The sequence below is a fragment of the Pseudoduganella sp. R-34 genome (genome assembly GCF_049904655.1).
Classification (GTDB): Bacteria; Pseudomonadota; Gammaproteobacteria; order Burkholderiales; family Burkholderiaceae_D; genus Rugamonas.
Map to the genome: position 1 here is coordinate 280,557 of NZ_CP184572.1, position 223,473 is coordinate 504,029.

Sequence of the window (223,473 nt, forward strand, 5' to 3'; positions counted from 1 at the left end):
ACAGCACGCACGACCCGATCAAGTCCGTCATGGGCAAGTCGAAGTTCAGCGCCTGCATGGCCTGCCACGGTGCAGGCGGCAAAGGCAACCCGATGCTGGGTGCGCCTAACCTGAGCGACAAGACCTGGCTGTACGGCGGCAGCGCCGAGACCATCATGGAAACCATCCGCAAGGGCCGCAACAACACCATGCCTGCCTTCGAGGACTTCCTCGGCGAAGGCAAAGTGCACGTGCTGGCAGCCTATGTATGGGGCCTGTCGAACCCTCCAGTCACCGCTTCTCGGTAAGAAATGAACGCCCCCGCACCACAAGTCATCAAGATGTACGCCAAGCGCGAGGATATTTTCCCGCGCGAGGTGAAAGGCCATTACCAGAACCTGCGCTGGATCTGCCTGATCCTGACGCAACTGGTCTTCTACGGAGCGCCCTGGCTGCAATGGAATGGCCGGCAGGCCATCCTGTTCGACCTGATGTCGCGCAAGTTCTACATCTTTGGCCTGGTCTTGTGGCCGCAGGACTTCATCTACCTGGCGGCCATGCTGATCGCCTGTGCCTGGGGCCTGTTCCTGGTTACGGCGGTTGCCGGCCGCGTGTGGTGCGGCTTCTCCTGTCCGCAAACGGTCTACACGGAGATGTTCCTGTGGATCGAGCGTAAGTTCGAAGGATCGCGCAGCGCCCAGATGCGCCTGGCGAAAGAGCCGATGTCGTTCAACAAAGCCTGGCGAAAGGGCGGCAAGCATCTCGCGTGGCTGCTGCTGGCCTTGTGGACCGGCTTTACCTTCGTCAGCTATTTCTCGCCGCTGCACAACCTCGCCAAGGAAGCGCAGACGTTCAACTTCGGCCCATGGGAAACCTTCTGGGTGCTGTTCTACAGCCTTGCCACTTACGGCAATGCCGGCTGGCTGCGCGAGCAGGTGTGCAAGTACATGTGCCCTTACGCCCGCTTCCAGAGCGCGATGTTCGACCGCGACACGCTGATCATCACCTACGACGAAAAGCGCGGCGAACCGCGCGGCCCGAAATCGGAAGGCTCCTGCATCGACTGCTCGCTGTGCGTCCAGGTCTGCCCGACCGGCATTGATATCCGTAAAGGCCTGCAGTACGAGTGCATCGGCTGCGCCGCCTGCATCGATGCCTGCGATATCGTGATGGACAAGATCCAGCAGCCGCGCGGCCTGATTCGCTACAGCACCGATCGCGCAATGCAGCTCGGCCTGAGTGCGAAAGAGATCCGCAAGCGCATCATGCGCCCGCGCGTCTTGCTCTATACCGGCGGCCTGCTGCTGTTCATCATCGCCGTATTCACCACCCTGGCCTTGCGCACGCCGCTGAAGATGGACGTGATCCGCGACCGCGGTTCGATGGGCCGCGAAGTGGAAAACGGCATGATCGAAAACGTGTATCGCCTCCAGATCATGAACACCGGCGAACAAGGCCATACCTACCGTATCCGTGCCAGCGGCATCGATACGCTGCAGGTTGCGGTACCGGATACCGTGGAACTGGGCCCGACCGAAACCCGCGCGGTGCCGATCCGCCTGCGCGTTGATCACGGCAAGGGCGAGACTGGATCCAACAAGATTGCGATTGAGCTGACGGCGCTGGATGATCCATCGCTGGCCGTCAAGGAAAAAGCGGTATTCATCGTGCCGCGCTAAGGAGATTGAAATGAATGCTACCGTCGCCCCCGCCGACGCCGCCCCTTGGTATACCCATCGCTGGCCATGGCTGCTGATGCTCGGCCCGGCCGTTGTGGCAGTGGCAGGCATCGCCACCAGCTACGTCGCTTTCACCAGCCAGGATGCGCTGGTGGTGGGCGACTACTACAAACAGGGTAAGGCGATCAACCAGGACTTGCGGCGCGACCGCGCGGCCGCCGCCCTCGGCCTGTCGATCGGCCTGCGCTACGACGCAGCGGAAGGCCTGCTGCACGGCCATGTCGGCAGCAGCAAGCCGCTCGCGGACGAAATACTGTCCGTGCGCCTGCAACACGCCACCCAGCCGAATCGCGACATGGTGCTGATGGCCCGCCCCGATGCCGCCGGCAACTTCAGCGTAGCGCTGCCGATGCTGGAGCGCTCGCGCTGGCAAGTGCTCGTCGAGGGCAAGCAGCGCGACTGGCGCCTGGAAGGCGTCTGGCAATGGCCTGTAGAACGCGAAGTGGCGATCCGCGCCGACGCTGGCACTACGCCCGGCACGGCACGCTAGCCGACCAGGTATTCGCGCGCCAGCGCACGCGCCCGATGCAGGCGGCTCTTGGTAGCCGCCGTCGTCAGGCCGAGTTCCTGCGCAATCTCCGCAATGCTCAATTCTTCAAAGTCGCGCAGCAGCACAATCTGCAGGTAGTCGCGCGGCAGCGATTCCAGCGCCTGCACCAGTTCCGTCCGCAAGCCTGCATCATCCTGCGATGCCAGCCATTGCTCGGCGCGCTCCTCGTCATACTGGTCGTAGTTGAAGGCGCGCCGCCCAAGCCGCCGGCACTCGCGCTGCACGACCTTGAACAGCCAGCCGGAAAACGCCGCCAGCACCTTCAGCGAAGACAGGCGGCGCGACATCACCAGCAGCACCTCCTGCACCGCATCATCCACGTCGCTGATCAGGCAATTGCGCTGCGCATAACGACGGATGTCGGGCTGGCACACCGCCAGCAGCTTGGCCAGGGCCTGCGGATCGCCGCTGTGGGCCGCCTGCAGCACCGGCTGGTGCTGTTCAAGAAGTGCCATTACCGATTCGCCTTATCCAGTTTGCGGCCCACCATGGCGCAGGCAGGGCAGAAGCCAAACAGCCCTGACAGCACGATCCCCGCCGCCGACAGCGCCACGACCGCGCCCCACAGCCCGCCGAGGGCCAGGACTGCCCACGCCACCACTGCCAGGCCAACGATCACGCGCAGGGCGCGTTCCCAGGTTGGGACATTTTTAACATAGAACATTTTGCACTCCTTTTCGCAGTTGGAGGGAAATTCCTCACCTGCTAAGAGGGGTCGATTCCGGATTTGGATTCGCGGTTACAAAAATAAATTACACTAGCCAGCAGCCCCCTCGCCCAAAGGACGTCGATGAAGCCTCTCGGGATCAATGTGAAGGTCGCACTTGCCACCAGCATCACGTCCATCGTGATGATTGCCGTGGTGACCGTATTGCAGGCGCAACGCCTGCGCGAGGACTTCACCAAGGTACTGTTTGCGCAGCAGGATGCCCTGATCACCCGCACCGCCGAAGACCTGGACGACAAGCTGACTACCCTGCTGGACGTCATCGCCCAGTCGGCACGCAAGCAGCCGCGCAGCCTGATGAACGACCCCGCCGGCTTGCGCAACTGGTACGAGGAGCGCGCCATGCTGTCGATGTTCGACGACGTCATCGTGATCGATGCCGCCGGCAGCGTAGTGGCAGATGTTCCCCATATCACCGGACGGGAGAAGGTCTCGGTCGCAGACCGCGAATACTTCAAGAAAGTGCTGGAGACCCGCAAGCCGCTGATTGCGGGACCGATCAAGAGCCGCGTCAGCGGCCAGCCCATTGTACAGATGGTGGCGCCCATCCTGGACGAGCGCGGCAAGGTGGCCGGCGTACTGGCCGGCGTGCTGCGGCTGTACAAGGACAATATGCTGGGCCACCTGCGCACCGCCAAGGTAGGCAAGACCGGCTACTACTTCGCCGTGACGCTCGGCGAGCCGTCAATCTACGTGGTGCATCCCGAAGCCAGCCGCATCCTTCAGCCGCGGGCCCCGAATGCCAATCCGGCTACGACGCGGGCGATGAACGGGGAGTTCGAGGGCACCGTCTTCAGCACCAGTGCCGCCGGGGTGCCCGGCGTAAGCAGCTACCGGCGGCTGAAATCCACCGACTGGCTGCTTGCCTCCATCCTGCCGGTGAATGAAGCCTTTGAGCCTTTCGAAGGCGTTCTGTTACATATGCTGGCATGGGGCGTAGCGGCGTCAGTGGTCGCCGCGCTGCTGATCGGCTGGATCACGCTCTACCTGCTGGCGCCAGTGGCGAGGCTGCGGAATGCGATCCAGGACCTGCGTGCCGCGCCCGGCGCGTTCACCCCAATTCCCGTCACCCGCAAAGATGAAGTTGGCGAACTGACGGAAGCATTCAACAGCCTGATGCAGGAGCGCCAGGCAGCCGAAGCCCACTCGCAGGCCCTGATGGCGGAAGCCGGCCTGCGCGCGGAGGAGCTGGAGCAGGAGCGCGACCGTGCCGAGGCAGCGAATCGCGCCAAGAGCGACTTCGTGGCGAATATGAGCCATGAGATCCGCACACCGATGAACGCCGTGCTGGGGATGGTGTATTTGCTCGGGAATACCTCGCTCAGCGCGCAACAGCGCAAATACCTGAACATGATCCGCACTTCCGGCCAGTCCTTGCTGGGCATCCTGAACGACGTGCTGGACTTTTCCAAGATCGAAGCGCGCCGCATGGAACTGGCGCCGATCGACTTCGACCTGGACGAGGCGATGGCGACCCTGGCCACCACCATGACCATGAACGCCGGCGACAAGGAGCTGGAACTGGCCATCGTGGTGGCGCCGGACGTGCCAACCCTGCTGCATGGCGATGCGCTGCGGCTGCAGCAGATCCTGACCAACCTGGCCAGCAACGCCATCAAGTTCACCGAGCAGGGGGAAGTGGTGGTTTCGGTGAAAACGGCGGTGCGGGTGGCCGACCGCGCACTGCTTTGCTTCGAAGTCCGCGACACCGGCATCGGCATGACGGAACGCCAGACTGCCCAGTTGTTTCATGCCTTTTCGCAGGGCGACGAGAGCATCACGCGCCGCTTTGGCGGCACCGGCCTGGGCCTGGCCATCACGCGCCGCCTGGTGGAGCTGATGGGCGGCCAGGTGCAGCTTCAAACCGCGCCCGGCGATGGCAGCACCTTCTCCTTCGAACTCTGGTTCAGCGTGCTGCCGGAACGCGCCGCAGCGCGACGCCTGCCGACGATCGGGCCGCTGAACGTGCTGGTAGCGGACGATAACAGCACCAGCCGCACCATGATCGCCCAACTGTTGCGCGCCTGGGGTTGGGATGCGGACGAAGTCGATAGTGGCGAGGCAGCCCTGCAGCGCTTCCAGGAACGGCTGTCCGGGCCCCACCCTTATGACGTGGTGCTGACCGACTGGCACATGCCGGGTTCGGACGGCTATGCCTCGGCACGCGAAATCAGGCGGGCAGCCGAGGGCCACCGCCAGCCTATCGTGGTCACCATCAATGCTTTCGCGCGCGCGCAGGTCGACGATATCGCCAGCACCCCGGAAGCGGATGCGGTACTGGTCAAGCCGATCACGGCATCGAGCCTGTTCGACGCCCTGCACCAGGCGCTGGCGGCAACCAGCGGAGCCGAAGATGCTTCTGCGTCGGCTTCCGCACTGGGCAACCGGCTGCGCGGCGCGCATTTCCTCCTGGTGGAGGACAACCTGCTGAACCAGGCCGTGGCACGCGGCATCCTGGAACTTGCCGGCGCAACGCTCGACGTGGCGGGCGACGGCCAGCAGGCGGTCGATATCCTGCGGGCCAGCGCCAGCCGCTATGACATCGTGCTGATGGATATGCAGATGCCGGTGCTGGATGGCTTCAGCGCCACGCGCATGATCCGCGACGAGCTGAAACTGGACCTGCCGGTGATAGCGATGACCGCAGGCGTGCTGGCTTCCGAACGCCATCGCTGCACCGAGGCCGGCATCACCGACTTCATCGCCAAGCCGGTGGTGATCGAGGAGATGATGGCGGTGATAGAGCGCTACCTGCGCAAGCCTGCGGGAAGCGTGCCCGCTGCGAACGATGCCGGCACGGCGCCCTCGGAGCAGGCGCCGTCCGAGCAGGTATTCAGCATGGACAGCCTGATGCGCGTGATGGGCAAGGACCAGAAGGGCCGGGCGGTCATGTTCAAGATGGTGCGCGGCGCGCTGGAAGGCGGCCTGCAGCCCATGGACGATGCGGATGCGGCAGTGCGCGCGGGCCGGCCCGGCGAAGCGGCGCGCATCCTGCACAGCCTGCGCGGCGCGGTCGGCGTGCTGGGGGCAAAGCGGCTAGTGAAGGCCACGCTGGACGCCGAATCGGCAATCCGGGTCGGCAATCCGGACAACCTGCCGGGCATGCTGGCTGCCGTGCGCTACGAGCTGGAGCAGGTGCTGGCGCACGGGCGCCGCTGGCTGGAGCAGGAAGACCGCTAGCTGTCGCGCCGGTTCAGGAAGGCGCCGGCAGCCAGGCCTGCCCCGAAGGCCAGGTACACCATCAGCAGCGACGTATGCGACAGGCGCTCCTCGAATCCTGGCCGCAGCCGGTGCGGCGTCAGCTGGTAATCGGTGAAGCAGGCAACGGCGCTTGCCGCCGCTGCGACAGTGGCGGTGGTTGCCGCCTCCTTCTTGTCGAGTGTCTTGCAGCAGGACTTTTCGAATAGCGCGGCCCAGAACATCGACGCCCCGTGGTGGATCAGGTATCCGACCAGCGTGTGCTTGAGCGTAGGCTTGTCGACGCGCGTCGCCTTGTCACCCCAGAGCCAGTGGCTGACCGCGTTTACTCCTGCAAACATGCTGCCGGCTTCGCGTTTGCCGCAGGTTGCCAGCACCAGCGTCGAGGCAAGGCTGGCCAGTGCGCCGGGCAATACGCTGTGCTTGAGCGCCGTGCTCCAAGTGTCCATGGCGATTCTCCCTTTTCGTGTAATGTCCGAGGACGGGAGGAGGAGCCGATGCGGGTGCTGCTGACCGGCGCTACAGGGTTTATCGGGTCGCGTGTTGCGGCGGCCTTGCTGGCGCGCGGTCATGAGGTCATTGCTGCCGGGCGGCATCCCAGCCGCGACGATCGCATGGGCTTTGTTCCTGCCGACTTCGTCCACGATACCGAAAAAGCTGTGTGGGCGGCGCGCCTCAAGGGCGTGGATGCGGTGGTCAACGCGGTCGGTATTTTTCGTCCGCAAGGCGCAGCTTCTTTGACGGTGGTGCATGATGCGGCGCCGCGCGCGCTGTTCGCCGCCTGCGCGGAGGTGGGCGTACGTTATGTGGTGCAGGTGTCGGCGCTTGGTGCGGATGCCGGCGCGCGTTCGGCCTTCCATGCGAGCAAGAGGGCGGCCGACGATGCACTGGCTGCGTCGCAGCTGGGCGGCTGCATCGTCCAGCCCTCACTGGTCTATGGTGCGGAAGGAGCAAGCGCGCGCATGTTCCGCATGCTGGCCGCCATGCCGCTCGCGGTCCGGCTGGGCAGCGCGCCGCAGCTGGTGCAGCCGGTCCATATCGACGATGTCGTAGCCGCTATCGTTATCCTGGTCGAGCGGGGAGCCGCCGAGCGTCCTGCGACTGGCGCCGGCGTGGGGCGCCTGGCGCTGGTTGGCCCGGAGGCGATGCCATTCGTGGACTATCTGCGGGCGCTGAGGAAAGCGATGGGCCTGGGCCGGTGGCGTTTGCCGGTGCTGCGGTTGCCGGATTGGCTCGCGCGCTGCCTGTCGCGCGTTGCGGGCATGCTTCCAGGGAGTCCACTCGACCAGGAGACGCTGGAGATGCTGGCGCGCGGGAATACCGCTGACGCGGCCCCCCTGGCTGCACTGCTGGGCCGCCAGCCGCGTGCGGTGCGCGACTTTATTTCCCAGCCGGAGGCTACACGCAGCCAGGCGCAACTCGACTGGCTGCTGCCCGTTCTGCGTGTGAGCATCGCCGCTGTGTGGATCTGGACTGCCATCGTATCGGCCGGCCTGTATCCGGTCGCCGACAGTTACACGCTGCTGGTCCGCACCGGCGTGCCGCAAATGCTGGCGCCGCTGATGCTGTACGGCGCGTCCGCGCTCGACCTGGCCTTCGGCGTGGCCACGCTGGCATGGCCACGCCGCAGCCGGCGTTTGCTATGGCTTGCGCAGATCGCCCTGATCGCCTTCTACAGCATCGTCATCGCGTGGCGCCTGCCCGAATTCCTGCTCCACCCCTATGGCCCAATCAGCAAGAACCTGCCCATGCTGGCCGCGCTGTGGATGCTCTACGAAATGGAGAAACCGTCATGGAATACCTGATCGTCAAATGGTTGCACGTCCTCTCTTCAACGCTGCTGTTCGGCACAGGCATCGGCTCCGCGTGGTACCTGCTGTTCGCGGTGATCAGCAAAAATGTGCAGGCAATTGCCGTCGTCACCCGCATCCTGGTGATTGCCGACTGGCTGTTCACCGGCGTTACGATGATCGCCCAGCCGGCGACCGGCTTTTACCTGATCCATCTCGCCGGCTTTCCCATGCACACGCCCTGGATCAAATGGTCCGTCGTGCTGTTCGTGATCGCCTTGCTGTGCTGGCTGCCTGTCGTCTGGCTGCAAATGAAGATGCGCGATGTCGCGGCGGAAGCGATGCAGCAGGCGGCGCCGCTGCCTGCCCAGTTCTGGCGCTACTTCCGCGCCTGGGTCGTGCTTGGCATTCCGGCTTTCTTCGCCTTCATCGCCGTGTTCTACTTGATGGTCGTGAAGCCGGCCTGGGGATAGATGGCCTGGCCGCGCTCCAGCATGGCGACGAATTCGCCAATCCGTTTGGCCCGCGTTTCCGCGCGCTTGGCCTGGTGGGTGCGGAACAGGATCGAATAGCGGTTCTGCGAGCTAAGCTTCGAGAAGTTCGCACGCGCCTTAACGCTGGCATCCAGCGCTGCCTGCAAATCGGCCGGCACTTCCGCCGCGCTCCATGAGTCATATGCTGCTTCCCAGCGGCCGTCCTGCTTGGCGCGCTCGACTTCCGCCAGCCCGGCAGGCTGCATCAGCCCCTTTTCGGCCAGTGCGGCGACCTTGTCGCGGTTCACCTTGGACCAGATGCTGCGCTTGGCGCGCGGCGTGAACTTTTGCAGCCAGTATTGCTCGTCGATGCTCTTCTTCTGACCGTCGATCCAGCCGAAACACAGGGCCGCGTCCAGCGCTTCCGGGTACTGGACCGACGTTTCCGGCGCCTCTTTCTTGGCGATCTTCATCCACACGCCGGGCGAGGAGGAATGCTGCTTTTGCAGCCACGTCCACCATGCTTTTCCTGTGGCAAACAGGCGCTGCTCCAGTTCGACTTTAGTGCTCATAGTTTGACCTTTCGTGCGACTTCGACAAAAGCCTTGGCGGCCGGCGAGGCCTGCGCCAGGTTGCGCAGCGCCAGCCCGACCCGCCGCCGCACTGGCGGCGAGAAGGGGCGCACCGCGATGTTCGGATGGGTGGCCGCCAGGTCGACCGGCAGCGCCAATTCTGCCATGCCTGACACGCCATCGCCGCGCCCCACCATGCCGAGCACGGTCAGCACCTGCGACATGCGGTAACGGACTTGCGGGCACAGGCCCTGTGCGGCAAACAACGGTTCGATCAGGGTCGAACAGCCGGCGTCGGGCATGATGAAAGGTTCGTTCGCCAGGTCGTGCGCGCTGACGGACTTCTTGGCCGCCAGGCGGTGGCCTGCCGGCAGCAGCGCCACCATCTGGTCCTCCACCAGGTCGACGGTGTCGAAACGGTCGTCGGGCTGCTGGATAAAGCCGATGTCGACGCGGCGGTCGAGAATCCATTGCAGGGTGTCGTCGTCCGTGCCTTCGTCGATGCGCACTTCAATGCCGGGATAGCGCTTCTGGAAGACGTCGAGAATGGCCGGGATCAGCTTGAGCGAAGAGGTCGGGCCGAAGGAGCCGATGCGCAGCAAGCCCTTATTCAGGCCGCTGGCGGCCGATACTTCCTGCCGCATCGATTCCGCCAGGCCGAGGATTTCACGGGCGCGCACCAGCAGGCGCTGGCCCAGTTCCGTCACGTCGGCCGTGGCACCCTGGCGCTCGATGAGCTGGGCGCCCAGTTCCTGTTCCAGCGACTTGATGGCATGTGAGATAGCGGACTGGCTCACGCCAAGCCGCATGGCGGCGGCGGTGAAGCCGCGCAATTCCGCCACGAGGGCGAAGATTTCCAGTTGGGTGAAAGTCATGAGGATTTACTCATTTTTCTATGAGTCAGGATTAGTATTAATGTATAACCTCCTTCACTGACACGCAAGGCCCACTGCCATGATCTACCTGAAACTGATCGCCTGCACCCTGATATGGGGCGGCACCTTCATCGCCGGCCATATTGTCTCGAATGCACTGCCGCCGCTGACGGCAGCCTCCATCCGCTTCTCGATTGCCGCCGCGCTGCTGCTGGTGCTGGCCTGGAAGCGGGAAGGCGGCCTGCCGAAACTCTCGATGCAGCAACTGGGGGCGACCGCCGCCTTGGGCCTGACCGGTATCTTCCTGTACAACTTCTGCTTCTTCTCTGCGCTGGGCAAGATGGAAGCCAGCCGCTCGGCGCTCTTTATCGCGATGAATCCGATCGTGACCGCGCTGGCCGCTGCCGCCGTGCTGCGCGAACGCCTGAACTGGCAGAAATGGGCGGGAATCGGCATTGCCTTTGTCGGCGCCACAGTACTGATCACGCGCGGCGAGCCGATGGCGGCCTTGCATGACATCAGCCAGTCGATCGGCGTTGGTGAATTGATGATGCTGGGCGCAGCCTCCTGCTGGGCAGCCTACACGCTGGTCGGCCGCGCCGCACTGAAAGGCCTGTCGCCGATCGCCGCCACCACGTATGCCTCGCTGTGGGGCCTGGGCTTCCTGCTGATCACCGCCTCGCGTGAGTTGCCGAACGTGGCTTGGGCATCGCTGGGCTGGCAGGTGTGGGCGTCGGTTACCTACCTTGGCGCTTTCGGCACCGTGGTGGCTTTCGTGTGGTGGTATGAGGGCGTGAAGGCCCTTGGCCCGGCACGCACGGCGGTGTTCAACAACCTGGTGCCGGTATTCGGTGTATCGCTCGCGGCGTTGATGCTGGGCGAGCAGGTGATGGCTTCGATGATTGCCGGCGGCCTGCTGGTGGCCACCGGCGTGACAATCACAAATCGATAATCAAGCGCTGATCAGGCTTGAAATGCCCATGCCTTCGGCGGCCAGGATCATGGTCATCGCAGCCAGTGAGGCTGAACGAAGGGCCTCATCACGCTGGGCGCGTTCGTCGCCGTCCATCGAACCCTGCGCCATGCGGGTCCAGCTGTCGACAACGGGTTGGATAAGTATGCCTTTATCCACAGCCGGTTTCAGCGCCGCCGCCACCTGGTCCTGCACCTTCAGGGTACCGCTGATGATGAAGGTGACCGGCGCATCCACGACTTTCTGCTGGCCGAAGGACAGTTCGCGCAGCTTTTCCCGCGCTTCCTGCGAGCGCACGGCGATGAACTGCCAGTTCTGCACGTTGTAGGCGGAAGGCGCCAGCGTTGCCAAGCGCGCCAGCTCCGCTACCTGCTCGTCGCTGACCGGCGCCGCCGGGTCGAAGTAGTTGGCCGAGACGCGGGATTCGATCAAGTCCTTGATTGGGTTAGACATTATTTAGCCTCCTGCAGCTTAAGTTGAAGAGTGAGTACGCTGCCCAGCACCACGGCCAGGCCAATCATTGCGGTGCCGCCGAGCTTCTGCCCGAGCAGGAGCCAGCCCAGGACGACGGCGGTTGCAGGGCTCAGCAGGCCGAGCGAGGACACGGCAACCGGCGACAGCTTGCTCAGGCCACGGAACCACAGCAGGTAAGCCACCAGGGCGCCGACGAAAGTCAGGTAGGCATAACCGAGGATCTCGCTGGCAGCCAGCGAGGCAGGCAGCGGCGGATCGGCCAGCAGCGCCAGCGGCGTGAGCATCAGGCCACCGAGCAAGAGCTGCCAACCGGCCAGTTCAACCACCGGCAAGCCGGTTTTCCAACGGCGCGCCAGCCAGGTACCGACAGCCATGCTCAGGGCGCCGGCCAGGGCTGCTGCAACGCCGAGGGCATCCCAGCGGGCGGACGGCGACAGCAGGAGGGCGGCCATGCCGGCCACGCCCACCGCAGCCGCGCCGAGTGCGGCCCATTGCGGGCGGCGTCCATCCCATCCCCAGGCCAAGCCCATAATGACGATTGGCTGGATCGCGCCCAGCACGGCTGCCAGGCCGCCCGGCAGGCGATAGGCGGCGACGAACAACAGGGCCTGGAAGGCGCCGATGTTCAGCGCCGCCAGCACGGCGACGCGCCACCAGAGATGGCGGGCCAGCATGCGGCCGGCGAACAGCACCAACAGCAGGCCGGCCGGCAGGGCGCGCACGGCGGCGGCGGTGAAGGGACGCCCGGCGGGCAAGATTTCGGTGGCAACGATATAGGTCGAACCCCAGATGACGGGGGCCAGCGCGGTGATCGCGGTATCGGCTAGGGGGAATTTTTTCATGGCTGCAAAAGTATCTTGAAATCGAGATAAATCGAAGTATAGCCGAATTTATCTTGAAATCGAGATAAATTGTTATAATCGTCCCGATAGATAACTGGGGACGGCTGTGGATAAAGTGGATTTAATCCTGGAGCAATGGGCACGGGAGATGCCCGCCCTGGACGTGGGACCAATGGGCGTGATCGGGCGCCTGAACCGCTGCGCGGCGCTGATGCGGCGCCGGCTCGACGCGACATTCGAGCAATTTGGGCTCAGTAACTGGGAATTCGACGTGCTGGCGACCCTGCGCCGGTCTGGCGCACCTCACCAACTGGCGCCGACCGCGCTATTTTCGCAACTCATGGTGACGTCCGGGACGATGACGCACCGCCTGCAAAGGCTGGAGGCGCAGGGCTGGGTGACGCGCGCGCCGAATCCAGCCGACGCACGCAGCCTGCTGGTCCAGCTCAGCCCCGCAGGGCTGGAGCTGATCGAGCGCGCCGTGGCGGCGCACGTGGAAAATGAGAAGAACATCATGGCCCCGTTCGGGGCCGATGGCTCAGCCGCGCTTGACGCGCAGCTGCGCAAGCTGCTCGCTATGCTGGAGTCTTGAAGGCGCCGACCTGGGCGCCGATACGCGCGCCCATGGCCTCGCCCAAGGCCTGCAAGCCACTCAGCGGGCGCACCATCACCTCGAATTCGACGATCTTGCCGGCGTCGTTGAAGCGAATGAAGTCGATGCCCTTGAGCTGTTTGTCACCGACGTTGGCGCTGAATTCCAGCACCACGCTCAGGCCATCGCCGGTCGCCAGCTGGCGGTGATAGGCGAAGTTCTCGAACACCTGGTAAGCCGTGTTCAGCACCAGCACCACCGCCTCCCGGCTGGCGTAAGGCTTGTTTGCAATCGGCGAGCGAAACACCGCATCCGCATCGACGATGGAGGGCAGGGTGGACAAATCACCGCCGGCGATCATCTTGTGCCAGCGTTCGAGCGATTCCGCAACGGCCGGTTGCAGCAGCATGGGCTTACTCCTTAAATGGCGGCAGCCAGTCGGGTGCCTTGGTTGATGGCGCGTTTCGCATCCAGTTCGGCGGCCACGTCGGCGCCGCCGATCAGGTGTACCTTGCAGCCCGCGTCGAGCAGGCCTTGCTGCAGTTCGCGCAGCGGCTCCTGGCCGGCGCAAACAATCACATTATCCACCGGCAGCACGTGCTGCTGGCCTTCGACGGTAACGTGCAGGCCTGCATCGTCGATGCGGTCATAGCTGACGCCCGACTGCATGTTCACGCGCTTGGCTTTCAAGCCGGTGCGGTGGATCCAGCCTGTGGTCTTGCCCAGGCCGTCGCCAACCTTGCTGGTCTTGCGCTGCAGCAGGTGAACCTTGCGCGGCGAAGCTTCCACTTCCGGCGCGCGCAGGCCGCCACGATCCTTGTAGCCATTGTCGATGCCCCACTCGGCGTAGAACTTCTCCGGCACCAGACTGGCGCTCTTGCCTTCGTGGGTCAGGTATTCGGACACGTCGAAGCCGATGCCGCCCGCGCCGATCACCGCCACGTTCTTGCCGACCGAGGCGCCATCGCGCAGCACTTGCAGGTAGCCCAGGGCCTTCGGATGGTCGATGCCGTCGATGGCCGGGGTGCGCGGGGTGACGCCGGTTGCCAGCACCACATCATCGAAGCCGCCCGCAGCCAGTCCGGCCACGTCGACACGGGTATTCAGGTGCAGCTTGACGCCGGTCAGCTCGATCTGGCGGCCGAAGAAGCGCAGGGTTTCGTTGAATTCTTCCTTGCCCGGCACCTTTTTCGCCACGTTGAACTGGCCGCCGATTTCGCTGCCGGCGTCGAACAGGGTCACGTCATGGCCGCGAGAGGCTGCGGTGGTGGCGAAGCTCAGGCCCGCTGGGCCGGCGCCGACCACGGCGATGCGCCTGGTTTGCTGCGCAGGAGCGATTACCAGCTCGGTTTCGTGGCAGGCGCGCGGATTCACCAGGCAGGAAGTGATCTTGCCGGAGAAGGTGTGGTCCAGGCAGGCCTGGTTGCAGCCGATGCAGGTGTTGATTTCGTCGCCACGATCTTCGCGCGCTTTCTGCATGAAGAAGGCGTCGGCCAGGAATGGGCGCGCCATCGACACCATGTTCGCCGCGCCATCGGCCAGGATGCCCTCGGCCACTTCCGGCGTGTTAATACGGTTGGTGGCGACCAGCGGGATGCCGACCTTGCCCATCAGGTTCTTCGTGACCCAGGCGAAACCGGCGCGCGGCACCTTGGTGGCGATGGTCGGAATGCGCGCTTCATGCCAGCCGATGCCGGTGTTGAGGATGGTGGCGCCGGCCTGTTCGACCGCCTGGGCCAGCTGCACCACTTCGTCCAGGGTGGAACCGCCTTCCACGAGGTCCAGCATGGACAGGCGGTAGATGATGATGAAGTCCTTGCCCACGCGCTCGCGCACGCGGCGAACGATTTCGACCGGGAAGCGCATGCGGTTTTCGTAGCTGCCGCCCCATTCGTCGGTACGCTGGTTGGTGCGGGCGGCGATGAATTCGTTGATCAGGTAGCCCTCGGAACCCATGATTTCGACGCCGTCGTAGCCGGCTTCGCGCGCCAGCACGGCGCATTGGGCGTAGTCCTCGATGGTCGCCGCCACTTCTTCGGTGGAGAGTTCGTGCGGGGTGAACTGGTTGATCGGCGCCTTGATCGCGCTCGGGCCCACCAGTTTCGGATGGTAGGCGTAACGGCCGAAGTGCAGGATCTGCATGGCGATCTTGCCACCTTCCGCGTGCACGGCGGCGGTCACCTTGCGGTGCTGCGCCACTTCCTCGGTGGTGGTCAGCTTGGCGCCGGCCTTCCACGGACGTCCCGCCTCGTTCGGGGCAATGCCGCCGGTCACGATCAGGCCCACTTCGCCGCGTGCGCGCTCGGCGTAGAAGGCGGCCATGCGTTCAAAGCCATCGACTTCCTCTTCCAGGCCGACGTGCATGGAACCCATGATCACGCGGTTTTTCAGGGTGGTGAAGCCCAGGTCGAGCGGGGCGAGCAGGTGTGGGTAGCGGTTCATTGGCGTCCTCATTTATGCAACTGGTTGCATAAATATAGCCCGGTTACCGCGTCTATGCAACTAGTTGCAAAGACAATGTGGCTTGTCCGCCTCGCGCTGCTGAGGCAAGATGGTGGCATCTTTTTCATTGTTTCCTGCCATGTCTTTGCCTCACGCGCTGTTGACCTCCCTGTCCGAGCGAGCCGGTTCCGGCTCGGAACTGGCCCGGCGCTTTGATAAATCGATCGGATTCTTCTGGGCTGCCACCCACCAGCAGATTTACCGCGAACTGGCACGCCTGGAGCAAGCCGGCTGGATCGAGTCCCTGCCCGCCGAAACGGGCCGGGGACGCAAGCGCGCCTATCGCGTACTGCCGGCCGGGACTGCCGAGCTGCGGCGCTGGGTTGCCGAGGCCGAAGATCCCCGCCCCCAGCGCGACGCCCTGATGGTGCGCATCCGCGCCGAGGCGGCGATCGGTCCGGCAGGGCTGGCGGACGAAATGCGGCGCCACCTGGCGTTGCACGAAGCGAAACTGGCCCTCTACAAGAGTTTCGAGCAGCGGGACTTCGCCAGTGAATCCGACTCGCGCGAACGAAAGCTGCAATACGTGCTGCTGAAGGGCGGTATCGCGCAGGAGGAGCTGGCCATCAATATGGCGCGCGAGGCCTTGCGTATCCTGGAAAGCTGACCTGGATCATTTCGCCGGGGAGGCAGGACGTCTACCATCCGGGCATGGATACCGACTACAAAGACCTCACTCAGGACATATCGGCCAACCTGGCGCAGCTACGCAAGACCCCGCCGGAAGTAATGAAAGGCTTCAGCGACATGGGCAAGGCTGCCATGGCGGGCGGTGCGCTTGATCCCAAGACCAAGGAGCTGATCGCGTTGGCGGTTGGCGTTGCCGCGCGCTGCGACGGCTGCATCGGATTCCACACCAAGGCTTTGGCCCGCTTGGGCGCTACCGTCCAGGAGGTTCACGAAGCACTGGGCGTGGCGATCTATATGGGCGGCGGCCCGGTGGCCATGTATGCGGCAAATGCCGTAGCGGCCTACCAGGAGTTTTCGGAACTACAAAAAGTGTAGGCAGTGTTATGCTCCAGTCAAGGGATTGCCTGGAGATGAAATGCGTCGTCGCGCCGTGCTGGGTTTTGCGCTGTCTGGCCTGCTGCCGGCCTGGGTAGCTGCGCAAGCTTTTCCGGTGATGAACGTCTCCACCCTGGTGGGTGACGACCCTGCCGCCACCATTTCCGAACTGGTGCTGCGCGAAGCCTACCGGCGCATTGGCCGCACGCTGGTCGTGCACCAGTTGCCCGGCGAGCGCTCGCTGGTATACGCCAATGACGGCAAGATGGATGGCGAGCTTTATCGCAAGCTCGGCCTGGACCGCGACTATCCCAACCTCGTCATCGTTCCCGTCCCCCTGCTCACCTTCGAGCTGGTGATCTTTTCGCGCGGTACTTCATTCGTGGTCAACGGGTGGGAGAGCCTGCGCCCCTATACGCTGGGCTTTGTGCGCGGGAACAAGATCGCGCAGGAGAACACCAGGGGCATGAAGGTTGAGCAGGTGCCGACCATGCACCAGGCTTTCGAAAAGCTGATGATGGGGCGCACGGACCTGGTGCTGGGTCATCGCGCGTCGGGCATGGCCGTGGTGCGAAGCCAGAAGCTGGAAGGCATTACCGTGCTGGAGCCGCCGCTGTCTTCCTTTCCGGTCTATCACTACGTGAACAGGAAGCACGAGGCGCTGGTGCCGGAGCTGACGCGCGTGCTGAGGCAAATGCAGGCCGATCGGACCATCGAGCGCATCCAGAAGTCCATACCGGGCAGCTGAGCAGTAATACCACTCGGCGAGTAGCCGAATGCTGGTATTCATCGTTTAACAGAATGTCTCATTTGAGACATCTCCCTTTTCATTCTCAAACAGCCATTTTTTGAGCCCTCGCAGGGCACATGCATTTTTGCAACTGGTCTTATATTGGCAGCACTAATTAAAACCACTTGACTACCAATTGTCCCAATCCCATCCTAGCCCGACAACCACAACCGAAGGAGGGGGAGCATGGAACAAAGGGTTTCAAGAAGTTTTCTGGTCGCCGGTTTGACGAGCAGCCTGCTGGCAGCTTGCGGTGGCGGTAGCGACACCGGCCAGGCCTCACAACAGCCGCGCACACTCGCAACGTCCACCGTGGCGGAAACGTGTCCGGCGTGGAGCAGCAGCGCGGTCTACACTGCGGGCATGTGCGTGACCTACAACGGCACGGTGTACAAAGCCAAGTGGTGGACGCAAAACAATGTGCCGGGTGCAGAACAGTACGGGCCTTGGGAAGCGCAGGCGACTACGCCAACGCCTACTCCAACCCCGACACCAACGCCGGATTGTCCTGCGTGGAGCGCCAGCGCGGTCTATACCGGTGGCATGTGCGTCACCTATAACGGCTCGGTCTACAAGGCGAAATGGTGGACGCAGAATAATGTGCCGGGCACCGATCCGAACGGGCCTTGGGAGTTCCAGTCGACCACGCCGACTCCGACTCCGACTCCGACGCCAACCCCAACGCCTACGCCTACCCCGACACCTACTCCAACGCCGACGCCGACACCAACGCCAACTCCGACACCGACACCGACACCTACGCCGACTCCAACCGGCCGCGAGATCGGTTCCTACTTCGCCCAGTGGGGCGTGTACGGCCGCGATTACGAAGTAGCGGACATCCACACCACGAAGACGCCGGTCAATGGCGTGCAGACCAGCGTGGCCGACCAGCTCACCTTCATCAACTACGCCTTCGGCAATGTGTATCAGAAGAACGGCGGCTACGAGTGCGATATGGTGACGAAGGCCGAAGTGGGCAACGACAACCCAACTTCGCCGGATGCCGGCACCGGCGGCGATTCCTATGCCGACTACCAGCGCCAGCCGAAACGCACCGTCAACGGCCAGTCCGTGCCGTGGGACGCACCGCTTTCCGGCAACTTCCTGCAGCTGAAACTGCTCAAGCAGCAGCACCCGAACCTGAAAGTCTTCATCTCGCTGGGCGGATGGTCATGGTCGAAGTTCTTCTCGGCCGCAGCCAAGACCGACGCACTGCGCAAGCAGCTCGCCAAGTCCTGCGTGAAGATGTTCATCGCCGGCGACCTGCCGATCCAGGATGGGCGCGGTGGACCGGGCGCGGCCAAGGGCGTGTTCGACGGCATCGACATCGACTGGGAATACCCGGGCGGCGGCGGCCAGCCGTACAACACCTACGACGCGGTCAACGACAAGCATAACTTCACGCTGCTGATGGCGGAATTCCGAGCGCAGCTTGACGCGCAGGGCGCCACCGACGGCAAACGCTATGCGCTGACCGCAGCGATTGGCGCCGGCGTCGACAAGATCGCCAACACCGAACCTGGCCAATACGCACAGTACATGGACTGGGTGAACGTGATGACCTACGACTTCCACGGCGCGTGGGAATCGAGCACCAACTTCCATTCTCCGCTGTACCACGACCCGGCCGATCCGGCGACCGGCAACCTGGCCAAGTACAACGCCAACGATGCCCTCGCCACGCTGACCGCAGCCGGTATGCCGAAGAACAAGATCCTGCTCGGGATTCCGTTCTATGGGCGCGGCTGGAAGGGCGTCACGGCAGGGCCGAATGCCAATGGCCTGTACCAGGCTGCCAGCGGTGGTGCTGGCGGCACCTACGAGGGCGGCATCGATGACTACAAGGTCTTGCGCAACAAGACCGGCCAGCGCTGGTACCACCCGGTGACCAAGCAGTTGTACCTGTACACCAGCACCGGCGAATGGTGGAGCTATGACGATCCAACCGTGATCGGCACCAAGATGCAATACGTCCGCGACCAGGGTCTGCGCGGGGCCTTCTCGTGGGAGCTGGACGGCGATGCGAGCGGTGCGCTGACCAGCGAAGTCTGGAAGGGACGTTAATCGTCCATCCCTTGCCGGCGGTGCGCCCAGCGCCGCCGGCTTTTCCCTTTTTGGAGACGCTTATGAAACGTCGTGCGACGGTGCATTCCCTTGGCATCAGCGACGAATGGCGGCGCTGGATTGCCGAAAACCTGATGCTGGGCCATTCTCCTGCGACGCTGGCGGGCATTCTCGGCCAGTCCGGCATTCCTCCCCAACTCGCGCAAGCCGAAATCACGGCTGCGATGAACAGTCCGTACCTGCACGGTGTACAGCGCCTGCATAACCGGCTGGCCAAGCGCGACTGGCTGCTCGGCATCCAGGCGCGCCTGAACCGCATGGCGCCGCAGGAAGTGCCGCGCCGCGAACGCCTGTCGACCGAGGTTTTCCTGCACGAGCACTACCTGTGCAACCGGCCTGTGATCATCACCGGCATGCTGGACGACTGGCCAGCGCGCGGCAAGTGGACACTGGACTGGTTGGCCGCGCAGTTCGGCGAACGGGAAGTCGAAGTGCAGTTCGGCCGCAATGCCGATGCCGACTACGAAATGAACAGCATCGCGCACAAGCGCCATATGCCGTTCGGCGAGTACGTGGAACGGGTGCGCAGCAGCGGCAGCACCAACGACTTCTACATGACGGCCAATAACGACGGCCGCAACCGGCAGGCCCTGGACGAGCTGTGGCAGGACATGCCGCTGCTGCCGGAATACCTGGATGGCGAACGCAAAGGATTCTTCTGGCTTGGGCCGGCGGGGACCATCACGCCGTTCCATCACGACCTCACCAACAATTTCATGATCCAGGTGATGGGTCGCAAGCGCGTGCGGCTGATCGCGCCTTGCGAAACACCGAGGCTGCAGAACCAGCGCCATTGCTTTACTCCGGTCGATGGCCGCGACATCGACCAGCAGCGCTTCCCGTCGATGGCCGGCGTTCCGGTCCTCGACGTTGAGCTGGCGCCTGGCGAAATCCTGTTCCTGCCGGTCGGCTGGTGGCACTTCGTCCAGGGGCTCGATATCTCACTCACGATCTCGGCGACGCACTTCCGCTGGGATAACGATTTCTACAGCAGTTATCCGCATAACCACGATTTCTAATAACGGAGACAGCATGAATATTCGACCGAATTACCTGATGCTGGCGCTGGTCGGCAGCGCCATTGCCGGTTGCGGCGGCGGAACCGATAGCCGCCAAGCCCCGCAGCCGGCCCGCACACTTGCGACGGCTGCGGTTTCTGAGTCCTGCCCAGCCTGGAGTGCCAGCGCGGTATACACCGCAGGCATGTGCGTGACCTACAACGGCACCGTGTACAAGGCGAAGTGGTGGACACAAAATAATGTCCCTGGCGCCGAGCAGTACGGGCCGTGGGAAGTGCAGGCGACTACGCCAACCCCGACTCCAACCCCTACGCCAACACCAACGCCGACTCCAACGCCGGATTGCCCTGCATGGAGCGCGAGCGCGGTCTATACCGCCGGTATGTGTGCGACTTATAACGGCGCCGTCTACAAGGCAAAGTGGTGGACGCAGAATAATGTACCGGGCACGGAAGTGAACGGCCCGTGGGAGCTGCAGACGTCCACGCCAACGCCGACGCCGACGCCGACTCCTACCCCTACGCCAACTCCTACACCTACGCCAACTCCCACCCCGACACCGACTCCGACCCCTACGCCCACTCCAACGCCAGTGGCATGCCGCCCTGACGGCTTGACCTCGCCAGTGCCGAACGTCCCATACTGCAGCGTTTACGACGCCAACGGCCGCGAAAAACTGGCAAACGGCCTGAATCGCCGCATCGTCGGCTACTTCACCAGTTGGCGCACCGGCGCTAACGGCCAGCCGTCCTACCTGGTCAACGACATCCCGTGGCAAAACATCACCCACGTGAACTACGCCTTCGCCAGCGTCGGAACGGACAACAAGGTGCAGATCGGCAGCGGTGCGAGCAGCCCCGAGACCGGCATCACCTGGCCGAACATCCCCGCTGCGGCGATGGACCCGTCCCTCCCATACAAAGGCCACTTCAACCTGCTCGCGCAGTACAAGAAGAAGTACCCCGGCGTGAAGATCATGCTGTCGGTCGGCGGCTGGGCAGGCAGCGGCGGCTTCTACACCGCCACCACCAACTCGGACGGCAGCATCAACACGGCAGGTATCAACACCCTGGCCGATTCGATGGTCGCCTTCTTGCGCCAGTACACCTTCTTTGACGGGATGGACATCGATTACGAGCACCCGACCACCAATAACGAAGCAGGCAACCCGCTCGACTTCCCAATCTCCAAGCCAAGGCTGGCAGGCCTGATGAAGAGCTACAACGTGCTGCTGAAAACCGTGCGTGAGAAGCTCGATGCAGCAGCGGCGGCGGACAACAAGTACTACATGCTGACGATCGCCGGTTCCGCATCCGGGTGGGTGCTGCGCGGCGAGGAGAACCTGTCCGGCCTGAAGTACCTCGATTACGCCAGCCTGATGAGCTATGACCTGCACGGCGGATGGAACCAGTATGTCGGTCCCAACGCTCCGCTGTTCGACGACGGCAACGACGGCGAGCTGAAAGCCGGCAATGCCTACCAGTACGGCGGCATCGGCTACCTGAACGTCGACTGGGCCTACCGCTACTACCGTGGCGCACTGCAGGCGGGCCGCATCAATATCGGCGTGCCGTACTACACGCGCGGCTGGAAGGAAGTCAGCGGCGGCAACAACGGCTTGTGGGGCACCAGCCCGGTGGTCACCGACACCGTCGCCTGCGCCGGCGTGAAAACTTGCGGCAAAGGCGCAACCGGCATCGACAACGTCTGGCATGACCTGGACACCAATGGCAAGCCCGTACCTGGCGGCGGCAACCCGCTATGGCATGCGCTCAACCTGCAAAACGCCATTGTGCCGTCCTACCTCGATGCCTACGGCGTGACCGAGAAGACCATCACCGGCACCTACAGCCCGCAATACAGCGCGACGCTGGCTGCGCCGTGGCTGTGGAACGCAACACGCCAGGTCTTCATTTCCACCGAAACGGCGCAATCCATCGCTGCCAAGACCAGCTACGTCGTGAACAACGGCATCGGCGGCATCATGATCTGGGAGCTGGCCGGCGACTACGCATGGAACGCAGCGCGCAACGGTGGCGCGGGCGAATACTTCATGGGTTACACGCTCACGAACAACATCGCTGCTGCCTTCCGAAGCGCCGCTCCTTATGGCGCAACGCGCGCCGAAACGGCCATGCCGACCAGCAGCGCGAAGGTCAGCATCTCTCTTGGCGGCTGGAAGCTGGGCGACAGCAACTACCCGATCAATCCCGTGATGACGGTGACGAACAACACCGCCACCACGATTCCGGGCGGTTCGGTAGTGGAGTTCGATTATCCGGTATCGGCGCCGGCCAATATGAGCGACCAGTCAGGTTACGGGCTGACCGTCATCAAGGCAGGCTACACCGGGCCGAATAATATCGGCGGCTTCAAGGCCAACTTCAACCGCGCCAAGTTCACGATACCTTCCTGGCAGTCGCTGGCGCCGGGTGCATCGGTCTCGCTGACGCTGAACTACACCTTGCCGATCAGCGGGCCTTCCGCGTACACGATCACGGTGAACGGCGTTCGCTATGCGCTGAGCGAAGAGTATCCGGACCTGCCGGTGGCACTCCAATGAGCGAGGGAACCTGACATGAGAACTCTCACTTACGCGGCACTTGCCGCGGCGCTGTCGCTCTCCGCCTGCGGGGGGGGTGGCAGCGCCGACACCCCGGCCGCTGCGCGCACGCTGGCGCAGGGCGTAGTGGCCAGCGCCACCGCTTCCTGCCCGGCGTGGAGCGCCAGCCAGGTGTACACGGCGGGCATGTGCGCCATTTACCAAAGCAAGCAATTCGAAGCGAAGTGGTGGACACAGGGGAATGCACCAAGCCAGGCTGACACCTGGGGCCCATGGAAATACATCGGGGAGGCGACCGATCCACCCACCGACCCTGGCGACCCGCCGACGCAGCCAGGCGGCGTACCGACCAAGGCGCAGGCCGAAGCGCGCGAGCAGGCGCTGACTGACAATGACTTCTTCCGCAGCGTCAAGGCGTCGATCCGGACACTCGACAACGCAGCGGTGGAAGCGGTGACGCCTGGATTGGCCAGCAACCCGGCCAATGTGAAGCGCGTTGAACGTTTGCTGTCGTCGGCGAAGTGGGACTACTACTTCTCCTTGCGTGAAGCGAGCTATGAGTACCGGCGCTTCCTGCAGGCGGTGGCAAAGTTCCCGGCGGTGTGCGGCGACTATACCGACGGCCGCAATGCCGACAGCATCTGCCGCCATTCGCTGGCGACCATGTTCGCCCACTTTGCGCAGGAGACCGGCGAGCACAATGCCAGCCTGCCCCTGCCGCAGTGGCGGCAGGGCCTGAAATACTTGCGCGAGTTGGGCTGCACTGAAGATGGTCCAGGCTGCGGCTACAACACTGAATGTGCGGATCCGGTCTTCAACACGGTCTGGACTTGCGGGAAGAACGCCGATGGCAGCTACAAGAAGTACTTCGGACGCGGCGCCAAGCAGCTCTCATACAACTACAACTACGGGCCGTTCTCGCAGGTGATGTTCAACGGCGACCAATCGGTGCTGCTGAAAAATCCGGACCAGGTAGCGTCGACCTGGCTGAATCTTGCCTCTGCCACGTTCTTCTTCGTCTACCCGCAACCGCCGAAGCCATCGATGCTGCATGTGATCGACGGAAGCTGGGTTCCCAACGCCAGCGACATTGCCGCCGGCGCGGGGAACAACTTCGCCACCACGATCATGATCATCAATGCGGAATGCGGTACCGGCAGCGAAAAGCCGGCGGCGCAGAACCGCATCGATTATTACCGGCAGTTCGCGGCCGACCTTGGCTGGAATGTGGCGGGCGAGCAGCTATCGTGCGCGACGATGCAGCGTTTTGGCCCGTCCAGTTCCGCCGCCTACAACATCTATTGGGAGAAGAACTGGAACAGCGGCGGCGATTACCAATGCCAGTTGGTGAACTACCAGACGCCTTACAACGCCCTTATCGCCGGCAATTACGTGAAGTGCGTTGAGCGCAACTGGAACGTCACGCTCAACTAAGGTTCATCAGCGTTGCGCAGCAGGGCCGACCGTGCTGAGGGCTTCCGCCATTCGTACCATTTTCACGAATTCGGCGCGATAGCCTTCGCGGTCGGCGCCGCGTGCGCCTTCCGCCAGCCTGGCGATATCGCCGTAGCTGAAGTCGGCGACTTGCTGCTCCCCACGCAGGCGCTGGGCGAAAGCTGCAACGGCGACGGCAAAGCGCTGGTCGTCCGGCGCTGCGTCGAGAGAATCGCGTGCGCTGCCGGCACGCACCGCATGCTCGACCTGCTTGCTGGCGGACTGGCCGGGCAGCTTGTAGCGCACCTTCACAAAGCACAGCTCATCGGATTTGCCTGATTCCGTGGCTTTCTTTTTGCCCGGCTGCGCATAACGCAGCGGATCAACCAGCTTGCCTGCGTTGGCGGCTGGCGTGATTTCGTAGATGGCGGTGACGGTGTGGCCGGCGCCCATGTCGCCGGCGTCGACCTTGTCATCCTTGAAGTCCTGTCGGTTCAGCATGCGGGTCTCGTAGCCAACCAAGCGGTAAGCCGCGACTTGCGACGGGTTGAATTCGACTTGCACCTTCACGTCGTTCGCGATCGGGAACATGGTCGAACCCAGCTCCTGCGCCAGCGCCTTGCGCGCCTCCAGCAGGGTGTCGATATAGGCGGCATTGCCGTTGCCGGACTGTGTCAGGCGCTGGATCAGGGCGTCGTTCAGGTTGCCAAGGCCAACACCGAATACCGACAGGTAGACGCCGGACTTGCGCTTGTCGACGATGAATTTCTCAAGCTGCCTGGGATCGGTGATGCCGATATTGAAGTCGCCATCGGTGGCCAGGATCACGCGGTTCACGGCCTTAGGGTCGAAGTTGCGCTCGGCCTGGGCGTAGGCGCGCTGCAGGCCATCGCCACCGGCCGTGCCGCCCGATGCGTGCAGGTTGTTGATCACGTCGATGATCTTCTGCTTGTCCTTGCCGCTGGTTGGCTCGAGGGCGACGGCGGTGCCGTTCGCATAAGTCACAATGGAGACCATATCGTCATCGCGCAACTGCTCTGCGAACAGGCGGAAGCCTTGCTGCAAAAGCGGCAGTCGGTCACGTGGCCCCATCGAGCCGGAAATGTCCACCAGCAGCACAACGTTGGCGCGCGGGCGGGCGGCGGCCTTGATGTCATAACCTTTGAGCGCGATGTGGACAAGCTGGTTTCCCTGCTGCCATGGGCTCGGCATCACCTCCGTCGTAACTGCAAACGGCTGGCTGGCATTGGTGGGAGTAGCGTAGTTGTAGGGGAAGTAGTTGACCATTTCCTCGACGCGCACGGCTTGCTGCGGCGGCACGCGGCCGTCGGACAGCATACGGCGGACGAAGGCGTAGGAGGCAGTGTCGACATCCACGCTGAAGGTGGACACAGGCTGTTCGCTCACCAGCACGGACTTGTTGCCGTCCTTGTCGGGGAATTTGTCTGCCGATTGCGGCATGGGCGCGATGTGCGGCATTGGCGCTGGCACACCAGGAGAGTAAGCCAACACCGGGGCGGGCTTCACCGAGCCTCTCAGATCGGCCTTTGCCGCTGGCGCGACGGGTGCTGGCGGTACGGCGGCCGGCACTGGTGCCGGCATTGCAGCTTCGGCGACATGCTGCGGCGCCTGGGTCGGCTGCGGCGTACTGCAGGCAGCAAGCGTGAGCATGCCTGCTGCCAAGACCGGCGCAAAGGGTATGGTCTTCTTCATGGTGGACGTCCTTTTGGAATTGTTGTCCTGCTAACATCCCAAAAAGGAGCGTCTTGCGCAACCAAGGTTACATTTTGTAGCCAACGCGGGCGTCACGCCAAGCCCAGCGATTTGCGCAGGCTGGCATCAACCGGGCCAGCCGGCATGAAGCGGCGCAATTTGCTCAACAGCGAGGCTTGTCCTGCTGGCGTGCGGCGCATACGCCACGTCCCGAGCGCCGCTTCCACTATCGTGTTCGCGACACTATCGGGGCCGGGAGCGCTGTTGATGCTGTTGACGACGGAGCGGGCCGCAGTATCGCGCTCATGGTCATAATCGCCGATCCGCAGGGCGGCCTGGGGCGAGTTGGCGTCCAGGTTGGTCTTCGTGTACGAGGGCTGGACGAGGGTGACGCGGATACCGAACTGGCGCACCTCATGGTCCAAGGTTTCGGACAGGCCTTCGACCGCGTGCTTCGAGGCCGAATACAGTCCCATGTACGGTGCCGGCAGGAAGCCAAGCACGGAGCTGACATTCACGATCCGGCCACGGCGCTGCTTGCGCATATGCGGAAGCACCGCACGTACCATGCGCAGCACGCCGAACACATTGGTGTCGAACAGGGCGGCGGCCTCGGTGACCGATGTTTCTTCCACCGCGCCGACCATATTCATGCCTGCGTTGTTGACCAGGATATCAATGCGGCCCGCGCGCTCGATGACCGCCTGGACGCCAAGTTCCACGGACGCGTCATCGCGGATATCGATTTCAAGCAGTTCAACGCCCGACAGGGGCGACGTTTTGGCGATGCTGCGCACGGTGCCAAAGACGCGGCATCCCTGATCGGCAAACTTCTCCGCTGCGGTGCGCCCGATGCCGGACGAGACTCCGGTAATCAATACAATCGGCGAATCCTTCATGCTTTTTCTCCAGGGGGTTCAGAAGCGATAAGCCAGCGAGACAGCGAAGATATCGCTCGCCAGCTTGTAGTTGCCATGCAAGGTGCTGCCGGTCGGCGAACGCATGGCGACAGCCGCATCGTCGAGGAACAGGTGGGTGTAGCTGGCGCTCCATTCGACGCTCTGGCTGGCACGCCAGGTGGCGCCGAGGGATAGCCACTTGCGATCGACGTCCGGCACTCGGACGTCGCGGGAAGCGGCACGGACCGGCGTCTGGTCGTAAGCCACGCCTGCGCGCAGGGTCAGGTCCGGATTGAGCGTGTATTCGGCGCCCAGCGCGCCGAACAGGGTGTTGCGATAGTCGAAGGAGATCGCCTGCGTTGCCTGCGGCGAGTCGAAGTCCAGCACGACGTCCTTGAACCTGCTCCATTTGGTTCGGTGCACGTCGGCCATGACGGACCAGCGTTCGTTGAGCTGGTGCGTCACACTGACTGTCCAGGACGAAGGCATGCGCAGTTCGGTCGAGGCGTTGGTGTCAGTGAACCAGCCGGGGCGCGTGGCCGCGAGTATCGCCTTAGGCCCTTGCGGCACGTCAAACGTGATCGATGCATCGCTCAGCTTATGGTTGACGCCGGAGCGGTAGGCTGCACCGATGTGGGTTTGCCTGGTCGGGCTATACAGCAGGCCGAGCGTGAAGCCGAAGGCATTGTCGCTTCCATCGAGTGCGATGCGCCCGTCGGCACTGGTGGGAGCGTAGCCGGGCACGCGTGCGGCAGCCATGATCGCGCCGAAGTCGAGGGCGGTCGTCAGGTTCGCTGTCGCATGTTCGAAGAATAGCGAGCCACCGAACGACAGCTGCTCGTTCAGGTCATACGACAGGGCGAGGCCGAGGTTGACCGCTTTCAGTTCGGTCTTCTGCCCCTGGTAACGGCCCTTCCATTGCGCGTCGTAGTCGGTGGTGAAGCCGAACGGCGCCGTCAGCGACAGGCCGAGGTGGGCGCGCTCGCCCAATGGCGTGTGGAAGTACATGGCTGGAATCGGCTTGGTCGCTCCCGCGTTGCCGCCATTACCGCCCGATAAAGGCCGGCCAAGCGCATCCTCGCCGTCGCCGTTGAACTTGACCGAGTAGTCGACCGTGGTCAGGTCGGCCTGGAATACCCTCCCATCCAGGCCGCGCATCGCGGCAGGATTCTCTGCGATGGCCGATGCATCACCCGGGGCACTGATCGAGCCTGCGGTTGCCCGGCCCTGTGCCTTGGCGCTTTTCTCCTTGAGTTCAAATGCGGCGCCGTGGCTCTGGCCCGCCAGCAGCATGCCTGCTGCCGCAGCCAGCAGGGACTTCGAATACTTATGCTTCGACATCAACTTCTCCTCTTTTATGAATTCAACTACCGGTCATCAGTTGCGGTCCCGCCGCCTCACCCGCGTGCACCGCTGGCTGTGTATCGCCGGGCCGGATCTTGAACCAGATCGAGTACATCGCAGGCAGGAACACCAGGGTCAGGACGGTGCCGGCAAGGGTGCCGCCGATCAGCGTGTAAGCAAGCGTGCCCCAGAACACCGAGTGCGTCAGCGGCATGAAGGCGAAGATCGCCGCCAGCGCTGTCAGGATCACCGGGCGCGCGCGTTGCACGGTCGCTTCGACCACTGCTTTGAACGGATCCATGCCAGCTTCCTTGTTATGGTGGATCTGGCCGATCAGGATCAGGGTGTTACGCATCAGGATGCCGGAGAGGGCGATCAGGCCGACCAGGGCATTGATGCCGAAAGGCTGCCGGAACAGGATCAGGGTCGGCACCACGCCGATCAGGCCCAGGGGACTGGTCAGGAACACCATCACCATTGCCGAAATCGAACGCACCTGGAAGATGATGATCAGCAGGGTGATCGCCAGCATGATCGGGAACAGCGGCAGCATGGCCTTGGTCGCCTTGCCCGATTCCTCGATGGAGCCTGCTTCCTCGATGGCATAACCAGTCGGCAGCTTGGCGATCAGCGGCTGCAGTTGCTTGGTGATGGCTGCCGAAACGTCCGGCGGCTGCAGGTTGTCGGCGATGTCGCCGCGCACGGTGATGGTCGGCATGCGGTCGCGGCGGCGTTCGATGGGTTCTTCCATCCGCACTTCGATCTTGCCCACTTGCGACAGCGGGATGCGCTGTCCGTTGGCGCCGGCCAGCGTAAAGTCGCCGATCCGGGCTGGATCGAGGCGGATGTCGCCAGCAGCGCGCGCCACCACCTGTACGGTGCGGATGTCTTCACGCACGGCAGTCACCGGTACGCCGTTCAGCAGGAACTGCAGTTGCTGCGCCACCGCGTTGGAGGACAGGCCTACTGCCTGCAGCCGGTCTTGCTGCAACGTGAAATGCAGCGTTGGCGCACGGGTGCCCCAGTCGGCATTCACGGTCCGCATCATCGGGCTGTTCTCCATGAGCTGGCGCACGTCCGCCGCAATGCTGCGCAGCTTTTCCGGGGGACCGCTGACGCGGTAGGCAACCGGGAATGGCGAATACGGGCCAAAGACAAGCTGGGTGACGCGTACGCGCGCTTCGGATGCCAGGCCGCCGCCGACAGCTTCGCGCAAGCGCTGTTTCAACGCATCCCGCTCTTCCTGGCTGTCGGTGCGGACCACGATCTTGGCAAACGACGGATCGGGCAATTCCGGTCCCATGGCCAGGTAGAAACGCGGCGCGCCCTGGCCGATGTAGGCCGTGACGATCTTTGCTTCCTTTTGTCCGGCCAGCCATGCTTCAACCTTCGCGGTAGCAGCGCTGGTCTGGTTGATCGACGTGCCATAAGGCATTTGCACCTCGACCAGTACTTCCGGGCGGTCCGAGATCGGGAAGAACTGCTTTTTGACTACCGCCATGCCCAATACCGACAGCACGAACAGGCCCACGACCGAGCCGGCCACCAGCCACTTGCGGGCGATGACGCGCCCCAGCAGCTCGCGGAAGCGGTTATAGCGCGGGGTGTCGTAGATGGCTTCGTGGCCACCCTCGACCTTTTTGAAATCGGGCAGCAGCTTGACGCCCATATACGGGGTGAATACCACCGCCACCACCCAGGACGCGATCAGGGCGATGCCGACAATCCAGAACATATTGCTGGTGTATTCACCGGCGCTCGAACGGGCAAAACCGTTCGGCATGAAGCCGACGGCCGTCACCAGGGTACCGGACAGCATCGGTGCGGCCGTATGGCTCCAGGCGTAGGCCGACGCGGCGATGCGGTCGTAGCCTTCTTCCATCTTCACCACCATCATTTCGATGGCGATAATGGCGTCGTCCACCAGCAGGCCCAATGCCAGGATCAGCGAACCCAGGGTAATGCGGTCGAAGTTCTTGCCGGTTGCCGCCATGACGATAAAGACCATGGCCAGCGTCAACGGAACGGCAGCGGCAACCACCACGCCGACGCGCCAGCCCATGCTGATGAAGCTCACCAGCATCACCACCACTAGGGCGGCGAAGAACTTGAGCATGAATTCGTCGACCGAGGAGCTGATGTTGACTGCCTGGTCGGTCACCTTGGCCAGGCTCATGCCCAGCGGCAGGCTGGCGTTGATGGCGCCCACTTCGCTGTCCAGCGACTTGCCCAGGTCCAGGCCGTTCCAGCCATCGCGCATGACAATGCCCAGCAGGAGCGCAGGCTCGCCGCCATTGCGGATCATGAAGGTGGATGGGTCCTCATAGCCGCGTTCAACCTTGGCGATGTCGGACAGCTTCAGCGTGCGGCCCTGGGCCACCACCGGTGTCTCGCGGATTTTCTGCAGCGTGTCGAAAGCGCCGTCCAGGCGGATGAACACTTGCGGGCCCTTGGTTTCCACGGAGCCGGCAGCGGCCAATGCGTTCTGGCTGTTCAGCGCGGCGAATACTTCCTGCGGGCCGATGCCGAGCGTCGCCAGGCGTTCATGGGAGAACTCGATATAGATGCGTTCCTGCTGCTCGCCGACGATGTTGACCTTCTTCACCCCCGGCACGTGCAACAGGCGCTGGCGCAGAGATTCGGCGTCGCGCACCAGCAAGCGCTGTTGCTCGCCCTTGGCCTTCAGCGCATACAGGGCAAAGGTGACGTCGGCGTATTCGTCATTGACCATGGGTCCGATCACGCCAGGCGGCAGGTTGCCGATCTCGTCGCCGACCTTCTTGCGCGCCTGGTAGAACTCTTCCTTCACTTCCGAGGGCGGGGTGCTGTCGAGCAGGGTCAGGGTGGTGAAAGCCAGGCCGGGCCGGGTATAGGTCTCGCTGCGGTCGTACCAGCGCAGTTCCTGCAAGCGCTTTTCAATCTTTTCCGCTACCTGGTCCTGCATTTCCTGCGCGGTGGCGCCGGGCCAGGCGGTGACGATGGTCATCACCTTGACCGTGAACGCCGGGTCTTCGGCGCGGCCCAGTTTGAAGAACGAGATCACCCCTGCCAGCGAGATCAGGCAAATCAGGAACAGGGTGATGGAGCGCTCGCGTACCGCGAGGGCCGACAGGTTGAAGCGGCTCGGTTTCACGGACGGGCTCCTTCAGTTGGGGCGCCGGCGCCCTGGGCATCCACCCGCACGTTGGCGCCTTCGCGCAGCAGGTGCGCGCCGAGCGCGACGATCCGATCGCCTTGCTTGACCTGGCCGTCGATGCTGGCGCGGTCGTCTTCGAGTCGCTGCACCGAGACGGGACGCCAGGAGACCTTGGCCGGGTTGCCGTCGATGATCCAGACCCCTGGCCCCTTGCCTGCGTCGAACAGGGCGCCGATCGGCACCTGCAACCCGCCCTGGGCGGCCGGCTGGCCGTCGGCCACCTGGATGGTTACCGTGCTGCCCAAGGGAGCGTTGGCCAGTTCGCCTTCCAGCACATAGCGTGCTTCGAAGGTACGGGTGAGCCGGTCCGCTGCATCCGACAACTGCCGCAGCTTGGCGGGAACGCGCACGCCATCCTTGCCAAACAGGGTTGCCTGGGCGGTGGAACCAACGGCAGGGCGAACCGTCTCCGGCAGCTGGATCACCGCTTCGCGGCGGCCGGCATGGGCCAGGCGGACTACGACCTGGCCGGCATTGACTACCTGGCCGGGTTCGGCCAGCGTTTCCGTGACGACGCCGTCGCCATCCGCCACCAGCTCGGTATAGCGGCTGGCGTTCAGGGCGACGTCGGCCTGGGCCTCGGCTGCGCTGAGCTGGGCGCGGGCGGCATCAGCGGCGGCCTTGGCCTGGTCGTAGGCGGAAGCGGAAACTGCACCGCTTGGGCGCAGGTCGCGGTAGCGGGCTTCATCGTCGGACGCCTGTTTTGCCCTGGCGCGGGCGGCGGCGACGGCTTCCTGTTGAGCATGGGCTGCGAGTTTCAGGTCGACCGGGTCAATGCGCATCAACGGCTGGCCGCGCTTGACGGTCTGGCCGACGTCGACCAGGCGCTCCAGCACCTTGCCGGGAACGCGGAAGCCGAGGTCGCTCTGCACCCGTGCGGCGACAACGCCGGTGTAGGAGCGGGAAAGGGGGGCTACCCCCTGTACGACCGCGGCGCGCACCAGCGGCGCCTCGGTACGGGGATCGGTTGGATGTTTTTCGCCGCAAGCCACCACCGCAAACGGCAGCACGGCAGCGAAGACTGCGGATGGAGTTGAGCGAAGCAGGCGCATGAAAGTCCCATGGATAAAGTGATCGGGACTTTCATTATGGTTCTGGTGACTAATTTAGTCAATGGTCACAAACTATTTTTTTATGGCGACAGGCTCCTGAGCACCAGGCTGGACAGATGCGCCGGGGCATCTTCCGTGTAATCAAAGCTATGTTGCAGCAGCAGTGGGTTGAGGTAAGGGCGCATCACCAGGTAGATCGCCATCACCGTCTCATCCAAGGGAGTCTTGCGCTCGAAGTCGCCCGACTGGCGGCCCTCCTGCAACACCTCGCGCAGCAGCTTCTGGATGCGCACCTCATAGTCAAGCACGACCTGCCAGCGATCCGTTGCTGCTGTCGCTGCAATTTCGTAAAGCTTGCGTTCATTGAACAGCAGGCGAAGGCTGGCTTCAGTAAAGGCCTTGAACATACGGCGCAACTTTTCAGGCGAAGAACTGGCTTCGGCAATTGCCGCGCTGACCTCGGTTTCGATCTGCTGCATGCAATTGGCGCAGATCACTTCACCGATGGCCTGCTTCGACTCGAAGAACTTGTAGATATACGCTTTTGAGAAGCCGATCGACTTGGCCAGGTCGGACACGGTGGTCTTCGCATAGCCGTAGTGGCTGAAATGTTCAACGGCTGCGGCAACGATCTGGTTGCGCACTTCATGATCGGCCGGGCCCCGGGCCGGGGCTGGAGAGATGAGTGGATTTTTCATGCGCTCAAGTTTAAGCCAAACAGAAAGATTGGACAACTTGTGACCATTTGGTATTATGGTCACCATGAACTCATGACGAAGGATGTCCGATGTTAAATAAACAAACCCTGGCGGCGCTGGTCGTTGCCACCCTGTCAACGGGCTGCGCCGTCGGCCCCGATTACGCCCGGCCGGAACCCGTCCTGGCGCAGCAATTCCACGGCCAGGCAGCTGTTGAGCAGCGCCAGGCCGCCACCACTGCCGACCTGGCGCAGTGGTGGAGCGGCTTTGGCGATCCACTATTGAGCCGCTTCGTGGCACAGGCGCTCGAGCAAAACCTCGACCTCGCGCAGGCTTCCGCACGCGTCGCGCAAGCGCGCGCCGGCCTGGGCGCGGCCAATGCTGCCCTGCTGCCTTCCGGGAACATCAGCGGGCAAGCCGCCCGGGCCTACCAGTCGGTAGAAACCCCTCAGGGGCAGATACTCAACTCGGCGCCCGGCTTTGACCGCCATGGCAGTTCCTATGAAGTCAATCTCGGCGCGAACTGGGAACTCGACCTGTTTGGCGGCTTGCGCCGGGGCCGCGAGGCGGCGCTGGCCGAATACCAGGCATCGGAAGCCGGCGCGGCGGCGGCACGGCTGGCGGTGGCGGCGCAAACGGCCGACATCTACATCACCGTGCGCGGCTTGCAGGCGCGCCTTGATGTCGCCCGCAAGCAAGTAAAGACGCAGCAGGATCTTGTGGCGACCATCAAGCTCTTATATGACAAGGGCCTGGCGGCGGAACTGCAACTAAGGCAGGCCGAAGGCGCGCTGGCCCAGGTGCAGGCATCCATCCCGGTGCTGGAGTCGGGCCTGGAAACTGCCCTGAATGCGCTGGACGTGATGCTTGCTTCGCCACCCGGCACCCATCACGCCGAGCTGGCCGAAACGAGCGCCATCCCGCTGGCTCCGCAGATTGCCGCCAGCGGCTCGCCGCGCGAACTGCTGCGCCGCCGTCCCGACCTGATCGTGGCAGAGCGCCGGCTAGCCGCTTCCAATGCCCGCATCGGTGTCGCCATTGCCGAGTATTACCCCAAGTTTTCCCTGAGCGGCCTGCTGGGCAGCGCCACCTCGGTCTCCGGCGGCAACCTGTTTACCAGCGGCGCCAACCAGGCTGCCGGCATCCTTGGCTTGCGCTGGCGCCTGTTCGATTTCGCCCGGGTCGATGCGCAGATCGCGCAAGCCAGGGGGCAGGAGGCGGAAATGCTGGCCGCCTACCGGTTGGCGGCGCTGCATGCGAGCGAGGATGTCGAGAACGCGTTCTCGGCGCTGGTCAAGCGCGAAGAGCAGGCGGCCGTGCTGGAGCAAGGCGTCAGCTCGCTCGGCCGGGCGCGCGAAGCGTCGTTCGCAGCCTACCAGAGGGGCGTCGTCAGCCTGGTCGAAGTGCTGCAAGCGGACGAAAGCCTGCTGCGCGCTTCCGATGCGCGGGTGCAGGCGCAAACGGAATCGGCACGCGCTGCAGTCGCTGCCTTCCGGGCACTCGGCGGCGGCTGGCAGGCTGCCGATGCCGGAGCAATGGCAATGGCAATGCGCTAGCCAGCGCCAGCCGCCTCGGCTGGCTTAGAGGAAGCCGAGGTCGCGCGTGCTGTAGTTGGACAGGTTGGGCAGCAGGGAGAGCAGTTCGCTGTCGCTGGCGCCCAGCCATTTACCCATGGTGGCCGCATACTGGTCGACCGAGGTGCTTGGCAGCAGGCGGCCCTGGCCGACGTCGTCAGGGCCATTGTTGGCGACGACCGGCGCAGTGCCGTAGAAGCGCTTGCCCTTGACGGCGCCGCCCATCATGAAGTGCATGCTGCCCCAGCCGTGGTCGGAGCCGTCGTTGTTGGCGACCAGCGTGCGGCCGAAGTCGGAGGCGGTGAACGTCGTCACCTTGTCGGACACGCCCAGTTCCACCGTCGCCTGGTAGAAGGCGGCCATGGCGTCGCCCAGCTTGGCCATCAGGCCCGGGTGGACGGTGGCCAGGTTGTCGTGGGTGTCGAATCCGCCCATCGAGACGAAGAACACCTGGCGCTTGGCACCCAGGCTGCCGCTGGCGGAAATCATGCGCGCGACCATCTTCAACTGGTCGCCCAGGGAATTCGATGCCGGGAATACCGTTTGCAGTGCAGGCGCGGTGGCCAGGGCCGAGGTGAGCGCCGCGTTGGCATCCACCGAACGGCGGGTCACGCGGTTGTATTCGTTCTCCAGCGCGTGCGTGCGCGGCTGGGTGATCAGGGTGCGCAGGGCCTCGGTGGCGGTGGCCGAACCAAACAGCGGCGACTTCAGGCCGTTGAACTGCATCGAGCCGTTGGCCGACACCTGGTACTGCACGGCCGTCTTGCCGGCCATGTAGACCGCGTTCCCCGATACGTTGACGCAGGTGAAGGTGGCATTGCCATTGCCCGACTCGAACAGGTCGCCCAGGCGGCCGCCCCAGCCGGTACGCGAGCCTTCGGGCGCGGACGACTGCCAGATCGATTGCTGGTCGTTATGCGAGAACAGTTTCGGCGGCAGCGGCACGGACTTGGTCTGGTATTGCAATTTCGTGGTCGGCTGGACCAGCGGGCCGACGTTCAGCATGACGCCAAGCTGGCCGTTGTTGAAAATCGGGACCAGGGGCGCGAGCGCCGGCGCCAATGCGAACTCGCGGGCTGCACCAGTCGAATCCATCACGGGGACGGATGGCGCCAGGGCGGTCGCGGTCAGGGCGTCGCGGGCATAGGCGATGGTCGGGCGCAGTCCCTGGTACAGCGTGTAGTTGGTGCTGTCGTAGGGGATGACAGTGTTCGCATAGTCGTTGCCGCCGTACAGGAAGACGCAGACCAGTGCCTTGTAGTCGCTGGCAGTAGCTGCCGCCGCCTCGGCGATCGACATCAGGTTGATGGCCCAGGGCGCCGCCACGCCTGCTACGCCGAGTGCCGATGCGCGCTTGAGGAAGGCGCGGCGCGAAGCTTGATTAGTCATGGTGGTGGCCTTTACTTCTGTACGATGAATTCGGGGGATGCCATGACCAGCGTGAGCGCCGCATAGACGCGGTTGGCGCGCGCGGCGTCGGTGCCGGTCGCCATGCTGGTGACAGCGTTGCGGATCAGGGTCACGGTGTCTGCGCCCAACTGGCCGGCCGCCAGCACCAGATTGATCTCGTCAACCAGGGCAGGCACGTTGTCGGCCAGCGGCAGCAGGCTCGAATAATCCGCCTTGACGTCGCCAATGCCCCTGCTGATGGCAGTCTGCATGTAGTTGGCATAGCCGACCACGCTGGTTTCGTTCACGATCTGGAATTCTGGTGCGACCACGCCCAGTGCCGGCGGCACGTAGCCGGGGCGGAAGAAATTGAAGACGCTCGGCGAGCGCAGCGGGCTTTGTCCCAGGCGGGACGAGGGCTCACTGGTATTGCCAATGGCCCAGGCTTCGCTCGGCGAGGTGGCGTTGTAGGCACGCGCCCATGCGGTAAAGCGCAGGATGGGTTCGCGCACCTTGCCGAAGCCGGCGTTCGTCAGGTTGGCCGCGGAACGTGCTTCCTGGTCCAGCAGGATGGCCTTGATGACCGCTTTCAGGTCGCCCTTGACGCCGCTGCCGTTGTTGTTGAAGACAGCAGCGACACGCGCCACGTACTCTTTCGCTGGATTGCTGGTGACCAGGCGCTGGATCAGCTGCTTCGATACGAAAGGCGCCACGTTCGGATGCGCGAAAATCGTGTCGAGCGCCTTGTTCAGGGCCGTTGCCGCATCGACGCCGCTGGCGATCGTGGTGCCGAGGAAGATTTTTTCGCCAGGCTCGTATTTGGTTCCAACCTGGGTCATCGGGCGCTTGCGGTAATCCGGCGTGTCGCTGGTACCGCCGGCGAGGTCGGAGTCCCAGCCGGTGAATACACGGGCCAGGCCGGAAATGTCGGCTTGGGTATAGGTTTCCTGCTCGGTCGCCGTGCCGTCCGGGTTCAGCTTCAGCAGGCCGATGGTGAAGAGCTGCAGGATCTCGCGGGCGTAGTTCTCGTCCGGCATGGAGCCGGTTTTCGGATTGGCCTTGGCGTTGCCGCGATAGGTCAGGTATTCGCCCATCGAGGTCGACAGCGTGACCTGCTGCAGCAAGGTGCGGTAGTTGCCGAAGGCATTGGCCTCCAAATTGTCCATGTAGGCGGCGCCGGTGAAGGCACGCCAGGCACCGGTGAAGCCATCCAGGGAGGCGACGACGATTTCGGACAAGGCCAGCGTCACGCGCTGGCGCAGGGTATCGGGGGACGTGATCAGCTTGACCCACAGTGCCGCGTCGATGCCGGCCTGGGTGTTCTTGTTTTCGATGGCGTTGAAGCCCTTCGCCATCAGCCAATCCCAACGCGATTGCGAAGTGGGCATCGCCATCTGCTCGTCCAGCCACTTGCTATAGCCGAGCGCTTGGACCCGAGTCATCTGATCATGCGTTGCGCCCATGGAGGCCTGGGCGAGGAAACGTGCGGCCTGGGCGCCTGCAATCGATTCGACCTGGGGTGGCACCGGCGAGGTCGTACCTCCGTCGCTGCCCTTGCTTTCGCTCCCCCCGCCTCCGCACGCTGTCAGCAAGGTTGCCGCGGCCAGGGTCGCAGAGAGCTTTAGCGAGCTCTCATTATTCTCGATTGTATCGTCCATTGTTGCCCCTCGGAAATTTCCTTAAGGGGGCAGTATAGCTAGAAATGGATGAGCAAAACCTATCGTGCGCAGGTTTTGTGGGTTTTATTCAACCCTTTGTCGAATGTAGTCGGGAGCGACTTTTTTAACGAAAGCATCTGTGCCGATGCGGAAGTTTTCCGTTGCCGCGACGAGCCCGAAATAGTCGGCGCCCAAGCCTGCGGATTCTTCCAGCGTCATGTTCAAGCCACGGTGCAGGGCCTCCCATGTCAGGCGCACTGCGTCCGGGGACTGGTCGAGGATCTCGTACAGGATGGCGCGCGCTGCATCCATCACCGCGTCGGGACTGGCCACCTGCTGCACAAGGCCGATTCGCAGGGCTTCTTCAGCATCGATGATGCGGCCGCGCAGCAGCATTTCCGCTGCGCGGCCTTTCCCCACCAGGCGCGCAAGGCGGGTAGTGCCGCCAAAGCCAGCAACAGCGCCGATGCGCACTTCAGGATGACCGAGTTTTGCATGGCTGGCTGCGATGCGGATCATGCATGCTTCGGCAAGTTCCAGCCCGCCGCCCAAGGCGTGTCCGTTCAGGGCCGCCACCACGACCTTGCCAAGATTCTCGATGCGGTGCGTGATGTGGACCGCAAGCCTTGCGAATTCGCGTACTTCCAGCGGGGTAGCCTGGCTCAGGTACTTGATGTCGGCGCCGGCGGAGAAGGCTTTGGAGCCGGTGCCGGTAAGTATCACGGCGCCGGCTGCGGAACTGGCGGCCGCCATGTCCAGCATTTCTTCCAGTCGCTGCAAGGTCGGCAGGTCGAGCGCATTCAGCGCATCGGGGCGATTCAATGCAATGACGGCGATGCCGGCGGATTCTCCATACAGGACAGTCATGGCTTGGCTCCGGGAGTTGAAATTAAGGTTAGTATAGGTTTCCAGAATTGGACATAGTTTTGTGAGTTCAGAAAACAGTTTTCCGAAAATGAAAAACCTTGCCTTCGACTGGAATGAGCTGAAGTTCTTTCTCGCGGTTGCACGAAGCGGCGGCCTTAGCGGCGCTGCTGCGGTACTGGGCACCAGCGCATCCACGGTCTCGCGCCACGTTGACGCGCTGGAGCGCCGCACTGGCCGAAAGCTGTTCTTGCGCCAGCAAAGCGGCTATGCGCTGACCGATGACGGCAGTGAACTGCTGGCGCACGCCGGGCAGGTGGAGCAGGCCATGGCTGCCGCTGCTGCGCCGGGCGATGCGCAGCGCGCAGTGTCCGGCGTGGTGCGGCTGGCGACTACTGAAATGCTGGCGCAATTCCTGGTCGCGCCCAGGCTGGCGGCATTGCGAACGCTGCATCCGGCGCTAAGGGTGGAGCTCGATATCGCCATGGCTGCGGTCAACCTGTCGCGGCGCGAAGCCGACCTGGCGCTGCGCATGGCCGCTCCGGACGATGGAGCAGGCGACTACATCGCAAGGCGTATCGGCAAGGTCGATTTCGCCCTTTACCGCGCAGCCGCTGTTTCGCATGACAGCGGTGACTACATAAGCTGGGACGGCGCCTGGGATGGCCTGCCGATGGCAGCCGCACTGCGCACTGCATTCGACGGCAAACCGCCAGTCCTGGCGTGCAACAGCCTGCCCACGCAGATCGCCGCCGCCCGCTCCGGCGTGGGCGCCGCCATGCTGCCATGTTTCATCGGTGATGCAGAGCCGGCGCTCCAGCGAATGGGGCGACTGGCCACGCCAGTATCGCGCGACCTGTGGCTGGTCTATCACCGCGACCTGAAAGCGAGCCTGCGCGTACAGGCAATGGCAGCCTTCCTGACCGAGATCACAGGCGTTTGCCACGCAAGAGACCTTTAATGTACTATTCGGCAATTGGGTGCGCGCGTCCTGTCCTGGATGCGCGTTAAACGGGAAACCGGTGACGCTGCCATGTGCGGCCACTCCGGTGCAGCCCCCGCTGCTGTAAGCCTGACGAATCCGGAAATACGCCACTGCGCAACGCGCGGGAAGGCCCGGACGAGGATGAAGGCGAGCCAGAATACCGGCCCGATACTGCCAGCACTGTTCTCCGGGGTGAAGGGAAGCCGCTGTCGACCGGCTTCCTGCGTCTTGCCCGCCTGCCCCCTGTCGACCGTCTCCCGATTCTCCCATGAAGGTGCTCCCATAGACCATTCGACGGGAGGTTTCGAATGCACATCATGGAAGGTTTCCTGCCGCCCGCGCATGCGCTTGGCTGGGCAGCCGTATCCGCTCCTTTCCTGGCCTGGGGCCTGCGCAGCATGGCGCGCGGCTTGCAGGCGCACCCCGAGCGGCGCATGCTGCTTGGCGTTGCTTCGGCCTTCGCTTTCCTCCTGTCTGCGCTGAAGCTGCCGTCCGTGACGGGAAGCTGTTCGCATCCGACCGGCGTCGGGCTTGGCGCGCTGCTGTTCGGTCCTGCGGCGATGGTGCCGGTCGGCTTTGTCGTGCTGCTGTTCCAGGCCTTGCTGCTGGCCCACGGCGGCTTGACCACGCTGGGCGCGAACGTGTTCTCCATGGCGATCGTCGGGCCCTTCGTTTCCTATGGCGTATTCCGCTCCACGGCGGCCCTCGGGCTATCGCGCGCGGTCGCGGTGTTCGCGGCCGCCTGTATCGGCGACCTGGCAACTTACCTGACCACTTCTGCACAGCTGGCCTGGGCCTTTCCTGATCAGATCGGTGGTATCAGCGCTTCGTTCGCCAAGTTCGCCGGTATCTTCGCGTTGACACAACTGCCGATCGCCATCAGCGAAGGCTTGCTGACCGTACTGGTGGTGAATGCGATGGCGCGCTTCAATGCGCACGAGCTGCGCCTGCTGCCGGTGATGGCGCATGTGAAGGAGAAGTCGGCATGAAGGCGCGTACTGGCTTGATCTGGGCGGCCATCATCCTGTTGACCGTTTTGCCGCTGTGGTTTGCAGACATGCCGCCGGCGGAGCCGGGCGGCGCGGCGCCAGCAGCATTCAGCGGAGCGGATTCGCGTGCGCAACAGGCGATTGGCATCATCGCACCACACTACAAACCCTGGTTTGCACCGCTGTTCGAACCGCCGAGCGGAGAGATCGCGTCGCTGCTGTTCGCGCTGCAAGCTGCGATCGGCGCGGGCGTGATCGGTTTCTGGCTCGGCACATCGATGGCGCGCGAGCGCGAACAACGTTGCGCACAGGGGGATTCGGTGCCGGAGCAGGATTCCCATGCGGATTGACGCCGCAGCCTACGCCTCGCGCTGGCAGGCCGTCGCTCCAGGCGCGAAGGGCCTGTTCGCGCTGGCCGGCATCGCTGCCGCCTGGCTCGCCCGCAGCCTTGACACGCTGGCCGTGCTCGCGCTGCTCTCCATGCTCGCCACGCTGGCCGGGGCGCGCGTGCCGATCCGGACCTACTTTGCCGTAGCGGTAGCGCCGGTCGGCTTCCTTTTGCTGTCCTGCCTGACAATGCTGGTCACGCCTGACGGCGGGGGCGGCTGGCGGTGGGCGCCTGGGCTCTCGCCGGCAGTCGGGTACATTGCCCTGCGCTCGATCGCCGCGCTGGCCGCCGTACTCGGGCTGGTGCTGACCACGCCGATGCCGGACCTGTTGATGTTGCTGCGCCGCCTGCGCGTACCCGAACTGCTGCTGGACCTGATGGCGCTGTGCTACCGCATGCTGTTCGTGCTGCGCCAGGCATGGGACGAAGGCAGTACCGCGCAAGCTGCGCGCCTGGGACATGGCGGCTGGCGCCAACACTGGCGGTCGATAGGGTTGCTGACGGGCCAGATGGCACTACAGGTATGGCAGCGCGCGTCGGCACTGCAAATGGCGGCCGATGCGCGCGCCTTCGAGGGCAGCCTGCGCCACTTGCCGGCTTCCTTCCCGCATGCGCGACGCCAGCTTGCCCTATCCTTGCTGGCGAGCGTGCTGCTGCTGGCATTTTCCCTGCGTGACAGGCTATGACGCCTTTGATCGAACTCGAAGCAGTGGAGCACGCGTTTGCCGACGGCAGCCCAGGCCTGCGCGGCTGCACGTTGTCGCTTGGCCGCGGACGCCGTCACGCGCTGCTCGGCGCGAACGGCGCCGGCAAGACCACGCTCCTGCTGCACCTGAACGCTTTGCTGCGCCCCACCGTGGGCCGCTTGCGCTGGCACGGCAACGAGTACGACTACAGCCGCAGTGGGCTGGCCTCGTTGCGCAGCCGGGTCGGCCTTGTGTTCCAGAATCCTGACCGCCAGCTAATCTCGGCACTGGTCGAGGAGGATGTGGCGTTTGGGCCGCTGAACCTCGGCCTCGACGACGCCACGGTACGCACTCGCGCCGCGGATGCGCTCGATGCCGTAGGCCTGGCCGGCTTTGCGCGCCGTCCCGTGCACCACCTGAGCTTCGGCCAGAAGAAGCGCGTCTGCATTGCCGGCGTGCTGGCCATGCAGCCCGAAGTCCTGCTGCTGGACGAACCGATGGCGGGCCTGGACTCGCCGATGCAGATGGAACTCGAGACATTGCTGGACCGCCTCGCCGCGCGCGGCGTGACGATCGTCCTATCCACCCACGACGTCGACTTTGCCTATCGCTGGGCCGACGACATCCACATGATGGCTGCTGGCCGCTGCATTGCATCGGTTCCCGCCCAGGAGCTGGCCTCGCGCCAGGAGGCGCTACGCGCAGCCGGCCAACGCTTGCCCCAGGCATTGGCATTACATGCCGAGCTGGCCAAACGCGGCTTGCTTCCCGCCGGCGCCGCACCGCGAAGCGTGGAGGCCGTGCTGACCGCACTGCGCGCGCAGCCTGTCGACGAACACCAAGGAGAAATACTGATATGACAGCTGGCAAAGTCTGGTTTGTCGGCGCCGGTCCCGGCGGCCCCGAACTGATCACCGTCAAGGGACAAAAGCTGCTGGCACAAGCTGGCGCCGTGCTGTTTGCCGGCTCGCTGGTGGACCGCGCCGCAACGCTCTACGCGCCGCCTGGCTGCGTCATCCGCGATTCGAAAGACATGACGCTGGAAGAGATGACGGCTTGGCTGATCGAGCAAACTCGGGCCCACAGCACCGTAGTAAGGCTGCAGACCGGCGATCCCGGCCTGTACGGCGCCCTGATTGAAATGGCGCGTCCGCTGGTTGCGGAAGGCATTGAATGGGCCGTGGTGCCCGGCGTTTCGTCGGCCATGGCTTCGATGGCAGCCGCCGGAGAATCCATGACCTTGCCCGAGGTGACGCAAAGCGTGATTTTCACCCGCGTCGAAGGCCGCACCCCAATGCCGGAGGGCGAAGACCTGGCCAGCCTGGCTGCGCACCGCACCACGCTGTGCATCTTCCTGTCGATCACCCTGATGTACAAGGTCGAGGGTGCCCTGCGTGCGGCGGGCTGGCCGGAGGACTCGCCCATGCTGGTCGTGCACAAAGCCAGTTGGCCCGGCGAAGAGAAGATCCTGCGCGGGACGCTGGCCGACATCAAGCAGCGCTGCCGGGAAGCCGGCGTAGCCAGCCAGGCCATGATCGTGGCCAGCCCCACGCTGGGCGCCCTGCACTGGGAAACCCTGGTGCGCTCCAAATTGTACGACCCAACTTTTACCCACCGTTTCAGAAAGGCCAGCGCATGAACCAATCCATCATGATGCCAGCGATTGCAGCAGCGAGCGATACCATCCTCGTCGTCGGCCATGGCTCCCGCGAGGAGTCGGGCAACCAGGAAATCCGTGAATTCGTGGACATGTGGCGCGCACGCCGGCCGGGCTGGCGCATCGAATTGTGCTTTATCGAGTTCGCTCCCCCCGAGCTGAATGCCAGCCTGCTGGAGGTTGCCGCAAGTTCGCGCCGCGTGCTGGTAGTGCCGCTGATCTTGAATGCAGCCGGCCATGTCAAGATGGAGATCCCAGAGGCCATCGAGGGTGCGCGCATCGCCCGTCCGCAAACGGAATTCCTGCTGGCGCCGCACCTGACCGCCTGCGACCCGGTACTGGCCATCCTCAAGCGCCGCCTGCGCAAGGCCATGGCGACGCTCGACATGCCCGATCCGACCACCACCGGCGTCGTGCTGCTGGGCCGCGGCTCTTCCGACCGCGGCGCCAACGGCGAAATGGCCAAGATGGCGCGCTGGCTACTGGAAGAGGGCGACCACGAGCTGGTGGACCTGGCCTTCACAGGCATCACCTGGCCGCGCCTGGAAAAAGTCGTGCAGCGCCAAGTGATGCTGGGCATGCGCCAGGTCGTGGTGCTGCCATACTACCTTTACACCGGCACGCTGATGCAGCGCATTCACCGCCAGGTTGAACACCTGCGCGGCCAGTATCCGCAAGTGCGCTTCGCCTGCACCGAGCATTTCGGCTTCGAGGCCGAGATTTTCGAGCTGATGGACCAGCGCGTGGAAGACTTGCGCGCTGGCGTGCCGGATAGCCGCCTGCCTTGCGACGGCTGTACCTACCGCGAGATCGCACATGACCATGGCCACGGCCACTCCCATGCGCATACACACGATCACGCAGAGGCGCAGCCAGCATGAGCACCATCAACACCGTCACCGAACAACTGACCCGCGCCGGCCAGGTGATCGAGCATGACAGCTTCGCCATCATCGACGCTGAAGTCGGCTCACATACCTATACCGAATCGCAATGGCCAATCGTACGGCGCATGATCCACGCCAACGCGGACTTCGACTTCAACGGCCTGACCGACTTCCATCCGGCAGCAGTGCGGGCCGGCATCGCCGCCATGCTGGCCGGCTCGACGCCTGTCGTTGCCGACGTTGAAATGATCTGCTCCGGCCTGTCGCAACCGCGCCTCGCCCACTTCGGCATGAAGACGCACCAGTTCATCAGCGATGCCGACGTTATCGAAACCGCCAAAGTCGAAGACACAACGCGCGCCGTACAAGCCATGCGCAAGGCGCACCGGCTTGGCCTGCTGGAGGGCGCCATCGTTGGCATCGGCAATGCGCCGACCGCGCTGATCGAGCTGGTGCGCCTGATTCGCGAAGAAGGCGTGCGCCCTGCGCTGGTGGTTGGCATGCCGGTTGGCTTTGTCTCCGCCGCCGAATCCAAGGACTTGATGGCGGAAGTGGCCGAGGTGCCGTGGATCGTCATCCGCGGCCGCAAGGGAGGCTCGACGCTGGTGGTCGCAGCCCTCCATGCCCTGCTGGCCCTGGCCGAGGCAAAGCAGAAGGCAGGGCAGGCATGAAGGAAAGGGCAGCGGCCGAACGCGGTACGCGCACCGGTTTCACGACCGGTGCCTGTGCTGCCGCAGCGGCGCGCGCAGCGGTGCTTGGGCTGGCGACGGGCCACGTGCCGGAGGAAATCGAAAGCCTGCTGCCGAACGGTAGCCGGGTGCGCTTTGCCGTGCACGACGGCGGCTGCAGCGCGCAGTCCGCACACGCCATGGTGGTCAAATTTGCAGGCGACGACCCCGATTGCACCGACGGCGCCCACCTGACGGTCGACCTGCGCCTGCTGCCCGGCCGCGCCGGCGACGTGCTGTACGTGGCCGGCGACGGGGTTGGCACGGTAACCATGCCCGGCCTCGGGCTGGAGGTAGGCGGTCCGGCGATCAACCCGGTACCGCGCCGTAACATTGCAGACAACCTGCGCGAAGCCGCGCCCGCCCTGCTGCAGGAACATGGCATCGAGGTCACCATCAGCGTGCCGGATGGACAGGTGATGGCCAAGAAGACCACCAACGCACGCCTGGGTATCCTGGGCGGCATCAGCATCCTCGGCACCACGGGCATCGTCAGGCCCTATTCGACGGCGGCGTGGCGTGCCAGCGTAGTGCAGGGCGTGCAAGTGGCTGCGACCACCGGCCACGAAGTGGTTGCGCTGACCACCGGCGGCCGCACGGAGACCTTTGCCATCGCCACGCTGCGCGCAGAGCGTCCCGAGCTGCCGTCCGCATGTTTCGTCCAGATGGGCGACTTCCTGCGCTATGCGCTGGACGAAGCCGCTTCGCAGCGTATCGGACTCGTGGTGCTCGCGGTCATGGTGGGCAAGCTGACCAAGATCGCGCAAGGCGAAACCATCACCCACGCCAACCGCAGCGAGGTCGATACCGACCTGGTGGCGGAGATCGCGCGCCGCATCGGCGCCACGCCCGAGGACTGCGCCGCCATTGCAGCAGCCGAAACAGCGCGCTTTGGCGCCGAACTGATGGTCGAACGCGGCCTGGGCGACGCCTTCCACCATGCGCTGGCCCAAGCCGCCATCGATACCCTGACCGCGCCCGAGCGCTATGGCCGTGCATTCCAGCTGCGCGTGCTGGTGTGCGATTTCAGCGGCAACCAGGTCGCCGACGTCTGGTCGCCGCCTGCGCTGCCACAAGAGAGTCCTGCCGACGCAAGGCGCATCGGCATTGACCACATCCTCGATATCGACCCCGAGCCAATCCCCGAATAGACCCATGGATACCTGTTTAACTGATCCCAATCCCTGCCGCGTGATCGGCGTGCTGGATGACGGTGCCGCAAGCCTGAATGCAACGGCGCTGGCATGGCTGCGCAATGCCGACGTGGTGATCGGCGGCGCCCGCACTCTCGCGCTGCTGAAGAATGAGTTCAAGCCTGGCGCCATCTGCCGCGACCTGACTGCACGCCTGAAAGAGGTGCCGGAATGGGTGCGCGCCGCGCGTGCCGACAACCTGTGCTGCGTGGTGCTGGCCACCGGCGATCCACTGTGCCATGGCATTGCGCCTTACCTGGCGCAACACCTGTGCGTGCAGGCGCTGGAAATCTTGCCCAACCTGTCGACGCTGCAACTGGCTTGCGCACGCATCGGGTTGGCCTGGCAAGATGCGCGCATCGTGTCGGTTCATGCCCGCGACGCCGGCGAATGGTCGCGCGGCAGTACGCCTGGTCACGGACTGTACGGACTGGCCCAGGCGCTGCGCCAGCATGCGCGCCTGCTGGTGCTGACCAGTCCTGACAACGGTCCGGACCGCATCGCCCGGCTGCTGCTGGCTGAAGGCCTGGGCGACGATTTCCACATGGCAGTCGCAGAGAACCTTCTGCAGCCAGAGGAACGCGTACTGGCAGAACTTAGCCCGCGTGAAGCGGCTGGCATGCAGTTCGCCGCCCTGAGCGTCGTGTTGCTATGGCGCGTAACGCCGGTGCCAAGCCCTGTGCGATTCGGCCTGGCGGACGCGGAATTCGAACAGCGCCAGCCGGAGAAGGGCCTGATCACCAAGCAGGAAGTGCGCGCCGTCAGCCTGGCGCGGCTCCAGCTTCGAGCCGACAGCCTGGTATGGGATATCGGCGCCGGTTCCGGCTCGGTAGGCCTGGAAGCGGCCCGCTTGTGCCCACAGGGGCACGTGTTTGCCATCGAAAAGAACGAGGAAGACTGTGCCATCGCAGGTCGCAACCACGCTGCGTTCGGCGTGGCCAATTACAGCCTGTACCACGCCAAGGCACCCGATGGCCTGGATGCCTGGCCCGATCCGGACGCCGTATTCATCGGCGGCTCGGGCGGCGAACTCGCGGGATTGATTACCGGCGTCCTGCGACGCTTGCGTCCCGGCGGCACGCTGGTGATGAACTTCGTAACGCTTGAAAACCTTGCCACGGCCACTGCCGCATTGCAGGCGCTGGAGGGCGACGGCGTCAGCTGGGACGTGCTGCAATTGCAGGCCGCGCGCAGCAAGCCGATCCTGCACATGCACCGCATGGCGGCCGAAAATCCGGTGTGGATCGTTTGTGCACGCCGTGCGGGAGGACCGGCATGAGCGGTACCTTGTGGGGGATTTCCCTCGGCCCCGGCGACCCGGGACTGATCACACGTGCAGCCTGGGAAGCGCTGCAGCGGCGCGATGCAATCTGGGTCTACCCGGCGCGCAGCGGCAGGACGCCAAGCTACGCATTCGATATTGTGCAACGCGCCGGCCTTGCGCCGCCCGACAAGCATGAATTGCTGCTGTTCCCCATGACGCACGACGGCGAAAAGCTCGCACGGGCCTGGATGAAGGCTGCCGAAACCGTGCTGCCCTGGCTTCGCGCGGGCCGCGACGTGCTTTTCCTCGTCGAAGGGGACGCCAGCACCTATGCGACCTTCGGCCACCTGGCGCGCACGGTGCGGGCTTTGGACGAGCGGGTACCCGTGCAAGTCATCGCCGGCGTCAACGCCTTCACCGCCGCCTGCGCCGAAGTGCCTGTGCCGTTCGCAGAACAGGATGACACGGTCGCAATCGTGCCGGCGGCATATGGCATTAGCGCCATCGACCGCCTATTGCCGGACTTCGACACCCTGGTGTTGATGAAGGTGAAGCCCCTGCTCGATGAACTGATCGACTGGCTGGAGCGCAAGGACTTGCTGGCAGGTGCGCACTTCATTGAACGTGTCGGCGCTCCGGACGAGCGTCGCTTCAGCGGCGCCGAGATCCTGGCGCTGCGGGGCACCAAAGTCAGCTACCTGTCGCTGCTGATCGTCAAGCATGGACAGCGCATTCGCGGTGAGCGCATCAAGGGCTGCCTCAAGAAAGCCGGCCCTCAACCATTAACCCTGGAGTCTGCATGAGCAGCTTATCAATTATCGACACAGCGGCGCCGCGCTTATGCCTGGTAGCCATCACGAAGCATGGCGCAGCACAGGCTGCACGCCTGGCCGCCGACCTGCCCGGCGCCGACATTTGCACTTCCGCCAAGTTCGCGGCGCAATTTTCCGGCCTGCCGAATGCGGTACGCGCCTACGACGGCGCGCTGCGCGATGAAATCGGCCCCTTGATTGAAGGCTACGACCAGATCGTGTTCTTCGTGTCGCTTGGCGCCGTGGTGCGCCTGATCGCCCCCCACCTGCGCAGCAAGGACGAAGACCCCGGCGTGATTGTGGTGGACGACGCCGGCCAGTTCGTGATTCCGGTCCTGTCCGGCCACGTCGGTGGTGCCAACGAATGGAGCGAACGCGTAGCCGACTTGCTGGGCGCAGTGCCTGTGCTGACCACCGCGTCGGACGTGGGCCGCACCATTCCGGTCGATATCCTTGGCCGCCACCTTGGCTGGCGAGTGGAAGCGCCCAAGATCAACATCACGCGCGTTTCTGCGCACGTCGTGAACGGCGAACCGATCGCCTTCGTACAGGAAGCCGGCAGCCCGAATTGGTGGACCAGGCCGACGCCGCTGCCGGACAACATTCACTTCTTCAAGCACTTCGACGACGTACTGCTGGAGCGCTACACCGCGCTGCTGTGGGTAACCCATGCCGAGGTGTCGGAAGAACGCTGGAATGCCCTCCACGAACGACTGGTGGTGTATCGCCCGCCTCTGGACGGCGCAGCGTGAGCACTTTCACGATCGGCCTTGGTTGCGACCGTGGCGCCATGCTGCAAACGGTGCGTGAGGCCGTGCATGCAGCGCTGCGCGAGGCCGGAGCCCAACCCGGGCAGGTAAGCGCCGCCGCAAGCATCACGCTGAAACGCGATGAAGAAGCTTTGCTCGCTTTCGCCGAAGAAAATGGCTGGCCGCTGCACTTCTACGCACCGGAAGAATTGGCGGCCGTTCCGGTACCGAATCCTTCAGAAACCGTGCGCCGCTACACCGGCACGCCATCGGTAAGCGAGGCTGCCGCCCTGCTGGCCGCCGGCCCAGGCACGCCAATGACCGCCCTGGTGGTCGAAAAATTCAAACTCCGAGGCGTGGACAACCGCAATGTCACCGTCTCAATCGCAAGGAAGAATCCATGAACGCACAACTCGAACAGCCCGCCGTCGCGGGAAAGATCATGCTGGTGGGGATAGGCCCCGGCAGCGTGGACCACATGACACAGCGCGCCCGCGACGCCATCGCCGAAGCCGATGTGGTAATTGGCTACGTCACCTACATCAAGCTGGTGGCCGACCTCATTGAAGGCAAGGAAATCATCCGCAAATCGATGACGGAAGAGCTGGACCGCGCCGTCAGCGCACTCGAAGCCGCGCGCGCCGGCAAGAAAGTGGCCCTGATTTCGTCCGGCGACGCCGGCGTGTACGGCATGGCCGGTCCGACCTACGAAGTGCTGTTCCAGTCCGGCTGGACCCCGGAAGACCCGGTGCAAGTGGAGATCATCCCCGGCGCATCGGCCCTGAACAGCTGCGCGGCCCTGGTCGGCGCACCGCTGACCCACGACTTCTGCGCGATTTCGCTGTCCGACCTGCTGACGCCCTGGCCGACCATTGCCCGCCGCCTGGATGCGGTGGCGATGGCGGACTTCGTTGTGGCGCTGTACAACCCGAAAAGCGGCCGCCGCACACGCCAGATCGTCGAAGCGCAGCGACTGTTCCTGCGCCACCGCCGTGCCGACACACCAGTTGCCATCGTCAAGAGCGCCTACCGCCGCCGCGAAAATATTGTCTTCACCACCCTCGACAGCATGGCCGACGCCGACATTGGCATGCTCAGCACTGTCCTGATTGGCAACAGCAACACCTTCGTGCGCAACGGCCTGATGGTAACGCCGCGCGGCTACGCCAACAAGTACGACATGCAAGAGGGTGGCGCGACGCGCGAAGGTGAGCGTGCAGGCCGTTCCCTGTCGACAGGCCTGCTGGGATGGCTCGATACGCTGCGCGCCGAACACGAAGCCGGTGCCAGCATTGAAGAACTGGCAGCGCAGTACCGACTGCCCGCCGACTATATCCGCTCCACGCTCGACGAGCCGTGGGAAGCCGAGACCAGCACCGAAGCGGAAGGGAGCGAAGCATGAGCGACACCCCGGTAAAACCAAAGATCAGCAGCTACCACCGCCACCTGCTGATTTGCACCGGCCCGCGCTGCACTGCCGACGGCCAGTCGCAGGCCCTGTTCGACAGCCTGGGCGACAAATTCAAGGCAGCCGGCTTGAACGAAGGCGAACTGCGCGTGAAGCGCAGCAGGGTAAGCTGCTTCGCGGCCTGCAAGGGCGGCCCGATCGCCTGCGTCCAGCCGGACGGCACCTGGTACTACAATGTCACTCCCGAGAACATGGACCGCATCATCGACCAACACCTATGCAATGGACAGGCCGTTGAGGAAATCGTGTTCCATCAACAGTGAGAGTAGAAGTGCAAAGCAGTTTTGACCAGGCAGCGATTGATGCCGTTTATCGTGTAATTGCCGAACGGCGTGACGTACGCCACTTCGTACCTGGCGCAATCGATGAAGACCTCCTCATGCGCTTGTTGGCAGCTGCGCACCAGGCGCCCAGCGTCGGCCTGATGCAGCCCTGGCGCTTCATCCGCATCCAGAGCCCCGAGCTGCGCGAGCAGATGTATCGGCTGGTCGACGAGGAACGCCAGGCCACCGGGGCCGCTCTCGGCGACCGCAACGAAGAGTTCATGCGGCTGAAGGTCGAAGGCATCCGTGACTGCGGCGAAGTGCTGGTGGCAGCCCTGATGGACCATCGCGAAAAGCACATCTTCGGCCGCCGCACCTTGCCCGAAATGGACCTGGCCTCGGTCGCCTGCGCTATCCAGAACATGTGGCTGGCCGCCCGCGCGGAAGGCCTTGGCATGGGTTGGGTGTCGCTGTTCGATCCGCTCAAGCTGGCAGCCTTGCTGGGCATCCCCGATGGCGGCAAGCCGGTCGCCATTATCTGCCTGGGTCACGTCGCAGGCTTTTACCCCAAACCGATGCTGGAACTCGAGGGATGGGCCATGCGCGGCAAGCTGGCCGACCTGGTTTATACCGACAGGTGGCAGGATAACAACAGTGCATAGCGTATAATCGCCGCCGTTTGGTGCCTCGCGCGCGTTCAAGCGTGCAGTTAAACGGGAAACACATGGCCGTGCTGGTTCAGCCGGCAGGCCAGGGTGTGCTGCCCCCGCAACGGTAAGCAAGCATCGTTCTCCAACGAAGGCCGTCTACACAAGCCACTGTGCGCAAGCATGGGAAGGCAAGACGGTTTGCCTTGCCAGCCCGGATACCGGCCAGACAGGTGGTGCACGCATCGGCGACGATGCGCGCGCTGTTCGGTCGCGCTCACGGGGAGGTGGGCGGGATTGCCGATTCAAACATCCATAATGAAAAAGAAACTGATCCCCATGGTCGCGGGGGCCTTGTGCGCTGTCGCGCAGGCACAAGAGCAAGAGACACCAGCCAGGGTGTACGTCGTTGGCCATCACTATGACAATGGCATTCGCACTTCCGACGCTGCCAGCGAGGGAACCATCACTTCGGCACTGATCGCCAACCGGCCTGCATTGCGGCCCGGCGAGATCCTTGAATTCGTGCCGGGCATGATCGTCACCCAGCACAGCGGCGACGGCAAGGCGAACCAGTACTACCTGCGCGGCTTCAACCTGGACCACGGTACCGACTTCGCCACCTTCGTCGACGGCATGCCGGTCAATATGCGCACGCACGGCCACGGCCAGGGCTATACGGACCTGAATTTCCTGATTCCAGAACTGGTTGGCCGCATCCGCTACCGCAAAGGCCCCTATTACGCAGACGAAGGCGATTTTGCATCGGCCGGCGCCGCGCATATGGGCCTGTCTGATAAGCTGAACGAAAATTTTGCATCGCTGACCGTCGGCGCGGATAACTATCGCCGCGGCGTAGTGGCGAATTCCACCGAGGTTGGCAACGGCAACCTGCTGTATGCACTCGATTTCGGCCACAACGACGGCCCTTGGCAGATGCCGGAAGCGTTCCACAAATCGACGGGTGTGCTGCGATACAGTTCGGGCAACAGCGCGGAGCGTTTCAGCATTACCGGCATGGCGTACAAGGCCGGCTGGCACGCGACCAGCCAGATCCCGCTGCGCGCGGTACAGGACGGACGGCTGGATGAATTCGGTGCGGCCGATCCGAGCGACGGCGGCCGCACCGCGCGCTACAGCCTTTCCGCCGAGTGGCGCAAGCGCGCGGGCGACACGCTGACGGAGGCGCACGCCTATCTGGTACGCAACGATCTCTCGCTGTACAACGACGTCACCTATTTCCTCGACGATCCGGTCAACGGCGACCAGGTGCTGCAGACGGAACGCCGCAAGATGACGGGTTTCGACCTGACCCAAACCTGGTTCGGTCAACTCGGCCAACGCTCGATGGAGAACAACATCGGCGTGCAGGGGCGCTTCGACCGCATTGCGCCAGTCGGGCTGTACGCAACGACGCAGCAGCAGGTGCGGCACCCGATCGCCGAATCGCGTGTTACCGAAGCGAGCATGGCCGCATGGTTCCAGAACACAGTGCAGTGGACGGACTGGCTGCGCTCCATTGCCGGCGTCCGCTACGACAGCTACCGCTTCAATGTCGGCAGCTCTATCGCGGAGAACAGCGGGAAGGTGAACGATCACATTGCATCACCCAAGATCTCCCTTGTGCTCGGGCCCTGGAGCAAGACGGAGTTCTTTGTGAACTACGGAGAAGGCTTCCACAGCAACGATGCGCGCGGTACCACGGCACGCCTGTCGCCACGCGAACGCGAGCCTGTCGATCCTGTCACGCCGCTGGTGAAAACGCGCGGTGCGGAAGTCGGCGCCCGCAGCGAGTTCGTGACCGGCCTGCAAAGCTCGGTCGCACTGTGGCGCCTGCGTTCCGGGTCCGAACTGGTATTTTCCGGCGATGCCGGCGACACGGCGCCGAGCCGAGCCAGCAAGCGTTCCGGCGTCGAGTGGAACAATCACTACGCCGCGACCAAGCACCTGCTGCTGGACTTCGACCTGGCCTATTCGCGTGCGCGCTACACCGAGTTCGACGCCGCCGGCGACCGTGTGCCGGGCGCTGTCGAGAAGGTGGCTTCGTTTGGCGCAACGCTGAACGACATCGGCCCATGGTCCGGCGCGTTCCAGCTGCGCTATTTCGGTCCGCGGCCGCTGATGGAGGACAACAGCGTTCGCTCGTCCAGCACGGCTATCGCCTACTTGCGCACCAGCTATCGCTTCGACCGCCGCTGGCAGCTGACGGCCGACGTGTTCAACCTGTTTGACCGCAAGGCGAGTGATGTCGACTACTACTACGCCTCACGCCTCGCGGGCGAACCGGCAGAAGGCGTGTCCGACATCCACTGTCACCCCGGCGAACCGCGCACGGTGCGTTTGACTTTGCGCGCCGTGTTCTGATCCGCCAGCCCGGCCAGATATGCGCACAGCATATCGGCCAGGCCGCCAGCGTAAGCCTTGATCTCCTTATCGGTACGGGGTTCCTGGGAAAACTGCTGGCCGACGGCGCTGAGAGTATCCATCACCAGGTCGCTTGCCAAGGTACGCTCCGCATTGGTGGCATTGGGCAGCACCTGGTCGATAAAGGTCCGGAACATCCGGTCGCCGGAGGCTTTGGTTTCGATGGCCTCCGGCGCGTCGCGGTAAAGCGGCGCTGCATCGTTAAGCGCGGTGCGCACCGCCGCTTCTTCACATTCCGAGCGCACAAAGGCATGCACCAGCTTACGCAAGCGCTCCAGCGGCGGCTTTGCTGCATCCTGCAGGATTTCCGACAGCATGGCCGACGTTTGCTGCCACTCGTCGCTTTGCAGGCGGAACAGGATCGAAGCCTTGTTGGGGAAGTACTGGTAGATCGAGCCCACGCTCACCCCCGCTCGCTCCGCCACGCGCGTTGTGGTGAAGCGGCGGGCGCCTTCTTTCGCCAAAACCTGAATAGCTGCCTGCAGAATTGCGCTGACGAGGTCATTGGAGCGGGCCTGTTTTGGCCTTCTTCGCGAGGAAACTCGGGCGTTTTTGCTATCGGTCATGGCGGGTCCTGGGAACGCGAATATGAAATGTGAAGGATTCTTCATATTATTCCTGCTCTTACACAAGAAAGGAATACCCCCATGATTACCCTGACATCCGCACCTGTCGCGCCCCTGCTGAACCGCCTGTTTGACGAAGCCAAAAGCACGCGTGTGCCCGCCATCGCCGCCTTCGCCGCTCTGCCGGAAGAGGAGCGCGTGCGCATCATGAGCAGCAAGACCGGTTATCGCGAAATCTACGCGGACCTGAAAGATGCCGCGATCCCGGTGTCGCGCGAGACGGGCCTGCTGCTGTACATGTTGGCGCGCAACGCCAAGGCAAACGTGATCGTCGAATTCGGCACCTCGTTCGGCATCTCGACCCTGCACCTGGCTGCAGCCCTGCGCGACAACGGCGGCGGCCTGCTGATCACCACGGAGTTCGAGCCATCCAAGGCACAGCGCGCCCGCGAGAATCTTGAGGCAGGCGGCCTGCTTGACCTGGTTGAAATCCGCGAGGGCGACGCACTGGAAACCCTGCGCGCCGGCTTGCCGGAACAGATCGATCTACTGCTGCTTGATGGCGCCAAAGGCCTGTACTTCGACATCCTGCGCCTGGTGGAACACCGCCTGCGTCCCGGCGCGCTGATCATCGCCGACAATGCAGATTACTGCCCTGAGTACATGTCGGTGGTGCGCGAGCCGGACGGCGACTACCTGTCCTTGCCGTTGCCCGGCGACGTTGAACTTTCGATGAAGCGCAACTAAGTCACGAAGCGTCCGCCCACTCCATCGAGCGCTGCACCGGGGAAGTAGCGGCTCAGGCGACCGGTATTGCAGAGGGACTTGTGCTTTCATTTGATCGCTGTCGCCGCAGCCCTGATTCTGATCAGCTATTCCCCGAACAGGATAGCGACATGCCGTAGCAAACGCATGCCAAGACATGGGCACCGACGTGGTCGTCTAAATACCCGCTTCGGGTTCGTGGAAAAAAAATTGATCATAATCGATCTTTTGCGTCATAAATGATCGTGTTTAACCTATAATTTATTTTATTATTGATCGCTTTAAATCGATCAAGTTTGAGCTAAAATATCGATCATGATCGATATTTTTACACTCGCATGGACATCAAAAAGTTACAACTTGGACAGTTAAGCGAGGCCTTGCGAGGTGTTCACATTCCTCCGCGCCCACCTGTTGGCTGGATTCAATCAATTCGCAAAACGGTAGGAATGACCACCCGTCAACTAGCGGAACGCATGGGAGTTGCGCAAAGCACGGTCGTGGCCATGGAACAGTCGGAAAAAGGTGGCACGATCACATTGGACAGTTTGCATCGTGCTGCCGAGGCATTGGATTGTGAGTTGCGCTATGTTTTGGTTCCTCGTCAAGAGTTGCAAACCAAGGTCGAACAACAAGCGACCATCGTTGCGAAGAGAAACATCGCGAAAGTTGCTCACACGATGAGCCTGGAGAATCAAGAACCGTCGGATAAATTCAAGAATTCCTTGCTGAACGAAGAAAAGGAAAGAATCATGAGAGGGCGCTGGGGCAAGCTATGGGACCGCTAGGCGGATCGCACGCCCCCGGCGCCACACCAAACGATCCGGATGAGGTAGCAGGCCTGATCCCTAAACACATCACCACCCGTGGAGAGCTCGACGAATGGGAAACATCGAATATCTTAGCGGGGAGAAATTGGGCGTTTAACAACCGCTATCGCGGCGACATTCTCTCTGAGGACTATGTACGAAAACTGCATAAGCAGATGTTTGGCAAAACATGGAAATGGGCTGGCACATTTCGCAACACTGAGAAATCGATTGGTGTCGATCCGGCACGAATTGCAGTGGACCTACACAATCTACTCGGCGACGTGAAAACTCAGCTCGAGTTCAGTTCGTATCCTCTGGACGAGATCGCCACTCGGCTACATCATCGTCTCGTCTTGATCCATCCATTTCCGAACGGGAACGGTCGCCACGCTCGGCTTCTCACAGAGGTCTTCCTGCAAGTGAATGGCGCTGCGCCATTCACTTGGGGACAAGTCAACTTGAACGCCGCATCGGCAACACGTTCTGCTTACATCGCTGCACTACAAGCGGCTGACGCGCGCGATTACGCTCCCTTGTTGAATTTCGTAAGGTCATAATCCTCATGCTGACCAAATTTGGTCGGCATGAGGTTAGGCGGCACGGCGAGCTGAATATGTCGTGGCGATTATTCGACAGTCACAGATTTCGCCAGATTACGTGGCTTGTCAACGTCGGTACCGCGTGCGAGGGCTGTGTGATAGGCCAGCAGCTGCAGCGCAACCACGTGCAGGATCGGCGACAACTGGCCGTAGTGTTCCGGCAGGCGGATCACGTGCAGGCCGTCGCCTGAGGTGATGCGCGAATCGACGTCGGCGAAGACGTAGAGCTGGCCGCCGCGGGCGCGCACTTCCTGCATGTTCGATTTCAGTTTTTCCAGCAGCGCGTCGTTCGGGGCGATGGTCACCACCGGCATTTCGTCGGTCACCAGCGCCAGCGGGCCGTGTTTCAGTTCACCGGCTGGATAAGCTTCCGCGTGGATGTACGAAATCTCTTTCAGCTTCAGCGCGCCTTCCAGGGCGATCGGGTAGTGCATGCCGCGGCCCAGGAACAGGGCGTTTTCCTTGCGCGCGAATTCTTCGGCCCAGGCGATGATCTGCGGTTCCAGCGCCAGCACGGCGGCAATGGCGGAAGGCAGGTGGCGCATGGCTTTCAGGTGTGCAGATTCCTGTTCTTCGGTCAGCAGGCCATTCACTTGTGCCAGGCTGAGGGTCAGCAGGAACAGGGCGGCGAGCTGGGTGGTGAAGGCTTTGGTCGATGCCACGCCTACTTCAACACCGGCACGGGTGATGTAGGCCAGTTTGCACTCGCGCACCATGGCGCTGGTGGCCACGTTGCAGATGGTCAGGGTGTGCTCCATGCCCAGGCTGCGCGCGTGCTTCAGCGCGGCGATGGTGTCGGCGGTTTCGCCGGACTGGGAGATGGTCACCACCAGGGTCTTAGGATTCGGCACGCTGTCGCGGTAACGGTATTCGGAGGCGATCTCCACGCTGACCGGTACTTTGGCGATCGATTCGATCCAGTACTTGGCGGTCGATCCGGCATAGTAGCTGGTGCCGCAGGCGAGGATCAGCACGCGGTCGATTTCCTTGAAGACCTTGTAGGCGCCGTCGCCGAACAGTTCCGGCATGATGCCGGTCACGCCTTCCAGCGTGTCGCCGACCACGCGTGGCTGCTCGAAGATTTCCTTCTGCATGAAGTGGCGGTATGGACCCAGTTCCGCCGCGCCGGTGTGGGCGTGCACAGTCTTTACTTCGCGCTGCACCAGTTTGCCGTCGACGTCGACGATCCAGACGCGGCCCAGTTGCAGGTCGACCACGTCGCCTTCTTCCAGGTAAATGATCTGGTCGGTGGTGCCGGCCAGCGCCATGGCGTCGGAGGCGACGAAGTTTTCACCCTGGCCGATGCCGACGATCAGCGGCGAGCCCTGGCGCGCGGCGACCACGCGGTGCGGCTCTTCGCGGCAGAACACGGCGATGGCGTAGGCGCCGTGCAGGCGCTTGACGGCGTGCTGCACGGTGTCGAACAGGTCGCCGTTGTACATGTGGTCGACCAGGTGGGCGATCACTTCGGTGTCGGTCTGGCTGGTGAAGACGTAACCCAGGGCGGTCAGTTCGGCGCGCAGTTCGTCGTGGTTTTCAATGATGCCGTTGTGGACCAGGGCGATGCGGGCGGCCGACTCGCTTGGCGAGAAGTGCGGGTGGGCGTTGTGCGAGGCTGGGGCGCCGTGGGTGGCCCAACGCGTGTGGGCAATGCCGGTGAAGCCGTTCAGGCCACCTTCGTCGATCTGCTTTTCGAGGTCGGCCACGCGGGAGGTGCTGCGGGAGCGCTGCAGTTTGCCGTCCAGGTGCAGGGCGACGCCGCAGGAGTCGTAGCCGCGGTATTCCAGGCGCTTCAGGCCTTCAACCAGGATCGGGGTGATATTGCGCTGGGCTACAGCGCCGACGATACCGCACATACGCGACCTCATTCTTTAAAAGTTAATGAATGCATGCTAGAGCAGGCGCAGAGAAATTTGCTTTCTCATTTTTCCATACTGTGAAAGAATATTTCTCACGACACTTTGCTAGAAATTTTATTTCAAATTATGGTCTTTGATGAAATCGACCGTCGCATCCTCAATGCTTTGCAGAAGGATGCCTCTCAAACCAACGCTGAACTGGCTGCTGCCGTGCACGTGTCCGCGCCTACCTGTTTGCGCCGGGTCAAGCATTTGCGCGATTCCGGGGTAATAGAACGGGAGGTTGCCCTGGTTGCGGCGGATAAGGTCGGGGCGCACCTGACGGCGGTTGTGGAAATCTCCCTGGATATCCAGGCCGCTGAGCGGATGACGGAATTCGAGGCGCTGGTGGCGCCGGAACCGGCCATACTCCAGTGCTATCGCGTCTCTCCCGGGCCGGATTTCGTGCTCATCGTGCAGGTGTCGGACATGCCGGCCTACCATGCATTGGCCCACCGTTTGTTCGCCGGGCAGGCCAATGTGCGCAATGTCAAAGCCTACTTTTCCACTTTCCGGAGCAAGTTCGAGACCAGCATTCCGGTCTGAGCCAGTTATCCCGGTTTATACCGGGCTAAGCACAGGCTTATACACATCTTTTTCCACACCACCGCGCCGCTCCGGCGCGGTTATCCAGCGATACGCACCGCATATCCTCGCGTTTTCCGCAGGGTTTCCCACATCCTTATCCACAGTTTTAAGTTATCCGTGGTTGTTAGCCGGTATTCCCCAGGCTTTTCCACAGACGCAGTGCAACGGCGCGCTGTGTGGATAATCTACGCGTGTCGGCCGCCTCTTATCCAAGGCCTGTCCCATGGTTTTCATGCGGAATTGCACCGGCTTTTACACATCTTTATCCACAGCGCTAGAATGGGGCATGAACTACCTCGCACATATCTACCTGGCACGCCATAGCGAGGCGGCCATGGTCGGCGCCATGCTGGGCGATTTCGTCAAAGCGAACGGCGGGGATCACTACGCGCCGGAGATCGCGAATGAGATCGCGCTGCACCGATTTATCGACTCTTTCACGGATAGTCACCCGGTAGTGACCGAGGCCAAAAGCTTGTTCACGGAAGGCCGACGGCGTTATGCGGGCATCGTTCTGGACGTGTTCTACGACCATATCCTGAGCCAGCGCTGGGACGAATACTGCGAGGAGCCGCGCCAGGAACTGATCGAGCGCTTCTACGCCGCCCTGGCGGCGCATGAAGGGCAGTTGCCGGAACGGCTGCGCGAAATCCTGCCCAAGCTGATCAAGCAGGACTGGCTGGGTGCTTATGGGGAGTTCAGCGGGGTCGAGCTGGCGCTGACCCGCATGTCGGACAGGTTAAGCCGGAACGGCCACCTGCTGCGCGAGGGCATCGGGGAAGTGCAGCAGCACTACGAAGCGATCGCCGATGGTTTCGATCGCTTCTTCCCCGAGCTGGTGAAATTTACTTACCAGCGCCGCCGCCAGTTCTCGGTTGCTTAGGTCTTCTTTACCTTCACTGGGCGCTTCCAGCCTTCAACCGTCAACTGTTTAGGGCGCGAGATGGTCAGCTTGCCGGCTGGTGCGTCCTTGGTCAGCGTCGTGCCGGCGCCGATGGTCGCGCCTGCGCCCACGGTTACAGGCGCCACGAGCTGGCTGTCGCTGCCGATGAAGGCGTCGTCTTCGATCACGGTGCGGAACTTGTTCGCGCCATCGTAGTTGCAGGTGATGGTGCCGGCGCCGATGTTCACGCGCGAACCGACGGTAGCATCGCCCACGTAAGCCAGGTGGTTTGCCTTGCTGTGCGCGGCGACCTGGCTGTTCTTGATTTCGACGAAGTTACCCACATGGACGTCTTCACCCAGTTCGGTGCCAGGGCGCAGGCGGGCATAAGGTCCGATCTGGCCCTTGTCGCCGACCACCGCTTCTTCGATATGGGTAAAAGCCTTGATATTGGCGCCGGCGCCGATCTTCGCGTTAATCAGCACGCAGTTCGGACCGATGGTTGCGCCCTCGCCGATTTCGACCTTGCCTTCGAAGACGCAGCCAACGTCGATGGTCACATCGCGGCCACAAGTCAGCTCGCCACGCACGTCGATACGCGCAGGGTCGGCCAGGGTCACGCCTTTGTCCAGCAGGCAGTTGGCGACATTGCGCTGGTAGATGCGTTCCAGTTCGGCCAGTTGGGCCTTGCTGTTCACGCCCAGCACTTCCCACGCTGCGGCAGGGTGGGCCGAGACGACTTGCACGCCTTCTTCCACCGCCATGGCGACGATATCGGTCAGGTAGTACTCGCCTTGCGCGTTTTCGTTTTTCAGCTTGCCCAGCCACTGCTTCAGCTTGGCGGTCGGGATCACCATGATGCCGGAATTGATTTCCTTGATCAGGCGCTCGGCTTCTGTGGCATCCTTCTCTTCAACGATGCGCTGGATCGCTCCGCCCACGCGAACGATGCGACCCAGGCCGAACGGGTTGTCCTGCACCACGGTCAGGATGCCCAGCTTGTCCTTGCCGGCGGCTTCGGCCAGGCGTTTCAGGGAAGCGGCGGAAGTCAGCGGCACGTCGCCATACAGCACCAGGGTTGGCTGGTCGTCGTCGAGGTGCTCCAGGCCTTGCTGGACAGCGTGGCCGGTGCCGAGTTGCGGTTCCTGCAGGGCGGCCGAGATTTCGGTGCCGGGAACGGCCTTGTGCTTGTCCAGCGAAGCCAGCACCGCTGCGCCGCCGTGCCCGTAAATGACGCACAATTTAGCCGGAGACAGGCTGCGCGCGGTGTCGATGACGTGGGACAACAGAGGCTTGCCGGCTACGGGATGCAAAACTTTTGGCAGCGCCGACTGCATGCGCTTACCCATGCCGGCGGCGAGAATGACGACGTTCATAGACCGTAGTTTTCTTGTGTGAGTTAAAAGATGAAAAAGTTTAACACGTGCATCGTGCTGGCTTTTGCCCTTCTGCTCGCAGCATGCAGCTCCCTGCGGCTGGCTTATAACAACGGCGATACCTTGCTGTACTGGTGGCTCGACGCCTACGTCGATTTCGACAGCGAACAGAAGGCGGAGGTCAAGCAGGATATCGACGAATTTTTCCGCTGGCACCGCAAGACCCAGCTTCAGGACTATGTTCAGTTCCTGCAAAAGGCCCAACGCCAGTTGCGCGGCAACCCGACGCAGGCCGACCTGATGGCCGACTATGTGGATATCCGCGACCGTACCGAGGCGCTGCTGCTGCGCTCTGCCCCCGATATCGCGGAGCTGGCGCTGTCGCTCAAGCCCGAGCAACTCGCCGGCATGGAGAAGAAGTTCACCAAGAACAATGTCAAATTCCACAAGGAGAACATGAAGGGCGATGCCCAGGACCAGAACAAGTTCCGCTTCAAGAAGTCGATGGAACAGTTCGAACTATGGTTCGGTGGTTTCAGCGATGAGCAGGAAGCCATCATCCGCAAGACCTCCGACGCGCGGCCGCTGGATAATGCGCTGTGGCTCGACGAGCGTATCCGGCGCCAGCAGAAGATCATGAACCTGGCGCGCAAGATCATGACCGAGCGGCCGAGCAAGCAAGTGGCCACGCAGTGGGTCGAAGAATTGATCCGCTCGGGCTTTGACCGCTTGGACGCATCTGAACGCAAAGCCTTCTTCGAGAACTATACCCAGTCGACCGTGGAACTTGTCCACACCGTCGTGCGCATCACTACGCCAGAGCAGAAAGCCCACGCGCAAAAGCGCATGGAAGGCTGGATCAAGGACCTGAATACCCTTGCGGCGCAAGTGCATTAAGCCTTGGCGCCCAGACGGCATGAGATAATGCCGGCCATGCAAAAAAAGAAAGTCCCCAACCAGGTCCGCATCATTGGCGGCGACTGGAAGCGCACGCCATTGCCGGTGCTGGAAGCACTAGGCCTCCGCCCAACGCCAGACCGCGTGCGCGAAACCGTCTTCAACTGGATCAACCACCTGCACGATGCCGCCTGGAGCGACACCCAGGTGCTGGACCTGTTTGCCGGCAGCGGCGCCCTCGGTTTCGAGGCCGCCAGCCGCGGCGCGGCCAAGGTCACCATGGTTGACGCCAACAGCGCCGTCGTGCGCCAGCTGGAAGCCAACCGCGAAAAGCTGAAAGCCACCAATATCGCCATTCAGCGCGGCGACGCCTTGGCGACGGCGCAATCGCTGGCCGGCCGCGGCGCCAGATTCGACCTGATTTTCCTCGACCCGCCTTACCAGCAAGGCCTGCTGGAGCGCGCGCTGCCGCTGTGCCGCGCGCTGCTCAAGGACGGCGGCCTGGTTTATGCCGAGGCGGAAGCACCGCTGGCCTTCGACGGCTGGGAAGTGGTGCGTGCCGACAAGGCGGGCATGGTGTACTACCACCTGCTTCAGGCATTGCCTGAAAATGAGGCATAATTCTTCTTTGTCCTAAGCCAAACGCATGGAGTTGCAATGGTTGTAGCAGTTTATCCGGGTACTTTCGACCCGCTGACCCGGGGTCACGAAGACCTGGTGCGCCGCGCATCGGGCCTGTTCGACACACTGATCGTCGGCGTGGCCGATAGCCAGAACAAGCATCCGTTCTTCACGCTTGAAGAACGGCTGGAAATTGCCAACGAAGTGCTGGGCCATTATCCAAACGTCAAAGTCGAGAGCTTTTCCGGCCTGTTGAAAGACTTCGTGCGCGAGCACGATGCACGCGTGATTGTGCGCGGCCTGCGCGCCGTGTCCGACTTCGAGTTTGAATTCCAGATGGCGGGCATGAACCGCTACATGCTGCCGGATGTGGAAACGCTGTTCCTGACCCCATCCGACCAGTACCAGTTCATCTCGGGCACCATCGTGCGCGAGATCGCAGAGCTTGGCGGCGACGTATCCAAGTTTGTTTTCCCGTCCGTCGACCGCTGGCTGCGTAAAAAGATCGCAGCGCGCAAGGGCGAATAAGAGAGTAATGCCATGGCTTTAATGATTACCGACGACTGCATCAATTGCGACGTGTGCGAGCCCGAGTGCCCGAACGACGCGATCTACATGGGTCCGGAGATCTACGAAATTGATCCCAACAAGTGCACCGAATGCGTCGGTCACTTCGATGAACCGCAGTGCCAGCAGGTCTGCCCGGTCTCTTGCATTCCATTTAATCCAGATTGGCGGGAAAGCAAGGAGCAACTGTTGGCAAAATTCGAGAAATTGCAGGCAGATAAGACCTGATGCCTCCCAAAAAGGGTAGCTCTGCGGTATATTGCTACTTGATACAAACGGAGACAAAATGAGTATTACTCGCCGTAAACTTTTACAAACTGCTGCCGCCGCCGCTTTCCTGGCCGCCAGCAGCCTGCCCGCATTTGCCGCCGAAGTAGCGGGTGTCAAATTCCCCGAAACGGTCAGCGTAGCCGGCCATGACCTCAAGCTGAACGGCGCCGGCGTGCGCACCAAGCTGGTGTTCAAGGTCTACGCGGTAGGCTTTTACCTGCAAGAAAAGAAAACCACCGTGCAGGACGTGCTGAGCGTTGGCGGGCCGCGCCGCATTCGCATCGTCGCCATGCGTGACCTGAGCTCGGACGACTTCGGCATGGCCTTCATGAAGGGCCTGAACGACAACGTCAGCCCGGAAGAACGCACCAAGCTGCTGCCTCAGACCAAGGCTTTCGGGGAGATTTTTGCCCAGTTCCCTGGACTGAAGAAGGGCGACGAGCTGATCGTGGACTGGAACCCTTCGACCGGCTCCCAGCCGTTCCTGAACGGGAAGAAGGTCGGGGAAACGCTGCCGGACCAGGCGTTCTTCAACGCCATCATGCGCATCTGGATCGGCAACAAGCCGGTTGATTCTTCGCTGAAACCGAAACTGCTGTCGGGCGCGGAAAAAACAGCCCCAACACCGGAAACGAACTGATTGCTGCGCTGCGGAAGGCTTACGCGCGGCAGGCCATTGCTCGCAGTTCTGCGACGTGGCTAGGCGAGCCTTCCATCGAATTCAGCATACGCTTGAACATCATGGTGTCGCGCATCAGGCGACGTTGCAAGCGTTCCTCTTTGCTCAACTTTGGCTTAACGACAAGCACGGCAGCGCGGGCGATACCACGCAGCAGCGGCTTGAACACGAATGCCAGCGCCAGCGCCAGGATCACCAGCGGTAGGTACTGTGCAAATTCGATGATGTTAATGTAAGTAGACATGGCCGTTTCTATACCTTTAGAATCTATTGGTACTATAGTGCGCCGCAACATATAACGCCAATTCCGTTTCTCCATAACAATCATTATTGGTGTGAATGACCGATGAGCTTTCTGACCCTGGACCTGAATCTGCTGCGCGTTTTCGACGCGGTAATGACTGAGCAGAACCTGACGCGCGCTGCCGGCCACCTGGCCATGACGCAGCCGGCGGTGTCGAATGCCATCAAGCGCCTGCGCGAAAGCCTGGGCGACGACTTACTGATCCGCACGGCCTATGGCGTAAAGCCGACGCCCAGGGCGGAAGCGCTGTGGCCCCAAGTCCGCAGCGCACTGGCCTCGCTGGAAGCTGCGGTGACGCCGGGCACGTTTGACGTGTCCAAGACCCATGCCACGTTCCGCATGGCGATGGCCGATGCAACGGCCGCGTTCTGGCTGCCTTCCCTGATGCGCTCGATTGAACGCGAAGCGCCAGGCGTGAACATCCGCATGGTCCCTTTGACAACGCGGGAGCCGCGGCCGATGCTGCTGCGCGGGGATATCGACCTGGCGGTCGGCTTCTTCCCTGGCGTCGCAGCGCAGTTGATGAGCGAACCGAGCTCACCGATTCGCCATGAACGCCTGTATTCCGGGATTTACGTGGCCGTGATGCGGCGCGGGCACCCGCTGGCCAAGCAAGACCTGACGCTGGATAACTACTGCGGGGCCAACCACCTGCTGGTCAGCTTTTCCGGCCGTGCGCATGGCCTGGTCGACGAAGCGCTGGCGCAGATTCAGCGCGAACGCCGCATCCTGCTGACGGTGAACCAGTTCTTCACCGCTGGCCGCGTGGTGGCCAATAGCGACCTGATCACCGTGTTGCCGAAGCACCTGATCGCCTCCACTGGCATGACAGATGCGCTGATCTACAAAGAGCTGCCATTCCAGCTCCCAGCCGTACACCTGGACATGCTCTGGCACGAACGCGACGCCCGCAGCCCAGCCCACAAATGGCTGCGCAGCCACCTCGAGAGCATGAACTCGGTCGCCCAGAAGACCGCCCCCGGCACCAATCCCAAAAACGACACCTACTAAGCCTACAGCCGGGCTCGTGTCACACCATGGGGTCACACCCCAAGTGTGACACGGCCTCATCGGCTGTTTGGCAGAAAACGGTCGATTGCCCTCGCGACTGTCCGTATTGATACTTCGAAGTGGTTTGCGATTTGCCCGCGCGTGTAGGCGCCGGTTTGAAACGCACGCGCCATGGCTTCGTCGCGGTCTGGGTAAATCGAAGCGAAGGTGATTAAGGATTGAGCATCTTCCGATTGCGGATTGGGACGTTCTTTATGAAAGCGCAGTGGATCGGGTAGATCGATCCCATTCGCGACGAACTCCTGGTAGGCGGCGATTCTTTGGCTCCGGTCCCCTGATCCAAATTGCGAGAGCAGCCAGCTGGTTTCGAGCCAACCGGGCGCATCGTCAAGGGCGAGATAGTACCGATGACTGCTCCAAGGCCAATCGGCGGCATCATGTACGAGTTTTGCCCGTACGGGATTGAGACTGATATAGCGGGCCACTGCGAGCATTTGCTCACTTCTTGCCACGTTGACCGCGTGGAAGCGGCCTTGGATAACGTGACCGGTTAATCCGTGCCGATGGTTGAAGTGCTGGCAGTAAGAGGAATTCAGCTGAAGCATAGCGGCCGACAAATTGGCTTGAACCGTTTCTATCAACAAATGATAGTGGTTCGGCATCAGGCAAAAGGCATATACCTTAAGCTCGTGCTTGTCCACGGTTTCAGACAATGTGTCGAGCCAAATCAGGTGATCGCGCCGGTCATGATAAATGGCAGCACGACGATTCCCACGCGAAGTTACGTGGTAGATCGCTCCAGGAAATACGATGCGGGGGGCGCGGCTCATAACTGCAACGCTAGCATCTGAACATGCCGTGCATGCTGAGGAAAATCAAACAGTTGAGCCCGTGTCACACTTGGGGTGTGACCCCAAGGTGTGACACGAAGTGAGCCGTAGTTAGGCGTCGAGGGTCATCAGGCTGGCGTTGCCGCCGGCGGCGGTGGTGTTGACGCATAGGGCGCGTTCGGCAATCAGGCGCCACAGCGGGATGTCGCCTTCTTCCGTCGTGTCGATGACCGATACGATCGCTGCGTCGCGTGCGGCCAGTTCTGGGCGCAACTTGGCGCCGAGGCTGGATTCCACCAGGGCGATCTGGAAGTCGGCTTTTGACATGTCGGCGGCGGCTACTGTCTGGATCACGGCTTTTACGTCTCCTGGCAGGTCTGCCGGCAACGAACCATCTACTATCAGGGCGCGATTGCCGGTCGACAGGGCGGCTGCAATCTGGTTCAGCAGCACGTCGGTGTGCGAGGCGAAGCAGGCGATATTGCCGCGTGGGACGTAGGCCAGCGTATTGCGCTCACCCGTCGGTCCTGGCAGGACCGTCAGGCTGCCCACTGGCGTGGTGCGTGCGTAGCTTTCGATATGCGCTGCGAGGCGGCTCTTGCCTTGTGCCTTGGCCCATGCGGCGAGCGAGTCGATTGCAGGCACCCCCTGGCGCTCGTGGCGCTCTAGCGTGACAGCGCCGCGCTGCAGGCGCTTCAGGTACAGCGGGCCGCCGGCTTTCGGGCCGGTGCCGGATTTGCCTTCGCCGCCGAATGGCTGCACACCCACCACGGCGCCGACGATGTTGCGGTTGACGTAGATGTTGCCTACGTGTGCGCTGGTGGTGATGTAGTCGATCGTTTCGTCGATGCGCGAGTGCACGCCGAGGGTCAGGCCAAAGCCGCTGCCGTTGATTTGCTCGATCACTTTCGGGAGTTCGGAACGCTTGTAGCGGATCACGTGCATCACCGGGCCAAACACTTCCTTGGTCAGCTCGGACAGGGAGCTGATCTCCAGCACCGTCGGCGGCACGAACGTTCCGGCGTCGGCGCCTGGTACTTCCAGGGAGAAGCTGGCCTTGGCGTGGGCGCGTACTTTTTCGATGTGCGATAGCAGGTTTTGTTGCGCTTCCTTGTCGATCACAGGGCCGATGTCGGTCACCAGGCGGTCTGGCGAGCCGATTCGCAGCTCTTTCATCGCGCCTTTCAGCATCTTGATTGTCTTGTCGGCGATGTCTTCTTGCAGGAACAGCACGCGCAACGCGGAGCAGCGCTGGCCAGCGCTGTCGAAGGCTGACGAAATCGCGTCGCCGACCACTTGTTCCGGCAGCGAGGAGGAGTCGACGATCATCGCATTCTGGCCGCCGGTTTCTGCGATCAGCGGGATGTCCACATTTTCAGCAACCGAGCGCTTGGCCAGGGTACGGTTGATCAGCTGCGCCACTTCGGTGGAGCCGGTGAAGATCACGCCTTTTACGCGGGTGTCGTTGCACAGGCCTGCGCCAACCACTTCGCCGCGGCCTGGCAGGAATTGCAGCGCTGCGCGCGGTACGCCGGCTTCGTGCAGCAGTTCTACTGCGCGTTGCGCGATCAGCGGCGTTTGTTCGGCTGGTTTTGCCAGCACCACATTGCCCGCTGCCAGTGCTGCGGCGGCCTGGCCCGTGAAGATCGCCAGCGGGAAGTTCCATGGGCTGATGCAGGTCACAGGGCCCAGCGCCAGCGTGTTGGTGCTGCCGCGCACTTGCACTGCGTAGTAGCGCAGGAAGTCGACTGCTTCACGCACTTCGGCAATTGCGTTCGGCAGCGATTTGCCGGCTTCGCGCACGGCCAGCGCCATCAGCTCCAGTTTGTGGGTTTCGAACAGGTCGGCGGCACGATCCAGGCAGGCGGCGCGTTGCGATGGTTCGGTGGTTTGCCAATCCATGGCGAATTGGCTGGCTGCGTTCAGGGCGTTGTTGACGTCATCTGCAGTGGCTTCGGTCACCGAACCTACGACGTCGTCCTTGCGGGCTGGGTTGATGACAGGTTGCGCAACCTGGCCAGCAATGGCGTCAACTGCGAGCAGCGGGCCGGCGGTCCAGCTGCGCGGTTGTGCCAGCGCCAGCGAAACTTCGCGCAGCACGTCCTCGTTCGACAGGTCGATACCGGCGGAGTTCTTGCGTTCTGCGCCGAACATGTCCAGCGGGAGTGCGATGCCGTTGTGCGGTACGCCATTCAGTTTGCGTGCGGCTTCGATCGGATTGGTGATCAGGGAGTCAACCGGAATGCTTTCGTCGACGATCTGGTTCACGAACGAGGAGTTGGCGCCGTTTTCCAGTAGGCGGCGTACCAGGTAGGCGAGCAAGGTTTCGTGCGAGCCGACCGGTGCGTAAATGCGGCAAGCCTTGTCGAGGTTTTCTGCGCCGACCACCTGGTCGTACAGGGTCTCGCCCATGCCGTGCAGGCATTGGAATTCGTAGCCGTTGATGCCGTCGCGCTTGGCCCAGGTGTAGATCGTGGACAGCGTTTGGGCATTGTGGGTGGCGAATTGCGGGTAGATCACGTCGCTTGCTGCCAGCAGTCGCTGTGCGCAAGCCAGGTACGATACGTCGGTGTAAACCTTGCGCGTATAGACCGGGTAGCCAGGCATGCCATCGACCTGGGCGCGCTTGATCTCAGCATCCCAGTAGGCGCCTTTCACCAGGCGCACCATGAATTTGCGGCCGCTGCGCTTTGCCAGGTCGACCAGGTAGTCGATCACGAATGGGCAGCGCTTCTGGTAGGCCTGCACCACGAAGCCGATGCCGTCGAAGCCTTCCAGTTCAGGATTGAAGGCCATTGCTTCCATCAGGTCCAGGGACAGCTCCAGGCGATCGGCCTCTTCGGCGTCGATATTCAGGCCGATGTTGTAGCCCTTGGCCAGTTTGACCAGGGCGGTGAGGCGCGGCAGCAGTTCGGTCATCACGCGTTCGCGCTGGGCGCGGCTGTAGCGCGGGTGCAGTGCGGACAGCTTGACGGAAATGCCTGGACCATTGCGGATGCCGCGGCCATTCGATGCCTTGCCGATGGAGTGGATCGCCTTTTCGTAAGCGGCGTAGTAATTGGCTGCATCGGCTTCGGTCAGCGCTGCTTCGCCCAGCATGTCGTAAGAATAACGATAGCCGCGCGCTTCGTTGTCCTTGCCGTTCTTGATTGCTTCATCGATCGTCTGGCCGGTGACGAACTGGTTGCCCAGCATGCGCATCGCCAGGTCGACGCCTTTGCGGATCAACGGTTCGCCACCTTTGGCGATCAGGCTGGTGATCGCCGAGCCGAGCCCTTCTTCGCTGGAGGAGCTGACCAGTTTGCCAGTAATCAGCAAGCCCCAGGTCGCTGCATTCACGAACAGGGAAGGCGATTCGCCCAGGTGCTTGCGCCAGTCGCCTTTGGAAATCTTGTCCGCGATCAGGCGGTCGGCGGTGGCGGAGTCAGGAATACGTAACAGTGCTTCGGCCAGGCACATCAAGGCGATGCCTTCTTCGGACGAGAGCGAGAATTGATGCATCAGCGCATCCACACCGGAGGAACGGGTGCGTTTTTCACGAACAGCGGTTACCAGGCGCTTGGCCAGGGACTGTGCATCTTGCGTAGTTTCCGGGGAACCGACGTTAATTTGCGACAGAAGCCATTGCACGGCAGTTTGTTCGTCGCGGCGGTACGCAGCGGTGATGGCGCTGCGCAGCGGAGTGGGATCGCGCAGGATTTCTGCTTGAAGTGCGGCGAACGGAGTGGTGTTCAGATGCATGAATGTCTCTATTGGCTAGTATGTAAAAAAGCTGGGCGTTGACACAAAAACACGCCCGGCAAACCCTGTTTGCGCGGGCGTGTTGTGCAGTGCAACTAATGATTCGATTGTACGGCGGAATCGCTCGGATTAATTCTGGTAATACTTATTACTAGCAATAGATAGTTTTTGGTGAGAGAATTTGACCGAATAAAATTAATAGTGGGGATGTAATGCTGGACAAGATCAGTAAGAAGATTCTGGCCGAGTTGCAGAACGATGGCCGGATCAGCAATGTGGAACTGGCTGCGCGAGTGAACCTGTCACCTGCCGCTTGCCTTGAGCGGGTGCGAAAGCTGCACGAGGCCGGCTACATCATGGGGTATACGGCGCAGCTGAACCCGCAGCTACTGGATGTTTCGCTGCTGGTGTTCATTGAAGTCGTGCTGGATCGTACTACGCCGGAGGTGTTTGATGCCTTCAAACACAGTGTCCAGCTCATTCCCGAAGTCCTGGAATGCCATATGGTTGCCGGCGGTTTTGACTACCTGGTCAAGGCGCGTGTGAAAGACATGGCGGCTTACCGCGAGTTCCTTGGGAAAACTTTGCTGCAGAAGGGGGTGCGCGAGACCCACACTTATGCGGTGATGGAAGAAGTGAAAAACACTACCAAACTGCCGATCAAGTAAGCGATTTGCAGAAATTCTGGATGACGCCATAGGCGTAGCGAGCGGCGACGGTTTGCACGAAGTGCATGAAATCCGTCGCCGCTTCTTCGTTGGCGTTGTCGGAAATCGTCCTCATGATGGCAAACGGTATTCCCAGTTCGTGGCAAACCTGGGCAACTGCTGCGCCTTCCATTTCGACTGCCAATAGATCAGGCAGTGCGTCTTTCAAGGCTCCCAGATGGGCCCTGTCCTTGATGAATTGATCTCCACTACCGATCAGGCCGCGGTGCACCAGTGCGTTGTTTTGCAGGAATTCGCGTGTAGCCAGGCTGAGTTTCAGGCTCAATTCGCGATCTGTAGGCATGCGTGAAAGCCCGGTCAGCGGTATTTCGAAGCGTGGAAACAGCGGGCTGGCATCAAAGTCATGTTGTGCCAGGGAATCCGCGACGACAACATCTCCAACTTGAACCCCCAGGTCTGCAGAACCGGCAACGCCGGTAAAGATGATGTGGGTAACGTTGAACTTCTCCACAAGTGTTGCAGCAGTCACAGCAGCAGCGACCTTGCCAATTCGCGATAAAACAGCCACAGAATCGATTTTCCAGAGTTTTCCGGCCGTGTACTCACGCTTACCGTGAATGAGCTTGTAGGGGCTCTCCATGGCTTCCAGTAGACCTTGTTGTTCTTCTGCCAAGGCGGAGATGATCCCGAGACGCATGCGCGAGTTTTCCTCTATTTATTTAAAGTTGTATACGAAAGGATAGTAGTAGATAGTAAACGCGACCCTGTCTGTGGATAAAGCTGTTAACATCCACAGAATCAGAAGTTTACGAATTGTAGAACTGGCTGGACAAGAACTGCATGTAAACCGGACGAGTTCTGAACAAATTTTGTGCGTGAACTCAAAAACGGTGTTTACACACATTCGATCCTGTGGATATTCATTGACTTATCAACAGGTGGTGTAGTTTTTCAGCAGAAATTGGCACTCCGAACAGGTATCCCTGGCCGTAATCGCATCCTGCAGCGATCAAAATTTCCAGTTGGGCCTCGTTTTCGACCTTTTCCGCGATGACTTTGATGTCGAGTCTATGGGCCATGGCGACAATTGCCTCGCACAGGAGTTGGTTGTCGCTGAAGCTGGTGTCCAGCTTGAGGAAATCGATCTTGAAACGCTTCAGGAAGTTGAGGGACGAGTAGCCATAGCCAAAATCGTCCAGGGATATCTGGAGATGGGCGTCCCTGAGCGACTCCATGCGATGCACGACTTCGCGGTTCGCTTCCAGTAGCAAGCCTTCGGTTATTTCAATCACCATCGAGCGGGGTGAAAGTGCCTGCTCGCGCAGCAATTCCAACCAATGTTCGACGCCTACTGCTTCGTGGCGGAACTGCCAGGCTGATTTGTTCACGCAAACCTTGAAGTCATTGCCGAAGCTCGCTGCCAGGGCTGCTGCTTCCTGGAAGACCCATTCTCCGATGGCCGCGATGATGCCGGTATTTTCGGCAACGCCGATGAACTCGGCTGGTTTAAGCAAACCGCGCTGGGGATGTTCCCAACGAATGAGCGCTTCCGCCATTTCGATTTTGTTTGTGGCGAGGTGGCGGATTGGCTGGAACAGAAGCCGTAATTCCTTGTTTTTTAAAGCGCTATGCAACTCCTTGGCCAGTTCGATACGCATCTGGCTGGCTTCCTGCATGAAGGGCGCGAAGTAGTTGAAGCGGTTCCGGCCCTGCTGTTTCGCGAGATACATCGCCTGGTCTGCATTTTTGATGAGCACTTCAGCATCGTCGCCGTCGTCCGGAAACAGGGATATGCCTACGCTGCCTGAAATATGGGCGATTTCGTGCTTGAGCTGGAAGGGCCTGGACAGGCTATGCAGGATTTCCTGCACGATCCTGACTACATCGCCGGGCTCTTTGAGCTCGCTGAGTATGACTGTGAATTCATCTCCTCCAAGGCGGGCTACGGTATCGGTATTGCGTACGCACTCGTGCAGGCGTTCCGCCACTTGTTTGAGCAGGATGTCGCCAAAGTCGTGGCCAAGCGTATCGTTGACGGCTTTGAATCCATCCAGGTCGATGAAGATCAGCGCCATCGGCAGTTGGTCGCGCGCTGCTTTTTTGATCTCCTGGCGCAGGCGGTCATTGAACATACGCCGGTTGGGTAGTCCTGTCAGGTTATCGAAGTTAGCCTGTTTCCAGATCGCTTCCTCGGTGGCCTTTTTCTTCGTAATATCAGTGAACAGGGCGACGTGTCGCAGCGGGTTACCGTTGTCATCGAACACAGTGTTGAAACGCAGCGAAACCAGATAATGGTCGCCATTCTTGTGCTGGTGCCAGATTTCCCCTTCCCAGTAGCCAGTGTGGGTGATGGTTTGCCGCATGCGGCTGTAGAACTTGATGTTCTGGTGGCTGGAAGTCAGTTCGTAAGCAAGATGGCCAATGACTTCTTCGGAGGCGTAGCCGCTGATCTGGGAGAACGCCGGATTTACGGAAAGAATTCGGCCTTCGGCATCGGTCACCATCATGCCTTCGGAGGCATTTTCGTACATTAGGGTGGCCAGTTTGCTGGATTCTTCGTGACGCTTTCGCTCGCTGATGTCCTCCGCCATGACGAAGAGGCCAATGACATTTCCGTATTCGTCACGATCGGGCACGTAGGTGATGGCGTCGCAGCGCTCCTGGTCTTTACGCTGCATACCGCGTTCGAAATGGACAGTTTCGCCGGCAAAGGCGCGTTCGAGATGTGGTTTGGTTTCGGCGTACAACTCTGGCGGCAAGACTTGCTGCAGTTCCTCACCATTGCCGTAAATTTCAGCAAAGCGCCGGTTCTTGAAGGAGTAATGTTCGTCGCGGTCCATGTACGCGATCACGATTGGCAGATTGTCGGCTATCAGGCGTAAGCGCTGTTCGCTGCTAGCCAGTTTTTTTTCGGTTTCGGTCGATGTTGCGTAGAGGATCCGGTAGCGGCGTTCGCGTTCTTCGGCTGCAGCAAAGGATCGCAAGGCATAGACGATGGCGGCCAGGATCAGCGTGAAAATCAGGAATAGTGCGACGCCGGCAATCAGGAATTGGCGTTGTGAAATCAGAGCAAGGCCGACATTGGAATTTCCGACAGTGACCACCAGGGGAAGGTTCGGCAATTTGCGGTAGCTGGCGATGCGGGATTTTTTGTCGATAGGGCTGACGGTGTTAATTGTGCCAGTTGGATTGCTGCCGAAGGCGCGATAGACATTTGAGTCTCGGATATCTCGGTTAAAGGTTTGGTCAAAAAGTGGTGCGCGAGCCACGATATGTCCATTGGTGTGGAACAGAGTGATTGTCACGTCTTCGCTCAGGCGTGAGTTTTCGAAAGTCTCGGCAAGATTGCTGGCATCCACCGGGGCGACAATCACTCCCAGGAACTTGCCATCAGCGTCTTCAACCCTGCGGCTCAGGAAGAACAGGCGCGACTTTGAGACTTTGCCTATGGTTGGTTCTCCAATAAACAGCCCGTTTCCTGGCTTGAGCTGGGCTTGGAAGTAGTCCCGATCAGCATAGTTCACGCCTTTGACGGCGATATCGCGCGAGCTGGCTGCTGCATAGCCATTCGGATCCAGGAAAGTGATCCAAAAATTGCTTCCGAAGAATGCACCGCGCGAGGAGAGCAAGCTATCGATTGTCTGTGGCGTATACGGGGCGACCTTGATTGCATTCGAAAAGCCTAGCAGGGCAATGTCGGATAGCTGGATTGTGCTGAGTACGTGCGCTTCGATAGCTCGTGCGTAGTGCTGGGTTTGCTTACGAATAGCTTGTTCGCGATCGCTTGCAGAAGATGCGAGTTGCCAGGCGACGACTGCCGTGGCGAGCAGGGCGAGCATCGTCATGGTGACGAGCAATCGCCTGCGAAAGCGTCGATAGGCTTCGGTGGTCGACAAGAGCCCCTCCAGGCGAATTGCATGGAACAACTTGCTTGTTCAGTATAGGTGGAGAGTTTTGTTTACGTTAGATTAGTGTGTATACAAAGTAGTAATGGTTGTTAACAACCCCGACTTTCTGTGGATAAGTGCACCTTGCGGAGAAAAATCAGGGGTTTACGGGCTGTATAAGCAGGCGCGTAAACCTTGCGTGAGTTGCGGACTGTTTTTGGACAATTTTGGGCGGTTTTCGGGAAGTCTTGTTTACTCACAAACGATGCCTGTGGATATTCATAGCGTTATCCACAGCTTCGGACCAGGAGAAAGCTTGGAATCTGCGGGCCAGTTTGACTACATCATCGTGGGCGGAGGGACGGCGGGCTGTGTTCTCGCGAATCGCCTCACGCAAAATCCAAAAAACCAGGTGCTATTAATCGAAGCGGGAGGAAAGGACGATTACGTCTGGATTCACATCCCGGTCGGTTACCTTCACTGCATCAATAATCCGCGTACGGACTGGCTGTTTCGCACCGAACCGGATGTGGGCCTGGGCGGCCGCAGCTTGATTTACCCGCGCGGAAAGGTTCTTGGCGGGAGTTCTTCGATCAACGGCATGATCTATATGCGCGGCCAGGCTAACGATTACGACCAGTGGGCCGAGCTATGCGGCGATCCACGCTGGCGCTGGTCGGAAGTCTTGCCTCTATTCCGCAAGAGCGAAGACCATCACGGCGGCGTTTCGGATTTCCACGGCGCCGGCGGCGAATGGCGTGTTGAAAAGCAGCGCTTGCGTTGGGACATTCTTGACGCGTTCCGCGATGCTGCGGAACAGACAGGCATCCCGAAGGTAGACGATTTCAACCGCGGTGACAATTTCGGCTGTTCATATTTCGAGGTGAACCAGAAGCGCGGGATCCGCTGGAATACTGCGAAAGCTTTTTTGCGAGCCGCGACCGGGCGCCCCAACCTGACGTTGATGACGGGCTGCCACGTTGAAAAACTGGTGCTGGAGGAGGGTGTCTGCAAAGGCGTCATATTCACCGGCGGTGGTACTCGCTGGAACGCGGAGGCGCGTGAAACCCTGCTGGCGGCTGGAGCGATCGGTACGCCGCAGATTCTTCAGCTGTCCGGCATCGGCCCTGCAGACATGCTGGCGCAGGCAGGCGTGCAGCCGGTGCATGATTTGCCCGGCGTCGGAGCCAACCTGCAGGATCACCTGCAGCTGCGCATGGTATTCAAAGTCCAGGGCGCGCGGACATTGAACACCCTGGCTTCAAGCTGGTTGGGCAAGGCACGCATTGGGCTTGAATATGCGCTGTTCCAGAGCGGGCCGATGTCGATGGCGCCTTCACAGATGGGCGCTTTTGCACGGTCGGGTCCTGAGCAAGCCACGCCTAACCTGGAGTATCACGTGCAGCCGCTCTCGCTGGAGCGCTTTGGCGAACCGCTGCACGACTTCCCTGCTTTCACCGCGAGCGTTTGCAACCTGCGCCCAACCTCGCGCGGCCATGTGCGCATCGCTTCGGCCGACTCATACGCGCCGCCGAAAATTACGCCGATGTACTTGAGTACTGACGAAGACCGGCGCGTGGCCGCGGCTGCGCTGAACCTGACGCGCAAGATCGTTTCCGCGCCTGCGCTGGCGAAATACAGGCCGGAAGAATGCAAACCCGGTGTGCATTTTCGCACCGACGAGGAGTTGGCCGAGGCTGCGGGGTCCATCGGGACCACGATTTTCCACCCGGTCGGCACCTGCAAAATGGGTCGCGCTGACGACGTTTCGGCCGTGGTTGACAGCGAATTGCGGGTTCTCGGCGTGCGCGGCTTGCGCATCGCCGACGCCTCGGTGATGCCCACCATTACTTCCGGTAACACGAATTCCCCGGTAATCATGATTGCGGAAAAGGCAGCGCTTTTGTGTATGATCTAGCAAAACCGGGGAGACGCAATGTCCGACTTCATCTTGGAAACAAAGAGTTTGACCAAGGAGTTCAAGGGATTCACCGCTGTCGCCAACGTGGACCTGCAAGTCCAGCGAGGGCATATCCACGCCTTGATCGGTCCGAACGGCGCCGGCAAGACGACATGCTTCAACCTGCTGACCAAGTTCCTGGTGCCCACCTCGGGCCAGATTCTCTTTAACGGCAAGGACATCACCTCGCACAAGCCGGCGCAGATTGCGCGCATGGGCGTGATTCGTTCCTTCCAGATTTCCGCAGTTTTCCCTCACCTGACCGTGCTCGAGAATGTGCGCATCGGCTTGCAGCGCAAGCTGGGTACGACCTTCCATTTCTGGCGCAGCGAACGCACGCTGGAGCGCTTGAATGGCCGCGCGATGGAATTGCTGGCCGAGGTCGACCTGGCTTCGTTCGCCGATACGCTGACGGTCGACATGCCTTATGGCCGCAAGCGCGCCTTGGAGATCGCCACGACGCTGGCCATGGAGCCCGAACTGATGCTGCTCGACGAACCAACCCAGGGCATGGGCCACGAGGACGTGCACCGCGTTACCGAGTTGATCAAGAAGGTTTCCACCGGGCGCACGATCCTGATGGTTGAACACAATATGAGCGTGGTCTCAGGCATCTGCGACCGCATCTCCGTACTGCAGCGCGGGGCGGTGCTGGCGGAAGGACCGTATGAAGAAGTGTCGAAGAACCCGCAAGTGATGGAAGCCTATATGGGAACCGAAGCATGACGGCCGCGCTGGAGATCAGCCAGCTCCAGGCCTGGTATGGCGAGTCGCACATCCTGCATGACGTGAACCTGAACGTGAACCACGGCGAAGTGGTGACGCTGCTTGGCCGTAACGGCGCCGGCCGCACCACGACGCTGCGGGCCATCATGGGCTTGACCGGAACGCGCAAGGGTTCGATCCGCATCAATGGCCAGGAAGCGATCGGTTTGTCGACGCACAAGATTGCCCACTTGGGAGTCGGCTATTGTCCTGAAGAGCGTGGCATTTTTTCTTCGCTTACCACCGAGGAAAACTTGCTGCTTCCGCCGGCGTTGAAGACCGGGCAGGGCATGCCGGTCGAAGAAATCTACGAGATGTTCCCGAACCTGAAGGAGCGCCGAACGAGCCAGGGCACGCGCTTGTCCGGCGGCGAGCAGCAGATGTTGGCGGTGGCGCGCATCCTGCGCACCGGTGCGCGCCTGCTGCTGCTGGATGAAATCTCGGAAGGGCTGGCGCCCGTTATCGTGCAAGGGCTGGCGCGCATGATCCGCACGCTGAAGGCCAAGGGTTACACGATTGTGATGGTCGAACAGAATTTCCGGTTCGCGGCACCGCTGGCGGATCGGTTTTATGTCATGGAACACGGTCGGATTGTTGAGAGTTTTGCGTCATCGGAATTGGACGCCCGCATGCCGGTATTGACCGAGCTGCTGGGCGTTTGAATATCAAAACTGAAAACGGAGACACTATGAAACGCAACGCCATTGCCTTTGCAGCAGCCCTTTGCGCCTTTGGTAGCGCGCACGCCCAGATTTCCGGCGACACCATCAAGATCGGTTTCATTACCGATATGTCAGGCGTCTACTCAGACATCGACGGGCAGGGCGGCGCCGAAGCGATCAAGATGGCGATTGCCGATGCCGGAGGTGCGATCAACGGCAAGAAGATCGAATTTGTTTTTGCCGACCACCAGAACAAGGCCGATATCGCCGCCTCCAAGGCGCGCGAGTGGTTCGACCAGCAGGGCGTGGACATGCTGGTTGGCGGCACAAATTCCGGCGCCAACCTGGCAATGGCAAAAGTGGCCGCAGACAAGAAGAAGGTCTTCATGGTGGTTGGTGCCGGCTCCTCGCGCCTGACCAATGAAGAATGCACGCCCTACACCGTGCACTACGCCTACGACACGGTGGCGCTGGCGCGTGGTACCGGCAGCACCATGGTCAAGCAGGGCGGCAAGAACTGGTACTTCCTGACCGCCGATTACGCCTTCGGCCACTCGCTGGAGAAGGACACGAGCGAGGTGGTCAACAAGTCGGGCGGCAAGGTGATGGGCAATGTGCGCCATCCCTTCCCTGGGACCGATTTTTCGTCCTTCCTGATGCAGGCTTCATCCTCGGGAGCGCAGGTGCTTGGCCTGGCGAATGCCGGCGGCGACTTTATCAATTCGGTGAAGGCAGCCAATGAATTCGGCGTGTCGAAGAAGATGAAGATGGCAGGCCTGCTGGTGTTCATCAACGACATCCACTCGCTTGGCCTGAATGCCACCGCCGGCATGTACCTGACTGACGGCTGGTATTGGGACATGAACGACACCACGCGCGCCTGGTCAAAACGCTACTTCGCGAAGATGAAGAAGGAACCGTCGATGCTGCAGGCGGGCGATTATTCTGCCGCATCGCAATACCTGGCTGCGGTGAAGGCCGTGGGCACGGACGATTCGGACAAGGTGATGGCGAAACTGAAATCGACCACCATCAAGGATGTCTTCACCACCCATGGCGTGATCCGGCCGGACGGCCGCATGGTGCACGATATGTACCTGATGGAAGTGAAGAAGCAGTCGGAGTCCAAGTATCCTTGGGATTATTACAAGGTCGCTGCGACGATTCCTGGCGACCAGGCCTATATGTCGAAGGCTGAATCCAAGTGTGCCCTGTGGAAGTAAGCTAGATGGAAATCTTCGGCCGCCCGCTTCCGATGATGATGTCCCAGCTTTTGCTGGGGCTCGTCAACGGCTCTTTTTACGCCATGCTGTCCCTCGGCCTTGCCGTGATTTTCGGTCTGCTGAATGTGATCAATTTCGCGCACGGCGCCATGTACATGATGGGCGCCTTCCTCGCGTGGATCGGCATGACCTACTTCGGCATGAGCTATTGGAGCGTGCTGTTGCTGGCGCCGTTGATCGTGGGTGTCTTGGGTGTGGTGATCGAAAGGACGATGCTGCGTCGCCTGTACAAGCTTGATCATCTCTATGGGCTGTTGTTGACGTTCGGGCTGACCCTGCTGATCGAAGGCGGATTCCGCTCGTTTTACGGGGTTTCAGGGCAGCCGTTTGAAACGCCCGAGGCCTTGCAGGGGGCGACCGACCTTGGATTCATGGTGATGCCGAATTACCGCGCCTGGGTCGTGTTGGCCTCCCTGGTGGTTTGCCTGGTGACCTGGTTCGTGATCGAGAAGACGAAACTGGGCGCTTACCTGCGCGCCGGCACCGAGAACCCAAAGTTGGTGGAAGCGTTCGGGATCAACGTTCCCTTGATGGTGACCCTGACCTACGGCTTCGGCGTCGCTTTGGCGGGCTTTGCAGGCGTCCTGGCGGCTCCAATCCAACAGGTGACACCCTTGATGGGGTCGAACCTGATTATCGTCGTATTCGCCGTTGTGGTGATCGGGGGCATGGGGTCGATCCTGGGTTCGATCGTGACCGGCCTGGCGCTCGGCGTGATCGAGGGGCTGACGAAAGTGTTTTATCCCGAATTCGCCAACACGGTCGTATTTTTGGTGATGGTCATCATTTTATTGCTGCGCCCCGCTGGCCTGGTTGGCAAGGAACGTTAAATGAACAAGAAGCTGGGCTATTCCATCGCATTCGTGCTGGCGCTGGGGGCGCCGTTTGTCGGCTATCCCGTGCTGCTGATGAAGCTCTTGTGCTTCGCATTGTTTGCCTGCGCGTTCAACCTGCTGATCGGCTTTACGGGGTTGCTGTCGTTTGGCCATGCAGCCTTCTTCGGGGCGGCGGGCTACTTTGCGGGCAACGCTCTGAAGAATTGGGGGCTGTCGTTTGAACTGAGCTTGCTGGTTGGCGTGGTGGCCGGTGCGGTGATCGGGTTGGTTATGGGCGGCCTGGCGATTCGGCGCCAGGGGATTTACTTCTCGATGATTACGCTGGCGTTGGCGCAGATGGTGTATTTCGCGGCGCTGCGCTTTACCGATTTCACTGGCGGCGAAGACGGCTTGCAGGGTATTCCGCGCGGCAAGCTGCTCGGGGTGCTGGACCTGGGCAGCGACCTGACGATGTATTACGTGGTCCTGGGGATTTTCATCGCGGGCTTTGCCCTGATCATGCGCACCGTGCATTCGCCCTTCGGACAGGTGCTGAAGGCGATCAAGGAGAACGAGCCGCGAGCGATCTCACTGGGCTATGACGTGGACAAGTACAAGCTCGCGGCGTTCGTGCTTTCCGGCTCGCTGGCCGCGCTGGCTGGTGCGACCAAGTCGATTGTGTTGGGCTTTGAAACGCTGACCGATGTGCACTGGGCGATGTCCGGCCTGGTGATTTTGATGACCCTTGTCGGCGGCATGGGCACGCTGGTTGGGCCGATCATCGGCGCGATTCTGATCATCGCTTTGGAGAACAAGCTCGGCGACTTCGGCACCATGATTGCCGGAGCCACCGGTATCGAGTGGTTCTCCACACTTGGCGAAGCGGTCAGCCTGGTGGTCGGCTTTATCTTCGTTGCCTGCGTCCTGTTATTCCGCAAAGGGATCGTTGGGGAGATCCTTTACCTGCAAGCGAAGAAGCGCAAGGCCTAGTTGGCGGGTTTGAGGCGGGAGCTATCGACCCAGCCGGCGGCGACTCTCGCAGCTTTCGGATGCTGGTAGAAGACCAGCGTATAACGGCCGTGAATGCGGGATGCCTCGAGCCGGTCGCCCGGCACCACGAAGGTGCCGGCGATTTCGCAGCGCTCGTCCGGTGCAGAATGGAATTGCAGTCTCCCGTCGCCTGCCGCGATAAGGGCTGCAAGCAGCCGGCTGCTCTTTTCGTTCGCTTGTTCGTGCTTCGCGAAACACGCTTGGCTTACCGCTGCCAGCTCGTAGATCTTCCCATCCCTCCACGTGATCTGCTCAATTTTCCCCCCGCCGGGTTGGCGCAAATGGACGACAGGATACTGGCCAGCGAAGCTGATTCCTGCGATTTCGGTGCAGGCGCCGAAAGGGGGAGAGACCTGGAGCGGCGCCTTGGATTGAATGCTGAGTAAGCGAAAAGCGGCTGGACATTCGTGGGCCGGCTGCCAGGAGCGGACGAGGACGAAGTCCTTCGTGGCTTCTGGAATAAGCCGGAGGATTGCTGCGTCATCGGCGTCGTCGATGGCGAATGCTCTTTGTCCGTTGTGAAAACCGCCGGCTTGGTGGCGACATAACGAACTTCAGTGCGGCCGAAGCGCCCGTCAATTCCATCGCCTGCGGCGGCGGTTCCGGCCATTAGCGAAATCAGAAGTAGAAGGAACGACCGACTGGCCATGTGAAGTATCCGCGCGTTAAGGAACGCGGATTATATCGTTGAGGGCCGTGTTATTTCAGAGCGCCAATTTGTATAGTGCGTGGGCGTCGTCGCGTGTGACCGGTCGTGGATTGTTGCCGAGCAGGCGGGTTTGCTTCATGGCCTCATCGGCCAGCAGGTCGAGGTCGCTGGCGGTGATGCCGACTTGCTGCAGCGTGCGAGGCAGCCCCGTGATGATGGCGAATTGTTGCATTGCAACAGCGAGTGCTTCGGCGCGCGCTGCGGGGCTGCCTTCGGTGTGGGGAACGATAATTGTCGCCAGCTCGGCATATTGCTCGGCGCATGCCTCTGCGTTGAAGCGCAGCACGTGGGGCAACACCAGCGAGTTCGATAGCCCATGCGGGACATGGAAGACGCCGCCGATCGGATAGGCTAGGGCGTGGACTGCCGCGACGGGCGCGTTGGCGAAGGCTTGACCAGCCAGCATCGCGCCGAGCAGCATGGCCTGACGTGCAGCCAGGTCGTGTCCGTTCTCACAGGCGCGGATCAGGTGGCGTGATAGCAGGCTCAAGGCTTGGCGGGCCAGGCCGTCGGAGAGGGGATTCTTCTTGTGTTTGCTGGTGTAGGCTTCAATGGCGTGAACCATTGCGTCGATACCAGTTGCTGCGGTTACTGCAGAGGGCAAGCCAATGGTGAGCTCGGCATCGAGTATCGCCATATCGGCGAAGAGTTGAGGAGCGACGATGCCCATCTTGCTGGTGGCGCCGGTGGTCACGATGGAGATGTTGGTGACTTCGGAACCGGTGCCGGCGGTCGTCGGGATTTGGACCAGGGGTAGGCGCGTTCCGCGGACATTGCCAATGCCGTAGATTTCTGCGAGTGATTGCGGGCTGTCGGCGAGCACGGCGACCAGCTTGGCAACATCCATTGAGCTCCCTCCGCCGAGACCAATGACGAGTTCGGTCTCGTTCTGGCGGGCGAGTGCGAGTGCCTGTTCGATCACGTGTTCGGGCGGATCAGCTACCACGTCCGCAAATTGTTCCACGTGAAACATTGCCGAGCGCAAGTTGGCGATCGGTGCTTCGGCCAGTCCGGTGCGCAGGAACCCTTGGTCGGTAACGAGCAGCACGCGGCGGAGGTTTGGGAACCGTGCGCGAAGTTCCTTGCCCAAGTCCCTTGTCGCGCCGGGGGCAGACAGGATTACGGGAACGGTCGCGAAGCTGAAAGAGGTGATCTGGTTCATCAGGGGAGCTTACACCAGCCTCGGGCGCCCTGTTGAGTTCCGGCTTACAATATTACGTTTCTGAATCAGTTGGGGCGGGGTGATGGTCGAGTATGGTTTGTTGGCTGGGGCTGCGTTCGCGGCAGGTTTTGTGGATGCGGTAGTTGGAGGCGGCGGACTGATCCAGATTCCCGCTCTCTTCTCGGCGATGAGCGGTACTCCGCCAGCGACGCTATTGGGAACCAATAAGGTTGCCAGCGTATTCGGGACCAGCGCTGCGGCAGTGAACTATGCGCGACGCACGCAAATCGCCTGGACGACCGTGGCACCGGCGGCGATCGCGGCTTTCCTGTTTGCCTTCCTCGGAGCCTATACCGTCACCAGGATTCCGCCTGACTTCTTGCGAGGACTGCTGCCATTTGTGCTGTTGGCGGTGGCCGTTTATACCTTCTATCGCAAGGACCTGGGCAGTGTTCACGCTCCGCTGCACACCGGTACCAAGGAGAGGGTGCTGGCGGTGTTGGTCGGTGCGGGGATTGGTTTCTATGACGGCTTCTTTGGCCCTGGCACCGGGAGCTTCCTGGTCTTCCTGTTCGTTCGCAGCTTTGGCTTCGACTTTCTCGGCGCCTCGGCGGCTGCCAAGGTGGTGAACGTGGCGTGTAATGTGGCGGCAATCCTGTTGTTCGGATTCACTGGCCACATCATCTGGCAGCTCGGCTTGATGATGGCGGTGTGCCAGGTGGTTGGCTCTGTGCTGGGTACCAAACTGGCGCTGAAGCATGGGAGTGAGTTTGTGCGCCGCCTGTTCCTGGTCGTAGTGGTGCTTTTGATCGTCAAAACCGGCTATGACGCATGGATTAAGTGATAGTGTTTCACGTGAAACAATGTTGAAGAGGGTGCCAAACGGCGCCCTCTTTTGTTTCACGTGAAACATTTCGATCAAAAAAATCCTGCCCAAAAAATTCGCACGGTCGAAAAAACTTTATAATTCAGTTCGATCCCCAGCTTTCCCCCATTTTTACCATGTTATTTCCAACTGAATTCGACGTTATCGTTGTCGGCGGTGGTCACGCCGGTACCGAGGCGGCCCTCGCTTCCGCCCGCATGGGCCAGAAGACTCTCCTGTTGACCCACAACATTGAGACGCTGGGTCAGATGTCGTGCAATCCATCCATTGGCGGCATTGGCAAAGGCCACCTCGTCAAAGAGGTCGACGCAATGGGTGGCGCCATGGCCATCGCAACCGATGAGTCGGGCATCCAGTTCCGTATCCTGAATTCCTCCAAAGGCCCTGCCGTGCGCGCGACTCGCGCCCAGGCCGACCGTATCCTGTACAAGGCCGCTATTCGCCACCGTCTGGAAAACCAGCCCAACTTGTGGCTGTTCCAGCAGGCTGTAGACGACCTGATGGTGGAGGGCGACCGCGTCGTTGGCGCCGTCACCCAGATCGGCTTGAAGTTCCTGGGCCGTGCTGTCGTGCTGACCGCTGGCACATTCCTGGACGGTAAGATCCACGTCGGCCTGCAGAATTTCTCGGCTGGCCGTGCCGGTGATCCGCCAGCGATTTCGCTGTCGGCACGCCTGAAAGAATTGAAGCTGCCACAAGGCCGCCTGAAGACCGGTACGCCGCCACGCATCGATGGCCGCAGCATCGACTTTTCGCAAATGACCGAACAGCCAGGCGACCTGGACCCAGTGCCAGTGTTTTCAGTGATGGGCAATGCCTCCATGCACCCGCAACAGTTGCCGTGCTGGGTTACCCATACCAACCAGAAAACCCACGATATTATTCGTGGCGGCCTGGACCGTAGCCCGATGTACACCGGCGTGATCGAGGGCGTTGGCCCGCGTTACTGCCCGTCGATTGAAGACAAGATTCACCGCTTCTCGGCCAAGGAATCGCATCAGATCTTCCTGGAACCGGAAGGCCTGACGACCCACGAGTTCTACCCGAACGGAATCTCGACCAGCCTGCCATTCGATGTGCAGATCGAGCTGGTGCGTTCGATGAAGGGCCTGGAAAACGCGCACATCCTGCGTCCGGGCTACGCCATCGAGTATGACTATTTCGACCCGCGTGGCTTGAAGGCTTCGCTGGAAACCAAAGCCATCAATGGCCTGTTCTTCGCCGGCCAGATCAACGGCACCACCGGTTACGAGGAGGCGGCAGCGCAGGGCATGCTGGCAGGTATCAATGCGGCATTGCAAACCAAGGGCGAAGAAGCCTGGACGCCAGCCCGTTCGGAAGCCTACCTCGGCGTGCTGGTCGATGACCTGGTGACTCAGGGCGTGCAAGAGCCATACCGCATGTTCACCAGCCGTGCTGAATACCGCCTGAGCCTGCGTGAAGACAACGCTGACATGCGCCTGACAGAAATCGGGCGTAAGCTCGGCGTGGTTGGCGACGCGCAATGGGAAGCATTCGATCGCAAACGCGAGGCCGTGGCGCAGGAACTGGAGCGCCTGAAATTGACCTGGGTCAACCCACGCATTCTGGCGGCAGCCGAGTCGGAACGCGTGATTGGCCAGGCCATCGAACGCGAATACTCGCTGGCAGACCTGCTGCGCCGTCCGGGTGTCGGCTATGAAAAGCTGATGACCATGACCGGCAATGAAGGCCAGCCGCTGGCAGGTCCCGGCGTCACCGATGAGGCAGTGATGGAGCAGATCGAGATTACCCTGAAGTACTCGGGCTATATCGATCGCCAGTTGCGTGAAGTCGAGCGTCACGAGCACTACGAAAACCTGAAGTTGCCGGAAGGCTTCAACTACGCCGAGATCACGGCGTTGTCGATGGAAGTGCGGCAAAAACTGCAGAAGCATCGTCCGGAAACCCTGGGCCAGGCTTCGCGTATTTCGGGCGTGACTCCGGCGGCGATTTCGCTGCTGCTGGTGCACCTGAAGAAAGCCGGTTACGGCGGCTTTGTCACACTGAAAGACGAGGCGGCTTGATGGCGGTATTTGATCGCGCCGCGTTGGCGCACGTGTTGAAGAATGGCGTCGAAAAGCTGGACCTGGGCCTGAGCGAAGCACAACAGGAAAAACTGCTGGACTACCTGGCCCTGCTGAACAAGTGGAACAAGGTGTACAACCTGACGGCCGTCCGCGACCCGATGGAAATGATGACCCTGCACGTCCTGGATTCGCTGGCAGCAGTGCCGGCATTCACGGATGCGCAGAATGTGCTGGATGTCGGGGCAGGGGGCGGATTGCCGGGCGTAGTGCTGGCGATTGCCAGGCCGGAGATGAAAGTGTCGATGATCGACATCGTCCACAAAAAGACGGCCTTCCTGAATCAGGTCAAAGCAGAGCTGGAACTTGGCAACGTAACGGTGTACACAAAGAAGGTGCAGGAACTGCAGGTCAAGACGCCCTACGACGTCATCACCTCGCGGGCCTTTGCGGACCTCAGCGATTTTGTGAACTGGTCCGGGCACCTGCTGGCAGAGGGCGGTCGATTCATAGCCCTGAAAGGCACGGCGCCGGCAGAGGAGCGAGAGCGACTGCCGGACCCATGGAAAGTGAACGAGCTACAGCCTTTGCAAGTACCAGGACTGGATGCACAGCGTCACCTGGTTTTCATCGGCAGGGCGTAACTGGCTAAACAGTATAAATAATTTTAATCGTTTATACGAAATAAATAGTATAAACGGTTTATACCGAATAAACGATTTAGACCATATAAGAAAACTCGATGGCCAAAATTTTCTGTGTAGCAAATCAAAAGGGCGGCGTAGGTAAGACTACCACGACTGTGAACCTGGCCGCCGGCCTGGCCAAACTAAATCAACGAGTGTTGCTTGTTGACCTCGACCCTCAGGGTAACGCGACAATGGGCGCGGGGATCAACAAGGCGACGCTCCAAGCTTCCACTTATGAAGTCTTGCTCGGCACGGCCGACGTGGCGACTGCACGCGTGCGTTCGGAAGCGGGCGGCTTTGATGTGTTGCCTGCAAATCGTGAACTGGCCGGCGCCGAAGTCGAGATGGTGCAGCTCGAGAATCGCGAGCGCCGCCTGCGCGACGCACTGGGCCTGGCTGCCAAAGACTATGACTTCATGCTGATCGATTGCCCTCCTGCGCTGTCGATGCTGACTCTGAATGGTTTGTGCGCGGCGCATGGCGTGATCATTCCTATGCAGTGCGAGTACTACGCGCTGGAAGGTTTGTCCGACCTGGTTAACACCATCAAGAAGGTGCATGCCAACCTGAACCCGGACCTGAAGATCATCGGCCTGCTGCGCGTGATGTTTGATCCGCGCATGACGCTGTCGCAGCAAGTCTCGGCCCAGCTCGAGCAGCACTTCGGCGACAAAGTATTCAAGACCATCATTCCGCGCAATGTGCGATTGGCCGAGGCGCCGTCCTACGGCATGCCGGGCGTGACCTTCGACCCGACCTCGAAAGGAGCGCAGGCCTACATCGCCTTCGGCGCAGAGATGGTTAAACGTATCAAGAAAATGTAATCAACGATGGCAACTAAAAAAATGAAAGGCCTCGGCCGCGGCCTCGACGCGCTGCTCGGTGGCGACGAAGATCCGTCCAATCCAACTTCCCATCCGACGCCGTCGGAAATGGCGGTGCAATTCCTGCAAGCCGGTAAATACCAGCCGCGTACACAGATGGACGAGGGCGGCCTGGCGGAACTCGCTTCGTCGATCAAGACCCAGGGCATCATCCAGCCACTATTGGTTCGACCGGTCGGTATTGACAAGGGGACTGGCCATGTCAAATATGAAATCATCGCGGGCGAGCGACGTTTCCGTGCGGCACAACTTGCCGGATTAGAAACTGTGCCGGTCCTGGTGAAGGACGTGGACGACACGACCGCGGCCGCGATGGCCCTGATCGAGAACATCCAGCGCGAAGACCTGAACCCGCTGGAAGAGGCGCAGGGTATCCATCGCCTGATCACCGATTTCAGCTTCACCCATGAACAGGCGGCCCAGGCAGTCGGCCGCTCGCGTTCGGCTGTGTCGAACTTGCTGCGCCTGCTGAACCTGGCGGAGCCAGTGCAGACCATGCTGATGGCAGGTGATATCGACATGGGCCACGCGCGTGCCTTGCTGGCTGTCGATGCGGCATCACAAATTGCTTTGGCGAATGTTGTTGTAGCGAAACGACTATCGGTGCGGGAAACCGAGAAACTTGTCCACAACCACATGGAAGAGGCTAAGTCCAAACCGGCGCCGCGTGCGAAGGAAAAGTCGGGCGACATCAAGCGGCTGGAAGAGGAGCTGTCCGATACCCTGGCTACCTCGGTCGTATTCAAAATGGGCGCCAAGGGGCGTGGCCAGATGATTATCGATTTCGCGGATCTCGATATTCTGGATGGGGTGATTGCCCGTCTGCGCGGCTAAAACCGGTAAACCAGTGTCTGACCCTGTGGGTCAGACACTGTCGTACCGGTTTTGAAAGAGCGCCATGCACCAGAGCTGACAGTTCCCTGTCAGCCTGCTGCGCTATTCTGGCGCGCTATTACCCTGTGAGTAATCTGCATTTGCACGCTTTTTGGGCAGAATTTCTTGTTGTTTGAGTGCCTTTTTGCGATGCACCACGTTTGACCTTGGCAACGTAAACAAACTATAATCCCGTGTCTTTGGGTCTAAAGGAATGGTGGCAAGTGAGTGATTCTTCAAGAAGTATCGCCTGGCCAGTTTTCCGAGTAGTTGCCCTGCAGTTCACCATCGCCGTCCTCTTTTCCGCTACCGTGGCGCTTTTCGCCGGGGTGGAAAAAGGCTGGTCCGCAGCCGTGGGCGGCGGTATGGCAGTGATCGGGAGCCTGATTTACGCGCTGATGGTAGCGCGCGGCACCGATGATGCAAAGAAAGCATTTCGGACGCACTTCCGCGCCGAGATGCTGAAGGTATTTGTAACGGCAGTGCTGTTTATTTGCGCACTGGTGCTGTTTAAGTCAGCCGCCTGGTTATGGCTGATCCTGGGATTCGTAGTGGCAACCCTGGCTTACTGGCTGTCGCTGCTCAAGATTTAATCATTAAAAATTCGGACCTATGACTACTGAACACGCTACGGGCGGTCACGCCGGCCCGGCTAACGCCACCGAGTACATCCAGCACCACCTTTCGCACCTGAATTCCGCTGGTGATGTTGTCTCCCCTAATTCCATCAACCTGGACACCTTCTGGATCTCCCTGATCCTTGGCTTCGTGTTCCTGGGCATGTTCTACATGGCTTCCCGCCGCGCCACCGCTGGCGTGCCAGGCAAGCTGCAAAACTTCGTTGAGTGGGTCATGGAGATGGTCAACGAGACCGTCAACTCCGCATTCCACGCCAAATCCAAAGTTATCGCTCCACTGGCCATTACCATCTTCGTATGGGTCTGGCTGATGAACGCCATGGACTTCCTGCCTGTCGACCTGCTGCCTAAAGTGCTGAGCTGGTTCGGTGTGCACAAGCTGCGCGTTGTGCCTACCGCCGACGTGAACCACACCTTCGGCATGTCGATCGGCGTCCTGCTGTGCATCATCGGCTTCTCGATCAAGGCAAAAGGCGCTGGCGGCTGGACCAAAGAACTGTTCACCGCACCGTTCCACGCTCACGGCACCGTCGGCACCATCATCCTGGCACCGATCAACTTCATCTTCCAGATGCTGGAGCTGTTCGCCAAACCAATTTCCCTGTCGCTGCGACTGTTCGGCAATATGTACGCCGGCGAGCTGATCTTCATCCTGATCGCACTGCTGCCATGGTGGGCACAGTGGCTGCTGGGCGGCCCATGGGCAATCTTCCACATTCTGATTGTTACCCTGCAAGCGTTTGTGTTTATGGCGTTGACGGTTGTGTACCTGGCCCTCGCGGTTGAAAAGCACTAATCAGCAACTTATTCGTAGTATTTGGTTTTAGTTTTTTGGTATTTTCGTTTTTTTTAAATTAGGAGAAATCTAATGCAAGCTCTGATCGCACAAGTACAAAGCATGACCGTTCTGGCCGTAGCAATCATCGTTGGCCTGGGCGCCATCGGCACCGCACTCGGCTTCGCTATCCTGGGCGGCAAGTTCCTGGAAGCTTCGGCACGTCAGCCTGAACTGATGCCACAACTGCAAACCAAACTGTTCGTTATCGCTGGTCTGCTGGACGCGATCTCCATGATCGGCGTTGGTGTTGCTCTGCTGTTCACCTTCAACAACCCATTCCTGACCGCCCTGACCGCCGCTGCTGCTCAGTAATCTTTCTCCTGAATCTGGAGAAAACTTTTAGGAGCAAGGTATGAACATCAATATGTCTCTCATCGGTCAGATGATCACCTTCGCGGTGCTCGTCTGGTTCTCGATGAAGTTCGTATTCCCAGCGCTGAACAATGCGCTGGATGAGCGTGCCAAGCGAATTGCAGATGGTCTGGCTGCCGCCGACCAAGGTCAGGCTTCGATGCAGAAAGCTGAAAAAGCTGCTGCAGAAGCCATGACCGCTGCCCGTAACGATGCGTCTTCGCTCGTTGCGGACGCTGAAAAGCGTGCTCAACTGGTCGCTGAAGAAATTAAAGCAAACGCACAAGCCGAAGCTGCCCGCATCGTGGCACAAGCTAAAGCTGAAGCTGAGCAGCAAGTAACCCAGGCCCGCGAAGCGCTGCGTGGCCAAGTGGCTGACCTGGCTGTGAAGGGCGCCGAGCAAATCCTGAAGCGCGAAGTCAACGCGTCGGCTCACGCTGACCTGCTGTCTCGCCTGGCTACCGAGCTCTGATTATGGCAGAGCTCGCAACCGTCGCCCGTCCTTACGCGGAAGCCCTCTTCCGCGTAGCCCAGGCTGGCAACCTCGCGCAGTGGTCCGATCTGGTGTCCGAACTGGCCCAGATCGGTTCGCATGAAGAGGTGCTGGCATATGCCCGCAATCCAAAAGTTCTGGATAGCGATGTCATCGCAGCCATCAAGGCCTTGCTGAAATCGCCGCTCAACGCGGAAGCGAACAACTTCCTCTCGATGCTGATCGAAAACGGTCGTATCGCATTGCTGCCGGAAATCGGTGCCCAGTTCGCGCTGCTGAAGAATGCAGCCGAAGGTGCGGCAGACGCCGAAATCACGAGCGCATTCGACATGAGCGAAGCCCAAGTGGCCGAGCTGATCAAGACGCTGGAAAAGAAATTCAGCCGCAAGCTCAAACCAGTCGTGAAGACCGATCCTTCGTTGATCGGTGGCGTTCGCGTCGTGGTTGGCGACGAAGTGCTGGACACTTCGGTCAACGCCAAGCTGCAGCAGCTGCGTTCCGCGCTGGTCGCCTAACCGGGCCGCCTTTCGCGACAGCTAGAGAGAAAACATTTAGGAGTTAGTATGCAACTCAACCCATCCGAAATCAGCGAGCTGATCAAGAGCCGGATCCAAGGCATTGATGGCGGCGCTGAAGTGCGCAATCAAGGCACCGTAATTTCCGTAGCAGACGGTATCTGTCGCATCCACGGCCTGTCGGACGTGATGCAAGGTGAGATGCTGGAATTCCCAGGCAACACCTTCGGCCTGGCAATGAACCTGGAGCGTGACTCCGTTGGTGCCGTTATTCTGGGCGCCTACGAGCACATCTCCGAAGGCGACACCGTCAAGTGCACCGGCCGTATCCTGGAAGTTCCAATCGGTCCTGAACTGCGTGGCCGCGTTGTTAACGCCCTGGGCCAGCCGATCGACGGCAAAGGTCCTGTTAACACCACCCTGACCTCCCCAATCGAAAAGATCGCTCCAGGCGTTATCGCCCGTGAGTCCGTCGGCCAGCCTATGCAGACCGGCCTGAAGTCGATCGACGCGATGGTGCCAATCGGCCGTGGCCAGCGTGAGCTGATCATTGGCGACCGTCAGACCGGTAAGTCCGCCGTTGCAGTTGATGCCATCATCAACCAAAAAGGCCAGGGCGTTACCTGTATCTACGTTGCTATCGGCCAGAAAGCATCGACCATCAAGAACATCGTGCGTTCCCTGGAACAGCACGGCGCGATGGAGTACACCATTGTTGTGGCCGCTTCCGCTTCGGAATCCGCAGCAATGCAGTACATCTCGGCTTACTCCGGTTGCACCATGGGCGAATACTTCCGCGACCGCGGTGAAGACGCCCTGATCGTGTACGACGACCTGTCCAAGCAAGCAGTTGCTTACCGTCAGATCTCCCTGCTGCTGCGCCGCCCACCTGGCCGCGAAGCATACCCAGGCGACGTGTTCTACCTGCACTCCCGTCTGCTGGAACGCGCTGCTCGCGTGAACGCCGACTACGTCGAAGCCTTCACCAAAGGCGCTGTCAAAGGCAAGACCGGTTCCCTGACCGCACTGCCGATCATCGAAACCCAGGCTGGCGACGTTTCCGCGTTCGTTCCAACCAACGTGATTTCGATTACCGACGGCCAGATCTTCCTGGAAACCTCGCTGTTCAATTCCGGTATCCGTCCTGCGATTAACGCAGGTATCTCGGTGTCCCGCGTTGGTGGCGCTGCCCAGACCAAGGTCATCAAGAACCTGTCCGGCGGTATCCGTACCGACCTGGCACAGTACCGTGAACTGGCTGCGTTCGCGCAGTTCGCTTCCGACCTGGACGAATCGACCCGTAAGCAGCTGGACCGCGGTGCCCGCGTGACCGAACTGCTGAAGCAGGCTCAGTACTCGCCACTGTCGATTTCCCTGATGGGCGCTTCGCTGTTCGCAGTGAACAAGGGCTTCCTGGATGACGTCGCTGTCAAGCGCGTGCTGGCTTTCGAAGCCGAACTGCACTCGTTCCTGAAGACCAAGCACTCCGCTCTGCTGGCCAAGATCGAAGAAACCAAGCAACTGGACAAAGACGGCGAAGCTGCGCTGTCGGCCGCCATTGCCGAGTTCAAGAAATCCTTCGCAAACTAATATTCGGGGGCCCGGCGACGGGCCTCCACGCAAAGGAGAAGGATCATGGCAGTAGGTAAAGAGATACGTGGCAAGATCAAGAGCGTAGAGAATACGAAGAAGATCACCAAGGCGATGGAAATGGTCGCTGCATCGAAAATGCGCAAGGCGCAGGACCGTATGCGCGCCGCCCGTCCCTACAGTGACAAGATTCGTAATATCGCTGCGAACTTGGCTAACGCCAATCCAGAGTACACGCACCCGTTCCTGGCTGAAGCCGGTACGGAAGCCAAGGCTGTGGGCTTTATCATCGTGACGACCGACAAGGGTCTGTGCGGTGGTATGAACACCAACGTTCTGCGTATGGTGACCAACAAGACCCGCGAGCTGGAAGCTGCAGGCAACAAGATTGAAGCAGTCGCAATTGGTAACAAAGGTTTGGGCTTCCTGAACCGCATCGGTGTACCAGTGGTCGCACAAGCTACCCAGATCGGCGATACGCCGCACCTGGAAAAGCTGATCGGCCCAGTGCAAGTGATGCTGGAGAAATTCCAGGAAGGCAAACTGGACGCCGTTTACCTGTGCTACACCAAGTTCATCAACACGATGAAGCAAGAGCCGATGGTCGAGCAGCTGCTGCCGCTGACCGCGGACAAGATGAAGGCCGATGAGCACTCCCACAACTGGGACTACATCTACGAGCCGGACGCTGCTTCCGTGATCGACGAACTGCTCGAGCGCTACATTGAAGCGCTGGTGTACCAGGCCGTTGCAGAAAACCTGGCGTCCGAGCAATCGGCGCGTATGGTGGCGATGAAGTCCGCATCGGACAACGCCGGCAACGTGATCGGTGAGCTGAAGCTGGTCTACAACAAGACCCGCCAGGCTGCAATTACCAAAGAACTGTCTGAAATCGTCGCCGGTGCGGCAGCGGTTTAAACGAATTTAACTATATTTGAAGGAACGAACATGGCTGATGGCAAAATCGTTCAGTGTATCGGCGCTGTGGTGGACGTTGAGTTCCCACGCAACGCGATGCCTAAGGTTTTTGACGCGCTGAAGATGGAAGGCTCCGAGCTGACCCTGGAAGTGCAACAGCAGTTGGGTGACGGCATTGTCCGTACCATTGCTCTGGGCTCTTCCGACGGTCTGCGTCGCGGCATGACCATCCAGAACACCGGCAAACCAATCATGGTTCCAGTGGGTAAAGCTACCCTGGGCCGTATTATGGACGTGCTGGGCAACCCGATCGACGAATGCGGCCCTGTCTCCCACGAGCAGACTGCTTCGATCCACCGCGTGGCTCCTGCTTACGACGAACTGTCCCCATCCCAAGACCTGCTGGAAACCGGCATCAAGGTGATTGACCTGGTCTGCCCATTCGCTAAGGGTGGTAAGGTTGGTCTGTTCGGCGGTGCAGGTGTGGGCAAGACCGTGAACATGATGGAACTGATCAACAACATCGCTAAAGCGCACTCGGGTCTGTCCGTGTTCGCCGGTGTTGGTGAGCGTACCCGTGAAGGTAACGACTTCTACCACGAAATGGCTGACGCCAAAGTGGTTGACCTGGAAAACCCAGCCAACTCCAAAGTGGCCATGGTTTACGGTCAGATGAACGAACCACCTGGCAACCGTCTGCGCGTGGCGCTGACCGGCCTGACCATCGCTGAATCCTTCCGTGACGAAGGCCGTGACGTTCTGTTCTTCGTGGACAACATCTACCGCTTCACCCTGGCCGGTACCGAAGTTTCCGCACTGCTGGGCCGTATGCCTTCCGCAGTGGGTTACCAGCCTACCCTGGCCGAAGAGATGGGCCGTCTGCAGGAGCGTATTACCTCCACCAAGACCGGTTCGATCACCTCGATCCAGGCCGTCTACGTTCCAGCGGACGACTTGACCGACCCGTCCCCAGCAACCACCTTCGGCCACCTGGACTCGACCGTCGTTCTGTCCCGTGACATCGCTGCACTCGGTATCTACCCTGCAGTTGACCCACTGGATTCGACCTCCCGTCAGCTGGACCCGCTGGTTGTGGGCGAAGAGCACTACAACACCGCACGTGCCGTACAGGGCACCCTGCAGCGCTACAAAGAACTGCGCGACATTATCGCGATTCTGGGTATGGACGAACTGGCTCCAGAAGACAAGCTGGTCGTTGCTCGCGCACGTAAGATGCAGCGTTTCCTGTCCCAGCCGTTCCACGTTGCTGAAGTGTTTACCGGTTCCCCAGGTAAGTACGTTTCGCTGAAAGACACGATCAAGGGCTTCAAGATGATCGCTTCCGGCGAACTGGACCACCTGCCAGAACAGGCCTTCTACATGGTTGGTACCATCGAAGAAGCCATCGAAAAAGCCAAGAAACTGGGCTAATTCGATTGTCGTAGCGGCCTCCTCACCGGGGCCGCTATAGCTACAGAGGATAAACATGGCAAACACTATTCACGTTGATGTGGTTTCGGCCGAAGAGCAGATCTTCTCGGGCGAAGCGACTTTCGTGGCGTTGCCGGGCGAGCAGGGCGAGCTGGGTATCTACCCGAAGCACACCCCGCTGATCACCCGTATCCGTCCAGGCGCGGTGCGCATCCAGGTTCCAGGCCAGGCTGAAGAAGAGTTCGTCTTCGTCGCCGGCGGCCTGCTGGAAGTGCAGCCAAACGCCGTGACGGTCCTGGCTGACACCGCGATCCGTGGTCACGACCTGGATGAAGCCAAAGCTGAAGCTGCCAAGAAACTGGCGGAAGAAAGCCTGGCGAACAAGCAGACCGGCATCGACTACGCGAAAGCACAAGCGGAACTGGCAGCGGCTATCGGCCAGCTGGCAGCAATCGCAAAACTGCGCAAGATCAAGGGCTGATCCCTTCTTCTCGTCGCAATGGAAAGGCAGCCTCGGCTGCCTTTTTGTCTTTCTACAGGCTGCCGGGAATCGGCCAGCCAGAACGGCTCCGCGCGCCATGGCCCTGATTATCAGGTTCGCTGCATCGGACTCTGTATAATCCCTGTCTTAAGCAAAGCCTAACACTGGCGCCTTTTGTAGACGCCCCAATACCGTAAATGATTAGTACAAAGATTAGTACAAAGACATCCCAGCTGCACCGTCTTCTCAGCGTACTCCTAGTGTCTTTCCCCAGCGTGTTGTTGATCTTGCCCGTCGGCCGGCGTTTCAACTTTTACGTGTTGCTATTGTGTGCTGTTGGTGGCCTTGCGCTTGGAGTAAAGCCGGGCGGGAAGTCATTTCGTGACATCTTAAAGAAATATTGGGGTATTCATCTTGCAATGGCGGGCATGCTCATCGCAGTCCTCCTTAATCAAGCTGCACATGGCGCATTCGTGTTCAAGCCTTTTGAAAAAGGGCTGCAACTTGCCGTATTTCCGCTTTTGCTTTGGGTGTTCCTACTACTATCGAGCGATAAGCTCCGTATTCTTCAGTGGTCTTGGGTAATTGGGGCTCTGCTCTGCTCCATCGCGTTGATCTGGACGACATATGGAGTGAATGGACGCCCTGGCGGCATCATCTCGAACCCGTTCATTCTGTTCTCGAATCTGACGCTGCTGATGGGATGCATGGCTTTGCTTTCCATCGGATGGAATACGCGGGATGAAATCGCACCGATGGCGATCAAAGTAGTGGCGTGCGTCTTGAGTCTGGTTGCCTCGTATATGTCGGGCACCCGTGGTAGCTGGATCGCAGTTCCCGTCTTCATTCTGATTGCCGTGTCGCTTAAGCAGAGCATGCACGATCGCCGCAAGATCGCTATATCGGTTGTTTCAATGCTGTTGCTTGCCGCGGCGATGGCTTCTTTGCCATACACGAAAACGCGGATCGAACTCGCCTATTCCGAAACCGTGCATTATGCCGAACAGCCGAAAGCCGAAACGTCGATCGGCATCCGCTTGCAACTCTGGCAAGCTTCCTGGAACATGTTCCGGGAGAATCCAGTTTTCGGCGTTGGCACTGCTCCATATGAGGAAACGCTGAGAAAATTGGCAAGGGACAGGGTAATTACGCCGCTAGCGGGAATGCAACTCCACTCTCACAATGACCTTCTGCACTTCATGGCGACGCTGGGAACACCTGGTGCCATTGCCATGCTTGCACTCTATCTTGTACCTGGCCTGTGGTTCAAGAAGTTCTTGCGGAGCGCAGACTCGCAGCAACGCGTAGCGGCCGGCATGGGGCTGGCCACAAGCCTGGCGTTCCTGGCCTTTGGCCTGAGCGAGACCATGTTCTATTCAAACCTGTGCAGCGACTTCTACATCATCAGCGTGGCGGCCCTGTCGGCATTAGTCATCAACAGGCAAGAGGAACTGGAGAAAGCTGTCGCGTCTCCGCTGCCTTCGGAGTTAATTTATGAAAAATGAAGTTGGATGTTTCGTTGTCAATCTTGAGAAAGATGTTGAGAGGCGGGAGAACATCTCACGACAACTCGAAAAAGCCGGCATCCCTTATACGATTTTCAGTGCGGTCTACGGCAAATTTCTAACGCCTGAAGAACTGGCGCAGCACTACGATAAGCGCCGTGCCATTGAGCTGTCGCATGACCTGACGCCTTCCGAGATTGGCTGCGCGCTTAGCCATGTGTTCACTTATCGGAAAATGCTTGAAGAAGGCATGCAGTATGCGCTGGTGCTGGAAGATGACGCGCAACTAAGCGAGGATTTGCCCGCTGTTTTAACAGGGCTGCAACGCGAGTATGCCAGCAGCGAACCGGTCGTTTTCTTGTTGAATCATGTGCGGAAATACAAGAATAGAAAGACCCGGCGCCTCGATGAAAAATACATGGTAGCCGACATTTACGGCACACCGATTCGCGCAAATGGCTATTTCGTTACACGCGCCGCCGCGAAGCAGCTGCTCGACAATCTCTACCCAGTATGGGCAGTGGCCGATGACTGGGCCGTATTCAACCGGGACTTTGTGACAGTCAAAGCGGTTGTGCCTTATTGCGTCGGCCTCTCCGAGCACGCGCAGTTCTCCAATCTCGAGTCCGAAAGACAAGGTGTACAGTTGAAACGGAGCATCGGTTACCACTTACATCAACTCTTCTACCACAAATTTATCAATCAGCTCCTTATCAGACCTTTCCAGCGTGTATCCAAACAGGATGAAACCTGGTGATTATTAAGGCAGCCTCGGCTGCCTTTTGTCTCTTTCAGGCCAGGTTGAACGCCCACTTTAGACACGTGCGCGCGCCTGCGTACGCAACATAGAGGAAATGCCATGACCACGATCTTCATCACCGGCGCAGCTGGCGCCCTCGGCAGCGCAGTTGCGCGGGCATTCGATGCTGCAGGAGCCAACACTGTCCTGATCGGTCGCGAAACAGCGCGCCTGGAAAGCGCTTGTGGTCCTGCCAGCGGACGGCGCATGCTGGCGATCGCCGACCTGCGCGATGCTGCGTCGGCCGTTGCCGCCGCAAACGCCGCTGTCCAACGCTTCGGCCGTATCGATGTGCTGTGCAATATTGCGGGCGGGTTTGCGATGGGTACGCCCGTGCATGCGACGACGGATGCGCAATGGGACGAGCTGTTCGATCTCAATGTGCGCAGCCTGCGCAATGCGGTCGCGGCGGTGGTGCCCGGCATGCTGGACGGGCTGGGCGGCAAGGTCGTGAACATCGCTTCCGGCTCTGCGCGGCAGGGCATGGCGAATATGGGTGCTTACTGTGCCAGCAAGGACGTTGTAATTCGCCTGACCGAGTCAATGTCGGCCGAGCTGCGTGGTCACGGCATCAATGTCAATTGCGTCCTGCCCGGCACCATCGATACGCCGGACAACCGTGCCGCCATGCCCAATGCCGACCGCAGCAAATGGGTTCCGCCGGAAGCACTGGCCGACGTGATCCTGTACCTGTGCAGCCCGGCTGCGCGCGCTATCCACGGCGCTGCGATTCCATGTACCTGAAGCCGCTTCAGCCACAGAACGCATTGGTGTCACGAGATTGAAATCGGGTGCGCGCAGACGGGGTCAATGGCACATGCCGTAGGCTTGCTTGTCCTCGAACCAGCGGTAGGTGAAGGTGCGGGACACGTAGCGCTTGCCGCCAATGAGAACGTCCGGCGGGGTCAGGTCGAAGCGCTTTGGCATCTTGCCCTTGATGATCAGCCGGTAGCGGAACTGGGTATCGTCGCTGGTGCCGACGGCGAACAGCACCAGCGGCACGCCGTTGACGATTTCCACCATCTCGGGTTTGCCGTTGGTCGGGCGCTGGTAGACGCTCAGCACGGTCGCGTTTTCAATCAGCGGACCCTTCGGCTGGCTGACCTGGAAGTGGGCCGTGGCAAAGTGCACCTGGGTCGTGCGCGGCAGCATGTAGTTGACCCCGATTTCCATACCGCCTTCGGCAGCTTGCGGCAGGACGGTGGTGGCCGCCACCGTGATACCACGCGGCAGTTCAAAGGTATCGGCGTCAACCGGCGTGCTGCAATCAGGAGACGTGGCCTGGTACAGCGACGCGGGCGTATAGGTATCGCCGCAGCCGGCGAGGACGAGTAGCAGGGCGAGTGGCGCGGCTTTGCGCATGGTGTGAAACCTCTTGTTTTTAGTCATGACAGTTTACCCGACCGGCTGGCTGAGTGGTGCGCCACCCGCCCAGTCGCGGTGTTAGTCTTGAACTAAAAGTAGCGATGGAAGGCAGCCATGATCCACCATCTCGGTATCGTCGTTTCGGATTTCGTACGCAGCGCGGCGCTCTATGACGCTTGCCTGGCGCCCCTCGGGATTCGGCGTGCGGTGACCGACCTGGACTGGGCCATTTATGCTTCTGCTACCGGCCATCCATTCTTGTGGGTAGGCGCGGAGATTCCCAGCTATTGGAAGAATGGGCATGAACCTTCGCGTAGTCCCATCCATTTGGCGTTTTCCGCGCCGAACCAGGATGCCGTGAACGCCTTCTACCATGCGGCGATCGACCTGGGAGCCGAAGATAACGGCCCACCAGGTCCACGGGTCAGCGATGCAAATTTCTACAGCGCCTTCATTATTGACCTCGACGGCAACAATATCGAGGCCACCGTACAGCTAAGCTAGCTGCGCTTTTGCCGGCTGCGTGCAGCGGCCGACTTCATCAGTGATTTCCATTTCTGCCGTTCAGCAATCCGTTCCAGCGCTGTTTGCTGGTTGCGGCGCACCTCGCGTTGCAGCTTGTGGAAGTTGTGCAGGCGGTCGGGGTCCACATGGCCCAGCACTGCACAGCCGGGTTCGCCCTCGTGCCGGCAATCGCGGAACTGGCAGCCTGCGGCCAGCGATTCGATATCGTCGAAAGCTGACGACAAGGATTCCGGGCTCAGGCTGCGCAAGCCTGGCGTATCGATGATGCAGGCGCCGGAAGGGCAGAAATGCATGGACCGGGCGGTTGTCGTATGCCGGCCGCGATGGTCCGTGCGCCGAACGCCGCCGGTTTCCTGGGTTGCTCCAGCCAGGGCATTGGTCAAGGTTGACTTGCCGGCGCCGGAAGAACCAAGCAGGCAGATGGTTTGTCCGGGGCCTAGCCAGGGATCCAGCTGCGTTATGGATTCCGCGCTGGTGCCGTTCACCAGCAGGAACTGCGTGCGCGGCGGCAGCCGTTCCGTCAGCGCGGCCACCCGGCTATCAATGTCCGCGCAGAGATCCGGTTTGCTGAGGACGATCAGGGGCGTGACTTCGGCGGCCGCGGCGAGCGCCAGATAGCGTTCAATACGGCGCAAATTGAAGTCGCCGTCCAGGCCCATGACCAGCAAGGCGGTATCGATATTGCTCGCGATGGGAGGTGAATCGGCGCGGGCGAATTGATTCATTGGGGATAAACGGTGGTTTATCCACACCTCGTTCAAGGAATTGGCCTGCGCGATCACCCAGTCGCCGGCGCAGAGCGCCGTCCCGGCGAGCAGGCGGGGGAGGGCGCGAGCGTGAATTTCGGCCACGCCGTCGTGCAGGCTGATGCGGTCGCGTTGATATTCTGTGATGCGGTACAGGCGGCCGGCAGGTGCCTCGGCCAGGCGCGAAATGATGGTGTTGTTAAGTCCGATGCTGCGTAAAGCTTCGTAGTCGAAGTCGATCATGATGAGCGTTTTCCATGGGTGAACACGGCCAGCCACGCGCGGCGTGGCAAGCAGGATTAGTCTGGAAATGTCGGCGCCCGGCCGGGCGCTCTAGCTCAAACGCTGAAGGTCAGGCAGCCGACAGGAGGGCAAGATCAAACGAACGCATGGCAAAACTCCTGTCAGGTTGGTGGGAAAGCCGCCAGTGTCGCACCGGCGGCGGGGCAAGTCAATGCGGTGGCTCGCGGTCGACGGTGCGGACTTCGGAACACTCGGGCTGCAGTGCTTCCTCGATTACTTCCAGCGCCAGGTGGGGCTGGGCGGCGCCGCACATGAAGATGTCGGCGGCTGCGAAGCCGTTTTCGGGCCAGGTGTGGATCGAAATATGTGACTCCGCCAGCAACACGACGCCGGTTATTCCCAATCCGGTGCCAAAGCTGTGGAAGTGGCTGTGCAGCACCTGTGCGCCGGCTGCGGCTGCGGCGCCGCGCAGCAATTGCTCAATCCTTGTGCAGTCCGCAAGCAGGCCCGGCTCAATGCCGGACATGTCGGCCAGCAGGTGCGTGCCGCTTGGTTGGTGAATGCTCACTTATGGCCTCCGCCGCCGCCACCGCTGCCCCAGCTGCCGGAGCTGGAGGACCAGCTGCTGCCGTGGTAGCCGCCGCCGCTACTCGACGATGGGCCGCTGACAAACTTGATCCAACTGGTGCCGACACTGAACATGCTCACCACCAGGGCGTAGCCGAAGAATTTATTCATTTTTTCGTTTGATCGTCGATTGCGTCCAGCACCAGGGCCGGCAGGTAGAGCGCAAGGCAGGCCAGGATCGTGACGCCGATGGTGCCGCCGAAATTGAACAGCAGCGGAATGGCGTTCAACGCCAGAATGCCGATGATCCAGTTCTTAGCCGAGCGCGCATATCGGCCTTTGCTGAAATCCTGTGCAACCTCGCCGCTGGCCTTGTCCTCGCCTTTGACGGCATCGCCGAACCAGGCTTTGAGCTGGTCCCAGGCGACCGGGGTTGATCGCGACCAGCCAAGTTCTGTGGGCGTTAGTTCGGCCGCGAGCGTCACCTGCTGGCGCTTGTATTCGTAGACGTGAGTATGGTCGCCTACCGCCACACGCCAGTTGAAGGCGCCGGCTGCGTAAGTCACAACAGAGTTGTAGTCATACAGTTTGCTGTAGCCGGCCTTGTCGAAGTTGACCGTCTGGGCGTCGAGCACGTTTGCTTCCGGCCACTGGTCCATCACATTGGCGCGCGACCAGCCATCGGCAGTTTCGACCAGCCAGGTAAAGCCATTCCGGCTGCCGTACAGCAGGTATTCGGTCCAGCCGCTGCCCTCGTCGTCGGCACGGCGCATCACGCCGATGACAGTGAAATCCTGGTTGCCCAATTTGCCGGAGGCGCCCAGCGGCAGCGTGAAGTATTCCTTCTCTTGCCGCCGGCCGACGGCGATGACCTCGGCTTTCGGGCTGGCGGCGTCGATTTCGGTCTGGCAGGACTGGCAAACCAGGTTTGCGGTCAGGCCGGGCAGGTATTTGATCTGGCTGCCGCAGTTGGGGCAGTCCAGCGCATCGAGCTTGCCCCGGTAGCGGCCGGCGGTGCGCTTGATTTCGTCTGCATCGCGCAGTAATTGGGCTTGCATGGCTTCCAGCGTGACCGAGACGCCGGTGTACATCAGCGGCGGGCCTTCGTCGGAATAGTCGAGGGTAATGAAATGGCTGCCGCGCCGGAAGTCGGCGACTTTCGCCTGCCAGCCATCGCCCACCTTGAACGGCAGTTCGCCCTGGCCGCCGATGCACTGCGCGGTCCTGACGTCAGCCGACATATAGCGCGCGCCCACCAACTGGTAGGGTTTGCCAGGCTGGATGTCCTCAAAGGCCGGCAGCTGCGCATCGGGTTTGCGCAGCGTGGTCACCGTGTACTGGCCGGAAGCATCGCCCAGCCAGCCGCTGGTGGCGTCATCGAAAACGATGAACCACTCGTTCCACACGCCCGCGTCGTAACGCAGCTGGATGCGGCCCACGACATTGAAGTTGCGGCCGCCCAGTACACCGCTGGTGCCGACCTGGATCGGGGAATAGTCCTCCAGCACGGAGGAAATCTTGCCCAGGTCTTTGACCGCGCCGGCTTCTTTCAGTACACGCGTGTTGCAGTACTCGCACACCGCCATGACGGAGGCGTGCGAGCGGAAGTTGACCTCTGCGCCGCAGCTAGGGCAGGAAACTGTTTGCATGCGGCCTGGCTTATCCGATCAGTTTCTTGAGCAGTTCAGCCTTGGTGGCGTCGTAGTCGGCTGGCGAGATCAGGCCCTTGTCCAACAGGGCTTTCAGCTTGCCGAGGCGGTCTTCGATCGATTCCTGCGCTGGCGCGGCGGGGGCGGCTGGAGCTGCAGCAGCAGGCGCTGGGGCCTGTGCTGCGCCCGGATTCAGTGCCTGGCCCATGGCTTGGCCCATCACCTGGCCGACGGTCAGCCCGGCGCCCAGGCCTGCGCCAATGCCAGCCAGGCCGCCTTCGTTGCCGGCAGCCAGCGGGATCGATTGTGCCACCTGGTACTTGGTGAAGCCAGCCATCTTGGCGTCGCTCATGCCGCCCTTCATGCCGGCGGAGATACGCTCGTCCAGCGCGGCTTGCAGTTCTTCCGGCAGGCTGACGCTGGCGACGTTGAATTCATCCAGGCCGATGCCGTAGCGTGCAAACGCGTCGGCCAGGCCGCCTTTGACTTCCTGCGCCATCAGGGCCTGGTTGGCTGCCATGTCGAGGAAGGCGATCTGGGAGGCGCCCAGCGAGTTGGCCATGGAGGCCAGCAGGATGCCGCGCAGCTGGTCTTCAACGTCGTCGCGGGTGTAGATGTTGCGGGTGCCGCTCAATTCAGTGAAGAATTTGCGCGGATCGGCCACGCGGTAGGAATACATGCCGAAGGCGCGCACGCGGATCATGTCGAAATCCTTGTCGCGGATCGTGATCGGCTGCGGGGTGCCCCACTTGCGGCCGGTCTGCACGCGGGTGCTGAAGAAATACACATCCGACTTGAACGGGGAGTCGAACAGCTTGTCCCAGTTCTTCAGGTTGGTCAGCAGCGGCAGGTTTTGCGTGGTGAGCTTGTGGGTGCCGGGGCCGAACACGTCGGCAATCTGGCCTTCGTTGACGAATACCGCGACCTGCGATTCACGCACGATCAGCACGCCGCCGTTCTGGATCTCGAAGTCCTGCATCGGGTAGCGCCAGGACAATACGCCTTCCGCGTCCTCGTTCCACTGCAGTACGTCGATAAACTGCTTCTTGATAAAGCTGCCGATACCCATGATGTAACCTCTCAGGAAATGCAGGCGGCATTGATGCCGCCAATGGAAAGCGAAATAGTGCCGAGCAGGCCGCCGAAGGCGCTGTTGTCGGCCTCAATTTGGTCCTGCGCCATTTTCAGGCAGCGTGTCGTGATGGCGTAGCCGAGCGCTTGCACGATCATCGCGCCAAAGGCCCAGGCCAGGAACTGCTGCCAGTTGTAGGTATGCAGGATGCTCGATGCGATGGTCATCGAAAAACCCAGCATGGCGCCGCCCAGCGACAGCGCCGCGGCATGGTTGCCCTGCCGGATCAATTTGACTTCGTCATACGGCGTCATCCATGTATAGGCTTTGAAGAAGACTACCAACAACAAGGCGGCCAGCGCCAGGTGGACCAGATAATTTAGGATGGCGTTCACGTCGATCCCCGGTTAAAGTGACATGCTTGTAGCAAAAGAAACATATTAGAACAAAAGCATCCAAATGACCAAAAAGATTCTCATTGTTTCAGTCTTCGTCGTCGCGTCCTGCGGACTTGCCTATGAGTTGATCGCTGGCGCACTTTCCAGCTACCTGCTGGGTGATTCGGTGCTGCAGTTCTCCACCATTATCGGCTGTTACCTGTTTGCGATGGGTGTCGGGGCGCATTTTTCCAAGTATGTGAAAGACGAAGACGTGCTGGCCCGCTTCGTCGACATTGAACTGGCGGTGGGCCTGATCGGCGGCCTGTCCGCTGCCGTGCTGTTCATGACGTTTGCCTGGGCGTCGGCGCCGTTCCGCACCTTGTTGTACACCATGGTATTCCTGGTGGGAGCCATGGTGGGCATGGAGATTCCTCTGGTGATGCGCGCCTTGAACTCGCGCCAGACCGAATTCAGTGAACTGGTCAGCCGCGTGCTGACGTTCGATTACCTCGGCGCGCTGGCAGTGTCGCTGCTGTTTCCGCTGGTGCTGGCGCCGCAGCTTGGCCTGGTGCGCACCGGTTTCCTGTTCGGGATGCTGAACATCGCGGTGGCCCTGTGGACAATTTATGTTTTCCGCACAGAGCTGGCGAACGTGGCCGGCCGTTTGCTGCGCGCCAGTGCCGTGATGCTGGCGCTGGTGATCGGTTTCAGCGGCGCGGACCGGCTGACCGGTTGGGGCGAACATGGGCTGTTTGGCGATGAAATCGTGTATTCGACCAGCACGCCGTACCAGCGCCTGGTAATCACCAAGTGGAAGGATGACCTGCGCCTGTATATCAACGGCAACCTGCAGTTTTCCTCGCGCGACGAGTATCGGTACCACGAAGCGCTTGTGCATCCGGTGATGGGGGCGCTGCCTTGGGCCAAGCGCGTGCTGATCCTGGGCGGCGGCGACGGGCTGGCGCTGCGCGAAGTCCTGCGTTATCCACAGGTCGAACACGTCACCTTGGTGGACCTGGACCCGGCGATGACGGCGGCCTTCACCCAGCGCGATGAACTGGTGGCGTTGAACAAGGGTTCTTTCCGCGACAAGCGCGTGACGGTGGTGAATGCCGACGCGGCGATCTGGCTGCAGCAGAACCAGGACATGTTCGATGCAGCGATTGTCGATTTTCCCGATCCTTCCAGTTTCGCGCTGGGCAAGTTGTATTCAGTGCCGTTCTACGGCGTGCTGAAGAAGCATATTGCCGCCAATGGCCTGGTGGTGGTGCAGGCGACCTCGCCGTTCTTCGCGCCGCATGCCTATTGGACGGTGGATGCGACGTTGCGCGACGTGGGCATGCGTACCTGGCCGTATCACCTGTATGTGCCGTCTTTTGGCGAATGGGGCTTCATCATGGCTTCGCCGCAGCTTGATTACCGGCCGCCCGAGGCGTACAGCCTGCCGATGCGTTTCCTGAATGCAGAGACCACGAAGGCAATGTTTGCCTTCCCTCCGGACATGAAACCGCTGCCGATGGCGCCGAACCGTCTCAACACACAATCGCTGGTGCATGAATTCGAGCAGGACTGGCGCAGGGTGATTCGCTGATGCTGCGTCGTTCTTTCCTGGCCTGGGCTGCTGCCGGCGGCGTTACCGCTGCGGCCAGCGTGGCTGGATACCTGCGATGGCAGGAGATTACGCCGGTCGTGAATGCGCCTGGGCGCGATGAAGGGCATTTCCTGCGCGACCGCAAGCCTTTGCCTGCACCGTCGCAGTCATTGTCGGCTGATGTGCTGATCCTCGGTTCCGGTGTTGCAGCGCTGACTGCTGCCTGGCAGTTGCGAAAGCAGGGGCATGATGACTTCCTGATGCTGGACGGACCCGAGCCATATGGTAATGCTGCTGGTGGGCGATTCGGCGCGTTGGGGTACCCGACAGGCGCGCATTACCTGCCGCTGCCGGCCGAGGAATGCGCCCATGTGCGCGAACTGCTGGCGGACCTGGGCGTGATCCAGCGCGGGGCAACGTCGCGCAAACCTTATTACGACGAGCGCTTTGTGCTGCATGGACCGGAGGACCGGTTGCTGTTTAATGGCGCCTGGCAGGAGGGCGTTTTGCCGCATGAAGGGGTGCCGGATGCCGAACTGGCCGAGCACAAGCGCTTCTTTGCGCAAGTGGAAGCGTTGCGCAGTGCGGTCGGCGCGGATGGAAGGCGCAGGTTCACTTTCCCCAGCGAGCATTCGTCGGCGGATGCGGAGGCGGCGCAGCTCGATGCCATGAGTTTTGGCGCCTGGCTTGCCCAGCATGGCTATCGGACGCCATCGTTGCTGTGGTACATGGATTACTGCTGCCGCGACGATTACGGCGCGGGGCTCGATGCGATCTCCGCCTGGGCGGGGTTGCATTACTTCTGCGGCCGTGGAGGCGAAGCGGAAAACGCGGAGCAGGGCGCCTGGCTGACCTGGCCGGAGGGGCTGCAGGCGCTGGCCAGCGGGATGGAACGGCTGGCACGGCCCAAGCGCCTTGCGGGCAGCGCGGTGCGTGTACGGGTGGACAACGCCAGCGGCGGCACGGGCCAGGGGCGGGGCGTGGAAGTGCTTTGCTTTGCACTCGAACGCGGTGTGCCGCGCACGTTCACGATCCGCGCGCGCCGCGTTATTTCCGCGATGCCGCTGCATGTCGCGGCGAGGGTTGTGGAAAACATGCCGGATGTCCACAAGCAAATTCACGCGCCATGGATGGTGGCGAATTTCCTGATGAAGCGTTTTCCACAGGAGCTGCCAGCGGTACCGCTGTCCTGGGATAACGTGGTGCACGGCACCAACGGCCTGGGCTACGTGGTCTCGACGCACCAGGACATCCGCGTGGCGCCGCCGGAGAAGACGGTCTTCACCAGCTACGTGGCTCTGGCTGACCGCGACCCGCGCGAGGCGCGCAAATGGATGATGGCAGCGAGCGGCGAAGAGTTGCTGGCGCTGGCGAGCGTCGACCTGAAGGCGGCTTACGGCGCGCAATTCGAACGTTGCGTGGAGCGCGTGGATATCACCTTGCGCGGCCATGCAATGGCGGTACCGGTGCCGGGATTCCGCAGCGATGCGGGCCTGAAGTCCTTGCGCGAAATGGATGGCCCGGTCCTGTTTGCGCATTCCGACTTGAGCGGCTTCTCCGTGTTCGAAGAAGCGTCCTGGTGGGGCTACCGCGCAGCGCAAAAGGCACTGCGCGGCTAACTGCTGGCTCAGGCGGCCGGGGGCAAGGTGTTGGAGTAGACCGAAACGCCGTCAAGGTCCCGGAGATCGATGGTGAATGCTTTCGTCTGTGGGTCAATGTTCACCTCACCAAAGAACTGGAAGCCGGCGAAAGGTGAGAGATTGGCTTGCCCGGTGGGCGGCGCTTTCTGGAATTTCACCTGCGGCCCGAAAGTCGCATCCAGGAGATTGGGGCCGAAAGTACCGGCGTTCAGTGGGCCAGCAACGAACTCCCAGAATGGCGAGAAGTCGGTGAACTGGGCGAGCGCCGGATCGTAGTAATGGGCGGCGCAGTAGTGAACGTCGGCAGTTATCCACACCACATTCTTGATCGACTTGATGTCGCGCAGCAGGCCAGCGATTTCGATCTCGCGCCCTAGCGGCACGCCATCGTTTCCGTTGGCGATTGCTTCCCAGCGCGCGGTGCCGCTGGCGTCCTTGCCGTCGGGGACCTGCAGGCCGATTGGCATGTCGGCGGCAATCACCTTCCACGTTGCGGTGGACTGAGCCAGCGAGTCCTTGAGCCATTTGACTTGAGCAGCGCCAAGGAAGGCGCTTGCGTCGCTCTCGACCGCCTGCAGGTTGGTGCTGTTCGGGCCGCGATATGAACGCATGTCGAGGACGAACACGTCGAGCAGCGGGCCATAGGGAATCCGGCGATAGACGCGCTGCGATTCGGGCTGGTCGCCCCAGCGCATTGGGGCGTATTCCAGGAATGCCTGCTTGCCGCGGGCGATCAGCGTCTGGATATTCTTTTCCGTGTAGCGAGTATCGGCGCTCAAGTCTTTCGATGCCGACCAGTTGTTGGTGACTTCGTGGTCATCCCACTGCCAGATCTGAGGGACTTCGGCGTTGAAGCGGCGGATATTATCGTCCATCATGTTGTAGCGATAGCGGCCGCGAAACTCGTTGAGCGTTTCGGCGACTTTCGAGACTTCCGGGATCACGAGGTTCTTCCAGGTACGCCCGTTCTCGGCCTTTACTTCAGCGCTGATTGGCCCGTCGGCGTAGATGTTGTCGCCGCTGTGCACGAAGAAGTCCGGCTGGCGCTTGCGCATGGCTTCGTAGATTTTCATGCCGCCGAATTCGGGATTGATGCCCCAGCCCTGGCCTGCGGTATCACCGCTCCATACGAAACGCACGGGGCGTTTGTCGTCCGGCGCTGGCAGCGTGCGGAAGCTGCCGGTCGCAAGGTCGCTGCCGATTTTCAGGTCGGTGGCGTTGTCGTAGGAGACGCGCAAGAAGATCTTTTCACCGGAGGGCAGGCCTGTCAACTCAATACGGCTGGTGAAATCGCTCGCTTCCGTGGCCGTCGGGCCAAGGACCTGGCGGGGGTTGAGGAAGCCTTCAGTGGTGTCGAACTCTACCCGCATGCGGGCAGGGCGGTCGGAACGCGACCACACGACTGCCCGGCCATCGGCGATGTCGCCAATCTGAAAACCGTACGGCAGCTTGGGTCGCTCGGATTCGGCAGCAATAATGTTCGGTGCTGCAGGAGAGCTGCCGGAGCCGCAACCAGAAAGCCCAAATGCTGCGGTGCCTACCGTGAAAGCTCCCGTGTGGGTCAGGAAGCGCCGGCGGGTATAACCAGGATTCGTCATATTGAAGCCTCATTGATGTTAAACGGTACATCAATGTATTTTCGAAATATGACGGGCAATTGACGAAAGGCCTCTTCGTGATCGAAGAGGCCTTTCGGGAGGAAGCGGGATTACTTGGCGGCGGCTGGAGCTGCAGCCGGTGCAGGCGCCGCGGCCGTGGCCGGGGCCGGGCTCGCCTTCACTTCGGACTTGGTTTCAGCAGGCTTCTCGGCCTTCTTGTGGGTGCCCTTGTGCGCAGTCTTTTTCTCGACTTTCGCGTCGGTCTTGGTTTCCACTTTCGCTTCTACCTTGGCTTCTGCTGCTGGAGCAGCTGCCGGTGCCGGAGCGGTCGGAGCAACCGGGGTGGTAGCGAAAGCAGCGGTAGCGAACAGGCCGGCGATCAGGGTAGCGATGGTCTTTTTCATGGTGTAAGTCCTTTAAGTCGAATTTGGGGGCTGCGTGTTTGATGAAGATTACTTGGCTGCAGGAGCTGCGGCAGGGGCCGGGACTGCAGCCGGTGCAGGCGCCGCGGCCGTGGTCGCAGCCGGGCTCGCCTTCACTTCAGACTTGGTTTCAACAGGCTTTTCTGCCTTCTTGTGTGCGGTTTTGTGCACGGATTTCTTTTCGACCTTTGCTTCGGTCTTGGCTTCCGCTTTCGCTTCTACTTTGGCTTCAACTGCAGGTGCCGCTGCCGGTGCTGGAGTGGTTGGAGCAACCGGGGTGGTAGCAAAAGCAGCGGTAGCGAACAGGCCGGCGATCAGGGTAGCGATAATCTTTTTCATGGTGTGTGTCCTTTTAATGATCAGTGTTTAAGTTCGGTAGCTAGGATTACTTGGCTGCTGGAGCTGCGGCAGGCGCAGGGGCTGCTGCAGTGGTGGCCTTGTGCGTGCCTTTGTGTTCGGTTTTCTTCTCGACTTTCGCTTCGGTCTTCGCTTCGACCTTTGTTTCTACCTTGGCTTCAGCCTTGGCGCTGGTGGCTGCGACGGCTGCCGCAGGAGCCGCTGCTGGCGCTGGAGTGGTTGGAGCGGCTGGGGTGGTAGCGAAAGCAGCGGTAGCGAACAAGCCGGCGATCAGGGTAGCGATGGTCTTTTTCATGGTGCGTGTCCTTTGGAAGAAATTATATAAATCGTTTAGCTAATTAGTTGATTACTTCTTTTCAGCGGCAGGTTTCTGAACTTCCTGCCTCACTTCCTGTTTGACTTCGGCTTTGACTTCAGCCTTCACTTCAGCCTTTACTTCCGGGACCGCTGGGGTAGCTGGGGCAGGAGTTTGTTGTGCGAATGCGGCGCTTGCGAACAGACCGGCGATCATGGTGGCGATGACTTTTTTCATTTTTAAATCCTCACTATTAGTTGATCTTGTGTAGCGCACTGTTTCCTGTGTCACTGAGCTGAAAACGGGCTCACTCAGCAGTATGTTGACGGTCATTACAAACCCTTACATTTGTCGCAGATTTACAAAACTTTACGCAGGACTCATCGAAGCGACATGAGGTCTCCCTAAAGTGGCCATACCCACTAACCCTTATTAGGAGATGTCATGAACAAGAAGTCCTGGATCGCAATCGCCGCAGTTGTCGCCGCCCTGGGCGGTACCGCCGCCTATGCCGGCGCAGACCATGGAAGCGGCCATGGCCACGGTCGCGGACACAGTCCATGGACGATGGATGCCGCCCAGGCGGATAAGCACATCGAAACCATGGTGGCGCACATCCTGCCCGACGCTACCGAGGCCCAGAAATCGCACCTGACCGAAATTGCCAAGGCCTGCTTCAATGACGTCAAGCCGATCCACCAGCAGTTGCAGGAGGGGCATGAGGCGATGCACAAGCAGTTGGCGCAGCCAGCCATCGACCGCGCTGCGCTGGAAACCCTGCGCGCTGACCACATGAAAAAAATGGACCTGATGTCGCGCCGCGTGCTGGCTGCTGCGATGGATGCTGCCGAAGACCTCACGCCCGAACAGCGCGCGAAGTTCAACGGCGCCCTGCATATGATGGCGATGAGCCATATGGGGAGCCATTAAGCTATAGTCTCAACCATGTCCCAACCCCTTGTCCTCATCATCGACGACGACCAGCGCCTGGCGGCGATGGTTGAAACTTACCTGGCCCAGAATGGCCTACGCGTGGAGCATGCCGAAACCGCGCAGGCCGGCCTGGACCGGCTGGCGCAGGCCGACGCAGGCAGCTTTTCCGCCCTGATCCTGGACCTGATGCTGCCCGACGTCGATGGGCTGGAAGTCTGCCGCCGCCTGCGCAACATGCCGCAGCCGATGCGCAGCCTTCCGGTGCTGATGCTGACGGCCAAGGGGGACCCCCTCGATCGCGTCATCGGCCTGGAACTTGGCGCAGACGACTACTTGCCCAAGCCTTTCGAGCCGCGCGAGTTGCTGGCCCGACTGCGGGCGCTGTTGCGCCGCCCGGCGCTGGCTGATGTCGGCGGTGCAGCGGGGCCGGCAGCAGCCGGGCAGCCGGCCGCCGAACCGCCGTTGCGCTTTGGCCGGCTCGAGATCGACCCCGGCGCGCGCATCGTGCGTGTCGACGGCGCCGAGCGGCCGCTTACGGCCTATCAGTTCGACCTCCTGATGGCCTTTGCCCAGCGTGCCGGCCGGGTGCTGTCGCGCGAACAGTTGATCGACGCGCTGAAGGGGGGCGCGCTGGAGCCTTTCGACCGTTCCATTGATGTGCACGTGGGCCGGGTGCGCGCCGCTATTGAGGATGATCCGAAGGCGCCGCGCCGCATCATTACCGTGCGTGGCGCGGGATATGTCTTCGCCAAGGTGCAGGATGCGTAACTTCGGCTCGCGCATGTATGTGCGCATTTATGCGACGCTGCTGGCCTGCATTGTGTTGGCCGTGCTGATGTTCGGCTACATCCACTTCTGGTTCGCGCCGCCGCGCCATATGCCGCGCAATGCCACGATGGCGGTGACGATGCTGCTGTTGATGATCGCGATTGTGATTGCAGCGGGCGCCTATCCCGTCGTGCGCCGCATTACGCGCCGGCTGGAGCAGCTGCAGGGCAGCGTGCAGGCCTGGGGCAGGGGCGACCTGGGCGCGCGCGTGGATGTGCATGGGGCGGACGAGGTAGCCCAGTTGGCCGCCAGTTTCAACGATTCGGCGGCGCGCATCGAGGCACTGGTGGGGGCGCAGAAGTCCCTGTTGGCCAATGCATCTCACGAGCTGCGGTCGCCGCTGGCGCGCATTCGCATGGCGGTGGAGTTGCTGCAGGATTCCGCCAGTCCGGCGATACGCCAGGAGTTGGCGCGCAATATCTCCGAGCTGGACCAACTGATCGACGAGGTCTTGCTCGCGAGCCGGCTGGATGCGGTTCCGCAGGAGCATGCAGCGATCGAAGAAGTGGAGCTTACCGGCATCGTCGCGGAAGAATGCGCACGGGTAGGGGCAGTACTGGATGGCGTAGCCGGAGCAGTGCAGGGCGATGCGACGCTGCTGCGTCGCATGGTGCGCAACCTTCTGGAGAACGCGCGCCGGCATGGCGGCGAGGCTGAGGTGAGCGTGATGCTGGCCAGCGCTGGCGGCGGCACCATGCTTGAAATATGCGACCGCGGGCCGGGCGTGCCGGCGGCTGAGCGCGAGCGGATTTTCGAGCCCTTCTACCGGCTGCCGGGCGCTTCTGAGAAGGCGGGCAGCGTCGGCCTTGGCCTGGCGCTGGTGCGCCAGATCGCCCGCTGCCATGGCGGCGAGGTCGAATGCCTGCCGAACGGCGAGCATGGCGCCTGCTTCCGGGTCACGCTCCCGTCAGACGGTCAGCCATCCGCTTGATGGCGCGCAACTGGCGGCCGCCCTGCACCGAATAGTCCGGATCGTCGTAGCCCCACCAGTCCCAGCATGCTTTCGGATTCGGCATCGGCGTGATTGCCGCCGCTTGCGGGTAGAGCACCACAATGCGGTTGGTGTCGGCCCAGGCGTTGTAGCCCGCGTGGCGCGCGTAAGTATCCTTGAGGGTGCCGATGTCCTGCAAGCAGCCGTGCAGGGCGATGTGCAGCTTGCAGCCGGTGCCACCGGCTTCGCAGCCTGGTGGAATGTAGACATAGCCGGTGTTGGCCATGCCGTGCGTGGTCGGCGCCGGGAGGAATTCGGACTGGTCGAACTCCTGCAGCTTGCCTGCCGGGGCGGCATTGTCGCCGCGTGCTTTCAGCGGGCCGTAGATCCATTGCAGCAGGTTGCCGGCCGCGTCGAAACCGCAGTTGCTGATAAATGGCGCGGCCAGGGCGTCACACCTGTTGCCATAACTGTCGGTCGGCATGGCGTGGCCGGCGGCCAGGTCGCTCTTGAACTGAACCTGTGCGGCGGGGATAAAGGCTGCGTAATATTTGGCCAGGTCGGCCATTGAGGCTGCAGGCACCAGCTTGTCGAGGGTGCCGGAGAACATCCACACGCGGTGCGTGGCCAGCTTCGCAACCGGATCTACCAGGCCCGCTTCGGCGCGCTTGCGGGTCACGGCTGCCAGTTCGGCCACATCGGCGCCTTTGCAGCTGCCGATGGCGTTCATCATGCTGCCTTGCGCGCAGTAGTAGCTGCCACCGGCGATGATGCCCGCGCCAACCACGCTGCCGGAGTAGGCGACCTGGTATTGCACCGCCATGAAGGCGCCCGACGAGAGGCCGGAAATCGACACCTGCTGTGTCTTCATGGCTGGCAGCGGCGCCGGCGCTGCGGTGGCTGCCAGCGCCAACGTGCAGCCGGCAATTGTCATACAATCGGAAATTCGAACGAACCGGAAGAGACTACCCATGCCATCTATCCTCACCAAGTTTGCAGCGCTGTCCGCGCTGAGCCTGAGCGCTGCTGCCGCCTTCGCACAGGCGCCTGCCGCGCAATCTGCAGCCGCAGCAGCCGCCAATGCGCCGGCCGCGAGCTGCCCCGCTATCCTGAAACAGTCCTTCAACCGCCTGCAGGACGATGCGCCGCAGGACCTGTGCCAGTACGCCGGCAAGGTGATCCTGGTCGTCAACACGGCCAGCTATTGCGGCTATACCCCGCAGTACAAAGGACTGGAAGAAGTGTATGCGAAATACGCGGGGAAAGGTCTGGTCGTGCTGGGCTTCCCGTCGAATGATTTCGGCAAGCAGGAACCGGGCAGCAGCAAGGAAATCGCTGACCTCTGCTACAACACCTATGGCGTGAAATTCCCGATGTTCGCCAAGTCGGTGGTGTCGGGCGACGCACCGAACCCGTTCTACGCGAAGCTGATCAAGGCGACCGGCAAGGCGCCGGCCTGGAACTTCCATAAATACCTGATCGACCGCAAAGGCAATGTGGTCGAGAGCTTCCCGAGCAAGGTCAAGCCGGACGATAAAGCCCTGGTTGAAGCGCTCGAGAAAGCCCTCGCAGGCTGATTACGCGGCGGCGGCTACCGGGGAAGTGGCGAGGGTGAAGCCCTCATCCAGCCAGCCGGTGATCCCGCCCGTCATGATTTTCACCGGGCGGCCCAGCTTGGCCAGCCGGATCGCCGCGCGCGCTGCGCCGTTGCAGTGCGGGCCGGCGCAGTAGGTCACGAAAACGGTCTCCGGCGGGTACTCGGCCAGCTTGGAGCCGATGATCTTGCGGTGCGCCAGGTCCACCGCGCCGGGCACATGGCCGGCAGCATATTTTTCCGTTCCCCGTACGTCGAGCAGCACGAAATCCTGTTGCGCCGTTCCCATTACGCTGTGGACATCCCAGCAATCCGTTTCAAAACGCAGCGAATCTTCAAAGTGGGCGAGGGCCTCGGCGCAAGGGGCGGCGGCGACTTCGGTGACGATGGATGGCATCTTGTCTCTCCTGTGGCGTTGAAAGTGACTCCATTCTCGGCCGCAGCGGCTTAGCGCGGCAGTGGCGCGAATGCCATATTGCGTTAAGATTGCGCCATGAGCGTGAAAAGACACTTGGTCGTGGCGCTGGCCTACGATGGCCTGTGCACCTTTGAATTCGGCTGCACGGTCGAATTGTTTGCCCTGGACCGTCCGGAGCTGGGCGTGGATTGGTACGACTTTGCCGTCTGCTCGGTCGAGCCGGGCCCGATCCGCGCAGCGGGCGGCATCGTGGTGCAGGCGCCTTACGATCCATCGCTGCTGGAACGGGCCGATACCATCGTGATCCCCGGCTGGCGCGACGCCGATGAAGCGCCGCCGGAAGCCCTGCTGGCACAAATCCGTGCCGCCCATGCGCGCGGCGCCCGCCTGTGCACCATCTGCTCGGGCGTATTCATCCTCGCCGCAGCGGGCTTGCTGGACGGCCGCCGCGCTACGACGCATTGGCGCTACGTCGAGCGGCTGGGGCGCCGCTATCCTCGCGTGCACGTGCTGGCGGATGACTTGTATGTCGACGAGGGGCAAATCATTACCTCTGCCGGGTCGGCGGCGGGACTGGACATGCTGCTGCATCTGGTGCGGCGCGATTACGGCGCGCGGGTCGGCAATATGGTGGCGCAGCGTCTGGTGGTGGCCCCGCATCGCGAGGGCGGGCAGGCGCAGTTCCTGCCGCGTCCCATGGCGCACGATGAGCAAGGCAGGTTGTCGCGCCTGATGGACTGGCTGCGCAGCCATCCCGCCGAGCGGCATACGGTGGCCAGCATGGCCGAGCGCGCGGCCATGAGCCCACGCACGCTGCAGCGCCAATTCCAGGACGCTACCGGCATGGGCCCGGTCGAATGGCTGGCCCGCGAGCGGGTAGCGATTGCGAAGGATTTGCTGGAGTCGCCGGAAATCGCCCTGGCACAGGTAGCCGAGCGGGCGGGTTTCGGTTCGGAAGAGTCGCTGCGCCACCATTTCCGCCGCATTGCCTCAACCACGCCCGGCGCATACCGGCGTGCTTTCCTTGTCACGGCCAATCGTGCGGCATAAGCTGAGGGCTCACTTCACAAGGAGATTCAAATGGCTTATGTCGATGGATTCATTGTGCCGGTTCCCCGCAACAAAATGGATGCCTATCTGGAGATGTCGCGTCAGTGTGCCAAGGTATGGCGCGAATTCGGCGCAACGGAGTATCGCGAGACCGTCGCAGACGATGTGAAAGTTGGTGTTCACACTTCATTCCCGCAAGCAGTCAAGCTGGAGGACGGCGAGGTAGTGGTGTTCTCGTGGATTATCTATCCCTCGCGCGAAGTGCGCGACTCCTGCAACGAGAAAGTCATGTCGGACCCGCGCATGAAGGACATGATGGATCCCGCCAGGATGCCGTTTGACGGCAAACGGCTGATCTATGGCGGCTTCGAAATGCTAATCGACCTGTAGGCTTGCGCGCATCGCGCCGCGTAGGGAATTGCACACCACGATTTCCTCCGCGGCGAGCAGCATGTCGCGCGTGACGATGCGCTCCTGTGCGCCCCAGGCATCGATGATCACGGCACGCATCACGCCCGGCAGCGTGCCACTGGATAAAGGCGGCGTTATCCACAGGCCATCCATGCGGAGGAATACGTTGCTGCGTCCTCCTTCCGTCAACTCCCCGCGCTCATTGAAGAACAGCTTGTCGAAGGCGCCTTGGGCATCGGCGGCTTTCCACGCCGCGTCATAGTGCTCGCGGATGGTGGACTTATGGCGCAGGAACAGGTCGCCGCTGTCGGTGGCTTCATCAGCCAGCAACACGCTCACGGGCTCCTGCAGCGGCGACAGGGCGCCGGTCTGCACGGCGAAGGCGCCGGCGCTGTTCATTGCGAGCCGCAGCCGGTGCGGCTGGCCGGCGGGCAGGGCCTGGCAGGCCAGCGTGAGGTAGGCTCGGGCGGCAGCTTCATCCCAGGCGAAGCCGAAATAGCGTGCCGATGCCGCAAGGCGTTGCAGGTGGCGCTCCAGATGGCGGGGGCCGGCTTCGCGCGTGGCATGCATGGTTTCGAATAGTTCGAAAACATTTGACAGGCCGGTCAGGAAGCGGGCCTTCAACTGGCATTCGGCGAATTCGTCGTGCGGCTCGCTGTCGTAGACGATGCCGGCGCCGACGCCCATCACGCCTTTGCGGATGCCGTGTTGCTCCGCCTGGAGCGTCAGCGTGCGGATCGGGACGTTCAGGCAGAAATCGCCACCCGGGGCGAACCAGCCGACGGCGCCGGTGTAAATGCCGCGTGGTTCGGGTTCCAGCTCGGCGATGATCTCCATGGTGCGCTTCTTGGGTGCTCCGGTGATGGAGCCGCAAGGATAAAGCGCGCTGAAGATCTCTCCCAGCGTGGCGCCTTCGCGCAGGCGGGCCTGCACGGTGGAGGTCATCTGCAGCACGCTGCTGAAACGCGTGACTTCGAACAGTTTCGGGACCTCGACGCTGCCGGTAGCGGCCACCCGGCCGATATCATTGCGCAGCAGGTCGACGATCATCAGGTTTTCAGCGCGGTTCTTCGGGTCGGCCGCGAGGGCAGCAGCTCGGCGAGCATTTTCCGCTTCGTCGGCAGCAGCGGGGGCGGTGCCCTTCATCGGGCGCGCGGTAAGTGTTTCGCCTTCCTTGCGCACGAAAAGTTCCGGCGACAGCGACAGGACGGCGCGGCCATCGTCAAAGCCGATCAGCGCGCCGTACGGCACCGGCTGGCGGGCACGCAGGCGCTGATACAGCGCAAACAGCGAACCGAAGGCGTCGAAATGCAGGCGATAGGTGTAGTTGACCTGGTAGGTGTCGCCGGCGGCGATGTAAGCGCGGATGCGCTGGATGGCGTCGACAAACTGCGCTTCGCTCACATTGGCGCGGATGCTGGCCACGCCGGCCGGTGTGGTATCGGCTGCGGCCTGGGCGGCCAGCCAGTCTGCGACCTCCGCCTGCGACAGCTCGTCGCAGCGCTCGAACAGCAGTACCTGCGCCAGTGGCGGCGCGTCGTGTGCGGCAGCGCGCGGCTCGACGCCGACGATATGGTGTCCCAACTCGTAGCTGAGCACGGGCACCGCGTGCAAGCCGCGTGCGAGAGCCTGCTCCATGCCGGCCAGCACGCCTGGCCAGCCGGAGAAGTCGCTGCAGGCGAGGGTAGCGTGATGTCCGGTGTAGAGGCGGGATAAGCGGCCAGCGCCGGTGGCTGGATCGACGCTAGCGTCGTCCAGCAAAGCAAAGGACAAGCAGTTCAATTCAGCAGCAATGCAATCTGTACGGCGGCGTCTTGCGAAGGATTCGACTTGAAGCCGCTCTTGGCGTATCGGTGCCAACGGCCCAGCACAAAGCTGACCAGCAGCCCGGCGCGGGCGGTGACGTCAGCCTCATGGGCCTGGCCTTCGGCCGCTGCAGCACGCAGCGCCTGTTTCAGTGCCAGTTCCACGCGGTCGTAGAACTGGTTCATACGCTGCTGCAGGCGCTCGTCTTCGTTGACCAGCGCGTCGCCGATCAGCACCCGGGTCATGCCAGGGTTGCTGCTGGCGAAATGCAGCAGCATGCCCAGGATGTCGCGCGCCTGGGCCAGGCCGTCCGCTTGCTTGTCGGCGATCTGGTTGATCAGGCCGAACACGGTGGACTCGATGAATTCGATCAGGCCCTCGAACATCTGGGCCTTGCTGGCGAAATGGCGGTACAGTGCCGCCTCGGAGACATCCAGCTTGCGCGCCAGCGCAGCAGTAGTGATCTTTTCTCCTTTTGGATGCTCCAGCATTTCAGCCAGTGCCTGGAGGATTTGCAGCTTGCGCTGTCCGGGCTGTGTACTTGCCATAGGTTTTGGACCAGTTATTTTAAGTTTCTGACAGATTTTACTTTGACATCAAGCCATGCCGGTTTTTTCCCCGGTTTCAGCAGGTATTGCGTCACCCACACCGTGCGCATGCCCAGCGCATGCGCCGAACGCAGGTTATCCAGCGTGTCTTCGACAAGGATACACCGGCGCGGGTTCAGGCCCTTCCGGCGCATCAGCCGCCGCAGCATGACGCGCGATGGCTTGGGGCGCAACTGGCGATGCACATGCATTGATTCGATGGTGATCTGGTCGCTGAAATGCCGGCCGATGCCCATATGCCCGACCACCTTGCGCGCGTAATCGCGTGGCGCATTGGTCAGCAGGATCTTGCGGCCGGGCAGGCGGCGCAGCAGCTGGCCCAGGCCGCGCTCATAGCGGATCATCGACTCGATTTCCGGCAGGTCGTGCGTCTCGCGCAGGAAGTGGGCCGCGTCCACGCCATGGTGGCGCACCAGTCCAAGCAGGGTGGCGCCGTAGCGCTGCCAGTAAAGGGCGCGGGTGGCGCTGATTTCCTCTGCGCTGGCCGGCGTGTCGCCGTCGCCCAGCACGCGCGCCATGTACGCGTTCATCTTCTCCACCATGGCGGGGAAGATGGCATGCGATGCATTGTGCAGCGTGTTGTCCAGGTCGAACAACCAGACCGGTGCCAAAGGTTTAATATTCACGTTCTACTTGGAGAGACTATGCGACGCACGATTATAGTGATGTTTTGCCTGCTGCTTGGATTGAGCTTTTCGGCCACTGCCGCCCCGCCGGCGCGCGGCGCGCTCTACAAGCTGGAATACGCTGGCCATACATCGTGGCTGTTCGGCACCATCCACGTTGGCCTGCCCGACTTCTACCCGCTGGAGCCGCGCGTCACGCAGGCCATGGAACGCGCCACGGCGGTGGCGCTGGAAGTCGATCCCGCCGCCGATCCGGCCAAGTCGATGGCGGTAATGCGTGAGTACGGCCTGTATGCGCCCGGCACTGGCAGCGCCATGACCGACATCCGCCCCGAATACCGCCCGCGCCTGGAAAGCATGTTGAAGAAGCACGGCATCGCGCCGGAAATGGTGGCGTCGATGAAACCATGGCTGATCGTCATGATGATCACCATCGGCGAATACCGTGCGCTGGGCTACCGTCCGGAGCTGGGCGTCGACCTGCAGCTGGCGCGCACCGCCCACGGCCGCAACCAGCGCGTGGTGGAACTGGAATCGGTCGGCGGCCAGGCCGCGCTGTTCGGCCGCCTGACGCCGCAGGAACAGGCGCGCTTCCTGGAAGACAGCCTGGATACCTTTGAAGACAGCAAGCAGGGCGTGCAGCCGCGCGACCTGGTCGACGCCTGGGCTTCCGCTGATGCCGCCAAATTCGACGCCCTGGCGCGGGAGGTGGAAGAGGACAAGACCTTCTCCGGCAAATTCATGAAAAAGGTGTTGCTGGAAGAGCGCAATCCCGTACTGGCCGACGGCATCGTGGAAATGATGAAAAAAGAACAGCACAGCTTTGCCGCTATCGGCACTCTGCATCTGGTCGGATCGGGAAACGTTGCGGAACTGCTGCGCCAGCGTGGCGTGAAAGTAGAGCGGATCTACTGAGGAGAATGGTGCCCTTGACGTGGATTGAACACGTGGCCTCTCCCTTACCAAGGGAGTGCTCTACCACTGAGCTACAAGGGCATTCACGTTTTTGGCGGTTGTAGAAAACCGCCAAAAATTTTAGTGAGACCGGATCATAGTGCCAAAAGCCTGTTCGGTCAAGACTTCCAGCAGCAGGCTGTGTTCAATTCGCCCGTCGATGATGTGCACGGTGTTCACGCCGGACTTGGCAGCGTCCAGTGCGGAAGAGATTTTTGGCAGCATGCCGCCCGAAATCGTACCGTCGGCGAACATTTCGTCGATTTCGCGCGCCGACAGGTCGGTCACCAGGTTGCCGTTCTTGTCCTGCACGCCGGCGATGTTGGTCATCATGATCAGCTTTTCAGCTTTCAGGATCTCGGCGATCTTGCCGGCGACAACGTCAGCGTTGATGTTGTAAGCCTGGCCATCTTTACCGAAGCCGATCGGGGAAATAATTGGAATAAAGGCATCATCCTGCAGGGCTTTCACCACGGCCGGGTTGATCGCCTCGATCTCGCCGACGAAGCCGATGTCCAGGAATTCGCCTGGTTTTTCCTTGTCCGGCATGGCCATCTTGCGGGCGCGGATCAGGCCACCGTCCTTGCCGGTCAGGCCCACTGCCTGGCCGCCGTAGTGGTTGATCAGCATGACGATGTCCTGCTGCACTTCGCCGCCCAGCACCCACTCCACCACTTCCATAGTTTCTTCGTCGGTAATACGCATGCCCTGCACGAAGGTGCCTTGCTTGCCGATCTTCTTCAGCGCATTGTCGATCTGCGGACCGCCGCCGTGCACCACCACCGGGTTCATGCCCACCAGTTTCAGCAGGATCAGGTCGCGCGCGAAGCCGTGCTTCAGGCGCTCTTCGGTCATGGCATTGCCACCGTATTTGATAACGATGGTTTTGCCGTGGTAATTACGGATGTACGGCAGCGCCTCGGCCAGGATCTGAGCCTTGACTTGGGGCGTAACTCCGCTCAGGTCAGTGGACATATCCGGGTCGCGGGCAGGCAGGTTGGTCATGGCGGGGGTTCCAGAAAATTAGATTTAAGGTCAATGGTGCGCATTATAGGGCCAATCGAGTTGTAATTTACGGTTTGATCCGCTAGTCTGGCCATCTCCCTTACGCATGATTGCATTGATGATATGAGCACCTGTGAGCGTTGCGGCGTCGAGTTCCACTGCGCCATGGCCGATGCGCCAGCCGGGCAGAAGCCGACTGGCGCGCCGGGCGAGACGCCGTGCTGGTGCACTTTCCTGCCGCTTGCGATTCCGGTTCCCGGGGCCGATGCCGTCGGCTGCTGGTGTCCTGCCTGCCTGCGTGCCCATATCGCCTCCCTGGAAAACCGACCTGATGTTGCTTCAACCTGACCTGCTCGGCTTTATCGCAGCCTTCTGCACCACTTTCGCTTTTGTACCCCAAGTCCTGCTGGTTTGGCGCCAGCGTCATGCCGACGGCATCTCCACCGGCATGTACCTGATCTTCAGCTTTGGCGTGCTGCTCTGGCTGATTTATGGCCTGCAAACCAATGCCTGGCCAGTGATTATCGCCAACGGCATCACCCTGGTGCTGGCCCTGTGCGTGTTGGCGATGAAACTGCACTTTTCGCGGCGCTGAAGAAGCGCATCATCTCCCGGCTGGCATCCGGCCCGCGCGGGTCGGTGTAGCTGCCTTCCGCGCTACCGCCGGACCAGGCATGGCCGGCGCCGTGGATCACCCAGTGCTCTCCGAGAGGCGAGCCGTCTTCCAGCCAGTGCGCCTTCAGCGTGAAGGCGTGGCCGTCGGGTACCTGGCCTGCCAGCGTGGCCGGACTGGCCTGCTCGCCCAGCGGATGGCTGCGCAAGCCCTGCGCCAGCACTTCCTCGCCATTGGCGGGGTGCACGGTGCGGTCCTGGTCCCCGTGGAACACGATCACCGGCTGGCCCGCCGTCAGGGCCGCCTGCGCGCGGGCCGCGCCGCGCCGCATCGCCAGCAAGGCTGATGGCAGGTCGCGCGCTGCGGCGAAGGGCAGGCCCGAATGCACGCCCACGGCGGCAAACAGGTCCGGATACAGGGTGCCGGCGATGACCGCCATGGCGCCGCCAGCGGACAGGCCGGCGATGTAAACCTCGCTTTGCAGTACCGGATAGCGCGTCATGACGTCGCGCGTCATGGCGGCGATGATGGCGGGTTCGCCCTGGCCACGCTCCTGGTCCAGGGCGCTGAACCAGTTCCAACATCGGGTGTGGTTGGCGTCCGGCGTTTGCGCCGGGTATAGCACCAGGCAGCCGCGTTCTTCGGCCACCGCATTCATTTGCGTGCCGGCGGCAAAATCGTCGGGATCCTGCAAGCAGCCGTGCAGCATCACCAGCAACGGCATGGGCTGGCCTTCGTAACAGGATGGTACGTACAGCTTGTAACTGCGGTTGCCGGCGCGGCAATGGAAATCGCCGCCGATGAATTGCGGCTGGCCGGGGGCGACACGCCCGAGGCGGTGGCGCGCGAACTGGCCCAGCGCGCGGGAAAACCAATGGCGATCGAGCTTCATATGCACCTCGGAGGCTGGTTGGTCGGTTTGTCTCCTCGCCACTCCTTATTGTTCTGGTGCCCCATCAGTATATGGCCATTCCAGGCACTTTTGCCGCACTGCGGTAAAATGTCGGCCATGAGTACTGAACTGCCGCCAGGCGCGCCGGAACTGGCCACGCCCGTGCCATCACCCTGCATCAGCCTGTGCAAGATGAACCAGGACACTGGTTTTTGCGAAGGTTGCCTGCGCACCATTGACGAGATCGTCGCCTGGTCGCGTGCCGACGACGCATACAAGCGCGCCGTGTGGGCTGAGCTGCGCCGCCGTGAGCAACTGATCGACTTTGACTGACGCAATGAAGCTACACCCATCCATCCACGTTTTCGAACGCGGCTGGCTCTCGTCCAATAATGTCCTGCTGTTGGGCCGCCACGACGCTGCCATGATCGACAGCGGCTATGTCGCGCACAAACAGCAGACGCTCGACCTGGTGCGGCACGCCTTGCACGGCCGCCGCCTGGACCGGCTGTACACGACGCACCTGCATTCCGACCACTGCGGCGGCAATGCTGCGCTGCAGGCGCATTTCGGCTGCGACACCTATATCCCCGAGCCGGAAGCTGAAAAAGTACGTCACTGGGATGAAGACGCGCTCAGTTTCAAGGCAACCGGCCAGCAGTGCGAACGATTTTCCATCGACGGCGTGATTACCGCCGGCGAAACGCTGACGCTAGGCGACCTGGAATGGCAGGTGCTGGGTGCACCGGGACACCACGCCCACTCGGTGATCTTCTATTGCCCGTCCGAGAAGGTGCTGGTATCGGCCGACGCGCTGTGGCAAAACGGTTTCGGCGTGATCTTCCCCGAGCTCGAAGGCGAAGAAGGATTTGCGGAAGCCGCGGCCACGCTGGACGTGATCGCCGGACTGGATGTGAAAGCGGTTATCCCGGGCCACGGTGCGGTGTTCGAGGACGTGGAAGCCGCGCTGGCGCGCGCCCGCCGCCGCCTGGACTTCCTGTCGGCCGACCCCAAGCGTAATGCAGAATACGCGGTCAAGGTTCTGCTCAAATTCCTGTTGCTGGAGCGCCAAAGCATGCCGGTGGCCGACGTGGTGCCGCTGTTCGCCTCGATCCCGTTGATGCAGGCGATCGCCAGCCGCCACCTTGGTATGAGCACCGAACAATTGGCCGCGTGGGCCGTCAAACAACTGGTGCGCGCCTGCAGCGCACGCGTCGAGAACGACATCCTCCTCAACGACGGCTGACTTCGTGTCACACCATGGGGTCACACCCCGAGAGTGACACGGACTCTGCTAAGCAATAGTCGCGTTCGTGTCACACTTAGGGTGTGACCCCAAGGTGTGACACGGGCTCGGCTATACTGGTTGCATGAGCGACCAATCCCCGCGTGTCCAGCATGTCAGGCAGGTTCTGTTATGGCCGTTGCGGCTGATGCCGCCAGATGGGGCCGAGCGCGCGCATGCGCGGCCCTGGGAATTTCTTGGGGCTGACTCGCCGTGGCGCGAGGTCACTTCTGCGCAGGACGCCAGTGCGGCCTTCCAGGAGCGCTACTACACAGAATTCGTCAGCTTCCTGCCCTATGTGCAGCGTTTCCTGTTTGGCGCTGGCCAGCGCCGCATCTTCCGCCGCAAGGATATCGCCAAGGTACGCGTGACCACGCAGGCCGGCGTCGAGCCTCGCGTGCTGGATGTGCACAATCTCTGCCTGCATTTTTTCTTCGACGTCGACATCGTGCTGCTGGTGATGGAGGTCGGCGCCAACGACCTGCCTTTCGACGATGCACAGGATTTGCTGTACCGCTTCGGCCGCGCCTACCCTGCCGGCTGGGATGACGCCGGTAACGCGCTGCATTGCATGCATGGCGTCGAATGGCTCGATGCCCACGGCCGCCTGCTGGTGCGATCCGATGCGCAGGAGCGGCAAGCCTTCATCGACCAGGTAGTGCGCCACCAGGCGCCGCGTATTGCTTCACACTGGCGCTACTTGCTGGAACCGATGGAGCCCGATGCGCCCGGAGCTACGGCGGCGTTGCGCTACCGCCAGGTGGAGTACTACCGCATGCCGATGATGGCCTACCTTGCCGTCGACCGGCCGAGCGAGCTTTCGCCGTCGGACTTTGCGGCCCTGGGCACGATGGCCGGTACTTCGTCCGCTCCTGCCGATGCTCAGCGCACGCAGTCGGACGGTGTCGACCGCCGCTATTTCTATGACCGTTTCTGGTGCAATGGCGGTGCCGCGCCTTACACGCGGTATATCTGCAGCGGTTATGCCCTGGTCGTGGTGGGCGACGCGGCTTCGCAATTCTTCTGCTGCAAGGAGCGCGGCGTGCTGTCGCAGTTCCGGCACCAGCACTTCCTGCTGTTCATGATCGCCCACCTGCAGAAGGCATCCCTGCTGATGTTTTCCGACCGCCTGGCGGAGGCGCTGACGCAATTGCAGGTGACGGATGCCGACAGTGTGCGTTCTTTCAAGCGTCGCATCCGTTACGCCTTCGAGAGCTTCCTGCGATTCACGCACCGCTACTGGTTCACCGAAATCTCGGACCAGCAGCAGATCCGCGCGCTGTTCCGCATGTGCGGCCAGCACCTCGACATCGAGCGTGCTTACGTGGAAGTCAAAACCCGTGTGGCCGACATGAACGGCTACCTGGAAGCGGACAGCCTGCGGCGCCAGGCCAATACCGTTGTGCGCCTGACGGTCGTCACCATCTTCGGCATGATCGGCACCATCACTACCGGCTTCCTTGGCATGAATCTTCTGGCGGAAGCCGATGCGCCAATGTCGCGCCGCGTATGGATTTTCGGCTCGGTGTTCGTCATCACTACCGCGCTCACCGTGTACACGATGGCGAAGTCCAAGCGCCTGTCCGACTTCCTCGATGCGCTGTCCGACGAACGCCTGTCGGTGTGGACCAAGGTAAAGGCCTTGCTCGGGGTGTGGCGTTCTTAAATTGACAATATTTCATGCGCGCTGCAAGATCAGGTTTTACATCGCCTGTGAGCCTTCATGAAGCCAAGCCGTATCGCCACCGCTGTAGCCCTTTGTTTCTCCCTGTCGGGATTTGCCTGCGCCAGCAACGCGCCGATTACGCGCGTGACCCTGTATTCCGGGACCGCCACCGTGGAGCGCCAAGCCCAGGTTGCCCCTGGCATGAAGGAATTGGAGATCACCGGTTTGCCGGCCAATTTCGATGCGCACACGCTGCGCATCCAGGCTTCCCCGGGCGTGCAGGTCGGCCAGATCGTGACGCGCGACGTGGGACAGGCGGGAGCAGTCAGCCCGCGCGAAGCGGAGCTGGAAGCGAAATTGCAGGCGCTGGAAGACAGCCGTGACCTGCTGAACGTGGAGATTGAGTCGTCCGTGCTGGTGAAAAACTACCTGTCCAAGCTGAATGGTGGCGAGAATACCTCGACCCCGGTCGACGGCAAGTCTCTCGGTGCCGCGGTCGACACGATCAAGCGCGGCGGCCGTGAAGCCTTGGCGCAGATCCAGCGCAGCCAGATCCAGCTGCGCGAGATCGACAAGAAAATAAAGACGGTACAGCGCGAACTGGAGAAGGTGCGTAGCGGGGCGCGCGACCAGCGCAGCATTACCATTGCCGTCGCGGCGCAGCAAGCTGGCAGTGTCCAGCTTTCCTATCAGGTCAATCGTGCGGGCTGGAAGCCGGCTTACCGTGCCTCTCTGAACTCCACGACGTCCACCATCGAACTGGAACGCATGGCGGTAGTTGCGCAGAAGTCCGGCGAGGACTGGAGCAGCGTCGAAATGCGCCTGTCGACCGGCCAGCCGCGTCTTTCGCCGCAGGCGCCCGAGCCTGTGCCGCAGCGCCTGACCTACTATCCGCCAAGGCCGCCGCAGCAGCACAACTATGGTGCTGCGCCGGAAGCTCCGATTGCAGCGGCCCCGGCTCCCGTGATGGTCACTGGCAGCCGCATAGCCCAGGATACTTTCATCCCACCTGTGCTGGAAACGCAGGGCACGTTCGATACGGAATTCGCTGTTCCCAACCGCGTCACCCTGGCATCCGACGGCCGCGAAATCACGCTGGCCCTGTCGACCCTGAAGGTCGCCGCCAAGCAGCGCGTGCGTGTGGTTCCCCGCCAGGAGAAATTCGCCGTGATAACGGCGGAAGCCGAGCGTCCTTCCGGCGTCTGGCTGAACGGGAATATCCAGTTATTCCGCGATGGCGGTTATGTCGGCGCTACCCATTGGAACACCCAAGCGTCGGACAAGCTGGCGCTGTCCTTCGGCCGCGATGACCTGGTGCGCGTCACGGTGGATCGCGCCGACCAGCAGTCGGGCAGCCGCGGATTCCTGTCGCAGCGCGGCGAACAGCAGGTGGCGGACGTGTTCACGATCAGCAGCTTCCACAAGACGCCGGTCGACTTGCTGGTGCTGGAATCGACGCCTGTCAGCGCGTCGGAAGAGATCAAGGTGAAACAGGTGTTCTCGCCGCAGCCTGGGATTGCGGCGTGGGAGCAGCGCCAGGGCGTGGTGGGTTGGGAAAAAACCATGGCGCCAAATGAGACCATGAAGATCAACGTCGGCTACAGCATCACGTATCCGAAAGAGGGTACAGTAGGCGGCATGCAAAATTTCTGAGGCCAACGCCATGACACTACCAGCCGCATTGCAGCACCTGGCCCTGCCAGTCATCGCTTCCCCCATGTTCATCGCCAGTGGCCCTGCGCTGGTGGCAGCCCAGTGCAAGGCGGGTATCGTCGGCTCCTTCCCTGCACTGAATGCGCGGCCGAAGGAATTGCTTGATACCTGGCTGACGGACCTGCAAAAGGAACTGGCCGACTACCAGGCCGCCAACCCCGGCGTGCGCGTGGGCCCGATCGCGGTCAACCAGATCGTCCACCATTCCAACGAACGCCTGGAGCACGATGTGGAAGTATGCGTGCGCCACAAGGTGCCGATCATCATTTCCTCGCTGCGCGCGCCGCCTGTGGAAATGTTGGATGCTATCCACAGCTACGGCGGCATCGTGCTGCATGACGTGATCAATATCCGCCACGCGCAGAAGGCCTTGGAGGCGGGTGTGGATGGCCTGATCCTGGTCGCCAGCGGCGCGGGCGGCCATGCCGGGACGCTGTCGCCGTTTGCGCTGGTGGGCGAAGTGCGGCGCTTCTTCGACGGTCCGTTGGCGCTGTCCGGATCGATCGCGACCGGCGACGCGGTGCTGGCCGCGCAGGCGATGGGGGCGGACTTCGCCTACGTCGGTTCGCGTTTCCTGGCCACGCAGGAGTCGAACGTTACCGAGGACTATCGCGAAGCCATTATCGAATCGTCGGCGGCGGACGTGGTTTACACCAACCTGTTCACAGGCGTGCATGGCAACTACCTGAAAAAGTCCATCGTTGCGGCGGGGCTTGATCCGGAAAACCTGCCGGAATCGGACAAGTCGAAAATGAGCTTCAACAGCGGCACAGCCAAGGCATGGCGCGATATCTGGGGCGCTGGCCAGGGTGTCGGCTTGATGCACGATGTGCCGACTACCGCCGAACTGGTGGAGCGAATGACGGCAGAATACAACGCTGCGCGCGCTCGCCTGCAACTCCGCACGTAATAAATGCGCGCGTTTCGTAATGTTTTGTAAGCGCCCATGACAAGGCGTGAACGCAATCACCGGGCTGCGGCCGCTGTTCTGTAAAGTTTTGTAAGCACTGCCGCAGTTCTTCTACAAAATCCTCATAAAAATCAATGGTTTGTGGATGGCGTCCGTACGCGAGGGCGTCGCTGGTGTCACATTTTTCACGGTGTTAGCATGAATTTACTGATCGACAACACCCCGTGGAGAAGCCGCCGTGCCAACCAGCCGTATCCTGCGAGCCGCACTAGTCCTGGCGCTGATTTGCACCAGCGCCGCACGCGCCGGCACCCTGGTACTGGAGAGCTGGCGGGTTGACGACAAGGCCCTGTGGGAAACCGTGCTGCTTCCCGCGTTCGAACGCAAGCACCCGGGTACTTCGGTAAAGTTCTCGCCCACCGCTCCCACCGAGTACGACACCAGCCTGGCCGCCCGCTTAGGCAACGGCACCGCAGGCGATATGCTGGCCTGCCGTCCCTTCGACACCTCGTTGCTGCTGTATCGCCGTGGCTATCTGGAAAAGCTGAACGGCAAGGCAGGGATGGAGAACTTCGCATCTGGTTCGCTGGTCGCCTGGCAGACGGACGATGGCAAGGATACTTTCTGTATGCCGGTCGCCTCCGTGATCCACGGCTTCCTGTACAACAAGAAGATCTTCAGGAAGCTGGGCCTGCAGCCGCCCGCGACGGAAGCGGAATTCTTCAACGTGCTGGATGCCGTTCGCAAGAGCCAGTACGCGCCGCTGGCGCTGGGCACAGCCGACGAATGGTTGTCCAGCCAGACCGTGTTCACCAATATCGGCCCGAATTACTGGGGCGGCGAGCAAGGCAGGCGTGCGCTGATCGCTGGCAAGGCCAAATTCACCGACGCGCCCTTCGTTGCGGCCTTCGAGTTCGAGGCGCGCCTGGCAGCCTACATGCCCAAATCGGCGCCGGTGCAGACTTACCGCGATGCCCAACTGCTGTTCGCCCAGGGCGGCGCCGCAATATATCCGGCCGGCTCGTGGGACATCTCCTATTTCAACCAGTTTCCCGACCTTGAGCTGGGCGTATTCGCGCCACCGGTGCAGCAGGCGGGCGACCGCTGCCAGATTTCCGACCACATGGACATCGGCATCGGCATCAATCGCAAGTCGCGCAACAAGGCTGACGCCTACAAGTTCCTGGCCTGGCTCGGCTCCCAGGAATTTGCGGACCTGTACACCAACCGCGTGATCGGCTTTTTCACGCTATCGAATCACCTGATCGCAGTCCGCGACCCGCTGGCCAAGCAGATGGCCGCCTGGCGCACGACATGCGATTCGAACTTCCGCCTGAACGCGCTGATCATGAACCGCGGCTTGCCGAATATGGAAAGCGAGCTTTGGTCGGTAAACGCGCAGGTCCTGAACGGAAAGCTGGGCGCGCGCGAAGCGGCGGCGCGCATCCAGAACGGTTTTGCGAAGTGGTATCTGCCACAGCAGGAATGATCACACTCCCCCAAGCAGTGTGTTGGCCCCGGCATGGGGAGTATGCCGGGGAATTTTTTGCAGCGCTTTAGAGACGATAAGGAAAAAGAAATGAACGGAGCACCGCTAGGAAGGAAGAAACTACCGCAGTTGATCGCGCTGATGTTCGGCACGCTGGCACTGCATAACGTGCAGGCACAGTCTGCGGAGGGCACCGACACCCTGCAGTCTGTGGAAGTTCGCGGCATTCGCGAAACGCTGAAGCGCAACCTGGCCGAGAAGCGCGATGCGCTGAATGTGGTGGATTCCGTCACTGCGGAGGACCTGGGCAAGTTCCCGGACAAGAACGTGGCCGATTCCCTGCAGCGCATCCCTGGCATTTCGGTCGACCGCACCTGGGGTGAAGGCCGCGACATCTTTGTGCGCGGTACCGACAAGAACCTGAACATGACGCAACTGAACGGCCAATCGGTCGCTTCCGCCTACTGGTGGAAAAACGATGCGCAAAGCCGCGGTTTCAACTACGACATCCTGCCGTCCGAACTGGTGGGTAGCCTCGATGTCTTCAAGAGCCCTTCGGCCGACCTTGATGAAGGCAGCATTGGCGGTTTGGTGATCGTCCGCACGCGCAAACCGTTGCAATTCAAGAAGCCCTTCACCGCGCAAGCCTCGGCGGAAGCGACCTACAGTGAGCTGCCGAAGAAAACCGACCCGCAGTTTTCCGGCTTGATGAACTGGGTTAACGAAGCCAAGACCTTCGGCGTGCTGGTTGCCCTGAGCCGCCAGGAGCGCACGATGCGCCGCGACGGCCTGGAAAACTTCACCGACGCGACCAAGTACAACATCGTCGACCAGAATGGCGTGGTTACCCCGAACGCATACGCCTCCTGGGGCGGCGGCACGCCGATCTTCCGCCAGGATCGCGAGCGCACCACCGGCAATATCACCCTGCAACTGCGCCCGACCCCGCAATCCGACATATCGCTGAATTACCTTAATTCCGATATGAAGATGGATAACAGCAACCAGAACTACCTGTGGCAGATCGGCGGCCTGGCTGACGCGAACAACAATATCCGTGTGGATAACCCGCGTTTTATCAACAACTCGGACGGCGGCAAGTCCGTGGTGGGAGGCACCGTGGGCCCGGTGAATGGCGTGTCGTTCGAGCCGATCTACCGCGAAGCCTATGTGAAGTCCAAGGTTCTGGACCTGGAAGGCAGCTACGACGGAGACAACTGGAGGCTCCATGCGCAGGCCGGCACGACTTCCGGTTCCGGCGGCAGCAAGCATGACCGCAACTTCTGGTTCACCGGGAACACCCGCGCTACGATCAATATCGCGCCGGACACCTACGAGGTGAAATACCTCGACATGAGCCCACTCGACCCCACCAAGCTGACGCTGCAGAGCGCGCGCGACTGGATTCGCCGCATGGAGAGCAAGGAGAACTACGGCCAGGCCGACCTGACCTTCGACCTGGAAAATCCCTACATCAAGTCGGTGAAGGTAGGCCTGAAGTACCGCGACAACAAGGTGCAGAACCGCCGCACCATCGGTACCGTCGGCCCGGGCAGCGTGGGCTGGATTCCTTACACCCTGGCCGACCTCTCCACCGGCGCGTCGCCGATGATCAGCCAGGAGGCCGCAACGGCGGGCTCACTGACCCAGTTCGCCTGGGTGGACGATGCCCTGGCCGCAAGCGAAGGCTTCGCCATGTACGACAAAGGCATGGTCTACAAGGAGGCGAAGGGCGAGTACTACCGTATCCAGGAGAAGATTTCGGCCGCATACGTGCGCGCCGACTACGCCTTCGATAAATGGCGCGGCGACTTCGGCGTGCGACTGGTGCGCACGAAACAGACCTCGGATGCCTACCAGGACCTGGACGGCACCGGCAACTATGTGCTGGGCAGCGTAGGCCGCAGCTACACTGACGCACTGCCGAACATCAACGTGGTGTACGACTTCCGCAAGGACCTGCTGCTACGCGCCGCCGCTTCGCGCGTGATGGCCCGCAACACCTTCAGCGACCTGAGTGCCAGCACGGAGGTCAGTGGCACCACCAATGCCGCCACCGCAGGCAATCCGCTGCTCAAGCCTTACCACGCCAACCAATTCGAGATTGGCGCGGAGTGGTATTTCGCCGATGCGTCGCTGCTGTCGGCAACCGCCTTCGCCAAGCAACTCGATACCTTCATTTACACCTCGACGGCGATGGAGAACGTGGCAGGCGTGCAGCGTCCGGTAACCCGTCCGCACAATGCCGACAATGGCGCAAAGGTCAACGGCCTGGAGATCCAGTGGCAGCAAGCGTTTGGCAGCAGCGGCTTCGGCACTGTGGTCAACTTCACCTACACCGACGCCAAGACCGGCGCGGTGGCGGGCGGACGCAAGCTGAATGTCATCGGCAATTCGAAGAACCAGATGAATGCCAGCGTGTTCTACGAGAAGAACAGCTACAGCGTGCGCCTGTCGTACAACTACCGCTCCAAGTCCTACGGTGGCCTGGACCAGGGCGGCCAGGACGTGACCAGCGCCTACGGCCAATGGGATGCCACCGCCAACTGGGATATCACCCCCCAGTTGAGCATCTTTGCCAGTGCCGTCAATATCGGCAATGAGCTGATCCGCACCAACACCACCGACGGTTTGCCGGTCGGTGTGTACGAAAACGGCGCGCGCTATAGCGTCGGCCTGCGCGGCAAGTTCTGATCTGCCGCAACGCCCCCTCCTGCCCGGGAGGGGGCTTCTTCATCTTCGTCCTTCGGATTCACATGCACAAAGAACAGACCCTCGAGATGGCCGGCGCACAAGCCGTCCCAGGCGCAGGCAGCGTGGCGGTAGCCATGACTTTCATTGGCCTGATGTTTTTCATCCTTGGCTGCGCGACATGGCTGAACGGATCGCTGATCCCCTTCCTCAAGATCGCCTGCGACCTTAACAACTTCCAGTCGTTATGGGTCACGTTTGCGTTCTACATTGCCTACACCTTAATGGCGCTACCTTCTGCCGCGGTGTTGCGCCGTACTGGCTACCGCGCCGGCATGTCGATCGGCCTCGCGGTCATGGCCTTCGGCGCGGTGTTGTTCATCCCGGCCGCGCGCGCGGCCTCTTATCCGCTGTTTCTGCTGGCACTGTTTACCCTGGCCAGCGGCATGACACTGATGCAGACGGCGATCAACCCTTACATCGTCTGTATCGGCGCACGCGAGAGTGCTGCGACCCGCATCAGCATCATGGGCCTGTTCAACAAGACGGCGGGCGTGCTGGTGCCGCTGGCATTCAGCGGAATGATGCTGTCCGACTTCGGCAGCTACTCGGACGCGACGCTGGCCGCTATGAGCGCGCCGGATGCGGCGCTGCTGCGCAGCCAGCTCGCGCAACGGCTGGTGCTGCCGTATGGCTTGATGGCTGTGGGTCTGCTGGCGATGGCTGTTATCGTGCGCCTTGCGCCACTGCGTGAAATTCCTGGACAGCAGGCCAGTGGCGATGAAGGCACTTCCCGCTGGGGCGTGCTGCAGTTCCCGCAACTGGTTCTGGGTGCGCTGGCGCTGTTCGTCTATGTCGGTGTGGAAGTGATCGCGGGCGATACCATTGGCCTGTACGGGCATAGCCTGCATGTGGAGAAATTCGGCATTCTCACTTCCTACACCATGGGCTTCATGGTGGCCGGCTATATCGTCGGCATTGTGGCGATTCCCCGCTGGCTATCGCAGAAACAGGCGCTTTTGCTGTCCGCGGTGAGCGGGATCGCGTTTTCCTTCGGCGTTATCCAGGGTTCGGCCACTGGCAGCGGCTTGTCGCAAGCCTTGTTGGGCGTATTCGGTGTGCCGGCGGTACCGGACACGGTGATGTTCCTCGCCATGCTGGGCTTCGCCAACGCGCTGGTATGGCCGGCAATCTGGCCGCTGGCGCTGGAAGGCCTGGGGCGCTATACCGCCAGCGGCTCGGCCCTGCTGATCATGGGGATCGCGGGCGGCGCTCTGTTGCCGATGCTGTATGGGCACCTTTCCGACGTCTCAGGTTCGCAGGCTGCATACTGGCTGCTGCTGCCATGCTACGCCCTGATCCTGTTCTATGCCGTAAAAGGACACAAAATGACTTCATGGAGATAGAATTGCCGGATCGTTATCTGCTGGAGTAGTAGGTGCACAAGTCCCACCGGCGTTTGCAGATCGCGCGCCTGGCGCGCCTGCTATCACTTCCCTTGATGCTGATGTCATTGGCCGCCGAGGCGGCGGCGCCTTCCTTGCAGGTGCTGCATTGGTGGACTTCAGCCGGGGAGCGCCACGCCGCCAATGTATTGGCGGCGCGCCTGGGGGATGAAGGCGTCGCCTGGCAGGATGCGGCAATTCCCGGCGGCGCGGGCCTTGGGGCAGGCAAGGTCCTGCGCAGCAGGGTCCTGGCTGGCAATGCACCGGATGCGACGCAGATCATCGGCGTCTCGATCGGCGAGTGGGCGGAACTGGGCCTGCTGCTTGAGCTGGATAGCGTCGCCAACTCCGGCAACTGGAACAAGGCGCTTTTCCCCACTGTGCGCGAGCTGGTTCGTCATCGCGGCCATGTAGTCGCGGCGCCGCTCGGCATTCATCGCATCAATACACTTTTCTACAATCGCAGGCTGTTCGAGCGCCTCAACTTGGCGCCGCCAACGACCTGGCCTGAACTCGAGAAGGCGGTGCACCGGCTGCGTGCCGCCGGCATTGCTCCGCTGGTGCAGAGCAGCGAGCCGTGGCAGGTGGCGACCCTGTTCGAAAACCTGTTGCTATTGACCGGCGGTCCTGAGTATTACCGCGAACTGTTCGTGCGCCAAAGTCCGCAGGCGGCCGTCGACCCGCGTCTGGCGCAGTCTTTGCAGCGACTGCGCAGCATGAAGAGCTGGATGCTCAGTCCGGCCGAAGAGCAGCCGTGGACCGAGGCTGTCAAGCGTTTCTCGCGTGGCGAGGCAGCAATGTTCGTGACGGGTGACTGGGCCAAGGCCGAACTGACTGAGCTGGGCCAGGAGATCGACACCGATTTTTCCTGCATCCCGCTGCCCGGCACGGACAACTATCACCTCTACAGCGTGGACACGCTGGCCATGTTCGTCAACGATTACACCCATCAAGCGGCGCAGGAAAAGCTGGCGAAGGCCGTGATGTCGCCGCTCGCACAACAGCAATACAGCGCTGCCAAGGGTTCGGTGCCGGTACGGCGCGACGCCAACCCGGCTGCGATGGACAGCTGCGCGCGCGCGTCGTGGCGCAGTTTCGCGCGAGGCACGGCTGCACAGGCGCCAAGCCTGGTGCACCGCATGGCGGCCGACGAGGAAAGCCGCGACGCCATCATCGCCGAGGTACATCGCTTCTACATGGATGATGCCGTGGCGCCGGCGGAAACGCAGCGCCGTCTGGCCGGTCTCCTGCGGACTTTGAATTTCCGCTCCCACAAACAGCAAGGAAGCCAACATGCCACGCAAGATACTGATCGTCGATGACGACCAAAAAACCCGGCTGCTGCTCAAGACCTACCTGGAGAAAAACCAGTATGAGGTGATCCTTGCCCACAACGGCGAGAGCTTCCTGGCCGAACTGCATGCACACGCCGAGCAATTGTCGCTGGTGATCCTCGATGTGATGCTGCCCGATACCGATGGCTTCGCGCTGTGCCGCATCGTGCGCCAGCGGTCCAACCTGCCGATCATCATGCTGACCGCCAGTTCCGACGAAACCGACCGCGTGGTAGGACTCGAGCTCGGAGCCGACGATTACATCGCCAAGCCATACAGCCCGCGCGAGCTGCTGGCGCGCATCAAGGCGATCCTGCGCAGGGCTGGCGCCGACCCGGCGCCTACCGTGCGTGCATACCACTTCAACGGCTTTACGCTGGACCTGGCGGAACGCACGGTGGTCGATAGCCAAGGCGTGCCGCTGGCGCTGACGGGACTCGACTTCCAGCTCCTCAAGTATTTCGTAGAACACCCCGGCACGGTGCTGGACCGCAGCGTGCTGTGCGAGGAAACGCGCGGGCGAGATGCCGGGCCGCTCGATCGTTCGCTGGACGTGCAGATCAGCCGCCTGCGCCTGCGCCTCAACGACGATGGCAAGCAACCGATGCTGATCAAGACGGTGCGCGGCGCAGGCTACGTGTTTTCCGCCACGGTGGCCGTAACCCATGCGTAGGCTGTGGCCGCAGTCGCTGCTGGCGCGGCTGTCGCTGGTGATGGTGGCAGGCTTGTTGTTGACGCAAGTGGCAGTGAGCTCGCTGTGGACCATGCAGCTGCGCGACAAGACGCGAGCGGACGTGAAATCGGCCGCGCAATACCTGGGGCAGGGCGCGGCCAGCTCAATCCGCTTTTTCCGCAGCTTGCCGCCAAGCTACCGCAACCTGCTGATCCAGCAATTCCGCGAAATGGGCGGCACGCGCTTCTACGTCGCACTGAACCGCGACGAGGTCGAGGTGCAGCCCATCGCGCCGAATGCGTTGGCGCAGGCGGCGCTCAGCACGCTGGAAACCACGCTGCGCAAGGACCTGGCCGGGGAAAACCCCCTGCGGCTCGACTTCGCCTGGCCCGAGCAGTTGACCGTGTCGCCCGACGGCGTGCGCGTCGGCGAGCTGCCGGAAGCGTGGGTGCGCCACATCCTGCTGCTCAAGCCCGATCCCGCGCCAATCCTGGTCATCCAGACGGAGCTTGAGCCGGGCAACTGGCTGTACCTCGCCACGTTGATGCCCAATCCCTATTTCCTGAACAATAATGATCCCCTGTCCTTGGACAAGCTGGTAGTGCAGGGCGTGTCGCTCGCGGTGCTGCTGCTGCTGTCCTTCCTTGTCGTTCGCTCGATCACGCGCCCGCTGGCTGCGCTGTCCGATGCAGCCGAAGCATTCGGCAAGGACGAACATGCCCCAGCCCTGCCGGAATCCGGCAGCCGGGAATTCGTCAACACAGCGCGCGCTTTTGGCGCCATGCGCGAGCGCATTGCCAAATACATCAGGGACCGCGAACGCCTGTTCATCTCCATCTCGCACGACTTGCGCACGCCGATCACGCGCTTGAAGCTGCGCGCCGAGCTGCTCGACGACGATGCCCTGCGCAACGAATTCGAAGAAGACCTGGATGAACTGGACATGATGGTCAAAGGCGCGCTGCAATGCGTAAAAGACAGCGATATCCACGAAAACCCGACCGAAGTGAAGCTGGACCCCCTGATCCGCCGCCTGGTGCGCAGCGCGCAACTTGCCGGTCACGATGTGGCGTACGACGAGAGCGGCATCGTCGTGCGCGGCAAGCCGCTGGCGCTCAAACGCGCGATTGGCAACTTGCTCGATAACGCCTTGTTTTACGGCGAGCGCGCGCAAATCAGCGTGCGTTCATTGGAAAGCTGGACGGAAATTGCGGTGCGCGACCACGGTCCCGGCGTGCCGGAAGAAGCGATACCCAGCTTGCTGGAGCCTTATGTGCGCCTGTCCCACGGCCGCGAACGCAATGATACGGGCATGGGACTGGGCCTCGGCATCGCCAAGGGAATAGTGGATGGCCATGGCGGCCAGCTAGTGCTGGCCAATCACCCGGACGGCGGCCTGAATGCGGTCATCCGGCTGCCGGCCTGAATTCAGCCTTTGCTCAGGTCTGCCGGATTGAGCGCCCACAGCCCCGGCAAGTTGCGCCAGTAGCCATAGGCATCCATGCCGAAGCCGACCACGAAGCGGTTCGGGATCGTGATGCCGATCAGGTCGGCCTTCACCGGCTTGGACTTGCCGATATCCTTGTCGCAGAAGACGGCGATGATGACTTCCTTGGCGCCCATTCCCAGCAAGCGTTCCTTGACGTGCGCCAGGGTCTCGCCTTCGTCAAGGATATCGTCCAGCACGATCACCGTGCGGCCGGAGACGGTCGGGCGAGGGACCACTTTCCACACCACTTTGCCGCCCTGGTCCTCGTCGCCGTAACGGCTGACGTGGATGTAGTCGAATTCGAGCGGAAAAGTCAGCTGCGGCAGGATGTTGCCGGTGAAGACAACAGCACCGCCCATCACCCCCAGTACCAGGGGAAACTCCTGCTTGGACGGATCGCCGAAACGGTCGTTCAGCGAGTCAGCCATGCGGCTGACTGCCGCCTGAACCGATTCCTTGTCGAAGAGTTCTTCGGCGTTCTTGAGGAGGGCGCGTGCGCGGTCGTGGTGAAAGTCTTGCATGATGTTTCTGAGGCAGGTCAAGAATGGCTCAATTATCCCGCCATTCCGCCGCCTGCCCTAGGAACAGTTGGATTTACGCCACACGCTGCGGCATCTCAACTGTAATCTCGCACATCGTCGATGATCTTGCCGTCATTCGGCAAACTGCCGCGCGGCGCGAAGCGTACTTCGCCGCGCAGTTTGGTGATGTCGCGGATCGTGGCGACGATGTCGCTGGCCTGGGCCTCCAGCGCGGGATCGTCGGTCTCGCAATGCAGCGTCATGACTTCGTCGGCGATCTTTCCCGAAACGACCAGGCGTGCCTTTCCCATGCCGGGATGGCGGCGTGCGATCTCGTGCACTTGCGACGGGTGGACAAACATGGCGCGCACCTTGGTCGTCTGGTCGGCGCGGCCCAGCCAGCCTTTGATGCGGGTGTTGGTACGGCCGCAAGGCGATGGTGCGCTATCCACCAGCACGGCCGACAAGTCGCCGGTGGCGAAGCGGATCAGCGGGTAGTCGGGGTTGAACAAGGTGACGACCACCTCGCCTACTTCACCCGGCGCTACCGGCTCGCCGGAGCCCGGACGGACGATTTCCAGCAGCACATCCTCGTCCAGCACCATGCCAGGATTGAGCTTGCCGTTGCTGCGCGTTTCGTAAGCGATGCTGCCGATGTCGGCGGAGGCATAGGTGGAAATCACCTCGGGCACGCCATGTTCGGCGAACCACTGGCGCAGCGATTCAGGCAGTGCTTCCGCGCCCATCATCGCGCGCTTCACGCTGCTGATGTCGGCGCCCATTTCGGCGGCCTTCTCGATGATGATCTTCAGGAAGGAGGGGGTGCCGATATAGGTATCCGGCTGCAGTTCCGCCATGGCCTGGACCTGCAACTCAGTCTGGCCCGCGCCGGCGGGGATCACCGTGCAGCCGATGCGCGCGGCGCCGCCTTCCACCATGAAGGCGGCGGGGGTGAAATGATAGGAGAAGCAATTCTGCACCAGGCAGCCGGGACGCACGCCGGTGGCGAACATGGGACGCGAGAAGCGCCACCAGTCGATCGAGCGGCCTTCGGGATCGAAGATGGGGCCGGGGGACATGAAGATGCGTCCCAGCTTGCCGGCCGGGGTGCTGTTCAGGCCCCCGAAGGGGCGTTCCTGCGCCTGCAGCCCCTTGAGGTCGGACTTGCGCGTCACAGGCAGTTGCGCCAGCGCTTCGCGGCTGTTGATGCGCGACGCATCGACGCCGGAAAGGATGCGCGCCCAGCCAGGCGCCGACTGTGCTTGCGCTACCAGCAGCGGCAGGCGCTCCATCAAATCGCGTTCGCGCTCGGCGTGCGGGCGCGTCTCGAGGCTGTCCAGGGTTTCGGCCATCATGCCGCTCCTTCAATCTCGCGTTGCAGTTTCTTGGTCAATTTTGCGAATACCAGCTCGTGCGAGCGCTTGAGCAGCGCTTTCGCTTCCGCGTCCGGTAGCTTGGAAAGGTCCTGCACCATCACCCATTTGGCGCGCGCCAGGTATGGTGCAGGAATGATGCCTTCGCGGTCCGTCAGTTCCAGGAAGCGGTCTTCATCCACCTTGAAGCTGATTGCTTTCGCTTTGTCTTTTGCGTCCATTGCAGCAAACATCTTTTCGCCCACCGAGAACACCAGGTTGCATTCCCATTTGATGTCTTCGGTGGCGCCAGGCAGGGTGCGGCAGAACTCTTTTGCTTTGGTTATGTTCATTTTAGTCAGCGGTCGCCAGGTGCCAACACGCTACGCGTGTCAGCAGCTGGCACCCGTCAATTAGGCTAACCAGCGTTTGCGCCGGCGGTAAAATTTCATGTCGCGGAAGCTCTTGCGGCCGGCGCCGGACATGCCGAGGTAGAACTCCTTGACGTCTTCGTTGTTGGCCAGTTCGCTGGCCTCGCCTTCCATCACCACCCGGCCGTTCTCGAGGATGTAGCCAAAGTCGGCATAGCGCAGGGCCACATTGGTGTTCTGCTCCGCCAGCAGGAAGGACACATTCTCTTTCGCGTTCAGGTCTTTCACGATGCCGAAGATCTCTTCCACGATCTGCGGCGCGATGCCCATCGACGGTTCGTCCAGCAAAATCATGGAAGGCTTGGCCATCAGCGCGCGGCCAATGGCGCACATCTGCTGCTCGCCGCCGGAGGTATAGCCGGCCTGGCTGTTGCGGCGTTCGCGCAGGCGCGGGAAGTAGTGGTAGACCTTTTCCAGCGACTCCTTCATTTCGCCGCGCGATGCGCTGCGCGTATAAGCTCCCGTCAGCAAATTCTCCTCGATGGTCAGGTGGCCGAAGCAATGACGGCCTTCCATCACCTGCGACAGTCCGCGCTTGACCAGCTCATTGGGCGTGAGCTGGTCGATGCGTTCACCCTTGAATTGCACCTCGCCCTTGGTCACGTCGCCGCGCTCGCCGCGAAGCAGGGTCGAGATGGTCTTCAGCGTGGTGGACTTGCCGGCGCCGTTGGCGCCCAGCAGGGCAACGATCTTGCCCTGCGGGACCTGCAGCGACACGCCTTTCAGCACCAGGATCACGTGGTCGTAAATGACCTCGATGTTATTTACCGACAGGTAGCTCATAAGCCTCTCACTTCATGCAGGCAGGCGTGATTTTCTTTTCAGCGGCGTACTTGCCGGACGATTCGTCCACCAGTTTTCGCAGCAGGACTTTGTCGCCCACCACCCAGTTCGGCGTCACAGCCTTCCAGGCTTTTCCGTCCCATTGCTGGACCTTCACAGCACCCGAGCCCTCGTGGTCATCGCAGGAAGTCTTCACAGTCGGGAACATATTGAAGACGCCCAACGCCTTCTGGCGGGCTTCGTCGATGTTCAGGTTTTCGAAGCCCCAGCGCAGTTGTTCGCCAGTGACCGCCTTGCCCTTGCCGAACTTCTCCTGGGCCGCACGCATCGCTTCCACATACATCACGCCGGCCGTCAGGCCGCGCATGTGGTAAACCGAACCGATGCGGCCCTGGTCGGCCAGGTTGCCCTTGCCGCTGGCATAGACTTTCTTGCGCAGTTCATCCAGCAGAGGGTAGTTGCCGGGGGTGTTGAAGGTCATAGAGGTATAGCCCTTCGCCGCATCGCCCGATGGCACAGTATCTTCTTCAGAGCCGGCCCACCACACGCCCAGCATCTTCTCGCGCGGGAAACCGTTGCGTTGTGCGGTCTTGATGGCAACGGAATTCATCACACCCCAGCCCCACAGGATCACGTAATCCGGCTTGGCCTGGCGGATCTGCAGCCATTGCGACTGCTGCTCACTGCCTGGCGGCGCGACCGGAATCTTGATCAGTTCAAAGCCGTATTGTGCGGACATCGCTTCCAGCACCGGCAACGGTTCCTTGCCGAAGGCTGAGTCATGGTACAGGTGGACGATTTTCTTGCCTTTCAGCTTGTCCATGCCGCCGCTCTTGTCGCCCAGGTACTTCACCATGGCGGCAGCCTGGCTCCAGTAGTTGGAGATCAATGGGAAGACATACGGGAAGACCTTGCCGTTGGCCGCATCGGAGCGGCCATAGCCCAGGGTCGTCATCGGGATCTTGTCCTGCGGGATACGGTCCAGGATGCCGTAGGCAATGCCGGTGGATAGCGGTTCCACGACGGTGGCGCCGCCATTCTTGGTTTTCAGGCGCTCATAGCATTCCACCCCGCGCGAGGGGTTGTATTCGGTCTCGCATTCCTCCCAGCTGATTTTCACGCCGTTGACGCCGCCGTTGGCATTGACCAGGTTGAAGTAGTCGATGATGCCGCCATAAAAGCCGGAGCCGCCTGCCGCATAAGGACCGACGCGGTAGGAGGGCAGGGCGACGAATTGCTCGGCTGGTTGCGCCCATGCGCTGCTGGCGACGATGCTGCTTGCTACGGCAATGCCAAGTACGAACGATTTCATGTGTTGTCTCCAGTTTTATAGTTGCCGCTCAGTGCGGGAAAGGCCACAGGCGGAGTTTCTCTTTACCGATTTGCCACAAACGCGCCAGACCGTGGGGTTCCACGATCAGGAAGAAAATGATCAGGGCGCCGAACACCATCAATTCCAGGTTCGATGCCACGGTAGTAGGCAGCGCCAGGCCGTGCGCCACGATGTTCAGGACCACCGGAAGCAGCACGATGAAGGCGGCTCCGAGGAATGAGCCGAGCACGGAGCCGACGCCGCCGATGATGATCATGAACAGGATGCGGAAGGACAGGTCCAGGTTGTAGGCTTCCGGCTCCACGGTGCCGAGGTAGGCATAGGCGTATAACGCGCCGGCCACGCCGCAGTAGAACGAGCTGACCGCGAACGCCAGCAGCTTGGTGCGCATCAGGCGGATGCCGATCACTTCCGCCGCCATGTCCATGTCGCGCACTGCCATCCAGGAGCGGCCGACATTGGAGCGGATCATGTTCTTGGCCAGCAGGGCCATCACCGCCACCACGCCAAGCACCAGCACATACACGCGCGCTGCGGAATCGAAGCGGTAGCCGAGGATTTCCATGCTCTGTGCCGTGATCACGCCGGACGAGCTGTAGTTGGTGAGCCAGCCGATCTTGGTCAGGCACCACACCACGAAGAACTGCGTTGCCAGCGTCGAAGCGGCCAGGTAGAAGCCGCGGATGCGCAGCGACGGCAGGCCGAAGGCGATGCCGACCATGGCGGCGCACAGGCCACCCAGTACGAAGGCCAGCAGCAGCGGTATGCCGGGAATGCGCAGCATGAAATTGTATGCCGCAAACGCCCCTACCGCCATGAAGGCCGCAGTGCCCAGCGACAGCTGGCCTGCATAGCCGGTCAGGATGTTCAGTCCCAGGGCCGCCAAGGCAAAGATCAGGAAGGGCGTGAAGATTGCCTTCAGCATGTAAGGCGATGCAACGAAAGGCAGCACCAGCAGCGCCACAGCCAGCGTGGCGAACAGCGCAATGCGGTCCTGGCGGATCGGCAGGATCTGGCCGTCCGCCTCGTAGCTGGTCTTGAATTGTCCTGCTTCGCGGTAGAACATCGCTCAAATCCTCCGGATGATTTTTTCGCCGAACAGCCCTTCCGGCCGCACCAGCAGGAACATCAGCGCCAACACATAAGGGAACCAGCCTTCGATACCGCCGCCGACGTGCGGGCCGATATAGACTTCGGCCAGTTTTTCAGATGCGCCGATAATCAGGCCGCCGACGATGGCGCCCGGCACCGAGGTAAAGCCGCCCAGGATCAGCACAGGCAGCGCTTTAAGTGCAATGAAGGTCAGCGCGAACTGAACGCCGTTGCGCGCGCCCCACAGCAAGCCGGCCACCAGGGCGACCATGCCGGCAACTGCCCACAGGATGCCCCAGATACGTTGCAGCGGAATACCGACCGCCTGCGCGGCCTGGTGGTCGTCGGCCACGGCGCGCAGCGCGCGCCCGACCTTTGTCTTGGCAAACATGACGGCCAGCACGGCCACCATCACGCCGCAAATTGCGGCTGCGGTCAGGTCGAACTTGGAAACGATGATATTGAACTTCTCCATCAGGAACTCGCTCGGTACGTCCTCAATCGGGATGTCCAGCTTATGCACCTGCGAGCCCCAGATGAGCTGGGCCAGTCCTTCGATGAAGAAGGCCAGGCCGATGGTGGCCATGAACAGCGCTATCTCCGGCTGGTTGACCAGCGGCCGCAGCACCACGCGCTCGATCGCCAGGCCGAGGATGATCATGGCAACGATCGTGGCGGGAATCGCCAGCCACAGCGAAAAACCGAACTTGTCCATGAAGCCGACGCAAGTCAGCGCGGCGAAGAACACCATCGCTCCCTGGGCGAAATTGAACACGCCAGAGGCTTTGTAGATCAGCACGAAGCCGATGGCTACCAGGGCATACATCACGCCCGACAGCAGGCCGCCGATCAGCACTTCGGCAAAGAAGTTGATATCCATTTAGTGGGCCACTCCGAGGTAAGCATCGATCACATCCTGGTTGGTGCGGACTTCATCCGGTGTGCCGTCGCCGATCTTCTTGCCGTAGTCCAGCACCACCACGCGGTCCGAGATATCCATCACCACGCCCATATCGTGTTCGATCAGCACGATGGTGGTGCCGAACTGCTCGTTCACGTCGAGGATGAAGCGGCACATGTCCTGCTTTTCTTCCACGTTCATGCCGGCCATCGGCTCGTCCAGGAGCAGGATCTGCGGTTCGGCGGCCAGTGCACGGCCAAGCTCAACGCGCTTTTGCAGCCCGTATGGCAGACGTCCGACCGGCGTCTTGCGGATATGCTGGATCTCGAGGAAGTCGATCACCTCCTCGCATTTGCGGCGATGCTCAATCTCCTCGCGGCGCGCCGGCCCCCAATACAGGGCTTGCAGCAGGAAGTTCGACTTCATCTTCAGGTTGCGGCCGGTCATGATGTTGTCCAGCACCGTCATGCCCTTGAACAGCGCAATGTTCTGGAAGGTGCGCGCGATGCCCGACTTGGCGGCCGCGTAGCAATCCATATTCTTGCGATGCTGGCCGCGGTAGATGATTTCGCCCTGCTGCGGACGGTACACGCCGTTGATCACGTTCAGCATCGAGCTTTTGCCTGCGCCGTTGGGGCCGATGATGGCGCGGATTTCATGCTCGCGCACATCAAAGGAGATATTGGTCAGCGCCTTCACCCCGCCGAACGACAGCGAGATATTGCGCAGGTCCAGGATCACGTCGCCGATCTTGCGGCCAGCCGTGATGGCTTCCGGTTCGTTCATTTGCATGGTGGCTTCCCCGCTTATGCTGCCTTGAGGTCCATGATCCGAAGGTCGGCTGCCACCATGCCGGTGCGCCCGTCTTCGAATTTGACCTGGGTTTCGATGTATTGCGAAGCTTTGCCGCCGTACAGTGCTTCGATCAGCACCGCATATTTCTCGGCGATGAACTTGCGGCGCACTTTGCGGGTACGAGTCAATTCATCATCGTCAGGGTCGAGCTCCTTGTGCAGCACCAGGAATCGGTGGACCTGGGTATCCGCCATCAATGCCTCCTGTGCCAGATCGGCATTGACCTTTTCCACGCACTCCTTGACCAGCGCGTAAGTCTGTTCATGGGCGGCCAGGTCGGTATAGCCCGAGTAAGCGATGCCGCGTCGCTCGGCCCAGTTGCCAACAGCCTCCATGTCGATGTTGATGAAGGCGGTGACCTTGTCGCGTTCATGGCCGAAAGCCACGGCTTCCTTGATGAAGGGGAAGAACTTCAGTTTGTTCTCAATGTAGTTGGGCGCAAAGATGGCGCCATTGTTCATCTTGCCCACGTCCGCTGCGCGGTCGATGATGCGCAAGTGGCCGTCGTTGTCGAAGATGCCGGCGTCGCCAGTGTGGAAATAGCCTTCGCCGTCGATGGCTTCGGCTGTCGCGTCAGGGCGCTTGTAATAGCAGTGCATCAAAGTCGGCGACTTGACCAGCACTTCGCCGTTCTGCGCCAGTTTCACTTCCACGCCCGGCGCCGGCTTGCCGACGGAATCGAACTTGATCTCGCCATCCGGCTGCAGGCAGATATAGGCGCAGGTCTCGGTGGAGCCGTAGAACTGCTTCAGGTTGACGCCAATTGAGCGATAGAAGCGGAACAGGTCCGGACCGATTGCAGCACCAGCCGTATAGGCGACACGGATGCGCGACATGCCCAGCACATTGCGCAGCGGCCCATACACCAGGGCATTGCCGATGGCATAGCTGATACGGTCGCCCAGTGGCACCTGTTTGCCGTCCAGGATGTCCGAGCCGACGCGGCGTGCGACGTCCATGAAGTGATGGAACATCTTGCGCTTGATGGTGCCCGCATCTTCCATGCGGATCATCACTTGCGTCAGCATGTTCTCGAAAATGCGCGGCGGCGCGAAGTAGTAGGATGGACCGATTTCGCGCAGGTCGGTAGTCACGGTGTCCGACGATTCGGGGCAGTTGACGGTAAAGCCGGCGGTCAGCGCCTGTGCGAACGAGAACAGGCAGTCGCCCACCCAGGCCATCGGCAGGTAGGACAACACGTTCTCTTCGTCGGTCAGCTTGTCGAAGCTTATGCCGCCAACGGCAGCAGATAGCAGGGCTTTGTGGGTCTGGCACACGCCCTTCGGCTTGCCCGTGGTGCCGGAGGTGTACAGGATGATGGCGTTATCGCTTTCCTTGCCTTCAGCGATCGACGCTTCATAAAAGCCGGGATGCGCCTTGTCGTACTCGCGCCCCAGTTCCTGCAGGCGGGCATAGGACATCAGCTGCTGGTGCGTGTAATTGCGCATGCCCCGTTCATCTTCGTAAGCAATGTGCTTGATGTTCGGGCACTGGTCACACAGGTCGAGCAGCTTGTCGACCTGCTCCTGGTCTTCCACGATGGCGTACGCGATTTCGGCGTTCTCCAGCACGAAGGACATGTCGGCCGCGGGCGCGTCCTGGTACATAGGCACCGGCACGCCGCCCAGGCACTGCGCCGCCAGCATCGACCAGTACAGGCGCGGCCTGTTGTCGCCGATGATGGCCAGGTTCATGCCGCGCTGGAACCCAATCGCGGCCAAGCCGCAAGCCAGCGCCCGCACTTCCGCATTCACTTGCTGCCAGTCCCAGGTCTGCCAGATGCCCAGGTCCTTTTCGCGGAACGCAGGCTTGTGCGGCCGCTCCTTGCCATGCTGAAGCAGCCTGCGAGGGAAGGTCGTCAGATTATCCTGCACGGTGTCTCCTTGGGTTTTTAGGTGCGCATTTTTAGTTGTGATGCGCTTTTTGTGTGATGATATTAGCGTGAGCTATGTCGCAAAGTTGTCATTTCAAAGACAATTCGACGACTTTTGATGGTGCGACGCAACAACATGAAAACAGAACCGAGCCTGATCGAAGCTATACGCAGTTCCACCTGGGCGCCCGTGCTCACAGAGGAGCAACTGGCGCGCGTAGAGGCTACCTGCTACGAGGAGTTCATTCCCAAAGGCGGCTTCGTTTGCCATAAAGGCGAGATTGTCGATAATTGGATCGGCATTATTTCGGGCATGGTGAAAATGAATAACTTCTCGCCAAACGGAAAAAGCGTCACATTTACTGGCGTGCCGCCTGGCGGCTGGTTTGGCGAAGGTTCATTACTCAAAGATGAACGCCGCCGATATGACGCCATGACGCTGCGTGACAGCCGCATCGCACGCATGCCGGCCGCCACCTTTCACTACCTGCTCGAGAATAGCCTACCCTTCACCCGGTTCCTCTTGATGCAGCTCAACGAACGTTTGGGTCAGTTCATCGGCATGGTGGAAAACGAACGCCTCCTGGACCCGGACACACGCGTTGCACGCTGCCTTGCGTCACTATTTAATTCCCACCTGTATCCCGGCATCGAGCGGCTGGTGCAGATTTCGCAGGAAGAAGTCGGGCTCCTGTCGGGCTCTTCGCGCCAACGCGCCAACCAAGCCTTGCAAGTGCTCGAAAAGCAGGGCTTGTTGCGCGTGGACTACGGCGGCATCCGCATCCTCGACCTGGAGGGATTGCGTCGCTTCGAGGCATGAATAATGTGCAGCATGCGCTTTCACTGATGAGTAGAATGAATTTTCATATTCATCACTTCAGTGGAGTTTGCCATGCGTTCCCTGCCTGCCCTCTTGCTGTTGGTATTGTCCCTGTGCGTCTCGGCTTCAGCGCAATCTGCAAAGCAATATGAGTTCTATGTGGTGGGCGATCCCACCAACGTGACAAGGCCTCAGCCAGCCCAGCCTTCGTTGGTATTGATGGGAGGGGGAACGGACGTGGACGACGCATTCCGTTGGATGATCCAGAAGTCAGGCGGCGGTAATTTCGTCGTCATCCGCGCTACGGGAACGGATGCCTATAACCCCTACATCTACGCTTTTGGTGGCGGCGTCACTTCGGTTGAAACGCTGATCATCCCTAACCGCGCGGCGGCAAATGATCCGTTTGTGCTGGAGCGCGTGCGTAATGCCGAAGCCTTGTGGATCGCCGGCGGCGACCAGGCCAATTACTGGGAGGACTGGAAGGGCACGCCGCTGCAGGCCGCCATCCAGGGGCTGGCCAACAAGAATGTCCCCATCGGCGGCACCAGTGCCGGCTTGGCTGTGATGAGCCAGTATGTGTTCAACGCCTTGAATGGCTCGATCACCTCGCCTCAGGCGCTATCCAATCCCTATGACAAATCGGTCTCGCTCGGACGTGACTTCCTGGCTTTGCCCGGCATGGGCAATATGATCTCCGACATGCACCTCGATTCGCGTGACCGCATGGGGCGCCTGGTGACCTTCATGGCGCGCATCGTGAACGATGGCTGGACGCCTATGACGCACGGCATTGGCGTCGATGTGGAAACTGCGCTGCTGGTGGAAAATGGAATCGCCACGCGCGTGGGCAATGGCTCAGCGTATTTCCTGAACACCGTCGGGATTCCCGAAGTCTGCAAACCCAAAACGCCGCTCACATACCGCAATGTCGGTGTGCAGCGCCTGTCCGGCAGCGGCAGCTTCAGCCTGGCGAATTGGGCCAGCTACGGCAACTCTACCTTGAACTACAACATCTCAGCCATCAAAGGCGTGTTGAGCTCAACCCAGCCGGGAGGTTCCGTTTACTAAGTAACGAGTGTTCCCGAACAGACCAGCCGATATTGCCGGGCGCATGCTGGGCGCACCTGATCTGTATCGGAGGACATCATGAAGTTTCCAATCAGAACTGCGCTGGCGACGCTAATCACCCTCGTCAGCGCGCACGCCTTGGCACAAATCACGCTTTATCCGCGCGAAGGCTGGCGCGGCCGCCCGATTAACGTCACACGTTCCATCAGCGATCTGCGCAGCGCAGGTTTCGATAACCGCGCCTCGTCGGTCGTGGTTGAGCGCGGCCGCTGGGAAGTGTGCCCGTTACCTAACTTCGAGGGCGAGTGCAGGATCTTGCGGCGCGGCAGCTATGAATCGCTGGAGGGTATGGGCCTTAACGACAATATCTCGTCGATCCGCGCCGTGCCCCCGCGCCGGCGTGTTGATGAAATGGCTTACGCACCAGAGCCGGTGGCCCAGCCAAATTATGAATACCGCATGCGACCGAGCGAGCGTGTGTATGAAGCCCCAATTACTTCTGCTCGCGCCGTGGTGGGCCCGCCCGAGCAACGCTGCTGGGTTGAGCGGCAGCAGGTTGAAGCCTCGGGCGGCAGCGGCACGGCAGGCGCCATCGCCGGCGCCCTGATTGGCGGCGTGCTGGGTCACCAGGTGGGCGGCGGCTCCGGCCGAGACATCGCCACGGTCGGCGGCGCGATTGCCGGTGCGGCGGTCGGCTCCAATGTTGGCCGCAACGCCGGCAACCAGTACGCCCAGAACGTTCAGCGCTGCGAAGCTATTCCCAGCCGCACGCCGCAATACTGGGACGTGACCTACGAGTTCCGCGGCACCGAACACCGCGCCCAGCTCTCGTCCGAACCTGGCCGCACCATCACGGTCAATCGGGATGGCGTGCCGCGCATGTAGGCCGGTGAGCGCCCGTCGGCCGGGATGCCTTACCCCCGCTCCAGGTTCGGCAACGAGGAAATCAGCTCGGCGCCACAACTGGTGACGTGGGATTCCAGGGCCACTGCGCGGCCTTCGATCACCCAGTCCGGGTCGCCCTCGGCGATGGTGCAGCCGCTGTGACCCGGACGTGGGCACGAAACAGTGTCGCCCACGCGCGCAACGGCAATGCCCATGATGGAGAAGTTTTCTGCCGCACTGGTGACCGAACCGCCATGGCTGGTGGAATCACCTAATCGAATGACACGTTTCATGGCTAGCTCAGGTGAGGCGTTGCAAATGCGATCGCGATGCCATTTGGCTCGGCAAACTCCGCGCACAAGACAGGGCCCTGCTTGCCTTGCGCCTGTACCAAAGCAACGGCCAGCAGGCCTATGGGGCTGGCCTGTCCAAGGTGCCCGACATGCCGGACCATATCAGTTGCCATCTCGATGGGTTTAAGGTCGATCTTTCGATGCATTAGTGCACCGGCAATCGAGGCCAGGCGGCCACCGGCATGCTTGGACTCGCCAGTATTGTGCACAAGCCATTCGCAGCGCGATTCGGCAGCCTGTCCGGGCGCACTTGCATGAAGTTGCGCCTGTTCGAGAAGCGACGTCAGCACTAGCTGGCCGCTTTTATCGTCGATCTTCCCGGTGGCGGCGCGGTAGATGCGCGCTACTGAACCCAGCGCGCGCAATTCATCTCGCAGCAGTTGCGGCAAACTCGCAAGCAAAGGCAAACCGCTGCCCGAATAATGACCACGGGACGGGTCATCATCGGTGCCCGCCGCATCAAGCATGGCCGGCAAATCGGCAGCGGTCACCAGCAGGGCGAACACGCCATGGCCAGGCTTTGTGACCGGCAGCGATAGCTGCGACATCGATGAATCAAACGCCAGCACCACCGCAGCCGGAAGCTCGGGAATGCTCTCGAATAGCCCAAGCACGCTATTCGAAGCGCTGCCCCGCGACGGCATGGCCATTACCAGCGGCGCATCAGCCTTCAACTTCACCGGCAGCTTCATGTCGAAGATGAGCCTCGCCGCGATCATGCGCACGTGTTCAATTGCATCCTTGGCCGCAATGTCGGCAGGTGCCACCAGATAGATGGGCAAGGCGGCTGCTGCGCCGCACTCGGCATAAATATAGCCAAGCGCTTCGGCGATACCGGCATCCAGTACGCGGCGAGTGTCTTGCGAAGCAAGTTCCTCACTCTTCTCGTCCGCCTTCATCATCGAGATTGCCACACTGCGGCTCTCGCTCAATTCCAGCATTTCGTGGATTGCCAGGTCGTTGATCGCCAACAAGCGGCAGTCACAATATTGGCGGCGCTGCTCGACTCGGGAATGCGCCGGATCCTGCACGGTTTGCATCGCAGCTTCCGTTTGGTTGTGCTGCGCCTCCGGAGCGCTTTGCTTGCGGTCACTTACGTACCAGCGACCAAACCACCATGCCAGGCACATGCCGATGGGGGGCAGAAAGTGCAGCGTCACCAATTTGTAATTGGCCCACTTGCTATAGTCAGGCCGGACTCCGAGCGCGAGGAAGGCGATCCAGCAAGCGAGAGCGCCCAGCAAAATCAAAAATCTAGATAACAGCCATCGCATTCGTCATTTCCTTTGTCATTTCGGTTCCGCATGAAAACGCGTCACACTTCCTCGTAGCCTGATTCGCGCACATAGGGATCGTGTTTCGTAATGATGCATTCCCGCTCTACCCAGTCAGGCCATCGTGGGATTTTGCTGGTGCGCATAGCGAATACGCGGGCAAAGCTGGCCAAGAAACAGATCGGAACGGTTAACCAGTCCTTTGGTAGTCGTGCATAGCCTTCTTGCCAGGTTTCGTAACGTTTCGCGATTGGCAAGCATTCCTTCAGCATTCTGTGGGGTTGCTTGGGGCCATCTTCCATATAGCGACGAAGGTACTCCCAGCAATTGCGCACTTCATTGATATCTTTCGACGCGTAACCAAGTCTGAAAATACCGGTTGCCGTCCGGTGCTTGCCCTTACCTTCCATCAGAAAGCAACTGATATGGAATGCCACGTTGGTATCCCATCGATACTCGCTAATGCAAAAAAACGCCTTATCCCACTGTGTAGTTAATACCGTCCCGTCCCTTTTCCAGATGTAGATCTTTCGATTTTTTCGATTGAGCCGGATCGGAAGATGGGTGTAGTTAAAGGACTCCTTCAACAATTCGTAGATGGAAACCATGAAGAGAAGCTGCACCAAGATTGGCAACAGCAAACCACTCCATCCTACGAAGTCAATAAAATGATGAAAGTGAGTAAGTGCATCAGTCTCGCCAGAATTGATAAGCAAACAAAGTATCAATATCACCAGTATAGTGAGCAGGTAACCGAGCGTTCCGAGCCCTCGCGAAAGGTACCTGGTATCCGTCACTTCGATAAAGGTGCTGTTAAACTGGATGACAAACGGGTCGTCATGCGACCAATTCTCGTCAAATCCTTCCAGCTTCTCCTTTATCTTCAGTTCGTTTTCATTCTTATCATTATTCGGTAGACCATTCCACTCGAATTTCTTTGACTGGCTATAGTCGCTATACATTCTTCATCTCGATCTGAGCGGAAAACAGATTACGCCGCTTGTGAGGTTTCTCGCGGTGCTTCGTACCCCGATTCGCGAACATACGGATCATCTTTGGCAATAGCGCATTCCTGCTCGACCCAGTCAGGCCAGCGTGGTATTTTGCTGGTACGCATGGCGAATACTCGGCCTAAGCTGGCGGGCAGATTGAATGGCGTGGCCATTATTTGCATAATGACGCTGCCATGCAGTAGAAGCGACAGGCGCATAAACCCTTCCCACCAGGTCTCTCGGCGTTTGGCTATCGGCAGACAAATCTTAAGCATTCGATATGGCTGGGCGGGCCCATCTTCCATGAAGCGGCGGAAATATTCCCAATGGAGCCGCAAGTCGGTTGCGTCACTTGAGGTGTAGCTGCTCAGAGTGAAAGAATCTTTTACGGTCTGACGATCTTCGGATAAGATATGGCCGACAATATCCCCCATCTGGACAGCGCCCTTACTGTAGCAACGCACATAAAAGAAGGTTTTATCCCAAGGCGCGCTGAATACCTCTCCATTTCTGCGCCAAATATAGATTTTTCGGTTCTTTCGATTAAGTCTTAAAGGAAAATGAGTGTAGCTGAATGATTCGCGAAAAAGTCCATACGCAGAAAAGGCGATAAACAGGAACACCATCAAGGCAGCAAAGAACAATGTGTTTCTCATCCCTTCCCTGTTGTATTCTTCAATAGCGTCCCACCGGCTAACTGTGTCAAACGTAATTGCTGCCAAAAACCAGGAAAGTCCTACAATAATCAGCAATGCCAGTGTTGTGAATACACCCCGGATAGGGTAGTCCCTATCTACTATTTCTGCGAAAGTACTATTTTGTTGAATGACTGACAGCTGATAAAGCGGCAAGTTCTCGTCAAATTCGGCAATTTTTTCACCTTTCTTCAGTTCGTTGAGTCTTTCTTCTGGTTTCAAAGGTCGATTGACCTTGAAGCCATTCGGTCTTAGAAATTCTGGTGAATACATTTTTTCTTCAAGGTAAACATGGCGAGCTTTTTGTCCCCTTGGCTTAACGCTGGGGAAATTGTCATGCCGCTTTAGCTTTATGGGGCGCGATATATCCAGACTCGCGCACATAATGGTCGTCTTTCTCGATGGCACACTCCTGTTCTACCCAATCCGGCCAATGGGGGATCTTGCTAGTTCGCATGGCGAACATACGCCCAATACTAGCTGGCAAATCAAATGGGATGAACGATGTAGCTTGCAAGAAAATGCTGCCGTGCAAGTTCAAGGAAAGACGCATGCAGCCCTCCCACCAAGTCTCGCGCCGTTCTGCTATAGGCAGGCACACCTCTAACATTCTGTGCGGTTGTTCCGGTCCATCCTCCATGTAGCGCCGGAAGTACTCCCAGTGCATTCGCACGTCGTCGACGTCGGAGGAGCTGTAACTACCAAATGCGAAAGTTTCCTGTACTGTGACTCTGTCCGCTGCCAGCACATGGCCCAAGATGTCCCACGATTTAAGGCTGCTAAAGTCGTACGAACGCAAGCAAAAGAACACCTCTTCCCACCCAATGCTTAATACCGTACCGTCTTTTCGCCAAACATAGACCTTTCGGTTCTTTCTGTTTAAACGTATCGGGAAATGGGTGTAGCAAAATGATTCGCGCCTCAATAGCATCGCCAAAACGAACAGCATTGGCAAACACAGTGAAAAGGCGAACGCCATGAACCAAAGATCTTTTATCGTTGTCTCAGTCGACAGATCCCATCGATTCAGGGTGATCATTCCCAGAGTTATGAGCAGCCATGTCAATGCTATTATGAACACGGCGCAAAGCGTTGTAATGACTCCGCGCACGGAATAATTCCGATCTGTGATCTCGATAAAGGTGCTATTTAATCGGATTACTGATAACTGATAGTGCGGAACAGCCTCATCAAACTCGGCCAAGATCGCCTTATTGCTAAGTTTGTTTTTTTGCTCATCTTCGTGCAGGGGGCGATTGACATTAAATCCCCTAAATTTTAAAGTTTCTGGCGAATACATATCGATTCCTTACGTCAGAGCTTTCTCAAGTTCTTTCATTTCCAGTTCTCCGTTATTATATGCATTGCCGATGCCAAAGATGCAATTTTCGATCCAGCTTTGAACGGCATTGTCCTTATATTTTTCGAGGAAATAGACAATGGCGAAGTAGATCCCAATCGCTACTAGAATAAAAGGATTAAAGCCGCTCATCATCCAGATCGCTATGCCGGTTCCCAGAAGACCGGAAGCGATGTAGAGTCCAGCAGTACGATAGTTCCCCTTCTGATATTCTTCCGCGCCTTTTATAAAATCCCAAACCGACATAAGCGCTGCTCCTACAAGGCCAGCACGTCCCCCCCATCTTTTGAGCCGTTCCCCCCATCTGATAGCCACCCCGCGCGCCGACTGAACGCCTGCATTCCCTATCTTCTCTAGCGCCAATCCAATCGTGTCACAAATTGTTCCGGCTACACCCACGAGGCCCGCAATGAGCCGTGACGTGGCCTCAGCCATGTCACCTTCTAGAGCTTTAGCGTGATCGGCAATGGTTTTGGTAAGGCAAACGTATTGCAATATCCCAACACAAACCCCTGCCCGTACATCAGCATGGATTATCTGCTCAAATTTCTGGAAACGGATGTCGTTCAGAGTTTTGGGCGTCAGTAGTGTTGAGCTTCCAACCTGCCGCATAGCCACCCACTTTAAGGTTCCACGCTGATCGAGCTGTTCGCCGTAAATGGCTGCAAGTTTCAGTTCACGGGCAACTGCCGTCCTGATTTGTGCTTTGGACATTTTCGTTCCGCTATTTTCGAACAGCTGGGTTGCTAAAAAAGCGCGGAATTCTTTGCGGCTTCCTTCAAATGATAGTCGCTGCCAGCCGAGCCCGCTGTGCATACCCAATATGGTAAAGGCCAGCTTGGCCGCGCCATCTATGAACTTAGAACCCACCTTAGCAAAAGGACCTATCATTCGCCCCATCAGTTTGGCGGCTGTGTCAGGAGTGTCGCCCCGGAGTTCCTTAATTGCTTCTTTGTAGAAGCCCATCAAGCCGTCCCAAGGAATGGCCCGTGAGTCAAATGCCGTAGCATCGAGTACTTTTTTTCCGAGGCCGTCGTTGTTGTAGACCAATGCTCGCATCAGAAGGTTCTCTGGCTTGCAATCGTCGTCATCCAGCCACTTTTGGTATTGGTTAAAGCAAGCCTTGATCGCCTCAGTTCCGTAGGTAAAGTTGGCGAAGATTTCAGTAAAAGCCACACCATTTCGTATGTCATTGGAATCGAAATTGCAGTTCATGCAGTTCAGCATGTGCGTACTGGTGCTCCACGCGACATGTGCCTCGCCTAACGGGTCGATATGCGTTTCAGTGAACGTTTTGATCTCTTGCTCAAAATTCTTGTAAAACGCTTCTACTGTCGCCTCATTGAAGCGCGCCCGGCCACTTTCGCGGTGCGTATAACGCCTCCAGGCCTCAGCCTGTGCCGTTTGAATTGCCCCCACACTGGGATTGCCGATGGCTTCAATTTTCTCCATCGTTTGCCCATCGAGATAACCGAATCTTCCTGCAACGGCGAGCTTACGCATCCGTTCCATCTCGGCGTCTGCCAGGAACGTGTCTCTGGCGTTCTTCATGACAGAACCACGCAATTGGAGAATCGCGCTCGATACTGCAACTTTTCGGGACTTGATTTTGTCCTGCTTATTCAGCTCAAGCTGGTTCGCAATCAGATGGTTCGCCTGTACTGAGATTTCGACGGCCATCGCCACCGGATCATGCAGACTGACGATAACGCCCTGGCCCTTGCGCAGGGCATCGGCGGTTGCCAGTGTTTCTTCCAGCTGCAATCTGCGTGGTGCGAAGGGGTAGGGAGCGTCATAGAACGCATTAGGGGCCGTGGCCTTGAGCGGATCGCAGGCGTATTCGGCCACTTTGCTGCCCAGCTGTTTGAGCGGATGGACGTTCTCCTGCTTGCTGCCTGCCAGGACAGCTTTGACGTCCAGCACCTGCATGTGTTTCCTCCGATAGGCCGCGTCTTCGTGTTGTTTCAGCACGGCGTTGGTCCACTCCACATCGGAGAATCCGAACCATACACGGGTAGCTTTGTTCGGGTCGGGAATGGTGACCATGCCGGCGACATTTTGGTGGCCGGTCTGCGTACACGGTTGCTTGTCGGAGGTAAATGAACGCGGCACCGGTTTGCCCACTTCAAAGCGCATGAGGTACGCGTCTTCGGTAACGAAGTAGCCATCCCAGCGCTTGCGCGCTTCGTCGTGAACGTACAAGTAGCCGCCGCGCAGCAGGCGGCGAGTGTAGTGGGCGGAGTCACCCAAGCCTACGAACTCGGTCTTGCCGTCAGCATGGAGCGCTCGGGTTTTGGGGGCGCCAGCAGAGACGGGCGCCAGCGCGTAGCGGGCTACGAGTACAGGCAATCCACGCTTGTCGCAAAATTCGCAACCGGGTACGGTATTCAATGTCATGGTGCTTTGTCCATCAGGTATTGGGTGTGTTGTTGCGCGTTGAGGTCGGTGGCAATGCGTTGCCAGTCTGCGGGCTGCAATTCGGCAATGGCGTCCAGGTACGTCTGCTCGTTCCTGTCTATGCCGGCCAGCAGCGCGCGCACGCGGGGGTGCGTATCAAAATGCGGATGAACGGTCATGCCTTGTAATGCGAACTGGACTTGCTCGTCCTCCCTTGCCAGGGCATGGTTCGCTGCGCGGAGCAGCAGCGAGTCTATTTTTTCGCTGACGCTGAAGTATCCCTTGGCATCGGATGCGTAAGCCGGCCTTAGTTCGTCCGGCAACTGTGCCAAGGTGCGGTTGATTGCCTGTATGCGGTGCATCTGCTCGCCCTGAGGGCGGCTGAAGAACTGCGCCAGCACTGGCTCGCAAGCCGGGGCCTGCAAGCGATGCCATTCGTGGTCGCAGTAAATGCTCCATTCGCTAATGCAGCCAAACAGCGCTTTCAATTGCGGCGGGCTGTAGATGCGTAGTATCTGCGTCATGACGCGCGGTGCATAGCTGCGCAGGTGGAACTTGCCGCCGCCAGGCAGTCGCGCTATCAGCTGCTTTTTCCAGTGTGCCTGCAGGTGCTTTGCGTCGGCGCTGGTCTTGAACAGTGACAGGATGGGCGGCGTTACCTTGTGCGCGCGGGCGTGCTCCAGCTGTTCGCACAGTGCGAAGAATTCTTCATCCGGTAGCGATGCCAATGGCAGCAAGGCAGGAAATTTGGCGGCATCGGCTTCCAGGCCGTCGGGCACTAGCGGCAGCAGCTTCCACGTCGGCGGCAGTTCGTCGCCCAGCATATAGCAGTCGACCATTGCGTAGCCGTGTGCTTCAAGTAATTCTTGTGCAAACATGCGCTTCGATATCAGTTGATTGGAACTAGAGCGCCATCGTTGGCGACAGCGCTCGCCGACTGCATAGCGCACATCTTTTCGTTGCCTTTCGGTGGCTCTGCTATGTCTGCCGACTTGCTGGCTGCGCCGGTCATAGCGTACTTCGCGGCCTTGAGCAGCATGTTTTGCGGGCTTCCTGCCTCGAGATCCTTGCCGATCCGGATATAAGATCCCCCCGCCATCAGCAGGATTTCCTCCGGCGCCTGGATCACCACGCGGCCATCGACGCTGGTGATGGTGAGGTCCTTTTGCGCCGTAGCATTGATTTCTCCGTCCTGGGCCTGCAACTTCACGTTCCCTTTGGCGGCGATGATCTTGAAGGTATCCTTCAGCTTCGCCTTTGTGCCGGATACGAACAGGCTGATCGACTCTGCAGCGTTATGAATCCAGCGCCGGCCGGTCGTCTGGTTCATATCGCGTTGCGCGACCTGGTCAAGGTTGGTGTTGGCGGCCACGGTGATGCTTTGCTGGCTGGTCAATGCGGTACCGGCAGTTGAGCCAAGCATGAGGATGCCTTGCTTGCCGTGTTGGTCCCCTTCACCGCTTTTGCCGTCGGGGTCGGTGTTGAAGCCGCGCTCCAGGTTGTCGACTGCCTCTTTTAGCTGGGTTTGGTGCCCAGCGTGTGCCTGTGCGCCAGGCTTGCTGTCATCGTCGACCTGCTTGTTGTCATGTCCCGTTTCCGGCAGGTTGGCCTCGACCTCCGCCGCGTATTCTCCCTGGCGCTGAACTTGCTCGAGGGCGGCACTCAGCACCTGAATGATGGCGTCGCGCATCAACTGCGTGCCGCCGGCACTCTTCTGCTGTTCCGTGGTCAGCAGCAATGAGCACGCGCGCAGGGCGCCAGCTGCTTCGCTAGCCAGTTCATAGCCTTCACCGCGCGGCTCACCTTTGCCATCGCTCCGCGGTTGCGTCAAATAGCCAAGGTTTACTTCGCTGTGCCAATGTTCGCTTGCCAGTTGCGCGCTGATCTGGCCCCGCGTATCGTCCAGGCGAAGCTGGTTGTAGCGGCTGCCGCCGAATTCCTTGCTCTTGATGCCGGACAGGGCGAAGTTGCCGGGCAGGCTGCCTACATGGCTGAATGTTGGTGGTGGGGCGTTGCCGTTGTGGGCGCGATTGGTAATGACGGGCCGGTCGCAGTTCCCGTCCAGGAATTGGAGTATGACTTCATCGCCGGCGCGGCATAAGGCTATCATGCCGTAGCCGTTGCTGGCCCAGCCGCTAAGGTTGCGTATCCAGGCTGAGTCGCGCGCTGTGCCGGACGCGCCAGCGCCGTGTTCATGGTCTTCGATTGTGCAGCCGAGAATCCTGACCTTGGTGCAGCCCAGTTCATTGCAGCTGATTTCCTCGCCCTCATCGGCGACCACGATGGCGCTCATCGGATGGGTCGGCGGCAGGTCTACCCGTGGATCGTAGGCTGGTACGATCGGAATGCCGCGACGAACGCAGGTGAAGCGATTGCTGTAGCGGGCGACCCGTTCGTCGCTGGCTTGCGCCAAGGTGGATGGGTCAAAGCTGGCGGACGTCGATGCGTGCCAGCCGTTGACCGCAAACAAGCGTTGCACCTTGTCGCCTAGGGTCTTGGGCAGGTTGTTTTCTGCAACGACGTGCAGTTCGGTGATGACGAATTCGCGTTCTTCCGGGGCGTGGCTGTCGATCTCGGAATGCCCGCTCATGCTGAACGTGACGCCGACGCAGGCGCTGCGCTGGTCCGATTCGGCGTAAAAGCGTTTGCTCTTGTACTCGTGGTGCTGGGTGCGCAGTCGGGTCAGGAAGGCGAAGTCCTCGCCGTCCTTGCCCATATGCGGCGGGTCAATCCAGCTGTCGGTGACCGCTTCCGCGAATTGGTTGCCCAGCGTGCCTTGGTCAAGCAAGGAGTCGGCCTGGTGGCTTGCCATACGCGCGGCCTTGTAATCCCAGCTATGCCGGGTGCTGGCACCGGGGGCGAGCGTGCGTTCCGCACTCCAGGCGTTGATGGCGTCGGCCTTTTCTGTGCCGTCTGCCCGGTGATAGCGCCATGGAGTGGTAGCTGGTTCTGGCAGTTGCCATACGTTGTCGAACAAGACGAGGGTATGGCTTGGCATGTCGTCGCTGCCGGTTTCGCTGGATTGACCGGGGCGAATGAACCAGGCGATTCCGCGTCGTTTCATCAGCCTTTTCAGGAATTGCGAGTCTGATTCCTGGAACTGCATGGTGAAGGCGCGTGAAGGGTGGTTGCCAAGCACACCGGACAGGTCGATGTCGAAAGAGCGTGCAAGCACAGGGTTGCGGTGGCGCCACTCGCTGACCAGTCTCTGGATGATGTCGGTTTCACTCATGTCGAGGAAGACGCGCGTATTGGTGCGCAGCTCCATCATGGCGAGCGCATCGCGTACCACCAGTTGGTAGGTCGCGAAGCCGCCATCGCTTTGTCCTTCGGAAGCGCTTTGCACCAGGCCGCATACCGAGCGCAGCGTGCCGTCGGCGGTGACAAACTGCACTTCGACGGGTAATGCGATGAATTGCTTGATGGGCAGTCCAGCTTGGGTCGAGACGCAAAGGAGGCGGTACTCGATGCCATCGCCGCACATCGTTTCAACACCGGTTGCGCGCTGGACCATGAGGGCGTCGTCCAGGACTTCATTCTCGGATCCCAGGCGCAGGCGGATCGGGCGGTTGGCTTCACTGAAAGCGGCGGATAAGCCGGCGAGGTCGAGCAGATTCATAAAAAAAAGCCCGTAATGGGCCGCTATTTAGTTGTCATTGGGCAATAATTTATTGGCGAAAGGATGCTAGCACAAGGTAACAAAAAGCTAACTTTTGGAATTCCAATCGTGCGGGGATTCTTGCTTGTTGCAAGTTGCTGGTGATTGATTGAGCGGCAGGCGGGTGGTGGCCTGCCGCCCGGGGGCAGGCTTTAGCGCTGTTCGGCGAGGACGGCGTGGAATAGCTGGTTCAGTTCTGCATTGACGTCGCTGCTTCGGAAGCGGACCACGTCCGGTCGTTCAAGGCGGACGAGTTCCGCTTCGATGAACCGGTTAAGGCACGGCACCGGTTCGGACAGTCCCATTTCCGGCGCACCCTTCTTTTTCTCCAGTAGCGCCGCGATTGCCTCCAGAAGTTCCGTCTCGCCTTCCAGCAAATGCAGCAGCTTGTCGAATTCAATAGGCGCTGGAGTGCCATAACGTTCGAGCCAACGCACGGACAACAAGGGACGCAGCACGTAGAAATACTTCTTCAAAGGAACCATATCGGCACGCAGATAGCCGCGATAGTTGGTCTTTGCCATGCTCCGGTAGTGGTAAATGCCGTTCTCGCCGGAATACACGCTCGGCAGCAACGCACGAGCACCGTCCGCGAAACCGCCGTGGGAACGGTACAGGATTGGCGATTGGATCCATTCCACAAATGCTGGATTCGAACGGCGGAACAGGCGTAAAGCCTTGCGAATATCCCAGCCATTGATATCGATCTCATCGACGATCTTGTATTCAATGACATCGCGTTTCTCTTCCAGGTCGACTGCGACGTACCAGTCGCGCGGGTGCGCGTAGATGAAGCGCACGTCGTAATCGCTATTCGGTGAGGCAAAGCCCCAGGCACGGCTGCCGGACTCTACTGCCAGCAGGATACGCACATCATGTTCGGCTTCGGCAGCCGCAAGCCGGCGCATAATCTCTGCGCGTACATCTTCAGGAATCAATTCTCTCTCTCCATTGCCGCCTGAAAGCAGCGGCCGCCGGGCATTATGGCTCAATCGGGGTATGATTGCGCTATGAAAGAATCAATCCGCACCAGACTTGAATCCATGCGCGCGGCAATGCACCGCCATCAGGTTGATGCTTGCATGGTCCCATCCTCCGATCCCCATCTGTCCGAGTATTTGCCGGCGCGCTGGCAAGGGCGGGAATGGCTGTCGGGATTTACCGGCTCGGTCGGCACCTTCATCGTCACCCAGGATTTCGCGGGCGTCTGGACAGATGGGCGTTATTGGACGCAGGCGGAAGCGGAGCTGGCCGGAACTGGCGCGAAGCTGATGAAAATTTCATCGGGCGCCAGCGTGCAGTACGTCGACTGGTTGGCCGAGACCTTGAAGCCCGGCCAAATGCTAGCGGTCGATGGCGCAGTTCTTGGCCTCTCGATCGCTCGCCTGCTGCAGGCGCGCGGCATTGCCTTGCGCACCGACCTCGATTTGCTGGATGAAGTGTGGACCGATCGTCCCGGCTTGCCTGACGCTCCGGTCTACGAGCACCAGCGGCCATTTGCCGACAAGACGCGCGCGGCCAAGCTGGCGGCGTTGCGGGCGGAGATGACGCGCCAGGGCGCGGCCCATCACATCATCTCGACGCTGGACGATATCGCCTACCTGTTCAACCTGCGCGGCTCGGACGTCAATTACAACCCGATCTTCCTGTCGCACGCGCTGGTCGACCAGGATCGCGCCATGCTCTTCGTCGGCGCCGGCAAGATTGAGCCGGGCCTGGCGGGCCTGCTGGCGGCCGACAACGTCTTCGTAGAGCCATACGAGGAGGCAGCTCAGGCTCTGGCTACGCTGCCAGCCGGCAGCACGCTGCTGCTGGACCCGCGCCGCATCACGTTCGGCACTCGCCAGGCGGTACCGGACAGTGTGAGAATTATTGAAGCGGTCAATCCAACCACCTTCGCAAAATCCCGCAAGACCGAACATGAAGCGGAACATGTGCGCGCGACGATGGAGCAGGATGGCGCCGCCTTGTGCGAATTCTTCAGCTGGCTCGAACAAACCCTGGCCGATCCGAAGCGCGAACCGCTGACCGAGTACGCCATCGGCCAGCACTTGCTGGAGGCGCGTCGACGCCGCCCAGGTTTTGTCAGCCTAAGCTTCGGCACCATCGCAGGCTTCAATGCGAACGGGGCGATCATGCATTACCGCGCGCCGGCACAAGGCAGTGCCGTGGTTGAAGGCAATGGCTTGCTGCTGCTCGATTCCGGCGGCCAGTACACTGGGGGCACCACTGACATTACCCGTGTGGTACCGGTCGGCGTCATCACGCAGGAGCACAGGCGCGACTTCACCCTGGTCCTGAAAGGCATGATGGCGTTGTCCGTCGCCCGGTTCCCGCGCGGCGTGAAATCGCCGATGCTGGATGCGATTGCTCGTGCGCCGCTGTGGGCTGCCGGCATCGATTTCGGCCACGGTACCGGCCATGGTGTCGGCTATTTTCTCAATGTCCACGAAGGCCCGCAGTCGATTTCGCCCTCGACGCCGCCGGATGCGCATACGGCCATGGAGCCAGGCATGATCACCTCCAACGAGCCGGGCATCTACCGTCCTGGCAAGTGGGGCATCCGCATTGAAAACCTGGTGCTGAACGTGCCTGCGGCAGAATCGGAATTTGGCGAATTCCTGGGATTTGAGACCCTGACCCTGTGCCCGATCGACACGCGCTGCATCGACAAATCCCTGCTGCGCGAAGACGAAGTGCGCTGGCTGAATGATTACCACGCCACCGTGCGACAACGACTGTCGCCTCATGTCAGCGGCGACGCACTGCGCTGGCTGAACGAAAGGACGGAGGCAATATGAGCCGATCCACCAAGGCATCCAACGCGCTGGCGCGCCTGAAAGAGCGCTCCGGCAACCAGTCCTACTCGATGACCATGACCGGCAGCGGCCATTTCTTCCTGACGGAAGGGCCAGGCCAGCCGCCGCTTTGCGCGCCGATGGAGCTGGATGATTTTGTGGCCTTCGTCAATGCGCAGGGCCCGCAAAAAGTAAAACGCGTCAGCAAACTCGATGTAGCATTCGAAAAGCAGCTCGCAGCCAAGAAAACACCAAAACCATAAGTGAGGCAGCTATGCCCAGCATAGATTTCCTGCGTGCTTACTGGTCGTCCGGCGAACTGGCGACCAATCTCGTGATCCTGATGAACCTGATCGGCGCGCTGCTGCTTGGCCTGCTGGTCGGTTATGAGCGCTCCTACCACGGGCGAGCGGCGGGCATGCGCACCTATGGGCTGGTATGCATGGCGTCGGCGGCGCTGACCGTGGTGTGCGGCTACCCCTCGCTCTGGTTTGGCGGCCATATGTCCGAGCTGGTCGGCACTGACCCGACCCGTGTGGTGCAGGGCATCGTGACTGGCATCGGCTTCCTTGGCGCGGGCGTCATCATGCGCGAAGGCTTCAACATTTCCGGCCTGACGACGGCGGCGTCGATCTGGGCCTCGTCGGTGATAGGCGTGGCAGTCGGACTGGGCTTCTACCTGGGAGCCATGGGCCTGGCCTTCCTGTGCGCGATGTCCATGATCTTCCTGTCCAAGGTTGAAGCGTGGCTGCCGTCGCGCCATGCAATCGCGATCACCATGCGCTTCAAGCCGGGCTTCGAGCCGAAGGAAGACCAGCTGCGCGCCATGGCGCTGGAACGCGGCTACCAGATCGCCGGCGGTTCTCTGACCATCGGCATGGACCAGGGAAAGCTGGAATGGCGCTTCGTCGCGCTGGCACTGAGCAAGCGCAGCGGATCGCCGCTGTCGCGCATCGCGGAAGAGATGACCCATTACGAAGGCATCGACAGCTTCCAGGTTACCCACGCACGCAACTAGGAGGCAGGTTTGGTCATCCATTCACAAGACGTTCTCGATTTCTGGTTCCTCCCCATTGGCGCCAGGGGCCACAATATGCAGCGCTCCGAGTGGTGGCGCAAGGACGATGCATTCGACCGCGCGATCTTCCAGCAGTTCGGCGACGTGATTGAGCAGGGGCTGCTGGGCGGCCTGCGGCAGTGGGATGACGAGGGCACGCAAGGTACCCTGGCGCGCATCATCGTGCTGGACCAGTTCACGCGCAATGTCTATCGCGGCACGCCGAAGGCCTTTGCCGGCGATGAACTGGCGCTGGAGGCGGCCAAGGCGCTGGACGATTCGGGCGCCAACCAGACCTTGCCGCCGGCGCAGCGCGCGTTCTCGTATATGCCGCTCGAGCATTCGGAGAACCTGTCGATGCAGATGCGCTGCGTGGACCTGTTTGAAATGCTGGCTGCGGATGCGCCGGGCTATGCAGGCATGCTGGATTACGCCAAGAAGCACTACGAGGTGATACGCCGCTTCGGACGCTTCCCGCATCGCAACGCCATCCTCGGCCGCGAATCGACGCCGGAAGAAGTGGAGTTCCTCAAGCAGCCAGGGTCGAGTTTCTGATGCGTGGATTGACCGTCATTGGCGGCGGCCACGTCGGCAGCGTCCTGGGTCGCCTGTTTTCGGCGGCCGGCGCGTTCACGGTGCAGGATGTGCTGTCCCGCTCGGCCGATAGCGCGGCGCGGGCGGCCGCTTTCATCGGCAGCGGACATGCCGCGGCCTCATATGCCGGGCTGCGGTCAGCCGACGTGTTCATGCTGTCCGTGACTGACGACCAGATCGTTCCTGCCTGCGAAGCATTGGCGGCTGCCGTGCCGCTGCAGGGGGCCGTGGTATTTCATTGCAGCGGTGCGCTGGCATCCGACCGCCTGCACCCGGCGCGCGCAGCAGGCGCCTATGTCGCCAGCGTGCATCCGATACGCAGCTTTGCCGACGCCGATGCGGTGGCAGCGGGTTTCGCTGGCACCTTCTGCGGCGTCGAAGGCGACCGGCAGGCGCTTGATGTTTTGCTGCCTGCGTTGACCGCGATCGGCGCCAGGGCTGTGCAAATCGATCCGGCAGCGAAGACCGTGTACCACGCAGCTGCCGTTTTTGCGAGCAATTACCTGGTAACAGTGATTGACGCGGCCTTGCGCGCCTACCAGGCGGCTGGCATTCCGGAGTCCGTGGCGCGCGAACTGGCGCGGCCGCTGGCGCTGGAGTCGATGGAAAACGCCTTCCGCCTCGGCGCAGCGCCTGCGCTTACGGGACCGGTAGCGCGCGGCGACATGGCGACGGTGCTGCGCCAGCAGGATGCCGTGATGGCATGGGACGCTGAGACGGGCCAGCTATACCGTGCCCTGGTGCCGCCAACCAGCGCACTGGCCGAGCGCAAACGGGCCGGCAAGCCCTGAGCTGGCGGAGCGTTCCCGCGCGCCAGCGGAGGTCCGGGCCGCACCTGACCCGTCTACCCGGCTCGCGCGCAGCCGTTGGCATCGCAGGCCGCGCCGTCGCTGTGCTGCGCACCGCGAGCGTCGGCACCATCTTTCGCCGAACTCAATGGCTGTTCGGCCAGCAGGCGCCCGATCACCCCTCCCAGCACCATGTCGTCGATGCTGCCGAAATGGTTCAGCCGCAAGCGTCCTTCGCGGTCGAACAGCAGCAGGCTGGGCGTGCCGCGCAGCGCGTAGTGCTGCATGGTGGCCGGCACGGGCGAGCCGGGAACCGGCCTGTCGACCGCCACCGGAAACGGCAAGCGGTATTCATGGATGAACACTTCCAGCGCCTGCGGGGTCATCACGTCGTGATGTTCGAAGACGCTGTGCAGGCCAATCACCACCAGTTCAGGGAACACCTGCTGCATCTTCATGGCTTGTGGAACGCCGTGCGCCACGCAGCCCGGGCACAGCATCTGGAAGGCATGCACCGCGACCACCTTGCCGTCGGTGGCAGGCGCAGCCCCGTTGAGCCACGCCGAGGCATCTAGCCGCATCATTTTGCGCGCAGCTTCACGCCAGGGAAATCGACCGGCACCTTGAACGCGACGTTCACATAATTGGTGAACAGGTTCAGCGCCACATGGGCCATGATCTCCACGATTTCCTCATCGCTGAAGCCGACCGCCCGCAGCTCTTCCACCTGTTCATCATCGATCCTGGCCCGGTTGCTGACCACTGCTATCGCGAAGCGCAATGCGGCGCCAGTCTTTGGATCGCTCGACTGGCCAGCTTGTGCCGCGCTCATTTCGTCGGCGGAGGCTCCGGCTTTGCGGCCCAGTGCCGTATGCGCCGCCAGGCAGTATTCGCAATCGTTGCGGTCGGCGATCGCCACGGCAATCTGCTCGCCCAGTTTGGCGTCGAGCTTGCCGCTGCCAAGGGCACCGAAGCTACCCCACATACTCTTCAGGGCAGCCGGTGAGTTGGACACCGCCTTGAACATATTGGGCGTGGCGCCGAAAGCCTGGTGGATCTGGGCCAGCAGGCCGGTGGAGTCATTGGTGTTCAGTGGAACGCGCGACATGGTGAAGCTCCTTTCATTAAATTAGGAGTCCTAATTAAATAGGACAAAAAAAAGGCTGGCCTCAAGCCAGGGCCTGCCAATTCTTCAGCTGCTGCGCTGGATCGGCCGGCTGGTGGTCCGGGCAATCAATGCGCAGCATCGCCACCGACAATGGAACGTCGACCAGCCCGCAATGGTGCGGGGCGGCGTCATCCTGGTGCCGGTCAGGCTGGAAATATTTACAAGAGAGGCAAGCGCGCAGTTCCGGGAAGCGTTCCGTCTTCTGCAACTGTCCAATCAGCTGCAGCAAGCCGCCCAGCAATTGTTCTTGCGCCTGCGGCGACAACTTGCCGACTGCCTCGTCGGCAAATGCGGTGGCACCCGCAATGCGTTGCGCCATTTGCCGGCCATCCTCGGTAAGATGCAGGTCGGTGGCACGGCCATCGTCCTGCGCGCGGGCTTTGCGGACCAGCCCTTTCGCCACCAGGGCCGCAACCGAATCGCTGGCGCTGGCTGCCGAAATCGAGAGTTGCCGCGCAACCCAGGACAAGCGCACGCCCTGTGCCCGGCTATGCAGCAATTGCAGGATCTCAGCCTGCGCCGGGTTCAGGTTTTCGCTGGTCGCAAATTCCCACATGCCCGAGCGCAGCACGCTGCCGATGCGGGAAATGGCGGAAATGATGCGGGTCGAAGTCGTGTCCATGCGCCAAGTATATGGGCAAAACACAATATGTCAAGGACTCCTAACTAATCTTCCGGCTTGTAAATCAGCAGTGCAAAAGTATAGTTGAAGAGCAGGTAATGCTTTTTGCTCCAGCTTCTGTTGTGGTCGAGCAAAAAGATAGTTCCAGCGAGTGACAAAATTGGTCGTTAGCAATAAGCTTGTCCACCTAAGCCACACACAGTTCTAGGGGAACGCTATGTTATTTTTGAAATCCACGTCTGTCACCAAGGCGCCTGGCATTTACGAAGTCGATATTGCCGCCAAACCGCCTGGCAAGACCTTCGGCGTGTACATGGCAACCGACCCGGATAACCCGCCGACTTCCGTACTCGAGGCACTGGCTGCAGGCGGCTTCAAGCAGGTGCACAGCTCGGGCTACACCCACAAGGACCGCGGCAAGGTGCTGGACCTGCACTTCCAGAAAGATGGCACCGACCTATTCAACGGCTGGAAGGCGGAAGAAGCCGAAGCCAATATGGCCATCATCAACAAGATTTTTGGCGATATCGGGGTGGCGATCACCCCGCGCGTGATGTCGCTGGCCGAAGCTTACGCCTGAACTTCGATGTGATACAGGGCCCAGGGGCAGGTAGTGAAGCGCTCGCCCACGGGCCTGCTCGCCATTTCCGGCACCCGGTCCGCATCGTAAATCGCCCATAGTGGGCCGAGGCCGCCCAGCGCCATCGGGGCGCTATCCATGTGGGTGGCAACGATAAAGCGCTGCGTCCTGGCGCGTGACAGGGGCACCGCTACCGCATAGCCATCCACTGCACGCAGGATCAGGTTGCTGCTGTCGCTCGTTTGCGCGCAGGCAGCTTTCAGCACATCGACCAGCAGCGGGCCGGACAGGGTATGCGGCTTGTTGTCGTATTCCAGCGTCGGCTTGATCGCGACGGCGGGCAGCGCATCCAGTGCGGCAAAATCGAAAGCGAAGGCTTTGTCGAATGCCAGGTGCTGGCGGTGCATCATCTGGTCGGCGACACGGTCGAAGCTGCCGCGATTCGGCTTGGCAATTGCACCGGTTACGGTCAGCAGCGCCGGGCCGCGCTCAGCTTTGGGAGCAGCGGCGCCTAATGAGGGGAGGGCGCCGGCCGCTGCCACGGCACCGAGGAATTGACGTTTGTTCATCGTTATATGATAACGCCTATGGACCTGTTTTCTGCTGAAGCCGAGTTACTGCCTATCCCGATCGAGGATGGCGAGCTGTATTTCATGCGGCAGCTTCCGCTCGCTGTGGATAACGCAGAAGTGATGCAAAGGCTGCTCGATGAAACGGCATGGAAGGCAGAAACCATTTTCCTGTTCGGCCGCGAAGTGGCGCAGCCCAGGCTCAGCGCCTGGTATGGCGAGCAGCGCTATACCTATTCTGGCCGCACTTTCGAGCCGCTGCCCTTCACGCCCCTGCAGCTTGAAATCAAGCGCGCCATTGAAGCCGCTAGCGGCAAGCGCTTCAACAGCGTTCTGCTCAACTATTACCGAAACGAGCAGGACAGCATGGGCTTTCACAGTGACGATGAGCCGGAACTTGGCCCCCAGCCTGCGATCGCCTCGGTCAGCTTCGGCGCCACCCGCACCTTTATCCTGAAGCACAAGAAGCAGCCCAAAACCGTCAAGATCGACCTGACCGACGGCAGCCTGTTGCTCATGGCGGGAAAACTCCAGCATTGCTGGCGGCATGGCATCAATAAAGAGCGAACACCTCGTGGCCCGCGTATCAATCTGACATTCCGGCTTATCTGAAGCCAAGTTCGCTCATTTTGAGCTGAACATTGGTATTTCAAGGCTGCTTACAAAATCACACAATTCTTACCAGTTCGTCTCCCCCTTGAACTTTTGGCAGTGTTATCGTGCTTTCCATCGCACTTCCACAGACGAAGCGCGATCCCAAGCAAGTCCGACTTACTTTTGCTGAAAGATCACGAACATGAAAAAAATCGCATTCGCACTCATCACTTCCGCCGTTGCCCTCGGCGCGGCCTCCGTCCAGGCGCAAGAGCTGAAGCCGTACATCGGTGCAGGCGTCGTGGCCAACTCGAACAAGTACACCTTGCCGAATGACACCAGTGACGGCGACAAGAAATCCACGGAGTACGGTGGCAAGATCTTTGGCGGCGTGCAGATCGACAAGACCTGGGGCGTGGAAGCCGGCTATGTAGATTTCGGCAAGCAGTCGTACAACTACACCACCGGCGCAGGCACCGGCAGCATCGAAGGCAAGGCCAAGTCCTTCTACCTGGCTGGCAAGGGCACTTTCCCGATCAACCAGCAGGTGGCGCTGACCGGCAAGCTGGGTATCGCCCACAACAAGAATGACGTAAATGCCACCGGCCTGGCTTCCGCGTACAACGGCGATAGCAGCCGTAACGCGCTGTACGCTTCGGTTGGCGCTGAATACGCCTTCACCGAGAAAGTCTCGGGCGTGCTGGAGTACGAGCACTTCGGCAAGAACGATATCGACCAGGGCCGCCGCAAAGGCGCGGTCAACCTGGGCGTGAAGGCTAGCTTCTGAGTCGAGGGGGAGGGCAGTTCAGCTGCTTCCCCCCGCAAAGTCCCGATCGAGGCCGGGTGCGACAACGGCAGCCTTGCGCTGCCAATGTCCTTGTGCCCGCCTCACCCTCCATTCGGACACTGCGTCCGCTGCATAGGGTAATCAAAGGCTTTTTCCTTGCCTTTCGAGACACCTTCGATGCGCGCCTTGATGCCATCGGCCCCATCGCGCTTGTAGATGATCCGCTGCGGGAAGTCATGCTGCGGGTTTTCAAAGATCACCTCGCCATCGCCGATCGACTTGATCGGGAAGGCCGCTTCGAGTTGACGGCTTGGCTTGGCCACATAGGCCCAGATCCCCGGCTCGGTTTCGCGGATCATGGTGTGTTCCCACTCGACTGTCTTGCCGTTTTTTACCGTGCGGGCGACGCCCAGCATGGTGCCGCCAGCTGGCAGGGTCCACATTTCCACGGAGCCTTTTTCAGCGCCGGTGTGCGACCAGCAGCCGGCTAGCCAGGACAGCTTGTCGATGGGGGCCTCGTGCGCAATGGCGCCGGCACTGGCTAACACCAGGCCACAAAGGAATTGTTTGCGCATGTTGGCCTCCTTTTAAACCGGTAAACCGGGGTCTGACCCGCAGGGTCAGACCCCGAATGATCTTGCGGCTAATGGGGTTGGTTCGAGGTCTTTGATGTTCGACGAAGATCAAAGGCGCCCAACCCAATCCGTGGCGTCGGAATTGACTGGGTCTGACCCTGTGGGGCAGACCCAGGTTTACCGGTTTTAGCCATGCAGCGGCTTATAACGAATACGCTTTGGCTTCGCGCCTTCCTCGCCCAAACGTTTCTTCTTGTCGGCTTCGTATTCCTGGTAGTTACCCGCAAAGAAAGTCACCTGGGAATCGCCTTCAAAGGCCAGGATGTGGGTGGCGATACGGTCCAGGAACCAGCGATCGTGGGAAATCACCATCACGGAACCGGCGAACTCCAGCAGCGCATCTTCCAGCGCACGCAGGGTTTCGACGTCCAGGTCGTTGGACGGTTCGTCCAGCAGCAGCACGTTGCCGCCCATCAGCAGGGTCTTGGCCAGGTGCAGTCGGCCACGCTCACCGCCGGACAGGTTGCCGACGATCTTCTGCTGGTCCGACCCCTTGAAGTTGAAGCGGCCCACATACGCGCGCGATGGCATTTCGAAACGGCCCACGCTGAGGATGTCGGCGCCGCCGGACACCGCCTCGAATACGGTCTTGTCGTTGTCCAGCTTGTCGCGGCTCTGGTCCACCAGCGAAATCTTGGCGGTCTTGCCGATCGCCACTTCGCCGCTGTCCGGTTGCTCGATACCGGCAATCATCTTGAACAGGGTCGACTTACCAGCACCGTTCGGGCCGATGATGCCGACAATGGCGCCCGGCGGGATGATGAAGGACAGGTTGTCGATCAGCAAGCGGTCGCCAAACGATTTGCTGACGTTCTTGAATTCGATCACATCGTTGCCCAAGCGTTCGGCCACAGGAATGAAGATCTCCTGGGTCTCGTTACGCTTCTGGTACTCGAATTCGCTCAGTTCATTGAAGCGCGCCATGCGGGCCTTGGACTTGGCCTGGCGTGCCTTCGGGTTCTGGCGCGACCATTCCAGTTCTTTCTGCAGCGCCTTCTGGCGCGCGGATTCGGTGGCTTCTTCTTGCTTCAGGCGGGCCTGTTTCTGGTCCAGCCAGGAAGAGTAATTGCCCTTCCAAGGGATGCCGTGGCCGCGGTCCAGTTCCAGGATCCATTCGGCAGCATTGTCCAGGAAGTAGCGATCGTGGGTGATGCCAACCACGGTGCCAGGGAAGCGCACCAGGAATTGCTCCAGCCATTCCACAGATTCGGCATCCAGGTGGTTGGTCGGCTCGTCGAGCAGCAGCATGTCCGGCTTGGACAGCAGCAGCTTGCACAGCGCCACGCGGCGCTTTTCACCGCCGGACAGCACGCCGATCTTCTGGTCCCATGGCGGCAGGCGCAGCGCGTCGGCGGCCATTTCCAGTTGGAGGTTCAGGTTGCCGCCGTCGGCAGCAGCGATGATCGATTCCAGGCGTTCCTGTTCCTTGGCCAGCGCGTCGAAGTCCGCATCCGGTTCGGCATACGCGGCGTACACGGCTTCCAGCAGTGCTTGCGCGTTGAAGGCTTCACCCAGGCCGGATTCCACTTCCTGGCGCACGGTTTTTTCAGGATCGAGTTGCGGTTCCTGTGGCAGGTAGCCGATGTTCAGGCCAGGCATCGGGCGCGCTTCGCCCTGGATGTCGGTGTCGATGCCTGCCATGATTTTCAGCAGGGACGATTTGCCGGAGCCGTTCAGGCCCAGCACGCCAATCTTGGCGCCTGGGAAGAAGGACAGCGAAATGTCCTTCAGAATCTGACGTTTCGGTGGGACGATTTTGCCCACGCGGTTCATGGTATAGACGTAATTGGCCACGGTATGAGTTCTTGTCGGTTCGTAAAGGCGCTAGTTTAGCGCATTGTGATGGCGCATAAAAAAAGACCCGGCAAGTGCCGGGTCCTTTTGGGGCAGCTGCTTGCTTATGCTTTGCGCCGGCGTACCGTTGCCAGCGCGGCCAGGCCCAGGCCAGTCAGCAGCAGGCTGGTTGGCACAGGCACTTGCGCAGGCGGCACAGCGTCCTGCGCTACGAAGTCCAGGCGCACGTCGGTCAGGTTGAATTGTCCCAGCATGGAATTCACGGAAAAGTTGAGGATGCCGTCTGCCGCCAGGTCGTTCAAGGCCAGGGAGTCCAGGCTCAGTTGCACCACCAGGTCGCCGCCCAGCGAATCGTAATGACTGATGAACTGGTTGTACCAGCGGTTGTAGCCGCCATTTTCGCTGCCCGTCTGCTTTTTGATGTCTTCGATCTTGCCGCTGTCGGTGTCGAAAGCACTTTGATCGTTGGCCGAGCCGGTCGCGGAGGCGCCACCGGTCGTGACCTTCATCTCGTCGGCGATGGCGTCGCTATAGTTGGTGTTGAATTGCTTGATGTGGAAGTTGTCGGTGACGACCTTGCATTTGCCCTTGTTGCAGTCCGTCGTTTCGCGATTCTCCGAGTAATTCAGGTTCGTCACGGACGAACCGACGATGTCGAAGTCGGCGGAGGAGAAACCGGACACGGTCAGCACGCCGGAGCTGATCGAAGCGCTGGACAGGCTCTTGCCAGCCAACAGGCTATTTACGTCGATCTTCAGGTTCTGGCTCTGGCCAGTCGTCAGGTACTGATTAAACGAAAATGCGGACGACAACGGCATTGTTTCAGCTTGCACAGATGCTGCACAGAACAGGGCTGCGATGCCCGCCAGAAACTTTTTGCTAACCATTATTGCTCTCCCGAAGTGTTACTGGGAATTAAGCAATTGTCGTGCCCGCGTGCAACGGACTTTCCCTAGGTCATTGATTCGATTACGGAAAAGTCAATTGAGTGACAGTAATTATGATTTCCGCAGAACCAACGCTGTAAAATTTTCCGACACTCAATTCGCCTTTCTGTTGATCAACCAGCTCTCCAGCATATAGATCGCCAGCGCACTCCAGATGAACAGGAAACCGACCAGCCTGGTCGAGGAAAACGCTTCGTGGAAGACCCAGACGCCCAGCAGCATTTGCAGCGATGGCGACATATATTGGAGCATGCCGAGCACCGACATCGGAATGCGCCGCGCACCGGCGGCGAACAGCAGCAGCGGGATCGCCGTTGTCGGGCCTGCGGCTGCCAGCAGCCAGCGTGTGCTGTCCGATTCGGCATTCAGGAAGACGCTCTGGCCGTGGTACACCAGCCAACCGAGGTAAGCCACTGCCAGCGGGAACAGGATCAGGGTTTCGAAAGACAGTCCTTCCAGCGCCGCCAGCGCCGCAGTCTTGCGCAGCAACCCATAAGCGCCAAAGCTCAGGGCCAGCACCAGCGCGATATATGGCACCTGGCCAGCCTGCCAGGTCAGCCAGGCCACCCCGGTGGCGGCAACACCGATGGCAATCCACTGGCCACGACGCAGTTTTTCCTTCAGCACCAGCATGCCCAGCAGCACATTCACCAGCGGGTTGATGAAGTAGCCCAGGCTGGCATCGACCACATGGCCATTGTTCACTGCCCAGATATACACGAACCAGTTTGCGCTCAGCAGGAAAGCGCTGGCCAGGAAACTGCCCACGACTTTGGGCTGGCGCAGCACTTGCGGCAGCCATTTCCATTGCCGCCGTACCGCCAGTACGAGCATCAGGAACAGCAGCGACCAGGCCATGCGATGCGCCAGGATTTCGGACGCCGGCACATTCTTAATTGCGTGAAAATATAGCGGGAACAGGCCCCAGGACAGGAAAGCGCCTGCGGCGTACAGCATGCCGGTATTCATGAGAGCGATGATTTTCTATGCGTAAAGATGGAAAATAGCATATCCGTCAGGTTTTCACCGGCGGCGTAAAAAACTTGCAAAAGGCCCATAACTGGCCTATTGTGCGATGCACCAAAACCAATTTTGGGTGAAATCTTGTCACAACATAAGAAAAGCAGCGTAGCTGCATTGACATTGGCCGCCATTGGCATTGTCTACGGCGATATCGGTACCAGCCCCCTCTATACTCTCAAAACCATTTTCGACCCCACCCACGGGCTTCCCCTGAACCAGGAGAATCTGCTGGGCATCGTCTCGCTCATCTTCTGGGGCCTGACGATGATTGTCTCCCTCAAATATGTCAGCCTGATGTTGCGCGCGGATAACCGTGGCGAGGGCGGCATCATGGCCTTGATGGCCCTGGCCCTGAATTCGGTGCACAAGGCTGCGCCCAAATGGCACTTCCCCCTGCTGCTGATCGGCACCTTTGGCGCCACCATGTTCTATGGCGATAGCGTGATTACGCCTGCGATCTCGGTGCTGTCGGCCATCGAAGGCCTGGAGGTGGCAGCGCCCGGGCTGGAAAAATACGTGGTCCCGCTGACCATCGTCGTATTGGTAAGCCTGTACGCGGTGCAGCGCCACGGCACGGCCGGTATCGGACGCTTCTTCGGTCCGATCATGGCACTCTGGTTTGCGGCGCTGGCGGCGATGGGCGTCATCAATATCATCAAGGAGCCGGCGATCCTGGGGGCATTGAACCCTGTGCATGCCTTCACCTTCCTGTTCTCGCATGGCATGGTGGCGTTCGTTGCCTTGGGCGCCGTAGTGCTGGCGTTCACTGGCGCGGAAGCGCTGTACGCCGACATGGGGCACTTCGGCAAGAAGCCGATCCGCCTGGCCTGGTTCCTGATCTGCTTCCCGGCACTGGCGCTGAACTACCTTGGCCAGGGTGCGCTGCTGATCAAGGATCCGTCTGCGATTACCAATCCATTCTTCAACCAGCTCGGTAGCTGGAGCGTGATTCCGCTGGTGATCCTGTCGACGGCGGCCACCGTGATCGCGTCGCAGGCGACCATTTCCGGCACCTTCTCGATGACCAAACAGGCCATTGCGCTGGGCATGCTGCCGCGCATGCGCATCCAGCACACCTCGGAAAGCGAGATGGGCCAGATCTACATCCCAGTGGTGAACTGGCTGCAGTTGATTGTCGTGCTGATTGCCGTGATTGGCTTCCAGTCTTCGGATGCACTCGCTGGCGCCTACGGCATTGCGGTGACCGCAACCATGCTGGCGACCACGATCCTGACCTTCTTCGTCACCCGCTACCGCTGGCACCTGCCGCTGCTGCTGTGCTTCGCTGCGACCGGCTTCTTCATCGTGATCGACATCACGCTGTTCTCGGCTACCTCGCTGAAGCTGTTCCACGGCGGCTGGTTCCCGCTGCTGCTCGGTACCGCGCTGTTCACCACCATGCTGACCTGGCGCACCGGCCGCGAGCTGGTGTTCAAGAACCTGGAAAAGCACGCGATCCCGCTGGAAGACTTCCTGAACTCCCTGTTCATGGCGCCGCCGACCCGCGTGCCGGGTACCGCGGTGTTCCTGCGCGGCGAGAGCGATGGCGTGCCGCATGCGCTGCTGCACAACCTGTCGCACAACAAGGTGCTGCACGAGCGCGTGGTGTTCTTCACCGTGCATATTGTGGAGGAGCCTTATGTGCCGCCTTCGGAGCAGGTCCGGGTGACAGTCCTGGGCCATGAGTGCTACCAGCTGAATATCAATTACGGCTTCAAGGACGAGCCGGACGTGCCGGCCATCATGGCCCTGTGCGAAGAGAAAGGCCTGAAGTTCGAAATGATGGAGACTTCCTTCTTCATCGCGCGCCAGACCGTGATTTCTTCGCCGGGCGACGGCATGGCGCCATGGCGCGAGCACCTGTTCGTGGCGATGTCGCGCAACGCGCGCGCTGCGGCCGACTATTACCAGATCCCGCCGAACCGCGTCATCGAACTTGGCACACAAGTGGAGATTTAATTTGTAACGGATCTTGCCTCTTGTAGAGGGGGGATTAACGGTCTGCTAAACTGCTGCTCCGTTACCCTCCTTTAACGAATAGGCAAGATTGAAATGAAGAACTCGATGTTCAAGGCAATCGCCACCCTGGCTTGCGCTGCGGCCCTGACAGCATGCGGTGGTGGTGCCAAAAATAACGACACCACTCCGCTGCCGCCGCAGCCTGCTTATGCGGTAGTTGTGGACAACGAGCCAGGCGGCAGTGCTCCGGTAGTGGCCTCTGGCGACCTGGTCACCTTCAGCTACACCGGCTGGCTTTACAACGAAGCCAAGACCGACAAAAAAGGGGATCAGTTCGAGAGTTCCGTTACCAACAGTGTCGATAAGCCGATGACCATGACGGTCGGCGTCGGCGCCCGCATTGCGGGCTTGGACAAGGCCTTGATTGGAATGCAAGCGGGCGGCTCGCGGCTTGTGATCATCCCGTCGAATATGGCGTTTGGCCCGGTGGATGTCAAAGACTCGACTGGCAAGGTGATCGTCCCTGCCAATACCTCGGTCGTGTATCAACTGAACGTGCACAGCTTCAGCACGCTGCCATCGCCGATTCCGCCGCAGCCGGTATTTACAAAGCAAGAGCTTCAAGTCGGCTCGGGCGCAGCGGCCGCTGCCAAGAACCTGGTGACCATCCAGTACCGCGGCTGGCTGTACGACAACACCAAGCCAGACAACAAGGGTACGGAATTCTTGGACAAATACAGTGGCCAGCCTTTCAGCTTCCTGCTGGGCGTGGACAGCCGCATTGCAGGCTGGGACCAGGGCATCGTGGGCATGCAAGTGGGGGGCAAGCGCAGGCTGCTGATCCCGGCCAGCATGGCATGGGCCCAGTATGGCCGCAAGGACGATGCCGGTAACTACATCGTGCCGCCAGGCACCGCCGTCGTGTACGAAATCGAGATGACCGCCCTCAACGCGACGCCTCCGGCGCAAACCGCGCAGCCTGCTTTCGACAAGATCATCATCGCAGAAGGCGCAGGAGATGCATCAGTCACAGGCAACACGCTGACCGTAAGCTACTCCGGCTACTTGTACGACGACAGTGTCACCGACAAACGCGGCCTGCGTTTCGACACTTCCCTGACCAAAGGGGTTCCAATGACCGTCAAGTTGGGCGCTAACGCAGTCATCAAAGGATGGGAAGATGGCCTGCTCGGCATGAAGGCTGGGGGCAAGCGTACCTTGATCATCCCGGCAAGCATGGGCTACGGCACGACCGGCCAGGGCAGCATTCCTGCGAACGCGCCGCTGATCTTCGATGTTGAAGTGACTTCCATTACCAAGTAATTGGCGAAAGCCCAAAAAGAAACGGCCTTCGGGCCGTTTTTTTTTGCCTAGCGCAGCATCTCCAGGTGTGGAATGCCATCCTCGTCATATGGTTCGCCGACAGCCTTGAAGCCGAAGCTGCCATAGAATTTTTCCAGGTGGGCCTGGGCGCCGATGCGGATGCGGTGGCCTGGATGCAGCGCCTCGGCGTTGCGGATGCCCTCCGCGATCAACTGCCGGCCAGCACCGCTGCCGCGTGCCGCCTGCGTCGTCAGCACGCGCCCCAGCGACATTTCAGGATACTTGATGCCCGGTGCGATGCAGCGCAGGTAAGCGGCCAGGGTCCGCTTGCCCTCGATCGTTTGCCAGCCGAGCAGGTGGTGGGCGGCTTCATCGTAGCCGTCCATATCGGAGTAAAAACACTGCTGTTCGATCACGAAGACCTCTTGCCGCTGCCGCAGCAATTCATACAGGTCTGCGTTGGGAATGCTGTTGAAGTCCAGCCATTGCCATTCAATCATTGGTCGCCCCGCTTGATAGGAGGCGACCATTTTATGCCAGCTTAATATTCGACGCGAAGCTCGCCGTTACGGATGGCAGAGGCCAGTTCTGCCTTCACTTCGGCGCGGGTCTTGCCGCGGGTCGGGGAGGCAAAGTCCAGCGGATACAGTTCGCCGTTCAGGATTTCGCCACGGCGCAGGGCGGCGACGGTCTCACCCTTCACTTCCGCGCGGGTTTTGGTCGATACGAAAGAGTTGTCGGCCTGATAGCCTTCGCCGCTGTTGGTGTCGGGCGGCGCTGCCTGGGCGGCAGTGGAGAGGGCCAGGGCGGCGGAAGCGATGATGGTTGCAAATGCTTTCATGATATTTCTCCTCTTGGGTGGGCCCGGCCGCCTTTGCTGCCGGGCCCTTGCTTGCTTATACGATGGTCAGGGTGACGTCGATATTGCCGCGAGTCGCATTCGAGTACGGGCAGACGATATGGGCGGCGTTCACCAGTTTTTCTGCGGTGGCGCGATCCACGCCTGGCAGGGAGATCTTCAACTCCACTTCGATGCCGAAGCCGGTTTCGATCGGGCCGATGCCGACAGTGGCGTTGATGGAAGCGTCAGCCGGTACGGCGATCTTGTCGCGGCCCCCAACGAACTTCAGGGCGCCAATGAAGCAGGCCGAGTAGCCGGCTGCGAACAGTTGCTCCGGATTGGTGCCGAACGCGCCATTGCCGCCCAGTTCTTTTGGAGTGGTCAGCTTGACGTCCAGTGCGCCGTCGCTGGAGGCGGATTTGCCTTCGCGGCCGCCGGTGGAAGTTGCGTTTGCGCGGTACAGGATGTTGGAGATCTTTGCCATGGTATGTTTTCCTTTTCGTGAGTAGTGAGCGATTAGCTAGCGTGCTATTTGTTTCCAGTTTCCGGGGCCTTGTTTGCTGCCCATGTGCACACTATAGATAGTGTGCGATTTAATTGCAAGCTATTTTTGAAGAATTTTTCGCTCATCATGAACTCACTCGGTTTGAGCCAGCAGTTGCTGGATCCGCGCTTCGGTTTGCTCGTACTGGCCTTCACCGAAGTGGGTGTACACCACCTGGCCTTTTTTGTTGACTAAATAGAAAGCTGGCCAGTAGCGGTTGTTGTACGCGTTCCAGGTGGCGTAGCGGTTGTCCTGCGCGACTGGATAACGTATGTCGAAACGCTTCAAAGCGGTGCGCACGTTCTCGGTCTTGCGCTCGAAAGCGTACTCCGGCGTATGCACGCCGATCACGACCAAGCCCTTGTCTTTGTACTTGTCGTGCCACTGCACGACGTGCGACAGGGTGTTGATACAGTTTATGCAGTCATAGGTCCAGAAATCAACCAGTATCACCTTGCCACGCAGTTGTTTCATCGTCAGCGGTTCACTGTTCAGCCATTGGGTAATGCCGCTGAAATCGGGCGCTTCGAACGGGGCCGTTGCTGCACCGGCGCCGGCGCTGGCGCTGGCGCCCACCAGGGTTGCGGCGGCAGCCAGGAGTTTCAGGGTGGTCTTCATATTCACAGTCCTTTCAGGGTTGGGAGGTGTTGCGCGGCCCAGGAGTAGGCCAGGGTGTCGTATTGCAGGTAGATCGCGATGGCGGTGGCGACCACCAGCACGCCGAACACTTGCTGCAGGCGCTCGGCGTGGCGGGCCACGGAACGCACGCGCTGGGTGGCGTACTGGCCGCCGTAAATAATCCCGAGCATGGGAACGGCCGCGCCGACGGCGTACAGGGTCAGCAGCAGGGCCGACCAGGCCGGATCTTGCGCCTTCACCACCAGCACCAGGATCGAAGCCAGAACCGGGCCGGCGCAAGGCGTCCAGACCGCACCCAGCGATATGCCGAGCAGGAAGGCGCCGCCATTGCTGCCGTCGTCTTCGCGCGGTGCCGCGTCGGCGCTGCGGCCAGGCAGGCGCGCGACCAGCCATTCATAAGGGGCCGGCCACAGGCGGAACAGGCCGGACAGGGCCAGCAGGGCAAGGGCGGTATTGCGCAGCACGTCCTGGGCCACTTCGATCGTGGCCGAGACTACGCCCAGCAGCATGGCGAAGCTGGCAAAGCTCAGGATGAAGCCGGCCACGATGATCAGCGGACGGCGGCGGTTGCGCTGGTTGACGCCGGAGCTGAGCAGGATGGGCAGCATCGGCAGCACGCAGGGTGAAGCGATGGTGAGCAGGCCGGCCAGGAAGGCCAGTGGAGTGTCGAGCGGGTTGGTCATGGTCAGCTCCGTGTCTTGGAATGACTCCATTGAACCGCCCCCAGGTATCCGGCATATTTCGCCGCACCCGCTTGTGTGCAATGTTTTGTGTACCTGGCCAGGCTGTACACACTGGGATACAAATCCCTGTCCCGCATTGGGTATCATGGCTTCATGGAAAACCCAGACCACATCCTGATCGTTGACGATGACCGTGATATCCGCGAGTTGATCGGCGCCTATCTGCAGAAAAACGGCTTGCGCACATCGCTGGCAGCCAACGGTCGCCAGATGCGCGCCGTGATCGAGGAAGACACGCCCGACCTCATCGTGCTGGACCTGATGCTGCCCGGCGAAGACGGCCTGGCCTTGTGCCGCGACCTGCGCGCCGGCAAGCACAAGGCCATCCCGGTGCTGATGCTGACCGCGCGCAACGACGAAACCGACCGCATCATCGGCCTGGAAATGGGCGCCGATGATTACCTGCCCAAGCCTTTCGCCGTGCGCGAACTGCTGGCGCGCATCAACGCCGTGCTGCGCCGCACGCGCATGCTGCCGCCGAACATGCAGGTCAACGAATCGGTGCCGATGCTGGCCTTCGGCGACTGGCGTCTCGACACGGTGGCGCGCCACCTGCTTGACGCCGACGGCACGCAGGTGGCGTTGAGCGGCGCTGAATACCGTCTCCTGCGCGTCTTCCTCGACCACCCGCAGCGCGTGCTGACGCGCGACCAGCTGCTGAACCTGACCCAGGGCCGCAACGCCGACCAGTTCGACCGTTCGATTGACTTGCTGGTGAGCCGGGTGCGCCAGCGCCTGCGCGACACGGCGCGTGAGCCGCGCTACATCAAGACACTGCGCAGTGAAGGCTATGTGTTTTCGGCCGCCGTCACGCTGGCGGCAGGCGAGCCATGATGCGCTTGCATTGGCCGCGCTCCCTGTTCGCCCGCTTGGCCCTGCTGCTGTGCCTTGGCGTGGCGGTGGCGCAGGGCTTGTCGTTCTGGCTCACCATGCGCGAGCGGAATGAGGCGACTACCAATATGATGATGGGCTACATCGAGCGCGAGGTCACCACCTCGGTGGCCCTGCTCGACGCCTTGCCTGCGGCGCAACGCGCGGACTGGTTGCCGCGGCTGGCGCGCCGCAGCTACGAATTCAGGCTGGAGGAATGCGACGAATCGCTGCCGCACCTGGACGTCCTGGAGGCTAATGCCGTGCGCTCGTTCGAGGAAGGCGTCGGCAAGCAATACAAGCTGACCGTGCACCAGATTATCGGCGAACACGAACGCTATCAGGTGCATCTGCGCTTGAGCGATGGCATGCCGCTGACGATCGACTTCCGTCCCATGCGCAGCGTGCCGATGTCGCCCTGGTTTGGCGCCTTGATGGTAGCGCAGCTTGCGGTATTTGCCCTGTGCTGCTGGCTGGCCGTGCGCCTGGCGACGCGGCCGCTGGAGCAGCTTGCGCTGGCGGCCGACGCGCTTGGCCCCGACATGCAGGGCGCTCACCTGCCGGAGAGTGGGCCGTCGGAAGTGGCGCGTGCCGCGCGCGCCTTCAACGCCATGCAGCAGCGTATTGCCGGCTACATGGCCGAGCGCATCCAGATCCTGGCCTCGATCTCGCATGACTTGCAGACGCCGATTACCCGCATGCGCTTGCGCGTCGACATGATGGACGACGAGGCGCAGCAGTCCAAACTGCGGCAGGACTTGCAGGCGATGGAGCAGCTGGTAAAGGAGGGCGTAGCCTACGCGCGCACCCTGCACGGCACCTCGGAAGCGGCGACGCGCATCGATCCGGACGCGCTGCTCGACAGCATGGTGCATGACTACACCGACGCAGGGCAGGACGTCACGCTTCATGGCGCAGTTGGCCACGCGATGGAGCTGCGCCCGCAAGCACTGCGGCGCGTGCTGGGCAACCTGATCGACAATGCGCTGAAGTTTGGCGGAAGCGCAGAAGTATGCGTGACGCCGGATGCGTCACATGCTGGCGGCATCGTGATCCAGGTACTGGATCGCGGCCCGGGCATCCCGGCGGAATCGCTGCAAGCGGTCTTCGAGCCGTTCGTGCGGCTGGAGTCCTCACGCAGCCGCGAGACCGGCGGCACCGGCCTTGGCCTGGCGATTGCGCGCCAGCTGGCCACCGCGATGGGCGGTGCTCTGACACTGCACCAGCGCGACGGGGGCGGACTGGAAGCGCGGCTGGCGCTGCCAGGCTAAGCTCAGACCATGGCGCAGTCGAAGCCTTCCAGCACGTTGACGATATTGATGCCCAGCTCGCGTCGGATCGTCCCGCCCTCAAGCTGGAAGCTGGTGGGAAAGCCAAGCCAGGCCAGGCGCTCGCCAAGGCGCAGGAAATCGGCAGACGTGAGCCCGAAGCCGCCGTGCTCTTCGCCTTGGAAGATGTTTCCGCCCAGGGCCACGATCAGCGCCTCCGGCCGGTACATCGACAGGCGCACGCAAGCCGTTTCCAGCGCAGCGAACCAGGCCTGCGAATTGGAGCCCGGGGCCAGCGGGATGTTGACGTTGTAGCCAAGCCCGGCGCCCGCGCCTGTTTCGTCGGCATGGCCGCAAAAGTAGGGAAAGGCATGGCGCGGGTCGGCGTGGATCGACAGGCAAAGCACGTCGGAACGCTCGTAGAAGATGCCTTGTGCCCCATTGCCGTGCTGGTAATCGAGGTCGAGGATGGCAACCTTGGCCATCCCGTCATCGAGCAAGTGCTGGGCGGCCAAGGCCGCATTATTCAGGTAGCTGTAGCCGCCGCAGAAATCGGCGCCTGCGTGGTGGCCTTGCGGCTGCGTCAGCACAAAGGTACCGCGCTCACCGACGCGCAGGGCATGCGCCGCATTGACCGCGCAGTCGGCGCCACCTTTGGCCGCGCTCCAGGTGCCGGCGCCGATCCCGGTGAAGGTATCCATCGAATACAGGCCGAGACGGGCCCGGAAATCCTCCGGCTCGATATCGGTGCGCATGGTGCGTATTGCATGCTGGTTGGCTGTGACAACCGGCCAGCCCGCAAAACTTGGATGCGATAGGGATTCGCTCCACGCGTTGCGCAGAAAAGAGAGGTAGCGCGGGCTGTGGGTGCGTTCAAGCGCGGTCAGCGGCACGCTTTGCGGGGTCACGATCTGGCCCAGCCCGCGCCGCTCCAGTTCTGCCTGTACGGACCTGACCAGATGGTCCGTGCCGCCGAACTGTTGCGCGTGCTGTCCGTTAAAGAAGGTGAGCAAGGGTCAGGTGCAGTGGTTCGGGCACAGGTTGCTGGCCCGGTAGGCCTTGACGTAATCGTCGAAACTGCCGGTCTGGGTACGTTCCAGTTGTTCCTGCTCCGCGATGGAGACGCGCGCCATTTCGCTGAAGCGCGCCACGTCCTCCGCGCTTGGCGGATGGCTGCGGAAGTAAGCCGCATGCTTTTCGCTCTGGTGCAGGCCGAAGGCCGTGAACGACTTGCCGTTCGCGCGCAGCGACTGCAGCACGCGCGCCGAAGGGGTGAGTTCGGGATCGTGCAGCTTGGCCGCCTGTGCTTCCAGCGCCGCCATATGTTCGCGGCCGCCGTGCTCGCGGTCCAGCAACTCCGCCACGGGCTTGAAGCGCTCCAGCATGTCCAGGCCCCACTGCTTGAGCGTAACCTCTTCGCCATCGCGGGTCAGGGTCAGGCCCGGACGGCGGCCTTCCTTCACCGTGCGCGCGAAATTACGCGCCAGCAGTTCGCCATGCTCCGGCGTGATCAGCGGGCTTTCTTCCAGCGCGGCGAACAGCAGGAACACGTCGAGGAAACGGCCCGTCTGCACGTTGATGCCGACCGGTTCAAAGGGGTCAACATCCATGCAGCGCACTTCGATGTACTGCACGCCGCGGTTGCACAGCGCCTGGATCGGACGCTCGCCGGTGTTGATCACGCGCTTCGGACGGATGGTCGAGTAGTACTCGTTCTCGATCTGGATCACGTTGGTCGACAGCTGGACCCATTCGCCGTCCACCTTGGTGCCGATCTTCGCATACGGCTCGTAAGGCTGGTTGACCGCCTTGGTCAGCGTGGCTACATAGGAATCGAGGCTGTTCTCGTGAGGGTGCAGGCCCGATTGCGCCTCGTTCTGGTAACCCAGGTCGCTCATGCGCAGGCTGGTCGCATACGGCAGGTACAGCGTGTCGCCGGACAGCTTTTCCAGCTTGTGCGGGCGGCCGCGCAGGAAGCCCTCGGCCAGCGCCGGCGAAGCGCCGAACAGGTACATCAGCAGCCAGCTGTAGCGGCGGAAGTTGCGAATGGTCGCCAGGTAGGCTTCCGACTGGTAAGCCTTGGGCGTCACGTTGGTCGCGCCCTCGTTCTCGGCCAGGATGCGCCACAGGCGCTCGTCCAGCGAGTAGTTGTAGTGGATGCCGGCGATGCACTGCATTGCCTTGCCATAGCGCAGGGCCAGGCCGCGCCGGTACACGTGCTTCAGCATGCCCAGGTTGGATTTGCCGTACCAGGCAATCTCGATGTCTTCCTCGGCCGGCAGCTCGCAGGGCATCGACTGGCTCCAGATCAGTTCATCGCCCAACTTGGTGTAGCTGAAACGGTGGATCGCATCCAGTCTTTCCAGCGTGGTCGCGATGTCATGCTCCGCCGGGGTGATGAACTCCAGCAGTGTCTCCGCGTAGTCGGTGGTGATGTGCGGGTGCGTCAGGGCCGAGCCCAGGGGCAGGGGATGGGGCGTACGCGCCAGGTGGCCGTTCGGCTGGACCCGCAAGGTTTCTCGCTCAATGCCGCGCAGGCCGCCGCCCAGCACTGCACGGTGCTGATCGTCGGCCAACAAGGCCAGGCGGCGAGTCAATAGATTGGACAATTTGCTTCCTTTCCGATGCAGCAAATCAAATTGGTGCGAGATTAACCGAAAACCGAAAAGCGCGTACGATGGCCCCCAAAAACGGCCCGGAAGCCGCATGTTGCCGTATTTTACCCGGGGCGGCGGCCGCCGCTGACCCGTTCGATGCCGGCCAGGTCTTGCCAGCTTTGCACATCAGTGTAACCGGATGACAACAGAAGCGCGCGCACGGCGGCGGCCTGGTCGTAGCCATGTTCCATCAGCAGCCAGCTGCCCGGCGCCAGCCTGGCCGGAGCGCCGGAAATGATGGTGCGCAGTGCGCTCAGGCCATCGGCAAAGTCGGTCAGCGCGCCGCTGGGTTCGAAACGCAGGTCGCCTTCGGACAGGTGGCGGTCGCCATCCGCGATATAGGGCGGATTGGAGACGATCAGGTCGAACTGTTCGCCCTGCACCGCGCCATACCAGTCGCTGTGCAGGAAACGCACCGCAGCGTTATTGCGCTGGGCATTGCGCGCAGCCACGGCCAAGGCCTCCTGGCTGACGTCCAGTGCTGTAACGCTGGCATCCGGCCGGCTATGGGCGACAGCGACGGCGATGGCGCCGCTGCCGGTGCCCATGTCCAGCACCTTGCCGCGCGGCGGCAGGCGCACCAGCGCCAGTTCCACCAGCAATTCCGTGTCGGGACGCGGGATCAATACCGCCGGCGTGGTCTCGAAATCAAGGCCGAAGAACTCACGCTGGCCGATGATATAGGCCACGGGCTCGCCATCATGGCGGCGCTGCAGCAGGGTGGCCACGCGCCCCGCCTCCTCCGCGCTCAGCACGCGATCGGATTGCGTAATCAGTGCCGTGCGGCTGATGCCCAGCGCATGGCAAACGAGGATGCGCTGGTCGACCGGATCGAGCAAAGGCTTGCGCTGCAAGGCGCCAAGCGTGATACCGGCCGTGACCTGGTCTTTCATGCGCGCTTGCGCAGCAGCAGCCACGCAGTGACGACGGCCAGGATGCCGAACCAGATGCAAGACCACATCGGGATCACCAGGCCAAAGAATTTCTCGTTCGCGTCCTGGCACAGTCCTTCAGCGTAAAACAGCCAGGGCAGGTATTCCGAGGTAGGGATTTTGTTCAGCATCGTTTCCATAGGGTCGATGCCGCAGGACAGGCCAGGATGGGCCAGGATCCACAGCTGCTTGATCGCCACGCCCATGCCGCCCAAAGCGCCCAGCAGGCCAACACCCGCCGCAATTTTCGGCTTGGAAGTAAAGGCCCCGATCAAAGCCGCGAAGCCGATCGCGATGAACAGGTAGCGCTGGATCACGCACAGCGGGCAAGGCATCAGGTACATCACATGCTGCAGATACATTGCCGCGCCAATCATGCCAAAGCTCACAAAGGCGATCGCCAGCAGAACGTTACGGTTGCTCATCGTCATCAAGTTATCAGGGTTGAAAGTCCGCCCAATTCTCGCACAAAGCGCTGAAGCCTTCCTTAAACTAAGTCGGGGTCAGGTCTGGCACAGCTTAATGAGAAGCCAGACCTGACCCCGACTTTCAAATCAGTCGCCGAGGGCGGCCAGTTGCTCGGCCTGGTGCTCGGTGGTCAGGGCTGTCGTCAGTTCGTTCAAGTCGCCGTCCATGATCATGTCCAGCTTGTACAGCGTGAGGTTGATGCGGTGGTCGGTCATGCGGCCTTGCGGGAAGTTGTAGGTGCGGATGCGCTCGCTGCGGTCGCCCGAGCCGATCAGGCTCTTGCGGGTGGCGGCTTCCTTCGATTGCTGTTCGCGCAGCTGCACGTCCTTGATGCGCGCTGCCAGCACCTTCATCGCGGAGGCTTTGTTCTTGTGCTGCGAGCGGTCGTCCTGGCATTCCACCACGATGCCCGATGGGAGGTGGGTGATGCGCACCGCGGAATCGGTCTTGTTGATGTGCTGCCCGCCGGCGCCGGAGGCGCGGAAGGTGTCGATGCGCAGGTCGGCCGGGTTGATGTGGACGTCTTCTACTTCATCCGCTTCCGGCATCACGGCTACGGTGCAGGCGGAAGTGTGGATGCGGCCCTGGGTCTCGGTGGCCGGCACGCGCTGCACGCGGTGGCCGCCAGACTCGAACTTCAGCTTCGAATAGGCGCCATTGCCGATGATGCGCGCGATGACCTCGCGGTAGCCGCCCAGGTCGCTTTCGGATGCGGACACAATCTCCACCTGCCAGCGTGAGCGCTCGGCAAAGCGGGTGTACATGCGCAGCAGGTCGCCGGCAAACAATGCCGACTCGTCGCCTCCGGTGCCGGCGCGGATCTCAAGGAAGATATTGCGCTCGTCGTTTTCATCCTTCGGCAGCAGCATCTTCTGCAGGTCCAGCTCCAGCCCGCCCAGGCGCGCCTTGCCAGCTTCGATTTCTTCCTGCGCGAATTCCTTCATGTCCGGATCGGACAACATCGCTTGCGCATCGTCGATATCGCCCAGCACCTGCAGGTAATCCTTGTACAGCGCCACCAGCGGTTGCAGCTCGCTGTGCTCGCGCGTCATCTTGCGGTAGCTGTCCATATTCGACGTTGCGCCTTCGGACATCAGCAGTTCGTCCAGTTCGACCAGGCGGTTTGCCAGTTGGTCCAGCTTGGCCAGCATTGATGGTTTCATTCGGGTCCTATGCGGAAGGAAGCGCCAGGCGGCGCGGAAAAACGGGAGGGGTGCCGCTTGTGCGGCAGGCTGCGGGGAGGCGCCGCTAACGGCGGCCGCGGAACAATTGTGGCAGCAGTTCGGCCAGTTGGGCGCGCTCGTCGCCCTGGGCCCGGTGCAGCGCCTGCTGCGGGCCGTGCATGAATTTGGCGGTCAGGCCCTTGGACAGCGCTTCCAGCACTGCATCGACCGGTTCACCCTTGGCCAGCAGCTTGCGTGCGCGTTCCAGTTCCAGCAGGCGAATCACTTCGCCATTTTCCTGCAGTCCCTGGATCACCGGCACCACGGCGCGGTCGTCGATCCAGTGCATGAACGATTGCACGCGGGTTTCGATAATTGCCTCGGCCTGCGCAACCGCGGCCTGGCGGTTCTCCATGCCGGTCTGCACCACCTTGCCCAGGTCGTCCACGGTGTACAGGAAGACGTCGTTCAGGCGGCCCACTTCGGGCTCGATATCGCGCGGCACGGCCAGGTCGACCATGAACATCGGCTTGTGGCGGCGGGCCTTGATGGCGCGTTCCACCATGCCCAGCCCGATCAGCGGCAGCGAAGACGCGGTGCAGGAAATGACGATATCGTACTGGTGCAGCTGGTTGCCCAATTCGGCCAGGCGCATGGCCTTGCCGTTGAAGCGATGCGCCAGTGCTTCGCCGCGCTCCATCGTGCGGTTGGCAACAGTGATCGACTTCGGATTCTGCGCCGCGAAGTGCGTGGCGCACAGCTCGATCATTTCACCGGCGCCGATGAACAGCACGTTCTGCTCGGAGATCTTGTCGAAGATGCGCTGCGACAGGCGCACCGCCGCCGCCGCCATCGACACGCTGTGCGCGCCGATCTCGGTGGTGCTGCGCACTTCCTTGGCCACCGAGAAGCTGCGCTGGAACAGTTGGTGCAGGTAGGTGCCCAGTCCGCCCGCTTCATCGGCGGTACGGATCGCATCCTTGATCTGGCCCAGGATCTGGGTCTCGCCCAGCACCATCGAGTCCAGGCCGGATGCGACGCGGAAGGTATGGCGCACGGCATCGTGCTGCGGCAGCATGTACAGGTGCGGGCGCAGCTCGGAGTAATTCAGCTTGTGGAAATCGGCCAGGAACTGGGCGCCGGCGTCGAGCGGGTTGGCGGCATTGCTGGCAGCGTACAGCTCAGTGCGATTACAGGTGGACAGGATGGCTGCTTCGTCGCCGCCTTTCGAATCCGCGCAGGCAAACCAGTTGCGCGCGGCCGCCACAGCCGTCCCCAGCTGCTCAGGCGCGAACGCCAGCCGTTCGCGCAGCGCGACAGGTGCAGTGGTGTGGTTGAGGCCGACGGCGAGCAGTTGCATCTTGGTCCAGACGGAAGATTCCAGCCGCCATTATACCTTGAGCGAGTTTCCCTCTCAGGAACCCAGCTTTTCCAGCCGGTAGCCGTAGCTGTACACCGGCACCAGGCGGAAGCCGTTTTCAGGCTTCAACTGCAATTTATTGCGGACGCGGGAAACGTGGGTATCCATCGTGCGCGACGGGACTTCGGTTTCGCGGATCCAGACCGCTTCGTGGATATAGGCGCGCGACAGCGGACGGCCAATGTTGCGGAAAAACAGCAAAGCCAGGTAGAACTCTTTGTGGGTCACGTCCAGTACTTGCCCGTCCATCAACAAGCGGCCAGGACGCGTCTCGAAGACATATTGGCCGAACTGCAACTGTTCAGCGCCGTTCTGGCTCGGGTAGGCCAAGCGCAGTTGAGCCTGAACGCGCGCCACCAATTCGGCACGGCGCAGCGGTTTGACCAGGAAGTCTTCGGCCCCGGCCGACAGGCCGGCAACAATATCGTCTTCGCCGGAACTGGTGGTCAGGAACATCACAGGGCCGTTTTCAGGCAATTTTTCGCGGGCCTTGTGAATGACCTCGGCAGGATCCATATCGGACACCTGCCAGTCGAGAATCAGCATGTCGACGCTGTCCTTGCGCATATTGGCCAGCAAGCCCTTCCCGGTCTGGTACCCATGGCAGGCATGACCAGCAGAAGTCAGGACCTGGCAGATCAGGTCCGCCTGGCTTCGGTCAGCATCAAGGACAACGATTCTCATGTTCTTTACAGCAATAATGTTAAGAAGCAGTCACACGAATATAACAGAGATTTACAAGAAATAGTTACCAATTTGATCAAAGATTGCTATAAAGCACTATTCTATTGAGTGCCGTGTGAGGCAGTTCTTCATCACACGGTACACTGCTTGGGCTGCCAGCACAATGGAGAGGGTGCGCTTTTGCAAGTCGATTGGAGGTGAAACATGAAAAATGACTGGACTGTGTTGCCTTCCAGCGAAGCGGATATCGATGCGGTGCGCGAGCGTTGCAGGCGCCTAGTGCGGCGCCGCGCAGCAGTTTCGGCCGGCGTGGCGGCAGTACCAATCCCGGGGATCGACGTGGTGTCGGATCTGCGCCTGTTCACCCAGTTGATCGACGATGTCAACCACGAATTTGGCCTGTCGCCGGCCCAGATCGACCGCATGCAGCCGAAATTGAAGCTGATCGCTTACGAGGCTGTCATCAGCCTGGGCGGGATGCTGGTGGGGAAAGTTGTCACGCGCGAGCTGGTTGCGACGGTGTTGAAGCGCAGCGCGGGCAAGATTGCGGCCAAACAGGCGGGCAAACTGGTGCCTATTGCTGGTCAAATTGCGTCAGCTACTATTGGTTTCTTTGCCTTCCGGCAGATTGGCTACCAGCATGTGGATGCTTGCGCCAGGGTGGCCAGGCTGGTGCTGGCAGGGGCGGAAAACCGATAAACCGGCCGTCGCGGGCAAGTGTCAGACCCTGCGGGTCTGACACTGGTTTACCGGTTTAGGCGTCCGGCAGCACCACATTCACATCAAGCACTTCCAGGTTGCCCTGGCGATCCAGCGAGATCTTGATATCGTCCGCCGACACTTTGGTGTACTTCGAAATCACATCAACCAGCTCTTTGTGCAGTGCCGGCATGAAATCCGGCCCGGCGCGGCCATTACGCTCGCGAGCAATAATGATCTGCAAGCGCTCCTTTGCCGCAACCGCAGTCTTGGGCTTGTTCTGGAACAGGAAAGAAAGCAGGGCCATTATTTAGCTCCAAAGATACGCTTCAGGAAACCAGGCTTTTCATAGTCGGTAAACTTCAGCTCAACTTCTTCGCCCAGGAAGCGCGACACCACGTCGGTGTAGGCTTCGGCCACATCGGTTCCCTTGAAGTGGATTGCCGGGTTACCCTGGTTGGAAGCATGCAGCACTTGCTCCGACTCAGGGATGATGCCGATCAAAGGAATGCGCAGGATCTCTTGCACGTCTTCAAACGACAGCATCTCGCCCGCTTCTACGCGCTTCGGCGAGTAACGGGTGATCAGCAGGTGTTCCTTGACCGGTTCGCCGCCGGACAGCGCGCGGCGCGACTTGGCCTGGATGATGCCCAGGATGCGGTCGGAGTCACGCACCGACGACACTTCCGGGTTGGTCACGATCAGGGCCTCGTCGGCGAAGGTCAGCGCCATCAGGGCGCCGTGTTCGATACCGGCTGGCGAGTCGCAGACGATGAACTCGAAGTCCATCTTGATCAGCTCGGCCAGCACGGCTTCCACGCCGTCTTCGGTCAGGGCATCCTTGTCGCGGGTCTGGGACGCCGGCAGGATGTACAGGTTTTCGCAGTGCTTGTCCTTGATCAGAGCCTGGTTCAGGGTGGCTTCCTTGTGCACCACGTTGATCAGGTCATACACAACGCGTCGTTCGCAACCCATGATCAGGTCCAGGTTGCGCAGGCCGACGTCAAAGTCGATGACGACGGTTTTGTGGCCACGCATGGCGAGGCCGGTGGAGAAGCTGGCGCTGGAAGTCGTTTTGCCGACACCGCCCTTGCCGGACGTAACTACAATAATTCGTGCCACAAAGAATCCTTTACTGTTCTGTTATTTTGCGGAATTGACAGATTGTATATCCAGACTCTCGCCCTTTAGCCGGATTTGTACCGGTTTGCGTGCGTTTTCGGTCGGGAAACCATCCTCAAAAGTACGGTAAACACCTGCGATCGAGACCAGTTCCGGGCTCATCGACATAGCGAAAATACGGGCCGAGGCGTCGCCGGAAGCGCCAGCCAGGGCACGGCCGTTCAAAGTGTTGTAAACGTGAATACTGCCATCCGCGATGATCTCGGCGCCGTTGTTGACGACGGCCATCACGATCAGGTCGCCGCCGCGCGCATAAATGCGCTGGCCGGCCCGGACCGGGGTGTCGATGATCATGGTACCGCTGAATGCTGGTGCCGCCGGCGTGGGAGCCGGGGCCGGCGCAGGGGCCGGAGCTGGCGCTGGCTTCGGAGCAGGGACCGGCGCCTCTTCGCGCTTGCCGCTGTCCAGTTGCAGGCCGTGTTGCTGGATTTCTTCCACCATGTCCGGCTTGGCGTTGCGTACGGCAACCGGGTTCAGGCGGTATTTTTTCAGAAGGGCGATTGTTGCCGCCCAGTCAATGCGTTCGCAGCCCGGCGCCAGGTCGCCGACGTCGATGACCGCCAGGTCCCCCTCGAAGAAATCGGAAACGCCGCCAGTCATCTCATGCATGGCGGCGTCGAGGGCGACAAGGTCGCTCGTGTACATGATGGCGGACACGGCGACAACGGTGGAAATCTTGATTTCGATAGGCTTTTGAAGCTTGCTTTTCGGCATAACAATCGCAGAGTAACGGGCATGGCCCAGGCTGGGTGCATTGTACTTTGCTTAAGCTTGCTTGGGGAGGGGAGCCCAGTGTTTATGCGGGCTGCAGGCCTAGATGAACGACGAACGGGTCGAAATCCCTGTCACTGTAGAGCAGTGCATGGCGCGATTCGATGCAACGCGTCGCGATCAAGGTGTCCACAGTTTTCCGGATGGTGACTCCAAGGGATTGCAATTGCCTGAAGTTCCTGGCTGCCTGGATTGCAATCTCGACACCACCGATGTCGATCGTCTCTAGTGTCAAAAGCAACTTTCTGGCCTGATTGAAGTCGCGCTGGCGACGGAAGCCCTGCAGCACTTCCGTCAAGATCAAGTCGCCGATAGCAATGGGCTCGTTGCCCAGCAATCGATCAAGCCGTTCGACTTGAGGCGTCGCATTGCCGCGGAAATAGTCGATCCAGACGCTGGAATCGACCAGGATCATTTATCGACCCTCATTGCGTCCAGATCGCCTTCCCACTGCAATTTACCCTTGAAGCGCCGGATTTCCTCCTGTTGCTTTAGCCGCAACAACGTCCGAAGTCCCATTTCGACCGCTTCACGCTTGGTAGCGGCCCCGGTTAGTCGCAACGCGTCGTCCATCAATTTGTCGTCTATCTCGATATTGGTGCGCATGATGTGTACTCGCGGAGGTTCTTATACACATACTATGACGGCCTTGGCTTCGGCGCAAACGAGAAATTTGCGTGTACAAAGTTATGAAAGCTGGATTTCCGCGCGGAGTTGCTGGGCAGCGACAACCATATTTTGCAGGGCGGCGGACGTCTCTGGCCAGGCGCGGGTCTTGAGGCCGCAGTCCGGGTTGACCCAGAGCTGGGCTGGCGGGACGACTTTCGCAGCCTTGCGCAACAGCTCGGCCATTTCTTCACTGCCGGGAACGCGCGGCGAATGGATATCGTACACGCCGGGACCAATCTCGTTCGGATAGCGGAAGCTGGCAAAGCCGCCCAGCAGCTCCATCGCGGAGCGGCTCGATTCGATCGTGATCACATCCGCGTCGAGCGCGGCAATCGCCGGCAGGATGTCGTTGAACTCGGCGTAGCACATATGGGTGTGGATTTGCGTCGCGTCGGCAGCCACCGCGGCGCTGATGCGGAAAGCTTTCGTGGCCCAGGCGAGGTAAGCATCCCAGCGGTTGCGACGCAGCGGCAGGCCTTCGCGCAAGGCTGGCTCGTCGATCTGGATGATGGCGATGCCGGCGTTTTCCAGGTCGCGCACTTCGTCCCGGATGGCGGCAGCGATTTGCAGCGCGGTATCGGCGCGCGGCTGGTCGTCGCGCACGAAAGACCATTGAAGGATCGTCACCGGCCCGGTGAGCATGCCTTTCATCGGCTTGCGGGTCAGGCTTTGCGCGTACTTCGTCCAGCCAACCGTCATCGCTTGCGGGCGCTGTACGTCGCCGAAGATGACCGGCGGCTTCACGCAGCGCGAGCCGTAGGATTGCACCCAGCCGTTCGCCGTGAACGCAAATCCGTCGAGCTGTTCGCCGAAGTATTCGACCATGTCGTTGCGCTCGGCTTCGCCATGCACCAGCACGTCCAGGCCAAGTTCTTCCTGCGTGCGGACGGCATGCGCGATCTCGGCGCGCATCGCCTGTTGGTAGTCCGGCGCGGACAATTCGCCGCGCTTGAAGGCGGCGCGGGCAATACGGATTTCCGGTGTCTGCGGAAAGGAACCGATGGTCGTGGTCGGGAATGCCGGCAACTGCAGGCGCTCGCGTTGCAAATGCTGGCGCTGCGCGAATGACGAGTTGCGGCGCGCAGCGGCATCGTCCGACGCCAGGCCTGCCATGCGTGCTGACACATCGGTGTTGTGCACACGGGTGCTGGCGCGGCGGCATTCCAATGCTGCACGCGCTTCGGCAAATCCTCGAGCAACCTGCCCCGACACTCGCTCATCGGCAGACAATGCCGCTTTAAGCAGCGCAAGCTCCGCCAGCTTTTCTTCGGCGAAGGCCAGCCACGAGCGCAACTCGTCGTCCAGCGCAGGTTCCGCCGCCAGGCTGTACGGCACATGCAGCAGCGAGCACGAGGTCGACAGCCACACCGGGCCACTGCGCTTGGATAGGACAGGCATCAGCGTGGCCATGGTTGCATCGAGATCGGTGCGCCAGATGTTGCGGCCATCGATCACGCCGATCGACAGCACCTTGTGCGCCGGCAGCCAGTCGGCCACGCTGGTCAGCTCGCTGGCGGCGCGTACCGCATCCACATGCAGGCCTGCGACGGGCAGGCGGCAGGCCAGGCTGACGTTTTCCTCCAGCGGCGAGAAATAGGTAGCGACAATCAGTTGGGCGCCCGCCTGGTTGAGCAGCCAGTACGCTGGTTCGAAGGCATTACGCCAAGCGTTGGGCAGGTCGAGACCGAGGATCGGCTCATCGAGTTGCACCCAGTCGGCGCCGGCAACGCGCAACTGCATCAGCAAGCGGCTGTATTGTGGCAGCAGGCGATCGAGCAGGTCGAGGCGGCTGAAGCCTGGCGCTGCGTCGCGTTCCTTGCCAAGCCAGAGGAAGGTCAGTGGGCCGAGCAGGACGGCCTTGACGCGATGCCCGGCGACGCGGGCTTCGCTGACTTCGTCCAGCAGGCGCTTGCTGTACAGGTCGAAGGAAGTGGATTCGCTGAATTCCGGCACCAGATAGTGGTAGTTGGTGTCGAACCATTTGGTCATTTCCAGCGCTGCACCATTGTGGCCACAGCCGCACGATGCGTGTGCACTGTCGCCACGCGCCATGGCGAAATAGCGCGCCAGCGGCGTCTCGTCGCCGCTGAAACCGAAGCGCGACGGCTCGCAGCCGAACAGTTGGATATGGTTGGCCACATGGTCGTAGAAAGCAAAGTCGCCTACCGTCACGAAGTCCAGGCCATGCTGGCGCTGGGTTTCCCAGTGCCGGGCACGGAGATTGCTCGCAGTTTGCTGCAGCGCGGCCTCGGACGATTCACCGCGCCAGAAGCGCTCCAGCGCAAATTTCAGTTCGCGCGCTGCGCCGATGCGTGGAAAGCCAGGAATATGTGTTTGAACGAGTTTCATTTTTGTCATGCTTAAGAAATATTGGTGAAGTACAGTTTGCGGCATGACGGCATATAATAAAAACGAAACTTTTTATGCATCCACTTGAAAACTTTTCATACATGCTTGAGATTCGTCACCTGCGCACGCTGTCTGCGCTCCGTTCCTCCGGTAGCCTGGTCAAGGCGGCACAACTGCTCAACCTGACGCAGTCGGCTTTGTCGCACCAGATCAAGTTGCTGGAGGATCGCTACGGTACGCCGCTATTTGAGCGTAAATCGATACCGATCGGCTTCACCGCGACCGGCGAACGTCTGCTGAAACTGGCCGATACCCTGCTGCCGGAAGTCGAGCGCGCCGAGCGCGACGTGCTGCGCCTGTCGCAGGGCGACACCGGCCAGTTGCGGGTCGCACTTGAATGCCATACCTGTTTCGACTGGCTGATGCCGGTGATGGATGCTTTCCGCACCCGCTGGCCAGAGGTGGAAATCGACCTGGTGTCCGGCTTCCACAGCGAACCGGCCGACCTGCTGCGCAGCGGTACAGCTGACCTCGTGATCGGTTCGGACTACAGCGCCGAGTACTCAACCTTCCCGCTGTTCCGCTTCGAAATCCTGGCCGTGATGGCGCAAAAGCACCGCCTCGCCACGCAACGCCGCCTGTCGGCGCCAGACTTTGCAGGCGAAACCCTGATCACCTACCCGGTGCCCGAAACGCGCATCGACCTGATCCGCGAAGTGCTGCGTCCAGCCGGCATTGAGTTCCAGCGCCGCACCGCCGAACTCACGGTCATGATTCTGCAACTGGTTGCAAGCCGGCGCGGCGTGGCCGCATTGCCGAACTGGGCGACCAAGAATTACGTCGACTACGACTACGTCATCGCCCGTCCGATCGGCGAGACCGGCTTGTGGAGCGACCTGTTCGTCTCGGTGCCTCCGGCCTTGCAGCACAAGGCTTACGTGGCCGACTTCGTCAATGTGATACGCGAGCAATGCGCGGCCACCTTGGACGGTATCAAGTTATTGTCGTGACATCGCGTAGGGTTTTATGCAAAATGAAAGCGGCCTTGATGTTTATCAAACAATTGTCTGGAATCGCGTACTAACATGAGAAGTCTTGCGGTATCTCAGCCACAGATCAACTGAAGGAGCATGGGCATGTACGCGTTCAACGACGAATTTTCCCGCGCCGCACAAGCGGCTTTTGACGCGCAACTCGCCAGCTTCGCTAGCATCTGTGACTGGCATCGTGATACCACATTGGCTTCTCTTGCTGCCATGACCGCAGCCTCTAACGAATTCCTGGCCATCCAGCATCCACAAGACTTGCTGCAAATGGCAACCGACCAGGGCAAGCACGCCATCGACCGTGCGCAGGCTTATGGACGCGAGGCAACAGAAGTGGCTTTGAATAAGCCCCTGTTCCGGTAGGCCATAGCTGGCCGCACGCATGGCACTTAGCTAGAATGCATTGAATGATTTTCATACCACTCCCGGAGAAGCAGAATGGATGATGTAGTAATTGTTGCAGCAGGCCGTACCGCCGTTGGCAAGTTCGGCGGTTCCCTGGCCAAGACCCCGGCAGCAGAGCTGGGCGCCCATGTCATCAAGGGCCTGTTGGCCCAGACCGGCATCGACCCTAACCTGGTCAGCGAAGTGATCATGGGCCAGGTGCTGACCGCTGGCGTTGGCCAGAATCCTGCGCGCCAGGCCGTAATCAAGTCCGGCCTGCCAAGCGCCATTCCGGGCTATACCATCAATAAGGTGTGCGGCAGCGGCCTCAAGGCCACCCACTTGGCAGCGCAAGCTATCAAGTGCGGCGACGCCAACATCATCATCGCCGGCGGCCAGGAAAACATGAGCGCCTCGCCGCACGTGCTGAACGGCTCGCGCGACGGCTTCCGCATGGGCGACGCCAAGATGGTCGACACCATGATCGTCGATGGCCTGTGGGACGTGTACAACCAGTACCACATGGGCATCACCGCCGAGAACGTCGCCAAGAAATACGATATCTCGCGCAGCCAGCAAGATGAATTCGCGCTGCAGTCACAGCTGAAAGCGGAAGCCGCGCAAAAGGCCGGCAAGTTCAAGGACGAGATCCTGCCGCTGGAAATCGTGCAGAAGAAAGGCAGCATCTTCTTCGATCAGGACGAATACGTGAAGCCAGGTTCGACCCTGGAAGCGCTGTCCGGCCTGCGCCCAGCCTTCGACAAGGCAGGCTCCGTCACCGCCGGCAATGCTTCCGGCATCAACGACGGCGCCGCAGCGGTGATGATGATGTCCGCCAGGCAGGCCAAGGAACTGGGCCTGACTCCGCTGGCCTGCATCAAGGCTTACGCCTCGTCCGGCCTCGACCCGGCTTATATGGGCATGGGCCCGGTCACCGCTTCGCAACTGTGCCTGAAGAAGGCCGGCTGGTCGCCACAGGACCTGGACCTGTTGGAGATCAACGAAGCGTTCGCCGCGCAAGCCTGCGCCGTGAACAAGGAAATGGGCTGGGACACCAGCAAGATCAACGTCAACGGCGGCGCGATTGCGATCGGCCACCCGATCGGCGCATCCGGCGCCCGCATCCTGGTGACCCTGCTGCATGAAATGGTTCGCCGTGACGCCAAGAAGGGCCTGGCCTCGCTATGCATCGGCGGCGGCATGGGCGTAGCACTGGCAGTTGAGAGGGAATGAGCTTTCGTTTAAATAAATAGGGGAACATTAAATGGCACGAGTTGCATTGGTAACAGGCGGCATGGGTGGTCTGGGCGAAGCGATCTGCATCAAGATGGTCGCACTGGGCTACAAAGTGGTAACCACGTATTCCCCGAGCAATAAGACGCACGAGTCGTGGCTGGCCACGATGAAGGACCAGGGCTATAACTTCACGGCCTATCCTTGCGATGTGTCGGACTACGATTCGGCGCAAACCTGCATCGCAGCAGTCGAACGCGACATCGGCCCGGTTGACGTGCTGGTGAATAACGCCGGTATCACCCGCGACATGACCTTCAAGAAGATGGACAAGGTCAATTGGGACGCCGTGATGAAGACCAACCTGGACTCCGTGTTCAACATGACCAAGCCGGTAGCGGATGGCATGGTGGACCGTGGCTGGGGCCGCATCATCAACATCTCCTCGGTGAACGGCCAGAAGGGTGCATTCGGCCAGACCAACTACTCGGCGGCCAAGGCTGGCGTGCATGGCTTCACCAAGGCGCTGGCGCTGGAAGTGGCACGCAAGGGCGTGACCGTCAACACCATCTCGCCAGGCTATATCGGCACCAAGATGGTGATGGAGATCCCGAAAGACGTGCTGGATTCGAAGATCATCCCGCAGATCCCGATGGCGCGCCTGGGCAAGCCGGAAGAAGTAGCCGGCCTGGTGGCCTACCTGGCATCGGAAGAAGCGGCCTTCGTCACCGGCGCTAATATCGCGATCAACGGCGGCCAGCACATGTCCTGATCGAAGCAAAGAGCAACGCAACACCCAAACGCCGTCCGGCCTCCGCGCCGGTCGGCGTTTGTTCTTTTGGAGGCGCCATGAAAAAAATGCTGCCCGTGCTGCTGCTTGTGGCCTGCAACCGCGACATCCCGCAAGACAAGCTGCTCGACATCCTGAACCAGCGCGCGCCGCTGGTAGCGCACATCGGTCCCATCATCAAGGTCGACGTGCTGAGCACCGCCAAGGCCGCCGCCACCGGCCGCAGTTGTGAAGTCCGCCTGATGCACGTCACCGGCAAGAAAGGCTCCACCTACGTCAGCTTCCTGCGCCGCGAAGAACCCGGCGGCACCGAATCCGCCCTGACCTGGGCCGATGACCGCCAAGCCGCCAGCGGCAAGATGGGAGAAATGCTTTCGGCGCATTGCAACAACAAGTGATTGACGCACGCTGCCCGGCTCACATATCGTTCATTCTCAACAATAATTTGCTGGGGGACAACGATGCATATGATGGGCATGAATATTTTCGCCGCGCTGCTGGCCGCGGTATCGAGTTTCATGTTGGGCGGCCTGTGGTATTCGCCGGCCGTGTTCGGCAAGATGTGGAATGACGAGAACGGCGGCGTCAAACCGGACGGCCATCCGGTACGCGTATTCGGCGTGGCATTTGTCTTTTCCCTTCTCGCGGCGTTCGCGTTTGCACGCTGGGTCGGCCCGGCGCCAACGCTCGACTATGCCATCAAGCACGCCTTGCTGGCTGGCTTCGGCATGGTGGCAGCCAGCTTCGGCATCAACTACCAGTTCGCCAACCGCAGCGTCAAGCTGCTACTGATCGACGGTGGTTACCACACTGCGCAGTTCCTCGTTTTCGGACTGATCCTCGGTTTATGGCATTGAGCATTGTCGTGATGTGGACAGTTGCCGCGATTATCGCGTTGAATTGGCTGTCCCTCATTGCATATATCGTCACAAGGCACGAAGGTAACTTCTCCTTTGCCCCGCCATTTCTGTGTGGCATTGCCGGCGCTATCGCAAGTGCCATGTCGAATGAGCCGTATGGCTTCGCGATCTCTGCAGCATTCTTGCTGCTTGACCCCAGCATAGGACTGGCGCTGGGGACTATCGCCTTTAAGAAATGTCGGGGGGGCTCAACGCAATGAGAATACTGAAAAAGCTGATTGAAGTCTTCGATCGCAGAAAGAGCCGGGAAGGCCCTGTGGCCTCGGCTGCGGCGCCGTTTGAAACGCCAAGTTCGTCAGGGAATACGAAAGTTAGGCCGACCGCTAGAAGTATCATTGAAGCACTTCGCAGCGATGAGATGATTATAGCCAAGCGTCAGCTACGGGAGTGGTGGATCGGCTTGCATAAAGAGTGGCTTCCTTCCGGCGAATGCTGGGTCATTGGAGGATACTTCTTCTTCTTTGATTTCCAATGGCCACTAGTCGAGGCTATTGGCAATGCTTTCGAAAGCGCATCAAGCCCGAGAATTTTCGTCGGCCGAGCCGCATACTGGCGAGTCGCATCCATCGAACTGTGGGAGGCCGGAAAAATCGAAGTACTTCGCAGGAGACTTCCGGGAGCACTAAGGATCTACGATCCCCAGGTCTACTTGATCTGGGCGAGGGTATTGGTTCTCGATGGTAAGTCGCTGGAAGCTGGAAAGTATTTCCTCTTCTCTGGTCTGTATGATGATTCCGAGAGTGAGTTTGTATCGCACTTCAAACGGACTCTCGCTCGGGCACATCCGAACGAAATCACTGGAAGAATGCCTGGGCCTTGCACAACAAGAAGGGCAAGGCGAGGATTCCCACCTAAGGTTTATGAGGACTTGGCAACCGTGCCCAGTCCGGAATGGTTGAGGCGACGTCCCGCTCAGTTGATGTGGGCGACATATTAGCCTCATGACCACAACATTGCGCATAGAATGGGTTATGCATTGAGCAGGGTGAACGTTGCGCGTATTGAGAAAAAGCTTTTCGTTGTTAGCGACGTGGTGGGCGTATCCGCATACGACTTCAACTTCGACTTGCACTTTGCATGCGATCATCCATATCGGGTCGAGGGCGAGTCGCTGTGCATCCTGAGGATCGGCCCTATCGACGATTACGCAGCCGAATTCAGGGAGAAGCTGGACATGGGGCTACGCCTCGTGAACTCCCCGGACGAGCACTCCCGCGCCAGTGAACTTGAACACTGGTATCCCTACCTGGAAGGGCTCACGCCGCGAACCCAGGTCTTTGATGCATTGCCGCACGTGGAAGAAATCGAACAAGATTTCCAGTGGCCAGTCTTCATGAAGGGCTCCAGGCAAACGAGCAAGCATAATCCTGATCTGTCTGTCATTCAAAGCCGTGAGCACTATGCATTGGTTTCGGAGAAGTATCGTAACGATCCGATCCTGCACTGGCAGAAGCCGGTAATTCGAGAGTTTGTCCCACTTATGCCGGTGGAGGGCAGTGTCCCAGGTAAGGTTAAGCCGTCGATGGAGTATCGATCATTCTGGTGGCATGGCAAGTGTGTCGGTTGGGGGCGGTACTGGTACCAGGTCGCTCCGTATCATTGCGCCGATGTTGATGCCGGGCTAGAGGTCGCCAGGCAAGCCGCCGCGCGCCTTGATGTGCCATTCCTCGTAGTAGATTTCGCAAAAACCGCAAATGGGCGTTGGATCGTGATCGAGTGTAATGATGCGCAGGAGTCCGGCTATGCAGGCATTCCTCCGCAGGTGCTCTGGCAAAACGTTCTCGCGCAATTTCTCAGCCCTTGTCAAAGATGACAAGGCCGTACGAATGGAGACCGATCCCGCACCATCTGGATATTGTTTGTCCAGCGTGCAAGCAGCGCGCAGAATTCGAGTTTGCCGAAGTTGTTTGCATCAAGCTGAAATCGGATGTGGAATTTTTTCAGAAGAGCAGCTTGTTCGAGTACCAGCAGTTCCAGGACTCATGCGGCCATAAGTGGCATGCGGCACTCTATTACCAGGGACTTCATGGTCGTCCCGAGAAGGCACTTCACGAACTCCCTGATGGCTATTCCGCGGACGACTGGGAGCATTCGCGGTTTCTCAAAAATCGTAGCGGCTGGCCGGTTGGCTCGATTCGATGTGGTTCCTGCCATCTGCGGCGCAAGCATGTGTTGAGCTGGCCCACAGACGCCTATTTTTCGATCACCTACCGCAACCATGTGCTCTGGGCGTTTCACCGCGAATCCGCCAGCGAAGTGTTGCAGTACTTGCTGTCCAAGGACAGGAATCGGTCGCGGTATCGTTGGGGTTGCTTCATGCTGTACATTCCAACCATATTCAAAACAGGTAAGGCCAGGGAGTCCGTTGCAAAGCAACTGAAAAACCTGCTCCTCCTGCCATAACTGGAAAGCCCCGAATGTATTTGTTATACCCTTCTGATCCATTCAATAAATCAGCCGTGGACGAAGAGTACGCGGAAGAGTTTGCTGCCGTCATTAAGGCGGGCCTTGCTTACTCCCTGTTCTCGTTTGAAGACTTTGAGAGCGATCGGTTCCGCGCCAGGCCGGTGCTCCCGGCTGGCGTGAAGGTCGTTTATCGAGGATGGATGATGACGCCCGAGTCGTATGCTCGACTGGCTGAAGGCGTTGCCGCGAGTGGGGCGCAAATGAAGACCAGTGCCGAGGAATACCGCCGGTGTCATTATTTGCCAGAGTGGTATCCCGTTTGTGAAGCGTGGACGCCCGAAACCATCGTGGCGGAAAGAAGCGCCGACTTTGTGAGTCTTGTCAGTGGCAAGAATTGGCCAGCTTATTTCGTCAAGGATTACGTCAAGTCACTCACCACGCAGCGTGGGTCGGTCGCACAAACGCCTGAAGGGATCGCGGAAGTGGTTTCCCTGATTGCGCAATACAGGGGCTCGGTGGAGGGCGGGATATGTATTCGCAAGTTTGAGGAGCTCCGTCCCGAAACCGAAGAACGATACTTCGTACTCAACCGGAAAGCGTTCTCAAGGGACGGAAATGTTCCTGCACTCGTTGCGGAAGTGGCCGAACGTGTTTCGAGCCCCTTCTTTTCCGTTGATACTGTCCTTGATGCGTCTGGCCAATTGAGGTTGATAGAACTGGGTGACGGACAGGTATCAGATAGGAAAAAGTGGACGCCTGCCCAGTTTGCTGCAATGCTTCAGAACCAGCCGTAAGATCAACGGCTTATGTCGATTTCACCGCTGGTGATTCGTCGTCATTCCTGAAAGGGCATTTTCGCCTCGATTACCAGGAGACTCCGATGAACAAAACCATTACTGCATTCGAACGTTCGCCCGATGGCGGCATGGGCCTGGCACGCGATACGCGCGTCCGCTGGGCGCTCGAAGAAACAGGCCAGGCTTACGAGGTACGGCCGGTTTCCTTCGCCGCGATGAAGGAGCCTAAGCACCTTGCCCTGCATCCGTTCGGCCAGATTCCGACCTATGAGGAAGGCGACCTGACGTTGTTCGAGTCGGGCGCGATCATTTTCCATATCGCTTCGCACTATCCGGGCCTGTTGCCGGAGGATGCCAATGCCCGGGCGCGTGCGATCACATGGATGTTTGCGGCACTCAACACGGTTGAGCCGCCGATCCTGGAAATCGTTATCGCCAAATTCCAGGAGGGTGACAAGCCGTGGAGCAAAGAGCGCCTGCCCCTGATCATGGATCGTATCCGCGTTCGGCTTGGCCAGCTCTCCGCGCGCCTGGGTGATGCACAATGGCTGGATGGCGATTTCAGCGCGGGCGACCTGGTCATGGTGTCGGTGCTGCTCAGGCTCAAGCCATCGGGTATCCTCAGTGAATTCCCCCGACTGGCCGCATATGTGGCCCGTGGCGAAGCGCGCCCCGCCTACAAGCGAGCCTTTGCCGCACAGTTGGCGTTTAATACTGCCGAGCCAGCGGCCGGCTGACGATGATTGGATGACTTATGTACGCGCTGCCCGAACTCGATGAACAAATCCTGCAGCCTGGCGTGAAAGGCCTGCCTATCGTGGAGCCGCTGCGTCAGCACATGATCGGCGCCCAGCATTGGAACGTGCTGGCGGCGGACACGAGCCTGCCGGTGGCGGTACTGAAGGCTTCTGCACTGCAGCACAACCTGGCCTGGATGCGCGGCTTCTGCGAGCGCCATGGGGTGCTGTTGGCGCCGCACGGCAAGACCACCATGAGCCCGCATCTGTTCGCGGCGCAAATCGAGAACGGCGCCTGGGGAATCACGCTGGCCACTATCCCGCAGGTGCAGATCGCGGCGCGTTTTGGCGTGCGGCGCGTGATCCTCGCCAATGAACTGGTGGCGCCGGCCGATATCCGCGCGGTACTGCACCTGATGCAGGAGGACCATTCCTTCGAGTTCTTCGCACTGGTCGATTCGCAGCAAGGCGTCGAGCGCCTGGCGCGTGCCGTGCAGGCCTTAGGGCTCGCGCGGCCCTTGCCGTTGCTGGTTGAACTGGGCATGAAGGGCAGGCGCGCCGGATGCCGCGATCCGGAGGAAGTGATGGCGGTAGCGCGTGCCATCGCCGCTGCACCCGGACTGCAACTGGCCGGCATCGAGGGCTATGAAGGCCTGGTCGTGACCGACAACCGCGATGCCGATGTGGAGCTGGTCAACGGCTTCCTGCAGCGCATGGCGGAAATGCTGAGGGCCGCGGCGGCGGAAGGCCTGTTCGGCGGCGAGCAGGTGATTATCTCTGCCGGCGGCTCGGCCTATTTCGACCGCGTGGCGCGCGAGTTTGCCGGGCTGGCCGTGCAAGGCAAGAAAGTCCTGCCGATCCTGCGCAGCGGATGCTACCTGACCAATGACCACGGCTACTACGGTGGTTTGACCAGTGAACTGGCCAGCCGCGAGGGCAAGGCGGCAGGGGAGGGCCTGCGGCCGGCGCTGGAAGTCTGGACCACGGTACTGTCGCTCCCCGAGCCGAACCTGGCCATCCTGTCCATGGGCAAGCGCGATGCCTCGCACGACCTGGGCCTGCCGCGGCCAATCGCCGCGCATCGGCCGGGCGCGGGCGCGCTGGCGCTGCCGGAGGGCGCCGTGATCGACAAGATGAACGACCAGCACGCCTACCTGCGCTGGCCGGAGGGCGTCGAAGGGGGCCTGCAGGTGGGCGACCTGGTGGGCTGCGGCATCTCCCACCCCTGCACCACCTTCGACAAATGGCCGCTGATGCTGCTTGTGGATGACACGTACAACGTTCTTCAAGCCATCAATACCTTCTTCTGAGCGGTTACAATCTTGGCTTCACGCACAGAGGATAGACATGCCCGACGCCTTCCCACACCTGTTCCCGCCAATCCAGCCCCGCAATAGCGGCATGCTGGCTGTCGATGACATCCATACAATTTATTGGGAAGAGGTGGGCAACCCGAACGGCATTCCGGTCGTCTTCTTCCACGGCGGCCCTGGCGCAGGCATGTCGCCGCAGCACCGCCGCTTCTTCAACCCGGACCACTACCGGGTCATCCTGTTTGACCAGCGCGGCGCCGGCAAATCGACCCCGTTGGGCGAGGTGCGCAACAACACCACCCAGCTCCTGATTGAGGACATCGAGCGCCTGCGCGCCCTGTTCGGCATCGATAAATGGCTGGTATTCGGCGGCTCCTGGGGCTCGACGCTGGCGCTGGCTTACGGCCAGGCCCACCCGGAGCGTTGCCTGGGCTTCGTCCTGCGCGGCATCTTCCTCTGCACGCAAAAGGAAATCGACTGGTTCCTGCAAGGCTCGGAATGGTTCCATCCCGAGGTTTACGACGAATTCGTCGCCTCCATCCCGGCCCAAGAGCGGGGCAACCTGCTGCAAGCCTACGTCAAGCGCATCATGGACCCGAACCCGGACGTGCACTGGCCCGCCGTGCGCGCGTGGAGCAAGTTCGAAGGCCGCCGCGTCTTCCTCCTGCCGCAGCCGGAGGAACCGCCATCGGACACCCTCGACCTGGGCGTCGGCCGCATGGAATCGCACTACATGGCCAACCTGGGCTTCTTCTCCGACGGCCAGTTGCTGGCCAATGTGCCGCGTATCGCCCACCTGCCGGCGGTGATCGTCCAGGGCCGCTATGACGTGATCTGCCCGCCGGTATCGGCCTTGCGCCTGCAGCAGGCCTGGGGCGCCAATGCCGTGATGAAGATGATTCCGGACGCCGGCCACGGCGCCATGGAGCAGGGCATCAGCCGCGCCCTGGTCAACGCTACCGAACAATTCCGTCAGCAAGGACGCTTCGCATAATGAATCTGCAGCTTGGCGACATCGCCCACATCATCCAGCTTGCGATTGCCCCGGTTTTCATGCTGTCCACAGTCTGCACCAATCTCCTGGTGCTGCTGAACCGCCTGGCGCGCATCATCGACCGCTCGCGCGTGCTGGAAGAGCGCCTCGACGTGGCCTATAACGACACGTATATCAACGAGCTCGATATCCTGTACCGCCGCTCTCACCTGATCAATGTTGCGATTGCGCTGTGCACGGCCTGCGGCCTGTTCGTCTGCCTGGTGGTGGCTCTGCTGTTCGTTGGCGACGCTACCAACGTCGCGCTGGACAAGTACATTGCCGGCCTGTTCATCGCCGCGATGATTTGCCTGATCGGCAACTTCGGCTACCTGCTGCGCGAAATCTTCATCGCCTCGACATTCATGCGTGCCCACCGCCACGTGCGGCACATCGAAAGAAATCCAAACTAAGAATCATCATGCACGATTACAAACGCCCACCTACGCTGCACCGCTACGGCCCGCGCAGCGAACTCGAACAAGCCCTGAAGGATGGCCAGTTCGTGCTGCGCCCTGTGGGCAGCTTCCTGACCCTGAGCTTTTCGCAAGCCTGGAACCGCGACTTGTTCGACCATTTCGGCGCCGACAGCTGCCTGGTGATCCACAACACCGAGGAATTCGGTGAGCGCATTCATCGCGCCGTGCAGCGCACCTTGCCGAATTGGGCCGGCATCGATGGCGCCATCGAATACGGTGGCCGCGCCGCGCTGGGCGCTGCCTTCACCAAGACGCGTGAAGATGCGGTCGAGAAAGAATGGCAGTTTGCCTGGCGCTCCATGCAGACCGCATCCACCATGAACCCGGTGGTGATCCGCATCGGCAGCCTTGAGAATTTTGCGGAAGTGCGCGACCGCGACCACTACACGGCCTAAGCCGCCGCTTTAAGGAACGCTGGGCACTCCGCCCAGGCCGCGTGCCAGTTCGGACTGTTTCGGCAGCGCCGGTTGGCGTTCCAGGTGGGCCAGCACCGCATTCATCATGCGTTCGATATCGCCGCGGATGATGTTGGTGCCCAGCAGGCCCGGCACGTAGAAGTTCGGCATCAGGCGCCCGCTATACACCACGCGGGTGCCGCCGGTTTCCGGAATGGGAATCAGTTCCCAGCGCGCCTCGTAGTGTTTCATGTCCCCCGAAACCAGGGCGATGTCGATCGACGACATCGGCTGCTCCGTTGCACGCACGACAAGATGGATGGAGCGCGACATGAACAGGAAGCGCGCCGTGCCAAATTGCTCAATGATGACTTCGTTACCATTCCGGGAAAGCACCCGGCACGACGCCATGTCGGGCACGAATTCTTCCATGCGGTCGTAGGTCGTGAGGGTGCGCCAGACTGTTGGCAGGGATGCATGAACGGTGCCGCTGGCGTTCACTTCATAGAGCTGTTGCGCGTCTGCCTTCACCCGGTTGACGGACACTTCCAGCTTGGGAATCTCCAACCGGGCCGCCTGGCCCGCGCCGAACGCGGGCGCGGTAAAACCGAGGAACAGTACTAATAACAGTCGCTTCATGCTACCAGCGTAAGGGAACTGGTGGCAGAATACAAGCGCCGCGCGCTTCCATCGTTAGACAGCGCACTGAACTCCCGCCTTACCCCTATGACCACGAATTTCCCGCATCTCCTCTCGCCCCTCGACCTGGGTTTTACCACCTTGCGCAACCGCGTCATCATGGGTTCCATGCACACGGGGCTGGAGGATCGCTTCTTCAATTATGACAAGCTGGCCGCCTTCTACCGCGAGCGCGCCAGGGGCGGGGTAGGGATGATCGTGACCGGCGGCATCTCGCCGAACCGCCAGGGCTGGCTGCTGCCCTTTGGCGGCACCATGAACTTCATCGGCGACGTGTTCAACCACCGCAAGCTGACCCGTGCCGTGCACGAAGAGGGCGGCAAGATCCTGATGCAGATCCTGCACGCAGGGCGCTATGGCTACCAGCCGTTCGCCGTGTCCGCCTCCGACAAGAAATCGCCGATCTCGCCCTTCAAGCCGAAGGCGCTGACCGAAAGCGGCATCGAATCGACCATCAATGCCTACGTGCGCGCCGCCAGGCTGGCGCAGAAGGCCGGCTATGACGGCGTCGAGGTGATGGGCAGCGAAGGCTACCTGCTGAACCAGTTCCTCTGTGCCCGCACCAACCTGCGCACCGACCGCTGGGGCGGCAGCATCGAGAACCGCATGCGCCTGCCGGTGGAAATCGTGCGCCGCATGCGCGATGCGGTCGGCCGCGACTTCATCATCATGTACCGGCACTCGCTGCTGGACCTGGTGGACGGCGGCAATACCTGGGAAGAGGTGGTGGCTGTCGCCAAGGCCTTGCAGCAGGCCGGCGCCACCATCCTCAACACCGGCATCGGCTGGCATGAGGCGCGCGTGCCGACCATCGTCACCTCGGTGCCGCGCGCCGCCTTCGCCGAAGTGGCGGGCCGCCTGCGCAAGGAGGTGACCATTCCCGTGGTCGCCTCGAACCGTATCAACATGCCGGCGGAGGCCGAGGACATCATCCGCCGCGGCGATGCAGACATGGTGTCGATGGCGCGCCCCTTCCTGGCTGATGCTGAGTTCGTTAACAAGGCCGCTGCCGGCCGCGCCGACGAAATCAATACTTGCATTGGATGCAACCAGGCCTGCCTTGACCACACTTTCCAGAACAAGCGCGCCAGCTGCCTGGTGAACCCGCGCGCCTGCCATGAGACGGAGCTAGTGTACAAGCCCGCTGCGGCTCGCCGCAAGGTAGCGGTGGTCGGCGCCGGTCCTGCCGGCTTGTCGGCTGCGACGGTGGCGGCGGAATGCGGCCACGACGTCACCTTGTTCGACTCGGGCGACCGCATTGGCGGCCAGTTCAATATCGCCCGGCAGATCCCGGGCAAGGAAGAATTCAACGAAACCCTGCGCTACTTCGGCCGCAAGATCGAGCTGACCGGCGTCAAGCTGCAGCTCAATCACCGCGTCACGCGCGAAGAACTGCTGGCGGGCGGCTATGACGACGTGATCGTCGCCACCGGCATCCGTGTGCGCAAGCCGAAGATCGACGGCATCGACCATCCGAAAGTGCTGTCCTATCTCGACGTACTGCGCGACAAAAAGCCGGTCGGCAAGCGCGTGGCCATCATTGGCGCGGGCGGCATCGGCTTCGACGTCGGCGAATACCTGTTGCATAACCCTGAGCATGCGCTGCCCCTGGCAAAGGAGCATTGGACTGCCGAATGGGGCGTCGACCTGCACGCCAAGACGGGAGGCGGCCTGGTGCCGGCAAAGGCGGCGGAGCCGGTGCGCCAGCTCTACCTGCTGCAGCGCAAGACCAGCAAGCTCGGCGCCGGCCTTGGCAAGACGTCGGGCTGGGTGCACCGCGCGGTACTGGCGCGCAATGGCGTGGTGATGATCCCCGGCGTGCAGTACAAGCGGATCGACGACCATGGCCTGCACATCCAGGTTGGCGAAGAAGAACGCTTGCTGGCAGTGGATAACGTGGTGATCTGCGCCGGCCAGGAAAGCCTGACTGAACTGATGCCGCCGGAAGGCGAGGCAGCTGCGGCAGGCGCCCCGCGCTTCCACAAGATCGGCGGCGCCGCCCTGGCAGCAGAACTCGACGCCAAGCGCGCCATCAAGGAAGGCGCGGAGTTGGCAGCGCGACTGTAGGCGCGCTAGGCGTGCGTCCTGCCGATTTCGCCGGCGACGTGCGCCGCCATCGACTTGGCCAGCTCCTGCTCGCCGATGAAGATGACGCCGGCGCGCTCGCTGCGCAGCAGGGCAGCCTCCTCTTCGCTGTGCGTGCGCACCGCGATCTTGATATCCGGATTCAGCGCGCGCGCCGTTTCGATCATGGCGCGCACGTGGAAGGTATCCGGCGTCGCCACCACCAGCATGCGCGCCTTGTGGATATGGGCCTGGATCAATACCGCAGGTTCGCCAGCATTACCCGCCACGGCGGCGATGCCTTGCTGGCGCAGCTGGTCGACCAGCTCGCGATTCTGCTCCGCCACCACGTAATGGATGCCCTGAGCCGCCAGCTCTTCAGCAATATTCCTGCCCACGCGGCCATAACCGACCAGCACCACCTGGCCTTCCAGCTTGGATTGCGCGGTCGTCATCGGCAACTCTGCCAGCGGATCGGCGGTGCGCGCATATTGCGCCGCCAGTACCTTGTTCTTGCCCAGCATGCGCTCCAGCGGGCCAGCGAGCAGGAACATCAGGGGGTTCAAGGCGATCGACAGGATAGCGCCGGCCAAGATCAGGCTTTGGCCTTCATGCGGCAGCAGCCCAAGCGAGATGCCCAGCGCCGCCAGGATGAAGGAAAACTCGCCGATCTGCGCCAGGCTGGCCGACACCATCAGCGCCGTGCTGGCTGGATAGCGCAGCAGCACCACGAGCGCGAAGGCCGCAATCGACTTGCCGAACAGGATAATGCCCACCACAGCAAGAACGCGCAGCGGCTGTTCAACCAGGATCAACGGCTCGAACAGCATGCCGACCGAAACGAAGAACAGCACCGCGAACGCATCGCGCAATGGCAGCGATTCATGCGCGGCGCGATGGCTCAGCTCGGATTCGCGCAGCACCATGCCGGCGAAGAACGCGCCCAGCGCGAAGGAGATGCCGAAAAGTACGGTAGCCGCATAAGCGATGCCCACTGCCGCAGCGATCACGCACAGGGTGAACAGCTCGCGCGAATTGGTGCGCGCCACCTGCCACAAGATCCACGGGAACAGCTTGCGGCCCACCAGCAGCATGAAGCCGACGAACAGCGCCACCTGGCCCAGCGTGACAGCCAGCGCCTTGAGCACGCCGCCCTCGGCCGCGCCATGGCCATGGCCGGCAGCATCGCCGGCATTGCCGCCCAAGGCGCCTGCCAGCGCGGGCAGCAGGACCAGCACGAGGACCGTCACCAGGTCCTCAACCACCAGCCAGCCGACAGCAATGCGGCCGTTGAACGAATCCAGCGTGCCGCGCTCCTCCAGCGCCCGCAGCAGCACCACCGTGCTGGCCACCGACAGCGCCAGACCGAACACCAAGCCACCGCCCAGGCTCCAGCCCCAGAAATGCGCCAGTGCCATGCCCATGCCGGTCGCCGCCGCGATCTGCAGGATCGCACCGGGCAGCGCCACCTTGCGCACCTCCCACAAATCATCGAGCGAGAAATGCAGGCCGACGCCGAACATCATCAGCATCACACCGATTTCAGCCAGCTGGCCAGCGAGCGCGCTGTCAGCGACAAAGCCAGGGGTAGCAGGACCGATCAGGATGCCGGCTGCGAGATAGCCGACCAGGGCGGGAAGTTTGAGGCGGGTGGCGATAAAGCCGAAGACGAGACCGAAGCCAAGGGCGGCGGCGATAGTAGTAATCAGGCTGATGTCATGCGGCATGCAGGGCCTCCTTTCGCAAGGAGTATAACTGCATGAAAGTCGGGGTCAGGTCTGGCAATCCGCCACTCTTTTCGCGATGCGAAAAAAGTGGCGGATTGCCAGACCTGACCCCGACTTTTATCTTAGGCTTTACGTACGACGACGGAGCCGATGGAGTAGCCGGCGCCGAAGCTGCAGATCACGCCGTAGGAGCCGGACGGCAGGTCGTCCTGGTGCTTGTGGAAGGCGATGATGGAGCCGGCCGACGAGGTGTTGGCGTAGGTGTCCAGGATCACCGGCGCTTCCAGCGGCTCGGCGTCGCGGCCGAGGATGGTGCGGGAGATCAGCTGGTTCATGCTCAGGTTGGCTTGGTGCAGCCAGAAGCGGCTCATCTGCTCAACCTTCAGGCCGGCGCGGTCGATCGATTCCTTGATCATTTGCGCTGCCATCGGGCACACGTCCTTGAATACCTTGCGGCCTTGCTGCTTGAACAGCTTGTCCGGCGCGCCGATGCCGCTTTCGTCGAAGCGGTTCATGAAGCCGAAGTTGTTGCGGATGTTGTTGGAGAAGCTGGTCTTCAGCTTGGTGTCCAGGATGTCCCACTGGTGTTTGGATACGGCGCTTTCCTTGGCTTCCACGATGATCGCAGTGCAGGCGTCGCCGAAAATAAAGTGGCTGTCGCGGTCGCGGTAGTCCAGGTGACCGGAGGTGATTTCCGGATTCAGGATCAGTACCGCGCGCGCCTGGCCACTCTGCACCGCGCCAACCGCAGTCTGGATGCCGAAGGTGGCCGAGGAGCAAGCCACGTTCATGTCGAAGCCGAAGCCGTCGATGCCCAGCGCCTGCTGCACTTCCACTGCCATGGCAGGGTAGGCGCGCTGCATGTTGGAGCAAGCCACCAGCACCATGTCAATGTCCGCCGGGCTGCGGCCGGCGCGGTCCAGCGCCTGGCGTGCAGCTGCCACGCAGATCTCGGCCTGCAGCGACAGTTCTTCGTTGCTGCGCTCGGGAATGCGCGGGGTCATGCGTTTCGGGTCCAGGATGCCGGTCTTTTCCATCACGTAGCGCGACTTGATGCCGGACGCCTTTTCAATGAAGGCTGCGCTGGATGGCTCCAGTGCAGTCACGGTGCCGGCTGCGATGGCGGCGGCGTTTTCCGCGTTGAACAGTTCGGCGTAGGCGTTGAAGGCGGTGACCAGCTCTTCATTGCTGATCGAGTTCGCTGGAGTAAAGAGGCCGGTTCCGCTGATGACGGCTTGTTTCATGGTCAATATTTCTTTCTTAGAATGGGTCAGGCGACCGGTAAGATGGCCGATTTTACCGCATCTGCAACGAAAAACGGCGCCCCAGGGGGCGCCGCCTTAACCTTTGCCAGCTTTATTTCTTCGGTGGCAGATCCAGCTTGACCAGCTTGGATTCGGCCTTGGCCAGTTGCACTGGAACGCCTTGCAAGTGGTTGAGTGCCTGCTTGAGCTGGAAATCGTCGCCACTGCCATATTCCAAAGGCTTGCGCTTCTTCTCGGCAGCCAGGATGCGCATCTGCTCTTCCAACTCGTCGCGCGGGGCCTTGCCGGCTTCCTGCTCGCGGTCGTTGCTCAGGTGTTTGGCGAGGTCGGCTTCGCGCATGCGCAGGCTGTTCAGGCCGTCGCCATCCTCGTTCTCGTCCACCGCCAGGTCAGGCGAGATGCCTTTGGCCTGGATCGAGCGGCCGTGCGGCGTGTAGTAGCGCGCGGTGGTCAGCTTGACGGCGGTATCGGCGGTCAGCTGGCGAATGGTTTGCACTGAGCCTTTGCCGAAGGTTTGCGAACCGATGATGGTGGCGCGCTTGTAATCCTGCAGGGCGCCGGCCACGATTTCGGAGGCCGAGGCGGAGCCGGTATTCACCAGCACGGCCATTGGGATGTGCTTGACCGCTTCCGGCAGCTTGGCCAGCGGGTCGCCATCACCGCGCAGCGAGTAGTATTCGGCGCGGCCGTAGAAGATCTGTTTCGAGTCCGGCAACTGGCCGTTGGTCGAAACGATCGGGGTGTCCTTCGGCAGGAAGGCTGCCGCGACGCCGATCGCGCCTTGCAGCACGCCGCCCGGGTCGTTGCGCAAGTCCAGGACCAAGCCCTTCAGGTGCGGGTCCTGGCGGTACAGTTCGGTGATCTTGGCCGCGAGGTCGTCCACGGTGGGTTCCTGGAATTGCGAAATGCGCACCCAGGCATAACCCGGCGAGACGATCTTGGCCTTCACGCTCTTCTGATGAATTTCTTCGCGGTTCAGGGTGAATTCCAGCGGCTGCGGCTCATCTTTGCGCATGATTGTCAGCATTACCTTGGAACCCGGCTCGCCGCGCATCTTTTTGACCGACTCATCCAGGCTCAGGCCTTTCAGCGAGGTGGTATCCAGGCGGGTGATCATGTCGCCCGGCTTGATGCCGGCGCGGTAGGCCGGCGAATCCTCAATCGGAGCCACGATCTTGATATAGCCTTCGTCGCCCTGGGCGATTTCAATGCCGAGGCCGACGAACTTGCCTTGCGAACCTTCACGCAGTTCGGCATAGGCTTTCTTGTCGAGGTAGGCGGAGTGCGGGTCGAGCGAGGCGACCATGCCGGAGATGGCTTCGGTCAGCAGTTTCTTGTCTTCCACCGCTTCCACATAATCGGATTTGATCAGGCCGTACACATCGGCAAGCTGCTTGAGTTCTTCCAGCGGCAAGACAGGGTCAGCCTGCTTTTGTGCCATCGCCGAAAACTGCAGGGATACCGCTACCCCCGCGACCACGCCAAGGCCGATCAGCCCAGCGTTCTTGAGTTTCTTGCCCATGTGTCACCTGTTCCGAATACAGCGGTTAACTCGTCCGCCATTGGAGTTCAGTATAAACCTGATTTTCAGCAATCGTAGCTGCCAGCATGGAATAAATCCTTTTAAAAGCCACGATAAATTCATAACTTTGTAGGTGTTTGCCAATGTGTTTACCAGAGTAAGTATTTGTAAGAAAGCCAGACCGACTGCGCTGCCAGGCCTACACTGGGTTCGCCATTTCTCTCTACCCTAAAGTGGTTTATGCCTGCGGCACCCCCGCGGGCATCTTTTTTTCCGGAGCAATAATATGAAACTGATACGCACTGCCCGTGCCGCCTGGCTGGTATTGGCCATGGCTGTCGCGCCCGCTTTTGCCGTGCCGGTCATGGACATGCGCGCCGAAGACCTGGTGCCCATGGCTTCCGAATTTCGCAAGTCCCTGAACCTGAACGCGAACCAGCAGACCCTGTGGGCCAAGGTGGAGAGCCAGAGCAAGGCATTGCTGCGTGAGCGTAAAGCGCGCCGCGAACGCCTGCAGGAAGCAACCAAGCTGGGTTTGCAGGCCCAGAATGTCGAATTGCGTGACCTGCAGGCCGGCCTTGAAGCCGAGCAGGCTGCGACCGCGGCCGAGGACCGCCAACTGCGCGAATGGTGGCTGGGCATCAATGACGCGCTGGACGATGGCCAGCGCCAGGCGGCGGCAAAGTTTCTCGTAGACCAACTGATCCGCATGGAGGAAGGCCTTGGCGGAAGCCGTGGGGAACGGCCATCGGGCGAGGAGGGCGGCCATCGCGGCGGCCACGGCGGACGCGGTGGCATGGGCGGTCCGGGTGGCGGCGCCGGCGTCAGCATTGGCGGCGGCTCTGGCCGCGGCATGTAGCAAGTATCGTAAAGTAACAACGGCGGCGGCCCTGTGCCAGCCGCCGGGGTGGGGATTACAATGCCTGCGCGGCGCCAACCGGCCTGCCGCGTGCAACGTTGCCCACTCATGAAGAAGTTGATCCCTTTCGCCTTGGTGACCCTGGGAGCGGCCAGCGGTGCCGCAGCCCAGCAGGAAGCCATCAAAGCTGCTGATAACGTCGTCCCCCAGGTCACCATCAGCGGCGGCCGCCAGGACGATATGACGGAGCGCCGCAACTCCACGGCGGCCAAGCAAGTGTTCGGCCGCGAAGAACTGGACCGCAACGGCGACAGCAATATCGGCGACGTCTTGAAACGCCTGCCGGGCATCACGCTCGGTGGCCGCGCCGGCCGCGGCGGCGAGGTACGCATGCGCGGCCTGGGCAGCGGCTATACCCAGGTGCTGGTCAATGGCGAACGCCCGCCAGCCGGCTTCTCAATGGAATCGCTGTCCCCTGACCAGGTCGAACGCATCGAAGTCATGCGCGGCCCGGTGGCCGAGCACAGCACCCGCGCCATCGCCGGCACCATCAATATCGTGCTGCGCGACGGCTACCAGATGCGCGACATGCAGGTAAAGGCATCCGACCGCCTGGAGCAGGGCCGCCATTCGCCGGAGCTGTCGGTCACAGCGCCGGGAAAGTCGGGCGCCCTGAATTACACCTTGTCGGCCTCGGTCAACGTCAACCGCCAGCATGACAGCACCCGCACCCACAACACGGAAGTTGAAGCCGATGGCGACCTGGCCAAGGAGCAGTTCCTTGAAAGCGAAAGCGCCGGCAGCACCAAGGGCCTGCACCTGACGCCGCGCTTCTCGTACAAGTTCGAGAACGGCGACACGCTGAACTTCCAGATCTTCCTGATGCACCAGAAGTCGCATAGCGCGGCGCAGACCAACCTGTCGCAGCCGGTCGGCAGCCAGCCGCCGGAGTACAACCTGGCGCAGCAGACCAGCGACGGCGACGTCACTTTCCTGCGAGGCTTCGGCAATTGGGTGCACCGCCTGCAGGGCGCCAGCAAGCTCGATGTGAAGTTCGGCTTCGGCCTGGGCAAGCGTGACAGCGATTCGCTGCGCTACCAGTACGACACGCAAGGCACGCTGCTGGACCGCTTTACCGATACCGACAACACCAGGGACAAGAGCCTCAACACCGGCGGTAAATACACCGCCCCAATCGGCGCCGGCCATTTGCTGGCCGCCGGCTGGGACCTGGAAGCCAGCCACCGCGAGCAGGTGCGCGTATCGCTGGACAGGAGCGGCAACGCGCAATTCGCCGATTCCGGCGACAACCTGGCCGCAGACACCCGCCGCGCCGCCTTGTTCGCGCAGGACGAATGGGACATCACGCCGCAATGGTCGGCCTATGTCGGCGCGCGCTGGGAAGGCATCCGCACCACGTCCGACCGCAGCAGCGGCACCATCAGCAACACCAGCAAGGTCTTCAGCCCGCTGCTGCACGCAGTCTGGAAAATCCCGGGCCACGAAAAAGACCAGGTGCGCGCCAGCCTGACCAAGAGCTACAAGTCGCCCAATGTGCAGGACCTGATCGCCGCGCCGTTCCTGTCGCGCCTGAACAGCGCCACCAGCCCTGACCGTACCGGCAACCCGAACCTGAAGCCGGAACTGGCCACGGGCCTCGATCTCGCGTATGAACACTACCTTGGCCGCACCGGCATCGTCAGCGTCAGTGGTTTCGTGCGCAATATCGACAACTTGATTCGCCGCGAACTCACGCTGCAGCAAACCGAGCTTGGCCAGCGCTGGGTTTCTTCGCCGGCCAACATCGGCCACGCCCGCACCAGCGGCATCGAACTGGAAGCCAAGTTCGCGCTGTCCGAGCTGATGGACAATGCGCCGCAGATCGACTTCCGCAGCAACTACAGCCATTTCTGGTCGAAAGTCGACGGCATCCCAGGCCCTGACAACCGCCTTGACCAGCAAGCAAAACAGACGGCCAACGTGGGCATGGACTACCGCCTGAAAGACATCCCGCTCACGCTTGGCACAAGCTACAACTGGACGCCGGCCATCCGCACCCAGGTGAGCGACAAGCAAGTAGTGGAAGCCAGCCGCAAACGCGTGCTGGACATGTATGCGCTGTGGCGTTTCGACAGCCGCACGCAGATCCGAATCAGCGCCAACAACCTGTTGGCGGATGATGCAACCGGGTACAACCTGGTCAATGCAAATGGGCTCGCCGTACAAGGAGCCACACTGAACCCCACCTATACCCAGTGGAGCGTTCGACTTGAAACCAAATTCTAAAGGGACAAAGAGAGTGAAACGACACATCCTGAGCACCATTACCCTGAGCCTGATGGCGGCATTCGCCCACGCAGGCGGCCACGAGCACACTTCGGCCCCGACTTCCGGCATCGACACGCAGTACATCGACAAGAACGTGCGTGCCCAGGACGACTTCTTCGAGCACCTGAACGGCGGATGGCTGAAGACCACTGAGATCCCGGCCGACAAGTCGAGCTGGGGCTCCTTCGCCAAGCTGCGCGACGACACCCTGTTCCAGCTGCGCGACTTGATCCAGGGCCTGCAGGGCCAGAAAGGCCTGAAAGGCGACGACGCCAAGATCGCCGCGCTGTACGCTTCCTACATGGACGAAGCCAAGCTGGAAAAGCTGGGCGCCAAGCCGCTGGCCGGCGAGCTGTCCAGGATCCGCGGCCTGAAAGACAAGAAGGGCATTCCTGCGCTGATCGCCCACTTCAACAAGTCCGGCGTGCCGGCGCCATACGGCGTGTTCGTCAGCCAGGACGCGCGCAACTCGACCCAGTACGCCGCCCACATGGGCCAGTCCGGCCTGGGCCTGCCCGACCGCGAGTACTACCTGAAGAAAGACGACGCCAAGATGGCGGACGCGCTGGCCAAGTACGAGCTGCACGTGGCCAAGATCCTCGGCCTGGCCGGCAACAAGGATGGTGCCGAAAAAGCCAAGGCCATCGTGGCACTGGAAACCGAACTGGCGAAGGCGCAATGGTCGCGCGTCGACAACCGCGACCCGGTCAAGCGTTACAACAAGATGGAAATCACCAAGCTGGCTGAGATCGCGCCAGGCTACGACTGGAAGGCATCCCTGGGTGCTACCGGCATCGCCGCCAAGACCGATACCGTGATCGTGGCACAGCCAAGCTACATGACCGAGTTCGCCAAGCTGGTTGAAAGCACCCCGCTGGAAACCTGGAAGGCCTACTTTGAATGGCAACTGCTGCGCGATGCTTCGCCATACCTGTCGAAGGATTTCGACCAGGCTAACTTCGACTTCTACGGCACCGTGCTGACCGGCGTGACCGAACAGCAGCCACGCTGGAAGCGCGGCATTGGCGTGGTGGAAGCCTCGATCGGCGAAGGCATGGGCAAGCTGTACGTGGCCAAGTACTTCCCGGCCGAGCGCAAGGCGCGCATGGAAGAACTGGTGAAGAACCTGCTGGCGGCCTACAAGCAGAGCATCGACAGCATCGACTGGATGGGCGCTGAGACCAAGAAGCAGGCGCAGGACAAGCTGGCCAAGTTCACCCCGAAGATCGGCTACCCGAACAAATGGCGCGACTACAGCAAGCTGCAGTTCAAGGAGGGTGACCTGATCGGCAACCTGGGCCGCGCCGCCGATTTCGCCTACAACCGCAACCTGGAGAAGCTCGGCAAGCCGATCGACAAGGAAGAGTGGGGCATGACGCCGCAGACCATCAATGCCTACTATCGCGCGACCGCCAATGAAATCGTGTTCCCTGCCGCGATCCTGCAGCCGCCGTTCTTTGACATGAAGGCTGACGATGCCGTCAACTACGGCGCGATCGGCGCTGTGATCGGCCACGAAATCTCGCACGGCTTCGACGATTCGGGCTCGCAGTACGACGGCGACGGCAACCTGCGCGACTGGTGGACTGCCGCCGACCGCGCCGCCTTCAAGGTCAAGGCGGACGCCATGGTCAAGCAGTACAGCTCCTACGAGCCGGTGCCTGGCTATAACATCAACGGCAAGCTGACCCTGGGCGAGAACATCGCCGACAATTCGGGCCTGGCCATTGCGTACAAGGCGTACAAGATCTCCCTGGGCGGCAAGCCTTCGCCGGTGATCGATGGCCTGAGCGGCGAACAGCGCGTGTTCATGGGCTTCGGTCAGGTGTGGCGTACCAAGATGCGCGAGCAGCAGGCGATTGTGCAGATCAAGACCGACCCGCACTCCGCCGGCCGCTTCCGCGCCAACGGAACGGTGGTCAACCAGCCAGCCTTCTACGAAGCCTTCGGCGTGAAGGAAGGCGACAAGATGTACGTGAAGCCGGAAGACCGCATCATCATCTGGTAATCATTGTTTTGCTAAAAAGCCACGCAGTCGCGTGGCTTTTCTTTCAACGTTTCACCCCGGCGTGCTAGAGTCGCGCGATACCGTCACATCTACCTAGGAGGGTAACCTTGAAACGCAAGATCCTGAGCGCCGTCATCATCGGCCTCTTCGCTGCAAACGCTGCTATCGCGGCCGGCAAGCCTGCACAGAAATCCGGCATCGAAGCCGCCAACATGGACAAGGCAGTCCGTGCCCAGGACGACTTCTACCAGCACCAGAACGGCACCTGGCTGAAGAACACCGAAATCCCGGCCGAGCGCTCCACCTGGGGCACCTTCGTCCAGCTGTCCGATACCGTCCAGGCGCAACTGCGCACCCTGATCGAAGAAGCCGCTGCCAAGGGCGGTAACGCCGACGCCAAGCGCGTAGGCGACATGTACGCCGCCATGATGGACGAAGCCCGCGCCGAGCAACTGGGCCTGACCCCGCTGGCCGGCGAACGCGCCCGCATCGCAGCCCTGAACGACAAGAAGCAGCTGGCAGCCCAGTTCGCGCACTTCTCGCGCATGGGCGTCAGCAGCCCGTTCGACGTCGGCATCCACCAGGACAATAAGGACTCGACCCGCTACGTGGCCGACCTGTCCCAATCCGGCCTGTCGATGCCTGACCGCGACTACTACCTGAAAAAAGACGACGCCAAGCTGGCCGACACCCTGGCCAAGTTCGAAACCCACGTTGCCAAGATGATGGCGCTGGCAGGCGACAAGAACGCCGCCGCTACTGCCAAGGCCGTGGTCAACGTCGAAACCCGCATCGCCCAGATCCAGTGGACCAAGGTCGAACTGCGCGATCCGGTCAAGGCATACAACAAATACGAAATCGCCAAGCTCAAAGAGCTGATGCCAGGCTTCGACTTCGACACATGGTTCGAAGGCGTGCATATCAACGGCAAGGTGAAGGACGTGATCGTCAGCCAGCCAACCTACCTGCAGGCGCTGGATAAAGTCATCGCCGAAGTGCCGATGGAAGACTGGAAGGCCTATATGGACTACCGCCTGCTGGCGACTTTGTCGCCAGAGCTTTCCAAAGCCTTCGTTGACGAAAACTTCTCCTTCTACGGCACCACCCTGAGCGGCGCCACCGAACTGCGCCCACGCTGGAAGCGCGCCGTATCCCTGACTGAAGGCTCGATGGGCGAAGCGGTCGGCAAGCTGTACGTTGCCAAGCACTTCCCGCCGGAAGCCAAGGCCCGCATGGAACAGCTGGTGAAGAACCTGCTGCTGGCCTTCAAGCAAAGCATCGACACCCTGGAGTGGATGAGCCCTGAGACCCGCAAGGAAGCCCACGCCAAGCTGGCCAAGTTCACCACCAAGATCGGCTATCCGAACAAGTGGCGCGACTACAGCGCGCTGGAAATCAAGCGCGACGACCTGGCAGGCAACGTGATCCGTTCCAGCCAGTTCGAACACGAACGCAATGTGAACAAGCTGGGCAAGCCGATCGACCGCGACGAATGGCTGATGCCACCGCAGCAGATCAACGCCTACTACAACCCTGAGATGAACGAGATTGTGTTCCCGGCCGCCATCCTGCAGCCGCCGTTCTTCGACATGAAGGCTGACGACGCGGTCAACTACGGCGGCATCGGCGCCGTGATCGGCCACGAAATCTCGCACGGCTTCGACGACCAGGGCTCGCAATTCGACGGCGACGGCAACCTGCGCAACTGGTGGACCGAAGAAGACGGCAAGCGCTTCAAGGAGCGCACCGGCATCCTGGTCAAGCAGTACGGCGAATTCGAAGCCCTGCCAGGCTACAAGGTCAACGGCGAGCTGACGCTGGGCGAGAACATCGGCGACAACTCCGGCCTGGCCGTGGCCTACAAGGCCTACAAGCTCTCGCTGAAAGGCAAGAAAGCGCCTGTGATCGACGGCTTCAGCGGCGACCAGCGCTTCTACATGGGCTGGGCGCAGGTATGGCGCACCAAGTACCGCGACGCAGCGCTGATCTCCCGCATCAAGGCCGACCCGCACTCGCCAGGCCCGTTCCGCACCAACGGCACGCTGCGCAACCAGCCAGGCTTCTACGAAGCCTTCGGCCTGAAGGACGGCGACAAGCTGTACCTCGCGCCAAAAGACCGCGCGATCATCTGGTAAACCGGCACTGCAGTGTCTGACCCGCGGGGTCAGACACTGGCCCCGCAACCGCCGCGTTTCGGGTGTCAGACCCTGCGGGTCTGACACCGGTTTACCGGTTCTAAAGGACCCCATGAAAAAACACCTCCTCGCCGCCGCTGCAGCGCTGTTGGCAACAATGGCCAGCGCCGCCGACAAATCCGGCATCGAACTCCAATACGTCGACCCCGCCATCCGCGCCCAGGACGACTTCTTCAAGCACCTGAACGGCAAATGGCTGGCCACAGCCGAAATCCCCGCCGAAATGTCCAGCTGGGGCGTCTTCGAAAAACTGTTCGAAGACATCCAGCCGCAACTGCGCAAGATCATCGAAGACAGCGCCCAAAGCGCCGACACCGCCGACAAGAAACGCATCGGCGACTTCTACGCCGCCTTCATGGACGAAGCCCGCCTGGAACAACTGGGCGTAGCCCCCATCCAGCCCGAACTGGCCCGCATCGCTGCCCTGAGCGACAAGAAGGAACTGCCAGCCCTGTTCGCGTACCACAACCGCCGCAACTTCGCGGCGCCAATGGACATCGGCATCCACCAGGACAACAAGGACTCCACCAAATACGTGGTGGACTTCGTGCAATCCGGCCTGGGCATGCCAGACCGCGACTACTACCTGAAAAAAGACGACGCCAAGATGGCTGAAACGCTGGCCAAATACCGGGCCACCGTCGAAAAAATGCTGGCGCTGGCCGGCGACACCAACGCCGCCGCCAACGCCAAAGCCATCGTCGCCTTCGAAACCAGGATCGCACAACTGCACTGGACCAAGGTCGAGCTGCGCGACCCGGTCAAGGCCTACAACAAGGTGCCGGTCGCCAAGCTGGGCGAACTGATGCCGCACTATGACTGGAACGCCTACCTGACCGGCCTGGGCATCGCCGGCAAGGTCGAATACGTGATCGTCAGCCAGCCAAGCTACCTGAAAGCGCTGGACAAGCTGCTGGCCGAAACCGCGCTCGACACCCTCAAGCCCTACTTCGCCTGGAACGTCATCCGCGCCAACGCACCGTTCCTGTCCAACGACTTCGTCGAAACCAACTTCGAGTTCTACGGCAAGCAACTGGGCGGCGCCACCGAGAATCGCCCACGCTGGAAGCGCGGCGTCACCGCCACCGAAAACGCGCTTGGCGAAAGCATCGGCAAGGTCTACGTCGAGCAGCACTTCCCGGCCGCCAACAAGGCGCGTATGGAAGAACTGGTGAAGAACCTGCTGGCGGCCTACAAGGACAGCATCGACAAGCTGCCCTGGATGAGCGCCAAGACCAAGAACGAAGCGCAGGCCAAGCTCGCCAAGTTCACGCCGAAAATCGGCTACCCGAACAAATGGCGCGACTATAGCGCGCTGACCATCGACCGCAACGACCTGGTTGGCAACGTGAATCGCGCCACCGAGTTCGCAGTGCAGAAGGAACTGGACAAGCTAGGCAAGCCAATCGACCGCGACGAATGGGGCATGACGCCGCAAACCGTCAACGCCTACTACAACCCTGAACTGAACGAGATCGTATTCCCTGCCGCCATCCTGCAGCCGCCGTTCTTCGACGCCAACGCCGACGACGCAGTGAACTACGGCGCCATCGGCGCCGTGATCGGCCACGAGATTTCGCATGGTTTCGACGACCAGGGCGCGCAATACGACGGCGACGGC

General features: G+C 61.0%; 223 protein-coding genes, 1 tRNA gene and 2 riboswitches (2 of these 226 running past the window's edge). Of the genes, 128 read left to right on the top strand and 96 right to left on the bottom strand.

What is annotated here, in order from left to right:
• The 3 genes in view from ccoP to ACN9MW_RS01325 are tightly spaced (at most 10 nt apart) and all read left to right on the top strand, a layout consistent with a single transcriptional unit that may run on beyond the window.
• Window positions 1-287, top strand: the 3' end of a protein-coding gene (gene ccoP, locus ACN9MW_RS01315) for a cytochrome-c oxidase, cbb3-type subunit III (protein WP_426166825.1). The gene continues 646 nt to the left of window position 1, outside the view; only the last 287 of its 933 coding nucleotides appear in the window; the start codon falls outside the window, past its left edge; it ends in the stop codon at window positions 285-287.
• A 3-nt stretch (window positions 288-290) separates the two neighbouring features.
• Window positions 291-1,658 carry a cytochrome c oxidase accessory protein CcoG gene (gene ccoG / locus ACN9MW_RS01320; RefSeq protein WP_426166827.1) on the top strand — a complete coding sequence of 456 codons (1,368 nt, stop codon included), beginning with the start codon at window positions 291-293 and terminating at the stop codon, window positions 1,656-1,658.
• Between the two features lie 10 nt (window positions 1,659-1,668).
• Entirely contained in the window at window positions 1,669-2,208 is a 540-nt protein-coding gene (locus ACN9MW_RS01325; RefSeq protein WP_426166829.1) for a FixH family protein, read from the top strand.
• Here the strand turns inward: ACN9MW_RS01325 and ACN9MW_RS01330 are convergent.
• On the bottom strand, window positions 2,205-2,723 hold the full coding sequence (locus ACN9MW_RS01330; protein WP_426166831.1) for an RNA polymerase sigma factor: 519 nt from the start codon (window positions 2,721-2,723) through the stop codon (window positions 2,205-2,207). The two genes, ACN9MW_RS01325 and ACN9MW_RS01330, sit on opposite strands and share 4 nt — an antisense overlap.
• Entirely contained in the window at window positions 2,723-2,932 is a 210-nt protein-coding gene (locus ACN9MW_RS01335) for a YgaP family membrane protein (RefSeq protein ID WP_426166833.1), read from the bottom strand. The genes ACN9MW_RS01330 and ACN9MW_RS01335 overlap by 1 nt, the downstream gene beginning before the upstream one ends.
• A 126-nt stretch (window positions 2,933-3,058) precedes the next feature.
• Here ACN9MW_RS01335 and ACN9MW_RS01340 point away from each other — a divergent pair, with 126 nt between their 5' ends.
• Window positions 3,059-6,175, top strand: a complete 3,117-nt coding sequence (locus ACN9MW_RS01340) for a response regulator (RefSeq protein ID WP_426166835.1) — start codon at window positions 3,059-3,061, stop codon at window positions 6,173-6,175.
• On the opposite strand, the gene ACN9MW_RS01345 is transcribed toward ACN9MW_RS01340, so the two are convergent.
• Complete coding sequence (locus tag ACN9MW_RS01345) at window positions 6,172-6,642, bottom strand: hypothetical protein (protein ID WP_426166837.1); 471 nt, start codon at window positions 6,640-6,642, stop codon at window positions 6,172-6,174. The two genes, ACN9MW_RS01340 and ACN9MW_RS01345, sit on opposite strands and share 4 nt — an antisense overlap.
• Window positions 6,643-6,690: 48 nt before the next feature.
• On the opposite strand from ACN9MW_RS01345, the gene ACN9MW_RS01350 reads away from it, so the two are divergent.
• Window positions 6,691-7,998 (top strand): SDR family oxidoreductase, encoded by a 1,308-nt coding sequence (locus ACN9MW_RS01350; protein ID WP_426166839.1) that lies wholly within the window; start codon window positions 6,691-6,693, stop codon window positions 7,996-7,998.
• On the top strand, window positions 7,986-8,456 hold the full coding sequence (locus ACN9MW_RS01355; protein WP_426166841.1) for a DUF2269 family protein: 471 nt from the start codon (window positions 7,986-7,988) through the stop codon (window positions 8,454-8,456). Before ACN9MW_RS01350 ends, ACN9MW_RS01355 begins: the two co-directional genes overlap by 13 nt.
• On the opposite strand, the gene ACN9MW_RS01360 is transcribed toward ACN9MW_RS01355, so the two are convergent.
• Window positions 8,423-9,028, bottom strand: a complete 606-nt coding sequence (locus tag ACN9MW_RS01360) for a YdeI/OmpD-associated family protein (protein WP_426166843.1) — start codon at window positions 9,026-9,028, stop codon at window positions 8,423-8,425. The genes ACN9MW_RS01355 and ACN9MW_RS01360 overlap by 34 nt on opposite strands.
• Complete coding sequence (locus ACN9MW_RS01365) at window positions 9,025-9,903, bottom strand: LysR family transcriptional regulator (RefSeq protein ID WP_426166845.1); 879 nt, start codon at window positions 9,901-9,903, stop codon at window positions 9,025-9,027. The genes ACN9MW_RS01360 and ACN9MW_RS01365 overlap by 4 nt, the downstream gene beginning before the upstream one ends.
• A gap of 79 nt (window positions 9,904-9,982) precedes the next feature.
• Here ACN9MW_RS01365 and ACN9MW_RS01370 point away from each other — a divergent pair, with 79 nt between their 5' ends.
• Window positions 9,983-10,855 (top strand): DMT family transporter, encoded by an 873-nt coding sequence (locus ACN9MW_RS01370; protein WP_426166847.1) that lies wholly within the window; start codon window positions 9,983-9,985, stop codon window positions 10,853-10,855.
• On the opposite strand, the gene ACN9MW_RS01375 is transcribed toward ACN9MW_RS01370, so the two are convergent.
• Window positions 10,856-11,329, bottom strand: coding sequence for a nitroreductase family protein (locus tag ACN9MW_RS01375; RefSeq protein WP_426166849.1), 474 nt, complete (start codon window positions 11,327-11,329; stop codon window positions 10,856-10,858).
• Window positions 11,329-12,192: an EamA family transporter gene (locus ACN9MW_RS01380; RefSeq protein ID WP_426166851.1), complete on the bottom strand. Its 864-nt coding sequence runs from the start codon at window positions 12,190-12,192 to the stop codon at window positions 11,329-11,331. The genes ACN9MW_RS01375 and ACN9MW_RS01380 overlap by 1 nt, the downstream gene beginning before the upstream one ends.
• Window positions 12,193-12,340: 148 nt before the next feature.
• Between ACN9MW_RS01380 and ACN9MW_RS01385 the strand changes: the two genes are divergently transcribed.
• A complete protein-coding gene (locus ACN9MW_RS01385; protein WP_426172356.1) occupies window positions 12,341-12,784 on the top strand; it encodes a MarR family winged helix-turn-helix transcriptional regulator in 444 nt (147 codons plus the stop codon).
• Here the strand turns inward: ACN9MW_RS01385 and ACN9MW_RS01390 are convergent.
• Window positions 12,768-13,193, bottom strand: a complete 426-nt coding sequence (locus ACN9MW_RS01390) for a nuclear transport factor 2 family protein (protein ID WP_426166853.1) — start codon at window positions 13,191-13,193, stop codon at window positions 12,768-12,770. The two genes, ACN9MW_RS01385 and ACN9MW_RS01390, sit on opposite strands and share 17 nt — an antisense overlap.
• A gap of 11 nt (window positions 13,194-13,204) precedes the next feature.
• Entirely contained in the window at window positions 13,205-15,226 is a 2,022-nt protein-coding gene (locus tag ACN9MW_RS01395) for an FAD-dependent oxidoreductase (RefSeq protein WP_426166855.1), read from the bottom strand.
• A 139-nt stretch (window positions 15,227-15,365) separates the two neighbouring features.
• Here ACN9MW_RS01395 and ACN9MW_RS01400 point away from each other — a divergent pair, with 139 nt between their 5' ends.
• The 7 genes from ACN9MW_RS01400 (at window position 15,366) to ACN9MW_RS01430 (ending at window position 24,224) form a co-directional block, all read left to right on the top strand.
• Entirely contained in the window at window positions 15,366-15,893 is a 528-nt protein-coding gene (locus ACN9MW_RS01400) for a PadR family transcriptional regulator (RefSeq protein WP_426166857.1), read from the top strand.
• A 44-nt stretch (window positions 15,894-15,937) separates the two neighbouring features.
• Window positions 15,938-16,291, top strand: coding sequence for a carboxymuconolactone decarboxylase family protein (locus ACN9MW_RS01405; RefSeq protein ID WP_426166859.1), 354 nt, complete (start codon window positions 15,938-15,940; stop codon window positions 16,289-16,291).
• Between the two features lie 40 nt (window positions 16,292-16,331).
• Window positions 16,332-17,039, top strand: coding sequence for a substrate-binding periplasmic protein (locus ACN9MW_RS01410; protein WP_426166861.1), 708 nt, complete (start codon window positions 16,332-16,334; stop codon window positions 17,037-17,039).
• Between the two features lie 228 nt (window positions 17,040-17,267).
• Window positions 17,268-19,148, top strand: coding sequence for a glycosyl hydrolase family 18 protein (locus ACN9MW_RS01415; protein ID WP_426166863.1), 1,881 nt, complete (start codon window positions 17,268-17,270; stop codon window positions 19,146-19,148).
• A 62-nt stretch (window positions 19,149-19,210) separates the two neighbouring features.
• Window positions 19,211-20,227, top strand: a complete 1,017-nt coding sequence (locus ACN9MW_RS01420) for a cupin-like domain-containing protein (protein WP_426166865.1) — start codon at window positions 19,211-19,213, stop codon at window positions 20,225-20,227.
• A 13-nt stretch (window positions 20,228-20,240) separates the two neighbouring features.
• Complete coding sequence (locus tag ACN9MW_RS01425; protein WP_426166867.1) at window positions 20,241-22,790, top strand: chitinase C-terminal domain-containing protein; 2,550 nt, start codon at window positions 20,241-20,243, stop codon at window positions 22,788-22,790.
• A 15-nt stretch (window positions 22,791-22,805) separates the two neighbouring features.
• A complete protein-coding gene (locus ACN9MW_RS01430; protein WP_426166869.1) occupies window positions 22,806-24,224 on the top strand; it encodes a glycoside hydrolase family 19 protein in 1,419 nt (472 codons plus the stop codon).
• Between the two features lie 6 nt (window positions 24,225-24,230).
• On the opposite strand, the gene ACN9MW_RS01435 is transcribed toward ACN9MW_RS01430, so the two are convergent.
• The 6 genes from ACN9MW_RS01435 to ACN9MW_RS01460 form a co-directional block, all read right to left on the bottom strand.
• On the bottom strand, window positions 24,231-25,937 hold the full coding sequence (locus tag ACN9MW_RS01435; RefSeq protein WP_426166871.1) for a vWA domain-containing protein: 1,707 nt from the start codon (window positions 25,935-25,937) through the stop codon (window positions 24,231-24,233).
• A 92-nt stretch (window positions 25,938-26,029) separates the two neighbouring features.
• Window positions 26,030-26,836 (bottom strand): oxidoreductase, encoded by an 807-nt coding sequence (locus ACN9MW_RS01440; protein WP_426166873.1) that lies wholly within the window; start codon window positions 26,834-26,836, stop codon window positions 26,030-26,032.
• 18 nt (window positions 26,837-26,854) lie between these two features.
• On the bottom strand, window positions 26,855-28,177 hold the full coding sequence (locus ACN9MW_RS01445; protein ID WP_426166875.1) for an OmpP1/FadL family transporter: 1,323 nt from the start codon (window positions 28,175-28,177) through the stop codon (window positions 26,855-26,857).
• Window positions 28,178-28,199: 22 nt separating this feature from the next.
• Window positions 28,200-31,313 carry an efflux RND transporter permease subunit gene (locus tag ACN9MW_RS01450; protein ID WP_426166877.1) on the bottom strand — a complete coding sequence of 1,038 codons (3,114 nt, stop codon included), beginning with the start codon at window positions 31,311-31,313 and terminating at the stop codon, window positions 28,200-28,202.
• Window positions 31,310-32,428: an efflux RND transporter periplasmic adaptor subunit gene (locus ACN9MW_RS01455; protein WP_426166879.1), complete on the bottom strand. Its 1,119-nt coding sequence runs from the start codon at window positions 32,426-32,428 to the stop codon at window positions 31,310-31,312. Before ACN9MW_RS01455 ends, ACN9MW_RS01450 begins: the two co-directional genes overlap by 4 nt.
• A gap of 80 nt (window positions 32,429-32,508) precedes the next feature.
• A complete protein-coding gene (locus ACN9MW_RS01460) occupies window positions 32,509-33,126 on the bottom strand; it encodes a TetR/AcrR family transcriptional regulator (RefSeq protein ID WP_426166881.1) in 618 nt (205 codons plus the stop codon).
• Window positions 33,127-33,215: 89 nt separating this feature from the next.
• On the opposite strand from ACN9MW_RS01460, the gene ACN9MW_RS01465 reads away from it, so the two are divergent.
• Window positions 33,216-34,682, top strand: a complete 1,467-nt coding sequence (locus tag ACN9MW_RS01465; protein WP_426166883.1) for an efflux transporter outer membrane subunit — start codon at window positions 33,216-33,218, stop codon at window positions 34,680-34,682.
• Between the two features lie 24 nt (window positions 34,683-34,706).
• Here ACN9MW_RS01465 and ACN9MW_RS01470 read toward each other — a convergent pair whose 3' ends face one another.
• The 3 genes from ACN9MW_RS01470 to ACN9MW_RS01480 form a co-directional block, all read right to left on the bottom strand.
• A complete protein-coding gene (locus ACN9MW_RS01470) occupies window positions 34,707-36,089 on the bottom strand; it encodes a DUF1501 domain-containing protein (RefSeq protein WP_426166885.1) in 1,383 nt (460 codons plus the stop codon).
• 11 nt (window positions 36,090-36,100) lie between these two features.
• A complete protein-coding gene (locus ACN9MW_RS01475) occupies window positions 36,101-37,747 on the bottom strand; it encodes a DUF1800 domain-containing protein (RefSeq protein WP_426166887.1) in 1,647 nt (548 codons plus the stop codon).
• An 84-nt stretch (window positions 37,748-37,831) separates the two neighbouring features.
• Window positions 37,832-38,614 (bottom strand): enoyl-CoA hydratase-related protein, encoded by a 783-nt coding sequence (locus tag ACN9MW_RS01480; protein ID WP_426166889.1) that lies wholly within the window; start codon window positions 38,612-38,614, stop codon window positions 37,832-37,834.
• Between the two features lie 88 nt (window positions 38,615-38,702).
• On the opposite strand from ACN9MW_RS01480, the gene ACN9MW_RS01485 reads away from it, so the two are divergent.
• The 17 genes from ACN9MW_RS01485 (at window position 38,703) to ACN9MW_RS01565 (ending at window position 53,691) form a co-directional block, all read left to right on the top strand.
• Entirely contained in the window at window positions 38,703-39,572 is an 870-nt protein-coding gene (locus tag ACN9MW_RS01485; protein WP_426166891.1) for a LysR family transcriptional regulator, read from the top strand.
• Between the two features lie 2 nt (window positions 39,573-39,574).
• Window positions 39,575-39,779: riboswitch (cobalamin riboswitch) on the top strand.
• Window positions 39,780-39,904: 125 nt separating this feature from the next.
• Window positions 39,905-40,585: an energy-coupling factor ABC transporter permease gene (locus ACN9MW_RS01490; protein ID WP_426166893.1), complete on the top strand. Its 681-nt coding sequence runs from the start codon at window positions 39,905-39,907 to the stop codon at window positions 40,583-40,585.
• Window positions 40,582-40,935 (top strand): energy-coupling factor ABC transporter substrate-binding protein, encoded by a 354-nt coding sequence (locus tag ACN9MW_RS01495; RefSeq protein ID WP_426166895.1) that lies wholly within the window; start codon window positions 40,582-40,584, stop codon window positions 40,933-40,935. The genes ACN9MW_RS01490 and ACN9MW_RS01495 overlap by 4 nt, the downstream gene beginning before the upstream one ends.
• Window positions 40,925-41,659 (top strand): cobalt ECF transporter T component CbiQ, encoded by a 735-nt coding sequence (gene cbiQ / locus ACN9MW_RS01500; protein ID WP_426166897.1) that lies wholly within the window; start codon window positions 40,925-40,927, stop codon window positions 41,657-41,659. The genes ACN9MW_RS01495 and cbiQ overlap by 11 nt, the downstream gene beginning before the upstream one ends.
• Window positions 41,656-42,519, top strand: a complete 864-nt coding sequence (locus ACN9MW_RS01505) for an energy-coupling factor ABC transporter ATP-binding protein (RefSeq protein ID WP_426166899.1) — start codon at window positions 41,656-41,658, stop codon at window positions 42,517-42,519. Before cbiQ ends, ACN9MW_RS01505 begins: the two co-directional genes overlap by 4 nt.
• Window positions 42,516-43,298 (top strand): precorrin-4 C(11)-methyltransferase, encoded by a 783-nt coding sequence (gene cobM, locus ACN9MW_RS01510; RefSeq protein WP_426166901.1) that lies wholly within the window; start codon window positions 42,516-42,518, stop codon window positions 43,296-43,298. The genes ACN9MW_RS01505 and cobM overlap by 4 nt, the downstream gene beginning before the upstream one ends.
• Window positions 43,295-44,197 carry a sirohydrochlorin chelatase gene (locus ACN9MW_RS01515; protein WP_426166903.1) on the top strand — a complete coding sequence of 301 codons (903 nt, stop codon included), beginning with the start codon at window positions 43,295-43,297 and terminating at the stop codon, window positions 44,195-44,197. The genes cobM and ACN9MW_RS01515 overlap by 4 nt, the downstream gene beginning before the upstream one ends.
• Window positions 44,194-44,874, top strand: a complete 681-nt coding sequence (locus ACN9MW_RS01520) for a precorrin-8X methylmutase (protein WP_426166905.1) — start codon at window positions 44,194-44,196, stop codon at window positions 44,872-44,874. Before ACN9MW_RS01515 ends, ACN9MW_RS01520 begins: the two co-directional genes overlap by 4 nt.
• The gene (locus tag ACN9MW_RS01525) at window positions 44,871-46,082 is read left to right on the top strand and encodes a cobalt-precorrin-5B (C(1))-methyltransferase (protein ID WP_426166907.1); all 1,212 of its coding nucleotides are present in this window, start codon (window positions 44,871-44,873) and stop codon (window positions 46,080-46,082) included. Before ACN9MW_RS01520 ends, ACN9MW_RS01525 begins: the two co-directional genes overlap by 4 nt.
• A gap of 4 nt (window positions 46,083-46,086) precedes the next feature.
• Window positions 46,087-47,403, top strand: coding sequence for a precorrin-6y C5,15-methyltransferase (decarboxylating) subunit CbiE (gene cbiE, locus ACN9MW_RS01530; protein ID WP_426166909.1), 1,317 nt, complete (start codon window positions 46,087-46,089; stop codon window positions 47,401-47,403).
• The gene (gene cobI, locus ACN9MW_RS01535; RefSeq protein WP_426166911.1) at window positions 47,400-48,191 is read left to right on the top strand and encodes a precorrin-2 C(20)-methyltransferase; all 792 of its coding nucleotides are present in this window, start codon (window positions 47,400-47,402) and stop codon (window positions 48,189-48,191) included. The genes cbiE and cobI overlap by 4 nt, the downstream gene beginning before the upstream one ends.
• Window positions 48,188-48,952: a cobalamin biosynthesis central domain-containing protein gene (locus ACN9MW_RS01540; RefSeq protein ID WP_426166913.1), complete on the top strand. Its 765-nt coding sequence runs from the start codon at window positions 48,188-48,190 to the stop codon at window positions 48,950-48,952. The genes cobI and ACN9MW_RS01540 overlap by 4 nt, the downstream gene beginning before the upstream one ends.
• Entirely contained in the window at window positions 48,949-49,353 is a 405-nt protein-coding gene (locus ACN9MW_RS01545) for a cobalamin biosynthesis protein (RefSeq protein ID WP_426166915.1), read from the top strand. The genes ACN9MW_RS01540 and ACN9MW_RS01545 overlap by 4 nt, the downstream gene beginning before the upstream one ends.
• The gene (cobJ, locus tag ACN9MW_RS01550; RefSeq protein WP_426166917.1) at window positions 49,350-50,351 is read left to right on the top strand and encodes a precorrin-3B C(17)-methyltransferase; all 1,002 of its coding nucleotides are present in this window, start codon (window positions 49,350-49,352) and stop codon (window positions 50,349-50,351) included. The genes ACN9MW_RS01545 and cobJ overlap by 4 nt, the downstream gene beginning before the upstream one ends.
• Window positions 50,348-50,680 (top strand): (2Fe-2S) ferredoxin domain-containing protein, encoded by a 333-nt coding sequence (locus ACN9MW_RS01555; RefSeq protein WP_426166919.1) that lies wholly within the window; start codon window positions 50,348-50,350, stop codon window positions 50,678-50,680. Before cobJ ends, ACN9MW_RS01555 begins: the two co-directional genes overlap by 4 nt.
• 8 nt (window positions 50,681-50,688) lie before the next feature.
• A complete protein-coding gene (bluB, locus tag ACN9MW_RS01560; RefSeq protein WP_426166921.1) occupies window positions 50,689-51,342 on the top strand; it encodes a 5,6-dimethylbenzimidazole synthase in 654 nt (217 codons plus the stop codon).
• A 2-nt stretch (window positions 51,343-51,344) separates the two neighbouring features.
• Window positions 51,345-51,571: riboswitch (cobalamin riboswitch) on the top strand.
• A 74-nt stretch (window positions 51,572-51,645) separates the two neighbouring features.
• A complete protein-coding gene (locus ACN9MW_RS01565) occupies window positions 51,646-53,691 on the top strand; it encodes a TonB-dependent receptor (RefSeq protein ID WP_426166923.1) in 2,046 nt (681 codons plus the stop codon).
• Here the strand turns inward: ACN9MW_RS01565 and ACN9MW_RS01570 are convergent.
• Window positions 53,640-54,362, bottom strand: a complete 723-nt coding sequence (locus ACN9MW_RS01570) for a TetR family transcriptional regulator (RefSeq protein ID WP_426166925.1) — start codon at window positions 54,360-54,362, stop codon at window positions 53,640-53,642. The genes ACN9MW_RS01565 and ACN9MW_RS01570 overlap by 52 nt on opposite strands.
• A gap of 36 nt (window positions 54,363-54,398) precedes the next feature.
• On the opposite strand from ACN9MW_RS01570, the gene ACN9MW_RS01575 reads away from it, so the two are divergent.
• The 3 genes from ACN9MW_RS01575 to ACN9MW_RS01585 all read left to right on the top strand — a co-directional run bounded on the left by ACN9MW_RS01575 (window position 54,399) and on the right by ACN9MW_RS01585 (window position 56,451).
• Window positions 54,399-55,064: an O-methyltransferase gene (locus tag ACN9MW_RS01575; RefSeq protein ID WP_426166927.1), complete on the top strand. Its 666-nt coding sequence runs from the start codon at window positions 54,399-54,401 to the stop codon at window positions 55,062-55,064.
• A 356-nt stretch (window positions 55,065-55,420) separates the two neighbouring features.
• Window positions 55,421-55,870, top strand: a complete 450-nt coding sequence (locus tag ACN9MW_RS01580) for a mobile mystery protein A (RefSeq protein WP_426166929.1) — start codon at window positions 55,421-55,423, stop codon at window positions 55,868-55,870.
• Window positions 55,858-56,451: a mobile mystery protein B gene (locus ACN9MW_RS01585; RefSeq protein ID WP_426166931.1), complete on the top strand. Its 594-nt coding sequence runs from the start codon at window positions 55,858-55,860 to the stop codon at window positions 56,449-56,451. Before ACN9MW_RS01580 ends, ACN9MW_RS01585 begins: the two co-directional genes overlap by 13 nt.
• A 68-nt stretch (window positions 56,452-56,519) precedes the next feature.
• Here the strand turns inward: ACN9MW_RS01585 and glmS are convergent, their stop codons facing one another.
• The gene (glmS, locus tag ACN9MW_RS01590; RefSeq protein ID WP_426166933.1) at window positions 56,520-58,349 is read right to left on the bottom strand and encodes a glutamine--fructose-6-phosphate transaminase (isomerizing); all 1,830 of its coding nucleotides are present in this window, start codon (window positions 58,347-58,349) and stop codon (window positions 56,520-56,522) included.
• A gap of 129 nt (window positions 58,350-58,478) precedes the next feature.
• Between glmS and ACN9MW_RS01595 the strand changes: the two genes are divergently transcribed.
• On the top strand, window positions 58,479-58,937 hold the full coding sequence (locus ACN9MW_RS01595; protein ID WP_426166935.1) for an Lrp/AsnC family transcriptional regulator: 459 nt from the start codon (window positions 58,479-58,481) through the stop codon (window positions 58,935-58,937).
• A gap of 328 nt (window positions 58,938-59,265) precedes the next feature.
• Complete coding sequence (locus tag ACN9MW_RS01600; RefSeq protein ID WP_426166937.1) at window positions 59,266-59,862, top strand: ACP phosphodiesterase; 597 nt, start codon at window positions 59,266-59,268, stop codon at window positions 59,860-59,862.
• On the opposite strand, the gene glmU is transcribed toward ACN9MW_RS01600, so the two are convergent.
• Window positions 59,859-61,238, bottom strand: a complete 1,380-nt coding sequence (glmU, locus tag ACN9MW_RS01605; RefSeq protein WP_426166939.1) for a bifunctional UDP-N-acetylglucosamine diphosphorylase/glucosamine-1-phosphate N-acetyltransferase GlmU — start codon at window positions 61,236-61,238, stop codon at window positions 59,859-59,861. The two genes, ACN9MW_RS01600 and glmU, sit on opposite strands and share 4 nt — an antisense overlap.
• Before the next feature lie 30 nt (window positions 61,239-61,268).
• On the opposite strand from glmU, the gene ACN9MW_RS01610 reads away from it, so the two are divergent.
• Genes ACN9MW_RS01610 through ACN9MW_RS01630 form a run of 5 tightly spaced genes read left to right on the top strand, consistent with a single transcriptional unit; the run spans window position 61,269 to window position 64,233 of the window.
• Entirely contained in the window at window positions 61,269-62,135 is an 867-nt protein-coding gene (locus ACN9MW_RS01610; protein ID WP_426166941.1) for a DUF6279 family lipoprotein, read from the top strand.
• Window positions 62,136-62,171: 36 nt separating this feature from the next.
• On the top strand, window positions 62,172-62,756 hold the full coding sequence (rsmD, locus tag ACN9MW_RS01615; protein ID WP_426166943.1) for a 16S rRNA (guanine(966)-N(2))-methyltransferase RsmD: 585 nt from the start codon (window positions 62,172-62,174) through the stop codon (window positions 62,754-62,756).
• A gap of 36 nt (window positions 62,757-62,792) precedes the next feature.
• Window positions 62,793-63,284 (top strand): pantetheine-phosphate adenylyltransferase, encoded by a 492-nt coding sequence (coaD, locus tag ACN9MW_RS01620; RefSeq protein WP_057262219.1) that lies wholly within the window; start codon window positions 62,793-62,795, stop codon window positions 63,282-63,284.
• 12 nt (window positions 63,285-63,296) lie between these two features.
• The gene (locus tag ACN9MW_RS01625; protein WP_426166945.1) at window positions 63,297-63,551 is read left to right on the top strand and encodes a YfhL family 4Fe-4S dicluster ferredoxin; all 255 of its coding nucleotides are present in this window, start codon (window positions 63,297-63,299) and stop codon (window positions 63,549-63,551) included.
• A 58-nt stretch (window positions 63,552-63,609) separates the two neighbouring features.
• On the top strand, window positions 63,610-64,233 hold the full coding sequence (locus ACN9MW_RS01630; protein ID WP_426166947.1) for a chalcone isomerase family protein: 624 nt from the start codon (window positions 63,610-63,612) through the stop codon (window positions 64,231-64,233).
• Between the two features lie 19 nt (window positions 64,234-64,252).
• Here the strand turns inward: ACN9MW_RS01630 and ACN9MW_RS01635 are convergent, their stop codons facing one another.
• Window positions 64,253-64,516, bottom strand: coding sequence for a hypothetical protein (locus ACN9MW_RS01635; protein WP_426166949.1), 264 nt, complete (start codon window positions 64,514-64,516; stop codon window positions 64,253-64,255).
• 102 nt (window positions 64,517-64,618) lie between these two features.
• Here ACN9MW_RS01635 and ACN9MW_RS01640 point away from each other — a divergent pair, with 102 nt between their 5' ends.
• Window positions 64,619-65,587, top strand: coding sequence for a LysR family transcriptional regulator (locus ACN9MW_RS01640; protein WP_426166951.1), 969 nt, complete (start codon window positions 64,619-64,621; stop codon window positions 65,585-65,587).
• A gap of 56 nt (window positions 65,588-65,643) precedes the next feature.
• On the opposite strand, the gene ACN9MW_RS01645 is transcribed toward ACN9MW_RS01640, so the two are convergent.
• Window positions 65,644-66,417 carry an REP-associated tyrosine transposase gene (locus tag ACN9MW_RS01645; protein WP_426166953.1) on the bottom strand — a complete coding sequence of 258 codons (774 nt, stop codon included), beginning with the start codon at window positions 66,415-66,417 and terminating at the stop codon, window positions 65,644-65,646.
• A gap of 111 nt (window positions 66,418-66,528) precedes the next feature.
• Entirely contained in the window at window positions 66,529-70,158 is a 3,630-nt protein-coding gene (gene putA / locus ACN9MW_RS01650; RefSeq protein ID WP_426166955.1) for a trifunctional transcriptional regulator/proline dehydrogenase/L-glutamate gamma-semialdehyde dehydrogenase, read from the bottom strand.
• A gap of 212 nt (window positions 70,159-70,370) precedes the next feature.
• Here putA and ACN9MW_RS01655 point away from each other — a divergent pair, with 212 nt between their 5' ends.
• Entirely contained in the window at window positions 70,371-70,826 is a 456-nt protein-coding gene (locus ACN9MW_RS01655) for an Lrp/AsnC ligand binding domain-containing protein (protein ID WP_028103394.1), read from the top strand.
• Here the strand turns inward: ACN9MW_RS01655 and ACN9MW_RS01660 are convergent.
• Both ACN9MW_RS01660 and ACN9MW_RS01665 read right to left on the bottom strand, forming a co-directional pair.
• Complete coding sequence (locus ACN9MW_RS01660; RefSeq protein ID WP_426166957.1) at window positions 70,819-71,523, bottom strand: 5'-methylthioadenosine/adenosylhomocysteine nucleosidase; 705 nt, start codon at window positions 71,521-71,523, stop codon at window positions 70,819-70,821. The two genes, ACN9MW_RS01655 and ACN9MW_RS01660, sit on opposite strands and share 8 nt — an antisense overlap.
• 223 nt (window positions 71,524-71,746) lie before the next feature.
• Window positions 71,747-74,722 (bottom strand): bifunctional diguanylate cyclase/phosphodiesterase, encoded by a 2,976-nt coding sequence (locus ACN9MW_RS01665; RefSeq protein WP_426166959.1) that lies wholly within the window; start codon window positions 74,720-74,722, stop codon window positions 71,747-71,749.
• Window positions 74,723-75,029: 307 nt separating this feature from the next.
• Here ACN9MW_RS01665 and ACN9MW_RS01670 point away from each other — a divergent pair, with 307 nt between their 5' ends.
• From ACN9MW_RS01670 to ACN9MW_RS01695, 6 genes are read left to right on the top strand one after another with little or no spacing between them, the layout of a single operon-like run.
• Complete coding sequence (locus ACN9MW_RS01670) at window positions 75,030-76,631, top strand: GMC family oxidoreductase (RefSeq protein ID WP_426166961.1); 1,602 nt, start codon at window positions 75,030-75,032, stop codon at window positions 76,629-76,631.
• An 18-nt stretch (window positions 76,632-76,649) separates the two neighbouring features.
• Window positions 76,650-77,399 carry an ABC transporter ATP-binding protein gene (locus tag ACN9MW_RS01675; protein WP_426166963.1) on the top strand — a complete coding sequence of 250 codons (750 nt, stop codon included), beginning with the start codon at window positions 76,650-76,652 and terminating at the stop codon, window positions 77,397-77,399.
• Entirely contained in the window at window positions 77,396-78,100 is a 705-nt protein-coding gene (locus ACN9MW_RS01680) for an ABC transporter ATP-binding protein (protein ID WP_426166965.1), read from the top strand. The genes ACN9MW_RS01675 and ACN9MW_RS01680 overlap by 4 nt, the downstream gene beginning before the upstream one ends.
• A 26-nt stretch (window positions 78,101-78,126) precedes the next feature.
• Window positions 78,127-79,323: an ABC transporter substrate-binding protein gene (locus ACN9MW_RS01685; protein WP_426166967.1), complete on the top strand. Its 1,197-nt coding sequence runs from the start codon at window positions 78,127-78,129 to the stop codon at window positions 79,321-79,323.
• Between the two features lie 5 nt (window positions 79,324-79,328).
• Window positions 79,329-80,213: a branched-chain amino acid ABC transporter permease gene (locus ACN9MW_RS01690; protein WP_426166969.1), complete on the top strand. Its 885-nt coding sequence runs from the start codon at window positions 79,329-79,331 to the stop codon at window positions 80,211-80,213.
• Window positions 80,214-81,188: a branched-chain amino acid ABC transporter permease gene (locus ACN9MW_RS01695; RefSeq protein WP_426166971.1), complete on the top strand. Its 975-nt coding sequence runs from the start codon at window positions 80,214-80,216 to the stop codon at window positions 81,186-81,188. It abuts the gene before it with no gap.
• Here the strand turns inward: ACN9MW_RS01695 and ACN9MW_RS01700 are convergent.
• Window positions 81,185-81,529, bottom strand: a complete 345-nt coding sequence (locus tag ACN9MW_RS01700) for a hypothetical protein (RefSeq protein ID WP_426166973.1) — start codon at window positions 81,527-81,529, stop codon at window positions 81,185-81,187. The genes ACN9MW_RS01695 and ACN9MW_RS01700 overlap by 4 nt on opposite strands.
• Window positions 81,530-81,952: 423 nt before the next feature.
• A complete protein-coding gene (locus tag ACN9MW_RS01705; RefSeq protein ID WP_426172092.1) occupies window positions 81,953-83,110 on the bottom strand; it encodes an iron-containing alcohol dehydrogenase in 1,158 nt (385 codons plus the stop codon).
• A 91-nt stretch (window positions 83,111-83,201) separates the two neighbouring features.
• On the opposite strand from ACN9MW_RS01705, the gene ACN9MW_RS01710 reads away from it, so the two are divergent.
• From ACN9MW_RS01710 to ACN9MW_RS01790, 17 genes are all read left to right on the top strand, one after another.
• Window positions 83,202-83,963, top strand: a complete 762-nt coding sequence (locus tag ACN9MW_RS01710; RefSeq protein ID WP_426166975.1) for a TSUP family transporter — start codon at window positions 83,202-83,204, stop codon at window positions 83,961-83,963.
• 158 nt (window positions 83,964-84,121) lie between these two features.
• A complete protein-coding gene (gene mnmG, locus ACN9MW_RS01715; protein WP_426166977.1) occupies window positions 84,122-86,050 on the top strand; it encodes a tRNA uridine-5-carboxymethylaminomethyl(34) synthesis enzyme MnmG in 1,929 nt (642 codons plus the stop codon).
• On the top strand, window positions 86,050-86,694 hold the full coding sequence (gene rsmG, locus ACN9MW_RS01720; protein ID WP_426166979.1) for a 16S rRNA (guanine(527)-N(7))-methyltransferase RsmG: 645 nt from the start codon (window positions 86,050-86,052) through the stop codon (window positions 86,692-86,694). The genes mnmG and rsmG overlap by 1 nt, the downstream gene beginning before the upstream one ends.
• Before the next feature lie 98 nt (window positions 86,695-86,792).
• The gene (locus ACN9MW_RS01725) at window positions 86,793-87,563 is read left to right on the top strand and encodes a ParA family protein (RefSeq protein ID WP_055939498.1); all 771 of its coding nucleotides are present in this window, start codon (window positions 86,793-86,795) and stop codon (window positions 87,561-87,563) included.
• Between the two features lie 6 nt (window positions 87,564-87,569).
• Complete coding sequence (locus ACN9MW_RS01730) at window positions 87,570-88,457, top strand: ParB/RepB/Spo0J family partition protein (RefSeq protein WP_426166982.1); 888 nt, start codon at window positions 87,570-87,572, stop codon at window positions 88,455-88,457.
• Window positions 88,458-88,720: 263 nt separating this feature from the next.
• A complete protein-coding gene (locus ACN9MW_RS01735; RefSeq protein WP_090435673.1) occupies window positions 88,721-89,089 on the top strand; it encodes an ATP synthase subunit I in 369 nt (122 codons plus the stop codon).
• Between the two features lie 19 nt (window positions 89,090-89,108).
• Window positions 89,109-89,930, top strand: coding sequence for a F0F1 ATP synthase subunit A (gene atpB, locus ACN9MW_RS01740; RefSeq protein ID WP_426166984.1), 822 nt, complete (start codon window positions 89,109-89,111; stop codon window positions 89,928-89,930).
• Window positions 89,931-90,002: 72 nt separating this feature from the next.
• Window positions 90,003-90,284 (top strand): F0F1 ATP synthase subunit C, encoded by a 282-nt coding sequence (gene atpE / locus ACN9MW_RS01745; protein ID WP_426166986.1) that lies wholly within the window; start codon window positions 90,003-90,005, stop codon window positions 90,282-90,284.
• A 40-nt stretch (window positions 90,285-90,324) separates the two neighbouring features.
• The gene (locus tag ACN9MW_RS01750) at window positions 90,325-90,795 is read left to right on the top strand and encodes a F0F1 ATP synthase subunit B (RefSeq protein ID WP_057262245.1); all 471 of its coding nucleotides are present in this window, start codon (window positions 90,325-90,327) and stop codon (window positions 90,793-90,795) included.
• A 2-nt stretch (window positions 90,796-90,797) separates the two neighbouring features.
• The gene (locus tag ACN9MW_RS01755) at window positions 90,798-91,331 is read left to right on the top strand and encodes a F0F1 ATP synthase subunit delta (protein ID WP_426166989.1); all 534 of its coding nucleotides are present in this window, start codon (window positions 90,798-90,800) and stop codon (window positions 91,329-91,331) included.
• 48 nt (window positions 91,332-91,379) lie between these two features.
• Window positions 91,380-92,921 carry a F0F1 ATP synthase subunit alpha gene (atpA, locus tag ACN9MW_RS01760; RefSeq protein ID WP_342115707.1) on the top strand — a complete coding sequence of 514 codons (1,542 nt, stop codon included), beginning with the start codon at window positions 91,380-91,382 and terminating at the stop codon, window positions 92,919-92,921.
• A gap of 45 nt (window positions 92,922-92,966) precedes the next feature.
• Window positions 92,967-93,839 (top strand): F0F1 ATP synthase subunit gamma, encoded by an 873-nt coding sequence (gene atpG / locus ACN9MW_RS01765; RefSeq protein WP_426166991.1) that lies wholly within the window; start codon window positions 92,967-92,969, stop codon window positions 93,837-93,839.
• A gap of 30 nt (window positions 93,840-93,869) precedes the next feature.
• Complete coding sequence (atpD, locus tag ACN9MW_RS01770) at window positions 93,870-95,270, top strand: F0F1 ATP synthase subunit beta (protein ID WP_155454856.1); 1,401 nt, start codon at window positions 93,870-93,872, stop codon at window positions 95,268-95,270.
• 55 nt (window positions 95,271-95,325) lie between these two features.
• Window positions 95,326-95,751: a F0F1 ATP synthase subunit epsilon gene (locus ACN9MW_RS01775; RefSeq protein WP_155454855.1), complete on the top strand. Its 426-nt coding sequence runs from the start codon at window positions 95,326-95,328 to the stop codon at window positions 95,749-95,751.
• Between the two features lie 260 nt (window positions 95,752-96,011).
• The gene (locus tag ACN9MW_RS01780; RefSeq protein ID WP_426166994.1) at window positions 96,012-97,256 is read left to right on the top strand and encodes an O-antigen ligase family protein; all 1,245 of its coding nucleotides are present in this window, start codon (window positions 96,012-96,014) and stop codon (window positions 97,254-97,256) included.
• Window positions 97,246-98,013, top strand: a complete 768-nt coding sequence (locus ACN9MW_RS01785) for a glycosyltransferase family 25 protein (RefSeq protein WP_426166996.1) — start codon at window positions 97,246-97,248, stop codon at window positions 98,011-98,013. The genes ACN9MW_RS01780 and ACN9MW_RS01785 overlap by 11 nt, the downstream gene beginning before the upstream one ends.
• A 102-nt stretch (window positions 98,014-98,115) precedes the next feature.
• Entirely contained in the window at window positions 98,116-98,799 is a 684-nt protein-coding gene (locus tag ACN9MW_RS01790; RefSeq protein WP_426166998.1) for an SDR family NAD(P)-dependent oxidoreductase, read from the top strand.
• Between the two features lie 63 nt (window positions 98,800-98,862).
• On the opposite strand, the gene ACN9MW_RS01795 is transcribed toward ACN9MW_RS01790, so the two are convergent.
• Entirely contained in the window at window positions 98,863-99,444 is a 582-nt protein-coding gene (locus ACN9MW_RS01795) for a hypothetical protein (RefSeq protein ID WP_426167000.1), read from the bottom strand.
• 90 nt (window positions 99,445-99,534) lie between these two features.
• Here ACN9MW_RS01795 and ACN9MW_RS01800 point away from each other — a divergent pair, with 90 nt between their 5' ends.
• On the top strand, window positions 99,535-99,924 hold the full coding sequence (locus tag ACN9MW_RS01800; RefSeq protein WP_426167002.1) for a VOC family protein: 390 nt from the start codon (window positions 99,535-99,537) through the stop codon (window positions 99,922-99,924).
• Here ACN9MW_RS01800 and rsgA read toward each other — a convergent pair.
• From rsgA to ACN9MW_RS01830, 6 genes are all read right to left on the bottom strand, one after another.
• Window positions 99,921-100,934 (bottom strand): ribosome small subunit-dependent GTPase A, encoded by a 1,014-nt coding sequence (rsgA, locus tag ACN9MW_RS01805; RefSeq protein WP_426167004.1) that lies wholly within the window; start codon window positions 100,932-100,934, stop codon window positions 99,921-99,923. The two genes, ACN9MW_RS01800 and rsgA, sit on opposite strands and share 4 nt — an antisense overlap.
• A gap of 208 nt (window positions 100,935-101,142) precedes the next feature.
• Window positions 101,143-101,502: an adenosylmethionine decarboxylase gene (speD, locus tag ACN9MW_RS01810; RefSeq protein WP_426167006.1), complete on the bottom strand. Its 360-nt coding sequence runs from the start codon at window positions 101,500-101,502 to the stop codon at window positions 101,143-101,145.
• Window positions 101,499-101,672 carry a hypothetical protein gene (locus tag ACN9MW_RS01815; RefSeq protein ID WP_426167008.1) on the bottom strand — a complete coding sequence of 58 codons (174 nt, stop codon included), beginning with the start codon at window positions 101,670-101,672 and terminating at the stop codon, window positions 101,499-101,501. Before ACN9MW_RS01815 ends, speD begins: the two co-directional genes overlap by 4 nt.
• Complete coding sequence (locus tag ACN9MW_RS01820; protein WP_426167010.1) at window positions 101,669-103,150, bottom strand: DUF4178 domain-containing protein; 1,482 nt, start codon at window positions 103,148-103,150, stop codon at window positions 101,669-101,671. The genes ACN9MW_RS01815 and ACN9MW_RS01820 overlap by 4 nt, the downstream gene beginning before the upstream one ends.
• Window positions 103,151-103,160: 10 nt before the next feature.
• Window positions 103,161-104,219 carry an SPFH domain-containing protein gene (locus ACN9MW_RS01825; protein WP_426167012.1) on the bottom strand — a complete coding sequence of 353 codons (1,059 nt, stop codon included), beginning with the start codon at window positions 104,217-104,219 and terminating at the stop codon, window positions 103,161-103,163.
• A gap of 11 nt (window positions 104,220-104,230) precedes the next feature.
• On the bottom strand, window positions 104,231-104,617 hold the full coding sequence (locus ACN9MW_RS01830) for a DUF350 domain-containing protein (RefSeq protein ID WP_426167014.1): 387 nt from the start codon (window positions 104,615-104,617) through the stop codon (window positions 104,231-104,233).
• A gap of 64 nt (window positions 104,618-104,681) precedes the next feature.
• Here ACN9MW_RS01830 and ACN9MW_RS01835 point away from each other — a divergent pair, with 64 nt between their 5' ends.
• Window positions 104,682-106,193 (top strand): polyamine aminopropyltransferase, encoded by a 1,512-nt coding sequence (locus ACN9MW_RS01835; protein ID WP_426167016.1) that lies wholly within the window; start codon window positions 104,682-104,684, stop codon window positions 106,191-106,193.
• Window positions 106,193-107,812 (top strand): NAD(P)-binding protein, encoded by a 1,620-nt coding sequence (locus ACN9MW_RS01840; protein WP_426167018.1) that lies wholly within the window; start codon window positions 106,193-106,195, stop codon window positions 107,810-107,812. Before ACN9MW_RS01835 ends, ACN9MW_RS01840 begins: the two co-directional genes overlap by 1 nt.
• Before the next feature lie 8 nt (window positions 107,813-107,820).
• Here ACN9MW_RS01840 and ACN9MW_RS01845 read toward each other — a convergent pair whose 3' ends face one another.
• The 5 genes from ACN9MW_RS01845 to ACN9MW_RS01865 all read right to left on the bottom strand — a co-directional run bounded on the left by ACN9MW_RS01845 (window position 107,821) and on the right by ACN9MW_RS01865 (window position 110,742).
• A complete protein-coding gene (locus tag ACN9MW_RS01845; protein WP_426167020.1) occupies window positions 107,821-109,431 on the bottom strand; it encodes an alkaline phosphatase D family protein in 1,611 nt (536 codons plus the stop codon).
• A gap of 110 nt (window positions 109,432-109,541) precedes the next feature.
• Window positions 109,542-109,835, bottom strand: a complete 294-nt coding sequence (locus ACN9MW_RS01850) for a hypothetical protein (RefSeq protein ID WP_426167022.1) — start codon at window positions 109,833-109,835, stop codon at window positions 109,542-109,544.
• Between the two features lie 48 nt (window positions 109,836-109,883).
• Entirely contained in the window at window positions 109,884-110,192 is a 309-nt protein-coding gene (locus tag ACN9MW_RS01855; RefSeq protein ID WP_426167024.1) for a hypothetical protein, read from the bottom strand.
• 46 nt (window positions 110,193-110,238) lie between these two features.
• A complete protein-coding gene (locus ACN9MW_RS01860; protein WP_426167026.1) occupies window positions 110,239-110,505 on the bottom strand; it encodes a hypothetical protein in 267 nt (88 codons plus the stop codon).
• Window positions 110,506-110,556: 51 nt separating this feature from the next.
• Entirely contained in the window at window positions 110,557-110,742 is a 186-nt protein-coding gene (locus ACN9MW_RS01865; protein ID WP_426167028.1) for a hypothetical protein, read from the bottom strand.
• Between the two features lie 207 nt (window positions 110,743-110,949).
• Between ACN9MW_RS01865 and ACN9MW_RS01870 the strand changes: the two genes are divergently transcribed.
• Genes ACN9MW_RS01870 through ACN9MW_RS01880 form a run of 3 tightly spaced genes read left to right on the top strand, consistent with a single transcriptional unit; the run spans window position 110,950 to window position 113,197 of the window.
• Complete coding sequence (locus tag ACN9MW_RS01870; protein WP_426167030.1) at window positions 110,950-111,435, top strand: periplasmic heavy metal sensor; 486 nt, start codon at window positions 110,950-110,952, stop codon at window positions 111,433-111,435.
• 15 nt (window positions 111,436-111,450) lie between these two features.
• Window positions 111,451-112,206 (top strand): response regulator, encoded by a 756-nt coding sequence (locus ACN9MW_RS01875; protein WP_426167032.1) that lies wholly within the window; start codon window positions 111,451-111,453, stop codon window positions 112,204-112,206.
• Window positions 112,199-113,197 carry a HAMP domain-containing sensor histidine kinase gene (locus ACN9MW_RS01880; RefSeq protein ID WP_426167034.1) on the top strand — a complete coding sequence of 333 codons (999 nt, stop codon included), beginning with the start codon at window positions 112,199-112,201 and terminating at the stop codon, window positions 113,195-113,197. The genes ACN9MW_RS01875 and ACN9MW_RS01880 overlap by 8 nt, the downstream gene beginning before the upstream one ends.
• Here ACN9MW_RS01880 and ACN9MW_RS01885 read toward each other — a convergent pair.
• A complete protein-coding gene (locus ACN9MW_RS01885) occupies window positions 113,163-114,131 on the bottom strand; it encodes an extracellular catalytic domain type 2 short-chain-length polyhydroxyalkanoate depolymerase (RefSeq protein ID WP_426167036.1) in 969 nt (322 codons plus the stop codon). The genes ACN9MW_RS01880 and ACN9MW_RS01885 overlap by 35 nt on opposite strands.
• 37 nt (window positions 114,132-114,168) lie before the next feature.
• Here ACN9MW_RS01885 and ACN9MW_RS01890 point away from each other — a divergent pair, with 37 nt between their 5' ends.
• The gene (locus ACN9MW_RS01890; RefSeq protein WP_426167038.1) at window positions 114,169-114,774 is read left to right on the top strand and encodes a glutathione peroxidase; all 606 of its coding nucleotides are present in this window, start codon (window positions 114,169-114,171) and stop codon (window positions 114,772-114,774) included.
• Here the strand turns inward: ACN9MW_RS01890 and ACN9MW_RS01895 are convergent, their stop codons facing one another.
• The gene (locus ACN9MW_RS01895; protein WP_426167040.1) at window positions 114,775-115,188 is read right to left on the bottom strand and encodes a rhodanese-like domain-containing protein; all 414 of its coding nucleotides are present in this window, start codon (window positions 115,186-115,188) and stop codon (window positions 114,775-114,777) included.
• A 102-nt stretch (window positions 115,189-115,290) separates the two neighbouring features.
• On the opposite strand from ACN9MW_RS01895, the gene ftrA reads away from it, so the two are divergent.
• Together ftrA and ACN9MW_RS01905 are read left to right on the top strand one after the other, a co-directional pair.
• Window positions 115,291-116,259, top strand: a complete 969-nt coding sequence (ftrA, locus tag ACN9MW_RS01900) for a transcriptional regulator FtrA (RefSeq protein WP_426172094.1) — start codon at window positions 115,291-115,293, stop codon at window positions 116,257-116,259.
• A gap of 30 nt (window positions 116,260-116,289) precedes the next feature.
• The gene (locus ACN9MW_RS01905) at window positions 116,290-116,649 is read left to right on the top strand and encodes a DUF1428 domain-containing protein (protein WP_426167042.1); all 360 of its coding nucleotides are present in this window, start codon (window positions 116,290-116,292) and stop codon (window positions 116,647-116,649) included.
• On the opposite strand, the gene pabB is transcribed toward ACN9MW_RS01905, so the two are convergent.
• From pabB to ACN9MW_RS01920, 3 genes are read right to left on the bottom strand one after another with little or no spacing between them, the layout of a single operon-like run.
• A complete protein-coding gene (gene pabB, locus ACN9MW_RS01910; protein WP_426167044.1) occupies window positions 116,635-118,452 on the bottom strand; it encodes an aminodeoxychorismate synthase component I in 1,818 nt (605 codons plus the stop codon). The two genes, ACN9MW_RS01905 and pabB, sit on opposite strands and share 15 nt — an antisense overlap.
• On the bottom strand, window positions 118,449-119,024 hold the full coding sequence (gene slmA / locus ACN9MW_RS01915; RefSeq protein WP_057262191.1) for a nucleoid occlusion factor SlmA: 576 nt from the start codon (window positions 119,022-119,024) through the stop codon (window positions 118,449-118,451). Before slmA ends, pabB begins: the two co-directional genes overlap by 4 nt.
• Before the next feature lie 14 nt (window positions 119,025-119,038).
• Entirely contained in the window at window positions 119,039-119,710 is a 672-nt protein-coding gene (locus ACN9MW_RS01920) for a pyrimidine 5'-nucleotidase (protein WP_426167046.1), read from the bottom strand.
• Between the two features lie 18 nt (window positions 119,711-119,728).
• On the opposite strand from ACN9MW_RS01920, the gene ACN9MW_RS01925 reads away from it, so the two are divergent.
• Window positions 119,729-120,625, top strand: coding sequence for a TraB/GumN family protein (locus ACN9MW_RS01925; RefSeq protein ID WP_426167048.1), 897 nt, complete (start codon window positions 119,729-119,731; stop codon window positions 120,623-120,625).
• Window positions 120,626-120,631: 6 nt separating this feature from the next.
• Here ACN9MW_RS01925 and ACN9MW_RS01930 read toward each other — a convergent pair.
• Window positions 120,632-120,706: transfer RNA gene (locus ACN9MW_RS01930), tRNA-Thr, on the bottom strand.
• A 39-nt stretch (window positions 120,707-120,745) separates the two neighbouring features.
• Window positions 120,746-121,639: an acetylglutamate kinase gene (argB, locus tag ACN9MW_RS01935; RefSeq protein WP_090435962.1), complete on the bottom strand. Its 894-nt coding sequence runs from the start codon at window positions 121,637-121,639 to the stop codon at window positions 120,746-120,748.
• 153 nt (window positions 121,640-121,792) lie between these two features.
• Between argB and ACN9MW_RS01940 the strand changes: the two genes are divergently transcribed.
• Both ACN9MW_RS01940 and ACN9MW_RS01945 read left to right on the top strand, forming a co-directional pair.
• Entirely contained in the window at window positions 121,793-122,017 is a 225-nt protein-coding gene (locus ACN9MW_RS01940; RefSeq protein ID WP_426167050.1) for a cysteine-rich CWC family protein, read from the top strand.
• Window positions 122,001-122,264 carry a SemiSWEET transporter gene (locus tag ACN9MW_RS01945; protein ID WP_426167052.1) on the top strand — a complete coding sequence of 88 codons (264 nt, stop codon included), beginning with the start codon at window positions 122,001-122,003 and terminating at the stop codon, window positions 122,262-122,264. Before ACN9MW_RS01940 ends, ACN9MW_RS01945 begins: the two co-directional genes overlap by 17 nt.
• Here ACN9MW_RS01945 and ACN9MW_RS01950 read toward each other — a convergent pair.
• Window positions 122,206-123,174, bottom strand: coding sequence for an extracellular catalytic domain type 1 short-chain-length polyhydroxyalkanoate depolymerase (locus ACN9MW_RS01950; RefSeq protein WP_426167054.1), 969 nt, complete (start codon window positions 123,172-123,174; stop codon window positions 122,206-122,208). The genes ACN9MW_RS01945 and ACN9MW_RS01950 overlap by 59 nt on opposite strands.
• A 108-nt stretch (window positions 123,175-123,282) precedes the next feature.
• On the opposite strand from ACN9MW_RS01950, the gene ACN9MW_RS01955 reads away from it, so the two are divergent.
• The 11 genes from ACN9MW_RS01955 (at window position 123,283) to ACN9MW_RS02005 (ending at window position 137,806) form a co-directional block, all read left to right on the top strand.
• Window positions 123,283-123,507 (top strand): DUF1289 domain-containing protein, encoded by a 225-nt coding sequence (locus ACN9MW_RS01955; protein WP_055927230.1) that lies wholly within the window; start codon window positions 123,283-123,285, stop codon window positions 123,505-123,507.
• A 4-nt stretch (window positions 123,508-123,511) separates the two neighbouring features.
• A complete protein-coding gene (locus ACN9MW_RS01960) occupies window positions 123,512-124,420 on the top strand; it encodes an MBL fold metallo-hydrolase (protein WP_426167056.1) in 909 nt (302 codons plus the stop codon).
• 124 nt (window positions 124,421-124,544) lie between these two features.
• Window positions 124,545-126,125 (top strand): hypothetical protein, encoded by a 1,581-nt coding sequence (locus tag ACN9MW_RS01965; protein WP_426167058.1) that lies wholly within the window; start codon window positions 124,545-124,547, stop codon window positions 126,123-126,125.
• Window positions 126,126-126,182: 57 nt separating this feature from the next.
• Complete coding sequence (locus ACN9MW_RS01970; protein ID WP_426167060.1) at window positions 126,183-127,778, top strand: DUF4139 domain-containing protein; 1,596 nt, start codon at window positions 126,183-126,185, stop codon at window positions 127,776-127,778.
• Window positions 127,779-127,788: 10 nt separating this feature from the next.
• A complete protein-coding gene (locus ACN9MW_RS01975; RefSeq protein ID WP_426167062.1) occupies window positions 127,789-128,748 on the top strand; it encodes an NAD(P)H-dependent flavin oxidoreductase in 960 nt (319 codons plus the stop codon).
• 238 nt (window positions 128,749-128,986) lie between these two features.
• The gene (locus ACN9MW_RS01980) at window positions 128,987-130,237 is read left to right on the top strand and encodes an ABC transporter substrate-binding protein (protein ID WP_426167064.1); all 1,251 of its coding nucleotides are present in this window, start codon (window positions 128,987-128,989) and stop codon (window positions 130,235-130,237) included.
• A gap of 90 nt (window positions 130,238-130,327) precedes the next feature.
• Window positions 130,328-132,931, top strand: coding sequence for a TonB-dependent receptor (locus ACN9MW_RS01985; protein WP_426167066.1), 2,604 nt, complete (start codon window positions 130,328-130,330; stop codon window positions 132,929-132,931).
• A 62-nt stretch (window positions 132,932-132,993) separates the two neighbouring features.
• Window positions 132,994-134,334: a sugar MFS transporter gene (locus ACN9MW_RS01990; RefSeq protein WP_426167068.1), complete on the top strand. Its 1,341-nt coding sequence runs from the start codon at window positions 132,994-132,996 to the stop codon at window positions 134,332-134,334.
• Between the two features lie 32 nt (window positions 134,335-134,366).
• Entirely contained in the window at window positions 134,367-135,695 is a 1,329-nt protein-coding gene (locus ACN9MW_RS01995) for an ABC transporter substrate-binding protein (protein WP_426167070.1), read from the top strand.
• The gene (locus ACN9MW_RS02000; protein ID WP_426167072.1) at window positions 135,667-136,380 is read left to right on the top strand and encodes a response regulator; all 714 of its coding nucleotides are present in this window, start codon (window positions 135,667-135,669) and stop codon (window positions 136,378-136,380) included. The genes ACN9MW_RS01995 and ACN9MW_RS02000 overlap by 29 nt, the downstream gene beginning before the upstream one ends.
• Window positions 136,373-137,806, top strand: a complete 1,434-nt coding sequence (locus ACN9MW_RS02005; RefSeq protein WP_426167074.1) for an ATP-binding protein — start codon at window positions 136,373-136,375, stop codon at window positions 137,804-137,806. Before ACN9MW_RS02000 ends, ACN9MW_RS02005 begins: the two co-directional genes overlap by 8 nt.
• Window positions 137,807-137,808: 2 nt before the next feature.
• Here ACN9MW_RS02005 and ACN9MW_RS02010 read toward each other — a convergent pair whose 3' ends face one another.
• The 9 genes from ACN9MW_RS02010 to ACN9MW_RS02050 form a co-directional block, all read right to left on the bottom strand.
• Window positions 137,809-138,390, bottom strand: coding sequence for a hypoxanthine-guanine phosphoribosyltransferase (locus ACN9MW_RS02010; RefSeq protein WP_426167076.1), 582 nt, complete (start codon window positions 138,388-138,390; stop codon window positions 137,809-137,811).
• 95 nt (window positions 138,391-138,485) lie between these two features.
• Window positions 138,486-139,742: a phenylacetate--CoA ligase family protein gene (locus ACN9MW_RS02015; RefSeq protein WP_426172095.1), complete on the bottom strand. Its 1,257-nt coding sequence runs from the start codon at window positions 139,740-139,742 to the stop codon at window positions 138,486-138,488.
• Window positions 139,742-140,095: an MmcQ/YjbR family DNA-binding protein gene (locus ACN9MW_RS02020; protein ID WP_426167078.1), complete on the bottom strand. Its 354-nt coding sequence runs from the start codon at window positions 140,093-140,095 to the stop codon at window positions 139,742-139,744. Before ACN9MW_RS02020 ends, ACN9MW_RS02015 begins: the two co-directional genes overlap by 1 nt.
• A gap of 60 nt (window positions 140,096-140,155) precedes the next feature.
• Complete coding sequence (locus ACN9MW_RS02025) at window positions 140,156-140,956, bottom strand: ABC transporter ATP-binding protein (RefSeq protein ID WP_028103337.1); 801 nt, start codon at window positions 140,954-140,956, stop codon at window positions 140,156-140,158.
• 7 nt (window positions 140,957-140,963) lie between these two features.
• Window positions 140,964-142,268, bottom strand: a complete 1,305-nt coding sequence (locus ACN9MW_RS02030; protein WP_426167080.1) for an ABC transporter substrate-binding protein — start codon at window positions 142,266-142,268, stop codon at window positions 140,964-140,966.
• A 28-nt stretch (window positions 142,269-142,296) separates the two neighbouring features.
• Window positions 142,297-143,355 carry a branched-chain amino acid ABC transporter permease gene (locus ACN9MW_RS02035; protein WP_426167082.1) on the bottom strand — a complete coding sequence of 353 codons (1,059 nt, stop codon included), beginning with the start codon at window positions 143,353-143,355 and terminating at the stop codon, window positions 142,297-142,299.
• A gap of 3 nt (window positions 143,356-143,358) precedes the next feature.
• Window positions 143,359-144,255, bottom strand: coding sequence for a branched-chain amino acid ABC transporter permease (locus ACN9MW_RS02040; RefSeq protein WP_426172097.1), 897 nt, complete (start codon window positions 144,253-144,255; stop codon window positions 143,359-143,361).
• A 6-nt stretch (window positions 144,256-144,261) separates the two neighbouring features.
• Window positions 144,262-145,074 (bottom strand): ABC transporter ATP-binding protein, encoded by an 813-nt coding sequence (locus ACN9MW_RS02045; RefSeq protein WP_426167084.1) that lies wholly within the window; start codon window positions 145,072-145,074, stop codon window positions 144,262-144,264.
• Between the two features lie 14 nt (window positions 145,075-145,088).
• Window positions 145,089-147,011 carry an AMP-dependent synthetase/ligase gene (locus ACN9MW_RS02050; RefSeq protein WP_426167086.1) on the bottom strand — a complete coding sequence of 641 codons (1,923 nt, stop codon included), beginning with the start codon at window positions 147,009-147,011 and terminating at the stop codon, window positions 145,089-145,091.
• Between the two features lie 135 nt (window positions 147,012-147,146).
• Here ACN9MW_RS02050 and ACN9MW_RS02055 point away from each other — a divergent pair, with 135 nt between their 5' ends.
• The 3 genes from ACN9MW_RS02055 (at window position 147,147) to ACN9MW_RS02065 (ending at window position 149,786) form a co-directional block, all read left to right on the top strand.
• Window positions 147,147-147,830 carry a Crp/Fnr family transcriptional regulator gene (locus ACN9MW_RS02055; protein WP_426167088.1) on the top strand — a complete coding sequence of 228 codons (684 nt, stop codon included), beginning with the start codon at window positions 147,147-147,149 and terminating at the stop codon, window positions 147,828-147,830.
• 72 nt (window positions 147,831-147,902) lie between these two features.
• Entirely contained in the window at window positions 147,903-148,901 is a 999-nt protein-coding gene (locus tag ACN9MW_RS02060; protein WP_426167090.1) for a cyanophycinase, read from the top strand.
• Between the two features lie 78 nt (window positions 148,902-148,979).
• Entirely contained in the window at window positions 148,980-149,786 is an 807-nt protein-coding gene (locus ACN9MW_RS02065; protein ID WP_426167092.1) for a beta/gamma crystallin-related protein, read from the top strand.
• A 29-nt stretch (window positions 149,787-149,815) separates the two neighbouring features.
• Here the strand turns inward: ACN9MW_RS02065 and ACN9MW_RS02070 are convergent, their stop codons facing one another.
• The 9 genes from ACN9MW_RS02070 to ACN9MW_RS02110 all read right to left on the bottom strand — a co-directional run bounded on the left by ACN9MW_RS02070 (window position 149,816) and on the right by ACN9MW_RS02110 (window position 161,507).
• Window positions 149,816-150,079, bottom strand: coding sequence for a PAAR domain-containing protein (locus ACN9MW_RS02070; RefSeq protein ID WP_426167094.1), 264 nt, complete (start codon window positions 150,077-150,079; stop codon window positions 149,816-149,818).
• Window positions 150,080-150,081: 2 nt separating this feature from the next.
• Window positions 150,082-151,413 (bottom strand): hypothetical protein, encoded by a 1,332-nt coding sequence (locus ACN9MW_RS02075; protein ID WP_426167096.1) that lies wholly within the window; start codon window positions 151,411-151,413, stop codon window positions 150,082-150,084.
• Between the two features lie 41 nt (window positions 151,414-151,454).
• Window positions 151,455-152,375 (bottom strand): DUF6708 domain-containing protein, encoded by a 921-nt coding sequence (locus ACN9MW_RS02080; RefSeq protein WP_426167098.1) that lies wholly within the window; start codon window positions 152,373-152,375, stop codon window positions 151,455-151,457.
• A 29-nt stretch (window positions 152,376-152,404) separates the two neighbouring features.
• The gene (locus ACN9MW_RS02085; RefSeq protein ID WP_426167100.1) at window positions 152,405-153,373 is read right to left on the bottom strand and encodes a DUF6708 domain-containing protein; all 969 of its coding nucleotides are present in this window, start codon (window positions 153,371-153,373) and stop codon (window positions 152,405-152,407) included.
• A 61-nt stretch (window positions 153,374-153,434) separates the two neighbouring features.
• A complete protein-coding gene (locus ACN9MW_RS02090) occupies window positions 153,435-154,400 on the bottom strand; it encodes a DUF6708 domain-containing protein (RefSeq protein WP_426167102.1) in 966 nt (321 codons plus the stop codon).
• A gap of 9 nt (window positions 154,401-154,409) precedes the next feature.
• Window positions 154,410-156,857, bottom strand: a complete 2,448-nt coding sequence (locus tag ACN9MW_RS02095; protein WP_426167104.1) for a T6SS effector BTH_I2691 family protein — start codon at window positions 156,855-156,857, stop codon at window positions 154,410-154,412.
• The gene (locus ACN9MW_RS02100; RefSeq protein ID WP_426167106.1) at window positions 156,854-157,735 is read right to left on the bottom strand and encodes a DUF4123 domain-containing protein; all 882 of its coding nucleotides are present in this window, start codon (window positions 157,733-157,735) and stop codon (window positions 156,854-156,856) included. The genes ACN9MW_RS02095 and ACN9MW_RS02100 overlap by 4 nt, the downstream gene beginning before the upstream one ends.
• An 11-nt stretch (window positions 157,736-157,746) precedes the next feature.
• A complete protein-coding gene (locus tag ACN9MW_RS02105; RefSeq protein ID WP_426167108.1) occupies window positions 157,747-160,476 on the bottom strand; it encodes a type VI secretion system Vgr family protein in 2,730 nt (909 codons plus the stop codon).
• Window positions 160,477-160,667: 191 nt separating this feature from the next.
• Window positions 160,668-161,507: a nucleotidyltransferase domain-containing protein gene (locus ACN9MW_RS02110; protein WP_426167110.1), complete on the bottom strand. Its 840-nt coding sequence runs from the start codon at window positions 161,505-161,507 to the stop codon at window positions 160,668-160,670.
• An 18-nt stretch (window positions 161,508-161,525) separates the two neighbouring features.
• On the opposite strand from ACN9MW_RS02110, the gene ACN9MW_RS02115 reads away from it, so the two are divergent.
• Genes ACN9MW_RS02115 through ACN9MW_RS02135 form a run of 5 tightly spaced genes read left to right on the top strand, consistent with a single transcriptional unit; the run spans window position 161,526 to window position 165,755 of the window.
• Window positions 161,526-163,316, top strand: a complete 1,791-nt coding sequence (locus tag ACN9MW_RS02115) for an aminopeptidase P family protein (protein ID WP_426167112.1) — start codon at window positions 161,526-161,528, stop codon at window positions 163,314-163,316.
• Complete coding sequence (locus ACN9MW_RS02120; RefSeq protein WP_426167114.1) at window positions 163,313-163,576, top strand: hypothetical protein; 264 nt, start codon at window positions 163,313-163,315, stop codon at window positions 163,574-163,576. The genes ACN9MW_RS02115 and ACN9MW_RS02120 overlap by 4 nt, the downstream gene beginning before the upstream one ends.
• Before the next feature lie 11 nt (window positions 163,577-163,587).
• Complete coding sequence (locus tag ACN9MW_RS02125) at window positions 163,588-164,331, top strand: MgtC/SapB family protein (RefSeq protein WP_426167116.1); 744 nt, start codon at window positions 163,588-163,590, stop codon at window positions 164,329-164,331.
• Between the two features lie 9 nt (window positions 164,332-164,340).
• Window positions 164,341-164,925, top strand: coding sequence for a DUF924 family protein (locus ACN9MW_RS02130; RefSeq protein WP_426167118.1), 585 nt, complete (start codon window positions 164,341-164,343; stop codon window positions 164,923-164,925).
• The gene (locus ACN9MW_RS02135) at window positions 164,925-165,755 is read left to right on the top strand and encodes a Rossmann-like and DUF2520 domain-containing protein (protein WP_426167120.1); all 831 of its coding nucleotides are present in this window, start codon (window positions 164,925-164,927) and stop codon (window positions 165,753-165,755) included. Before ACN9MW_RS02130 ends, ACN9MW_RS02135 begins: the two co-directional genes overlap by 1 nt.
• A gap of 53 nt (window positions 165,756-165,808) precedes the next feature.
• Here the strand turns inward: ACN9MW_RS02135 and ACN9MW_RS02140 are convergent, their stop codons facing one another.
• The 3 genes from ACN9MW_RS02140 to ACN9MW_RS02150 form a co-directional block, all read right to left on the bottom strand.
• Window positions 165,809-166,336: a peroxiredoxin family protein gene (locus tag ACN9MW_RS02140; protein ID WP_426167122.1), complete on the bottom strand. Its 528-nt coding sequence runs from the start codon at window positions 166,334-166,336 to the stop codon at window positions 165,809-165,811.
• Entirely contained in the window at window positions 166,333-166,860 is a 528-nt protein-coding gene (locus ACN9MW_RS02145) for a carboxymuconolactone decarboxylase family protein (protein WP_426167124.1), read from the bottom strand. The genes ACN9MW_RS02140 and ACN9MW_RS02145 overlap by 4 nt, the downstream gene beginning before the upstream one ends.
• Window positions 166,861-166,921: 61 nt before the next feature.
• Entirely contained in the window at window positions 166,922-167,542 is a 621-nt protein-coding gene (locus ACN9MW_RS02150; RefSeq protein WP_426167126.1) for a MarR family winged helix-turn-helix transcriptional regulator, read from the bottom strand.
• Window positions 167,543-167,759: 217 nt separating this feature from the next.
• Between ACN9MW_RS02150 and ACN9MW_RS02155 the strand changes: the two genes are divergently transcribed.
• Complete coding sequence (locus ACN9MW_RS02155; protein ID WP_426167128.1) at window positions 167,760-168,122, top strand: hypothetical protein; 363 nt, start codon at window positions 167,760-167,762, stop codon at window positions 168,120-168,122.
• Here the strand turns inward: ACN9MW_RS02155 and ACN9MW_RS02160 are convergent.
• Complete coding sequence (locus ACN9MW_RS02160; RefSeq protein ID WP_426167130.1) at window positions 168,113-168,691, bottom strand: molybdopterin-dependent oxidoreductase; 579 nt, start codon at window positions 168,689-168,691, stop codon at window positions 168,113-168,115. The genes ACN9MW_RS02155 and ACN9MW_RS02160 overlap by 10 nt on opposite strands.
• Window positions 168,692-168,709: 18 nt before the next feature.
• Between ACN9MW_RS02160 and ACN9MW_RS02165 the strand changes: the two genes are divergently transcribed.
• The gene (locus tag ACN9MW_RS02165; RefSeq protein WP_426167132.1) at window positions 168,710-169,303 is read left to right on the top strand and encodes an alpha-ketoglutarate-dependent dioxygenase AlkB family protein; all 594 of its coding nucleotides are present in this window, start codon (window positions 168,710-168,712) and stop codon (window positions 169,301-169,303) included.
• Between the two features lie 184 nt (window positions 169,304-169,487).
• Window positions 169,488-170,072, top strand: a complete 585-nt coding sequence (locus ACN9MW_RS02170; protein ID WP_426167134.1) for a porin family protein — start codon at window positions 169,488-169,490, stop codon at window positions 170,070-170,072.
• Window positions 170,073-170,173: 101 nt separating this feature from the next.
• Here ACN9MW_RS02170 and ACN9MW_RS02175 read toward each other — a convergent pair whose 3' ends face one another.
• The 4 genes from ACN9MW_RS02175 to rarD form a co-directional block, all read right to left on the bottom strand.
• Entirely contained in the window at window positions 170,174-170,647 is a 474-nt protein-coding gene (locus tag ACN9MW_RS02175) for a DUF6265 family protein (protein ID WP_426167136.1), read from the bottom strand.
• 186 nt (window positions 170,648-170,833) lie between these two features.
• Complete coding sequence (gene ettA, locus ACN9MW_RS02180; protein ID WP_426167138.1) at window positions 170,834-172,501, bottom strand: energy-dependent translational throttle protein EttA; 1,668 nt, start codon at window positions 172,499-172,501, stop codon at window positions 170,834-170,836.
• A gap of 104 nt (window positions 172,502-172,605) precedes the next feature.
• Window positions 172,606-173,388, bottom strand: coding sequence for a PEP-CTERM sorting domain-containing protein (locus ACN9MW_RS02185; RefSeq protein WP_426167140.1), 783 nt, complete (start codon window positions 173,386-173,388; stop codon window positions 172,606-172,608).
• Window positions 173,389-173,541: 153 nt separating this feature from the next.
• Window positions 173,542-174,417 carry an EamA family transporter RarD gene (gene rarD, locus ACN9MW_RS02190; RefSeq protein ID WP_426167142.1) on the bottom strand — a complete coding sequence of 292 codons (876 nt, stop codon included), beginning with the start codon at window positions 174,415-174,417 and terminating at the stop codon, window positions 173,542-173,544.
• Between the two features lie 132 nt (window positions 174,418-174,549).
• Here rarD and ACN9MW_RS02195 point away from each other — a divergent pair, with 132 nt between their 5' ends.
• Entirely contained in the window at window positions 174,550-176,430 is a 1,881-nt protein-coding gene (locus tag ACN9MW_RS02195) for a potassium transporter Kup (RefSeq protein ID WP_426172098.1), read from the top strand.
• Window positions 176,431-176,523: 93 nt separating this feature from the next.
• The gene (locus tag ACN9MW_RS02200; RefSeq protein WP_426167144.1) at window positions 176,524-177,753 is read left to right on the top strand and encodes an FKBP-type peptidyl-prolyl cis-trans isomerase; all 1,230 of its coding nucleotides are present in this window, start codon (window positions 176,524-176,526) and stop codon (window positions 177,751-177,753) included.
• Between the two features lie 47 nt (window positions 177,754-177,800).
• On the opposite strand, the gene ACN9MW_RS02205 is transcribed toward ACN9MW_RS02200, so the two are convergent.
• The 5 genes from ACN9MW_RS02205 to ACN9MW_RS02225 form a co-directional block, all read right to left on the bottom strand.
• Window positions 177,801-178,253 carry a GNAT family N-acetyltransferase gene (locus tag ACN9MW_RS02205; RefSeq protein ID WP_426167146.1) on the bottom strand — a complete coding sequence of 151 codons (453 nt, stop codon included), beginning with the start codon at window positions 178,251-178,253 and terminating at the stop codon, window positions 177,801-177,803.
• Between the two features lie 41 nt (window positions 178,254-178,294).
• The gene (locus tag ACN9MW_RS02210; protein ID WP_426167148.1) at window positions 178,295-178,594 is read right to left on the bottom strand and encodes a DUF4148 domain-containing protein; all 300 of its coding nucleotides are present in this window, start codon (window positions 178,592-178,594) and stop codon (window positions 178,295-178,297) included.
• Window positions 178,595-178,649: 55 nt separating this feature from the next.
• Window positions 178,650-179,078 carry an organic hydroperoxide resistance protein gene (locus tag ACN9MW_RS02215; RefSeq protein WP_057262147.1) on the bottom strand — a complete coding sequence of 143 codons (429 nt, stop codon included), beginning with the start codon at window positions 179,076-179,078 and terminating at the stop codon, window positions 178,650-178,652.
• 153 nt (window positions 179,079-179,231) lie between these two features.
• A complete protein-coding gene (locus ACN9MW_RS02220) occupies window positions 179,232-179,756 on the bottom strand; it encodes a thioredoxin family protein (RefSeq protein ID WP_426167150.1) in 525 nt (174 codons plus the stop codon).
• A 2-nt stretch (window positions 179,757-179,758) separates the two neighbouring features.
• Window positions 179,759-180,460 (bottom strand): cytochrome c biogenesis CcdA family protein, encoded by a 702-nt coding sequence (locus tag ACN9MW_RS02225; RefSeq protein WP_426172100.1) that lies wholly within the window; start codon window positions 180,458-180,460, stop codon window positions 179,759-179,761.
• A gap of 153 nt (window positions 180,461-180,613) precedes the next feature.
• On the opposite strand from ACN9MW_RS02225, the gene ACN9MW_RS02230 reads away from it, so the two are divergent.
• On the top strand, window positions 180,614-181,354 hold the full coding sequence (locus ACN9MW_RS02230) for a response regulator (RefSeq protein ID WP_426167152.1): 741 nt from the start codon (window positions 180,614-180,616) through the stop codon (window positions 181,352-181,354).
• Window positions 181,351-182,661, top strand: a complete 1,311-nt coding sequence (locus tag ACN9MW_RS02235) for an ATP-binding protein (RefSeq protein ID WP_426167154.1) — start codon at window positions 181,351-181,353, stop codon at window positions 182,659-182,661. Before ACN9MW_RS02230 ends, ACN9MW_RS02235 begins: the two co-directional genes overlap by 4 nt.
• 2 nt (window positions 182,662-182,663) lie before the next feature.
• Here ACN9MW_RS02235 and ACN9MW_RS02240 read toward each other — a convergent pair whose 3' ends face one another.
• From ACN9MW_RS02240 to ACN9MW_RS02270, 7 genes are all read right to left on the bottom strand, one after another.
• On the bottom strand, window positions 182,664-183,671 hold the full coding sequence (locus ACN9MW_RS02240; RefSeq protein WP_426167156.1) for a histone deacetylase family protein: 1,008 nt from the start codon (window positions 183,669-183,671) through the stop codon (window positions 182,664-182,666).
• Between the two features lie 3 nt (window positions 183,672-183,674).
• Window positions 183,675-185,267: a glutamate--cysteine ligase gene (gshA, locus tag ACN9MW_RS02245; RefSeq protein ID WP_426167158.1), complete on the bottom strand. Its 1,593-nt coding sequence runs from the start codon at window positions 185,265-185,267 to the stop codon at window positions 183,675-183,677.
• A 110-nt stretch (window positions 185,268-185,377) separates the two neighbouring features.
• Window positions 185,378-186,208, bottom strand: a complete 831-nt coding sequence (gene prmC / locus ACN9MW_RS02250; RefSeq protein WP_426167160.1) for a peptide chain release factor N(5)-glutamine methyltransferase — start codon at window positions 186,206-186,208, stop codon at window positions 185,378-185,380.
• On the bottom strand, window positions 186,205-186,672 hold the full coding sequence (locus tag ACN9MW_RS02255) for a disulfide bond formation protein B (RefSeq protein WP_426167162.1): 468 nt from the start codon (window positions 186,670-186,672) through the stop codon (window positions 186,205-186,207). The genes prmC and ACN9MW_RS02255 overlap by 4 nt, the downstream gene beginning before the upstream one ends.
• 129 nt (window positions 186,673-186,801) lie before the next feature.
• Entirely contained in the window at window positions 186,802-187,878 is a 1,077-nt protein-coding gene (gene prfA / locus ACN9MW_RS02260) for a peptide chain release factor 1 (RefSeq protein WP_342115890.1), read from the bottom strand.
• Window positions 187,879-187,963: 85 nt separating this feature from the next.
• Window positions 187,964-189,238: a glutamyl-tRNA reductase gene (gene hemA / locus ACN9MW_RS02265; protein ID WP_426167164.1), complete on the bottom strand. Its 1,275-nt coding sequence runs from the start codon at window positions 189,236-189,238 to the stop codon at window positions 187,964-187,966.
• A 54-nt stretch (window positions 189,239-189,292) separates the two neighbouring features.
• Entirely contained in the window at window positions 189,293-189,982 is a 690-nt protein-coding gene (locus ACN9MW_RS02270; RefSeq protein WP_426167166.1) for a response regulator transcription factor, read from the bottom strand.
• A gap of 204 nt (window positions 189,983-190,186) precedes the next feature.
• Between ACN9MW_RS02270 and ACN9MW_RS02275 the strand changes: the two genes are divergently transcribed.
• Window positions 190,187-190,681 carry a hypothetical protein gene (locus ACN9MW_RS02275; protein WP_426167168.1) on the top strand — a complete coding sequence of 165 codons (495 nt, stop codon included), beginning with the start codon at window positions 190,187-190,189 and terminating at the stop codon, window positions 190,679-190,681.
• Between the two features lie 55 nt (window positions 190,682-190,736).
• On the opposite strand, the gene minE is transcribed toward ACN9MW_RS02275, so the two are convergent.
• From minE to metE, 6 genes are all read right to left on the bottom strand, one after another.
• A complete protein-coding gene (gene minE, locus ACN9MW_RS02280; protein ID WP_130316192.1) occupies window positions 190,737-190,988 on the bottom strand; it encodes a cell division topological specificity factor MinE in 252 nt (83 codons plus the stop codon).
• Entirely contained in the window at window positions 190,988-191,803 is an 816-nt protein-coding gene (minD, locus tag ACN9MW_RS02285) for a septum site-determining protein MinD (RefSeq protein WP_130316191.1), read from the bottom strand. Before minD ends, minE begins: the two co-directional genes overlap by 1 nt.
• Window positions 191,804-191,824: 21 nt before the next feature.
• Entirely contained in the window at window positions 191,825-192,577 is a 753-nt protein-coding gene (gene minC, locus ACN9MW_RS02290; protein ID WP_426167171.1) for a septum site-determining protein MinC, read from the bottom strand.
• 82 nt (window positions 192,578-192,659) lie between these two features.
• Window positions 192,660-193,049, bottom strand: a complete 390-nt coding sequence (vapC, locus tag ACN9MW_RS02295) for a type II toxin-antitoxin system VapC family toxin (protein ID WP_426167173.1) — start codon at window positions 193,047-193,049, stop codon at window positions 192,660-192,662.
• Complete coding sequence (locus ACN9MW_RS02300; protein ID WP_426167175.1) at window positions 193,046-193,240, bottom strand: type II toxin-antitoxin system VapB family antitoxin; 195 nt, start codon at window positions 193,238-193,240, stop codon at window positions 193,046-193,048. The genes vapC and ACN9MW_RS02300 overlap by 4 nt, the downstream gene beginning before the upstream one ends.
• An 81-nt stretch (window positions 193,241-193,321) precedes the next feature.
• Window positions 193,322-195,652 carry a 5-methyltetrahydropteroyltriglutamate--homocysteine S-methyltransferase gene (metE, locus tag ACN9MW_RS02305; RefSeq protein ID WP_426167177.1) on the bottom strand — a complete coding sequence of 777 codons (2,331 nt, stop codon included), beginning with the start codon at window positions 195,650-195,652 and terminating at the stop codon, window positions 193,322-193,324.
• Window positions 195,653-195,753: 101 nt separating this feature from the next.
• Here metE and ACN9MW_RS02310 point away from each other — a divergent pair, with 101 nt between their 5' ends.
• The 15 genes from ACN9MW_RS02310 to ACN9MW_RS02380 all read left to right on the top strand — a co-directional run bounded on the left by ACN9MW_RS02310 (window position 195,754) and on the right by ACN9MW_RS02380 (window position 207,185).
• Entirely contained in the window at window positions 195,754-196,662 is a 909-nt protein-coding gene (locus ACN9MW_RS02310; RefSeq protein WP_426167179.1) for a LysR substrate-binding domain-containing protein, read from the top strand.
• A 126-nt stretch (window positions 196,663-196,788) separates the two neighbouring features.
• The gene (locus ACN9MW_RS02315) at window positions 196,789-197,061 is read left to right on the top strand and encodes a hypothetical protein (protein WP_426167181.1); all 273 of its coding nucleotides are present in this window, start codon (window positions 196,789-196,791) and stop codon (window positions 197,059-197,061) included.
• Between the two features lie 75 nt (window positions 197,062-197,136).
• Complete coding sequence (locus ACN9MW_RS02320) at window positions 197,137-198,315, top strand: acetyl-CoA C-acetyltransferase (RefSeq protein WP_426167183.1); 1,179 nt, start codon at window positions 197,137-197,139, stop codon at window positions 198,313-198,315.
• Between the two features lie 31 nt (window positions 198,316-198,346).
• Window positions 198,347-199,087, top strand: coding sequence for an acetoacetyl-CoA reductase (gene phbB, locus ACN9MW_RS02325; protein WP_426167185.1), 741 nt, complete (start codon window positions 198,347-198,349; stop codon window positions 199,085-199,087).
• A gap of 77 nt (window positions 199,088-199,164) precedes the next feature.
• Entirely contained in the window at window positions 199,165-199,503 is a 339-nt protein-coding gene (locus tag ACN9MW_RS02330; RefSeq protein WP_426167187.1) for a hypothetical protein, read from the top strand.
• A gap of 78 nt (window positions 199,504-199,581) precedes the next feature.
• A complete protein-coding gene (locus tag ACN9MW_RS02335; RefSeq protein ID WP_426167189.1) occupies window positions 199,582-199,962 on the top strand; it encodes a DUF1761 domain-containing protein in 381 nt (126 codons plus the stop codon).
• Window positions 199,963-200,221: 259 nt separating this feature from the next.
• Complete coding sequence (locus tag ACN9MW_RS02340) at window positions 200,222-200,962, top strand: hypothetical protein (protein WP_426167191.1); 741 nt, start codon at window positions 200,222-200,224, stop codon at window positions 200,960-200,962.
• A 27-nt stretch (window positions 200,963-200,989) separates the two neighbouring features.
• Window positions 200,990-201,838 (top strand): ATP-grasp domain-containing protein, encoded by an 849-nt coding sequence (locus ACN9MW_RS02345; RefSeq protein WP_426167193.1) that lies wholly within the window; start codon window positions 200,990-200,992, stop codon window positions 201,836-201,838.
• A gap of 140 nt (window positions 201,839-201,978) precedes the next feature.
• Window positions 201,979-202,428, top strand: a complete 450-nt coding sequence (locus ACN9MW_RS02350; protein WP_426167195.1) for a hypothetical protein — start codon at window positions 201,979-201,981, stop codon at window positions 202,426-202,428.
• 14 nt (window positions 202,429-202,442) lie between these two features.
• Window positions 202,443-203,225: an ATP-grasp domain-containing protein gene (locus ACN9MW_RS02355; protein ID WP_426167197.1), complete on the top strand. Its 783-nt coding sequence runs from the start codon at window positions 202,443-202,445 to the stop codon at window positions 203,223-203,225.
• 86 nt (window positions 203,226-203,311) lie between these two features.
• A complete protein-coding gene (locus tag ACN9MW_RS02360; RefSeq protein ID WP_426167199.1) occupies window positions 203,312-203,965 on the top strand; it encodes a glutathione S-transferase family protein in 654 nt (217 codons plus the stop codon).
• A gap of 17 nt (window positions 203,966-203,982) precedes the next feature.
• On the top strand, window positions 203,983-205,275 hold the full coding sequence (locus tag ACN9MW_RS02365; protein WP_426167201.1) for an amino acid deaminase: 1,293 nt from the start codon (window positions 203,983-203,985) through the stop codon (window positions 205,273-205,275).
• Window positions 205,276-205,312: 37 nt separating this feature from the next.
• Window positions 205,313-206,272 (top strand): prolyl aminopeptidase, encoded by a 960-nt coding sequence (pip, locus tag ACN9MW_RS02370; RefSeq protein WP_426167203.1) that lies wholly within the window; start codon window positions 205,313-205,315, stop codon window positions 206,270-206,272.
• Entirely contained in the window at window positions 206,272-206,724 is a 453-nt protein-coding gene (locus ACN9MW_RS02375; protein WP_426167205.1) for a DUF2721 domain-containing protein, read from the top strand. Before pip ends, ACN9MW_RS02375 begins: the two co-directional genes overlap by 1 nt.
• 8 nt (window positions 206,725-206,732) lie before the next feature.
• The gene (locus ACN9MW_RS02380) at window positions 206,733-207,185 is read left to right on the top strand and encodes a hypothetical protein (protein ID WP_426167207.1); all 453 of its coding nucleotides are present in this window, start codon (window positions 206,733-206,735) and stop codon (window positions 207,183-207,185) included.
• A gap of 9 nt (window positions 207,186-207,194) precedes the next feature.
• Here the strand turns inward: ACN9MW_RS02380 and ACN9MW_RS02385 are convergent, their stop codons facing one another.
• On the bottom strand, window positions 207,195-207,824 hold the full coding sequence (locus ACN9MW_RS02385; protein WP_082507173.1) for an SRPBCC family protein: 630 nt from the start codon (window positions 207,822-207,824) through the stop codon (window positions 207,195-207,197).
• Window positions 207,825-207,911: 87 nt separating this feature from the next.
• Here ACN9MW_RS02385 and ACN9MW_RS02390 point away from each other — a divergent pair, with 87 nt between their 5' ends.
• The gene (locus ACN9MW_RS02390) at window positions 207,912-209,951 is read left to right on the top strand and encodes an FAD-dependent oxidoreductase (RefSeq protein WP_426167209.1); all 2,040 of its coding nucleotides are present in this window, start codon (window positions 207,912-207,914) and stop codon (window positions 209,949-209,951) included.
• A gap of 5 nt (window positions 209,952-209,956) precedes the next feature.
• On the opposite strand, the gene ybaL is transcribed toward ACN9MW_RS02390, so the two are convergent.
• The 3 genes from ybaL to ACN9MW_RS02405 form a co-directional block, all read right to left on the bottom strand.
• Window positions 209,957-211,675 (bottom strand): YbaL family putative K(+) efflux transporter, encoded by a 1,719-nt coding sequence (ybaL, locus tag ACN9MW_RS02395; RefSeq protein ID WP_426167211.1) that lies wholly within the window; start codon window positions 211,673-211,675, stop codon window positions 209,957-209,959.
• 122 nt (window positions 211,676-211,797) lie between these two features.
• Window positions 211,798-212,919, bottom strand: coding sequence for a beta-ketoacyl-ACP synthase III (locus tag ACN9MW_RS02400; protein WP_426167213.1), 1,122 nt, complete (start codon window positions 212,917-212,919; stop codon window positions 211,798-211,800).
• A 112-nt stretch (window positions 212,920-213,031) separates the two neighbouring features.
• The gene (locus tag ACN9MW_RS02405) at window positions 213,032-214,462 is read right to left on the bottom strand and encodes a S41 family peptidase (RefSeq protein WP_426167215.1); all 1,431 of its coding nucleotides are present in this window, start codon (window positions 214,460-214,462) and stop codon (window positions 213,032-213,034) included.
• A gap of 286 nt (window positions 214,463-214,748) precedes the next feature.
• Between ACN9MW_RS02405 and ACN9MW_RS02410 the strand changes: the two genes are divergently transcribed.
• The 5 genes from ACN9MW_RS02410 to ACN9MW_RS02430 all read left to right on the top strand — a co-directional run.
• Entirely contained in the window at window positions 214,749-215,321 is a 573-nt protein-coding gene (locus ACN9MW_RS02410) for a hypothetical protein (RefSeq protein ID WP_426167217.1), read from the top strand.
• A gap of 108 nt (window positions 215,322-215,429) precedes the next feature.
• A complete protein-coding gene (locus tag ACN9MW_RS02415) occupies window positions 215,430-217,607 on the top strand; it encodes a TonB-dependent receptor plug domain-containing protein (protein ID WP_426167219.1) in 2,178 nt (725 codons plus the stop codon).
• A 52-nt stretch (window positions 217,608-217,659) separates the two neighbouring features.
• On the top strand, window positions 217,660-219,657 hold the full coding sequence (locus ACN9MW_RS02420) for a M13 family metallopeptidase (RefSeq protein ID WP_426172101.1): 1,998 nt from the start codon (window positions 217,660-217,662) through the stop codon (window positions 219,655-219,657).
• Window positions 219,658-219,764: 107 nt separating this feature from the next.
• Window positions 219,765-221,792, top strand: a complete 2,028-nt coding sequence (locus tag ACN9MW_RS02425) for a M13 family metallopeptidase (RefSeq protein WP_426167221.1) — start codon at window positions 219,765-219,767, stop codon at window positions 221,790-221,792.
• A 112-nt stretch (window positions 221,793-221,904) separates the two neighbouring features.
• Window positions 221,905-223,473, top strand: partial view of a M13 family metallopeptidase gene (locus ACN9MW_RS02430; RefSeq protein ID WP_426167223.1) — the 5' portion only. Its footprint extends 441 nt past the window's final position; the window shows 1,569 of its 2,010 coding nt (coding positions 1-1,569); it begins with the start codon at window positions 221,905-221,907; its stop codon lies beyond the right edge, outside the window.

What these genes read in the sequence shown, in the direction of transcription:
- ACN9MW_RS01490 (WP_426166893.1), top strand. Translation starts at nt 39,905, where the DNA reads ATGCACATCATGGAAGGTTTCCTGCCGCCCGCGCATGCGCTTGGCTGG.
- ACN9MW_RS02405 (WP_426167215.1), bottom strand. Translation starts at nt 214,462, where the DNA reads ATGGGCAAGAAACTCAAGAACGCTGGGCTGATCGGCCTTGGCGTGGTC.
- ACN9MW_RS02090 (WP_426167102.1), bottom strand. Translation starts at nt 154,400, where the DNA reads ATGTATTCGCCAGAAACTTTAAAATTTAGGGGATTTAATGTCAATCGC.
- rsgA (WP_426167004.1), bottom strand. Translation starts at nt 100,934, where the DNA reads ATGATCGACTTCGACTACGAAGCTTTACGCAGCATCGGACTTAACAAC.
- ACN9MW_RS02310 (WP_426167179.1), top strand. Translation starts at nt 195,754, where the DNA reads ATGCTTGAGATTCGTCACCTGCGCACGCTGTCTGCGCTCCGTTCCTCC.
- ACN9MW_RS01960 (WP_426167056.1), top strand. Translation starts at nt 123,512, where the DNA reads ATGAAGCTACACCCATCCATCCACGTTTTCGAACGCGGCTGGCTCTCG.
- ACN9MW_RS02075 (WP_426167096.1), bottom strand. Translation starts at nt 151,413, where the DNA reads ATGCGATGGCTGTTATCTAGATTTTTGATTTTGCTGGGCGCTCTCGCT.
- ACN9MW_RS01990 (WP_426167068.1), top strand. Translation starts at nt 132,994, where the DNA reads ATGCACAAAGAACAGACCCTCGAGATGGCCGGCGCACAAGCCGTCCCA.
- ACN9MW_RS02420 (WP_426172101.1), top strand. Translation starts at nt 217,660, where the DNA reads ATGGCGGCATTCGCCCACGCAGGCGGCCACGAGCACACTTCGGCCCCG.
- ACN9MW_RS01790 (WP_426166998.1), top strand. Translation starts at nt 98,116, where the DNA reads ATGACCACGATCTTCATCACCGGCGCAGCTGGCGCCCTCGGCAGCGCA.
- ACN9MW_RS01800 (WP_426167002.1), top strand. Translation starts at nt 99,535, where the DNA reads ATGATCCACCATCTCGGTATCGTCGTTTCGGATTTCGTACGCAGCGCG.
- ACN9MW_RS01445 (WP_426166875.1), bottom strand. Translation starts at nt 28,177, where the DNA reads ATGTCGAAGCATAAGTATTCGAAGTCCCTGCTGGCTGCGGCAGCAGGC.
- glmS (WP_426166933.1), bottom strand. Translation starts at nt 58,349, where the DNA reads ATGTGCGGTATCGTCGGCGCTGTAGCCCAGCGCAATATCACCCCGATC.
- ACN9MW_RS02135 (WP_426167120.1), top strand. Translation starts at nt 164,925, where the DNA reads ATGCGTGGATTGACCGTCATTGGCGGCGGCCACGTCGGCAGCGTCCTG.
- ACN9MW_RS01585 (WP_426166931.1), top strand. Translation starts at nt 55,858, where the DNA reads ATGGGACCGCTAGGCGGATCGCACGCCCCCGGCGCCACACCAAACGAT.
- rarD (WP_426167142.1), bottom strand. Translation starts at nt 174,417, where the DNA reads ATGAATACCGGCATGCTGTACGCCGCAGGCGCTTTCCTGTCCTGGGGC.
- ACN9MW_RS02160 (WP_426167130.1), bottom strand. Translation starts at nt 168,691, where the DNA reads ATGAACAAACGTCAATTCCTCGGTGCCGTGGCAGCGGCCGGCGCCCTC.
- ACN9MW_RS01795 (WP_426167000.1), bottom strand. Translation starts at nt 99,444, where the DNA reads ATGACTAAAAACAAGAGGTTTCACACCATGCGCAAAGCCGCGCCACTC.
- ACN9MW_RS01340 (WP_426166835.1), top strand. Translation starts at nt 3,059, where the DNA reads ATGAAGCCTCTCGGGATCAATGTGAAGGTCGCACTTGCCACCAGCATC.
- ACN9MW_RS01540 (WP_426166913.1), top strand. Translation starts at nt 48,188, where the DNA reads ATGAGCAGCTTATCAATTATCGACACAGCGGCGCCGCGCTTATGCCTG.
- ACN9MW_RS02355 (WP_426167197.1), top strand. Translation starts at nt 202,443, where the DNA reads ATGTATTTGTTATACCCTTCTGATCCATTCAATAAATCAGCCGTGGAC.
- ACN9MW_RS01845 (WP_426167020.1), bottom strand. Translation starts at nt 109,431, where the DNA reads ATGACGAATCCTGGTTATACCCGCCGGCGCTTCCTGACCCACACGGGA.
- ACN9MW_RS02115 (WP_426167112.1), top strand. Translation starts at nt 161,526, where the DNA reads ATGAAAGAATCAATCCGCACCAGACTTGAATCCATGCGCGCGGCAATG.
- phbB (WP_426167185.1), top strand. Translation starts at nt 198,347, where the DNA reads ATGGCACGAGTTGCATTGGTAACAGGCGGCATGGGTGGTCTGGGCGAA.
- ACN9MW_RS01465 (WP_426166883.1), top strand. Translation starts at nt 33,216, where the DNA reads ATGTTAAATAAACAAACCCTGGCGGCGCTGGTCGTTGCCACCCTGTCA.
- ACN9MW_RS02235 (WP_426167154.1), top strand. Translation starts at nt 181,351, where the DNA reads ATGATGCGCTTGCATTGGCCGCGCTCCCTGTTCGCCCGCTTGGCCCTG.
- ACN9MW_RS02000 (WP_426167072.1), top strand. Translation starts at nt 135,667, where the DNA reads ATGCCACGCAAGATACTGATCGTCGATGACGACCAAAAAACCCGGCTG.
- ACN9MW_RS01505 (WP_426166899.1), top strand. Translation starts at nt 41,656, where the DNA reads ATGACGCCTTTGATCGAACTCGAAGCAGTGGAGCACGCGTTTGCCGAC.
- ACN9MW_RS01565 (WP_426166923.1), top strand. Translation starts at nt 51,646, where the DNA reads ATGAAAAAGAAACTGATCCCCATGGTCGCGGGGGCCTTGTGCGCTGTC.
- cbiQ (WP_426166897.1), top strand. Translation starts at nt 40,925, where the DNA reads ATGCGGATTGACGCCGCAGCCTACGCCTCGCGCTGGCAGGCCGTCGCT.
- ACN9MW_RS02060 (WP_426167090.1), top strand. Translation starts at nt 147,903, where the DNA reads ATGCGTTCCCTGCCTGCCCTCTTGCTGTTGGTATTGTCCCTGTGCGTC.
- ACN9MW_RS01495 (WP_426166895.1), top strand. Translation starts at nt 40,582, where the DNA reads ATGAAGGCGCGTACTGGCTTGATCTGGGCGGCCATCATCCTGTTGACC.
- atpB (WP_426166984.1), top strand. Translation starts at nt 89,109, where the DNA reads ATGACTACTGAACACGCTACGGGCGGTCACGCCGGCCCGGCTAACGCC.
- ACN9MW_RS01520 (WP_426166905.1), top strand. Translation starts at nt 44,194, where the DNA reads ATGAGCACCATCAACACCGTCACCGAACAACTGACCCGCGCCGGCCAG.
- prmC (WP_426167160.1), bottom strand. Translation starts at nt 186,208, where the DNA reads ATGAAAGACCAGGTCACGGCCGGTATCACGCTTGGCGCCTTGCAGCGC.
- ACN9MW_RS01820 (WP_426167010.1), bottom strand. Translation starts at nt 103,150, where the DNA reads ATGCAAACAGTTTCCTGCCCTAGCTGCGGCGCAGAGGTCAACTTCCGC.
- ACN9MW_RS02085 (WP_426167100.1), bottom strand. Translation starts at nt 153,373, where the DNA reads ATGTATTCACCAGAATTTCTAAGACCGAATGGCTTCAAGGTCAATCGA.
- ACN9MW_RS01905 (WP_426167042.1), top strand. Translation starts at nt 116,290, where the DNA reads ATGGCTTATGTCGATGGATTCATTGTGCCGGTTCCCCGCAACAAAATG.
- ACN9MW_RS01395 (WP_426166855.1), bottom strand. Translation starts at nt 15,226, where the DNA reads ATGAACCGCTACCCACACCTGCTCGCCCCGCTCGACCTGGGCTTCACC.
- ACN9MW_RS01725 (WP_055939498.1), top strand. Translation starts at nt 86,793, where the DNA reads ATGGCCAAAATTTTCTGTGTAGCAAATCAAAAGGGCGGCGTAGGTAAG.
- ACN9MW_RS01630 (WP_426166947.1), top strand. Translation starts at nt 63,610, where the DNA reads ATGAGTATTACTCGCCGTAAACTTTTACAAACTGCTGCCGCCGCCGCT.
- ACN9MW_RS01575 (WP_426166927.1), top strand. Translation starts at nt 54,399, where the DNA reads ATGATTACCCTGACATCCGCACCTGTCGCGCCCCTGCTGAACCGCCTG.
- ACN9MW_RS01940 (WP_426167050.1), top strand. Translation starts at nt 121,793, where the DNA reads ATGAGCACCTGTGAGCGTTGCGGCGTCGAGTTCCACTGCGCCATGGCC.
- minE (WP_130316192.1), bottom strand. Translation starts at nt 190,988, where the DNA reads ATGGCCCTGCTTTCTTTCCTGTTCCAGAACAAGCCCAAGACTGCGGTT.
- ACN9MW_RS02125 (WP_426167116.1), top strand. Translation starts at nt 163,588, where the DNA reads ATGCCCAGCATAGATTTCCTGCGTGCTTACTGGTCGTCCGGCGAACTG.
- ACN9MW_RS02025 (WP_028103337.1), bottom strand. Translation starts at nt 140,956, where the DNA reads ATGAGCTACCTGTCGGTAAATAACATCGAGGTCATTTACGACCACGTG.
- ACN9MW_RS02365 (WP_426167201.1), top strand. Translation starts at nt 203,983, where the DNA reads ATGTACGCGCTGCCCGAACTCGATGAACAAATCCTGCAGCCTGGCGTG.
- ACN9MW_RS01325 (WP_426166829.1), top strand. Translation starts at nt 1,669, where the DNA reads ATGAATGCTACCGTCGCCCCCGCCGACGCCGCCCCTTGGTATACCCAT.
- ACN9MW_RS02320 (WP_426167183.1), top strand. Translation starts at nt 197,137, where the DNA reads ATGGATGATGTAGTAATTGTTGCAGCAGGCCGTACCGCCGTTGGCAAG.
- mnmG (WP_426166977.1), top strand. Translation starts at nt 84,122, where the DNA reads ATGTTATTTCCAACTGAATTCGACGTTATCGTTGTCGGCGGTGGTCAC.
- ACN9MW_RS01815 (WP_426167008.1), bottom strand. Translation starts at nt 101,672, where the DNA reads ATGAATAAATTCTTCGGCTACGCCCTGGTGGTGAGCATGTTCAGTGTC.
- ACN9MW_RS02215 (WP_057262147.1), bottom strand. Translation starts at nt 179,078, where the DNA reads ATGGCAAAGATCTCCAACATCCTGTACCGCGCAAACGCAACTTCCACC.
- ACN9MW_RS01595 (WP_426166935.1), top strand. Translation starts at nt 58,479, where the DNA reads ATGGTCTTTGATGAAATCGACCGTCGCATCCTCAATGCTTTGCAGAAG.
- ACN9MW_RS02120 (WP_426167114.1), top strand. Translation starts at nt 163,313, where the DNA reads ATGAGCCGATCCACCAAGGCATCCAACGCGCTGGCGCGCCTGAAAGAG.
- ACN9MW_RS01855 (WP_426167024.1), bottom strand. Translation starts at nt 110,192, where the DNA reads ATGAAAAAGATTATCGCTACCCTGATCGCCGGCCTGTTCGCTACCGCT.
- ACN9MW_RS01695 (WP_426166971.1), top strand. Translation starts at nt 80,214, where the DNA reads ATGAACAAGAAGCTGGGCTATTCCATCGCATTCGTGCTGGCGCTGGGG.
- ACN9MW_RS01730 (WP_426166982.1), top strand. Translation starts at nt 87,570, where the DNA reads ATGGCAACTAAAAAAATGAAAGGCCTCGGCCGCGGCCTCGACGCGCTG.
- ACN9MW_RS01640 (WP_426166951.1), top strand. Translation starts at nt 64,619, where the DNA reads ATGAGCTTTCTGACCCTGGACCTGAATCTGCTGCGCGTTTTCGACGCG.
- ACN9MW_RS01860 (WP_426167026.1), bottom strand. Translation starts at nt 110,505, where the DNA reads ATGAAAAAGACCATCGCTACCCTGATCGCCGGCTTGTTCGCTACCGCT.
- hemA (WP_426167164.1), bottom strand. Translation starts at nt 189,238, where the DNA reads ATGCAACTGCTCGCCGTCGGCCTCAACCACACCACTGCACCTGTCGCG.
- atpD (WP_155454856.1), top strand. Translation starts at nt 93,870, where the DNA reads ATGGCTGATGGCAAAATCGTTCAGTGTATCGGCGCTGTGGTGGACGTT.
- ACN9MW_RS01440 (WP_426166873.1), bottom strand. Translation starts at nt 26,836, where the DNA reads ATGAAGGATTCGCCGATTGTATTGATTACCGGAGTCTCGTCCGGCATC.
- ACN9MW_RS01390 (WP_426166853.1), bottom strand. Translation starts at nt 13,193, where the DNA reads ATGCTGCTGCAACCGGCCGTTGCGGAATCGCTCGAACGCTGGCACAAG.
- ACN9MW_RS01570 (WP_426166925.1), bottom strand. Translation starts at nt 54,362, where the DNA reads ATGAAGAATCCTTCACATTTCATATTCGCGTTCCCAGGACCCGCCATG.
- ACN9MW_RS01345 (WP_426166837.1), bottom strand. Translation starts at nt 6,642, where the DNA reads ATGGACACTTGGAGCACGGCGCTCAAGCACAGCGTATTGCCCGGCGCA.
- ACN9MW_RS01965 (WP_426167058.1), top strand. Translation starts at nt 124,545, where the DNA reads ATGAGCGACCAATCCCCGCGTGTCCAGCATGTCAGGCAGGTTCTGTTA.
- ACN9MW_RS01525 (WP_426166907.1), top strand. Translation starts at nt 44,871, where the DNA reads ATGAAGGAAAGGGCAGCGGCCGAACGCGGTACGCGCACCGGTTTCACG.
- cobI (WP_426166911.1), top strand. Translation starts at nt 47,400, where the DNA reads ATGAGCGGTACCTTGTGGGGGATTTCCCTCGGCCCCGGCGACCCGGGA.
- ACN9MW_RS01835 (WP_426167016.1), top strand. Translation starts at nt 104,682, where the DNA reads ATGACCAAAAAGATTCTCATTGTTTCAGTCTTCGTCGTCGCGTCCTGC.
- pip (WP_426167203.1), top strand. Translation starts at nt 205,313, where the DNA reads ATGCCCGACGCCTTCCCACACCTGTTCCCGCCAATCCAGCCCCGCAAT.
- ACN9MW_RS01950 (WP_426167054.1), bottom strand. Translation starts at nt 123,174, where the DNA reads ATGAAGCTCGATCGCCATTGGTTTTCCCGCGCGCTGGGCCAGTTCGCG.
- ccoG (WP_426166827.1), top strand. Translation starts at nt 291, where the DNA reads ATGAACGCCCCCGCACCACAAGTCATCAAGATGTACGCCAAGCGCGAG.
- ACN9MW_RS02375 (WP_426167205.1), top strand. Translation starts at nt 206,272, where the DNA reads ATGAATCTGCAGCTTGGCGACATCGCCCACATCATCCAGCTTGCGATT.
- ACN9MW_RS02140 (WP_426167122.1), bottom strand. Translation starts at nt 166,336, where the DNA reads ATGATGCGGCTAGATGCCTCGGCGTGGCTCAACGGGGCTGCGCCTGCC.
- ACN9MW_RS01460 (WP_426166881.1), bottom strand. Translation starts at nt 33,126, where the DNA reads ATGAAAAATCCACTCATCTCTCCAGCCCCGGCCCGGGGCCCGGCCGAT.
- atpE (WP_426166986.1), top strand. Translation starts at nt 90,003, where the DNA reads ATGCAAGCTCTGATCGCACAAGTACAAAGCATGACCGTTCTGGCCGTA.
- ACN9MW_RS02335 (WP_426167189.1), top strand. Translation starts at nt 199,582, where the DNA reads ATGAATATTTTCGCCGCGCTGCTGGCCGCGGTATCGAGTTTCATGTTG.
- ACN9MW_RS01685 (WP_426166967.1), top strand. Translation starts at nt 78,127, where the DNA reads ATGAAACGCAACGCCATTGCCTTTGCAGCAGCCCTTTGCGCCTTTGGT.
- ACN9MW_RS01355 (WP_426166841.1), top strand. Translation starts at nt 7,986, where the DNA reads ATGGAATACCTGATCGTCAAATGGTTGCACGTCCTCTCTTCAACGCTG.
- ACN9MW_RS01870 (WP_426167030.1), top strand. Translation starts at nt 110,950, where the DNA reads ATGAACAAGAAGTCCTGGATCGCAATCGCCGCAGTTGTCGCCGCCCTG.
- ACN9MW_RS01755 (WP_426166989.1), top strand. Translation starts at nt 90,798, where the DNA reads ATGGCAGAGCTCGCAACCGTCGCCCGTCCTTACGCGGAAGCCCTCTTC.
- ybaL (WP_426167211.1), bottom strand. Translation starts at nt 211,675, where the DNA reads ATGCCGCATGACATCAGCCTGATTACTACTATCGCCGCCGCCCTTGGC.
- ACN9MW_RS01785 (WP_426166996.1), top strand. Translation starts at nt 97,246, where the DNA reads ATGAAAAATGAAGTTGGATGTTTCGTTGTCAATCTTGAGAAAGATGTT.
- ACN9MW_RS02385 (WP_082507173.1), bottom strand. Translation starts at nt 207,824, where the DNA reads ATGAAGCGACTGTTATTAGTACTGTTCCTCGGTTTTACCGCGCCCGCG.
- ACN9MW_RS01485 (WP_426166891.1), top strand. Translation starts at nt 38,703, where the DNA reads ATGAAAAACCTTGCCTTCGACTGGAATGAGCTGAAGTTCTTTCTCGCG.
- cbiE (WP_426166909.1), top strand. Translation starts at nt 46,087, where the DNA reads ATGGATACCTGTTTAACTGATCCCAATCCCTGCCGCGTGATCGGCGTG.
- ACN9MW_RS02225 (WP_426172100.1), bottom strand. Translation starts at nt 180,460, where the DNA reads ATGACCAACCCGCTCGACACTCCACTGGCCTTCCTGGCCGGCCTGCTC.
- ACN9MW_RS01825 (WP_426167012.1), bottom strand. Translation starts at nt 104,219, where the DNA reads ATGGGTATCGGCAGCTTTATCAAGAAGCAGTTTATCGACGTACTGCAG.
- ACN9MW_RS01335 (WP_426166833.1), bottom strand. Translation starts at nt 2,932, where the DNA reads ATGTTCTATGTTAAAAATGTCCCAACCTGGGAACGCGCCCTGCGCGTG.
- ACN9MW_RS01675 (WP_426166963.1), top strand. Translation starts at nt 76,650, where the DNA reads ATGTCCGACTTCATCTTGGAAACAAAGAGTTTGACCAAGGAGTTCAAG.
- cobJ (WP_426166917.1), top strand. Translation starts at nt 49,350, where the DNA reads ATGAACGCACAACTCGAACAGCCCGCCGTCGCGGGAAAGATCATGCTG.
- ACN9MW_RS02100 (WP_426167106.1), bottom strand. Translation starts at nt 157,735, where the DNA reads ATGTTTGCACAAGAATTACTTGAAGCACACGGCTACGCAATGGTCGAC.
- ACN9MW_RS02010 (WP_426167076.1), bottom strand. Translation starts at nt 138,390, where the DNA reads ATGCAAGACTTTCACCACGACCGCGCACGCGCCCTCCTCAAGAACGCC.
- ACN9MW_RS01350 (WP_426166839.1), top strand. Translation starts at nt 6,691, where the DNA reads ATGCGGGTGCTGCTGACCGGCGCTACAGGGTTTATCGGGTCGCGTGTT.
- metE (WP_426167177.1), bottom strand. Translation starts at nt 195,652, where the DNA reads ATGAAACTCGTTCAAACACATATTCCTGGCTTTCCACGCATCGGCGCA.
- ACN9MW_RS01410 (WP_426166861.1), top strand. Translation starts at nt 16,332, where the DNA reads ATGCGTCGTCGCGCCGTGCTGGGTTTTGCGCTGTCTGGCCTGCTGCCG.
- ACN9MW_RS02065 (WP_426167092.1), top strand. Translation starts at nt 148,980, where the DNA reads ATGAAGTTTCCAATCAGAACTGCGCTGGCGACGCTAATCACCCTCGTC.
- ACN9MW_RS01840 (WP_426167018.1), top strand. Translation starts at nt 106,193, where the DNA reads ATGCTGCGTCGTTCTTTCCTGGCCTGGGCTGCTGCCGGCGGCGTTACC.
- ACN9MW_RS02210 (WP_426167148.1), bottom strand. Translation starts at nt 178,594, where the DNA reads ATGAAAGCATTTGCAACCATCATCGCTTCCGCCGCCCTGGCCCTCTCC.
- ACN9MW_RS02055 (WP_426167088.1), top strand. Translation starts at nt 147,147, where the DNA reads ATGAAAACAGAACCGAGCCTGATCGAAGCTATACGCAGTTCCACCTGG.
- ACN9MW_RS02080 (WP_426167098.1), bottom strand. Translation starts at nt 152,375, where the DNA reads ATGTATAGCGACTATAGCCAGTCAAAGAAATTCGAGTGGAATGGTCTA.
- ACN9MW_RS01435 (WP_426166871.1), bottom strand. Translation starts at nt 25,937, where the DNA reads ATGAAGAAGACCATACCCTTTGCGCCGGTCTTGGCAGCAGGCATGCTC.
- ACN9MW_RS01405 (WP_426166859.1), top strand. Translation starts at nt 15,938, where the DNA reads ATGGATACCGACTACAAAGACCTCACTCAGGACATATCGGCCAACCTG.
- ACN9MW_RS01370 (WP_426166847.1), top strand. Translation starts at nt 9,983, where the DNA reads ATGATCTACCTGAAACTGATCGCCTGCACCCTGATATGGGGCGGCACC.
- cobM (WP_426166901.1), top strand. Translation starts at nt 42,516, where the DNA reads ATGACAGCTGGCAAAGTCTGGTTTGTCGGCGCCGGTCCCGGCGGCCCC.
- minC (WP_426167171.1), bottom strand. Translation starts at nt 192,577, where the DNA reads ATGCCGAAAAGCAAGCTTCAAAAGCCTATCGAAATCAAGATTTCCACC.
- ACN9MW_RS01985 (WP_426167066.1), top strand. Translation starts at nt 130,328, where the DNA reads ATGAACGGAGCACCGCTAGGAAGGAAGAAACTACCGCAGTTGATCGCG.
- vapC (WP_426167173.1), bottom strand. Translation starts at nt 193,049, where the DNA reads ATGATCCTGGTCGATTCCAGCGTCTGGATCGACTATTTCCGCGGCAAT.
- ACN9MW_RS02165 (WP_426167132.1), top strand. Translation starts at nt 168,710, where the DNA reads ATGGACCTGTTTTCTGCTGAAGCCGAGTTACTGCCTATCCCGATCGAG.
- ACN9MW_RS01875 (WP_426167032.1), top strand. Translation starts at nt 111,451, where the DNA reads ATGTCCCAACCCCTTGTCCTCATCATCGACGACGACCAGCGCCTGGCG.
- ACN9MW_RS02005 (WP_426167074.1), top strand. Translation starts at nt 136,373, where the DNA reads ATGCGTAGGCTGTGGCCGCAGTCGCTGCTGGCGCGGCTGTCGCTGGTG.
- ACN9MW_RS02415 (WP_426167219.1), top strand. Translation starts at nt 215,430, where the DNA reads ATGAAGAAGTTGATCCCTTTCGCCTTGGTGACCCTGGGAGCGGCCAGC.
- ACN9MW_RS01555 (WP_426166919.1), top strand. Translation starts at nt 50,348, where the DNA reads ATGAGCGACACCCCGGTAAAACCAAAGATCAGCAGCTACCACCGCCAC.
- ACN9MW_RS02150 (WP_426167126.1), bottom strand. Translation starts at nt 167,542, where the DNA reads ATGGACACGACTTCGACCCGCATCATTTCCGCCATTTCCCGCATCGGC.
- ACN9MW_RS01475 (WP_426166887.1), bottom strand. Translation starts at nt 37,747, where the DNA reads ATGGACGATACAATCGAGAATAATGAGAGCTCGCTAAAGCTCTCTGCG.
- ACN9MW_RS02200 (WP_426167144.1), top strand. Translation starts at nt 176,524, where the DNA reads ATGAAGAACTCGATGTTCAAGGCAATCGCCACCCTGGCTTGCGCTGCG.
- ACN9MW_RS02410 (WP_426167217.1), top strand. Translation starts at nt 214,749, where the DNA reads ATGAAACTGATACGCACTGCCCGTGCCGCCTGGCTGGTATTGGCCATG.
- ACN9MW_RS01645 (WP_426166953.1), bottom strand. Translation starts at nt 66,417, where the DNA reads ATGAGCCGCGCCCCCCGCATCGTATTTCCTGGAGCGATCTACCACGTA.
- rsmD (WP_426166943.1), top strand. Translation starts at nt 62,172, where the DNA reads ATGCAAAAAAAGAAAGTCCCCAACCAGGTCCGCATCATTGGCGGCGAC.
- ACN9MW_RS02330 (WP_426167187.1), top strand. Translation starts at nt 199,165, where the DNA reads ATGAAAAAAATGCTGCCCGTGCTGCTGCTTGTGGCCTGCAACCGCGAC.
- ACN9MW_RS01885 (WP_426167036.1), bottom strand. Translation starts at nt 114,131, where the DNA reads ATGACAATTGCCGGCTGCACGTTGGCGCTGGCAGCCACCGCAGCGCCG.
- ACN9MW_RS02145 (WP_426167124.1), bottom strand. Translation starts at nt 166,860, where the DNA reads ATGTCGCGCGTTCCACTGAACACCAATGACTCCACCGGCCTGCTGGCC.
- ACN9MW_RS01680 (WP_426166965.1), top strand. Translation starts at nt 77,396, where the DNA reads ATGACGGCCGCGCTGGAGATCAGCCAGCTCCAGGCCTGGTATGGCGAG.
- ACN9MW_RS02300 (WP_426167175.1), bottom strand. Translation starts at nt 193,240, where the DNA reads ATGCGCACCAATATCGAGATAGACGACAAATTGATGGACGACGCGTTG.
- ACN9MW_RS01655 (WP_028103394.1), top strand. Translation starts at nt 70,371, where the DNA reads ATGCTGGACAAGATCAGTAAGAAGATTCTGGCCGAGTTGCAGAACGAT.
- atpA (WP_342115707.1), top strand. Translation starts at nt 91,380, where the DNA reads ATGCAACTCAACCCATCCGAAATCAGCGAGCTGATCAAGAGCCGGATC.
- ACN9MW_RS01750 (WP_057262245.1), top strand. Translation starts at nt 90,325, where the DNA reads ATGAACATCAATATGTCTCTCATCGGTCAGATGATCACCTTCGCGGTG.
- ACN9MW_RS02105 (WP_426167108.1), bottom strand. Translation starts at nt 160,476, where the DNA reads ATGAATCTGCTCGACCTCGCCGGCTTATCCGCCGCTTTCAGTGAAGCC.
- ACN9MW_RS01710 (WP_426166975.1), top strand. Translation starts at nt 83,202, where the DNA reads ATGGTCGAGTATGGTTTGTTGGCTGGGGCTGCGTTCGCGGCAGGTTTT.
- ACN9MW_RS02015 (WP_426172095.1), bottom strand. Translation starts at nt 139,742, where the DNA reads ATGGCCGAAACCCTGGACAGCCTCGAGACGCGCCCGCACGCCGAGCGC.
- ACN9MW_RS02380 (WP_426167207.1), top strand. Translation starts at nt 206,733, where the DNA reads ATGCACGATTACAAACGCCCACCTACGCTGCACCGCTACGGCCCGCGC.
- ACN9MW_RS02070 (WP_426167094.1), bottom strand. Translation starts at nt 150,079, where the DNA reads ATGAAACGTGTCATTCGATTAGGTGATTCCACCAGCCATGGCGGTTCG.
- ACN9MW_RS01850 (WP_426167022.1), bottom strand. Translation starts at nt 109,835, where the DNA reads ATGAAAAAGACCATCGCTACCCTGATCGCCGGCCTGTTCGCTACCGCT.
- ACN9MW_RS02170 (WP_426167134.1), top strand. Translation starts at nt 169,488, where the DNA reads ATGAAAAAAATCGCATTCGCACTCATCACTTCCGCCGTTGCCCTCGGC.
- ACN9MW_RS01515 (WP_426166903.1), top strand. Translation starts at nt 43,295, where the DNA reads ATGAACCAATCCATCATGATGCCAGCGATTGCAGCAGCGAGCGATACC.
- ACN9MW_RS01365 (WP_426166845.1), bottom strand. Translation starts at nt 9,903, where the DNA reads ATGACTTTCACCCAACTGGAAATCTTCGCCCTCGTGGCGGAATTGCGC.
- ACN9MW_RS01890 (WP_426167038.1), top strand. Translation starts at nt 114,169, where the DNA reads ATGCCATCTATCCTCACCAAGTTTGCAGCGCTGTCCGCGCTGAGCCTG.
- ACN9MW_RS01610 (WP_426166941.1), top strand. Translation starts at nt 61,269, where the DNA reads ATGAAAAAGTTTAACACGTGCATCGTGCTGGCTTTTGCCCTTCTGCTC.
- ACN9MW_RS01775 (WP_155454855.1), top strand. Translation starts at nt 95,326, where the DNA reads ATGGCAAACACTATTCACGTTGATGTGGTTTCGGCCGAAGAGCAGATC.
- ACN9MW_RS01380 (WP_426166851.1), bottom strand. Translation starts at nt 12,192, where the DNA reads ATGAAAAAATTCCCCCTAGCCGATACCGCGATCACCGCGCTGGCCCCC.
- ACN9MW_RS01865 (WP_426167028.1), bottom strand. Translation starts at nt 110,742, where the DNA reads ATGAAAAAAGTCATCGCCACCATGATCGCCGGTCTGTTCGCAAGCGCC.
- ACN9MW_RS01580 (WP_426166929.1), top strand. Translation starts at nt 55,421, where the DNA reads ATGGACATCAAAAAGTTACAACTTGGACAGTTAAGCGAGGCCTTGCGA.
- ACN9MW_RS02030 (WP_426167080.1), bottom strand. Translation starts at nt 142,268, where the DNA reads ATGAAATCGTTCGTACTTGGCATTGCCGTAGCAAGCAGCATCGTCGCC.
- ACN9MW_RS01425 (WP_426166867.1), top strand. Translation starts at nt 20,241, where the DNA reads ATGAATATTCGACCGAATTACCTGATGCTGGCGCTGGTCGGCAGCGCC.
- ACN9MW_RS01385 (WP_426172356.1), top strand. Translation starts at nt 12,341, where the DNA reads ATGCCCGCCCTGGACGTGGGACCAATGGGCGTGATCGGGCGCCTGAAC.
- argB (WP_090435962.1), bottom strand. Translation starts at nt 121,639, where the DNA reads ATGTCCACTGACCTGAGCGGAGTTACGCCCCAAGTCAAGGCTCAGATC.
- ACN9MW_RS01415 (WP_426166863.1), top strand. Translation starts at nt 17,268, where the DNA reads ATGGAACAAAGGGTTTCAAGAAGTTTTCTGGTCGCCGGTTTGACGAGC.
- ACN9MW_RS01480 (WP_426166889.1), bottom strand. Translation starts at nt 38,614, where the DNA reads ATGACTGTCCTGTATGGAGAATCCGCCGGCATCGCCGTCATTGCATTG.
- ACN9MW_RS02035 (WP_426167082.1), bottom strand. Translation starts at nt 143,355, where the DNA reads ATGTTCTACCGCGAAGCAGGACAATTCAAGACCAGCTACGAGGCGGAC.
- glmU (WP_426166939.1), bottom strand. Translation starts at nt 61,238, where the DNA reads ATGAACGTCGTCATTCTCGCCGCCGGCATGGGTAAGCGCATGCAGTCG.
- ACN9MW_RS01430 (WP_426166869.1), top strand. Translation starts at nt 22,806, where the DNA reads ATGAGAACTCTCACTTACGCGGCACTTGCCGCGGCGCTGTCGCTCTCC.
- ACN9MW_RS01375 (WP_426166849.1), bottom strand. Translation starts at nt 11,329, where the DNA reads ATGTCTAACCCAATCAAGGACTTGATCGAATCCCGCGTCTCGGCCAAC.
- ACN9MW_RS02345 (WP_426167193.1), top strand. Translation starts at nt 200,990, where the DNA reads ATGGGTTATGCATTGAGCAGGGTGAACGTTGCGCGTATTGAGAAAAAG.
- ACN9MW_RS02095 (WP_426167104.1), bottom strand. Translation starts at nt 156,857, where the DNA reads ATGACATTGAATACCGTACCCGGTTGCGAATTTTGCGACAAGCGTGGA.
- ACN9MW_RS02230 (WP_426167152.1), top strand. Translation starts at nt 180,614, where the DNA reads ATGGAAAACCCAGACCACATCCTGATCGTTGACGATGACCGTGATATC.
- ACN9MW_RS01330 (WP_426166831.1), bottom strand. Translation starts at nt 2,723, where the DNA reads ATGGCACTTCTTGAACAGCACCAGCCGGTGCTGCAGGCGGCCCACAGC.
- atpG (WP_426166991.1), top strand. Translation starts at nt 92,967, where the DNA reads ATGGCAGTAGGTAAAGAGATACGTGGCAAGATCAAGAGCGTAGAGAAT.
- ACN9MW_RS01360 (WP_426166843.1), bottom strand. Translation starts at nt 9,028, where the DNA reads ATGAGCACTAAAGTCGAACTGGAGCAGCGCCTGTTTGCCACAGGAAAA.
- ACN9MW_RS01455 (WP_426166879.1), bottom strand. Translation starts at nt 32,428, where the DNA reads ATGCGCCTGCTTCGCTCAACTCCATCCGCAGTCTTCGCTGCCGTGCTG.
- ACN9MW_RS02275 (WP_426167168.1), top strand. Translation starts at nt 190,187, where the DNA reads ATGAAAAATGACTGGACTGTGTTGCCTTCCAGCGAAGCGGATATCGAT.
- slmA (WP_057262191.1), bottom strand. Translation starts at nt 119,024, where the DNA reads ATGGCAAGTACACAGCCCGGACAGCGCAAGCTGCAAATCCTCCAGGCA.
- ACN9MW_RS01635 (WP_426166949.1), bottom strand. Translation starts at nt 64,516, where the DNA reads ATGTCTACTTACATTAACATCATCGAATTTGCACAGTACCTACCGCTG.
- ACN9MW_RS01970 (WP_426167060.1), top strand. Translation starts at nt 126,183, where the DNA reads ATGAAGCCAAGCCGTATCGCCACCGCTGTAGCCCTTTGTTTCTCCCTG.
- ACN9MW_RS02220 (WP_426167150.1), bottom strand. Translation starts at nt 179,756, where the DNA reads ATGAAGACCACCCTGAAACTCCTGGCTGCCGCCGCAACCCTGGTGGGC.
- ACN9MW_RS02020 (WP_426167078.1), bottom strand. Translation starts at nt 140,095, where the DNA reads ATGAACATAACCAAAGCAAAAGAGTTCTGCCGCACCCTGCCTGGCGCC.
- ACN9MW_RS01400 (WP_426166857.1), top strand. Translation starts at nt 15,366, where the DNA reads ATGTCTTTGCCTCACGCGCTGTTGACCTCCCTGTCCGAGCGAGCCGGT.
- rsmG (WP_426166979.1), top strand. Translation starts at nt 86,050, where the DNA reads ATGGCGGTATTTGATCGCGCCGCGTTGGCGCACGTGTTGAAGAATGGC.
- ACN9MW_RS02400 (WP_426167213.1), bottom strand. Translation starts at nt 212,919, where the DNA reads ATGAAACAAGCCGTCATCAGCGGAACCGGCCTCTTTACTCCAGCGAAC.
- ACN9MW_RS02175 (WP_426167136.1), bottom strand. Translation starts at nt 170,647, where the DNA reads ATGCGCAAACAATTCCTTTGTGGCCTGGTGTTAGCCAGTGCCGGCGCC.
- ACN9MW_RS01690 (WP_426166969.1), top strand. Translation starts at nt 79,329, where the DNA reads ATGGAAATCTTCGGCCGCCCGCTTCCGATGATGATGTCCCAGCTTTTG.
- ACN9MW_RS01625 (WP_426166945.1), top strand. Translation starts at nt 63,297, where the DNA reads ATGGCTTTAATGATTACCGACGACTGCATCAATTGCGACGTGTGCGAG.
- ACN9MW_RS02185 (WP_426167140.1), bottom strand. Translation starts at nt 173,388, where the DNA reads ATGGTTAGCAAAAAGTTTCTGGCGGGCATCGCAGCCCTGTTCTGTGCA.
- ACN9MW_RS01925 (WP_426167048.1), top strand. Translation starts at nt 119,729, where the DNA reads ATGCGACGCACGATTATAGTGATGTTTTGCCTGCTGCTTGGATTGAGC.
- ACN9MW_RS01955 (WP_055927230.1), top strand. Translation starts at nt 123,283, where the DNA reads ATGTCGGCCATGAGTACTGAACTGCCGCCAGGCGCGCCGGAACTGGCC.
- ACN9MW_RS02255 (WP_426167162.1), bottom strand. Translation starts at nt 186,672, where the DNA reads ATGAGCAACCGTAACGTTCTGCTGGCGATCGCCTTTGTGAGCTTTGGC.
- ACN9MW_RS02155 (WP_426167128.1), top strand. Translation starts at nt 167,760, where the DNA reads ATGTTATTTTTGAAATCCACGTCTGTCACCAAGGCGCCTGGCATTTAC.
- ACN9MW_RS01945 (WP_426167052.1), top strand. Translation starts at nt 122,001, where the DNA reads ATGTTGCTTCAACCTGACCTGCTCGGCTTTATCGCAGCCTTCTGCACC.
- ACN9MW_RS01420 (WP_426166865.1), top strand. Translation starts at nt 19,211, where the DNA reads ATGAAACGTCGTGCGACGGTGCATTCCCTTGGCATCAGCGACGAATGG.
- ACN9MW_RS01880 (WP_426167034.1), top strand. Translation starts at nt 112,199, where the DNA reads ATGCGTAACTTCGGCTCGCGCATGTATGTGCGCATTTATGCGACGCTG.
- ACN9MW_RS02045 (WP_426167084.1), bottom strand. Translation starts at nt 145,074, where the DNA reads ATGCAAATGAACGAACCGGAAGCCATCACGGCTGGCCGCAAGATCGGC.
- ACN9MW_RS01600 (WP_426166937.1), top strand. Translation starts at nt 59,266, where the DNA reads ATGAACTACCTCGCACATATCTACCTGGCACGCCATAGCGAGGCGGCC.
- ACN9MW_RS01660 (WP_426166957.1), bottom strand. Translation starts at nt 71,523, where the DNA reads ATGCGTCTCGGGATCATCTCCGCCTTGGCAGAAGAACAACAAGGTCTA.
- ACN9MW_RS02205 (WP_426167146.1), bottom strand. Translation starts at nt 178,253, where the DNA reads ATGATTGAATGGCAATGGCTGGACTTCAACAGCATTCCCAACGCAGAC.
- ACN9MW_RS02315 (WP_426167181.1), top strand. Translation starts at nt 196,789, where the DNA reads ATGTACGCGTTCAACGACGAATTTTCCCGCGCCGCACAAGCGGCTTTT.
- ACN9MW_RS02340 (WP_426167191.1), top strand. Translation starts at nt 200,222, where the DNA reads ATGAGAATACTGAAAAAGCTGATTGAAGTCTTCGATCGCAGAAAGAGC.
- prfA (WP_342115890.1), bottom strand. Translation starts at nt 187,878, where the DNA reads ATGAAACCATCAATGCTGGCCAAGCTGGACCAACTGGCAAACCGCCTG.
- ACN9MW_RS02270 (WP_426167166.1), bottom strand. Translation starts at nt 189,982, where the DNA reads ATGAGAATCGTTGTCCTTGATGCTGACCGAAGCCAGGCGGACCTGATC.
- ACN9MW_RS01975 (WP_426167062.1), top strand. Translation starts at nt 127,789, where the DNA reads ATGACACTACCAGCCGCATTGCAGCACCTGGCCCTGCCAGTCATCGCT.
- coaD (WP_057262219.1), top strand. Translation starts at nt 62,793, where the DNA reads ATGGTTGTAGCAGTTTATCCGGGTACTTTCGACCCGCTGACCCGGGGT.
- ACN9MW_RS01470 (WP_426166885.1), bottom strand. Translation starts at nt 36,089, where the DNA reads ATGACTAATCAAGCTTCGCGCCGCGCCTTCCTCAAGCGCGCATCGGCA.
- ACN9MW_RS02360 (WP_426167199.1), top strand. Translation starts at nt 203,312, where the DNA reads ATGAACAAAACCATTACTGCATTCGAACGTTCGCCCGATGGCGGCATG.
- ACN9MW_RS02390 (WP_426167209.1), top strand. Translation starts at nt 207,912, where the DNA reads ATGACCACGAATTTCCCGCATCTCCTCTCGCCCCTCGACCTGGGTTTT.
- ACN9MW_RS01895 (WP_426167040.1), bottom strand. Translation starts at nt 115,188, where the DNA reads ATGCCATCCATCGTCACCGAAGTCGCCGCCGCCCCTTGCGCCGAGGCC.
- putA (WP_426166955.1), bottom strand. Translation starts at nt 70,158, where the DNA reads ATGCATCTGAACACCACTCCGTTCGCCGCACTTCAAGCAGAAATCCTG.